General features: G+C 60.8%; 202 protein-coding genes and 2 pseudogenes (2 of these 204 cut by a window edge). 97 read left to right on the forward strand and 107 right to left on the reverse strand.

Going from position 1 to position 229,913, the window contains the following annotated elements; translation table 11 throughout:
* The 6 genes from EFQ99_RS21855 to EFQ99_RS21880 form a co-directional block, all read left to right on the forward strand.
* Positions 1–310 carry the 3' portion of an O-antigen ligase family protein gene (locus tag EFQ99_RS21855; RefSeq protein ID WP_126923312.1) on the forward strand. Its footprint begins 1,010 nt before the window's first position, so 310 of the gene's 1,320 nt are visible here — the last part of the coding sequence; the start codon falls outside the window, past its left edge; it ends in the stop codon at positions 308–310.
* Positions 307–2,433, forward strand: a complete 2,127-nt coding sequence (locus EFQ99_RS21860; protein WP_126923313.1) for a right-handed parallel beta-helix repeat-containing protein — start codon at positions 307–309, stop codon at positions 2,431–2,433. The genes EFQ99_RS21855 and EFQ99_RS21860 overlap by 4 nt, the downstream gene beginning before the upstream one ends.
* A gap of 395 nt (positions 2,434–2,828) precedes the next feature.
* A complete protein-coding gene (locus EFQ99_RS21865; RefSeq protein ID WP_126923314.1) occupies positions 2,829–3,686 on the forward strand; it encodes a WecB/TagA/CpsF family glycosyltransferase in 858 nt (285 codons plus the stop codon).
* A gap of 14 nt (positions 3,687–3,700) precedes the next feature.
* Positions 3,701–5,188 (forward strand): sugar transferase, encoded by a 1,488-nt coding sequence (locus EFQ99_RS21870; protein WP_126923315.1) that lies wholly within the window; start codon positions 3,701–3,703, stop codon positions 5,186–5,188.
* Between the two features lie 45 nt (positions 5,189–5,233).
* On the forward strand, positions 5,234–6,277 hold the full coding sequence (locus EFQ99_RS21875; RefSeq protein ID WP_126923316.1) for a UDP-glucuronic acid decarboxylase family protein: 1,044 nt from the start codon (positions 5,234–5,236) through the stop codon (positions 6,275–6,277).
* Between the two features lie 4 nt (positions 6,278–6,281).
* Positions 6,282–8,108: a glycosyltransferase gene (locus EFQ99_RS21880; protein ID WP_126923509.1), complete on the forward strand. Its 1,827-nt coding sequence runs from the start codon at positions 6,282–6,284 to the stop codon at positions 8,106–8,108.
* Between the two features lie 124 nt (positions 8,109–8,232).
* Here the strand turns inward: EFQ99_RS21880 and EFQ99_RS21885 are convergent, their stop codons facing one another.
* Positions 8,233–8,958 (reverse strand): LuxR C-terminal-related transcriptional regulator, encoded by a 726-nt coding sequence (locus EFQ99_RS21885; protein ID WP_425376284.1) that lies wholly within the window; start codon positions 8,956–8,958, stop codon positions 8,233–8,235.
* Between the two features lie 612 nt (positions 8,959–9,570).
* Here EFQ99_RS21885 and EFQ99_RS21890 point away from each other — a divergent pair.
* From EFQ99_RS21890 to EFQ99_RS21915, 6 genes are read left to right on the forward strand one after another with little or no spacing between them, the layout of a single operon-like run.
* Positions 9,571–10,077: an acyltransferase gene (locus EFQ99_RS21890; protein WP_126923318.1), complete on the forward strand. Its 507-nt coding sequence runs from the start codon at positions 9,571–9,573 to the stop codon at positions 10,075–10,077.
* Positions 10,074–11,111: a Gfo/Idh/MocA family protein gene (locus EFQ99_RS21895; protein WP_126923319.1), complete on the forward strand. Its 1,038-nt coding sequence runs from the start codon at positions 10,074–10,076 to the stop codon at positions 11,109–11,111. Before EFQ99_RS21890 ends, EFQ99_RS21895 begins: the two co-directional genes overlap by 4 nt.
* Complete coding sequence (locus EFQ99_RS21900; protein ID WP_126923320.1) at positions 11,108–12,211, forward strand: DegT/DnrJ/EryC1/StrS family aminotransferase; 1,104 nt, start codon at positions 11,108–11,110, stop codon at positions 12,209–12,211. The genes EFQ99_RS21895 and EFQ99_RS21900 overlap by 4 nt, the downstream gene beginning before the upstream one ends.
* Positions 12,201–12,917, forward strand: coding sequence for an acyltransferase (locus EFQ99_RS21905; protein ID WP_126923321.1), 717 nt, complete (start codon positions 12,201–12,203; stop codon positions 12,915–12,917). Before EFQ99_RS21900 ends, EFQ99_RS21905 begins: the two co-directional genes overlap by 11 nt.
* A complete protein-coding gene (locus EFQ99_RS21910; protein WP_126923322.1) occupies positions 12,914–13,885 on the forward strand; it encodes an NAD-dependent epimerase/dehydratase family protein in 972 nt (323 codons plus the stop codon). Before EFQ99_RS21905 ends, EFQ99_RS21910 begins: the two co-directional genes overlap by 4 nt.
* Positions 13,882–15,099: a DegT/DnrJ/EryC1/StrS family aminotransferase gene (locus tag EFQ99_RS21915; RefSeq protein ID WP_126923323.1), complete on the forward strand. Its 1,218-nt coding sequence runs from the start codon at positions 13,882–13,884 to the stop codon at positions 15,097–15,099. The genes EFQ99_RS21910 and EFQ99_RS21915 overlap by 4 nt, the downstream gene beginning before the upstream one ends.
* A 60-nt stretch (positions 15,100–15,159) precedes the next feature.
* On the opposite strand, the gene EFQ99_RS21920 is transcribed toward EFQ99_RS21915, so the two are convergent.
* Both EFQ99_RS21920 and EFQ99_RS21925 read right to left on the reverse strand, forming a co-directional pair.
* Entirely contained in the window at positions 15,160–16,668 is a 1,509-nt protein-coding gene (locus tag EFQ99_RS21920; RefSeq protein WP_126923324.1) for an O-antigen translocase, read from the reverse strand.
* A gap of 136 nt (positions 16,669–16,804) precedes the next feature.
* On the reverse strand, positions 16,805–18,145 hold the full coding sequence (locus EFQ99_RS21925; protein ID WP_208722800.1) for a polysaccharide biosynthesis/export family protein: 1,341 nt from the start codon (positions 18,143–18,145) through the stop codon (positions 16,805–16,807).
* 572 nt (positions 18,146–18,717) lie between these two features.
* Here EFQ99_RS21925 and EFQ99_RS21930 point away from each other — a divergent pair.
* Together EFQ99_RS21930 and EFQ99_RS21935 are read left to right on the forward strand one after the other, a co-directional pair.
* Positions 18,718–25,062: a DUF4082 domain-containing protein gene (locus tag EFQ99_RS21930; protein ID WP_126923326.1), complete on the forward strand. Its 6,345-nt coding sequence runs from the start codon at positions 18,718–18,720 to the stop codon at positions 25,060–25,062.
* Positions 25,063–25,163: 101 nt separating this feature from the next.
* Positions 25,164–26,348 (forward strand): GTP-binding protein, encoded by a 1,185-nt coding sequence (locus EFQ99_RS21935; protein WP_126923327.1) that lies wholly within the window; start codon positions 25,164–25,166, stop codon positions 26,346–26,348.
* A 20-nt stretch (positions 26,349–26,368) separates the two neighbouring features.
* Here EFQ99_RS21935 and EFQ99_RS21940 read toward each other — a convergent pair whose 3' ends face one another.
* Positions 26,369–26,719, reverse strand: a complete 351-nt coding sequence (locus tag EFQ99_RS21940) for a hypothetical protein (protein WP_245441552.1) — start codon at positions 26,717–26,719, stop codon at positions 26,369–26,371.
* Between the two features lie 492 nt (positions 26,720–27,211).
* On the opposite strand from EFQ99_RS21940, the gene EFQ99_RS21945 reads away from it, so the two are divergent.
* The 5 genes from EFQ99_RS21945 (at position 27,212) to EFQ99_RS21965 (ending at position 37,907) form a co-directional block, all read left to right on the forward strand.
* A complete protein-coding gene (locus tag EFQ99_RS21945) occupies positions 27,212–32,569 on the forward strand; it encodes a DUF4082 domain-containing protein (protein WP_126923329.1) in 5,358 nt (1,785 codons plus the stop codon).
* A 48-nt stretch (positions 32,570–32,617) separates the two neighbouring features.
* On the forward strand, positions 32,618–33,850 hold the full coding sequence (locus EFQ99_RS21950; protein ID WP_126923330.1) for a GTP-binding protein: 1,233 nt from the start codon (positions 32,618–32,620) through the stop codon (positions 33,848–33,850).
* Between the two features lie 74 nt (positions 33,851–33,924).
* Positions 33,925–34,230: a hypothetical protein gene (locus EFQ99_RS21955; RefSeq protein WP_126923331.1), complete on the forward strand. Its 306-nt coding sequence runs from the start codon at positions 33,925–33,927 to the stop codon at positions 34,228–34,230.
* 96 nt (positions 34,231–34,326) lie between these two features.
* Positions 34,327–36,471 carry a peptidase domain-containing ABC transporter gene (locus EFQ99_RS21960; RefSeq protein WP_126923332.1) on the forward strand — a complete coding sequence of 715 codons (2,145 nt, stop codon included), beginning with the start codon at positions 34,327–34,329 and terminating at the stop codon, positions 36,469–36,471.
* Positions 36,468–37,907: an HlyD family type I secretion periplasmic adaptor subunit gene (locus tag EFQ99_RS21965; protein ID WP_126923333.1), complete on the forward strand. Its 1,440-nt coding sequence runs from the start codon at positions 36,468–36,470 to the stop codon at positions 37,905–37,907. Before EFQ99_RS21960 ends, EFQ99_RS21965 begins: the two co-directional genes overlap by 4 nt.
* A gap of 79 nt (positions 37,908–37,986) precedes the next feature.
* Here EFQ99_RS21965 and EFQ99_RS21970 read toward each other — a convergent pair whose 3' ends face one another.
* The 8 genes from EFQ99_RS21970 to EFQ99_RS22005 form a co-directional block, all read right to left on the reverse strand.
* On the reverse strand, positions 37,987–39,432 hold the full coding sequence (locus tag EFQ99_RS21970) for an aldehyde dehydrogenase (protein ID WP_126923334.1): 1,446 nt from the start codon (positions 39,430–39,432) through the stop codon (positions 37,987–37,989).
* A gap of 27 nt (positions 39,433–39,459) precedes the next feature.
* On the reverse strand, positions 39,460–40,245 hold the full coding sequence (locus EFQ99_RS21975; protein ID WP_126923335.1) for a coniferyl-alcohol dehydrogenase: 786 nt from the start codon (positions 40,243–40,245) through the stop codon (positions 39,460–39,462).
* Between the two features lie 38 nt (positions 40,246–40,283).
* Positions 40,284–41,303 carry a branched-chain amino acid ABC transporter permease gene (locus EFQ99_RS21980; RefSeq protein ID WP_126923336.1) on the reverse strand — a complete coding sequence of 340 codons (1,020 nt, stop codon included), beginning with the start codon at positions 41,301–41,303 and terminating at the stop codon, positions 40,284–40,286.
* The gene (locus tag EFQ99_RS21985) at positions 41,300–42,196 is read right to left on the reverse strand and encodes a branched-chain amino acid ABC transporter permease (protein WP_126923337.1); all 897 of its coding nucleotides are present in this window, start codon (positions 42,194–42,196) and stop codon (positions 41,300–41,302) included. Before EFQ99_RS21985 ends, EFQ99_RS21980 begins: the two co-directional genes overlap by 4 nt.
* Entirely contained in the window at positions 42,193–42,921 is a 729-nt protein-coding gene (locus EFQ99_RS21990) for an ABC transporter ATP-binding protein (RefSeq protein ID WP_126923338.1), read from the reverse strand. The genes EFQ99_RS21985 and EFQ99_RS21990 overlap by 4 nt, the downstream gene beginning before the upstream one ends.
* Entirely contained in the window at positions 42,918–43,670 is a 753-nt protein-coding gene (locus EFQ99_RS21995; protein WP_126923339.1) for an ABC transporter ATP-binding protein, read from the reverse strand. Before EFQ99_RS21995 ends, EFQ99_RS21990 begins: the two co-directional genes overlap by 4 nt.
* A gap of 7 nt (positions 43,671–43,677) precedes the next feature.
* The gene (locus EFQ99_RS22000) at positions 43,678–44,988 is read right to left on the reverse strand and encodes an ABC transporter substrate-binding protein (protein WP_126923340.1); all 1,311 of its coding nucleotides are present in this window, start codon (positions 44,986–44,988) and stop codon (positions 43,678–43,680) included.
* Between the two features lie 71 nt (positions 44,989–45,059).
* Complete coding sequence (locus tag EFQ99_RS22005) at positions 45,060–46,523, reverse strand: aldehyde dehydrogenase (protein WP_245441553.1); 1,464 nt, start codon at positions 46,521–46,523, stop codon at positions 45,060–45,062.
* Between the two features lie 198 nt (positions 46,524–46,721).
* Here EFQ99_RS22005 and EFQ99_RS22010 point away from each other — a divergent pair, with 198 nt between their 5' ends.
* On the forward strand, positions 46,722–47,645 hold the full coding sequence (locus EFQ99_RS22010; protein WP_425376285.1) for an AraC family transcriptional regulator: 924 nt from the start codon (positions 46,722–46,724) through the stop codon (positions 47,643–47,645).
* 131 nt (positions 47,646–47,776) lie between these two features.
* Here the strand turns inward: EFQ99_RS22010 and EFQ99_RS22015 are convergent, their stop codons facing one another.
* Entirely contained in the window at positions 47,777–48,262 is a 486-nt protein-coding gene (locus EFQ99_RS22015) for a MarR family winged helix-turn-helix transcriptional regulator (protein WP_126923510.1), read from the reverse strand.
* Between the two features lie 202 nt (positions 48,263–48,464).
* Here EFQ99_RS22015 and EFQ99_RS22020 point away from each other — a divergent pair, with 202 nt between their 5' ends.
* Genes EFQ99_RS22020 through EFQ99_RS22035 form a run of 4 tightly spaced genes read left to right on the forward strand, consistent with a single transcriptional unit; the run spans position 48,465 to position 53,533 of the window.
* On the forward strand, positions 48,465–50,048 hold the full coding sequence (locus EFQ99_RS22020) for an AMP-binding protein (protein WP_126923343.1): 1,584 nt from the start codon (positions 48,465–48,467) through the stop codon (positions 50,046–50,048).
* 43 nt (positions 50,049–50,091) lie between these two features.
* Positions 50,092–50,910: a p-hydroxycinnamoyl CoA hydratase/lyase gene (locus tag EFQ99_RS22025; protein WP_126923344.1), complete on the forward strand. Its 819-nt coding sequence runs from the start codon at positions 50,092–50,094 to the stop codon at positions 50,908–50,910.
* Positions 50,911–50,965: 55 nt separating this feature from the next.
* On the forward strand, positions 50,966–52,072 hold the full coding sequence (locus EFQ99_RS22030) for an NAD(P)-dependent alcohol dehydrogenase (RefSeq protein ID WP_126923345.1): 1,107 nt from the start codon (positions 50,966–50,968) through the stop codon (positions 52,070–52,072).
* 21 nt (positions 52,073–52,093) lie between these two features.
* On the forward strand, positions 52,094–53,533 hold the full coding sequence (locus tag EFQ99_RS22035; RefSeq protein WP_126923346.1) for a coniferyl aldehyde dehydrogenase: 1,440 nt from the start codon (positions 52,094–52,096) through the stop codon (positions 53,531–53,533).
* 170 nt (positions 53,534–53,703) lie between these two features.
* Here EFQ99_RS22035 and EFQ99_RS22040 read toward each other — a convergent pair whose 3' ends face one another.
* From EFQ99_RS22040 to EFQ99_RS22050, 3 genes are read right to left on the reverse strand one after another with little or no spacing between them, the layout of a single operon-like run.
* Positions 53,704–55,230 carry a DUF1254 domain-containing protein gene (locus tag EFQ99_RS22040; protein WP_126923347.1) on the reverse strand — a complete coding sequence of 509 codons (1,527 nt, stop codon included), beginning with the start codon at positions 55,228–55,230 and terminating at the stop codon, positions 53,704–53,706.
* A gap of 25 nt (positions 55,231–55,255) precedes the next feature.
* Positions 55,256–55,756 (reverse strand): hypothetical protein, encoded by a 501-nt coding sequence (locus EFQ99_RS22045; protein ID WP_126923348.1) that lies wholly within the window; start codon positions 55,754–55,756, stop codon positions 55,256–55,258.
* A 15-nt stretch (positions 55,757–55,771) separates the two neighbouring features.
* Positions 55,772–57,172, reverse strand: coding sequence for a DUF1254 domain-containing protein (locus EFQ99_RS22050; protein ID WP_126923349.1), 1,401 nt, complete (start codon positions 57,170–57,172; stop codon positions 55,772–55,774).
* 444 nt (positions 57,173–57,616) lie between these two features.
* On the opposite strand from EFQ99_RS22050, the gene EFQ99_RS22055 reads away from it, so the two are divergent.
* The 3 genes from EFQ99_RS22055 (at position 57,617) to EFQ99_RS22065 (ending at position 60,714) form a co-directional block, all read left to right on the forward strand.
* A complete protein-coding gene (locus tag EFQ99_RS22055; RefSeq protein WP_126923350.1) occupies positions 57,617–57,916 on the forward strand; it encodes a hypothetical protein in 300 nt (99 codons plus the stop codon).
* Between the two features lie 126 nt (positions 57,917–58,042).
* Complete coding sequence (locus EFQ99_RS22060; protein WP_126923351.1) at positions 58,043–59,776, forward strand: tetratricopeptide repeat protein; 1,734 nt, start codon at positions 58,043–58,045, stop codon at positions 59,774–59,776.
* Positions 59,777–59,931: 155 nt separating this feature from the next.
* Complete coding sequence (locus tag EFQ99_RS22065) at positions 59,932–60,714, forward strand: hypothetical protein (RefSeq protein ID WP_126923352.1); 783 nt, start codon at positions 59,932–59,934, stop codon at positions 60,712–60,714.
* A gap of 49 nt (positions 60,715–60,763) precedes the next feature.
* On the opposite strand, the gene EFQ99_RS22070 is transcribed toward EFQ99_RS22065, so the two are convergent.
* From EFQ99_RS22070 to EFQ99_RS22085, 4 genes are all read right to left on the reverse strand, one after another.
* On the reverse strand, positions 60,764–61,771 hold the full coding sequence (locus EFQ99_RS22070) for an HAD family hydrolase (RefSeq protein ID WP_126923353.1): 1,008 nt from the start codon (positions 61,769–61,771) through the stop codon (positions 60,764–60,766).
* On the reverse strand, positions 61,768–62,748 hold the full coding sequence (locus EFQ99_RS22075; RefSeq protein ID WP_126923354.1) for a formylglycine-generating enzyme family protein: 981 nt from the start codon (positions 62,746–62,748) through the stop codon (positions 61,768–61,770). Before EFQ99_RS22075 ends, EFQ99_RS22070 begins: the two co-directional genes overlap by 4 nt.
* A gap of 142 nt (positions 62,749–62,890) precedes the next feature.
* Positions 62,891–64,525: an arylsulfatase gene (locus EFQ99_RS22080; protein WP_126923355.1), complete on the reverse strand. Its 1,635-nt coding sequence runs from the start codon at positions 64,523–64,525 to the stop codon at positions 62,891–62,893.
* 290 nt (positions 64,526–64,815) lie between these two features.
* Entirely contained in the window at positions 64,816–65,646 is an 831-nt protein-coding gene (locus EFQ99_RS22085) for a beta-keto acid cleavage family enzyme (RefSeq protein WP_126923356.1), read from the reverse strand.
* 92 nt (positions 65,647–65,738) lie between these two features.
* Between EFQ99_RS22085 and EFQ99_RS22090 the strand changes: the two genes are divergently transcribed.
* From EFQ99_RS22090 to EFQ99_RS22165, 16 genes are all read left to right on the forward strand, one after another.
* Positions 65,739–66,623: a MurR/RpiR family transcriptional regulator gene (locus EFQ99_RS22090; protein WP_126923511.1), complete on the forward strand. Its 885-nt coding sequence runs from the start codon at positions 65,739–65,741 to the stop codon at positions 66,621–66,623.
* The gene (locus EFQ99_RS22095; RefSeq protein WP_126923357.1) at positions 66,620–67,957 is read left to right on the forward strand and encodes an aspartate aminotransferase family protein; all 1,338 of its coding nucleotides are present in this window, start codon (positions 66,620–66,622) and stop codon (positions 67,955–67,957) included. The genes EFQ99_RS22090 and EFQ99_RS22095 overlap by 4 nt, the downstream gene beginning before the upstream one ends.
* Before the next feature lie 21 nt (positions 67,958–67,978).
* Positions 67,979–68,719 (forward strand): glutamine ABC transporter substrate-binding protein GlnH, encoded by a 741-nt coding sequence (glnH, locus tag EFQ99_RS22100; RefSeq protein ID WP_126923358.1) that lies wholly within the window; start codon positions 67,979–67,981, stop codon positions 68,717–68,719.
* A 60-nt stretch (positions 68,720–68,779) separates the two neighbouring features.
* Complete coding sequence (glnP, locus tag EFQ99_RS22105) at positions 68,780–69,436, forward strand: glutamine ABC transporter permease GlnP (RefSeq protein ID WP_126923359.1); 657 nt, start codon at positions 68,780–68,782, stop codon at positions 69,434–69,436.
* Entirely contained in the window at positions 69,433–70,161 is a 729-nt protein-coding gene (gene glnQ / locus EFQ99_RS22110) for a glutamine ABC transporter ATP-binding protein GlnQ (protein ID WP_126923360.1), read from the forward strand. The genes glnP and glnQ overlap by 4 nt, the downstream gene beginning before the upstream one ends.
* The gene (locus tag EFQ99_RS22115) at positions 70,151–71,191 is read left to right on the forward strand and encodes a C45 family autoproteolytic acyltransferase/hydrolase (RefSeq protein WP_126923361.1); all 1,041 of its coding nucleotides are present in this window, start codon (positions 70,151–70,153) and stop codon (positions 71,189–71,191) included. The genes glnQ and EFQ99_RS22115 overlap by 11 nt, the downstream gene beginning before the upstream one ends.
* Positions 71,192–71,430: 239 nt before the next feature.
* Positions 71,431–72,459, forward strand: a complete 1,029-nt coding sequence (locus tag EFQ99_RS22120) for a substrate-binding domain-containing protein (protein ID WP_126923362.1) — start codon at positions 71,431–71,433, stop codon at positions 72,457–72,459.
* Between the two features lie 65 nt (positions 72,460–72,524).
* Positions 72,525–74,066, forward strand: a complete 1,542-nt coding sequence (locus tag EFQ99_RS22125) for a sugar ABC transporter ATP-binding protein (protein ID WP_126923363.1) — start codon at positions 72,525–72,527, stop codon at positions 74,064–74,066.
* A 28-nt stretch (positions 74,067–74,094) separates the two neighbouring features.
* Complete coding sequence (locus tag EFQ99_RS22130) at positions 74,095–75,087, forward strand: ABC transporter permease (protein ID WP_126923364.1); 993 nt, start codon at positions 74,095–74,097, stop codon at positions 75,085–75,087.
* 1 nt (position 75,088) lies between these two features.
* Entirely contained in the window at positions 75,089–76,093 is a 1,005-nt protein-coding gene (locus EFQ99_RS22135) for a sugar-binding transcriptional regulator (protein WP_126923365.1), read from the forward strand.
* Entirely contained in the window at positions 76,090–77,085 is a 996-nt protein-coding gene (locus tag EFQ99_RS22140; RefSeq protein ID WP_126923366.1) for an aldo/keto reductase, read from the forward strand. The genes EFQ99_RS22135 and EFQ99_RS22140 overlap by 4 nt, the downstream gene beginning before the upstream one ends.
* A 12-nt stretch (positions 77,086–77,097) precedes the next feature.
* Positions 77,098–78,846, forward strand: coding sequence for a glycerol-3-phosphate dehydrogenase/oxidase (locus tag EFQ99_RS22145; RefSeq protein WP_126923367.1), 1,749 nt, complete (start codon positions 77,098–77,100; stop codon positions 78,844–78,846).
* Positions 78,819–79,661 carry a class I fructose-bisphosphate aldolase gene (locus EFQ99_RS22150; protein WP_126923368.1) on the forward strand — a complete coding sequence of 281 codons (843 nt, stop codon included), beginning with the start codon at positions 78,819–78,821 and terminating at the stop codon, positions 79,659–79,661. The genes EFQ99_RS22145 and EFQ99_RS22150 overlap by 28 nt, the downstream gene beginning before the upstream one ends.
* A gap of 30 nt (positions 79,662–79,691) precedes the next feature.
* Positions 79,692–81,221 (forward strand): FGGY-family carbohydrate kinase, encoded by a 1,530-nt coding sequence (locus tag EFQ99_RS22155; RefSeq protein ID WP_126923369.1) that lies wholly within the window; start codon positions 79,692–79,694, stop codon positions 81,219–81,221.
* Entirely contained in the window at positions 81,218–82,843 is a 1,626-nt protein-coding gene (locus EFQ99_RS22160) for a GMC family oxidoreductase (RefSeq protein WP_126923370.1), read from the forward strand. The genes EFQ99_RS22155 and EFQ99_RS22160 overlap by 4 nt, the downstream gene beginning before the upstream one ends.
* Before the next feature lie 194 nt (positions 82,844–83,037).
* Positions 83,038–83,784 (forward strand): MipA/OmpV family protein, encoded by a 747-nt coding sequence (locus EFQ99_RS22165; RefSeq protein ID WP_245441554.1) that lies wholly within the window; start codon positions 83,038–83,040, stop codon positions 83,782–83,784.
* On the opposite strand, the gene EFQ99_RS22170 is transcribed toward EFQ99_RS22165, so the two are convergent.
* From EFQ99_RS22170 to speB, 12 genes are all read right to left on the reverse strand, one after another.
* Positions 83,725–85,062, reverse strand: coding sequence for an SAM-dependent methyltransferase (locus EFQ99_RS22170; protein WP_126923372.1), 1,338 nt, complete (start codon positions 85,060–85,062; stop codon positions 83,725–83,727). The genes EFQ99_RS22165 and EFQ99_RS22170 overlap by 60 nt on opposite strands.
* Complete coding sequence (locus tag EFQ99_RS22175; protein ID WP_245441555.1) at positions 85,062–85,490, reverse strand: DMT family transporter; 429 nt, start codon at positions 85,488–85,490, stop codon at positions 85,062–85,064. Before EFQ99_RS22175 ends, EFQ99_RS22170 begins: the two co-directional genes overlap by 1 nt.
* On the reverse strand, positions 85,490–86,635 hold the full coding sequence (locus EFQ99_RS22180; protein WP_126923373.1) for a peptidogalycan biosysnthesis protein: 1,146 nt from the start codon (positions 86,633–86,635) through the stop codon (positions 85,490–85,492). Before EFQ99_RS22180 ends, EFQ99_RS22175 begins: the two co-directional genes overlap by 1 nt.
* Positions 86,616–87,431, reverse strand: coding sequence for an alpha/beta hydrolase (locus EFQ99_RS22185; RefSeq protein WP_126923374.1), 816 nt, complete (start codon positions 87,429–87,431; stop codon positions 86,616–86,618). Before EFQ99_RS22185 ends, EFQ99_RS22180 begins: the two co-directional genes overlap by 20 nt.
* On the reverse strand, positions 87,421–88,293 hold the full coding sequence (locus EFQ99_RS22190; RefSeq protein ID WP_126923375.1) for a fatty acid desaturase family protein: 873 nt from the start codon (positions 88,291–88,293) through the stop codon (positions 87,421–87,423). Before EFQ99_RS22190 ends, EFQ99_RS22185 begins: the two co-directional genes overlap by 11 nt.
* On the reverse strand, positions 88,290–88,643 hold the full coding sequence (locus tag EFQ99_RS22195) for a DMT family transporter (protein WP_126923376.1): 354 nt from the start codon (positions 88,641–88,643) through the stop codon (positions 88,290–88,292). Before EFQ99_RS22195 ends, EFQ99_RS22190 begins: the two co-directional genes overlap by 4 nt.
* A complete protein-coding gene (locus EFQ99_RS22200; protein WP_126923512.1) occupies positions 88,640–89,593 on the reverse strand; it encodes an arginase family protein in 954 nt (317 codons plus the stop codon). Before EFQ99_RS22200 ends, EFQ99_RS22195 begins: the two co-directional genes overlap by 4 nt.
* A gap of 4 nt (positions 89,594–89,597) precedes the next feature.
* Positions 89,598–91,019, reverse strand: coding sequence for an aspartate aminotransferase family protein (locus tag EFQ99_RS22205; RefSeq protein ID WP_126923377.1), 1,422 nt, complete (start codon positions 91,017–91,019; stop codon positions 89,598–89,600).
* Positions 91,020–91,039: 20 nt separating this feature from the next.
* Positions 91,040–91,723 (reverse strand): MtnX-like HAD-IB family phosphatase, encoded by a 684-nt coding sequence (locus EFQ99_RS22210; RefSeq protein ID WP_126923378.1) that lies wholly within the window; start codon positions 91,721–91,723, stop codon positions 91,040–91,042.
* 103 nt (positions 91,724–91,826) lie between these two features.
* Positions 91,827–93,203, reverse strand: coding sequence for a sensor histidine kinase (locus tag EFQ99_RS22215; RefSeq protein ID WP_126923379.1), 1,377 nt, complete (start codon positions 93,201–93,203; stop codon positions 91,827–91,829).
* On the reverse strand, positions 93,200–93,856 hold the full coding sequence (locus tag EFQ99_RS22220; RefSeq protein ID WP_126923380.1) for a response regulator transcription factor: 657 nt from the start codon (positions 93,854–93,856) through the stop codon (positions 93,200–93,202). The genes EFQ99_RS22215 and EFQ99_RS22220 overlap by 4 nt, the downstream gene beginning before the upstream one ends.
* 400 nt (positions 93,857–94,256) lie before the next feature.
* A complete protein-coding gene (gene speB, locus EFQ99_RS22225) occupies positions 94,257–95,312 on the reverse strand; it encodes an agmatinase (protein ID WP_126923381.1) in 1,056 nt (351 codons plus the stop codon).
* A 96-nt stretch (positions 95,313–95,408) separates the two neighbouring features.
* On the opposite strand from speB, the gene EFQ99_RS22230 reads away from it, so the two are divergent.
* Positions 95,409–96,572, forward strand: coding sequence for an aminotransferase (locus tag EFQ99_RS22230; protein ID WP_126923382.1), 1,164 nt, complete (start codon positions 95,409–95,411; stop codon positions 96,570–96,572).
* Here EFQ99_RS22230 and EFQ99_RS22235 read toward each other — a convergent pair.
* From EFQ99_RS22235 to hutC, 4 genes are all read right to left on the reverse strand, one after another.
* A complete protein-coding gene (locus EFQ99_RS22235) occupies positions 96,549–97,088 on the reverse strand; it encodes a flavin reductase family protein (protein ID WP_126923383.1) in 540 nt (179 codons plus the stop codon). The two genes, EFQ99_RS22230 and EFQ99_RS22235, sit on opposite strands and share 24 nt — an antisense overlap.
* Positions 97,088–98,440, reverse strand: a complete 1,353-nt coding sequence (locus EFQ99_RS22240; RefSeq protein ID WP_126923384.1) for an LLM class flavin-dependent oxidoreductase — start codon at positions 98,438–98,440, stop codon at positions 97,088–97,090. The genes EFQ99_RS22235 and EFQ99_RS22240 overlap by 1 nt, the downstream gene beginning before the upstream one ends.
* A gap of 110 nt (positions 98,441–98,550) precedes the next feature.
* A complete protein-coding gene (locus tag EFQ99_RS22245) occupies positions 98,551–99,492 on the reverse strand; it encodes a LysR substrate-binding domain-containing protein (protein ID WP_126923385.1) in 942 nt (313 codons plus the stop codon).
* Positions 99,489–100,232, reverse strand: coding sequence for a histidine utilization transcriptional repressor HutC (gene hutC / locus EFQ99_RS22250; RefSeq protein WP_126923386.1), 744 nt, complete (start codon positions 100,230–100,232; stop codon positions 99,489–99,491). The genes EFQ99_RS22245 and hutC overlap by 4 nt, the downstream gene beginning before the upstream one ends.
* Before the next feature lie 227 nt (positions 100,233–100,459).
* Between hutC and EFQ99_RS22255 the strand changes: the two genes are divergently transcribed.
* The 7 genes from EFQ99_RS22255 to EFQ99_RS22285 all read left to right on the forward strand — a co-directional run bounded on the left by EFQ99_RS22255 (position 100,460) and on the right by EFQ99_RS22285 (position 104,818).
* Complete coding sequence (locus EFQ99_RS22255) at positions 100,460–101,287, forward strand: transporter substrate-binding domain-containing protein (RefSeq protein WP_126923387.1); 828 nt, start codon at positions 100,460–100,462, stop codon at positions 101,285–101,287.
* A gap of 99 nt (positions 101,288–101,386) precedes the next feature.
* Positions 101,387–102,028 (forward strand): amino acid ABC transporter permease, encoded by a 642-nt coding sequence (locus EFQ99_RS22260; RefSeq protein WP_126923388.1) that lies wholly within the window; start codon positions 101,387–101,389, stop codon positions 102,026–102,028.
* A complete protein-coding gene (locus tag EFQ99_RS22265; RefSeq protein WP_126923389.1) occupies positions 102,025–102,693 on the forward strand; it encodes an amino acid ABC transporter permease in 669 nt (222 codons plus the stop codon). The genes EFQ99_RS22260 and EFQ99_RS22265 overlap by 4 nt, the downstream gene beginning before the upstream one ends.
* A complete protein-coding gene (locus tag EFQ99_RS22270; RefSeq protein WP_126923390.1) occupies positions 102,690–103,481 on the forward strand; it encodes an amino acid ABC transporter ATP-binding protein in 792 nt (263 codons plus the stop codon). The genes EFQ99_RS22265 and EFQ99_RS22270 overlap by 4 nt, the downstream gene beginning before the upstream one ends.
* Positions 103,482–103,486: 5 nt before the next feature.
* A complete protein-coding gene (locus EFQ99_RS22275; RefSeq protein ID WP_126923391.1) occupies positions 103,487–103,771 on the forward strand; it encodes an FCD domain-containing protein in 285 nt (94 codons plus the stop codon).
* Positions 103,772–104,147: 376 nt separating this feature from the next.
* Entirely contained in the window at positions 104,148–104,417 is a 270-nt protein-coding gene (locus tag EFQ99_RS22280) for an antitoxin (RefSeq protein ID WP_126923392.1), read from the forward strand.
* Positions 104,414–104,818, forward strand: coding sequence for a type II toxin-antitoxin system VapC family toxin (locus EFQ99_RS22285; RefSeq protein ID WP_126923393.1), 405 nt, complete (start codon positions 104,414–104,416; stop codon positions 104,816–104,818). The genes EFQ99_RS22280 and EFQ99_RS22285 overlap by 4 nt, the downstream gene beginning before the upstream one ends.
* Before the next feature lie 81 nt (positions 104,819–104,899).
* Here the strand turns inward: EFQ99_RS22285 and EFQ99_RS22290 are convergent, their stop codons facing one another.
* The 3 genes from EFQ99_RS22290 to EFQ99_RS22300 form a co-directional block, all read right to left on the reverse strand.
* A complete protein-coding gene (locus EFQ99_RS22290) occupies positions 104,900–105,925 on the reverse strand; it encodes an ABC transporter permease (protein ID WP_126923394.1) in 1,026 nt (341 codons plus the stop codon).
* A gap of 41 nt (positions 105,926–105,966) precedes the next feature.
* Positions 105,967–107,508, reverse strand: a complete 1,542-nt coding sequence (locus tag EFQ99_RS22295; RefSeq protein WP_126923395.1) for a sugar ABC transporter ATP-binding protein — start codon at positions 107,506–107,508, stop codon at positions 105,967–105,969.
* A 78-nt stretch (positions 107,509–107,586) separates the two neighbouring features.
* Positions 107,587–108,549: a sugar-binding protein gene (locus tag EFQ99_RS22300; protein WP_126923396.1), complete on the reverse strand. Its 963-nt coding sequence runs from the start codon at positions 108,547–108,549 to the stop codon at positions 107,587–107,589.
* 350 nt (positions 108,550–108,899) lie between these two features.
* On the opposite strand from EFQ99_RS22300, the gene EFQ99_RS22305 reads away from it, so the two are divergent.
* Positions 108,900–110,012 carry a LacI family DNA-binding transcriptional regulator gene (locus EFQ99_RS22305; RefSeq protein WP_126923397.1) on the forward strand — a complete coding sequence of 371 codons (1,113 nt, stop codon included), beginning with the start codon at positions 108,900–108,902 and terminating at the stop codon, positions 110,010–110,012.
* Positions 110,013–110,412: 400 nt separating this feature from the next.
* Entirely contained in the window at positions 110,413–111,342 is a 930-nt protein-coding gene (locus EFQ99_RS22310) for a TauD/TfdA dioxygenase family protein (protein ID WP_126923398.1), read from the forward strand.
* Between the two features lie 131 nt (positions 111,343–111,473).
* On the opposite strand, the gene EFQ99_RS22315 is transcribed toward EFQ99_RS22310, so the two are convergent.
* From EFQ99_RS22315 to EFQ99_RS22340, 6 genes are all read right to left on the reverse strand, one after another.
* Positions 111,474–111,812: a slr1659 superfamily regulator gene (locus EFQ99_RS22315; protein ID WP_126923399.1), complete on the reverse strand. Its 339-nt coding sequence runs from the start codon at positions 111,810–111,812 to the stop codon at positions 111,474–111,476.
* Positions 111,813–111,819: 7 nt separating this feature from the next.
* Entirely contained in the window at positions 111,820–112,380 is a 561-nt protein-coding gene (locus EFQ99_RS22320; RefSeq protein ID WP_126923400.1) for a slr1658 superfamily regulator, read from the reverse strand.
* 3 nt (positions 112,381–112,383) lie between these two features.
* Positions 112,384–114,741, reverse strand: a complete 2,358-nt coding sequence (locus tag EFQ99_RS22325) for a SpoIIE family protein phosphatase (protein ID WP_126923401.1) — start codon at positions 114,739–114,741, stop codon at positions 112,384–112,386.
* Positions 114,741–115,910, reverse strand: a complete 1,170-nt coding sequence (locus EFQ99_RS22330) for a class I SAM-dependent methyltransferase (RefSeq protein WP_126923402.1) — start codon at positions 115,908–115,910, stop codon at positions 114,741–114,743. The genes EFQ99_RS22325 and EFQ99_RS22330 overlap by 1 nt, the downstream gene beginning before the upstream one ends.
* On the reverse strand, positions 115,907–116,428 hold the full coding sequence (locus tag EFQ99_RS22335) for a hypothetical protein (protein WP_425376283.1): 522 nt from the start codon (positions 116,426–116,428) through the stop codon (positions 115,907–115,909). Before EFQ99_RS22335 ends, EFQ99_RS22330 begins: the two co-directional genes overlap by 4 nt.
* Before the next feature lie 66 nt (positions 116,429–116,494).
* Positions 116,495–118,147 carry a putative bifunctional diguanylate cyclase/phosphodiesterase gene (locus tag EFQ99_RS22340; protein ID WP_126923404.1) on the reverse strand — a complete coding sequence of 551 codons (1,653 nt, stop codon included), beginning with the start codon at positions 118,145–118,147 and terminating at the stop codon, positions 116,495–116,497.
* A 407-nt stretch (positions 118,148–118,554) separates the two neighbouring features.
* On the opposite strand from EFQ99_RS22340, the gene EFQ99_RS22345 reads away from it, so the two are divergent.
* Positions 118,555–119,055 carry a GNAT family N-acetyltransferase gene (locus tag EFQ99_RS22345; RefSeq protein ID WP_126923405.1) on the forward strand — a complete coding sequence of 167 codons (501 nt, stop codon included), beginning with the start codon at positions 118,555–118,557 and terminating at the stop codon, positions 119,053–119,055.
* Between the two features lie 33 nt (positions 119,056–119,088).
* On the opposite strand, the gene EFQ99_RS22350 is transcribed toward EFQ99_RS22345, so the two are convergent.
* From EFQ99_RS22350 to EFQ99_RS22360, 3 genes are all read right to left on the reverse strand, one after another.
* Complete coding sequence (locus tag EFQ99_RS22350; protein ID WP_126923406.1) at positions 119,089–120,045, reverse strand: helix-turn-helix domain-containing protein; 957 nt, start codon at positions 120,043–120,045, stop codon at positions 119,089–119,091.
* A 137-nt stretch (positions 120,046–120,182) separates the two neighbouring features.
* Positions 120,183–120,530 (reverse strand): hypothetical protein, encoded by a 348-nt coding sequence (locus EFQ99_RS22355; protein WP_126923407.1) that lies wholly within the window; start codon positions 120,528–120,530, stop codon positions 120,183–120,185.
* A gap of 95 nt (positions 120,531–120,625) precedes the next feature.
* Entirely contained in the window at positions 120,626–121,471 is an 846-nt protein-coding gene (locus EFQ99_RS22360; RefSeq protein ID WP_126923408.1) for an ADYC domain-containing protein, read from the reverse strand.
* 291 nt (positions 121,472–121,762) lie between these two features.
* Here EFQ99_RS22360 and EFQ99_RS22365 point away from each other — a divergent pair, with 291 nt between their 5' ends.
* Positions 121,763–122,929: a LuxR C-terminal-related transcriptional regulator gene (locus tag EFQ99_RS22365; protein WP_126923409.1), complete on the forward strand. Its 1,167-nt coding sequence runs from the start codon at positions 121,763–121,765 to the stop codon at positions 122,927–122,929.
* Between the two features lie 48 nt (positions 122,930–122,977).
* On the opposite strand, the gene EFQ99_RS22370 is transcribed toward EFQ99_RS22365, so the two are convergent.
* The 5 genes from EFQ99_RS22370 to EFQ99_RS22390 form a co-directional block, all read right to left on the reverse strand.
* The gene (locus EFQ99_RS22370) at positions 122,978–123,892 is read right to left on the reverse strand and encodes an SMP-30/gluconolactonase/LRE family protein (RefSeq protein ID WP_126923410.1); all 915 of its coding nucleotides are present in this window, start codon (positions 123,890–123,892) and stop codon (positions 122,978–122,980) included.
* A 15-nt stretch (positions 123,893–123,907) separates the two neighbouring features.
* Positions 123,908–124,858, reverse strand: coding sequence for an ABC transporter permease (locus tag EFQ99_RS22375; protein ID WP_126923411.1), 951 nt, complete (start codon positions 124,856–124,858; stop codon positions 123,908–123,910).
* Positions 124,855–125,802: an ABC transporter permease gene (locus EFQ99_RS22380; protein ID WP_126923412.1), complete on the reverse strand. Its 948-nt coding sequence runs from the start codon at positions 125,800–125,802 to the stop codon at positions 124,855–124,857. The genes EFQ99_RS22375 and EFQ99_RS22380 overlap by 4 nt, the downstream gene beginning before the upstream one ends.
* Positions 125,799–127,250 carry a sugar ABC transporter ATP-binding protein gene (locus EFQ99_RS22385; protein WP_126923413.1) on the reverse strand — a complete coding sequence of 484 codons (1,452 nt, stop codon included), beginning with the start codon at positions 127,248–127,250 and terminating at the stop codon, positions 125,799–125,801. Before EFQ99_RS22385 ends, EFQ99_RS22380 begins: the two co-directional genes overlap by 4 nt.
* Before the next feature lie 72 nt (positions 127,251–127,322).
* Positions 127,323–128,339, reverse strand: a complete 1,017-nt coding sequence (locus tag EFQ99_RS22390) for an ABC transporter substrate-binding protein (protein WP_008536440.1) — start codon at positions 128,337–128,339, stop codon at positions 127,323–127,325.
* A 278-nt stretch (positions 128,340–128,617) separates the two neighbouring features.
* On the opposite strand from EFQ99_RS22390, the gene EFQ99_RS22395 reads away from it, so the two are divergent.
* The 4 genes from EFQ99_RS22395 to EFQ99_RS22410 all read left to right on the forward strand — a co-directional run bounded on the left by EFQ99_RS22395 (position 128,618) and on the right by EFQ99_RS22410 (position 131,752).
* Positions 128,618–129,856, forward strand: coding sequence for a GAF domain-containing sensor histidine kinase (locus EFQ99_RS22395; protein WP_126923414.1), 1,239 nt, complete (start codon positions 128,618–128,620; stop codon positions 129,854–129,856).
* 13 nt (positions 129,857–129,869) lie between these two features.
* Complete coding sequence (locus tag EFQ99_RS22400; protein ID WP_008536437.1) at positions 129,870–130,592, forward strand: response regulator transcription factor; 723 nt, start codon at positions 129,870–129,872, stop codon at positions 130,590–130,592.
* A 153-nt stretch (positions 130,593–130,745) separates the two neighbouring features.
* A complete protein-coding gene (locus EFQ99_RS22405) occupies positions 130,746–131,375 on the forward strand; it encodes a glutathione S-transferase family protein (protein WP_126923415.1) in 630 nt (209 codons plus the stop codon).
* Positions 131,376–131,464: 89 nt separating this feature from the next.
* Complete coding sequence (locus EFQ99_RS22410) at positions 131,465–131,752, forward strand: WGR domain-containing protein (protein ID WP_126923416.1); 288 nt, start codon at positions 131,465–131,467, stop codon at positions 131,750–131,752.
* A 51-nt stretch (positions 131,753–131,803) separates the two neighbouring features.
* Here the strand turns inward: EFQ99_RS22410 and EFQ99_RS22415 are convergent, their stop codons facing one another.
* From EFQ99_RS22415 to EFQ99_RS22450, 8 genes are all read right to left on the reverse strand, one after another.
* Complete coding sequence (locus EFQ99_RS22415; protein ID WP_126923417.1) at positions 131,804–132,406, reverse strand: dienelactone hydrolase family protein; 603 nt, start codon at positions 132,404–132,406, stop codon at positions 131,804–131,806.
* A 27-nt stretch (positions 132,407–132,433) separates the two neighbouring features.
* Positions 132,434–132,799, reverse strand: a complete 366-nt coding sequence (locus EFQ99_RS22420) for a cytochrome C oxidase subunit IV family protein (protein ID WP_126923418.1) — start codon at positions 132,797–132,799, stop codon at positions 132,434–132,436.
* Positions 132,800–132,806: 7 nt separating this feature from the next.
* Positions 132,807–133,526 carry a heme-copper oxidase subunit III family protein gene (locus tag EFQ99_RS22425; protein ID WP_126923419.1) on the reverse strand — a complete coding sequence of 240 codons (720 nt, stop codon included), beginning with the start codon at positions 133,524–133,526 and terminating at the stop codon, positions 132,807–132,809.
* Positions 133,527–133,535: 9 nt separating this feature from the next.
* Positions 133,536–134,249 carry a cytochrome c oxidase subunit 3 gene (locus tag EFQ99_RS22430; protein ID WP_126923420.1) on the reverse strand — a complete coding sequence of 238 codons (714 nt, stop codon included), beginning with the start codon at positions 134,247–134,249 and terminating at the stop codon, positions 133,536–133,538.
* Positions 134,246–136,015: a cytochrome c oxidase subunit I gene (ctaD, locus tag EFQ99_RS22435; RefSeq protein WP_126923421.1), complete on the reverse strand. Its 1,770-nt coding sequence runs from the start codon at positions 136,013–136,015 to the stop codon at positions 134,246–134,248. The genes EFQ99_RS22430 and ctaD overlap by 4 nt, the downstream gene beginning before the upstream one ends.
* Before the next feature lie 76 nt (positions 136,016–136,091).
* A complete protein-coding gene (locus EFQ99_RS22440) occupies positions 136,092–136,910 on the reverse strand; it encodes a cytochrome c oxidase subunit II (protein ID WP_126923422.1) in 819 nt (272 codons plus the stop codon).
* A gap of 165 nt (positions 136,911–137,075) precedes the next feature.
* Positions 137,076–137,465: a c-type cytochrome gene (locus EFQ99_RS22445; protein WP_126923423.1), complete on the reverse strand. Its 390-nt coding sequence runs from the start codon at positions 137,463–137,465 to the stop codon at positions 137,076–137,078.
* A gap of 185 nt (positions 137,466–137,650) precedes the next feature.
* Complete coding sequence (locus EFQ99_RS22450; protein WP_126923424.1) at positions 137,651–140,011, reverse strand: methyl-accepting chemotaxis protein; 2,361 nt, start codon at positions 140,009–140,011, stop codon at positions 137,651–137,653.
* Positions 140,012–140,381: 370 nt separating this feature from the next.
* On the opposite strand from EFQ99_RS22450, the gene EFQ99_RS22455 reads away from it, so the two are divergent.
* Positions 140,382–140,597, forward strand: coding sequence for a hypothetical protein (locus EFQ99_RS22455; RefSeq protein ID WP_164736423.1), 216 nt, complete (start codon positions 140,382–140,384; stop codon positions 140,595–140,597).
* 26 nt (positions 140,598–140,623) lie between these two features.
* Positions 140,624–141,298 (forward strand): annotated as a pseudogene (locus EFQ99_RS22460) (protein-L-isoaspartate(D-aspartate) O-methyltransferase); the annotation flags it as partial.
* A gap of 103 nt (positions 141,299–141,401) precedes the next feature.
* Here the strand turns inward: EFQ99_RS22460 and EFQ99_RS22465 are convergent.
* The 7 genes from EFQ99_RS22465 to EFQ99_RS22495 all read right to left on the reverse strand — a co-directional run bounded on the left by EFQ99_RS22465 (position 141,402) and on the right by EFQ99_RS22495 (position 148,932).
* Positions 141,402–142,166, reverse strand: a complete 765-nt coding sequence (locus EFQ99_RS22465) for a FadR/GntR family transcriptional regulator (protein ID WP_126923427.1) — start codon at positions 142,164–142,166, stop codon at positions 141,402–141,404.
* A 24-nt stretch (positions 142,167–142,190) separates the two neighbouring features.
* On the reverse strand, positions 142,191–143,252 hold the full coding sequence (locus EFQ99_RS22470) for a four-carbon acid sugar kinase family protein (protein ID WP_126923428.1): 1,062 nt from the start codon (positions 143,250–143,252) through the stop codon (positions 142,191–142,193).
* Positions 143,249–144,241, reverse strand: a complete 993-nt coding sequence (locus tag EFQ99_RS22475; protein ID WP_126923429.1) for an ABC transporter ATP-binding protein — start codon at positions 144,239–144,241, stop codon at positions 143,249–143,251. Before EFQ99_RS22475 ends, EFQ99_RS22470 begins: the two co-directional genes overlap by 4 nt.
* Positions 144,241–145,248: an ABC transporter ATP-binding protein gene (locus EFQ99_RS22480; RefSeq protein ID WP_126923430.1), complete on the reverse strand. Its 1,008-nt coding sequence runs from the start codon at positions 145,246–145,248 to the stop codon at positions 144,241–144,243. Before EFQ99_RS22480 ends, EFQ99_RS22475 begins: the two co-directional genes overlap by 1 nt.
* Positions 145,245–146,201 carry an ABC transporter permease gene (locus tag EFQ99_RS22485; RefSeq protein WP_126923431.1) on the reverse strand — a complete coding sequence of 319 codons (957 nt, stop codon included), beginning with the start codon at positions 146,199–146,201 and terminating at the stop codon, positions 145,245–145,247. Before EFQ99_RS22485 ends, EFQ99_RS22480 begins: the two co-directional genes overlap by 4 nt.
* 2 nt (positions 146,202–146,203) lie before the next feature.
* Entirely contained in the window at positions 146,204–147,160 is a 957-nt protein-coding gene (locus EFQ99_RS22490) for an ABC transporter permease (RefSeq protein ID WP_003552254.1), read from the reverse strand.
* A gap of 134 nt (positions 147,161–147,294) precedes the next feature.
* Positions 147,295–148,932, reverse strand: coding sequence for an ABC transporter substrate-binding protein (locus EFQ99_RS22495; protein ID WP_126923432.1), 1,638 nt, complete (start codon positions 148,930–148,932; stop codon positions 147,295–147,297).
* Between the two features lie 326 nt (positions 148,933–149,258).
* Between EFQ99_RS22495 and EFQ99_RS22500 the strand changes: the two genes are divergently transcribed.
* From EFQ99_RS22500 to EFQ99_RS22535, 8 genes are all read left to right on the forward strand, one after another.
* Positions 149,259–150,164, forward strand: a complete 906-nt coding sequence (locus tag EFQ99_RS22500) for a dihydrodipicolinate synthase family protein (protein WP_126923433.1) — start codon at positions 149,259–149,261, stop codon at positions 150,162–150,164.
* 11 nt (positions 150,165–150,175) lie between these two features.
* Positions 150,176–151,360 carry a sialidase family protein gene (locus tag EFQ99_RS22505; protein ID WP_126923434.1) on the forward strand — a complete coding sequence of 395 codons (1,185 nt, stop codon included), beginning with the start codon at positions 150,176–150,178 and terminating at the stop codon, positions 151,358–151,360.
* A gap of 345 nt (positions 151,361–151,705) precedes the next feature.
* Complete coding sequence (locus EFQ99_RS22510) at positions 151,706–152,839, forward strand: iron-containing alcohol dehydrogenase (RefSeq protein WP_126923435.1); 1,134 nt, start codon at positions 151,706–151,708, stop codon at positions 152,837–152,839.
* A 27-nt stretch (positions 152,840–152,866) separates the two neighbouring features.
* Positions 152,867–153,853 (forward strand): 4-hydroxythreonine-4-phosphate dehydrogenase PdxA, encoded by a 987-nt coding sequence (gene pdxA, locus EFQ99_RS22515; RefSeq protein WP_126923436.1) that lies wholly within the window; start codon positions 152,867–152,869, stop codon positions 153,851–153,853.
* 299 nt (positions 153,854–154,152) lie between these two features.
* Complete coding sequence (locus EFQ99_RS22520; RefSeq protein ID WP_126923437.1) at positions 154,153–155,163, forward strand: sugar ABC transporter substrate-binding protein; 1,011 nt, start codon at positions 154,153–154,155, stop codon at positions 155,161–155,163.
* Between the two features lie 66 nt (positions 155,164–155,229).
* Complete coding sequence (locus EFQ99_RS22525; protein ID WP_126923438.1) at positions 155,230–156,780, forward strand: sugar ABC transporter ATP-binding protein; 1,551 nt, start codon at positions 155,230–155,232, stop codon at positions 156,778–156,780.
* On the forward strand, positions 156,770–157,789 hold the full coding sequence (locus EFQ99_RS22530; RefSeq protein WP_126923439.1) for an ABC transporter permease: 1,020 nt from the start codon (positions 156,770–156,772) through the stop codon (positions 157,787–157,789). Before EFQ99_RS22525 ends, EFQ99_RS22530 begins: the two co-directional genes overlap by 11 nt.
* A gap of 2 nt (positions 157,790–157,791) precedes the next feature.
* Positions 157,792–158,793 (forward strand): ABC transporter permease, encoded by a 1,002-nt coding sequence (locus EFQ99_RS22535; RefSeq protein WP_126923440.1) that lies wholly within the window; start codon positions 157,792–157,794, stop codon positions 158,791–158,793.
* Between the two features lie 36 nt (positions 158,794–158,829).
* On the opposite strand, the gene glpK is transcribed toward EFQ99_RS22535, so the two are convergent.
* From glpK to EFQ99_RS22585, 10 genes are all read right to left on the reverse strand, one after another.
* A complete protein-coding gene (glpK, locus tag EFQ99_RS22540) occupies positions 158,830–160,332 on the reverse strand; it encodes a glycerol kinase GlpK (protein ID WP_126923441.1) in 1,503 nt (500 codons plus the stop codon).
* Between the two features lie 150 nt (positions 160,333–160,482).
* A complete protein-coding gene (locus tag EFQ99_RS22545) occupies positions 160,483–162,207 on the reverse strand; it encodes an ABC transporter substrate-binding protein (RefSeq protein ID WP_126923442.1) in 1,725 nt (574 codons plus the stop codon).
* Positions 162,208–162,289: 82 nt separating this feature from the next.
* Entirely contained in the window at positions 162,290–162,586 is a 297-nt protein-coding gene (locus EFQ99_RS22550; protein WP_003595821.1) for a DUF2160 domain-containing protein, read from the reverse strand.
* Positions 162,586–163,497, reverse strand: a complete 912-nt coding sequence (locus tag EFQ99_RS22555; RefSeq protein WP_126923443.1) for a carbohydrate ABC transporter permease — start codon at positions 163,495–163,497, stop codon at positions 162,586–162,588. Before EFQ99_RS22555 ends, EFQ99_RS22550 begins: the two co-directional genes overlap by 1 nt.
* A gap of 1 nt (position 163,498) precedes the next feature.
* Positions 163,499–164,365 carry a carbohydrate ABC transporter permease gene (locus EFQ99_RS22560; protein ID WP_126923444.1) on the reverse strand — a complete coding sequence of 289 codons (867 nt, stop codon included), beginning with the start codon at positions 164,363–164,365 and terminating at the stop codon, positions 163,499–163,501.
* 2 nt (positions 164,366–164,367) lie between these two features.
* Positions 164,368–165,438, reverse strand: a complete 1,071-nt coding sequence (locus tag EFQ99_RS22565) for an ABC transporter ATP-binding protein (protein WP_126923445.1) — start codon at positions 165,436–165,438, stop codon at positions 164,368–164,370.
* A 9-nt stretch (positions 165,439–165,447) separates the two neighbouring features.
* Positions 165,448–166,527 (reverse strand): ABC transporter ATP-binding protein, encoded by a 1,080-nt coding sequence (locus EFQ99_RS22570; RefSeq protein ID WP_126923446.1) that lies wholly within the window; start codon positions 166,525–166,527, stop codon positions 165,448–165,450.
* Positions 166,528–166,566: 39 nt separating this feature from the next.
* Positions 166,567–168,081 (reverse strand): glycerol-3-phosphate dehydrogenase, encoded by a 1,515-nt coding sequence (gene glpD / locus EFQ99_RS22575; RefSeq protein WP_126923447.1) that lies wholly within the window; start codon positions 168,079–168,081, stop codon positions 166,567–166,569.
* Between the two features lie 196 nt (positions 168,082–168,277).
* A complete protein-coding gene (locus tag EFQ99_RS22580) occupies positions 168,278–169,051 on the reverse strand; it encodes a DeoR/GlpR family DNA-binding transcription regulator (RefSeq protein WP_126923448.1) in 774 nt (257 codons plus the stop codon).
* A 116-nt stretch (positions 169,052–169,167) separates the two neighbouring features.
* Positions 169,168–170,085, reverse strand: a complete 918-nt coding sequence (locus EFQ99_RS22585; RefSeq protein ID WP_126923449.1) for a DMT family transporter — start codon at positions 170,083–170,085, stop codon at positions 169,168–169,170.
* Positions 170,086–170,159: 74 nt separating this feature from the next.
* Between EFQ99_RS22585 and EFQ99_RS22590 the strand changes: the two genes are divergently transcribed.
* Complete coding sequence (locus EFQ99_RS22590; RefSeq protein WP_126923450.1) at positions 170,160–171,089, forward strand: LysR family transcriptional regulator; 930 nt, start codon at positions 170,160–170,162, stop codon at positions 171,087–171,089.
* 49 nt (positions 171,090–171,138) lie between these two features.
* Positions 171,139–171,705 (forward strand): dienelactone hydrolase family protein, encoded by a 567-nt coding sequence (locus tag EFQ99_RS22595; protein ID WP_126923451.1) that lies wholly within the window; start codon positions 171,139–171,141, stop codon positions 171,703–171,705.
* Here the strand turns inward: EFQ99_RS22595 and EFQ99_RS22600 are convergent.
* Entirely contained in the window at positions 171,702–172,181 is a 480-nt protein-coding gene (locus tag EFQ99_RS22600) for a GNAT family N-acetyltransferase (protein ID WP_126923452.1), read from the reverse strand. The genes EFQ99_RS22595 and EFQ99_RS22600 overlap by 4 nt on opposite strands.
* A gap of 67 nt (positions 172,182–172,248) precedes the next feature.
* Positions 172,249–172,770: a DUF992 domain-containing protein gene (locus tag EFQ99_RS22605; RefSeq protein WP_126923453.1), complete on the reverse strand. Its 522-nt coding sequence runs from the start codon at positions 172,768–172,770 to the stop codon at positions 172,249–172,251.
* A gap of 572 nt (positions 172,771–173,342) precedes the next feature.
* On the opposite strand from EFQ99_RS22605, the gene EFQ99_RS22610 reads away from it, so the two are divergent.
* Both EFQ99_RS22610 and EFQ99_RS22615 read left to right on the forward strand, forming a co-directional pair.
* Positions 173,343–173,588 (forward strand): glycine zipper 2TM domain-containing protein, encoded by a 246-nt coding sequence (locus EFQ99_RS22610; RefSeq protein WP_126923454.1) that lies wholly within the window; start codon positions 173,343–173,345, stop codon positions 173,586–173,588.
* A gap of 17 nt (positions 173,589–173,605) precedes the next feature.
* Positions 173,606–173,971, forward strand: coding sequence for an EF-hand domain-containing protein (locus EFQ99_RS22615; RefSeq protein WP_126923455.1), 366 nt, complete (start codon positions 173,606–173,608; stop codon positions 173,969–173,971).
* Positions 173,972–174,025: 54 nt separating this feature from the next.
* On the opposite strand, the gene EFQ99_RS22620 is transcribed toward EFQ99_RS22615, so the two are convergent.
* From EFQ99_RS22620 to EFQ99_RS22635, 4 genes and pseudogenes are all read right to left on the reverse strand, one after another.
* Positions 174,026–174,190: a DUF1328 domain-containing protein gene (locus EFQ99_RS22620; protein WP_085739096.1), complete on the reverse strand. Its 165-nt coding sequence runs from the start codon at positions 174,188–174,190 to the stop codon at positions 174,026–174,028.
* Between the two features lie 102 nt (positions 174,191–174,292).
* A pseudogene (locus EFQ99_RS22625) lies at positions 174,293–174,878 on the reverse strand (hypothetical protein).
* Positions 174,879–174,942: 64 nt separating this feature from the next.
* Entirely contained in the window at positions 174,943–175,329 is a 387-nt protein-coding gene (locus tag EFQ99_RS22630) for a VOC family protein (protein ID WP_126923456.1), read from the reverse strand.
* 105 nt (positions 175,330–175,434) lie between these two features.
* Entirely contained in the window at positions 175,435–177,057 is a 1,623-nt protein-coding gene (locus EFQ99_RS22635; RefSeq protein WP_126923457.1) for an ABC-F family ATP-binding cassette domain-containing protein, read from the reverse strand.
* 182 nt (positions 177,058–177,239) lie between these two features.
* Here EFQ99_RS22635 and EFQ99_RS22640 point away from each other — a divergent pair, with 182 nt between their 5' ends.
* Both EFQ99_RS22640 and EFQ99_RS22645 read left to right on the forward strand, forming a co-directional pair.
* Complete coding sequence (locus EFQ99_RS22640; RefSeq protein ID WP_126923458.1) at positions 177,240–177,569, forward strand: DUF6665 family protein; 330 nt, start codon at positions 177,240–177,242, stop codon at positions 177,567–177,569.
* Between the two features lie 86 nt (positions 177,570–177,655).
* On the forward strand, positions 177,656–178,525 hold the full coding sequence (locus tag EFQ99_RS22645) for an aldose 1-epimerase family protein (protein WP_126923459.1): 870 nt from the start codon (positions 177,656–177,658) through the stop codon (positions 178,523–178,525).
* Between the two features lie 84 nt (positions 178,526–178,609).
* On the opposite strand, the gene EFQ99_RS22650 is transcribed toward EFQ99_RS22645, so the two are convergent.
* Positions 178,610–180,199 (reverse strand): DHA2 family efflux MFS transporter permease subunit, encoded by a 1,590-nt coding sequence (locus EFQ99_RS22650; protein WP_126923460.1) that lies wholly within the window; start codon positions 180,197–180,199, stop codon positions 178,610–178,612.
* Between the two features lie 23 nt (positions 180,200–180,222).
* Positions 180,223–181,404, reverse strand: a complete 1,182-nt coding sequence (locus EFQ99_RS22655) for an HlyD family secretion protein (protein ID WP_126923461.1) — start codon at positions 181,402–181,404, stop codon at positions 180,223–180,225.
* A 138-nt stretch (positions 181,405–181,542) separates the two neighbouring features.
* On the opposite strand from EFQ99_RS22655, the gene EFQ99_RS22660 reads away from it, so the two are divergent.
* Entirely contained in the window at positions 181,543–182,190 is a 648-nt protein-coding gene (locus EFQ99_RS22660) for a TetR/AcrR family transcriptional regulator (RefSeq protein WP_125842903.1), read from the forward strand.
* Between the two features lie 175 nt (positions 182,191–182,365).
* Here the strand turns inward: EFQ99_RS22660 and uxuA are convergent, their stop codons facing one another.
* On the reverse strand, positions 182,366–183,553 hold the full coding sequence (uxuA, locus tag EFQ99_RS22665; protein ID WP_126923462.1) for a mannonate dehydratase: 1,188 nt from the start codon (positions 183,551–183,553) through the stop codon (positions 182,366–182,368).
* A gap of 45 nt (positions 183,554–183,598) precedes the next feature.
* A complete protein-coding gene (locus EFQ99_RS22670) occupies positions 183,599–184,315 on the reverse strand; it encodes a GntR family transcriptional regulator (protein ID WP_126923463.1) in 717 nt (238 codons plus the stop codon).
* Positions 184,316–184,492: 177 nt separating this feature from the next.
* Here EFQ99_RS22670 and EFQ99_RS22675 point away from each other — a divergent pair, with 177 nt between their 5' ends.
* Together EFQ99_RS22675 and EFQ99_RS22680 are read left to right on the forward strand one after the other, a co-directional pair.
* On the forward strand, positions 184,493–185,236 hold the full coding sequence (locus EFQ99_RS22675) for a membrane-anchored protein (RefSeq protein ID WP_164736424.1): 744 nt from the start codon (positions 184,493–184,495) through the stop codon (positions 185,234–185,236).
* Positions 185,237–185,459: 223 nt separating this feature from the next.
* The gene (locus EFQ99_RS22680; protein ID WP_126923464.1) at positions 185,460–186,734 is read left to right on the forward strand and encodes an O-antigen ligase family protein; all 1,275 of its coding nucleotides are present in this window, start codon (positions 185,460–185,462) and stop codon (positions 186,732–186,734) included.
* Between the two features lie 84 nt (positions 186,735–186,818).
* Here EFQ99_RS22680 and EFQ99_RS22685 read toward each other — a convergent pair whose 3' ends face one another.
* Both EFQ99_RS22685 and EFQ99_RS22690 read right to left on the reverse strand, forming a co-directional pair.
* Positions 186,819–188,837 carry a polysaccharide biosynthesis protein gene (locus tag EFQ99_RS22685; RefSeq protein WP_126923465.1) on the reverse strand — a complete coding sequence of 673 codons (2,019 nt, stop codon included), beginning with the start codon at positions 188,835–188,837 and terminating at the stop codon, positions 186,819–186,821.
* A 123-nt stretch (positions 188,838–188,960) separates the two neighbouring features.
* Positions 188,961–189,527 (reverse strand): sugar transferase, encoded by a 567-nt coding sequence (locus EFQ99_RS22690; protein WP_126923466.1) that lies wholly within the window; start codon positions 189,525–189,527, stop codon positions 188,961–188,963.
* Between the two features lie 197 nt (positions 189,528–189,724).
* Between EFQ99_RS22690 and EFQ99_RS22695 the strand changes: the two genes are divergently transcribed.
* Positions 189,725–190,225, forward strand: coding sequence for a GNAT family N-acetyltransferase (locus EFQ99_RS22695; protein ID WP_126923467.1), 501 nt, complete (start codon positions 189,725–189,727; stop codon positions 190,223–190,225).
* Between the two features lie 154 nt (positions 190,226–190,379).
* On the opposite strand, the gene repC is transcribed toward EFQ99_RS22695, so the two are convergent.
* The 4 genes from repC to EFQ99_RS22715 all read right to left on the reverse strand — a co-directional run bounded on the left by repC (position 190,380) and on the right by EFQ99_RS22715 (position 195,096).
* Positions 190,380–191,672 carry a plasmid replication protein RepC gene (gene repC / locus EFQ99_RS22700; RefSeq protein ID WP_126923514.1) on the reverse strand — a complete coding sequence of 431 codons (1,293 nt, stop codon included), beginning with the start codon at positions 191,670–191,672 and terminating at the stop codon, positions 190,380–190,382.
* 149 nt (positions 191,673–191,821) lie between these two features.
* Positions 191,822–192,874: a plasmid partitioning protein RepB gene (gene repB / locus EFQ99_RS22705; protein ID WP_126923468.1), complete on the reverse strand. Its 1,053-nt coding sequence runs from the start codon at positions 192,872–192,874 to the stop codon at positions 191,822–191,824.
* A 42-nt stretch (positions 192,875–192,916) separates the two neighbouring features.
* Positions 192,917–194,131 carry a plasmid partitioning protein RepA gene (gene repA / locus EFQ99_RS22710; protein ID WP_126923469.1) on the reverse strand — a complete coding sequence of 405 codons (1,215 nt, stop codon included), beginning with the start codon at positions 194,129–194,131 and terminating at the stop codon, positions 192,917–192,919.
* Positions 194,132–194,637: 506 nt separating this feature from the next.
* Positions 194,638–195,096 (reverse strand): helix-turn-helix domain-containing protein, encoded by a 459-nt coding sequence (locus tag EFQ99_RS22715; RefSeq protein WP_126923470.1) that lies wholly within the window; start codon positions 195,094–195,096, stop codon positions 194,638–194,640.
* Between the two features lie 353 nt (positions 195,097–195,449).
* On the opposite strand from EFQ99_RS22715, the gene EFQ99_RS22720 reads away from it, so the two are divergent.
* The 5 genes from EFQ99_RS22720 (at position 195,450) to EFQ99_RS22740 (ending at position 200,335) form a co-directional block, all read left to right on the forward strand.
* Positions 195,450–196,652 (forward strand): MFS transporter, encoded by a 1,203-nt coding sequence (locus tag EFQ99_RS22720; RefSeq protein WP_126923471.1) that lies wholly within the window; start codon positions 195,450–195,452, stop codon positions 196,650–196,652.
* Between the two features lie 233 nt (positions 196,653–196,885).
* Complete coding sequence (gene msuE, locus EFQ99_RS22725; RefSeq protein ID WP_126923472.1) at positions 196,886–197,446, forward strand: FMN reductase; 561 nt, start codon at positions 196,886–196,888, stop codon at positions 197,444–197,446.
* A gap of 242 nt (positions 197,447–197,688) precedes the next feature.
* Positions 197,689–198,528, forward strand: a complete 840-nt coding sequence (locus EFQ99_RS22730) for a MetQ/NlpA family lipoprotein (protein WP_126923473.1) — start codon at positions 197,689–197,691, stop codon at positions 198,526–198,528.
* Positions 198,529–198,615: 87 nt separating this feature from the next.
* A complete protein-coding gene (locus EFQ99_RS22735; protein ID WP_126923474.1) occupies positions 198,616–199,701 on the forward strand; it encodes a methionine ABC transporter ATP-binding protein in 1,086 nt (361 codons plus the stop codon).
* Positions 199,682–200,335, forward strand: coding sequence for a methionine ABC transporter permease (locus EFQ99_RS22740; RefSeq protein ID WP_126923475.1), 654 nt, complete (start codon positions 199,682–199,684; stop codon positions 200,333–200,335). Before EFQ99_RS22735 ends, EFQ99_RS22740 begins: the two co-directional genes overlap by 20 nt.
* Here EFQ99_RS22740 and EFQ99_RS22745 read toward each other — a convergent pair whose 3' ends face one another.
* Entirely contained in the window at positions 200,336–201,694 is a 1,359-nt protein-coding gene (locus tag EFQ99_RS22745; protein ID WP_126923476.1) for an LLM class flavin-dependent oxidoreductase, read from the reverse strand.
* Between the two features lie 122 nt (positions 201,695–201,816).
* On the opposite strand from EFQ99_RS22745, the gene scpA reads away from it, so the two are divergent.
* Positions 201,817–203,955 carry a methylmalonyl-CoA mutase gene (scpA, locus tag EFQ99_RS22750; RefSeq protein WP_126923477.1) on the forward strand — a complete coding sequence of 713 codons (2,139 nt, stop codon included), beginning with the start codon at positions 201,817–201,819 and terminating at the stop codon, positions 203,953–203,955.
* 57 nt (positions 203,956–204,012) lie between these two features.
* On the opposite strand, the gene EFQ99_RS22755 is transcribed toward scpA, so the two are convergent.
* The gene (locus EFQ99_RS22755; protein ID WP_126923478.1) at positions 204,013–205,173 is read right to left on the reverse strand and encodes a fumarylacetoacetate hydrolase family protein; all 1,161 of its coding nucleotides are present in this window, start codon (positions 205,171–205,173) and stop codon (positions 204,013–204,015) included.
* 369 nt (positions 205,174–205,542) lie between these two features.
* On the opposite strand from EFQ99_RS22755, the gene EFQ99_RS22760 reads away from it, so the two are divergent.
* From EFQ99_RS22760 to EFQ99_RS22770, 3 genes are read left to right on the forward strand one after another with little or no spacing between them, the layout of a single operon-like run.
* Entirely contained in the window at positions 205,543–206,553 is a 1,011-nt protein-coding gene (locus EFQ99_RS22760) for a Gfo/Idh/MocA family protein (protein ID WP_126923479.1), read from the forward strand.
* A gap of 10 nt (positions 206,554–206,563) precedes the next feature.
* Positions 206,564–207,661: a Gfo/Idh/MocA family protein gene (locus EFQ99_RS22765; RefSeq protein ID WP_126923480.1), complete on the forward strand. Its 1,098-nt coding sequence runs from the start codon at positions 206,564–206,566 to the stop codon at positions 207,659–207,661.
* A 16-nt stretch (positions 207,662–207,677) separates the two neighbouring features.
* Positions 207,678–208,088, forward strand: coding sequence for a VOC family protein (locus tag EFQ99_RS22770; RefSeq protein WP_126923481.1), 411 nt, complete (start codon positions 207,678–207,680; stop codon positions 208,086–208,088).
* A 42-nt stretch (positions 208,089–208,130) separates the two neighbouring features.
* Here the strand turns inward: EFQ99_RS22770 and tet are convergent, their stop codons facing one another.
* Complete coding sequence (tet, locus tag EFQ99_RS22775) at positions 208,131–209,312, reverse strand: Tet(A)/Tet(B)/Tet(C) family tetracycline efflux MFS transporter (RefSeq protein WP_126923482.1); 1,182 nt, start codon at positions 209,310–209,312, stop codon at positions 208,131–208,133.
* A 75-nt stretch (positions 209,313–209,387) separates the two neighbouring features.
* Between tet and EFQ99_RS22780 the strand changes: the two genes are divergently transcribed.
* A complete protein-coding gene (locus EFQ99_RS22780) occupies positions 209,388–210,002 on the forward strand; it encodes a TetR/AcrR family transcriptional regulator C-terminal domain-containing protein (RefSeq protein WP_126923483.1) in 615 nt (204 codons plus the stop codon).
* A gap of 1 nt (position 210,003) precedes the next feature.
* On the opposite strand, the gene EFQ99_RS22785 is transcribed toward EFQ99_RS22780, so the two are convergent.
* Positions 210,004–210,924, reverse strand: a complete 921-nt coding sequence (locus EFQ99_RS22785) for a helix-turn-helix domain-containing protein (RefSeq protein WP_126923484.1) — start codon at positions 210,922–210,924, stop codon at positions 210,004–210,006.
* A gap of 86 nt (positions 210,925–211,010) precedes the next feature.
* Between EFQ99_RS22785 and EFQ99_RS22790 the strand changes: the two genes are divergently transcribed.
* The 5 genes from EFQ99_RS22790 (at position 211,011) to EFQ99_RS22810 (ending at position 217,200) form a co-directional block, all read left to right on the forward strand.
* Entirely contained in the window at positions 211,011–212,285 is a 1,275-nt protein-coding gene (locus EFQ99_RS22790; protein WP_126923485.1) for an extracellular solute-binding protein, read from the forward strand.
* Positions 212,286–212,369: 84 nt separating this feature from the next.
* The gene (locus tag EFQ99_RS22795) at positions 212,370–213,230 is read left to right on the forward strand and encodes a carbohydrate ABC transporter permease (protein WP_126923486.1); all 861 of its coding nucleotides are present in this window, start codon (positions 212,370–212,372) and stop codon (positions 213,228–213,230) included.
* On the forward strand, positions 213,227–214,063 hold the full coding sequence (locus EFQ99_RS22800; RefSeq protein ID WP_126923487.1) for a carbohydrate ABC transporter permease: 837 nt from the start codon (positions 213,227–213,229) through the stop codon (positions 214,061–214,063). Before EFQ99_RS22795 ends, EFQ99_RS22800 begins: the two co-directional genes overlap by 4 nt.
* A 13-nt stretch (positions 214,064–214,076) precedes the next feature.
* Positions 214,077–215,159 (forward strand): ABC transporter ATP-binding protein, encoded by a 1,083-nt coding sequence (locus EFQ99_RS22805; RefSeq protein WP_126923488.1) that lies wholly within the window; start codon positions 214,077–214,079, stop codon positions 215,157–215,159.
* Between the two features lie 37 nt (positions 215,160–215,196).
* On the forward strand, positions 215,197–217,200 hold the full coding sequence (locus EFQ99_RS22810; protein ID WP_126923489.1) for an aldo/keto reductase: 2,004 nt from the start codon (positions 215,197–215,199) through the stop codon (positions 217,198–217,200).
* 41 nt (positions 217,201–217,241) lie between these two features.
* Here the strand turns inward: EFQ99_RS22810 and cydX are convergent, their stop codons facing one another.
* The 7 genes from cydX to EFQ99_RS22845 form a co-directional block, all read right to left on the reverse strand.
* Positions 217,242–217,364 carry a cytochrome bd-I oxidase subunit CydX gene (gene cydX / locus EFQ99_RS22815; RefSeq protein WP_126923490.1) on the reverse strand — a complete coding sequence of 41 codons (123 nt, stop codon included), beginning with the start codon at positions 217,362–217,364 and terminating at the stop codon, positions 217,242–217,244.
* Positions 217,365–217,464: 100 nt separating this feature from the next.
* On the reverse strand, positions 217,465–218,619 hold the full coding sequence (gene cydB / locus EFQ99_RS22820) for a cytochrome d ubiquinol oxidase subunit II (RefSeq protein WP_126923491.1): 1,155 nt from the start codon (positions 218,617–218,619) through the stop codon (positions 217,465–217,467).
* A gap of 6 nt (positions 218,620–218,625) precedes the next feature.
* Positions 218,626–220,206 (reverse strand): cytochrome ubiquinol oxidase subunit I, encoded by a 1,581-nt coding sequence (locus tag EFQ99_RS22825; RefSeq protein ID WP_126923492.1) that lies wholly within the window; start codon positions 220,204–220,206, stop codon positions 218,626–218,628.
* A gap of 79 nt (positions 220,207–220,285) precedes the next feature.
* Positions 220,286–221,977 (reverse strand): amino acid ABC transporter ATP-binding/permease protein, encoded by a 1,692-nt coding sequence (locus EFQ99_RS22830; protein ID WP_126923493.1) that lies wholly within the window; start codon positions 221,975–221,977, stop codon positions 220,286–220,288.
* Positions 221,974–223,704, reverse strand: a complete 1,731-nt coding sequence (cydD, locus tag EFQ99_RS22835) for a thiol reductant ABC exporter subunit CydD (protein WP_126923494.1) — start codon at positions 223,702–223,704, stop codon at positions 221,974–221,976. Before cydD ends, EFQ99_RS22830 begins: the two co-directional genes overlap by 4 nt.
* Before the next feature lie 4 nt (positions 223,705–223,708).
* On the reverse strand, positions 223,709–224,287 hold the full coding sequence (locus EFQ99_RS22840) for a GbsR/MarR family transcriptional regulator (RefSeq protein WP_126923495.1): 579 nt from the start codon (positions 224,285–224,287) through the stop codon (positions 223,709–223,711).
* A gap of 277 nt (positions 224,288–224,564) precedes the next feature.
* The gene (locus EFQ99_RS22845) at positions 224,565–225,164 is read right to left on the reverse strand and encodes a HupE/UreJ family protein (protein WP_126923496.1); all 600 of its coding nucleotides are present in this window, start codon (positions 225,162–225,164) and stop codon (positions 224,565–224,567) included.
* 306 nt (positions 225,165–225,470) lie between these two features.
* On the opposite strand from EFQ99_RS22845, the gene EFQ99_RS22850 reads away from it, so the two are divergent.
* Positions 225,471–226,502, forward strand: a complete 1,032-nt coding sequence (locus EFQ99_RS22850) for a hydroxyacid dehydrogenase (RefSeq protein ID WP_126923497.1) — start codon at positions 225,471–225,473, stop codon at positions 226,500–226,502.
* Positions 226,503–226,565: 63 nt separating this feature from the next.
* Here EFQ99_RS22850 and EFQ99_RS22855 read toward each other — a convergent pair whose 3' ends face one another.
* Both EFQ99_RS22855 and EFQ99_RS22860 read right to left on the reverse strand, forming a co-directional pair.
* On the reverse strand, positions 226,566–227,570 hold the full coding sequence (locus tag EFQ99_RS22855; protein WP_126923498.1) for a Tim44 domain-containing protein: 1,005 nt from the start codon (positions 227,568–227,570) through the stop codon (positions 226,566–226,568).
* A gap of 84 nt (positions 227,571–227,654) precedes the next feature.
* The gene (locus EFQ99_RS22860; protein ID WP_126923499.1) at positions 227,655–228,113 is read right to left on the reverse strand and encodes a YbaK/EbsC family protein; all 459 of its coding nucleotides are present in this window, start codon (positions 228,111–228,113) and stop codon (positions 227,655–227,657) included.
* Positions 228,114–228,339: 226 nt separating this feature from the next.
* Here EFQ99_RS22860 and EFQ99_RS22865 point away from each other — a divergent pair, with 226 nt between their 5' ends.
* Entirely contained in the window at positions 228,340–229,341 is a 1,002-nt protein-coding gene (locus tag EFQ99_RS22865; RefSeq protein ID WP_126923500.1) for a LacI family DNA-binding transcriptional regulator, read from the forward strand.
* A 169-nt stretch (positions 229,342–229,510) separates the two neighbouring features.
* On the forward strand, positions 229,511–229,913 hold the beginning of the coding sequence (locus tag EFQ99_RS22870; RefSeq protein ID WP_126923501.1) for a sterol desaturase family protein. The gene runs 632 nt beyond the window's last position; only the first 403 of its 1,035 coding nucleotides appear in the window; it begins with the start codon at positions 229,511–229,513; its stop codon lies beyond the right edge, outside the window.

The raw sequence follows: 229,913 nt of genomic DNA on the forward strand, positions 1-229,913 counted from the left end.
CCTGTTGAGCTTTGGAGTCATGGGGATGGTCCCGTTTGTTTTGATGCTTCTCCATGCAATCCACCAGGGCGCGGTTCTTCAATGTCATGACCCGCAGTACGGATGGCTGTGGCTCAATGTGCTTACGATCATGATCCTGGTGATGAATCTGACCGAGAGTTTTTTCTTGGTTCAGAACGACGCCATCTTCATCCTGTTCACCGCAACCATCATCATGTTTTCGCTGTACGCGCCCGTCGTTTCGGTCAGCCGTTCGCGACCTTTGCAGGCGCCGTCGCCTGGCCTTACGAGCGGGCTGCAGATCTCATGAGGCGGCGTTTTGGACTGATCCTGAGCATTTTGCCTGTCATGCTCTTTCCGCAGTCCGGCAATCCGGCTGCGGTCGGGACGGAGATAGATGTGCCCGAGCGCCTTCAGATGCTTGTCAGGGAGGCGACTTGTGCGGAAGCTTCCGCGACTTTGTCGCCTGAGTTGAACGGGACTTCCTTAAGCGGCCTATTGAGCGGCAGCACCGGGGCACGGACGATATTTTACGTTTCTCCCGATGGCAAAGACACCTGGAGCGGCCTCCTTCCGAGCGCAAATCAGCAGGGGGGCGACGGCCCTTTCGCCAGCATTGAAAGAGCTCGTGATGCTGCCCGCCAGAAGGGCGGCGCCAACACAATCGCGCTTGAGAAAGGCGATTATTACCTTGCTCAGCCGATCGTCTTTGACGCCCGCGATGCGGGTTTGATCCTCACGGCAAGATGCAATGAAACACCGATCTTGCATGGGGGCCCGCGCCTGGACAACTGGGCACAGCAGGCTGATGGCCGCTGGACGGCGCCGCTGAAATTGCCGCCGGATGAAGGGGTCGGCGACCTCTTCGTCAATGGGATCCGCCAAACCCGGGCTCGTTTCCCAAACGCTCCCGCTAATGGCGATCCACGCAAGGGATGGTTGTTTGCCGCGAAGTGCGAGCCTGCCATCGACATGTGGGAAGGAAACACACGCTTTTGTTTCCATGCCGGCGATCTCCCCCCAGTGGATGATACAAGTGGACTGGTCGTGAACATCGTTGGAGGCTATCAACCTGGAAGCCAGTGGGGCAATGATACGCTCCCAGTGGAATCCATCGACGCAGCAGGCCGGACTGTCCATACGAAAGGCACAGGCTATTTCTTTACAGCAGAAGGCAGCCGCTATTTCCTGACCGGAGCCAAGGCCTTGCTCGATGCTCCCGGTGAGTGGTGGTACGACCTTGCCGCGGGCCAGCTTTATTATATCCCTGTCGATCAGGCTCTATCCAATTCCGTAGTCGTTGCCGGCGTTCTGCCGACATTCTTCAAATTGGATGGGGCCAGCGGGATGGTTATATCAGGGCTCGAGTTGAGAGATGGATCTCCTCAGGGCAGCGGCAAGTTCTATACGGAGACGAGAGGGTTTGGCGCAATAAGGATCGAACGCGCTGAAGGCGTCAAGATTCTCGGCAACACTATCGAAAATGTCGGCGTCGGGGTCCATGTGTCGGAAAGCAAGGATGCGTTGATTGCCGGCAATGTGATTGCGGATGTGGCTGGCAACGGAATTTACGTCGGCACAAATTATGGCACGTTCCTCAAGTCGAGCGGCGCCAGGATCCTCTCGAACCATATCCATGACATCGGAAGGGTTTACATTGAAACCGCCGGAATATGGTTTCAGGCGGCTGACGATGTCAGGATCGCCGACAACCTCATCGAAAACACGGCGCAGTTCGGAATATCAGGAGGTTCGCTATGGGGTTCCAATGACGCCGTCTATAACGCTGTCATCGAGCACAACGTGATCCATAACGCCAATCAGCAGACGGCGGATGGCGGCGCCATCAAGATGATGGGCGAGCAGGGCGACTCTCTGAAGAGCATTATCCGCTCCAATCTCGTTACCGGCACCGATCAACTCATGAACAGGGCCGATGGGACATTCTGGCCTCCCGGATATGAGAATACGAACGAATGGCCGTCTCCTATCAGTTGGGCGATCTATACGGATGGGAAGGCGAGCGGGCTGCGTATCGAGGGAAATACCCTCTCGGGCAACATCGCGGCGATCGGTATCAACGGCGGTTGGAGCAACCTGGTGGTGGGAAACGTCATCACCGGCGGATCGGGCGTGCCTTTTCGCGTAGATGACAGTACCGGCAGGGGTTGGCATCCCCCATGGGCAGGCCCTAATCGTATCGAGGGCAACACCGTGTCGATCGACAGTAGCAGTGGGCTTGCAGCCTACGTCTACGCTCCTGACAATGGGCCTGGATACGTAGAGTTCGCGCATAACCGCTACATCGGCAATTTGAACGACAAGAGCTTCCGAATACATCCGGAAATCATGCGTTCAGGGGAATTTGGCAGTTTACTGGATCTTCAGAAGGCTGGGGCGGACACCGGAAGCGTCGTCGCGCCGGCTGAGTAGCAAAAGGGCGCAGCGACGCCGCGTTCCTGCGCCGGCTTCCCAGATATACGCCGACACAAAGTATAAGCACCAAAATCCGGACCCGGAAACCTGCTTGGTTCTGTCGGACAGCTCTGACGGCTCGCCAACCCGGGGCCGTCATCTCGCCTGTGGCTTCCCCATGTCTCTCGCGGCTTGAGAAGAGCAAACCGCTCTTTCAGGACGGTGCTCATCCAAAAGAGCAACAGTGCAAGGAGTAGGGGTATATTACCTTACTTCTAATATTGTAACTTATCGCAGCGTAAGGCGTAGAAATATGAAGTCTCATCTACGTCCAATAGTTGGAATGGCAAGTATGGAGGCAAACGCTTTGAAAGCATATTCTAATGACAGTTTAGAACGCGAAAGCGCATGTCATGAGAAAGCAACAAGAAGAAAGCCGACAGACTTCAGCTCTTAATCCGAAGGACTCCATGGGATGGACCAATGTCCTTGGGGTTCGCATTTCGGCGGTTAATCTCAAAAGTGCGACGGGATTTATTCAAAAGGCGATCGAAGACGGCAGGAAGGAATATGTGTGCGTTCGCGACGCACACGGCGTCATCAGGTGTCAGGAAGATCCGGAGCTCCGGTCGATCCATAACCGGGCCTTTCTCGTGACGCCCGACGGCATGCCGTTGGTATGGGCATTGAAGCGTGCCGGCCATTTGGAGAGCGACAGGGTCTACGGACCTGATCTGATGTTGTCTGTTTTCGAGGCCGGCACATCGAAGGGTATACGCCACTTCCTTTATGGCGCAACGGCAGAGACGCTGCAGCAGTTACAGGCGCGCCTTCTCGCGAGATTCCCGGGAGCTGAGATAGCAGGCTCCTATGCACCGCCTTTTCATAAACTGTCACCGCGAGAGGAAGCCGAGGTTGCAGACCGGCTCAATCGATCCGGCGCCGATATCATCTGGGTGGGGCTCAGCAGTCCCAAGCAGGAACTCTGGATGGCGCGCATGCGCGATCGTCTGGATGCACCGATGCTCATCGGCGTCGGAGCTGCATTCGATTTCCACGCCGGCCTCAAGCGGCAAGCTCCGAGGTTCATTCAAAGAAGCGGGTTCGAATGGGCGTTTCGTCTTCTGTGCGAGCCGCGACGGCTGTGGCGGCGCTATGCGCTCGTCGTGCCGGCCTTCATCTCACTAACAGCATTCCAGAGACTGGGACTTCGGAAATTTCCAATCGAAGACGCCATTTCTGGATCGGGTGCGTCGGGACAAATGCAGTAGAGGAGTAAAGCGTCATGTTTGCACCGTCAGCGATGACTACAGGCCGCTCGAAGGCATCCAAATCAAATGACATGACGTCGCGGGCGATGCCGACAGGTTCCGTCCCGCCCATCGCAGCCAAGACCGCCGATCCCTTTGCAGGGGCAGGGTTGAATCCGCCGGTCGGACTACGGCGCCGATTCCCCCGGCTTGCAACATCGTCCTTTCTGATTGCCGGCGACGTTGCGAGCTATTTGATTGCCTATTTTGTCCTGCTGTCCCTTCTCCCCGCTGGCGTGGAGGGCACGATGATGGAGCGTGCGTTCACGATCGCAGCACTGGCTGCGATTGTTCTCTATGCATCCGCCGGCCTCTACCCTGGATATCGGCTGCATGAGCACGAACATCTGCGGCGGCGCAGCATAGCTGCCGTCAAGGTGGCTGTCCTGACGGCATGCGGAGCAATTATCCTGCCGGAGGCGGACCGACTGCTGCTTGTCACTATTGTGTTCCTCGGTCTCGGGCTGATTGTTCAGCCACTTGTGCAGTGGCTTGCACGAGTCCTGTGCTTCAGACTTGGAATCTGGGGGGAGCGCGCGGTTATCATAGCAGGGCGCAACCTTACTCCCGCGCTCGTGGCGCATTTCAAGGATCACTGGCAGTCCGGCATCAGGCCGGAGCCCTTTTCCTCCGATACTTTGGAGGCCTTGCCCGATGGCGGACCATCCATTGCCATCATTGCGGGCGACGCAGACTCGCTTGTGCCTGACTTGGCGGCGATGCGTCGGAAGTTCGCCGAAGTCATCTTGCTGTGCGACACTCCGAACCTCAAGGTAAGCGGATTGCGACCTGCGGAGGTCGGCGGAGAGATCGGTATTTGCCTCACCACCGGCGGCAGTTCGGTCAACTCGGATCTGGTTCGCCGGATCTTCGATCTCGCAATCGCCATCCCTGCAGCGATCGTGGTCACGCCATTCATCGCGATTGCAGCGGCTGCAATCTATGCCATCGATCCCGGCCCCGTCTTCTTCCGGCACGCCAGGGAGGGACGGTCCGGCAAGCCCGTGCACGTTCTGAAATTGAGGACGATGTACCAGGATGCGGAACAGCGCCTTGAAGCACTGTTTCGAGACAATCCTGCCATGCGCGTGGAGTGGCAGACCCACTTCAAGCTCAAGGACGATCCGCGCATCCTTCCGGTTATCGGACATATGCTGCGCTCTTCGAGCGTCGACGAACTCCCGCAATTGGCAAACATCATTGCGGGCCAGATGGCTTTCGTCGGACCACGTCCGTTTCCGGAGTATCACCTTTCGGCGATGGACAGCGAATTTCGAGACAAGCGCCGGTCCGTCACGCCGGGGCTCACGGGACTCTGGCAAATATCCGAACGAAGCAATGCGGATATCGAGCTGCAGCAGCAACTCGACGAGTTCTACATCGACAACCGGTCCTTGTGGTTCGACTGGCACATCCTTCTCAGCACCATTCCTGCGGTCCTAAGGGGCAAGGGAGCTTGCTGACCTGTTTCTCGTCTTGAAGGCAATCATCAACAACGGAGCACACCAATGCACGGACACAAGAGAATTATGGTTACCGGCGGCACCGGATTTCTGGGATCTTTCCTGTGCGAAAGGCTTTTGCGTGAGGGCAATGACGTCCTCTGCGTGGACAATTACTACACCGGTTCGCGCGACAATGTGCTGCATCTTCTTGACGATCCTCGCTTTGAGATCCTCCGCCACGACATCACCTTCCCGCTCTATGTGGAGGTCGACGAGATCTACAACCTCGCCTGCCCGGCGTCTCCGGTCCACTATCAGCACGATCCCGTGCAGACCGTGAAGACCAATGTGCACGGCGCCATCAATATGCTCGGCTTGGCCAAACGCACCAAGGCGAAGATCTTCCAGGCATCCACGAGCGAGGTCTATGGCGATCCGGCAGTCCATCCTCAACCCGAGGAGTATCGAGGCAGCGTTAATCCCATCGGCCCGCGGGCGTGCTATGACGAAGGCAAGCGCTGCGCCGAGACGCTTTTCTTCGACTACCATCGTCAATATGGCGTGGAAATCCGGGTGGCGCGGATATTCAATACCTACGGGCCGCGCATGCAGACCAATGACGGTCGCGTCGTCTCCAATTTCATCGTTCAGGCGCTGCAAAACGAGCCGATCACCATCTTCGGAAACGGTACGCAAACACGTTCCTTCTGCTATGTGGATGATCTGATTGAAGGCTTCATTCGCCTGATGGGCACGCCGGCTGGGGTTACAGGTCCGATCAATCTCGGTAACCCCGGGGAGTTCACGGTTCGCGAACTGGCCGAAATGGTCGTCGAAATGACGGGCTCGAAGTCAGGCATTGTCTTCAAGCCTCTGCCGATCGACGATCCGACGCAGCGCAAACCGGATATCAGCCGCGCAAAACAAGAACTGGGCTGGCAGCCGACAGTAAGCCTGCGTGAAGGGCTTGAGAGAACGATCGCTTATTTCGAGTGGAAGCTCTCCGGCGGATCGAGGACCATGCCCAGCGCAAGACCTGCGCAAACGGCTTATACGCCTCTGCCTGTTCCGGCCGTCGGTCTTCCTGTTTCGGAAGCCACGCGATAGGGACATGAATAGTATCGACGCCAATCGCAAACCGAAGCTCGTTTTCTTTCAATGGGATCATCAGCCCAATGCGAACGCAGCCGGTTACCTGCTGCTGCATATGCAGCAGCAGGTCAAATGCCTCAGCACGCACTTCGATGTCGTCGTCGTCAACCGTGACTGCGACTACGCGGAGATATGCGAAAGGCACGAACCGGATCTGACGCTGTTTGAGAGCGGCTACCGGTCACACGGCTCGCGGCGGATAAAAATCTCCAATACAAGTGCTGACGTCGGCGTTCCGAAACTGGGACTTCACAATGCCGATCCATGGTGCGACCGGCGCAGTGGCTTCCTTTCCGATATGGAGCAGTGGGGCATCGAGACATATTTCTCGATTGGAACAATGACTCCCGAATATATGCCGGAGCTCAGGGATAACCTGTTCGTCTGGCCAAACTTCATCGATCCCGATGTCTATCGCGACTATGGCCAGCAGAAGGTCATACCCGTCACGCTCACAGGCCAAGTCTACGGGCTCTACCCCTGGCGGCAAAAGGTTTTTCCGATCATCCGCGACCACTATCCCTGCCTGGTCTCGCCGCAACACAGCTATGAGAGCAAGCTTGCCTCCCAATTATTGGCGGGAGAAGCCTATGCGCGCGTCCTCAACGCGAGCTTCGTCGTCCCCACATGTGGAACCGCGGGCGGCGAGGTCGTACGCAAGCATTTCGAGATCCCCGGGGCACACGCCTGTCTACTGACGGAACGGACGGCAGCCGTTGAGGCCGCCGGTTTTGTCGATATGGAGAATTGTGTCTTTACCGGCCACCATGACGTGGTTGAACGATTGGAACACCTCTTTGCCCATCCCGCCGAGATCCAGCGCATTTCGGCAGCGGGTTATAATTTGGTCCACTCGCGTCATACGCTGAGCCACAGACCCCAAATATATCAATGGTTCATGCTGAACAAAGGTCTGCGATCCGGCGAAAAGATCATCCAGCCCGGACCTTTCAGCGATCTCATAAAGGTCGAACGCATCTCGCAGCGGGAGAGCGTCCATATCGTCGGTGAGGCGAGCGATCGCGCCTTGCTGAAGCAGGGCGATTTGTTGCTTGAGCAGGGCAGGGTGGAAGAGGCCAAGCAATGCTACCTCAACTGCCTGAACTATGTGTCCTACCTGCCTGAAGCCAAACTCCGTCTTGCCATCTGCGCATTGCGCGAGGGCGATGCCGATCACGCCTATGACCTTATGGTGAATCTGATCAAGATAACGATGATCGACTATGGGGCGAGCGACCCTGATCCTGTGGAATGGGCATATTTCCTCCTTGCCCTGGTCTGCAAGGGACATTTTGAGCAGGCGCGGAGGTTACACGACTTCTATCCGAGCCTGTCCCACGACGAACTCAGGCGCATGCGCATCATCCTCGAGCAACCGGGTCGAGGCAAGCGGGCTGCTTCAGGAGGTCAACGGAAAGATCGAAAAAGCATCCACCAGCTTCCCAAGCGGAGCGATCACGAATGGTTTTCATGGGTTGCCGATATTCTCGAGCGTTGCCAGAAGCCGGATCTTGCGAACGCTCTGCGTCATGTCCCCGTTGCCGCGAACGAAACTGGCGAGCTTGCGGGAACTCTACACGTCAAACGTGATCTCAGTTGGCCCCTGCGATTCTACTTAGGCATGGATAGCCTGATGATCAAACTGCACCTGAACAGCTTGAGACCGAACGTGCCGCCTCTGCCGGAGTTCGGATATGTCAGGTATCTTGCAAGGGGCATGGTCCCCCGCTCACAAAGAGGTCGGCTGCGCAGAATCCGAATGGCGCTTTCCAGGCCTTCTTCGTGACCGCCGGCAATTGACTTGAGCGCCTGACATAACGGCGCGCTAAAGCGCGTCACATCGAGCTGGATTCATGTGACGCGCTTTAGCTTTTTGTTTTCATGCATGTCGACAGGTCTCTGCTGGCGTATCAGCACAGTTCTCTGCTCATCCCGGAGCCGGAGAGACTATCGGGAAAGAGATCGTTGAGCTTGAACACAACCTCGGTCCTGTTCGTTGCCTTGACCTTTTTCATGATGTTGCGAACATGGACCTTGACCGTGCTTTCCCGCAGGTTGAGCTCATAGGCAATGATCTTGTTCGCCTTTCCGCGCCGCAGCGCCGCGACGACTTCGGCCTGGCGATCCGTGAATATCCCGGCCATAGGATGCGCCGTCGTGTTGTTCGACTGCAGCAGGTGACGCATGGCGAACAGGGCGCTTGCGGGCACAAAAAGTCCTCCTGCTACCGACAGCGCGATCAGTTCCATGCAGACGCTGATGCTGACGGTGGCCGGTATGTAACCCTTGGCGCCATAGTCGATCGCTCTCACGATCTGGTCGAAATCGTCACTATCAGCCAATATGATGACCGGTGTCGACGCGAATTCAGATGAAAGGTTCTTGATCTGCTCCGAAACGGCAGGTTCGTCGACCATCCTGCCGCCAACGTTCAAGATGATTGCCGAAAGTGGAGGATATTCTTCGCGCTTGAGCTTCCACTCCTCAATTGATCCAAACGCCAGAACAAGGAAATCCTTCGTATGGCCGGACATGCATTGCGCAAGGCAATGCCGATCAAGTTCTCTCTTGTCTAGAATGACAAGCGAGTGCTTTGGACCGGCCGACCGGGCAAGCACTGTCGAACCGTTTTCCATCTCCAGGGGAAGAGATATGTTTTCTTGCCTGTGGTTTATAGTTACCGAGTTCAAAGCCCGATCCTCCCTAGTTTTTTTCCACGCCTAAACCAAAAGGCGAATGTTCACACACCCCCGCGAACAAGGGAGTTTATTACCAATAGTGCTGATTTAATACCAAATTCCCGCAGTTCTCATAGTAATTAATAGTAGCTACCCCAAGACTTAAGTCCCATAAAAAGCTGTAAGTAGTCGTATTTATCAAATTGATCCTTTCATCTCTAAGTCATCTTCATGTCTATATATGAAGTCGTGATATATATTCAGTCGGCTTGGCTAAACCCATGTAAACCAAGCTCGTCTTCGGTTTATGAGCGAGATCGAGTGCGGCGTGATCTGTCGCCGATTGTGAGCATTGATCATAAACTTCAGCACGCGATCATCATCCAACCTTCGTAAGCGCCTACGCCTTTAGGAGCATGAGCTTAACCGTTTTGTTCCTTTACTTGGGCAGAGAAAACAATTCTTTTTGGATGGAAAGAAATAGTTTGTTCTGCTGAAATGAAACCTTGAACGCATCATGCGATTGTCGGTTTCAGCCCACAGCGGGCTTGTTGAAGGGGTGCAGGCGTAATGATTGCATCGAACGTCAAGCTGGATGATAGCTGCGTCATCCATCATCGAGATCTAGTGAACCTCTACGGCTGCACGATCGGGGCGGGAACGCGCGTCGGCACCTTCGTTGAAATCCAGAAAAACGTCCTCGTCGGAAAAGACTGCAAGATTTCCAGCCATTCCTTCCTCTGTGAAGGCGTGACGCTGGAAGACGGCGTTTTCATCGGCCACGGGGTCATGTTCACCAATGATCTTTATCCGCGCGCCGTCAATTCGGACGGCAATCTGCAGACCGAAGCCGACTGGGTTGTCATGCCCACTCTGGTCAAGCGCCACGCGTCGATCGGCAGCAACGCCACCATTGTGCCTGGCGTGACCATCGGAGAGGCCGCACAGGTCGGCGCGGGCGCTGTCGTAACCAAGGATGTGCCTGCCGGCGCCATTGTCGCCGGCGTTCCGGCCAGGATCATCGGTCACGTTCATGACCGATCAGTCAACATGCAAGCGTTGGGAGAAATGCGATGATCGGTATCGCCGTTGTTGGGTATGGGTATTGGGGTCCGAATCTGGTTCGCAACATTTCGGAAGCGGCCGGGGCGCAGCTCATTTCAGTCTGTGATCTCAATATAGAACGGCTGGCGGCCGTCAAAGCGCGCTATCCCGCAATAACGATCACCGATAAATTCGAGGAAGTTCTGGCCGATCCGCGAGTGGATGCAATCGCCATCGCAACACCGGTCTCGACCCATTTCAAGCTCGCAATGCAGGCTATGATGGCCGGAAAGCATGTCTTCGTCGAAAAGCCGATGGCATCGACGACTGACGAAGCCGCACGGATGGTCGAGGAAGCCGCGCGTCGACGCCTCGTGCTGGCCGTGGATCATACCTTCGTCCACACCGGCGCCGTCCGCAAGATGCGTGAACTGGTCGATAGCGGCCTGGGCGATATGTATTATTACGACTCCGTTCGCGTCAATCTGGGGTTGTTCCAGCATGATGTCAGCGTCATCTGGGACCTCGCGGTGCATGACCTCTCCATCCTGGATCATGTCGTGCAGGAAAAGCCGGTGGCTGTTTCAGCGACGGGCATGAGCCATGTGCTCGGCGAGCCGGAGAACATCGCCTATCTCACGCTCTTCTTTGAAAGCAAGCTTATTGCCCACGTACACGTCAACTGGCTTGCCCCGGTCAAGGTCCGCCGCACGCTGATCGGCTGCAGCAACAAGATGATCGTCTATGACGATCTGGAGCCCAGCGAAAAGATCAAGGTCTATGACAAGGGCATCACCATGTGCCCCAATTCCGATGCGTATGGCGAGAAGGTCCATCAGATGATGGTCGGCTACCGCAGCGGCGACATGTGGGCGCCCAAGCTCGATATGACCGAGGCATTGAAACGCGAGCTGGATCAGTTCGTCGAGTGCGTCGAGCAGAATTCGCGCCCCATTGCAGACGGCCAGGCCGGGCTGCGTGTCGTTCGCATCCTTGAAGCAGCAAGCCGGTCGCTCGCCCAGCGCGGTCGTATCATCGAGCTCGAAGAGGCGAGGCGCATCGCATGATCCCCTTTCTGGACCTGAAGGCACAATATCAATCGATCAAGAGCGAAATCGACGCCGCCGTGCTCGGCGTGCTCGCCTCGGGGCAATACGTACTGGGCGAGGAAGTCATCCGCCTCGAGCAGGAATTCGCGGACTATTGCAACGTCAAACATGCAATAGCACTCAACACCGGGACGAGTGCCCTGCACCTGTCGCTTCTCGCGGCAGGCGTCGGCCCCGGCGATGAAGTCATCACCGTGCCATTTACCTTCGTCGCGACCGTATCGGCGATCTGTTACGCAGGTGCACGACCGGTATTCGTCGATGTCGAGCCCGTGACGCTCACGATGGATCCGGCTGAGCTCGAGGCAAAGATTACGCCCCGAACCAAGGCCATTGTTCCCGTCCATCTCTACGGCCAGATGGCCGAGATGGACGCGATCAAAGCGATCGCCGACCATCACCGGATACCGATCATCGAGGACGCCTGCCAGGCGCACGGCGCGCTATACAAAGGCGCGCGCGCCGGCAGCATCGGCACATCGGGCTGCTTCAGCTTCTATCCCGGCAAGAATCTCGGCGCCTGTGGCGAGGGCGGTATCGCCGTCACGAACAGCGACGAGCAGGCCAAGACGATGCGTATGCTGCGTGACTGGGGTCAGGAGCAGCGTTACCACCATCTGCTGAAGGGCTTCAATTACCGCATGGATGCCATCCAGGGAGCCATTCTGCGCGTCAAGCTGCGCCATCTCGAAGCCTGGACCGAAGCCCGTCGTTCTCATGGTCGCCGCTATTCCTCGCTGCTTTCAGGATCGCCGCATTTGCGAACGCCTGTCGAAGTTGCCGATCGGCGGCATGTCTACCATGTCTATGCCATCAGAAGCCGCGATCGCGATGGCCTGCAGCGTGTGCTCACAGCAGAGGGCATTCCGTCCGGTTTGCACTATCCGATCCCTGTTCATTTGCAGAAGGCCCATGCCGACCTCGGTTACAAGGTCGGCGACTTCCCGGTCTCGGAAGCCGCCGCACGCGAGGTTCTCTCCTTGCCGATCTATCCCGAAATGCCCGTACAGCACGTCGATCAGGTCGCGGCTGCGCTGGAGTATGCCTATGTCAGCTAATCCACGCGAGGCTCGCGTCGTGCAAGCCGTCCACGGCCGCAGCCAGAAGCCGGCAGATCCAGCCTATCAGGCAGGGCTCGCCGAAGAGCTCAGGCAATCCTATGGACGCGCCGGCCTGATCGAACTCTACGGTCGCTTTGCGATAGGGGATGGGGTCGTCGACGCGCTGATGCGCAGAGCCATCTGGCAAGCTATCACACGCAGCTGCGGCGCGGGGCTGCAGGTCGCAGGCGGCGTCGGTTTCAAACATCCGGAAACGTTCGAAATCGGCAACGGGGTGTTCATCGGCGCACAAGCCTATATCCAGGGACGCTACGACGGTACCTGCGTGATCGGCGACAATGTCTGGATCGGCCCGATGGCCTATTTTGACGCCCGCGACCTGGTGATCGAGGATTCCGTCGGGTGGGGGCCAGGCGCCAAGGTGCTTGGCTCGACCCACACGGCGCTGCCCATCGATGTGCCGATCATTCGCACGGATCTCGAAATCAAGCCGGTCCGCATCTGTGCGGAGGCCGATATCGGAACAAATGCGACCATTCTTCCCGGCGTGACCATCGGGAAGGGGGCGATCGTAGGAGCAGGGGCCGTTGTCGTTTCCGACATCGAACCGTTCTCGGTTGCCGCGGGTGTACCGGCGAAATTCATACGTTGGCGTTCGGAGAATGATCCGATGACGAACATGTCGCGTGAGGGAAGATCATGAGAAATAAACGGGTGCTCATTACCGGCGGTGCCGGCCTGATCGGTTCGCATATTGCCGATCTCGTCGCATTGGAAAAACCGCGCGAGATCATCGTCCTCGATAATTTCGTGCGCGGGCGCCGGGACAACCTCAGCACGGCAATATCAAGCGGATCCGTCAACATCATCGAGGGCGATATCCGCGACAGAGCGCTTCTGGCGAAAACCTTCGAGGGCGTCGACATCGTCTTTCACCAGGCGGCGATCCGCATCACGCAATGCGCGGAAGACCCGCGGCTCGCCTTCGACGTTCTGGCCGAGGGCACGTTCAATGTCCTTGAAGCCGCCGTGAAGGCAGGCGTGTCGAAGGTCGTCGCGGCCTCCTCTGCATCCGTGCTGGGGCTCGCTGAAAGCTTCCCGACCACCGAAGCGCATCATCCCTATAATAACCGGACGATCTACGGCGCGGCCAAGACCTTCAACGAGGGGCTGTTGCGCAGCTTCGCGGAAATGTACGGCCTGCGCTATGTGGCGCTGCGCTATTTCAACGTCTACGGACCGCGAATGGACGTTTACGGCGCCTACACCGAAGTTCTGATCCGCTGGATGGAGCGCCTGGCGGCCGGAATGCCGCCCCTCATCTATGGGGACGGCAGCCAGACGATGGACTTCGTCGATGCACGCGACATCGCGCGGGCAAACATTCTCGCCGCCAAGAGCGACGTCACGGACGAAGTATTCAATGTCGCGAGCGGCCAGGAAATAAGCCTCCTGGAGCTCGCTCAGATGCTGAGCGGCGTCATGGGCGTTTCACACGCGCCACAGCACAAAGAGGCCCGGACCGTCAACGGTGTAACCCGTCGCCTCGCCGATATCAGCAAGGCCGAACGGCTCCTCGGTTTCAAGGCGGAAATATCAATGGAACAGGGGCTTCGCGATCTCGTTGCCTGGTGGCAGCAGCAGACCGCCGCGGGAGGGGCCGCAGCATGAGCTCACCTCAATCCACAATTCCCGTCGCCAAGCCCGTCCTCGGAGAGGAAGAGGCTGAGGCCGCGCGCCGCGTCATCCTGTCGGGATGGGTGACGCAGGGGCCGGAAGTCGCGGCCTTTGAAAAGGAATTCGCGGCCTTCGTCGGCGCCGAACACGCCTGCGCCGTTTCCAACTGCACAACGGCGCTTCATCTCGCCTTGATGACGGTCGGCGTAGGTCCAGGTGACGAAGTCATCACGGTCAGCCATTCGTTCATAGCAACGGCGAATGCTGTTCGATACTGCGATGCTGTGCCCGTCTTCGTCGACATCGAGCCGGATGGCTACAATATCGACCCAAGGCTGATCGAAGCGGCAATCACGCCCCGCACCAAGGCAATCCTGTGCGTGCATCAGCTTGGCATGCCTTGCGATCTCCGTTCGATTGTGGAGATCGGCAAACACCATTCGATACCGGTTATTGAGGATGCTGCCTGTGCATCGGGAAGCGAAATCCTGTGGGACGGCCGCTGGGAAAAGATCGGCAAGCCGCATGGCGATATTGCCTGCTTCTCCTTCCATCCCCGAAAGGTCGTCACCACGGGTGATGGCGGTATGCTGACGACTGTGAATCCGGAATATGACCGAAAATTCCGGCTGTGGCGCCAGCATGGCATGAGCGTCACCGATGCTGTCCGCCACGGCTCGAAGCAGGTGATCTTCGAAGATTATGATGAGCTGGGCTACAACTACCGCATGACTGACCTCCAGGCCGCGGTCGGACGGGTGCAGCTGCGGCGGCTGCCGGAATTGGTCGCGCAGCGACGACGGTTTGCCTCGCAATATTGCGAGGGACTGTCCACGATCCCGGGCCTGTCGATTCCGGCCGAGCCCGGCTGGGCTCGCAGCAACTGGCAAAGCTTCTGCGTGAGATTGTCTGATGAAATCGACCAGCGGGCAGTCATGCAAGCGCTGCTGGATCAAGGGATTTCGACGCGGCGCGGCGTGATGAACATTCATCTGGAAGGCGCCTATGCCGATCAGAGCTCCCATCGCGCCGCCACCAGCCTGACGCGAAGCGTTTCGGCGCAGCAGCAAACGGTCATCCTGCCGCTTTATGCCCAGATGACGGAAGTCGATATCGTCAGGGTCGTCGAGGCGTTGCGCCAGGCCCTTGCTGAGGCCAGCACCGGGGGCGCCCTCCGTCAGCCCGAGCGGGACGCCGTACCTGCCTGAAGTGATGCCTGCACACTGCGGCATGTGGAAAAGCGCGCATCATCTGATGCGCGCTTTTCCTTATGCGGATTTCGCGATCCATCCTCTGACGATTGCGGGCACCGACTCCGGTGGAAGCAGTTCGACCAGCATGCGCAGCGAGTAAAGCCCGGTCACCACCACGGCGACGCAGCCAATCACCATCGCCGACCATGCCGGCAAGAGGAAAAAGGCCGAGACTACCAATCCCGATGTAGGCAGAAAGAGAAGCGCGTGCCTGCGATTGGCGGGCGACCAGCGAAAGCCGGTGAGCCGACGCACGATCACGTAAATCAGGATGCTATGCCAGACGTAGAGGCCGAAGAACGCCATGCCGGCCCCTGGCGTGCCGAACTTCGATACGAAGAGCCAGGCGAGCCCCACGTGCACCAGCGTTGCTGCGACCTCCGTCCAGAAGAAGATCGTCTGCGCACCCTTCGCCAGGACGATGAAACCCATCGGCCAGGCGACGATCCTGAGCATCATCCCAAGGCAGATCCAGCGCAGAAGATCCACGGCCCCATGAAACTCCGCCGAATAGAACAAACTCATCACGAGCGGCGCCAGGGTCAACGTAGCGATCAGACCGGGGCCAGCCAGCAATATGCTGATTTCCGCCTGCTCATTGACCAGCCGATTGCACTCGGCATGATTGTTCGCGATTGCGGTCAAGCGCGGATAGAAGTCCGTTCCCATCGCCTGCAGGATGAAACCGGCGTAAAGACCGCCAAGCGCCCAGGCTGCCTGATACAATCCCGCCGCGACCACGCCCCCTTCATTCAGGACGATGATACGGATGGCGTAGGCCGCGCCAAAAGTCAGAAGTCCGCTTGCCATGAAGGCGACGCCGAGCCTGAACAGGGCTTTCGCTTCCCCGCCGAACTCGCGCGCCGACATCGGCGGCGGCTGCCTGGATATTTGTTTGCTGTACCACCAGGTGGGAAGGACCGAGACGGCCGCGATTGCCACGAGAGAGGGTGCGATCGCCTTTTCGCCGAACAGATAGATCAGCGGGATGCTGACGATCGTGGCGAAGAGCCCCGACAGAACGTTGATGCGGGCAAGATTCGCGATGCCTCGCAAACCCTGGATCAACGCAGCCTGCCCGGCAGACATGAGCCGAAAGAAGACCGCCAGGGAGAGCAGCACAATGGCGCCGGCGTGCTGGTAGTCGCCGAAGGTGAATTTCGAGACCGGAAACGCCAGCGCCGCAAGCAAAAGCCCGCCAAGCAAGCCGAGCACCACCGAGATGCGTCTGAGCGCTGTCGCCGACCGCGCGATCCTCTCTTCGTCGCCGGCGCCCGCCGCCTCGGCGACCCGGCGCACACCGCTGCTGCTGACGCCCAGACCAGCGATCGCTTGCGCGATATCGAGGATTGCCCCGTAAAGGCCGAGAAGCCCCACGCCTTCAGGGCCGAGCAGAAGAGCGAGCGCCTTGTTGCGAATGATGCTGAGGGCGACATTGACCAGCGAGGAACCGCCCATCAGCATCGTCGATTTGAGGATTTGGGTATAAGTCTGACCGCTGGGCGGGATCATACGCAGGTTCATCACTCAACCCTAGCTGCCAGGTTAGATTCAGGCCGGTCCATATCAAGAGCGATTTCTTTGAGGCAGACGACCTGAGCGCCATGGTGGCGCTCGAACCCCCGCTCCAACGTTGTTGAGAGCACGTGCACGTCGCGGGTCACTGGCCGGCTCGATCTGCAAGCGTTTGGGACTCGAAAGATGGGCTCGTGTCGGCCTGAGGCGAATTATCCAAGATGTGCGGCTGAACGACCCTCACCACATCGCCCGGTGCCAGCGCCGTCGATTCCGAGGCTTGGAACTGATCGATTTGTCCTGCGGTCCGACGAGTCACGCTAAAGGTAAGCGGGAGGTCGTCGGCGACGCTCTTGACGCTGTCATTGCTCCCAAGGTCCGCGATGAGCAGCTTCTGTAGCGTTTCGCGCTTCAGCTTGGATTGATCGAGACTTGCCCGTTCGGACTGTGCTTCGGTCGCCACTTCGCTCCGGCGTGCGTCGTAAAGCCCCTCGAGGTTGCGCGTCGTCTCGCTGATTGCCTGGCGGCCCCGCATGATGGCGGTGACAAGGTCGAGCTTGTCGGAGCGGTAGGTCGTCAGCAACCGTTCCAGATCCATCTGCCTTGACGAAATCGTCAGGCCTTTCTGGACCAGGGACTTGACGCTGACCAGTTGGTCCTCGACCGATTTGATATTGTCGTCTGCGCCCGTCAGTTTCTCTTCCAACGTCGCCATTTCCTTGATCAAAAGATCGCGTAATTCCGTGAAGGCCCTTGACTGCCTGTCCATCGCATTGGCGCGAGCCCGAAAGATAACCCTTTCCTCGTTGTATATCCCGGCAGCAAATTGCTGATCGGGGCCGGTCGTCTCGTCGAAGGTAATCTCGTTGGCTTCATCCATCTCCGCCTGGAGCCGCGCCAACCTCGCGGTGCTGCGCAGGATCGAGTGATCGATTTCGCGCAATTCCCCTACGATCTGGATCGAATGCGTTTGCTGCTCCTCTTTGGCGCGACGCGGCCCGCCGCTCATTGCGAGCGATTGCAGGACGGTCAGTCCTGGGCGGAAAACGTACTGCCCAGGCGTGGTTACGTCTCCCACGACGTAGATCGGCGGGTATTCGAGAATTTCGATGGTGACCGCCGGCGCCTGAACCAAACCGATTTTTTCCTGCAGACGCTTGGCTATCTCATTTGTGAGGTCGGCGTTTTTCCGATTGCCGACGGAAAGGGTTCCAAGGAACGGCAAAAAGACCGTGCCGTCATCCGAGACGGTGTATTCGCCGCCAAGCGCGTCCCATCGTTCATATTGGCCCCTGGATTGCATCCATTGGACGATCGTCAGGCGGATTTTCGTTTGTGGTGCCAAGGTTTGTGGTGCCAAGGTTTGTGAAGCCGGGGGCGCGCTGTCGGCGAGAGCCGGCGGCACAGCTCCGGCAAGAAAGACAAGTGCTCCGATGACAGATGTCGCACGAAAGAAGAGGTGGAGCGTGCGGTGCGATGAATTCATGTACATATCTCGCCTGCAAAACATCCTTAAACGGATGCCGGTCCAATGCCTTGACACTGTTCGACGGCCGGACGACAGGTCCGAATCCGCATTGTTAGTTTGCAGTCTGGCGAAGCCTTGAGGAAGGTGGAGGCCGTTTGCTTTGCCTCATCACTATTGATGAGGTGAGGGGGAGTGCTTCACCCTTTATCGAACAGAAACATATATCCCTGCGCGGCAAAGAGGCATTATCCTGGAAAATCAAAGGTTATGCACGCAGGAATAGGCGTCTCGCGCGAAAGACGGCGAGCGGGTGCGGCGCTGGACCGGCCCGTGCCCGATCGAAGATGCCGCGATTCCAAAGGCTTTTGCCATCACCCAAACCCCTCCAATACACGGATTCGTGACTTCGCGTGTCTCGCTCATTTCTTGGCCATGCGGCACGGCCGTTCCAAAGGATGCAGCCGATAGAGCAAAAGGCGTAGGATATACTCGCTTGTTTTTCGACTATACTTCATGGCCTCGTATGAAGCGATTTCGTATGAAGCGATCCTCATAGATCACCCTGATATTCTTGCGAGAGGTACCCCGCTATGTATCGCAACGCTCGCCGATGGACTTCGCGCTCACTCCTGATGGATTCGTTGTTTCCCCGATGGTTCACTGTCGGCGGAGGCGAAAAAGGAAAGCCGCGCAAGCCTGCCGATAGGCACGGTGACAGCGCTCAACTTGCGGCATCGGTGCAAACTGCGACTGGAAACAATCAGGGCGCCCTTGTCGACGATCCCCATAAGGACGCGGTGCTCAGCGAGCATGACATTGGACAGACAGCGGGCGTGAACGGAGACGCGGACGGTCGGGCCGACGACAGGCTCGTAGCGCCGCCTTTGCCCGACGCTTTCACAATCAATCGCGAATTAGCAGAGCGCAGCGGTAATCTGGCCGCGTCTGCATCATCGGCTCATACGCCGGGTTTTGTACATTTCGCGCCGGATGCAGACAGAGTTGCCTTCGGGGCGGCATCATCCCTTCCGCGCGCCTATGCTGGAATGAGCTTGATAGGCGACGATCCTCTGGCCCCGTATTTGCCGCAAAGCCCTGCGCCGACAGCTTCGGGGCAAGATTCTGCCACCGTGGGGGGCGAACGTTCTCACTCGGGCAAGGTCGTCATTCTCGAATCGACGCCATCAGCGCAATCGACTGCGCATCATGCTGGAGCCAATGCGCTGGCGGTTGGCATGCCCTTTGGCGTGTGCGGATGCGGCTACTATACCTCCCCCACACGGATTCTCGATTGGGCCCATGGCAGCGGCCTGCTTCAGCAGGACGGTCAGTTGCCGGGGACCAAATTTACCGACGGGCCGGACTATGTCTCGACGATCAAGAAGGCCATCGGCGCCTCGGTCAGCGATCCGCTTCTCGATCGTGACGTATCCTCGTTCGCGGGCTGGCGCGCAACCGCAGACCTGGTGAACTCGGCGATCTCGAACGGATCACTGCCCGGCGGCGGAGAGATGGGAACGGGAACCGGCACCAAGGGTAGAGCTGTCCTTTCCGGCTCGGTGACAACACCACCTCAACCTTCTGCGCAGCGGTCGTTGGCAACGCAAGATCTGGCGGCCGCCGCGGCGGTGGCGAGCAACGCGATCGTGCTGGAAAACCAGAAGCAGGGCAATCCGGAGAGCGAGTGGGGCCTCAGCAATGGCGGCAGCACTAACATCGAGGGGTTTGCGACCGACATCAGCGTCGACAACGGCAACACGGTCAGCTTCAAGATCAATACGAATTCCACCAACTATCGTATCGATATCTATCGGCTCGGCTATTATGGCGGCATGGGCGCCCGCAAGGTCACGACCATACAGCATACCGGATTGCAGACGCAGCCCAACCCGCTGCGCAATGCCACGACCGGCACGGTGGACGCCGGCAACTGGGCCGTCTCGGCGTCCTGGACTGTACCTAGCGATGCCGTCTCAGGCGTCTATATCGCCAAGCTCGTGCGTCAGGACGGCACCTTCGGCGAAAATCAGATTCCGTTCATCGTGCGCGACGACGCCAGCCACAGCGATATTGTCTTCCAGACCTCTGACGAGACCTGGCAAGCTTACAACGGCTGGGGTGGCGCAAACTTCTATGGCGGCAACGGCCCGGCGACGGGGCAGGGGGCGGGCCGCGCCTATGCGCTCAGCTACAACAGGCCGATTGCGACCCGCGACGGGGTCGGCACCTATGCCGGCCCGCAGGACTATTTGTTCGGCGCCGAATATGCAGGCATCTACTGGCTGGAACAGAACGGCTATGACGTCTCCTATCTCTCGGGCGTCGACGTCGACCGCTATGGCAGTCTGTTGCTCAATCACAAGACCTATGTCGATGCCGGGCACGACGAATACTGGTCGGGACAGCAGCGGACCAATGTCGAAGCCGCACGCGATGCGGGCGTCAACCTGATGTTCTGGAGCGGCAACGAGGTTTATTGGCGTACCCGATGGGGCAATGCCTACAGCGCCGATGGAACACCTTATCGCACCCTGATCTCCTACAAGGAGACATGGGGCCCCCAGGGTGTCAGCCTCGATCCTTCCAACGAATGGACAGGCACCTTCCGCGACCCGCGCCTCAGCCCGCCTGCGATCGGCGGCGGCAATCCTGAGAACTCGCTGACCGGCCAATTGTTCAAGGTCGACGACGTCGGCGGCAATCTTGCCGCGATCAAGGTTGCCTATGATGATGCCAATCTGCGCTTCTGGCGCAATACGAGCGTCGCAAACCTTCAGCCCGGCCAGACGGCGACGCTCACTAAGAATTATCTTGGTTACGAGTGGGATGAAGCGCCTGACAATGGCTTCGATCCGGCCGGACTGGTAAAGCTGTCATCGACGACGCTGCCCGTCACCACCTACTTGCTCGACTACGGAAATACCACCGGCAGTGCGACGGCGACCCACAATCTGACCCTTTATCGCGCCCCCAGCGGTGCGCTGGTGTTCGGCGCCGGCACGGTCTATTGGACGTGGGGCCTGAGCGATAATCACGATAACGAGGCGACCGCGACCGATCCTCGCGTGCAGCAGGCCATGGTCAATCTGCTTGCCGATATGGGGATTCAACCGGGGACGCTGCAATCCGGGTTGACCGCGACGACTGCTTCGTCGGACCATGTCGCACCGACCTCCTCCATCACGGTACCTGCCACGGTGGCCGCTGGTTCCACCGTGACGATTTCGGGCACCGCTGCCGACACGGGCGGCGGGGTCATCGCCAGCGTCGAGGTTTCGACGGATAACGGTGCGAGCTGGCATCCGGCAACGGGCGACGAGAACTGGACCTACACATGGGTCCCGGCGATTGCAGGGACCTATACGATCCGGTCGCGGGCGGTGGACGACAGCATCAATCTCGAGACACCCTCGGCGGGACGCACTGTCACCGTCACCGGACCAACTTTTACGTCACTCTTCGGTGGCGCGACGCCGGCGGTCGTCAACACCGACGATGCTGCAGCCGTCGAGCTCGGGGTCAAATTCCAGTCCTCCGTGGCGGGCACGGTCAGCGGCATTCGGTTTTACAAGAGCAGCCTGGATACGGGCACACATACCGGGTCGCTCTGGTCGAGCACGGGTACGCGACTTGCGACTCTCACCTTCACCAACGAGACTGCCAGCGGCTGGCAGAGTGCTTCTTTCACGAGCCCGGTGACGTTGACAGCCGGACAGACCTATACGGCATCTTACCATACGAATGTCGGCAACTATTCGACGACCGCCAACTACTTCACCTCCAATGTGACGAGTGGCCCGCTGACGGCGCCGGCAAGCGGCAACGGCGTCTATAATTACGGCAATAGCGCGTTCCCGACGAATAGCTTCGACCAGACGAACTATTGGGTCGATGTGATGTTCAATCCCTCGAATGCGAACAACACGGCGCCGACGGCGGTTGCCGATGCGGGGGATGCGACCGAGAAGGGCGGTGTCGCCAATGGTTCGGGTGGTGTGGTTGCGAGCGGCAACGTGCTGACCAACGATACCGATCCTGATGCTGGCGACACCAAGACGGTGAGCGCGGTCAAGTTCGGCGCGACGTCAGGCACGCTCGGCTCGGCGCTGAACGGCACCTATGGCAGTCTCGTTCTCAATGCATCGGGTACCTATACCTATACGATCAACGAGACCAATTCCGCCGTGCAGGCGCTGCGCCTGTCGACCAACACGCTGAACGATGTCTTCAACTACACGATGCGCGATACCGCCGGCGCCACCGCCTCGGCAAACCTCACCATCACCATCCATGGCGCCAATGACGCGCCGGTGCTCGCCGTCCAGACAGCGACGCAGAACGCCGCCGTCGGCTCTGCCTTCTCCTACACGCTGCCGACGACGACCTTCAGCGATGTCGATAGCGGCGAAACGCTGACCTACGCTGCAACGTCTTCCGACGGCACGGCACTTCCCGCCTGGCTGACCTTCAACGCCTCGACGCGGACCTTCTCCGGCACGCCGACGTCAGGCGGCAGCTATGGCGTCAAGGTCACGGCAACCGACCTCGGCGGCCTTGCCGCCAACGAGACCTTCAACATTGCCGTGTCGGTTCCCGGCAACACGACGCCGACGGCGGTTGCTGATGCGGGGGATGCCACCGAGAAGGGTGGTGTCGCCAATGGCACGGGCGGTGCAGTTGCCACCGGCAACGTGCTGACTAACGATACCGATCCGGACTCTGGCGACACCAAGACGGTGAGCGCCGTCAGCTTCGGCGCGACATCAGGCACGCTCGGCTCGGCGCTGAGCGGCACTTATGGCAGTCTCGTCCTCAATGCATCGGGTACCTATACCTATACGATCAACGAGACCAATTCCGCCGTTCAAGCGCTGCGCCTCTCGACCAACACGCTGAATGAAGTCTTCAGCTATACGATGCGTGATAGCGCCGGCGCCACCGCCTCGGCAAATCTGACCATCACCATCCATGGCGCCAATGATGCACCGGTGCTCGCGGTCCAGACGGCGACGCAGAACGCCACTGTCGGCTCGGCCTTCTCCTTCGTGGTGCCGACGACGACCTTCACCGATGTCGACAGCGGCGAGACGCTGACCTATTCGGCAACGGCTTCCGACGGCACGGCATTGCCTGCCTGGCTTGCCTTCAACGCCTCGACGCGCACCTTCTCCGGCACGCCGACGACAGCAGGCAACTATGCCGTCAAGGTCACGGCAACCGATATCGGCGGTCTCTCGACCAATGAGACTTTCACGATCGCCGCCGCGGCGGCGCCAACGACCTACAGCCTGTTTTCCGCCTCCAGCACGCCGGCCCAGACGAACCTCAACGACGGCCAGCAGCTCGAGCTCGGCGTCAAGTTCACGTCGAGCGTCGGCGGCGACATTACCGGCATCAGGTTCTACCGCAGCGCCAACGACAACGGACAGAACGTCGTCGACCTGTGGAGCTCCACCGGCACCAAACTTGCCACCGCCACCTTCACCAATACCACGGCAAGCGGCTGGCAGACGGCGAACTTCACGACGCCCTTCACCATCACCGCCAACACCACCTATGTCGCCTCCTACCACACGACAGGCGCTTACGTGGGGACCGCTAATTTCTTCACCGCCGCCGTCACCAGCGGGCCGCTGACGGCGACAGCCACCGGCAACGGCGTCTACCGCTATGGCGGCTCCGCCACCGCTGGCATTTTCCCGAATTCCACTTTTGGCGCCACCAATTACTGGGCCGACGTGGTCTTCCGTCCCACGAATACCAACAACGCGACGCCGACGGCGGTCGCCGATGCGGGGGATGCGACCGAGAAGGGCGGTGTCGCCAATGGTTCGGGTGGTGCAGTTGCCACCGGCAACGTGCTGACCAATGACACCGATCCGGACTCTGGCGACACCAAGACGGTGAGCGCCGTCAGCTTCGGCGCGACATCAGGCACGCTCGGCTCGGCGCTGAGCGGCACCTATGGCAGTCTCGTCCTCAATGCATCGGGTACCTATACCTATACGATCAACGAGACCAATTCCGCCGTGCAGGCACTGCGCCTGTCGACCAACACGCTGAATGAAGTCTTCAGCTACACGATGCGTGATACCGCCGGGGCCACCTCCACGACAAACCTGACCATCACCATCCATGGCGCCAATGACGCACCGGTGCTCGCGGTCCAGACGGCGACGCAGAATGCCACCCTTGGCTCCGCCTTCTCCTACACGCTGCCGACGACGACCTTCAGCGATGTCGACAGCGGCGAGACGCTGACCTATTCGGCAACGGCTTCCGACGGCACGGCATTGCCTGCCTGGCTGACCTTCAACGCCTCGACGCGCACTTTCTCCGGCACGCCGACGACAGCAGGCAACTATGCCGTCAAGGTCACGGCAACCGATATCGGCGGTCTCTCGACCAACGAGACTTTCACTATCGCTGCCGGGACGGCGCCAACGACCTACAGCCTGTTTTCCGCCTCCAGCACGCCGACTCAGACGAACCTCAATGACGGCCAGCAGCTCGAGCTCGGCGTCAAGTTCACGTCGAACGTCGCCGGCGACATTACCGGTATCAGGTTCTACCGCAGCGCCAACGACAACGGACAGAACGTCGTCGACCTGTGGAGTTCCACCGGCACCAAGCTTGCCACCGCCACCTTCACCAACACCACGGCAAGCGGCTGGCAAACGGCGAACTTCACGACGCCCTACACCATCACCGCCAACACCACCTATGTCGCCTCCTACCACACGACAGGCGGCTATGTGGCGACCGACGCCTTCTTCACCGCTGCCGTCACGAACGGTCCGCTGACGGCGCCGGCGAGCGGCAACGGCCTCTATGCCTATGGCGGCTCTGCCACCGCAGGCCTCTTCCCGACCGGCACTTTCAATTCAGCGAATTACTATGCCGACGTGGTCTTCCGGCCGCAGCTTGCCGCGTGAGGGATCGGGGAGGTCGGGAACGAGATCGGAATGAGGTTCATACGAAGCAAATGCCCGCCGGGGCGACGATCGCCCCGAACGTCCATATTCGAGAGATGGCGATGAACGGGATCGACCGGCTACCCGTGACAGTGCTCACCGGCTTTCTCGGCGCCGGCAAGACGACGCTCCTCAGCCACGTGCTGACCAACCGCGAGGGCCTGCGGGTCGCCGTCATCGTCAACGATATGAGCGAAGTGAACATAGACGCCAGTCTCATCCGAGACGGCGGTTGCAACCTGTCGCATACGACGGAGACATTGGTTGAGCTCAGCAATGGCTGCATATGCTGCACCCTGCGCGATGACCTCCTGGCGGAAGTGCGGCGACTGGCCGAAGAAGGGCGATATGACTATCTGTTGATAGAGGGGACCGGCATTGCCGAGCCATGCCCGATCGCGGCCACCTTTTCATTCTGCGACGAGAAGGGTGTTTCGCTCTCCGATTTTGCGAAACTCGACACGATGGTGACCGTCGTCGACGCCGCAAGCCTGTTGGCCGATTACAGCAGCGCCGATCTGCTTGCCGACCGCGGCATGGAGCGGGACAGCGAAGACCGGCGGACACTCATAGACCTGTTGGTGGACCAGATCGAATTTGCCGATGTTGTCGTGATCAACAAGATCTCGGACGCGAGCGAGGAGATGCGCGCGGAAGTCCGCACGGTCGTGACTGCTCTCAACCCGGATGCGCGTCAGGTGGAGGCGGACTTCGGCGAGGTTTCCCTTGCAACCATCCTCAATACGGGCCTCTTCGATGAAGCAAAAGCAGCCGCCCACCCGTTATGGCACAAAGAACTATACAGCCCGGGCGACCATGTCCCGGAGACTGAGGAATACGGCGTATCGAGCTTTGTCTATCGCGCGCGGCGTCCCTTCGACCCGAAGCGGTTTCGAGCATTCCTGGACGAGCCCTGGCCGGGGGTGATGCGTGCCAAGGGCCACCTCTGGCTTGCCACCCGCCCGCGTCACGTGGGTCTGATGTCGGCTGCCGGCGTGCAACGGCGCTGCGAGCCCATGGGGCTGTGGTGGGCAGCCGTGCCCCGACAGGACTGGCCACCCCATCAACAGTTTCGTCAGCATATCGAGAGCCGGTGGGACAGCGCCTGGGGCGACCGTCGGCAGGAATTGGTTTTTATCGGTGTCGATATGGACGAGAAAGGTGTGCGGACCGCACTGGACGGATGCCTCGCCAGCGCTGATCCGCGCGACTGGGCCAGCCTCGAAGATCCGTTTCCGGCCTGGTAGCGCGGTGGACCTTCGCGTCGTCACGGCTTGGTTGGGCAGCCCTTTGCCACGCGAGGTATCTGCTCTCGCGCGTCCGTAAGTTCAAAGCCGGTGCTGTAATCTATCTCGCCGGCCTTGATGGCGAACATAGTGGCGAAATCAGCGCCGGATGTGAGGGCGGCAAGCAGCTTCGGATGTTTTGAGAGAACAATCGTTCGCCGATCGGGACTGTTGCCGTCGAGGCGGATCGTCTCTCTGTACCTCCCAATCTCGAAGCGCGCCAATCGCGGGCCGTTCTCACCAATAGTGGCATCGCCAATCTCGAAGATGAGACCGTTCTTGGCGTCGCACCGGACCATGTAACAAGCCTCGATGTCGCTCGCATCAATCATTGAGCATGTTCCGACCGCTCCGGCATGCGAACCGGTGAGCTTAACCCATGGAGCCGGCGGCTCGACCTCCTGTGCAAGCGCAGGCGATGCCGCAAGGCACGCACCCAACACACACGCTGCCACGCCAACCACGCCTGCGACTGTCGGTCTGCTGAACCTCATCCTACCCTCGTTTTTCCAAGACGTTGCGAGCCCGATAGCGTCTCGACTTGGCGGCGCTTGTCAAGGTCGATTGAGAGGAGAGGCAGACCAGCAGCCTAGGCATCGCCGGACGCCCCTTTCGCTTCGCCAAGGCAAAGCGGTGCGGGCCGGCGGGCCGGGCATTTCTAGCCCGGATTAGAGGCGATCGCTCGGACGTACCTTGGGGTATGCGTTGAGGGTCATCATATGGGCGTAGGGAATACCTCCCTCATACCCCAGATTGCTGTCGTACGTTCCCTCGGCAAAGGTGCCAGAATGAACCTCTTGCTATAGCGGCCGAAGGGCCGGCCGATGCGGAAGGGGACGCCGCTTATGCGGAGAATTCGCGTTAGTAACCGTGAGTACCTGAGTACATTTGGTGGAGCGTTAAGTATCTGTCGTGCACCCTCAGCCTGGAGCGCAGTGCTGGGAACCGCGACGGTTGTATCTTCCACGAGTACCGATGGTTCCCTAAGCTTTGCCAATAACGGCGGCTTCGCCAATCGCGACGGGGCCGCCGTCCCGTCCTCCTTCACAGGTTCCTTTACCGGCAATATCATGCAGCCCGCCGCGCTGTTCTCATCGAGCGGCGTGGAGACTGCCTCGATACCACCGGCGGCGACATCAGCGCCTGCAGGCGACGGCGGCGCGCAGGACCCGTCCACCAAGACGGCGTCGGTCGCGACGGTGTTGCAGACGACGACCACATCATCCGAGCGCACCGTGCTCGGTCCGGACCCGTATCAGGAGGCTGCGACACTGCCTGCCGCTCCCGTGCTGACGGGTGTTACCAGCAGTGCCGGCACGGCAAGCCCTGCCACGCCGCCGACAGACCCTGCCGCCGGTGCCGGCACGACGTCATTGAGCCTTCAGACCTCGATGGCCTCCATCTTGCTGCAGCCGAGCCAGGACGGCTCCACTGGTTCGACCGCGACGCCTGCGGCGCTTGCAGCACCGGTGACGGCGCTTGCCCCTGCGGCCGCGGCCGCGGTGACGCCCAACAAGATCGCGCTCGAGAACATGAAGCAGGGCAACCCCATCAGCGAATGGGGCCTGGTGGGCGATGGCAAGGGCACCATCCAGGGCTTTGCCACCGACATCAGCACGAATATCGGCCAGACGGTCGATTTCAAGATCGCCACGGATTCCACCCATTACCGCATCGATATCTATCGCATGGGCTATTACGGCGGGGCGGGCGCGCGCAAGGTCGACTCGATCGAGAAATCGCTGACCACGGCGCAGGTCCAGCCGCATCCGATCGTCGACATGTCGCTCGGCCTCATCGATTGCGGCAACTGGTCGGTTTCCGCGAGCTGGCAGATCCCCGCCGATGCCGTTTCCGGCGTCTATTTCGCCAAGCTGGTGCGCGAGGACGGCACTGAGGACGCCAGCATCATCCCCTTCGTCGTGCGCGACGATGCCTCGCACAGCAATATCGTCTTCCAGACGTCTGATACTACATGGCAGGCCTATAACGCCTGGGGCGGCGCCAGCCTCTACTATGGCGAAGTGCCCGTCGATCCGGCCGCCATGATCGGCTACTTGCCGCCGAACTGCAGCTGCGGCCTGCAGGCGATCGGCCGCGCCTCCGCGATCAGCTATAACAGGCCGATCATCACCAGTACGAGCCCGGTCGGCGGCTCGCATGATTATATCTTCGGAGCCGAATCCTCCGCCATCTCGTGGCTGGAACAGAACGGCTACGACGTTTCCTATATTTCAGGCGTCGATGCGGCGCGCAGCGGCAGCCTGCTGCTCAACCATGATGCCTATCTCTCCGTCGGACATGACGAATACTGGTCTGCAGAGCAGCGCACCAATGTCGAGGCCGCCCGCGATGCCGGCGTAAACCTCGCCTTCTGGAGCGGCAACGAATGCTACTGGAAGGTCCGCTGGCAGAGCAGCATCGACGGCAGCGGCCAGGCCTATCGCACCATGGTCTGCTACAAGGAGACCTGGGGCACGAGCACCGATCCGAGCAACGTCGGCACCGGCACCTGGCGCGATCCGCGTTATGCCGATCCGGGGCAGGAGCCGGAGAATGCGCTGACGGGCACGATGTTCCAGGTGGACGCCTACCGCCAGGATACGATCTCCATCCCCTACGACTATTCGAACCTGCGCTTCTGGCGCAATACCGATGTCTCCCAGCTGAATGAAGGCCAGACCTACAATCTGGTGCAGAACCTGCTCGGCTATGAGTGGGATTCCGATGTCGAGAACGGCTTCCGGCCGGATGGTCTCATCAACCTGTCGCTCTCGTCGGTCTCGGTCGATACCTATCTGCGCGATTACGGCACGACGGTCGGTTCTGCAGTCGCCACCCACAGTCTCACCATGTACCGGGCGGAAAGTGGCGCGCTCGTCTTCGGCGCCGGCACCGTCTTCTGGTCCTGGGGCCTGAGCGACAACCACCAGGGCGCCGCCACGTCAACCGATCGCAATGTGCAGCAGGCGATGGTCAACATGTTCGCGGACATGGGCATCCAGCCGACCACGCTCGATGCCAGCCTGATCCTCGCGACCAAATCGACCGACATACTGAAGCCGACATCGTCGATCTCGTCGCCCATCATTGGAGCAAGCTTCCTCGAAGGCCAGCACGTGACGATCACGGGCACGGCGCAGGATTTCGGCGGCGGCATCATTGCCGGCGTTGAAGTCTCCACCGATGGCGGCCAGCACTGGTTCAAGGCGTCAGGCCGCGAGAGCTGGAGCTATAACTGGGTCGTCCAGGCCAGCGGCACCTACACGATCATGTCGCGCGCCGTCGACGACAGCGTCAATCTGGAGACGCCATCGGCCGGCAAGCAGGTCAGCGTCACCCTGCCGGCAACGACGGGCCTGTGGACGCTCGCGGAAAAGCCGGCAACCGAGGTGGCGATCGATCGCGATTCGGTCGAGCTCGGTCTGCGCTTCCAGACGACGACCGCAGGTTCCGTGCAGGGCATCCGTTTCTACAAGGGCTTCTACAACATCGGCGACCATGTCGTCAGCCTCTGGAAGGCCGACGGAACGTTGCTGGCGACTGGTGTGTCCGTCGATGAATCGCTCTCCGGCTGGCAGACGGTGATGTTCTCCAGCCCGGTCCAGATTGCGGCCGGCACGACCTACGTGGCTTCCTATCACAGCAGCGGTTACTACTCGGTGACGAGCAATTATTTCACCGGCGGCACCTATGCCAGCGGCGCGGTGAAGGCCGTCGGTGGTGGCGGCGTCTTCGCCTACGGGAGCACTGCCGGCACGTTCCCCGGCCAAAGCCCCGGCACCGGCACCAATTACTGGGTCGACGTGGTCTTCGATGCCGGCCCCAACAGCGCGCCGGTCGCGACCGACGATACGGGGCTGACCATCTCCGGCAACGACACCGTCGTCATCTCGATCGCCTCGCTTGTCGGAAACGATACCGATCCCAATGGCGACGCGCTGACGATTTCGGCCGTCGGCAATGCCGTCAACGGCACGGTGACGCTCAACAAGCAGAACGGCACCGTTACCTTCACGCCGACCAACAATTATTCGGGGCCGGCAAGCTTCACCTATACGCTATCGGACGGGCGCGGCGGCACGGATCAGGGCAGCGTCAGCCTCACCGTAAACCCAGGCCCTGCCGGAGAAACGCTGTTTACATCAAGCGAAGGCCCGACGGGCGCAAGCTTCAACGACGGCCAGTCGATGGAACTCGGCATGAAGTTCGTCGCTTCGACCAAGGGCCTGATTACCGGCATCCGCTACTACAAGGCATCAGGCGATACCGGCCCCCATACCGGCTCCCTGTGGACGGTCGACGGAACGCTGGTTGCGACCGTGACCTTTGCCGACAGCGGATCGGTGAACGGCTGGCAGACCGCAACATTCGCAAACGCAGTGCATATCGCGGCCGGCACGACCTATGTCGCCTCCTACAGCACGACAGGCTCCTATGTGGCGACGGCGAATTATTTCACGTCAGCCCATACCAATGGCTCGCTGACGGCGCTCGCCGGCAGCAATGGCGTCTACACGGTCGGGAGCTCGGCATTCCCGACCGCAAGCTACCAGTCGTCGAATTATTGGGTGGATGTCGTCTACAACCAATCGACGGGCAATACGGTGCCGGTCGCCGCCAATGACAATGGCTATACGACCTATTCCAACACGGCGCTGTCGATCGCCGCAGCCAGCCTGTTGGCAAACGATACTGATGCCGATGGAGATCCGCTCAGCATCACCGGCGTCAATGGTGCGGTCAACGGAACGGTGACCTTCAACAGCCAGACCAAATCCGTCACTTTCACCCCAGCGGCGGGTTATACGGGTGCGGCAAGCTTCTCCTATTCGATCGCGGATGGGGCTGGCGGAACGGCGTCGGCCACGGTCAGCCTCACGGTCAATTCGCAGTCGGGCGGTGGCACGACATCGAGCCTGTTTACCGGCGCAGATACGTCAGGGGTTGCCGCCGCCAATGACGCCAGCTCGGTCGAACTCGGCGTCAAGTTCATCGCTTCCGCCAACGGCCAGATCACCGGGCTTACCTATTACAGGAGCGCTGGGGATACCGGCACGCATATCGGCTCGCTCTGGACCGCCAGCGGCCAGCTTCTGACCCAGGCGACCTTCATCAACGAAACGGCAAGCGGCTGGCAGACGGTTTCCTTCACGCAGCCGATCAATATCACCGCCGGCACCACCTATGTGGCGAGCTACCATTCCAACGGTTTCTATTCGGCAACGGCGAACTACTTCACGACGGACCATACGAGCGGCGCGCTGACGGCGCCGGCAAGCTCGGTCAGCGGCGGCAACGGCATTTATGCCTATGGCAGCGGCAGTCTGTTCCCGAATTCCTCCTACAACGCCACCAACTACTGGGTTGATGTGCTCTACAAGCAGGGCGCACAGAATGCGGTTCCGGTCGCCGCCAATGACAGCGGCTTCTCGACCAACACGGGCACGCCGGTCACCATCCAGGCCTCGGCGCTGCTTGCAAACGACAGCGACGCCGACGGCGATGCGCTTGCGATTACCGGCGTCAGCAACGCGGTCAACGGCTCGGTCGCCTGGAATGCCCAGGCCCAGACCGTGACCTTCACGCCGACGGCAGGTTATTCCGGCTCGGCGAGCTTCAGCTACGCGATCTCGGACGGCAAGGGCGGCACGGCCTCGGCTCAGGTGGCGCTCACCGTCAACAACGCGGCGGCAGGTCCGGAGCAGAACCTCTTTGGGGCAAACGCGACGCCCTCTGTCGTCACCGTCAACGACAACCAGCCGGTCAATCTCGGCATGAAATTCCAGGCCGATACCGCCGGCTGGATCAGCGCCATCCGCTTCTACAAGGGTACAGACAATACCGGCCCGCACAGCGGCTATCTGTGGACAGCTTCGGGCACTCTGCTCGGCAGCGTCACCTTCAACAACGAGACGGCGAGCGGCTGGCAGACCGCGCAGCTCACCCAGCAGATCGCGATCCAGGCGGATACGACCTACGTCGTGTCCTACTCGACCAACGGCAATTATTCGGCGACCGGCAATTACTTTGCCAGCGACGTGACGAACGGGGACCTGAAGGTGCCCGGCGGCAGTAACGGCGTCTATGCCTATGGATCGGGCGGGCTGTTCCCGACCGCCAGCTACAACAGCACGAACTACTATGTGGACGTGGGATTCAAACCGCAGCTCGCGGCGTAACGCCCGCGGGGATGTAAGCCAAGCATCGAGTAAAGAGTGAGAGTATCGATGATGCGTACAGATATCAGATTGCCGGTTACGGTTCTCGCCGGGTTCCTCGGCGCTGGGAAGACGACTGTCCTCAATCATGTGCTGAGTAATCGTGAGGGTCGCCGGGTCGCTGTCATCGTCAACGATATGAGCGAGGTCAACATCGATGCGGATCTCCTGCGCGAAGGGGGGGCAGACCTCCTGCGCACGGACGAGACGCTGGTGGAACTCACCAACGGATGCATCTGTTGTACGCTCCGCGAAGATCTGCTGAGCGAAGTCCGCCGGCTCTCCGCCGCCGGCCGTTTCGACTATCTGCTGATCGAGGGCACCGGCATTGCCGAACCGCTGCCTGTTGCAGCCACCTTCTCCTTCCGCGACGAGAGCGGAGCGGCCCTTTGCGACGTGGCAAGGCTCGACACGATGGTCTGCGTTGTCGATGCCGTCAATCTTCTCGCCGATTACCAGAGCGCCGAGTTCCTTGCCGATCGCGGCGAAAGGCGCGACGGGGACGATGAGCGCAAGCTCGTCGAACTGCTGGTCGAGCAGATCGAATTTGCCGATGTCGTCATCGTCAACAAGGCAGGCGATGTGCCCTGCGCTGATCTTGCCGAGGTTCGCCGGGTCATCGCCGCGCTCAATCCGGATGCCCAGGTCATCGAAGCGGTCTTCGGCCAGGTGCCGCTTTCCGCGATCATGGATACAGGCCTCTTCAGCGAGGCGAAGGCTGCCCGCCATCCGCTCTGGCACAAGGAGCTCTTCGGCTGGGGTAACCATGTGCCGGAGACAGAGGAATACGGCATTTCAAGCTTTGTCTATCGCAGCCGCCGGCCGTTCGAGCCGCTGAGGCTCAAGGATTTCCTCGACAGGAAATGGGCGGGCCTCATCCGCGCAAAAGGCCATTTCTGGCTGGCGACGAGGCCTGATGAGATCGGCCTCCTGTCGATCGCCGGCACCCAATGCCGCATCGAAACCAGGGGATATTGGTGGGCCTCCGTGCCACAGGTGCAATGGCCGCGCTTTCCGCAATTCCGCCAGCTCATCGAGAGGCATTGGGATGATGTCTGGGGCGACCGCCGCCAGGAGCTCGTCTTCATCGGTTCGGGCTTCGACAAGGCGGCGATCTGGGCGGCGCTCGACGACTGCCTGACCGGGGAGGAAACGGGCTTCGATCCGCAGACCGCCGTCGGCCTTCGCGATCCGTTTCCGGCGTGGCGGCACGATACGCACGCATCGCACCGAAAAGTGTGAAGCGGTTTTCGGGCAATCCGATGCGTCGACGCAAAGATGAACAGATTTTTTGACCATCAAACAGGAGAGAGAACATGAGCAGCGAACTTTATGCAGATGGTATCGGTGAAATCACCATCACGGGAACGATCGTGCGCATCGACCTGATGTCGCTCTCGGCCACCGACCGCGACGCCAACAACAATCCGAAGCCGGTCTTCCGCCAGCGCATCATCATGCCGGTCGATGCCTTCGCCAACGCGGTCGATCTCATGCAGAAGGCGCTCGGCGGGCTGGTCGAAGCGGGTGCGGTTCGCCGGATCGGCGACATGTCGGCTGCGGCAGCCGCCGATATACAGGGGGAGGCCGGCGCGTCGAACGCCTCGCCGAACTTCAACTGACAAACAGGGTGTGGAGCGCTGCGCGTCCATTCGGACGCGCGGAGGATGCTTCGACTTTTGAACAAAGCCTCGGTTTCGTAGCATTTCGGGTGGGCCATGAGTGGTTTTCTGCATACCAACCTGCACTGTCTTGCGCTCGTCGCGCGTCATCACGGCGTCGATCTTTCGCCTGAGCGATTGCAGCACGATTATTCCGTCGGCAACGATCCGGTGGCGGTGCGGCAGATGCTCCGGATGGCCAAGGATGCCGGCCTCAGGGCGAGGCACCTGACGCTGGACTGGCGGAGCCTGCTCCAGCTCGGGGAAGCATTCCCGGCGCTTGCCGAACTTTCGAACGGCAATTGGGTGGTCATCGCCGGCGCGGTCGGAGAGGGCGAGGATCAGAGGATCCGCGTTCTCGACCCGCTTGCCACGCGCCCCGATGTCATGCTGCTGAGCGAGGAACAATTCGCCAAGGCCTGGCTCGGATCGGTGGTTCTGCTCAAGCGCAACTATCGCATGTCGGATGAGGACCGGCCCTTCGGCTTCCGCTGGTTCATTCCCGAAATCATCCGCCAGCGCAGCTTCTTCCGCGATGTGGCGCTCGCGGCCTTCGTGCTCTATGGCCTCGGGCTGACGACGCCGATGTTCTTCCAGCTCGTCATCGACAAGGTGCTCGTGCACCAGAGCTACGCGACGCTGACCGTCCTGACGGTCGGTATCGCGGTGGCGCTCGTTTTCGACGCGACCTTCAGCTTCCTGCGCCGCTATCTGCTGCTCTACGCCACCAACAGGATCGACATCCGGGTGGCGACGCGCACATTCGGCCATCTGCTCAACCTGCCGATCGCGCTCTTCGAGCAGGCCTCGGCCGGCGTTCTCGTCAAGCACATGCAACAGACAGGGCGCATCCGCGAATTCCTGACCGGCCGGCTGTTCCTGACGCTTCTCGACGGTGTCTCGCTCTTCGTCTTCGTGCCGATTCTGCTTCTCTACAGCGTCAAGCTGACGCTTGTGGTGCTGGGTTTCGCAGCGCTCGTCGGGCTTGTCGTGATGATGCTCGTCGGGCCGTTCCAGCGCCGCCTGCAGGCGCTTTACCAGGCCGAAGGCGACCGGCAGGCCCTGCTGGTGGAAACCGTGCACGGCATGCGCACGGTCAAGTCGCTGGCGCTGGAGCCGCGCCAGCGTAAGGTGTGGGACGATTATTCGGCGCAGTCGATCTCGGTGCGCTTCCGGGTCGAGAAGATCTCGACCATCGCCCAGTCGCTGACCGGGCTTCTGGAAAAGCTGATGAGTGTGGCGATCATCGGCCTCGGCGCGCTCGATGTCTTTAGCGGTGCGATGACCATCGGCGCACTTGTTGCCTTCAACATGCTCGCCGGCCGGGTCTCCGGGCCGCTCGTGCAGATCGTCACCATGGTGCATGAATATCAGGAAGTGGCGCTCTCGGTGCGCATGCTCGGCGAGATCATGAACCAGCGGCCGGAACAGGCCGGACGCGGCCGAGGGGTCAGGCCGCATCTGCATGGCCGCATCGAGTTCGACAGGGTCACCTTCCGCTATGCTCCCGATGCTGCGCCGGCGCTCGACAACGTCTCCTTCGCCATCCCGGCGGGCTCAGTCTTCGGCGTGGTTGGCAAGAGCGGCTCGGGCAAGACGACGATCACGCGGCTCATCCAGGGGCTCTACCAGAGCCAGGAGGGGCTGGTGCGCATGGATGGCTATGACAGTCGCGAGATCGATCTCGTGCATCTGAGAACCAGCATCGGCGTCGTGCTGCAGGATAATTTCCTGTTCCGCGGCTCGGTGCGCGACAATATCGCCGCCGCAAAACCCGATGCCAGCATCGAGGAGATCATGGAGGTCGCCCGCATCGCCGGCGCGGAAGAGTTCATCGAGCGCCTGCCGCGCGGCTTCGACACGATGCTGGAAGAAAACGCCGCCAACCTCTCGGGCGGCCAGAAGCAGCGGCTTGCCATTGCGCGCGCGCTGATCACCGATCCGAAGCTTCTGATCTTCGACGAGGCGACAAGCGCGCTCGACCCCGACAGCGAGGCGATCATCCGCGAGAATCTGAGTCGCATCGCCGCCGGGCGCACCGTCATCATCGTCTCGCACCGGCTTTCGACGCTTGTGGATTCCGATGCCATTCTGGTCATCGACAGGGGCAAGGTCGCCGATATCGGCCGGCACGACCAACTGGTGTCGCGCTGCATGACTTATCGCCACCTGTGGGCACAGCAGATGAGGCAGGTCGCATGAACGCGCATATCAGAAAATCCGACGAAAACATGCCGGTCCCCACAGGCAAAGGGCCTGCGGGCAATGGGCCGGGTAAGGGCAGGGAACTTGTAGCCCGCCCGCCGCTGCCGCCTGCTATCGCGGAATTCCAGTCCGATGCGGTGGAGCTCGAGGAACGCGCGCCGCCGCGCGTTGCCCGCATGACGCTCTATTGCGTGACGGCGCTGATTGCTGCCGCCATCACCTGGGCCTCCGTCTCGTCGATCGACGAGGTGGTGATTGCGCCCGGCAAGCTCGTCACCACCCAGCCGACCATCGTCGTCCAGCCGTTGGAAACCTCGATCATCCGCACGATCGACGTGAAGGCCGGCGAGGTGGTGCATGCCGGCCAGACGCTTGCAACACTCGACGCCACCTTCAGCCAGGCCGATGTCGACCAGCAGCACGCGAAATTCACCGCGCTCGATGCCCAGGTGAAGCGCATCGAAGCGGAGCTTGCCGGCGACGACTACGCTGTCATGGCCGGCAAAACGCCTGACGAGATGCTGCAGGTGCAGCTCTTCGGCCAGCGGCGGGCCTTCTACACGGCGCAGCTGCAGAATTTCGAACAGCAGATCGCCGGCCAGTCGGCAGCGCTTGCCGCCAGCAAGAACCAGGAGGCCGTGCTCGTCGACCGGCGCGACACGCTTTCGCAGATCGAAGGCGCGCGCGAGCGGCTCTTTAACACGCAGAGCGGCTCGCTGATCACCATGCTCGGCTCGCGCGACGCCCGTCTCGACGTCGAATCCGACCTGACCGCCGTGCGCGGTAAGGCCGACGAGGCGGCGCATGCCTATGCCAAGCTCAGAGCCGACCGCCAGGCCTTCATCGAGGATTTCCGCCGCGCCGCGATGGAGCAGCTGGTGGAACTGCGCGGCCAGCGCGACATGGCCGATGAAGAGCTGAAGAAGATGGAGCTGCGCCGCAACATGGTGTCGCTGACGGCACCTGCCGATGCCGTCGTGCTGGATCTCGCCCAGCGCTCCATCGGCTCCGTCGTGCGCGAGGCCGAACCGATCGTCACCCTGGTGCCGATCAACGTGCCGCTCGAAGCCGAAGTGTCGATCAACACCCGCGACATCGGCCGCATCGCCGTGGGCAAGGAGGCCCGCATCAAGCTCGACGCCTATCCCTTCCAGAAATACGGCACGGCCTCCGGCGAGGTGCGCACCATCAGCCAGGACACGTTCCAGACCGGCCAGCAGGAACAGACCGCCACCCCGAGCCAGCCGGCCGCCCCCTTCTTCAAGGCCCGCATCCTGCTCGCCGATACCAGGCTGAATGCGTCGGATGTGCCCGTGCGGCTGCTTCCCGGGATGACCGTTTCCACGGAAATCAAGGTCGGCAACCGCACGGTGATCTCCTATTTCCTGTATCCCCTGCTGCGTGGCCTCGATAACGCAATACGCGAGCCGTAAGGGCGGCGGATCAGTTCGCCCCGAGCGAGATGTGGCGGCGGGCCAACGCGGAGTGACCGCGGGCGCGCCGCCAGGAGCCTCAGAAGGGATAGTGTTGGGTGGAGTCCTCGACGGTTATCCAGCGCAGATCGGTGAATTCGGCAATGGCCGCCTTGCCTCCGAAGCGGCCGTAGCCGCTGCCCTTGACGCCGCCGAACGGCATTTGTGCTTCGTCATTCAAGGTCGGGCCGTTGATGTGGCAAATGCCGGACTGGATGCGCCCGGCGATGGCAAGCGCCCGCTGTACGTCGCGGCTGAAAACGGCAGACGACAGGCCGTATTCCGTATCGTTGGCAACGCGCACCGCCTCGTCCTCGTTCGCGACACGGATAATCGGCTTTACCGGACCGAAGGATTCTTCCGAATAGACGCGCATGTCAGGCGAGACGAAATCGAGCAGTGTGGCTTCGACCACGGTGCCGTTACGCTTGCCGCCGGCCACCAGCTTGGCGCCCTTGGCCTGCGCATCAGTGATCAGCTCTTCCATTTTCTTGGCTGCGTCCAGGCTGATCAGCGAGCCGAGGACAACATGGCCGCGCGGATCGCCGGCGGGCAGTACGGCTGCACGCGCCGCAAGCTTGGCGACGAAAGTATCCGCAATCGCCTGATGCACGATGATGCGCTCTGTCGACATGCAGATCTGGCCCTGATTCATGAAGGCGCCGAAGATCGCCGCGTTGACCGCGCCGTCGATATCCGCATCCTCCAGCACGACCAACGGCGCCTTGCCGCCGAGTTCCAGAAGAGCGGGCTTCAGATGCTTGCCGCTGAGTTCGGCGATGATCTTGCCGACCTTCGTCGAGCCGGTGAAATTGACGCGGCGAACGGCGGGATGGGCAATCAGTGCCTCGACGATACCAGGTGCGTCTTCCGGCGCATTGGTGATGACGTTGATGACGCCGGCCGGCAGGCCCGCCTCGGTTAGCGCAGTCGCAATCAGTCGCTGCGTACCCGGGCATTGCTCAGAAGCCTTGAGGATCACGGTATTGCCGCAGGCGATCGGCATGGCAATGGCGCGTGTCGCGAGGATCACGGGCGCATTCCAGGGCGCGATAGCAAGGCAAACGCCAGCCGCCTGACGTACGCCCATGGCCAGTGTGCCGGGCTTGTCGGACGGGATGATCTCGCCACCGATCTGCGTCGTCATGGCGGCAGCTTCGCGCAGAATATTGGCCGCGAGCATGACGTTGAAGCCAGCCCAGGGCGCTGTCGCTCCCGTCTCTTCCATCATCAGTTTCGTAAACTCGCCGACCTTGGCATCCATGATATCGGCGGCCTTGGCCAAGATCGTGCGCCGCTGGCCCGGGCCGGTGCTCGACCAGGCGGAAAAGGCATTGGAGGCAGCCTCGATCGCGGCGGCGACATCTTCAGCCCCTGCCGCCGGCGCCGTGCTTGCCAGCTCTCCCGTGAAAGGATCGAGGCGGTCATAGGTGCGGCCGCTGGCCGCCGGCTTGTCGACGCCGTTGATGAGAAGGGAAATGTTCATCTCTTGTCTCCTGATGAGGGTAGTTTTTCAGAAACCGAACACGTCGGCATTGATGGAAGCTTCCAGCCCGCCGTCGACCGGAAGGTTGGCACCGTTGATCCAACGCGCACCGTCCGAGCACAGAAACAGGATGGCGGGCGCGATATCGGCGGACGTGCCGGCCCGTCCGACACGCGTGATATCGCTGTCGACACGGGCATCGCCGAGCACGGCGCGGAACTGTTTCAGGATCGGCGTCTCCACCGGACCAGGGCTGACGGCATTGACGCGAATGCCGCGATCCTTGAAGAGAGGCTGCCGCGCGGCGCGCATCGTCCAAAGCAGCAGCAGTTCCTTGGAGAGGGGATAGCCCTCCTCATTCTTCAGTCCGTGTTCGTTGGCAAGAGCTGCGACATCCGGAAAGCCCTCGATGCCGGTCAACGTCTTTGCCCGCTCCAGATTGGCGCGCCAGCCATAGCCGGCAATCGAGGCAACATTGACGATCGCTCCACCTTCGCGCAGGCGGGGTGCGACGGCTTCCGAAAGGGCGCGCAGGCCGTAGAAATTGACAGCCAGCGTCGCCGCGACGCCGGTATTTCCGGAAAGCCCGGCGACATTGGCGAGAGCGTCGATGCGATTGGGCAACTGCCTGGCGATTTCCTCGACGCCGGCGGCGGTCGAAATATCCCCCTTGATGAAGGAGTTGATGCCCGATGACGGCTCGCGGACATCGACGCCGATGACGTCGGCTCCCATTTGCCCCGCAAGCTCGGCCGCACGCGCGCCGATACCCGAGGCGACGCCGGTAATGAGGATGGTCTTGCCGAAAAGCATGATTTCACCTTTCTTATGAAATGCAGCGAACGCTCGCGCTACTGTTTATCCTTGAAGAGATCAGAAAACGTCAGCCGATAACCCACGGGCAAAAGCTGCAGATCGAAGCGGCGTTCGATCTCACCCCAGAGGCCGCGCGGCAGATAGAGCGAGAAGAGCACCGCGGTCGCGCCCAGACCGACCAGATACCAGACCCCGGTTCCGCCGAAGACGGTTTCGATGACGAAGAAGAGGATGGCGCCGAGGATGGCGCCCTCGAACTTGCCGATGCCGCCGACCAACACCATGAAGATCATGTAGGCGGTCCACTGCACACTGAAATAGGTCTTGGGCTGGAAGGTGACTGCGGTTGCCAGCCACAGGCCGCCGGCAACGGCGATGCCGAAGGCGGCAAGAACAAAGAGCAGGCGTTTCGTCGCCGCGACGCGGACGCCAACGGAGGTTGCCGCGTCCTCATTGTCGCGGATCGCCTGCATGGCGGCTCCGGCCCGGCTCCGCATCAACGCAAAGAGTGCGCCGAGGAGCGCGACCATGGCGACCAGCGCCAGCCAATAGATCGCCACGCGCCGCATGCCGCTATCATAGGCGTTCAAGGAGATCAGCGAGGTTCCGGTTTCCCCCTGAATGAGCCGGTCGAGATTGACGAGCAGATGGGCAAGCTCGGCAAGCACCCACATGCCGATGGCAAACTCGCCGCCCTTCAGCCGCAGCATCAGCCATGAAAGCGGTAGCGATATCGCGCCGGTGACGACTGCCGCGGCAATCAGTGAAACGAAGGGATCGAGCCCCGCATCCGCCAGCCGAATGGTGAAATAGGCGCCGAGCCCGAAGAAGACCTGCTGGCCGACGGAGACGAGACCGCCGAAACCCGCCAGCGCATTCCACATCGCCGCCAGGATCACGTAGATGAAGAGAGCCGTCATGCGATCGGTAACGCCGGCGCTGGAGACGGCAGGCACAGCGGCGAGAAGCCCGATCGCCACCATCATGACGGCCAGGGTCAAGCGTGAGGACGCAGTCCAGCGCTCGACGGAAAATCCGGGTGCGATCGTGCTCATGACGGGCTCCGAAGAAGTGTGCGGATTTTACCGAGGCTTAGGAAACCGAACTGGTGCAGCCGCACGAAAAGAACGAGAAGGAAGGCGATGTGACCGCCGATCAGGAAGCCTTGCGGGTGGATCTGGGCACCGAGCGATTGCGCCAGTCCAAGCACGATGCCACCGAGCAGGGTTCCCCAAAGCGAACCAGCGCCCCCGATGACGGCCGCTTCGAAGGCAAACAATAGCTGCGGTCCGCCCGAATAAGGATTGAAAGTCGCCCGCATGGCCAGGAATGCGCCGGCAATGCCGACCGTAACCATCGTGATCGCGGTCGCAACGGCGTTGACGCGACGCGCATCGATGCCGACGAGGCCCGCAGTATCCGGATCCTCCGCCGTGGCGCGAATGGAGCGGCCAAGTGAGAAGCCGCTGAGGAAGAACTGCAGCCCGCCGATGATGACGATCGCCGTCACCATCATCAAGACAGAAAGCTTGCCGACGAAGACGTGACCCGGCAGTTGCCAGGACGCATAGGAGAGATTGCCGATGAAGGGCGCGAGCGAACGCGTATCCGCCCCGAATTGCTGGAACAACAGGTTATCGATGACGATCGACAAGCCGAAGGTCGTCAGGATCGGCAGTAACGTTCCACCGCGCGCACTGCGCTCGAGGACGAAGCGCTGCAGAAGCCAGCCGAGGACAGCCATGACCGGCAGGACAATCAGCAGGCCGGCAAGGGGCGGGATGCCGAGTTTCGCTGCCAGCAGCCAGAGGCCGTAGGCGGCGGCGACGGCAAGACTGCCATGCGCGAGGTTGATGATGCGCATGACTGAGAACATGAAGGAAAGGCCGCAAGCGATGACAGCATAGTAACCGCCGAGCAGAATGCCTTGAATGAGGGTGTTGATCACGAGACGCTCCTCTCGCCTGTCGCCCGATGCAGGCCGAAATAGGCTCGGGTCACTTCCTCGCGCGTTACGCCATTTGCCGGCCTGTCGAGCACGATATTCCCCTCTAGCATGCAGATGACGCGGCTTGCGACGCTCATTGCGCGCGCCAGATCCTGCTCGACAAGCACGATGGTCGTGCCTGACGACAAGAGCCCTTGCAGTTGCTGATAGACACGGTCGACGACAAGCGGCGACAGACCCAGGGAAACTTCGTCGAGCAACAGGATATCGGGATTGCTCATCAGCGCCCGACCGATCGCGGTTGCCTGTTGCTCGCCGCCCGACAGATGGCCGGTCTTGGCGTGCCGACGCGGCTTCAAATTGGGGAAGGCATCGAAGATCCGCTCTATCGTCCACTCGCCCTTGCGGCCGGCGCTGGTGCCGAGCAATAGATTTTCCTCAACCGTCATCTGCGAGAACAACCGCCGTCCCTCCGGCACGAGCGCAATGCCCCTGGCAATACGTTTGTGCGAGGGAACGGGCGTGACGTCTTCGCCATCGAGCAGAATCTGGCCGGCGGCCGGCAGATGCGCGCCGGCGATGGAACGCAGCAGCGTCGTCTTGCCCGCGCCATTGGCGCCAACAAGCGCCAGCACTTCTCCCTTGGCGAGGTCGAAACTGACGCCGCGCACCGCCTGCAGCAGACCATGGCGGACATCGAGATTGCGAACGGAAAGAATGCTCATGCGGGCGTTCCCCCAAGATAGGCGCGCACCACTTCGGCATCGCTCATGACGGCTTTCGGATCGCCATCGGCGATGATCTTGCCGGCATCCATGCAGATCAGCCGTTCGACGACCTGCAAGAGGATGTGAACGATATGCTCGATCCAGACGATGCCGATACCACGCCGCCTGAGCTCGAGAATGGTACCGACGAGTTCGCTCGCTTCGCCATCCGTCAGCCCGCCGCCGATTTCGTCGAGCAGCAGCAGACGCGGACCGGTGGCAAGTGCGCGGGCGAGCTCAAGGCGCTTGCGATCGAGTAGACCGAGCGTGTCGGCGCGACGATTGGCAACCCCGAGCATGCCGCAGAGCCGCAGCGAATCGACAACGCGCTCATAGGCCTCGTCGCGGCTCGATGCCTTGCCGTGCGAGGCGGCAACGAAAACATTCTCGAATGTCGTCATGCCGGTGAACGGTTTTGGAATCTGATGCGTCCTGACGAGGCCGGACCGGCAACGATCGGCCGCCGTCAACGCGGTCACGTTCCGCCCGTCGAATGTGATCGTTCCGGCACTCAGCGGAAAGGCCCCCGCCAATGCGCTCAGCAAGGTCGTCTTGCCCGCTCCGTTCGGGCCGACGATGCCGACGGCATCGCCGTCTCCCATGGAGAAGTCGAGGTTTTCGAGGACCACAAGTGCCCCGAAGCGCTTGTGGATCCCCTTGGCCGACAGGAAATCCTGTCCTGGCCTATGTCGTTCTTGTCCCTGCACGATAGCCTTACCCGTTGTAAGCGATAAGTTTGGCCGCGACCGGCACGTTCGGGTCGGTGGCGTTTTCGGTAACGACATAGTCGAGCGCGAACTTCGAGCCCTCGGGCGCCTTGACCCATTGCGTGCCGATGATCGGCCCGGGAGAGACATTGGCGACGGGGCCGCTGGTAAAATCCACCTTGCCGGCAATTGTCGTCGTCTTCAGCGTGCTCAGCGCCTTGGCGACGGCCTCCTTGCTTTTTGCATCCGAGGCGGCCTTCAGGGCGTCGAAACCGGCATCGAGCAGAGCAAGACTCGCACCCAACTGCTGCGTCCACTGCTTGCCGCTTGCCGCCTCGTAGCCATCGGCGAGCTCGGTTCCGGAGGCGCCCGTCAGCGTCGACTTGTAGGGAAAGGCCTTATGCCAATAGGCGGCGCTGGCGAGATTGATACCGAGGTCGCCGAGCGCCTCGATGTCGGACGGGAAGAGCCCGGTCTTGGCGACCTGGCAGATCTTGATCTGCTGGGTAAGTCCCTGCTGAGCCGCCTGGCGCCAGAAGGCGGCGAAATCCGGGGGGATCGGGAAGCTGTTGAAGATCTCGACGCCTTCTTGTCGGAAAAGCGCGATCTGCGATGAGAAATCGGTCGTACCCGTCTCATAAGCACCAGGATCGACGATGGTGAAGCCCGCCTTGGCGAGCGCAGGCGCCAGATGGGCGCGGATCGCATTGCCATCGGCATCGTTGGGATACATGACGCCGACCTTCTTGTTTGTCTCGATCAGATTCCACTGCGAGACATAGGCCTTGTGGAACTCTTCGACGCCGAAGCCGAAGTGATAGGTCCATTTGAACGGCGACGGCGCACCGGGCTTGGCGCCGCGGCCGAAATACCAGGCTTCCCACGGCATGACTGTCGACAAGCACGGCACGCCGGCAGCCTCGCAGGCGTCGGCAACCGGGTTGATCGTCTCCGGCGTCGAAACCGCCAGCATCAGATCGACCGCCTGATTGTTGATCAGATCCTTTGCCAATTGGCCGGCGCGCGACGGATCGGACTGTGTGTCGCGATCGAGGATTTCGACCTTCCATGTCTTGCCGCCGGCCTGCAATCCATTGGCCAGCGCCTTGCGCGCGAGATCGAGCACATAGCCATCCGTCTCGCCGAATCCGCCGAGCTGCCCTGTGCGGGGGCTGATAAAGCCGACCTTCAGCGTGTCATCGGCAGCAAAAGCCTTGCGCCCACCGACAGCCAATGCGGTCGTACCCGCGGCGGCCGCAGTCATAAAATCTCGGCGCGTCAGTCCCGCGCCCAAAATCCGTCCCTTGAAACCAGTCATGTAATTTCCTCCCTCTTTGGCGGAGCCCTCTTAACTCCGTGTTCCCTTGTGTCTTTCCAATCCGTGACGATTCAGATCGGATAGTTCCGCCTGCCGGAGGCAAGCGTGATCCAGCGAAGTTCCGTGAACTCGTCGATCGCTGCCCTGCCGCCGAATCGGCCGTAGCCGCTCGATTTGACGCCGCCGAACGGCATTTGGGGCTCGTCCGCGACGGTTGCTTCGTTGATGTGGCAGATGCCGGTCTCGATGCGCTTGGCGACGTCAAGCGCCTGGTTGATGTCCCGGCTGAAGACAGCTGACGAGAGGCCATATTCGTTGTCGTTGGCCACGGTCACGGCTTCGTCGATGCTGTCGACACGAATGATCGCAGCCAGCGGCCCAAAGCTTTCCTCGCGGTAGATGCGCATGGCTGGGGTGACGTGATCGATGACCGTGGCATCGATCAGCGTGCCGCGCGCGTGACCGCCGCAAAGGACGACCGCGCCCTTCTGCGCGGCATCCTCGACCAGAGCGCGGACGCGGCGTACTGCTTCGGCCGTAATCATCGTCCCGAGCGGCGTGTTGCCGTCGCGCGGATTGCCGGCAACGAGCGTCTCCGCCTTGGCCCTGAACTTCTCTACGAATTCATCGGCGATCTCCTCCATGAGGATGATCCGCTCGGTCGACATGCAGATCTGCCCCTGGTTCATGAAGGCACCGAAGGCGGCTGCACGCACGGCCTCATCAATATCGGCATCGGCGAGGACGATGAAGGGTGCCTTGCCGCCGAGCTCGAGCAGGCAGCGCTTTAGATGGCGAGCCGACGCCTCGGCAATCAGCCGGCCGACGCGCGTCGATCCCGTGAAATTGATTCGGCGCACCGCCGGATGGGCGATCAGGGTGTCGACGACGGCGGCGGCATCGCTCGGTGCATTGGAAACGATGTTGACGACGCCAGGCGGAAAGCCGGCGTCACGCAGGACGTCACCGATCAGGCCATGGGTCTTCGGGCAGAGTTCGGATGCCTTGAGGACAACCGTATTGCCGCAGGCAAGAGGCATGGCGACGGCACGGGTACCAAGGATGATAGGTGCATTCCAGGGGGCGATACCGACGCAGACGCCTGCCGGTTGGCGGACCGCCATGGCGAGGCTTCCCGGAATGCCTGATGGTACGAGTTCGCCTGAGATTTGCGTGGTCATTGCCGCCGCCTCCCGGAAGATATCGGCGCCGAGCGCGCAATTGATCGCCGCCCACTGTGTGGTGGCGCCGGTTTCGCCGGTCATGGCTGCAATGAGCTCCGGGCTGCGGGCCTCCAGGAGATCGGCGGCGGCGTTCAGCAGCCTGCGCCGCTCGCCCGGGCCGGTTTGCGACCAGTCGGGAAACGCGGCAGCGGCCGCGTTGGCCGCTTTTGTCATGTCGGCGACAGACCCCGCTGAGGCGATCGTTGCGACATCGCCGGTCAGCGGATCGATCCGTTCGTAGGTCGCTCCGGAAGAAGCGCCCATCTCTTCGTTGTTGATCATCAGCTTTGCCGAAAACACCGTTTCACCCACTCGCCAAGACTGGCGTCTGCGTTGTTGCCACGGGAGAAGGACGTGCGGGCGCACCAGCCCTAGGGCTGCCAGACCACGTTCTGCATTTTTTGGAATGCCTCCTCCCAAAGGCTGATGACCAGAAGGTTACGCCGATCAATTGCGGATGGAATGCGATTTATTGGGCTAATGTTGTAATTTTCTGGCGATTGCCGCAATATCGGGAGGGACGGGAGCGGAGGAGAAGCGTTGGACGCAAGCATTCATCGCTATGCCAGGGGCGAGTGGCACGGACCCTCGCTCTCGCATCGCCATATCCGTTTTCAGAAAGGGCTCTATGCCGATTTCCACCATTTCCTTTTGCTCCGGGAGGGGAGGGCTGAGCTTCACTTCAATAGCGGCGAGGAGCGGCCGTTGCAGGGCCCGCTCCTTGCCTTCCTGCCGCCGCAGGCACGCTGCGACTTGTTGATCGCGGCTGGAACCGCGGCGCATCTGGTGGGAGCCTCGCCGCAGGTAATGGTCGATGCGATCGGCGAGAAGGTGGAATCCTATTCGCTGCGCATCTTCACCGAACAGCGCAAGTTGGTCGAGGCATCGGATCCCCTGTTGGTGGCTGAAATTGCTCCGCTGATTTCGGGCTTCGTGCGTGAGATCGACGAGCCCTCCCGCGCCTCCTGGATGGCGGCATCGGCCTATATGCGGCTGATCCTGATGACGCTTTGGCGCGGCACCGAGGGCGAGAGAAATGAGCAGCGCGGGCAGGGCGAAACCGGATCGATCCTGCAGCGATATCGCCAGCTCGTCGAGGCCGGTTTCCGCCAGCATCGGCCGATCAGCGACTACGCCGCAGAGCTCGGCGTCACTGCCGACCGGCTTCATGCGGTCTGCCAGAGGTCGCTCGGGCGCTCACCGATCCAGCTCTTGCATGAGCGCGTGGTGCAGGAGGCAAAGCTGAGATTGGAGCGCTCGGCCCGCAATATACAGGAAATCTCTGACAGCCTCGGCTTTAGCGATCCGACCTATTTCAGCCATTTCTTCAAACGCAAGACCGGCCTTTCTCCCGCCGGCTACCGCGAGATCGCCCGCGTTTCCGCCGGCTCGGAAAACAGAATGCTCTCCTCAGGCTATGCGGACTGGCCTTAGGTTCGAGCGCATTGGATCGCCGGAAGTCACCAGGCTTCGGAACCTCTACGGGCGCAGAACCCCAGTCAGAAGGATGCGATCCGTCAATATGAAACATCAGCTTCCCACATCGACAAAGGCGAAAGCAGGTTTCAGCTGCGCTTATATATTCGCTTCAGCGCAGCCAGCAGAGCATCCATTTCGTTGGGCGAAAACAGGTCGGTGAAACGCTGTTCGTGTGCATCGATCAGCTTGCGCGCCTGCGCAAGCATGGCGCGTCCCGCTATCGTCAGATGCAGTTCCTGGCGGCGCCGGTCCGCTTGGGAAGGGCGGCGCTCGACGAAGTCGCGCGCTGCCAGCCGGTTGACGAGGGCCATCATGGTCGCGCGATCGGTGCCGAGCGTATTGGCCAGGTCGATCTGCGATGCGCCGGCGTTGACTGCAAGAAGCTCCATCACCGCGAGCTGTTTCTGCGTCAGCCCCAGCTCGTCCATAGTTTCAGCGAAGTCGCGATAGATCGCGACATGCGCCATACGCAGATGAAAGCCCAGAAGATCGCCAAGCCGGCCGACGTCGAGTGACGGCGTCGCCGGAGCATCCTCGCTCTCGAAATCATCCTGCGGTGGTTTTGCGGCCATCATTCGCTCTCGCCTGATCCAGGCGCCATAACCATCAAAATCAGCAGGTTAGTCAATATCCGCGCAACGATTTCCCTGGAGTCTGCCGGATCGGTGGGATTTTCCGCAAGCAGCCTCTTGCATCCTGTCGGAAAAATATTAGTATGTGTTGCATACAAATTTGCTGTTGGCCGCGGAGGAGCGGCGGGCATGGGAGGAAAAAATGGCGCATTCCTTTTCCGGAAGGTCTTCGTCGGCCGATTGCGGACTGGTGGCGAATGATCCGATCCTTTATCGCGCCCATGTCGCGCCGGATCGTCAGGCCCTGTTCGAAATCGCCACCGGCCGTCAGCTTAGCTATGCCGAGCTCGATATGCGGATCGCCCGCTGCGGCGGTTTCCTGAAGGATATGCTCGGAGCGCGGCGGGAAGGGGCGCGGATCGCCATGCTGGCGCGCAACTCGATCGATTCGATCGTGCTGGCCTTTGCCTGCCAGCGCGTCGGCGCCGTTTATGTACCGCTCAACTGGCGTCTCAGCGCCGCCGAACTGCGGCCGATCCTTGCCGATTGCGCACCGGCGCTCCTGGTCCATGACGAGGAGTTTTCGGCTGTTGTGGCGAGCCTTGCAGATGCCGATCCCGAGATGGCGGTGATCTCGACGGCAGATGGCCCAGCCGGGCTTGCTGCCCGCATCGAGGCGAGCGCCTCGGCCGACCCGGTATCTGACGATGCCGATCGGGCATGCGTCCTTCTCTACACCTCGGGCACGACAGGACAGCCGAAGGGCGTCGTCATCACCGGCCGCAATGCTTTCTATGCCGCCGTCAATTTTTCCTTCGTCGGAGAGATCGGGCCGGCATCGGTCGCTTTGTGCGATCTGCCGTTCTTCCACACGATCGGGCTCATTGCCGTGGCGCGGACCACATTGATGCTGGGCGGGACGCTCGTCATCTCCGACCGCTTCACCCCGGCCCGCACGCTGGCCGCCCTTGCCGACCGGGAGCGGGCCGTCACCCATTATTTCGCCGTACCGCAGATCGCGCTCGCCTTGCGCAACGACCCCGCTTATAGCGCCGCGGCTCTCTCTGGCCTGCATGCGCTCTTCGTTGGCGGCGCGCCGCTGACGCAGGCGCTGATCGAAAGCTATCTCGACGACGGCGTTGCGCTGGTCAACGGCTACGGCATGAGCGAGGCTGGAACGGTGCTGCATGTACCGATCGATCGGCGCGCGGTGCAGGACAATCCCGGCAGTGTCGGTCTTCCCGCACCATTGCTCGACATCCGCATTGTCGGCGAGGGTGGCCGTGACGTTGGCGGCGGCGAGATCGGCGAACTCTGGCTGCGTGGACCGGCGGTGACGCCAGGCTACTGGAACAAGCCTGCGGAAACCGCCGCCGCCTTCACCGACGGCTGGTACCGTACCGGCGATCTCGGCCGCCGCGAAGCAAACGGCTTCTATCGCATCGTCGACCGGCTGAAGGATATGTATATCAGCGGCGGTGAGAATGTTTATCCGGCCGAAGTCGAAGCCGTACTCGCTAGCCATCCCGATATCCTCGACGTCGCGGTCGTTGGCATTCCCGACATAAGATGGGGCGAATGCGGCGTCGCCTATGTCGTGCTGCGGCCGGGTGCTGCGACAACGGGTGAGGAGATTGCCGGCCATTGCGTCGCAAAGCTCGCCGCCTTCAAGCGCCCGGCACGCATCTTCTTCGTCGAAACCATTCCTCGCACCGCCTCCGGCAAGGTGCAGAAACATGTTCTGCGCCAGCTGCATTCCGACGAAACCCTTCAACGACAGGCCTGATGAAGCGGCCGCGGCTTCATGCCGAAACCAATGGAGTGATCTGATGACTGAAAACCAATCGCCGGTTCTGGTCGAATTCGACAATGGCATCGCTTTCGTGACCCTTAACCGTCCGGAAAAGCGCAATGCGATGAATCCGGCTCTCAATGCCCGGATGCTCGAGGTGCTCGACGAGCTTGAGGGTGACGAGCGTTGTGGTGTGCTCGTCCTGCGCGGCGCCGGGCAATCCTGGTCCGCCGGCATGGATCTCAAGGAATATTTCCGCGACAATGACGGCAAGCCGCGGGATGCCACATTGAAGGCACGGCGGCAGTCCGGCAACTGGTGGAGCCGGCTGATGTATTTCGAAAAGCCGACGATCGCCATGGTCAACGGCTGGTGCTTCGGCGGCGCCTTCACGCCGCTGGTTTCCTGCGATCTCGCCATCGCCGCCGAGGAAGCGAATTTCGGCCTTTCCGAGATCAACTGGGGCATTCTGCCGGGCGGCAACGTCACCCGCGCGGTCGCCGAAGTGATGCGCCATCGTGACGCGCTCTACTACATCATGACCGGCGAGCTGTTCGGCGGGCGCAAGGCTGCGGAAATGGGTCTCGTCAACGAGGCCGTGCCGCTTGCCGAGCTCGAAACCCGCGTGCGCAAGATCTGCGCGAGCCTGCTCGAAAAGAACCCGGTGACGCTGAAGGCCGCCAAGGACACTTACAAGCGTGTGCGTAACCTGCCGTGGGATCTCGCCGACGATTACATCTACGCCAAGCTGGAACAGATGTTGTTTCTCGACAAGACCAAGGGGCGCGACGAAGGGCTGAAGCAGTTCCTCGACGACAAGACCTATCAGCCGGGGCTCGGCGCCTACAAGCGCTGAGAACAGGTCCGCGTGCGCGTAGTCTACGAGCTGATCATTGGGAGGGAGGAAAGCAATGAAGATCCATGCCGCGGTGGCCCGTGCGCCCCATATGCCGTTTTCAATAGAAAGGCTCGATCTGGAGGAACCCCGCGAGGGTGAAATCCTGGTTCGGGTCGTCGCGACCGGCGTTTGCCACACCGATATCGTCATGCGTGACCAGCACCTGCCGGTGCCGCAGCCGGTCGTGCTCGGTCATGAAGGTGCCGGTATCGTCGAACGTGTCGGGCCGGGCGTTGCCAAGGTGGCGCCGGGCGATCACGTGGTCATGACCTTCAATTCCTGTGGTCATTGCCCGAGCTGCAACGATCACGAGGAGACCTATTGCCACGAATTCTTCCCGCGCAATTTCTTCGGCGCGCGCGCCGACGGTTCGAGCGGGCTCTCATGCGAGGGAGAGCGGATTCACGGCAATATTTTCGGACAATCCTCCTTTGCGAGCCACGCGCTGTGCCATGAACGCAATATCGTGAAAGTGCCGAAAGATGCGGATCTGGCGCTGCTCGGGCCGCTTGCCTGTGGCATCCAGACCGGCGCCGGCGCGGTGATGAATGCGCTCGAGGTCAAGCCTGGAAAAATACTCGCAGTTTTCGGCATGGGCTCTGTTGGTCTGGCCGCCGTGATGGCGGCGCGGGTCGTCGGCGCGTCACGGATCATCGCCGTCGACGTCAACGAGACGCGGCTGGCGCTTGCGGCGGAACTCGGAGCGACCGACATCGTCAACGGCAAGGAGAGCGACGCGGTCGCCGCGATCATGGCGCTGACCGGCGCCGGCGTCGACTATTCTATCGATGCCTCCGGCGTGCCCGCCGTTATTGACCAGTGCGTGCGGGTGCTGGCGCCGCGCGGCACATGCGGCATCGTCGGGGCCTCGCCGCACGGCGCGACGTTGACGCTCGACCTCACCCATATTCTGTCCGGCGGACGCCGGGTGCGCGGCATCGTCGAGGGCGATTCCAATCCCGATGTGCTGATCCCTCTCTTGATCGACCTTCATCGCCAAGGGCGCTTCCCGTTCGACAGGCTCGTCAGCTTCTACGATTTCGCCGACATCAACCGGGCGGTAGAGGACTCGGAAAGAGGCATCGTGCTGAAACCGATCGTGCGCCAGCCGGCCGCCTGACATCGTTCAAGGGAGGAACCAATGAACACCGTCACCCCAATCGCCACCGATACCAGTGTTGACGCCATGAAGGCGCTGCTTGCCCGGCAAAGGGCGTCTTTCCTCAAGGAGGGACCGCCTGATATCGAGACCCGCATCGATCGCATCGATCGCGTCATCGCCCTTCTCGTCGATCATAAGGATGCGATTGCGGCGGCTCTGTCGGACGATTTCGGCAGCCGCAGCGTCGAGGCGAGCCTGCTTCTCGACGTCTTCACCTGCATCGGTTCGCTGAAATATGCCAAGGCTCATCTTGCCGAATGGTTGAAGCCCGAGCAGCACGAGGCACTATTCCCCGACGCGGTGGCCGAGGTGGTCTATCAGCCGAAGGGGGTGGTCGGCATCCTGAGCCCCTGGAATTTCCCCTTTCAGCTCGCCCTTGCCCCGCTTGCCGGCATTCTCGCCGCCGGCAACCGCGCTATGATCAAACCGTCGGAGGTGACGCCGGCTTCATCAGCGCTGATGGCGGAACTCATCGCCCGCTCCTTTGACGAAACGGAGATCGCCGTCGTCCAGGGCGGACCGGCGACGGGTACCGCCTTCACGTCGCTTGCCTTCGACCATCTGATCTTCACCGGAGGTACTGCGGTTGCCCATCATGTCATGCGGGCAGCGGCGGAAAACCTGACGCCGCTGACGCTCGAACTCGGCGGCAAGTCGCCTGTCATCGTCGGCCGATCGGCCGATCTCGCAGACGCGGCGCGGCGCGTCATGACCGTCAAGACGTTGAACGCCGGCCAGATCTGCCTGGCGCCGGACCATGTCTACGTGCCCGAGGAAAGCATCGAAGCCTTTGCCGAACACGCCGTAGCCGCGGTCGGCGCAATGTATCCGACGCTGAAGGAAAATCCTGATTACACTTCGATCGTCAATGCCCGTCATCATGCCCGCGTGCAGGGCCTGGTCGACGACGCCAGGGCCAAGGGCGCCCGTATCGTCGAAATCAATCCGGCGGGAGAGAATTTTTCGCAGCAATCGGCTCACCGCATGCCGCCGACCCTGATCCTCGATCCCACCGACGATATGCGCGCGCTGCAGGAGGAAATCTTCGGACCGGTGCTGCCGGTTCTTCCCTATCGCGATGTCGCCGACGTTATCGATCGCATCAACGCCCGGCCGCGCCCGCTTGCCCTCTATTACTTCAGCCAGGATGGCGAAGAGGAGCGCCGCGTTCTCGACAATACGACCTCCGGCGGAGTGACCGTCAATGACTGCATGAGCCACGTCACGGCGGAAGGCCTGCCCTTCGGCGGCGTCGGCCATTCAGGCATGGGCGCCTACCACGGCAAGTTCGGCTTCCTCGCCTTCTCGCATCCGCGCGCCGTCTATCACCAGAGCAAGATGGTGGAAGCGGAATATATGATGCGTGCTCCGTTCGGCGAGGCGATGCGTGGCTTCCTGGCTGCTGCAATCTGCAAGTAAAGCGTGAACTGGCCTTCCGATAGCCGGCCAAGGGCAAACTCTCGGCCTAGAGCCTTTCCGGGCTAGATTGCAGCATTCTGCCGGAGCGGGTTTCCGGGCGGCGTTTCAGAGCCCGGAAGCCTTGGCGAGGTTCGCCGCTCAATTCTATTTCATGACTCAAGCTGCGTTCGTCAGTTCACCTTCTGCACCGCCGGCGGCGTCCACGAGCCGTCGATGACCGGCGTTTTCGGCCAGTAGGCGCGGACGAGGCATGAGAAGTCGCCTTTTGGAGCCGGCAGCCAGTTGGCCCGTTGCACCGCGTCCGTCGGCGCATCGGACTGCACATAGATCGTGAGCGAACCGTCGGCAGCAAGCCTGAGGTCCCTGTTCTTGGTGCCGATCGAGAAGCGGTTGATCGGGTTGGCGATGAAGAAATGGTGCTCGTTGTAGATCGAGAGCGACCAGAATCCATTCACAGGAGGCGTTCCGTCCGGAGCGAACGTCACTGTATACCGGTTGGCGCTGTTGAGCCGTGCGCCCAAGGCATCGAGGTCCTGATTGAAATACTTCGTCTCGTCGGGCGAGTTGACCAGGATGCTCGACTTCGCAACAGCCGTCCGCGTGAAATAATCCGTTCCAAACGCGGATTCGTTGGAAATCGTGCTCCAGTGGTGGGGCAGTTGCTGGCCGAAGTTACGGAACTGAAACAGCGGATTCACAAGCTTCTCTTCGGCATCTTTGGCGGCCTCGATCATCGCCTGCTTCATTTCCGGATTATCTTTGGCGGCGGCGAGCACGGCGACCACCTGCGCGTAGCGCGCCTCTTCGCCGGGGAGTGGCGGCGCATCGGCAAGCACTGCCGGTAGTTCGTCGAAAAACTTCTCGGGAAACACCCACCGGGTTTCCTCTTCGCCGAGAGGGCCGCCGGGCACTTTTGGCAGCTTGCTCCAGTCGATGCTCTTCATCTGCCCGTCGTACTCGCCGAGCGGATACATCACGATCCCGGTCAGTACGCGCTGTATCGCGCGCTTATCTTCCGTCGTGTCGTCCTGGAAGATTCGCGGCGCGACAAGTCCCGTGTTGCTCGACGCGCGAAAAACTTCGGTGATTCCTTTCGGCACCTCATCATTCCAGTTGGGACCGGCCAGCAAGTAGAAGCCGGGAGTGGTGCCGTGCATCTTGCCGAGCTTGACGAAACTGTCGGTGCGCAGATCGACGATCTGGTAGACCCAGAAGCGATCGCCGAAATCCGGCACCTGAATGACCACCGGTGAAACATCCAAAGCGACCATTCCGAGGCCGTAAACCACGTCCTGATTGGGACAGGCGACGTTGCGCTCTTCCGGATCGACATAATCGGTGAGCATGGTGAGCCGATTGAGAGGTGCTTCGAGCAGAGGGCCGGTATACCTCTGTTCCTTCATCTGCGAGAACGCGAGGCGGCGGTTGTACATGTTGACCAGCGGCCAAGCCCAGAACAAGGCATCGCGCGCGACGTGGGCGGCATAGGCCTCGGTGATCTTCACACGCGCATCCGGGCCGGGAGGCAGTGCCCGGCTCCAGCCCGGCGACGGTGGCAGGGGCTGCGGATTCAGCGAGGATGTTTGCGCGCGTGCGACGGACGGCGCGCTGGTGCCGAGCACCGAAGCGGCCGCGAGCGTCGCGCCTCCGAGCAGGATGTCACGGCGGTCCAGAGTAAGATCGTTTCCATGCTTCATTATGTCCTCCACTCACCAACGATGGCTAAGCTTGTGTCGGGACCGCATTCAACGCACGCCGAACCGCGTTGAACATTGCAACGGCACCGGCGAAGTAGACCGCAATGAAGAAGGCCTGTCCGAGCAGCCAAATGTTCTTCCCGATCAGAATCGGCGAGTAGTAGTAACCCGGCCAGATTGCATCGAAGACGAAATATCCGGGATAGCCGATGGCGAAGACGCCAAGCAGGCCGATGATGCAAAGCCAGAGGGCCGCCGAGCTCTCCGGTTCGGCCGCAGCCGGCGATATCCGCGCAGCGACCATGCTCGTTACCCCCATCGCCGTCATGCCGAGCCCACCGGCTTGCACGGCGGCAACCGAGAGCGTCCATGGGCACGCCCACCACAGCGTGATGTTCTGCATGAAGAGTTCGCCGGTCGGCCAGCGGGCGCCGACGCAATAATGCGCAACAATGCCGAAGGTCAGGAACACGCCGAAGATGAAGAGGCCGAGCCCCCATTTCGCGAACCGCGCGGCAATTCTCATGATACTCTCCGTCTACTAGACCGAGACTTTCTCCACGTCGGGCAGCTTCCACGTCTTCTTCTCGAAGAATTCCGGCTTCGGCCCGTACAGCCGGAACATGAACTCGAACTTCCTTGCCGGGTCAGTTGGAATCCAGTTCGATTCCTGGCCCACGGGCGCCTTGGAGCCGATGTAGAGATCGACGGAACCGTCCGGGTTCCTCCTTAGCTCCTTGGTATTCGAGGCCCGGCTTGCGCGGTCGACGTTCTTGATCAACGCATGCGTCTCCCGGTCGTAGGCCGTCAACGACCAGTACTGGTCGACGGGAACATCCGGTGGAACGTGCAGCCGATAGGTCTTCGCCCCGTCGTAGCCATTGCCGTCCTTGTCGCGGATCGAAATCAGGTAGAACTGGCCGGCGCCGAGGCGTTTGATCGAAATATATGCGTAGGTGTAGCCCAGGCCTCGGGCGTCGACGGCGTACTTGCTCTTGTCGGCATAGGTAGTGCCTTGACCCTCGATTGCTTCGGGAAGGGCAGGCAAAGTCCAATGGCTGCCTTCCCAGAAGGCGGGGAAGCCGACATCGTAGCGGGCAGCAAGCAGCTGCTTAGCTTCGCCGATGGCGGTGTTCAGGATCGCCCTGGCGGCCTCGTCGGGCGCGAAGGGCTTGCCTTTCTCGATGCCGATCGTGCGCAACGGGTCGATCATCGCCCGGTCGCGATCGATCCAGGGCTCACTCTGAATGATCCCGTCGAGTTTTTCGTAGAAACTCACGTCGTAGCGGATAGTGCTGTCGAAATTGACGTCCTTTACGTCGGTGAACACCGTTTCGGGTGGGTTCGCTGCAGCGGAGAGCGGATAGAACTTCACACGCTTGGCGTAGGCGATCGAGGCGGCAACGTCGGCCTCGCTGTGGCTCTTCAGGTTCGAGCGTATCAGCGCATAACCGCCATAGGTATCGGAGCGCAGCGGGCTGTACGCTTCGGGGACCTGATCGGCATAGCCCGGCGGCAGGAGGACGAACTTGCCGCCCCTGCCTTTGTCGACTCCGAGCAGGCCGACATCCTCCAACGATGTCTGCCATTGCGTGACGATATTGCCGTTGAGCGAGCCGTTGGCGTCGCCCGGCGGCACTTCGAGCACCATCGGACCGTCCTTAACATCGAAGAAGCCCATGAAGTAGAGTGTGTCCGGATTGGGCGTCAGCGTCTGGTTATGCCAGTCGAGCGGCCCGCCCCAATAGATGAACTGGTTCACCTTGCCGGGGGTCTTGGTCAGCATCTCCTGGCGCATCAGATCGGTGTTGACGGCAGGCATGCCCCAGATCGCGGCTTGCACCGCGCGGCTGTGGGTCAGTTGCTCTTCAACCGATTGCGTCTCGCTCCGTGCGAAGGTCGCCAAGCAAACAAAGGAAAGTGCTGTAAGAACCGCCCTCATCTCCGTTCCCCCCAACGTCTCAGATCATACCAGGGGAGGAGTTTGAACCTCATCACCGCCACCTCCTGATTGTATTCAGACAAGCTAATGGAAGATTTGGCAAAGGCAAGCGTAATCAACGATCGCCCGCTTCTGGGCAGCAGACGGCGAGTTCGATCCGCGTATGACGTGAGATAACAGTCGTGGCGGTTGGCATTTTGGACTTTCAGGCGATTGCGGCGATAGGGCGGGGCAGCGGTAGAAACGGTGGCCCCAAAATCGCATCGGCATTCTGCTCGAACGGCAGCAGTATCCAGCCATCTGCGCTCGCGCGGGAGTACCTCACTTTAAACGTAGACCTGGCTCAGGCGTAAATGAGTGGAGATTTACGGTAACGTACTTCCCCGGCTTCACAGCATGCGCATAATCCGTCGATCAACTATGGCCGGGAGGCCGGACGGTCTGATGGACAAGCAGAGCGGCACCGACAGCAACGGTTCCGGGGCCGCCCAAAGGGGGTTGTGGCGGCTCATGCTGAAGCTGCCTGCCATGCGCGGACGGCTTCAGCTTCTGGCGGCAAAATCATCCTCCCTGGACGATCTCTTCGAGGCCTATGAGGAGGCCAGCGCCACTCTGGAGCGGATGTCACGGGCGCGCACCAGGGACGAATGCCCACTTATGGAAGAATACGAAACCGTCTGCGCCGAGATTGAATCCGATGTCATCCACTATGTTCTCCAGCACCCTTTGAACGGGCGACATTGACACATCGTTCGGGCCGAGATCGATCGAGTTTAGGTTTCAATAGCGCTCCATATTGCAACTTATCGCTATCTCGGCCATAAATTAGCTTGTTCTACTTTAGCTTAAACAAGGTGTGCGGGGGCGGCCATGAATGCTGAAGTACACGACTTGAAGGCGTGTGAAGTTCCCACCGCCGAAGCCAGGGCCGAACTCGAAAGGTTGCTTTCCGACAGTCGCTTTCGGGTCACTGAGCGCCAGAAGGACATCCTCAGATATTTGGCCGAGCGCCGGTTCAACGGCTGCGAAGAGGGGGTGAAGGCCTATTCCCTGGCGGTTGATGTTCTCGGGCGGCCGAGCGGCTTCGATGCTTCGATCGATCCGATCGTGCGCATCGAGATCAGCCGCCTGCGATCGGCGCTTGACGCCTATTACCAGGCATTCGGGGCGGCCGACAACGTCACCATCCACATTCCGAAGGGCATGTATATCGCCCTCTTCCCGGGGACTTTGATCCCGCACGGGCCGGAGGATGAGATCCATACCGGTTCGGAACCGGCCGTTGAAAGCAGGCCGCCGGTCTTAATGCCCGAAGCTCCCGTTCAGCCCGTGCGCCCGCGCAATGGAATTCGCCTGGCAGCGGTTGCGGCAGGGCTCGTCGTTGCGATCGGCGCTGTCGCGGGCGTTAAACTGTTCGTCCAACGACCTGCCATGACGAAGAAGCCGACCGTCTACGTCATGATGACAGCCGCCGAGGCCGGGATGCAGCGTGAAGCGAGCCAGACGCGCGACACATTGATGACCGCGCTCACGCAATTCACGACGCTGACCATCGCCAAGCCCGGTTATTCCCATGTCCGTTCGGGCGCCCGGTCCGGCAGAAGCTACGAAATCGATATGAAATATTACGCGGATGCTGACGACCGGAGCATCTGGTGGCAGATCGCTGACAGCGAAACGGGCGATCTCCTCAAATCCGGCCTTGAGAAAGTGGATGTCAGCGGCAAGAGCCCGGCTTCGGTGCGGGAGGAAATGGCCGCAGGACTGGCGCAGCACTTCGCGGCCACGCGAGGCGTCATCAACAGTATCGAGATCCATGACAGCCCGGATGATGCGCTGGGCAATGCCTGCATTTTGCGGGCGGAGTACGCGCTCGACGAAGGCGGTGCGGACCGGGTGACGAGGAGCAGGGATTGTCTGGAGCAGAGCCTGGCGGCGGCCCCGGGAGATCCGGATGCAAGGGCTCTCCTTTCGCGGGTGCTGCTTGCCGGCAAAGGCGCTTCGCTTGATCCCGCGGTCAGATCGCGCGCAATGGAACTTGCCAAGAGCGCGGTTTCGTCGGCCCCGATGTCGGACAGGGCGCAGGTCGCGCTGATGGCTGCGCAGTTTTCAGCCGGGCGCACGGAGGCGGCCGTCCAGGCCGGGAACCGCGCCGTCGAACTCAATCCGAACAACGGCGATGCAGCGGCAAAACTCGCTTTGGTGCTCTATCTCTCGGGTTACAAGGATGCCGGTGTGGCGATGGCCCGAGATGCAGGCCGCTTCGTGGAAACGGCGCCGCGCGACGCCATGCTGGTGCGAGCGCTCGACGCCTATCGGACCGGGCGCTACTCGGAGGCATCGCTGCTGGCCGAGCAGATCAACTGCACGGATTTCATGGTGGCGACGCTGAGAGCCGCCGCCCTTGGCCAACTGAGTTCGCCGGAGGCGCATGAGCGGCTCTCGGAGATCAGGAGCAAGGACCCGGCATTCGAGCGAACCTTTCACGACAGGGTAGCGTCCTGGCGCCTGCAGCCGGATATCGCCGCCGAGCTGGAAGCCGGTCTGATCAAGGCCGGAGCACAGGTCGATCCGGGCGCCGTTTCCAGCATAACGACGCCGTAGGGCAACGCCAGTGCTGGTCGATCCCGACGGTAAAGGCTTGCCAAAGCAGCGTAATTTACGGCGCCGTTTACTGTAACGTACTTCCCGGCGAGCCTCCGGCGATGTTCCTATGCAAGCGCGGCACCATGAGACTGTAGAGGAAAGGAACATCTGCGATGCGATCGACTGCAGTCTGCCTGTCACTGCTGCTGCTTGCTGTCTCTTCACCGGTGAAGGCCGCCGATATCGCGCCGCTCGTTGCGCCGCAGCCGAAGCCCGAGGAAGCGGACCGCTGGAGCTTTTCCGTATCGCCATATTTCTGGGCTGCCGGGATCACCGGCGACAGCGGCGTCTTCGGGCTGCCCGAGGTTCATACGAACGAGAGCTTCGGCGATGTTCTGAAAGGCATCGACTTCGGCTTCATGATGGCCGGTGATGCCCGCTACGGGCCCTACAGTATCGTTGGCGATGTCACCTACGCCAGGATCACGACGGACTCGGCGACGCCGAAGGGCGTGCTGGCCGACGAAGTCGACCTCAAATCCGAAACCTTCACGGCAATGCTTGGCGTCGGCTATTCGGTTCTCGAGGACGAGAAGGGCAGGCTTGATGTCATCGGCGGCGTCAAGCTGTGGTCGGTGGAGACGACGATTTCTTTCAATGGCGGGCCGCTTGATAACATCTCGAATCGCGATGACGCGACCTGGGTGGATGCCATGGTCGGCCTGCGCGGCGTGTATTCGATCACGCCGACCGTCTATCTCACGGGATGGGGACTGATCGGCGCCGGCGGAGCCGACCTCGACTGGGACGTCATGGGCGGCATCGGCTATAAATGGAACGATTCCATATCAGCTTTCCTCGGATACCGCGCGCTCGGTGTGAACTACAGCAACGGCAGCCTGACCAACGACATCGTCGAGCACGGCCCGATCCTGGGCGCCGTCTTCCACTTCTGAAACCTGCGGTGGTTTGCGTGACGATCCGCCTGGAGGCGCATCGGCCACATCACTGCTCGAAGGCGAAGATCTTTTTCCAGTCGTTCTTCATGTCGACGACCAGCCAGTTGCGCCGCTCGGCTTCATCGAGCGCCTTGTCCAGCTTGCCGATGGATGATTGCCGGTCATAGGCATATTCGCGGTTGCCATCGGTATGGTGGACGATCATCGCGAAGCTCGGCTCCTTGGCGGCAGTCGTCCAGCGCAGCATCTCGTAGTCCCCGTCCGAATTTCCTGCGGCGAAGATCGGCTTCCGGCCGATGAACTTGTTGATGCCCACTGGCTTGCCCGGGCCGTCGTCGACGAAGTCGACCTTCGGCAGCCGGTTCAGCACCGGCTCGTCATCGACGAGGTCGTACTGCGTTACGATCGTGCTGCCGACCACCTGCTGGGGCGGGATGCCGTAAAGCTTCTCCGTCACCGGCCGCATGAACTCGACGCCGCCGCCAGACACAATGTAGGTGGTGAAGCCGTTGGCGCGCAGGTATTCCAGCAGTTCCCGCATCGGGAGATAGGTCATCTCGGTATAGAGCCTGCCGGTCTTCGGATGCTTTGCAGCCGCAAACCAGTCGTTGACGATCGTGTTGAACTGATCCGTGGTCATGCCGGCATGGGTTGCCATGCCGAGTTCCACGATGCCCATCTCGCCGCCCTTTGCTATTCCCTTCAGGTCGTCGTCGAGAATGCTCTTGAACGGCTCCTTCGTCTTCCATTCGGGATGCTGCGGGGCGAGCGCCTTCACGCGGTCGAGCATGAAGCCGAGCTGGATATAGTAGGGCTGTTCGCACCAGAGCGTCCCGTCATTGTCGAAGACGGCGATCCGGTCGGCTGGCGCGAAATAGCCCTCGCCGCCCTCCGTCACGGTCGCCTTGACGAAATCCATGATGCGGCTTCTGGCAGCCGTATCATTCCATGAGGGAAGGGGTTCCTGCGAAAAGACGGGCTCGGCCGCGACGAGGGTGAGGGCGGCCGTCAGCGAAGCGAGGATCTTGGCAACCATGTGAAGCGCCTCGTTCATCCGGTTTCTCCTCGAACCTCAACTCTTTTGACGCAGCGAAAGCCGACATGGCTCGTCGAGGTGTCTTCCGGTTCGGCGTGGCGTGCCGCCGGTCGGTAGCGCCGGCAATAATTCGGGGCGCAGAGATGTGAGCCGCCCTTGAGGACACGCCTTGCAATCCGGATCTCGGGCTGGTTGGGATCGTAGCTCGCCTCGGTATCGCCGCCCCGAGGATTGTTCGGGATGCAGCAGCTCTTGGCCGCCGGTTCCGGATGCCGGGTGGTCCAGTAGTCGCCGGTCCATTCCCAGACGTTGCCGATCATGTCGTAAAGGCCGTAGCCGTTCGGCGGAAACGATCGGACCGGCGATGTCCGCTCGTGGCCTTTCGGCTTGGTCGAATGCGTCGGAAACGTTCCCTGCCAGGTGTTGGCCATGAGCTTGCCGTCCGGCATCAACACCTCGCCCCAGGCGAACTCGGTGTCGTCGAGCCCGCCGCGGGCGGCAAACTCCCATTCGGCCTCCGTCGGCAGATCGAGACCCGCCCAATCGGCATAGGCCTTTGCGTCAGACCAGGCGACGTGCACGACCGGATGGTCGAGCTTGCCACGCAAGTCGCTCAGGCCGCCGAGCGGCCGGCGCCAGTTGGCGCCGAATTTGAAAGTCCACCATTGCGAAATATCCGGCCCGCTGACCGCTTTCGGCTGAACGAAAAGCAGCGAGCCGGCCCGCAACATTTCCGGAAGCGCGCCCGGATAGTCCCGAGGGTCGGGCGCTTTCTCCGCCATCGTGACATGATCAGTCGCCTTGACGAATTCCGCGAATTTGCGGTTCGTCACCGGCGTCTCGTCGATCCAGAAACCGTCGACCTTCACAGGGTGGGCGGGCGCTTCCTCGGGATAGTGGCGGTCCGAACCCATGACGAAGGTGCCGCCGGGCATCCAGATCATGCCGCCCTGCGCCCGGCCGGGCGTTGCAACCTCGTCGAATGCCAAAGCCATCACCGCCTCCGGTTTCCTGCACGGCATGTTCGCGCGCGCTCCGCCGCCGGGTAAGTACGCAACGGTAAATGGCGCCGGCATTTACGTTAGCGGATTTGTAAATGCCGGCGTCGGCGTCCCTTGCTTCGCGGAAGTCAGGCCGCTACTGCGCGTTGGCCGGGCTCTGGTCCAGTGATCTCATCAGCGCCTCGACCATTTGGTCGACGCTGAAGCTCGCCGGGCGCTGGCTTGGCGGGTATTCACGGAAGGTCTGAAGGAAAGGCGCCACGCGCCAGACACCGTACTGTATGAGGTAGGCGTTCTTGGCGAGCCAGTCGTAGTACTGGTCCGACACGACATCCGCCCGTTCATACGGGTCCATTCTCAGGTTGAAGACCTTCGGAGCACGCAGGCAGACGAACGGGTCGGCCCATACCGTGAAACCACCCGGTTGACGCTGCTCGCAGAAGACGATCTTCCAGTTGGTATAGCGATAGGCGACCAGCTCGCCATCGTCGTTGAAGTAGAAGAACTCATCGCGCGCCGACTTGTCCTGTTTACCCGTCAGGTAAGGCAACTGGTTGTAGCCGTCGAGATGCACCTTGAACTGATTGCCGCCGATCGTCGTGCCTTTTGCAAGTTTTTCCTTGATGGCGGGATCGCCGGCCGCTGCCAGCAGCGTCGGGAACCAGTCCAATCCCGATATCATCTGATTGGAAACCTCGCCGGCCTTGATCTGCCCCGGCCAGCGCACCATTGCCGGAACACGGAAGGCACCTTCCCAGTTCGTATCCTTCTCGCTGCGGAACGATGTCGTGGCGGCATCCGGCCAGGACCACTGGTTCGGGCCGTTGTCGGTGGTATAAACGACGATGGTGTTGTCGGCGATATTAAGGTCGTCCAGCGCCTTCAGCAGCTTGCCCACGTCGCCGTCATGCTCGATCATGCCATCGGCATATTCGTTGCCCGGCATGCCGCTCTGGCCTTTCATCTCTTCCCTCACATGCGTGTAAACATGCATACGTGTCGTATTCATCCAGGTGAAGAAGGGTTTGCCGGCCTTTGCCTGCCGGCCCATGAAATCGATCGCGGCTGCCGTCGTCTCGTCGTCGATCGTTTCCATGCGCTTGGTGTTCAGCGCACCCGTATCCTCGATCTTGCCATCAGCCGACGCCTTCAACACGCCGCGCGGTGAACTGGTGCGGACGAACTCCTGGTCGTCCTTGGGATAATAGGGCCGCTCCGGCTCCTCCTCGGCATTCAGATGGTAGAGATTGCCGTAGAATTCGTCGAAGCCATGCTTGGTCGGGAGATATTCGTCGCGGTCGCCGAGATGGTTCTTGCCGAACTGGCCCGTCGCATAGCCGAGCGACTTGACTGCCTGAGCGATCGTGATGTCACGCGATTGCAGGCCAACGGTCGCGCCGGGAATGCCGACCTTGCAAAGGCCGGTGCGCAGGCAGACCTGGCCGGTGATGAAGGTGGATCGCCCGGCGGTGCAACTGTTCTCGGCATAGTAGTCCGTGAACATCATGCCTTCCCTAGCGATGCGGTCGATATTCGGCGTGCGATAGCCCACCAGGCCGAAGGAGTAGGCGCTGATATTCGTCTGGCCGATGTCGTCACCGAAGATGACGAGAATATTGGGCTTCGATGTATCCTGAGGTGTTGCGGGTTCGGCGGCCGGAGCGGGGGTAGCCTGCTGGGCCACCGCGGAGGAGAGAAAGGTCGTCGATGCCAACGTCATCGCGACTGCGACCGTCGCCGAAAACAGCTTCTGGGGAAGGGATATCGTCATGACGCCGTCCCCCCTGATAGATCGTTCAACATTGCAGTCTCCCTTGTCGGGCGGGCGCTGCCGCCGGATAATCGTCGTCAGGTGACGCCGGAGGAGACTTGATCTTTACGGAGACGAGCGGAAGTACGTAACGGTAAACGCGCGTGTATCTGGGCGTAAACGCTGAAGTAAACGCGTGGATTTGTGCGTCAGCGGCTTGGATTGCGGATCCGTCTGCAGCGTTTCGCCGACATCGGTCTCACGGCCGGCTTGCGCAGCGGCTCCTTGGCGATAGCCAGCGGCTCAACTTGTCACTGCATGAGGATTTCACGAAGTTCCGCGGCATCGCAAAGCCCGTATCCAAGACTGCGGAGCGGTGTCGTCGTTGCGTCGACCAATGCGGAATTGGAAGAAGCCAGGGTGCCGTCCGGCAGATACAGATTGTTTTCGAATCCGACGCGAATGTGACCGCCGAGCAGGGCTGCGGCTGTCGCGCAGGCCGCTTCGTGTCTACCGAAGGCGCAGACGCTCCAATGGGCAAAATGTGCTCCTAAAGAAAGAAAAGGCAGCAGATCTGTCGGTTGGGATGTCTGGTTGGCCGTATATCGCCCAAGCACGTAGAGCACCGGAATATCCGGCCAGGGTACGAGCCCCCGCTGGATCATCGCTGCGAGCTGCAGGGCTTCCGTAGGGTCGTAGAGAATGATCTGCGGCAACACGTTTTCCTGGCGCATCCAAGCGAGCGCCTCCGCAAAGTCCGGCTCAGCCGCCTCATCCGGCAGAAGTTCGCGTAGCGCCAGCGAGGCGGCTTCCGGGCGAACGGCTTTCAACACGGCGATCTGTTCTGCTGGGGTGTAGATGCCAAGCGCTTCCGTTGTGATCTGGACTACTAGCCGGTCCCCCACTTCCGCACGGATAGCGTTTATCGCCTGCCGATAGGCTTCGGCATCGAGCAGGTGGCGGCCATCCGGGCGGCGCACATGGACGTGGATCATCGCGGCGCCAGCGTCCAGGCACTCGGCGGCGGTGCGCGCCAGTTCGGCCGGTGTCAGGGGAATGCCCGGGTGATCCGCTTTCGTGCGGCGCCCGCCGTTCGGGGCCACTGCAATCGCCACCCGATGCGGTCTATAGGGGCTTGTCATCCGTCGCTCCCGGAAATGATTCATATGGATCATACTTTTACATTATTGAAACATATGTTGCAATCCACCAAAGAAAGGTGTATCCGATGCCTATGCAAACCGGCCCTCTCGCAGATCAGATCGTCCAGGCCTTCGACACGATGTCGGAGCAGCTCCAGGCGGCGGCGCGTTATGTGCTGAACCAGCCGCGCGACGTTGCGCTTCTTTCCATGCGTGAGCAGGCGCGGCAGGCAGACGTGCAGCCCGCCACCATGACGCGTCTTGCCAAGCATCTCGGCCTTGCCGGCTACGAGGACATTCGCCAGCTCTATGCCGATGCCATGCGCAACGACGTGACGGGCTTTGCCGGCCGCGTCGGCGCGCAGGCGAAAAGCCAGAAGCTTAAGGGCGATCATGCGCTGGCGGCCGATATGCTGGGTGGTATCGCCGCGCAGGTCGGCCAGCTCTCGCAGCCGGCCGCACTCGATACCTTGGTCGCGGCCGCACAGCGGCTGAGTGCAGCGCGGCGCATTTATTGTCTCGGCCTGCGCTCCAGCCATTCGCCCGCCTGGCATCTCCACTACATCCTCTCACTCGCGGGAAAACATTCGATCATGCTGGATGCCATCGGCGGTATCGGTGCGGATGCGCTCGGCAGCGCGACTGCAGAAGACGTGATGGTCGCCGTCAGCGTTCTGCCCTATACGCGCCAGACGATCGAGATGGCCGATTATGTCGGCGACGCTGGCGTTCCGCTCATCGCGATCACCGACAGCCCCGTCGCCCCCCTCGCACAGCTCGCCGCCTGCACGATCGTGGTGCCGACGGAAAGCCCGTCCTTCCTTCACGCCATGTCGCCGGCCTTCGTCGTTGCCGAAGTGCTGGGCGCGCTGGTTGCCGGGCAGGCAGGGGAGACGGCGAGTGCGGCGCTCGCTGGCGTCGATCGCCAGTCTGCCGCCCTCAACATCCACCTCAAGACAAGGGTGAAGCGTCCGTGACCCGCATTCTGCATCGCGCCATCCATTCCCGCATACCGGTCGCCGTCGGCGGCCGAGGCATCGAGCTCTTCGACGCCGAGGGCAAGGCCTATATCGATGCCTCGGGCGGGGCGGCCGTCTCCTGCCTCGGCCACGCCCATCCCGCCGTCCTCGCAGCCTTGCACGAGCAGCTCGACCGGCTCGCCTACGCCCATACAGGCTTCTTCACGTCCGAAGCCGCCGAGGCACTGGCCGATCTTCTGGTCGAGGACGCGCCAGCGGGCCTCGGCCATGTCTATCTCGTCAGCGGCGGCTCCGAAGCGGTCGAGGCCGCGCTGAAGATGGCGCGGCAATATTTCGTGGAAAAGGGCGAGCCGCAACGCCGCCACATCATCGCACGCCGGCAGAGCTATCACGGCAATACGCTGGGCGCGCTTGCAGCAGGCGGCAACGAATGGCGCCGCGCCCAGTTCAAGCCGCTCCTGATCGAAACCCATCATATCGACCCCTGCTATGCCTATCGCCTGCAGGAGCCGGGCGAGAGTGACGAGACCTATGCCGCCCGCGCAGCGCAACAGTTGGAGGACAAGATCCTCGAGCTTGGTGCGGATGAAGTCATCGCCTTCGTGGCCGAGACCGTGGTGGGCGCCACGGCGGGTGCGGTGCCGCCGGTCGCCGACTACTTGAAGCGTATCCGCGCCATCTGCGATCGTTACGGCGTGCTGCTGATCCTCGACGAAGTGATGTGCGGCATGGGTCGCACCGGCACGCTGCATGCCTGCGAACAGGATGGTGTCGCGCCCGACCTGATGACCATCGCCAAGGGTCTTGGCGGCGGCTACCAGCCGGTGGGTGCGGTGCTGCTTTCGGACAGGATCTTCGAGGCGTTTTCGAACGGTTCAGGCTTTTTCCAGCACGGCCACACCTATATGGGCCATCCGATGGCGGCCGCGGCCGGTCTTGCCGTGCAACAGGTCATTCGACGTGAGAACCTGCTGGCCAATGTCGTCGCCATGGGCGATGAGCTGGAGCGCCAGCTCACCGAGCGTCTCGGCAACCATCATCATGTCGGCGATATCCGCGGGCGCGGCCTGTTTCGTGGTGTCGAACTTGTCGCCGACCGCGCCAGCAAGCGGCCCTTCGATCCGAAACTCAAGCTCAACGCCCTGATCAAGAAAGAGGCGATGGCGCGCGGGCTGATGGTCTATCCGATGGGCGGCACCATTGATGGACGTCTCGGCGACCATGTGCTGCTCGCCCCGCCCTTCATCGTCGACCGCCCCGATATCGGCCGCATCGTCGAGCGGCTGGGCGACGCGATCGATGCCGCCACAAGCGCTCTTCCAAACGCATAACCAAGCAAAAGGGGAACTACCATGAAACTGCGTTCAATTCTGTTTGCCGCTTTCGCCACCGCGATCGCTTTTGCGCCAAGCGCCCGCGCCACCGACCTGGTGGTCGCCACCGACACGGCCTTCGTGCCCTTCGAATTCAAGGAAGGCGACAAGTATGTCGGCTTCGACATCGACATGTGGGATGCCATCGCCAAGGAGATCGGCGTCACCTACACGCTTCAGCCGATGGACTTTAACGGCATCATCCCCGCACTGCAGACCAAGCAGGTGGATGTTGCGCTTGCCGGCATCACCATCAAGGACGAGCGCAAGAAAGCGATCGACTTCTCTGACGGTTACTATGACAGCGGCTTCCTGCTGATGGTGCCGGTCGACAGCGCCATCAAAAGCGCCGACGACCTCAAGGGCAAGATCCTGGCGACCAAGACCGGCACGTCCGCGACGGATTACGCCAAGGAGCACTTCAAGGATACAGAACTGCGGCAGTTTCCGAATATCGACAACGCCTATCTGGAACTGCAGACCGGCCGCGTCGATGCTGCCATGCACGACACGCCGAACGTGCTCTACTATGTGAAAACGGCCGGCGGCGGCAAGGTGAAGGCCGTCGGCGAGCAGATGATGGCCCACCAATACGGCATCGGCTTCCCGAAAGGCAGCGAGCTGGTCGCCAAGGTCAACGCCTCGCTTGCCAACATGAAGAAAGACGGTCGCTACTCAGCGATCTACAAGAAGTGGTTCGGGACCGAACCGACGCTCTGACGCTTTAGCCGGGCGCGCCGGCGTCGCTGACGCGCCCTCCTCACGCCGGGGAGCAAAATTATGGAATTCGACTGGTCCGTCATCGGCGAGGCCATGCCCGCTTTGCTGAGCGGCGCACGCCTAACCATCCTCATCACCATCGCCGGTCTCGTGGGCGGCCTCATTGTCGGCTTCGTCGCCGGCCTGATGCGCGCCTATGGCAATGCGGCCCTGAACGCCATCGCCTTCGTCTATGTCGAGCTTATCCGCGGCACGCCGATCGTCGTGCAGGTGATGTTCATCTATTTCGCGCTGCCTGTGCTGGCCGATATCCGCGTCAATCCGATGACTGCTGCGGTGACCGCCATCATCGTCAATGCCGGGGCTTACATTGCCGAGATCGTCCGCGGCTCCTTCCTTTCCGTCCACAAAGGTCTGAAGGAAGCGGGACTCGCCCTCGGTCTGCCCATGTGGAAGGTGCTGGTCTATATCATAGGACCGGTCGCATTCCGGCGCATGATCCCGCCGCTCGGCAACCAGTTCATCGTCAGCCTCAAGGATACGTCGCTGTTCATCGTTATCGGCGTCGGCGAACTCACCCGTCAGGGCCAGGAGATCATGGCTGCCAATTTTCGCGCGGTGGAAATCTGGAGCGCGGTGGCGGTCCTCTACCTGCTGATGACCGGAACCCTGACGCTGGTCCTGCGCGTCACCGAAAAGAGGATGAGGATCCTATGAGCATCGTGGAGTTTCGAAACGTCACGAAGACCTTTGGCCCGGTCGTGGTGTTGCGCGAGGTCGATCTCAACATCGACAAGGGCGAGGTGGTCGTGCTGATCGGCCCGTCCGGCTCCGGAAAATCGACGCTGCTGCGCTGCATCAATGCGCTGGAGGAGATCAATGGCGGCGATCTTGTCGTCGACAATATCAGCGTCAAGGCGGGCCGTTCGCAGGTGCGCATGATCCGCCAGGAAGCCGGGATGGTCTTCCAGCAGTTCAATCTCTTCCCGCAGATGACGGCGCTCGAAAACGTCGCCTTCGGCCCCCGGCGCGTGCGGGGCCTGAGCCGTCTGGAAGCGGTGGAGCAGGCGAAAGCCTTGCTGGCGAAGGTGGGCCTTGGCGACCGCGGTCACCACTACCCCTCCGAGCTTTCCGGAGGCCAGCAGCAGCGTGTGGCGATTGCCCGGGCGCTTGCCGTCAAGCCCAAACTGATGCTGTTCGACGAACCGACCTCCGCACTCGACCCGGAACTGCGCCACGAGGTGCTGCGCGTCATGCAGGCGCTCGCCGAGGAAGGCATGACGATGATCGTGGTGACGCACGAAATGGCGTTTGCCCGCCAGGTCGGCACGCGGCTCATCTTCATGGAGGACGGCAAGATTTCCGTCGATGGCAAGCCAACCGACCTGCTCGCCAATCCGGAAAATCCACGCCTGCGGGAGTTCCTACAGCATGTCCACTGACAACCGGTTGGGCTTCATCGAGGTCGCCGGCACCCCACACGATGTCGGCATCCAGCTTGGCCGGTTCGGTCGGGACATAGCGCATCGCCATCTGATAGCTGGCCATGCCTGGGCCTCGGTCATGGAGTTTCGCGGCGACCCGCGGGTGGCCGGGATGCGCGGACTGGTCGAAGCCCGTTTCCCCGCCTATTGGGCGGAGCTGCAAGGCCTCGCCGTCGGCCTGGACCTGCTGTTTGATGACGTCTTCCTGTGGAACTGCCGCGGTGACGTCTGGGCCTTCGCGCCGGATGGCTGCACGACGGTGCAGATACCGGGGGACGAACCGATCGTGGCCCACAATGAGGACGGCGATCCTGGCTTCCGCGGCCATTGCGCGCTCGCCCATGTCCGCCCCGAGGGCGGTGTCGCCTTTACCAGCTTCGTCTACCCCGCCTCGATCCCCGGCCATACTTTCGCCGTGACCGAGGCCGGTCTCGTCCAGGCCGTCAACAATATCCGCTCGCGTGACGTCGGCGTCGGCCTGCCGCGAATGATCCTGGGTCGCGCCCTTTTCGATTGCCGCACACTCGACGAGGCCTCACGCCTGCTGGAGACGTCGGATCGGGCGGGAGCCTTTCACATGACGATCGCCCAGCAGGGCGATCCACGCCTGCTCAGCGTCGAGTTTACCCACACGTCCTGCGCTATGGCGATAGTCGACGGGCCGCAGTGCCATGCTAATCACCTGATCCACGGGAATATGCGGGACGAGCGGCAAGTCATCACCGGGTCCTCCCGATCACGTCAACAGCGTGGCGAAGTCCTCCTCGCCGAGGCGGCTAACGCATCGCCGGATCCGCTCGACATCCTTTGGGATAAAAGCGTTTCGACGCTTCCGATCTATCGTGCGCAACCTGATGACCCCGACCACGAAAACACGCTTGCCACCGCCGTCTTCCGCGTCGGTCCCCAATCGATCGACTGGACGGTTTACGATCAAGCCGGCGATCCCCCACGCTTCACGATGAACGGTGCGCTGACACCGCACTGAACGTCGCTGCGATGGACCTCCCCAATCCTTAGCCAATCTTCGCCTCTGCCGAAATTCGGGGTTTCTGCGGATATGCCTGAAATATATTTCATCATGTGAATTATATTGACATAACTCCGTCGTTGCGATTACCTGCCCATACCGGACTTCGAGGAGGAACTCCGGTCTTCAATGGATCATCGGCAGCCGCTGAGGCGCCGCCGGATATTTGGGAGGGGCTTCGGCCTCGAGGAGGAAACTTGCGCAGATTTCTAAGCACGACCGCATTGGCGGTCCTTGCATCGACGCTTTATGCCGGCGTGGCCAGCGCGGACACGGATAATCCGTTCCGCTGCAAGCCCGGCGAAAAATACGTCATGAATGTCATGGTATCGGGTGTTGAATATTGGTTCCCGGTCTATGAAATGTTCAAGCAGGCCGGTCAGCAGCTCGGTTGCGAGACCGCGTACACCGGCACGCCGGAATATGACGTCAACAAGCAGATCGCGACTTTCGACCAGGCACTGGCCCAGAACCCGGCCGGTATCCTTGTTCATCCGATGAATTCCGACCCGTTCATCGAGCCGATCAACCGGGCGATCGACCAGGGCACGGCGGTCGTCACCTTTGCAGCCGATGCGCCGCTCTCCAAGCGCATCTCCTTCATCACGTCGGACAATACCCGCGAAGGCACCTATGCGGCCGACGCGATTGCCGAAAAGATGGGTGGCAAGGGTGAATACGCCGTTCTGGAAAATCCGGGCCAGGACAATCACGACAAGCGTATCGCCGCCTTCATCGCCCGAATGGAGGAAAAATATCCGGATATGAAGCTGGTCGGCCGTGCGGCGTCCAACCAGGACCCGAACAAGGCCTATCAGGGCCTGATGAGCCTGGTGCAGGCACATCCGAACCTTGGCGCCGTCTTCATGCCGGAAGCGAACTCGGCCATCGGCGCTTCGCAAGCCAACAAGGAAAGCGGCGGCAAGATCCTGGTGATGTGCGCCGACGTCAACGCCAACATTCTCGACATGATCAAGGCGGGCGAAGTGTTCGGCTCGATCAACCCGAACCAGGGCATGCAGGGTTACATGGGCTTCATGCTCCTGTGGCTTGCCAAGCACCCGGAACTCATCGACCCGATGAACGACGCCAAGCGCGCCGGCTTCAACCCGATGAGCATTCCGGTCGTCGACAACGGCCTGTCGATCGTTACGGCCGAGAATGCGGACGACTTCTACTGGGACAAGTACCTGAAGCGGCGGGGCACCAAGGGCATCGAGGAGTAAGCCTTCGTGTCGGCTGTCCGGGGCCTGAAGCTCCGGACAGCCACTGCGAGCTTGAGGAGGAGATTATGGTGGCGTCGGTGCCGGTCCTGGAAATCCGCAATGTCAGCAAGCACTTCGGTGCGGTGAAGGCGTTGATGGATGTGAGCTTCACCCTTGAGAAAGGCGAGGTCCATGCGCTTTGCGGCGAAAACGGCGCCGGCAAGTCGACGCTGATGAACATCATTGCCGGCGTGCTGCAGCCGAGCGAGGGGGACGTTCTCGTCGATGGCGTGCCGGTCAAGGTGACGTCGCCGGCCGTGGCGCAATCGCTTGGGCTTGGCCTCGTGCATCAGGAAATCGCGCTTTGCCCCGATGCGACGGTGGCCGAGAACATGTTCATGGCCGCGACCAACCGCCGCCGCTCACCTTTCATGAACTATGGCAGGCTGGAACGGGATGCGCAGGTCGTGATGGACCGCCTGGCGCCGATCGATGTGCGCCGTAAAGTCGGCGACCTGTCGATATCAAGCCAGCAGCTTGTCGAGATCGCCAAGGCACTGACGCTCGATTGCCGGGTGCTGATCTTCGACGAACCGACGGCGGCGCTGACGGAATCGGAGACGCAGATCCTGTTCGGAATTATCCGCGACCTCAAGGCGCAGGGTATCTCGATCATCTATATCAGCCACCGCATGGCCGAAATCTTCAGCCTGTGCGACCGGGTCACCGTGTTTCGCGATGGCCGCTATGTCTCGACGGAGAAGGTGGCGGAGTTGACGCCGGATGATGTGGTACGCCGCATGGTCGGGCGCGAGATCACCCAGCTCTATCCGGAAAAGCAGGCGCCGGCGGAGCGGACCGATGAGACCATTCTAAGCGTTCGCGATCTCGGCGACGGCAGCCGTTTCACGGATGTGAGCTTCGAACTGCGCAAGGGCGAAATTCTCGGCGTCGGCGGGCTGATCGGCTCGGGCCGCACCGAGATCGCCGAAGGCATTTGCGGATTGCGGCCGGTCATCACAGGCGAGGTGCAACTGCATGGACAGCGGCTGCGGGCGCGCTCCTATGCGCAGGCCACGCAGGCGGGCCTCGTCTATCTTTCAGAAGACCGCAAGGGCTCCGGCATCTTCCTCGATCTTTCCATTGCCCAGAACATCGCCGTCCTCGATTTGAAATCGCTGACCGGACGACTGGGACTGCTGAATTCCAAGGCCGAGGCGGATCGTGCCCGCGATCTGGTCAGGCGGCTCGGCGTGCGGATGGGGGGCATCGACATGCCGGTCTCGTCGCTGTCGGGCGGGAACCAGCAGAAGGTGGCGATTGCCAAGCAACTGGCGGTCAATCCCAAGGTCATTTTGATGGACGAGCCGACCCGCGGCATTGATGTCGGCGCCAAATCGGAAATCCACCGGCTGCTGCGCGATCTCGCCCGCTCCGGCATCGGCATCGTCGTCATCTCCTCGGAACTGCCGGAGCTTCTCGGTCTGTGCGACCGGGTGCTGGTCATCCACGAGGGCACGGTTGCAGGCGAGGTCGAGGGCGAGACGATGACGGAAGAAGCGATCATGCGGCTCGCGTCGGGTATCGGCGGTCACGATAATTTAAAGGCATCAGAGCATGCCGCTTGAGGAAAAAGCAAGGGCAGGAGACAAGGTCATGGCGGACGCGACATTGGCAACGGCACATCAAGCACGCGCGCCCGGCTGGAAGCGGCTGGGAACGATGCGCGAGGCGGGACTGATCGCGATCATCCTGGCGCTCTGCATCGTCATGAGCTTTGCCTCGCCGCATTTTCTGACGCTCGGCAACTTCCGGGCAATGTTGATGTCGTTCTCGGTGGAAGGGATCGTCGTCGTCGGCATGACCATCCTGTTGATCGTCGGCGGCATCGACCTGTCGGTCGGCTCGGTCGTCTGCTTCTCGATGGTGCTGTCGGGCTCGCTGTTCCTGATGGGGCTCGATCCGTGGAGCGCATCCCTGATCGGGATCGTTGCCAGTGGCCTGATCGGCTGCGTCATGGGCTTTTTCGTCACGGTCGTCGGGCTAAACCACTTCATCACCTCGCTTGCGGCGATGGTGATCGTCCGTGGCGTCTGCCTGATCATCACCAAGGGCACGCCATTGTCGCTGTTTACCTTGCCGCCTTCGTTCAAGGCGGTGGGGCAGGGCACGTTCTACGGCATTCCCTATGTGATCCTGATCTTCGTTGCGGTCGTCGTGCTGTTCGATTTCCTGCTGCGCCGGGCAACCGCCTTCCGCAAGGTGTTCTACACCGGCAGCAACGAGAAGGCGGCGCTCTATTCGGGTATCAAGACCAACCAGGTGAAGTTCTGGGTGACGGTGCTCTGCGCCACGCTGTCTGGTGTTGCCGGGGTGATCTACATGTCACGCTTCGGCGCCGCGACCCCCACCTTCGGCGTCGGCATGGAGCTCAACATCATCGCCGCTGCGGTGATTGGCGGCGCGTCGCTGAATGGCGGTTCCGGCACGATACTGGGGGCAATTCTCGGCATTGCCCTGCTGTCGGTCGTCACAAGCTCATTGATCCTGCTCGACGTGTCCGTCTATTGGCAAGACATGATCAAAGGCTGCATTCTGCTTGCCGCCGTCTCGATCGACCATTTCCTGCACAAGCGGAAGGCTGCCTGATATGCCGATAGCCAAACTCAAACCCGCAAACGCGCCGCGCGAGGAAATCGTCATCGCGCGGCAGATGCACCAGGCCCTGGTCCTACATTTCCTCGAAGGACTGACGCAGGCGCAGATTGCCGATCAGCTCGGCATCTCGCACGCCACCGTCAACCGCCTGATCAAGCGCGGCCGCCAGCTCGGTCTGGTCGAGATCAAGATCAAGTCGCCGGTCGAGCCGTTGGTCGATATGGAGGAACAGCTCCGGGCGCTTGGCGGCATCGGCCGCGCCGTGGTGGTGCCGACAGTGTCCGACAATCCGCAGACAGCACTTCAGGCGGTCGGCGAAGCGGCCGCACGCTTGCTGCTGGAAGAGATCATCGACGGCGATACGATCTGCATCACCGGCGGTAAAGGCGTGAGCGCCGTCGTTGCCGGTCTGCATCCGCCGCGTCGTTTCGACATCGAGGTCATTCCGGCAACCGGCTGCGTTCAGGGTAAGCACTATACCGACGTCAACCATGTCTCGACCTTGATGGCCGACCGGCTTGGGGGGCGCTCCTATCAGATCCACGCGCCGCTCTTTGCCGACGATGCCGAGCAGCGGGCGATGCTGATCAACATGCGTTCCGTCGCTGACGTGTTCAAGCGGGCGCGCGAGGCGAAGGTGGCGGTGGTCGGCATCGGCTCGATCCTGTCGGACGATTCGAGCTATTACGACCTGCATCCCTCCTCGAGCACCGACCGCGCCGCGATCGAGCGATCCGGCGCCTCCTGCGAATTGCTGGCGCATCTGCTCGATGATCATGGCCAGGTCTGCGACTACAGCCTCAACCGTTCGCTGGTGTCGCTGACGCTGCCGGAATTCGCTTCGATCCCCACCAAGATCGGCGTGGCGAGCGGACCGAACAAGGCAGGCCCGATCCTCAGCGTTCTCAGGGGCAATCACCTGGATACGCTGGTGACCGATGAGGCGACGGGTGCCCGGGTGCTGGCACTGGCGAATGGCGAGGGAAAATGGGCATGAGTGGACAGCAATTGACACGTGAGATCGGCAAATCCGGGGTTTCCGCCTCGGCGGTCGGCCTGGGCACCTGGGCGATTGGCGGCTGGATGTGGGGCGGGACCGATGAGGCGGAATCCATCGCCGCGATCCAGGCATCGCTCGATGCCGGCGTGACGCTGATCGACACGGCGCCGGCCTATGGGCTTGGACGTTCGGAAGAGATCGTCGGCAAGGCACTGGCCGGGCGCCGCGACAAGGCTGTGATCGCCACCAAATGCGGCCTTGTCTGGCATACGCAGAAGGGCCGTCATTTCTTCGATCAGGAGGGCAAGCCGGTCCACCGTTATCTCGGCCGCGACGCGATCCTGCATGAGGTGGAGGAAAGCCTGAGACGGCTCGGGACCGACTATATCGACCTCTACATCACCCATTGGCAGGACCCGACGACCCCGATCGAGGAAACGATGCGAGCGCTGGAAGACCTGCGCATATCAGGCAAGATCCGGGCGATCGGCGCAAGCAATGTCAGCCCCGACGATCTCAACGCCTATATCGCTGCCGGTGGTCTCGATGCGATCCAGGAGCGGTTCAGCATGATCGACCGCGAGATCGAGGCGGAGCTTCTGCCGCTGACCAAGGCCAACGGCGTTGCGACGCTCAGCTACTCGTCGCTGGCGCTGGGGTTGCTGTCCGGCGCCATCGGTGCGGACCGTGTTTTTTCCGGCGACGACCAGCGAAAGGGCAATCCGCGCTTTTCGGTCGATAACCGCCGTAAGGTAACGGCGCTTGCCGATGCCATCCGACCGGTCGCCGAAAAACATGGCGCTAGCATCGCCCAGACCGTAATTGCCTGGACGCTGGCGCAGCCCGGCGTGACCTTTGCGCTCTGCGGGGCGCGCAATCCGGCACAGGCAATCGACAATGCGCGGGCCGGGACCATCCGGCTGGATGCGGCCGATCTTACCGCCATCGATACGGCCATAGCGGCGAAACTGACTGACATGGACAGGTAGCGGATCGCCATCATGAAACGGGAAGAGATATTGGACGGGCTTCGCCAGAGCCCGAAGGTGGACGTGTGTATCATCGGCGGCGGCATCAACGGCATCAGCGTCTTTCGGGAGCTGGCGCTGCAAGGGCTGAATGTGCTGCTCGTCGAGAAGCACGATTATTGCTCCGGTGCCAGTTCGGCGCTGTCGCGCATGGTGCATGGCGGGCTTCGCTATCTCGAAAACGGCGAATTCAAGCTGGTGCAGGAATCGCTGGTCGAGCGCGATCGGCTGCTGCGCAACGCGCCGCATTACGTCGCACCGCTGCCGACGACGGTGCCGGTGTTCGATATTTTTTCCGGCCTCGGCAATGGCATCGTCCGCTTCCTCGGCCTCAGCCGCCACCCGAGCCGCCGTGGCGCTGTCGCCATCAAGGCCGGCCTCAGCATCTATGATTTCCTGACCCGCAAACGGGCGCTGATGCCGCGCCACCAGTTTCGTGGCCGGCGCACGACGCTTGCCAAGTGGCCAGCGCTCAATCCCGACATCAAAAGTTCAGCCACCTATTTCGACGCTTGGGTCAGCCATCCCGAGCGGCTGGGCATCGAGCTTCTGCAGGATGGTCTTTTGGCCAAGGTCGGTGCGATGGCGCTGAACTATGCCGAAGTGCGGCGGACAGAAAACGGTGAGTATCGCGTCGAGGACCATATAGGCGGCGCGTCCGTTGCCGTCGAGCCGGCACTCATCATCAACGCCACTGGCGGCTGGATCGACATCGCCAATCAGACCCTGTTTTCGCCGGAAGCGCGGCCCTCGCCGCTGATGGGCGGCACCAAGGGCTCGCATCTGATCATCGACAATACAGACCTGCGCGATGCGCTTGCCGATCATATGATCTACTATGAGAACGAGGACGGGCGGATCTGCATCCTGTTTCCCTATCTCGGCAAGGTTCTCGTCGGTTCCACCGATATCCGCGTCGATGATCCGGAAATGGTGCGCTGCGAGGCGGACGAGCGGGACTATATCCTGCAATCGCTCGCCTTCGTGCTGCCTGATATCACCATCCGGCCGGAGCAGATCGTTTTCCAGTTCTCCGGCGTGCGGCCGCTGCCGGCCAGCACCGACAGCTTTACCGGCCGCATCCCGCGCGATCATTTCTGCACGGTGCTGGAGCCACCCGAGGGCGGTCCACCGGTGCTTTGCATGATCGGCGGCAAATGGACGACATTCCGGTCCTTCGGGGAACTGGCGGCCGACATGGCTCTGGAAAGGCTCGGCAGGCGGCGGCGCGTTACGACAAGCGATCGGCAGATCGGCGGCGGTCGGGCATTTCCCGCCGACCCGGCCGCCTGGCTAACGCAGATGGCGGCCGGCAAAGGCCTTTCCGGACGACGCATGACTGAGCTTTTTGCCCGATACGGCACGGATGCCGAGGCGATTGGCGGCTTCATCGCGGCGGGCGCCGATGCAGCGCTGCCGCACCCCGGTTACTCCGCGCGCGAATTGCAGTTCCTGATCCGCGAGGAAGCCGTGGAACATCTCGACGACCTGCTGTTGCGGCGCACGACGCTTGCCGTATCCGGCGAGCTTTCACTCGACATGATGGATGCCGCACTCGACCTTCTGGCGCAGGAAAAACACTGGACACTCGCGCGGCGCACCGATGAGCGCGACCGTTTTCTCACCCTTCTCAACGAACGCCACGGCGTCGACGAAGACATGCTTTCCGCAAGGAACGAACCAAGGAGCACAGAATGCGACACAACAGCAAAGTCCGGATGAACCGGCTATTCGGCGGCGGCCGCTGCCTCGATGTGGCGATCGATCACGGCGTCTGCAACGAACCGTCCTTCCTAAGCGGGCTGGAGGACATTCAGGCCGTGGTCAAGGCACTGGTCTCTGCCGCGCCGGATGCGATCCAGATGAATTACGGCCAGGCGGACCTACTGCAAGACGTGCCCGGCAAGGACAAGCCGGCTCTGGTCATGCGCATCGACATGGGCAATCCCTATAACCGCATCCGCCACCGCGACATGTGGGCGGTACTGCAGAACGAGGCCGAGCCGTTGATCGGCGCGCTCGAGATGGATGCAGCCTGCGTCGTCGTCAACCTGTTCATGCTGCCTGATGAGCCGGACCTGTTCCGCCAGTGCGTCCAGAATATTTCCCGCGTGCGGGCCGATTGCGACAAGTATGGCATGCCGCTGATGATCGAGCCGCTGGTGATGCAGCCGGTCAGCGAAAAGGGCGGCTATATGGTCGATGGCGACGCGGACAAGATCGTTACGTTGACGCGGCTCGCCCGCGAGATGGGCGCGGATATCGTCAAGGCGGATCCGACCACCAATGCCGAGGACTTCCACCGGGTGGTGGAAGCCGCCCGATGCCCGGTGCTCGTGCGCGGCGGCGGCAAGGAAGATCTTCGTGCCGTCTTCGACAAATCGGCGGCCTTGATGCGACAGGGTGCTGTGGGCATGGTCTATGGCCGCAACATCTATCAGCACGCCAATCCGAGTGCGGTGGTGCGCGGGCTGATGGCGATCGTGCATGAGGATGCGACCGGCGAACAGGCGCTTGCGCTCTACCAGCAGGGCTGAGGTGTGATTTCGAACCTTGGGGGATTCTGCATGGGAGACTATCTTTTGGGGCTCGACGCCGGGAATACCGTCATCAAGGCGGTGATTTTCGACCGGCACGGCAACGAAATCGCGGCTGCATCCGAAGAGGGGCATAGCCGCATGCCGAGCCCGGGGCATGTCGAACGGGGGCTGGACGAACTCTGGACGAATGCACGGCACGTCATCCGTGCCTGCATCGAAAAGGCAAAGATTGCGCCGGAGGAAATCGCGGCGATCGGCTGTGCCGGGCATGGCAACGGCCTCTATGCGCTTGATCGCGATGGCGCTCCGCTGCTCGGCATCCAGTCGCTCGACACGCGGGCGGCCGGGCTGGTCGACGAATGGCGAGAGACCGGCATCGGAGACCGGACCTATCCGATTGCCCGCCAGCGTCCATGGCCGTCACAGACTCCGACATTACTTGCCTGGCTTAAGCGACACCGGCCGGAACTGTTCAACCGCATCGGCACGGTGTTCTTCTCCAAGGATTTTGTCGTCAACCGCCTGACCGGCCGCCGTGTCAGCGAGGTGTCCGACATGTCGGGGGCCGGTCTGCTCGATCTTGCGGCTCGCCGCTACGACAAGGCGCTGATGGAGGCCTATGGACTGGGCGACTGCATGGAGCTCTTGCCGCCGTTGATCGAAAGCGCCGACATTGCCGGCACGGTGACGGAAGAGGTGGCGATGCAAACCGGGCTCGCCACCGGTACGCCCGTGGTCGGCGGGCTGTTCGATGTCGTTGCCTCGGCGCTCGGCTCCGGCGTTTCGCGCACCGGCAGCGCCTCGATCATTGCCGGCACCTGGAGCATCAACCAGGTCATCATCGACGGTCCCGATCTCGACGGGCCGGTCTTCATGTCCTCGACCTTCGATCGCACGCGCTACATGGCGATGGAAAACAGCGCCACCTCGGCTGCCAATCTCGAATGGTTGGTGCGGGAGTTCTTCGACGGCGAACATGCGGAAGGCGTTTCGCCTTTCGATGCCTGCTGCGCACTGGCCGGAGCAATCAGGCCCGCGGCAGACGATCCCCTCTACCATCCCTATCTCTATGGCGCCCAGCAGGATGGCCACGCGCGCGCCGGCTTCTACGGCATTGCCGGCTGGCACACCAAGGGGCATCTCGTTCGCGCGCTTCTCGAAGGTGTGGCCTTCGGTCATCGCCAGCACATCGAGACGATCCGAAAGGCGGGTGCGATCTTCAACGAAGCCGTGCTGTCCGGCGGCGGCTCGCGCAGCCTGATCTGGCCGCAGATTTTTGCCGATGTGCTTGGCGTTCCCGTCAGCGTTGCCAGCTCGCGCGAAACCGGCGCGTTGGGGGCGGCGATTGCGGCCGGAACCGGCGTCGGTATCTTCGCCGACTTCGGCGCTGGTGCTGCGGCCATGGTGCGCTCCGAACGGCAGTATCGCCCGGATGTCTCCCTTCAGGCACATTATGCGCGGCGCTACGCTCTCTATCAGGATATCGGCGAGGCAATGGCACCACTCTGGCGGCGTCTGACAGCGGTCCCGCCAGCAGCAGCGGGAGTGACGGCATGAACATGCGTGAGAACGCTGCGGCCGTTGATGCGGGTAGCTACGACTACATCATCGTCGGCGCGGGATCGGCGGGCTGTGTTCTGGCCAACCGGCTGTCGGCCGATCCGAAAAACCGTGTCCTGCTGCTCGAAGCCGGCGGCAGCGACCGGTATCACTGGGTGCATGTCCCGATCGGCTATCTTTACTGTATGGGCAATCCGCGCACCGACTGGATGATGAAGACGGCGGCAGAAGCCGGGCTGAACGGCCGGTCGCTGCCCTATCCGCGCGGAAAGGTGCTGGGCGGCTGCTCGTCGATCAACGGCATGATCTACATGCGCGGCCAGGCGGCCGATTACGACGGCTGGCGGCAGGCGGGTAATTCCGGCTGGGGCTGGGACGACGTGCTGCCCTATTTCCTGAAATCCGAGGACAATTATCGCGGCAAGTCGCGGATGCACGGGGCAGGCGGCGAATGGCGGGTGGAAAAGCAGCGGCTTTCCTGGCCGATCCTCGATGCCTTTCGCGATGCGGCCGAAGAACTCGGCATTCCAAAAACCGACGATTTCAATGACGGCGACAATGAGGGCTCAGGTTATTTCGAGGTCAATCAGCGCGGCGGCCTGCGCTGGAACACGACCAAGGCCTTTCTGCGCCCGGCGATGAAGCGGACCAATCTGCGTGTCCTCACGTGTGCCGAAACCGAGCGGCTGGAATTCGACGGCAGGATGGTGAGCGGCGTGCGCTTCCGGCTGAACGGGCAGGGCCATCTGGCGCGCGCCGGCCGCGAGGTCATTCTGTCTGCCGGTGCGATCAATTCGCCTAAGATCCTGGAGTTTTCCGGGATCGGTCGCCCCGACGTGTTGTCCGCTGCCGGACTTGATGTCACCCATGAACTTCCGGGTGTCGGCGAAAACCTTCAGGATCATCTGCAAATCCGTACGGTTTTCCGCATCGAGGGCGCAAAGACGCTGAACCAGCTCTATCACAACCTGTTCACCCGGGCGGGCATGGGGCTTGAATACATGCTGCGCCAGTCCGGGCCGCTGTCGATGGCGCCGAGCCAGCTCGGTATCTTTGCCAAGAGCGATCCGGCTGTTGCGACCGCCGATCTGGAATATCACGTGCAGCCGTTGAGCACCGACCGGCTCGGCGAGCCGCTGCACAAATATCCCGCCGTCACCGTCTCCGTCTGCAATCTGCGGCCGGAAAGCCGAGGAACCGTGCATATTGGTGGCCCGGACCTTTCCTTGGCGCCGGAAATCCGTCCGAATTATCTTTCGACCGCCCGCGACCGGATCGTTGCGGCGAAATCGATCCGGCATGCCCGCCGGCTCATGCAGGCAGACGCTATTCGCAAATACTGGCCGCAGGAGATGTTGCCGGGCACGGAATATCAGAGCGACGAGGACCTGATCCGTCGCGTCGGCGATATCGCCACGACGATCTTCCATCCGGTCGGCACCTGCAAGATGGGCAGCGACACGATGGCGGTCGTCGATCCGCAATTGCGGGTGCATGGGCTCGCCAAACTGCGGGTGGTCGATGCCTCGATCATGCCGACGATCGTCTCGGGCAACACCAACTCACCTGTCATCATGATTGCCGAGAAGGCGGCGGAGAACATTCTGTCACGGACATAAAGAGCCGCCTTTTGGGAGCCTAGGACGATTCGACTATGGCCGAGCCGCGGCTGAAACTGTAGAAGAGTTTTGCGGTGGCGTAATCGTCTGCTTGGGTGCCGCGGAGTTGAGCGTATATGGTCTCTTTTTGGAAGGCGTCACCTGCGATTGCAGCGGTTTCCCTGGGACTGACATTGATCGATGCTCACCCAGGAATGAGTGAGGACCCGGCGTCGGCGAAGAGCCAATGGATCGTCACCCTCGGTGGTTCCGTCGAATACGGTCCGTCCTATGAAGGGTCGAAGCATCTTTCCGTCAGCGGCATGCCCTCCTTTGATGTCAGGCGCCTGGGAGATGCGGCGGAATACAGCGCTCCCGACGACAATATCGACTATGGTCTGTTTGACATCGGCGGTGTCGAGATCGGCCCGGTTATCGGCCTGAGAGGCGGGCGGTCGCCGCTCGAAGATTCCGACTTGCAAGGCCTGCGCCGAGTACACTGGAATTTCGATGCCGGCGTCTACATGCAATATTGGCCGATAGAGGATCGCCTGCGCGTGCGGGGCGAAACGCGTCAGGCGCTCTGGGGCGGCGACGGCCTGCTTGCCGATCTCTATCTCGACTGGTTTCAGCCGCTTGGGGATCGCTGGCTTCTGTCTGCCGGTCCGCGCCTGTCTCTGGCGGACACCACCTATATGCGCAACAATTTCGGGGTTTCGGCCACTGACGCCGCCGGCAACGGGCGCGTCGATGCGTTTGGCGCAGGTGGCGGTATAAAATCGATCGGCTTCACCGCGGCAGCGACCTATACGCTGTCGCCGGCCTGGAGCGTGCAGGTCTATGACAAATACAGCCGCCTGGTCGGCGATGCCGCCGACAGTCCGATCACCTCGAAGATCGGCTCAGCCGATCAAAACGTGATCGGCTTTGCCCTCAACCGTTCCTTCCAGATCGGCTTCTAAGCACTGCGCCGCAGTGTTCTCATGTGCCCCGATGTAATCGCGAGTCACCGGAAGGATGTCATTACGCTTGGTCAACTGGATCTGGAAAACCACCAGGTCCTCGTAGCGGAACGCTGCTTCCGCGCTGGCAAGGTAATATTCCCACATCAGGCAGAAACGCTCATCGTAAAGCGCTGCAGCCTCGTCCCATCTTGCCATGAAGCGTCTTCGCCACTCCGCCAGCGTCCATGCATAATGGAGGCGCAGCACCTCGATATCGGTGACGTAGAGGCCGGCCTTCTCGATTTCCGGGATGATTTCGGACAAGGCGGGAATATAGCCGCCGGGAAAGATATATTTGTCGAGCCACGGCGTGGTGAAGCCAGGCGTCGCCGAACAGCCGATCGTATGCAAGACCATCACGCCATCGTCGTCCAGCAGTTCCACGCATTTTTTGAAGAAGGCGCGATAGGATGCCAGCCCGACATGCTCGAACATGCCGACCGAGACAATCCGGTCGAAGCGTCCCGTCAGGCTGCGGTAGTCTTGCAGCGCAAACTCGACCGTCGCCGAGCTTTCCCCGCGTTCAGCGGCCCGTTTTATCGCGTAGGCATGCTGCTCTTCCGACAGCGTGATACCAAGCACATGGCCACCGCGTGCATGACCAGCCATATGCAGGGCCAGCCCGCCCCAGCCGCAACCGATATCGAGCACCCTGTTGCCGGGGGCGATCTGCAGTTTGGCGGCGAGATGCCGTTTTTTGGCAAGCTGCGCGCCATCGAGCGACTGGTCGGGGCTTTCAAAATAGGCGCAGGAATATTGCCGGTCCGCATCGAGAAAGAGCTCGTAGAGCCGTCCGTCGAGATCGTAGTGATGCGCGACATTGGCTTTCGAACGCGTCGGCAGATTGCGGTGGCGGAAGGTGCGCAACCGGGTGCGGGCGCCATCGATCAGCCGGGCGACAAGGGGATGCCTGGCGTTCTGCGCCTCGCGCAACATCATTGCCAGGAAGTCGAAAAGTGAACCATGTTCGACGAGAAAGCGGCGGTCCAGGTAGAGTTCGCCGAGCCGCATATCGGCATCGATGAGGAAGGCCCATTGCGCGGCAAGATCGGCAAAGCGCACATGCACCCGTTCACCGGATGCGTCACCAAAGGACAGCAGACGGCCATTGGACGTGGTAACGTCGAGGCAACCGTGCGTGACGATGCGGGAAAGCGCCCGCGCCATGATCCGGTTGGTGAAGGCCGCTGCCGCAGCGCCGATCCTGTGGAGGATGAAGCCTTGTGCCTGCGCCATCACCGCTCCTTGCCAAGATGCGCGCGGGGCAGGGCGTGCCCGCTGCTAGGGTCATCGGCCGCGCGCGTCGCCTCCGATGCGCCGGCGATCATCCAGACGCCAGCAAGGATCAGGCCGCTGCCGACAATCTGGAGTGCGACGATCGGCTCGCCAAACATCAACCAGCCGCTCGCAATGATCAGGACATAGCTGATGCCCGAGAGCGGAAAGGCCCTGCTGAGGTCGAGCTCGGCCAGAATGGTCATCCAGACAAAGAAGCAGACGACCTCGACGACGAGGGCCGCCAGGATCCAGTGCGAGGCAAGTGCGTCGTGCAGCAAGGTCGCGCCCTCGGCACCGCTCAACTGCACGGCGCCGAGCTTCATGAAAACTTGAAACAGCGTGTTGAGGACAGGCACGGCAAGCCATGTCAGGCGCATCGACGTCATCACTTGGCCTGCTCTGCGGAAAAAAGCGGGGAGACCAGCCGCAGCAATGTCTGCAGCACGGGATTTCGGTGACGGAAGAACATGGTGTTGGCCGTCAGCTGGCTGCCGAGCCGCACCTTGTTTTCGTAATATGCCTGTCCGCTCTGGTATCGACCGAGACCGCTGTCGAGACAGTAACGCAAATTGGTGAACCAGCTCAGGAAATAGAGATTGTAGGGCCGTCCCTGTTCGCCATCCATGCAGAAGAACTTGTCGATCGCGACGCGATCGTCATGAACGATGAGATTGGCAGCCAGCAGCTCGTCCTCGACAAAATAGAGGACGCAGAACGAACGGCCGCGCATATGGGTCAGTATCCCCTCGAAATAGGCGGGCGTCAGCTCTTCGAACTGCCATTCGCTGCGATTGCGCGTATCGTGGTAAAGCGCCATGATACGTGGCAGCACGTCACCCACATCCGTTCTGATTTCGACCCTGACGGCGTCGAAGGACTTCATCTTGCGCCGCATATCCTTGCGCGTGCCCGCAGACAGCCGGGCCATGTATTCGTCGATCGTCCGAAAATCGATATCGAGCCAGGCGGATGGCAGGCCGCCGATTGCGGCATAGCGCCGTTCTGAAAACAGGGTGCCGAACTCCAGCGCGCCCGGCGCGGGAATATCCTTAACCCCCATCAGCGCGCAGCCTTCCCGAGCCGCAAGACTTTCGAAGGCGTCGAGCAATTCGCCGAGCAGTGCCTCACGACGTGCCTCGGGCACCTCGGCATGAAAGCCTATGACGCCGTTTTCGGTGCACGGCGAGCCGAGGCAGGCAAGCCGCAGCACCAGGAAACCTGAAACGTGTCGTCGCACGCGGCGGATCAGCCGGCGCGGCAAGCCCTCTTCCAGTGTCGTGTCCAGCGGATAGGGGCAGAGGAACGCCGGCATGGCGGCGCTGATCCTTCCGTTCTCGACGATCGTAATGTAGCGCCAGTCGAATTCACCGATGCCGGCGTCTTCGATCGCAAGCAGGCAATCATAATCTTCGACATGGCCGCGGTAGCAGGCATTCCAGGCTTCGCGGCCGATGGCGCGGATCGTGTCGTAGACCTGTGCAACCGGCCCGCCATCTTCGGCGGGAAACTGTCTATAGGCGAGCTTCAGCATAGCCTGCCTCAAAGAAGTTGGCGGTGAATTCCGCGACCTGTCGATGCTGGCGGTCGAGATGGATCATATGGTAGCTGTCCTTGATCCACTTGAGTTCATGCGGCCCGCCGATGTGATCGGATATGTAAAGCGCATGCCGGGGGTTGCTGAGATCGTCCTCTTCGGCGTGGAGGATCAGGGTTGGCGTCCGGATCTCAGGCAGGGTTCCGCGCAGCGCCTTGCCCAATCGATACATCTCGACGATGCCGCGGCCGGGGAATTTCTCGAGCATGCCTTCGCCCGCCATGTCCTCGACGAGGCGGCGCATGCGATCATCCTTGATGCCGAGCGATTGGTTTTCCCTGAAATTGAGGCGATCGAGAAACGGCACCCGCGACAGCCAGCCGATATGCGGCGACAGCATCGTATAATGTCGCGGAACGTCCCAGCCGTCGTAGTGGAAGCAGGGCGAGTAGATCGCCACCGCCTTGATCAGGTCCGGCCGGTGCTTGGCAGCCAGCAAAGACAACTTGCCGCCGACGCAGATGCCGGCGGCAAAAACCGCCTGCGTGCGCGCCGCCAGGAATTCGGATCCGCGCACGACGCTTGCCAGCCAGTCTTCCCAATGCGTGCTGCGCAGCGTCTTGATATCTTCGCCATGACCGGCCAGCAACGGCGCGTGAACGCTGTAGCCGCGCCGGTTGAGCCGGCGCGCCACGAGCTTCATTTCGGCCGGGGCGCCCGTCAAGCCGTGGATCAGCAGCACACCTTTGCCATTGGTTCCTGGCAGGAAGAAGCTCAACTGCTCAGACCTCATGCCGAAGCTCCATCTCGCGATTTTCCGGAGCCATGAAGCCGAGGGCATGGCAGGTGCTGATGACATGCGTGCCGGCCTTTTCCTGTTCTTCCCTGATCTGTTCGTGCAGTGCCGCAAGCTTCGTCCAGTGGGTGCGCGGCCGGTAATGATGTTCGGCATGGTAACCATTGCCGAACCAAAGCCAGTTGTAGAACGGCTTGTGGCTGCTCACGCCCCAGGCAATCGGTTCGTCCGGATCGCCATGCAGGTGTTCGTAATAGCCGTTGAGCGACGACAGGCAATTGCCGGCATAGTAAAACGGCACGAAAAACAGCACGGCCTTCCAATCGTAAATCAGCGCGATCGCCGCCAGGCCGAGGAAAGCAAGCAGTTCGAAACGGCCCCATGCGGCATCGAAAGGACGGTTCTTGGCGATGGCCATGTGAATATCGCCGAGACTGTCGCGGAAGAAGCTCTTCAGCGTGTAGGACCAGACATTCTCCGGCTCGCCGTTCTGGCCGTAGCGGTAGATCGACAGCAGATCGATCGTACCGCCCTTATCGTCCGGCCGGTCGCTGTTGCCGGAGTGATGGCGCAAATGCACCCAATGGTAATAGGTCTGAGAAAAACCGATCGCCACCGACTCCAGCAGGCTGAAGCCGTAATTCATCCAGCGCGGCTTGAAATACGGCGTGTGGATGAAATTGTGTGAGATGCTATTGATGTTCCAGGATATCGATACGGCATAGAGGCAACCCAGGATCGCGGAGATCCAGAGCGGCCTGCTTTCGAAGCCGACGATCAGGTAGACGTCAAAGACGAGATGCGCGAAGGCCGCAAGCACGGGGGCGACATCCCATCTGGTATGAGCAAAGATTTTCATAGTCCGGTTGCTCCCACGCAGGCCACGCCGGCGGTAATGAGAAACACGCCCGTCGCGTGGCGAAGGTTGATCTTTTCTTTGAAGACGGCCGCGCCGGCGACCACGGTCCCAACATAGCTGAGCGCCATCAGCGGAAAGGCGATGGTCAGCGGCACGCGGGCGAGCACCGCCGTCCAGGCAAGCAGTTCGATCGCCCAGAAGGCGATGCCGAGCCAGGTCAGCGGCTTGACCAGGGTTGCCAGAATGGCGTTGTCGCTGGCCGCCTGCTTGAAGCAGACCTCGCGGGCGGTTTCCGCGACCACGCAGAACAGGATCAGGCCGAACATCGGCAAGGTGAGGCCGCCGGTCATTCCATCGCTTCCGCCAGGACTTCCAGCAACGCGTGATTTGCGGCGCTGTTGATGTTGCGCACGGCGTCCGCCGCCTGCCGAAGCCGTGGCTGATCGATGAAGATTTCCGCCTGCTTCAGGAACCGGGTCTTGAGGCCGCCGGCGTAGCTTGGCGCCGAATAATCGCCGATGACGTCGGCGCCAATGACGCGATGGCGGCTGCCGATCTCGCTGATCAGCGCCATCAGATAGGGCAGGCGCATGCGGCCCTGGTCCCAGTTGGTCACGGCGTCATCGGCGGCAAGCACGTCCTTGTCGATCGTGAAATAGACCGCCTCGGTGCCGATGCGGCTGAGGATGAGGTCGATGAAATTCTCTTCGCCGATCTCGGAGATGGAATTCCAGTGCAGGGCGCGCCCATCCTGCCGGTAGCTGGCGCCACTGCCGTATTCGGCAGAGACGCGGCTTGGCGGATGCTCGTAAGGGTAAAGCTCCAGCTTGCCTTCCCTCAACCAGCGCAGATTGGCTCCCTTGCGTTCGGGATTGCGCAGGTCGTGGCTGCAGACGCCGACCGTGACGACCTTTTCTATCTTGGGGTTTGACAGGGCGCTGTTGATCCACGAGCCGCAGTGCATGCCGCCCTCGAAATTCACCCAGTCCGGGTGATTGTCGAAATGAACGAGGGTGGTCGAAACCGGCCGCCGTTCGAGGGCCGTATCGAGAAGCAGAGCGGTCACATGGTGGAAATCGCCCGAGCCCATGAAGGCAAGCTGTGGTCCCCTGCCTCGAGAGGGCAGCGATCGGGAGATGTCCCGACCAAGTTCGGAAAGCATCTTCTGCCTGCCCCACAACCTGATTGCACTGCCGCCCCGCTTGTCGACGTGGTGGCACGCGCCTGCAAGTGTGCAGGCGCGCACGAAGTCCGGCTGCAACTCCAAAGCATCGTCGAGATGAAGGAGGAGAAGCTGCACCATTCTATCTCCGGGCCGCGCGCGTGAAGAGCTGATCGAGCAGCGTCAGCGCCAGATCGATCTCTTCGCGTGAGATCAGCAGGTTCGGCGCCAGGGTGATGACGTTTTTATGGTAGCCGCCGACATCGAGAACGAGGCCATAGACCTTGTTGCCGACCGGGAGATCGCCCTTCATGCCTTCGTCGCAAAGCCAGTCCATCGTCGCCTTGTCGGGCGTGAAACCGTCTTCCTTGCAGATTTCGCATCTCAGCGCCAATCCGAGCCCGTCGACGTCGCCGACGATCGCATGGCGCTTCTGAAGCTGCTTCAGGCCATCGAGGAAATAGGCTCCCTTGGCCATGATCGCCGCGCCGAAATCCTCCTCTTCCAGCATCTTCATGGTTTCGAGCGCAACGGCCGTTCCCATCGGATTGCTGGCGAAGGTGGAATGGGTGGAGCCGGGCGGGAAGACGGTCGGATTGATCATTTCTTCCTTGGCCCAGACACCCGAGAGCGGGTTGAGCCCATTGGTGATCGCCTTGCCGAAGACGAGAACGTCGGGCGACACGCCGAAATGCTCGATCGACCAGAGTTTTCCGGTCCGGTAGACGCCCATCTGGATCTCGTCGACGACAAGCAGGATGCCGTGCTGATCGAGGACCTTCTTGAGTTCGGTGAAGAAGTTCATCGGCGGAATGACATAGCCGCCGGTGCCCTGGATCGGCTCGATATAAAAGGCCGCATATTCGGCACTGCCGACCTTGGGATCCCAGACGCCGTTATATTCGCTTTCAAAGAGGCGAGCGAACTTGCGCACGCAATGCTCTCCGTATTCTTCCTTCGACATGCCCTTCGGGCCGCGGAAGTGATATGGAAACTCGATGAATTGCGCTCGCTCGCCGAAATGCCCGAAGCGGCGGCGATACCGATAGCTGGAGGTGATTGCCGAGGCGCCGAGAGTGCGGCCGTGATAGCCGCCTTCGAAGGCGAACATCAGGCTTTTGCCGCCTGTATAATTGCGTACCAGTTTCAGCGAATCTTCGACCGCCTGCGAGCCGCCGACATTGAAATGAACGCGCCCCTTGCGGCCGAACTTGCGCTCGGCATCTTGCGCGATCATCGCCGCCAGCTCGACCTTCTCGCGATGCAGATATTGCGAGGCGACTTGCGGCAGCCGGTCGAGCTGCCGATGCACGGCGGCATTCAGCCTCTCGTTGCGATAGCCGAAATTGACGGCGGAATACCACATCTGCAGATCGAGAAACGGCGTCCCTTTTGCGTCATAGACGTAGGAGCCTTCGCATTCTTCGAAGAATTTCGGTTCCGCCGCGTAGTGGACCGTATCGCCATGCGAGCAATAGGTCTCCTCCAGAACCCGCAGCTCGGCTTCCGACCTTTCGGTGAGCGCGGTGTTTTCCTTGAAGGCGTCGGCGTTGACAATGTTCATTGGTGAACCTCTCAGTCTGGTTATGCGATTGAAGATTGCAGCAATGCGCGGGGCCGCCGCGCGATGCCGGGAAGGACGGCTTGCATCTTGGGGATCAAGTCGGTGAAGTCGTCGAAGGTGATGCAAGAAATGCCCTGGTCGCCGCAGTATTCGGCGAGCTTGCCCTTGGCGAAGACGAGACCGGCCCTGCCGGAAACGCAGAAATCGCTCCGTCCATCGCCGATGTAGATCTGCCGCTCGATGCCGCCGATGACCTTGCATTTGCACACGCCCGAGCCTGCCGAACAGCCTGCCGTCGCCGGCGAAGGCGCAAGCGCATAGGTGTCGTGACCCTCGACGACCCGATGGGTAAGGATATTGGCGATGACAGGCAGATCCTTGATGCCGTTCAGCGCCAGGACGTGGCGGATGAAGTAATCGACGCCGTCGCTGACGACGGTGATCGGCAGACCGTTTTCGCGGCAATAATCACGGAATGCCACGAAGCCGGGATCGATTGCCACGGTGTCGAGGAGTGCGTCGAGCTCATGCCGGTTTGCCCGGATGAGGGCGATTTGGCGGCGCATGCACTCGGCCGACCCGATCTGACCGTCCTTCCATTCCTGCTCGATGTCTTCCCATTGCGGATCGGCAAAGGAAGACAGGACGATATCCGTCACGTCCTGAATGGAAATCGTGCCGTCAAAATCGGAAAAAATTTGCATCCAATGGCCCTTCGACTTGATCCGCGGCTGTGTTTACCGGGAGTCGATGAGGCAAGCCTGAGGGCAAAATGATGCGAAAATGAAAAATGAACGGCCGGCAGCCTCAGTCTCTGGGCAGGCGCAATTCGACCCGCAGGCCGTTACCCCAAGGGGATGTCGAAAGCGCTACCGACACGGACAGTCGTTCGGCGGTATCGGCGACGATCGCAAGTCCAAGGCCGGCCCCCTCGGCATGCAGCGTGTCCAGGCGATGGAATCGCTTGAAGACGGCCTCACGCTCCTCCTCGGGGATGCCTGGTCCGCTGTCGCTGATCGAGATCAGCCAGAAACCAGCCTCGGGGGAGACGATGACTTCGATCCTGCCGCCGACGGGGGTGTATTTGATGGCGTTATCAAGCAGGTTGCTGATCATCACCTGCAGGAGAGATTCGTCTGTCTGAACCTGAGCCTCTTCCGCACCCTCCAGGGAAACGTCAAGATCGCGGCTGGAGATGATGTTGCCGAAATCCGCGAGCGTCGACGCAATCAACCGGTAAAGTGAAACCGGCGTCAGATTGAGCGGATGATGGCTCACGCGTGCCAGGCGCAGCAACTGTTCGATCAGGTGCATTGCTCTGTCGTTGCTGGACACCAGATCCGCAATGATCGGCTTGCGTTCCTGTTCGCTGTCGCTCTTGTCCAGCATCTGCAGGAGCAGCTTGACGCTTGCCTGCGGCGTGCGCAGTTGATGGGCGGCGAGATCCGAGAACCGCCGCTCCAGCGTCAGGGAGCGGCCGAGCTTTTCCAGCAGGTGGTTGATCGAACGGCCAAGTGGCAGGAGATCGCGCGGCAGATCCTCGACGGGGATGGCCGACAGGTCGTCCGGCGAGCGCGTGCGGATCTGGTAGACCAACCCGTAAATGGCGCGCAGGCCGCTGCGGATCCCAAGCCAAATCAGTAAACCGATGACCGGCACAAGAATGAGCAGCGGAAAGAAGAGATTCAAGAGGATGTTGGAGACCAACGTCTGGCGCAGCGAAATCTTCTCGCCGACTTCCATGATGATGCCGGAATCGGGGATCGGCAACGAATAGATGCGCCAATTCTCCCCCTGATAGGCAAGGTCGGTGAAGCCGACCTTCTGGTGCGACACTTCGGGCGGGAAGGCCGTGCTGCTGTAGTACATGATCTTGTCGTTCACCCAGGCGCGGAACATATGCGCATCGGCGTAATCGTCGGCGTCTTCATTGAAGGCAAGCTGGTTATCCATGCTGAAATCGATGTCACCGACCTCCTGGGGCGTGCGATCCATCGAATGCTTCAGCCGATAATGCAGCAATCTCCACAACACGTTCGCATCGTTGATGAGCTGCGCGTCGTAGATGTTGTTGATCTCGCGCGTGGCGCTGTTGAAGGCGAAAGCGCCGATCACCATGATCGCCACCACCACGACCGGCGCGATCCTGAGGAAGAGCTTGCGTGTAAGGGTGGATTTCCTCATCGTTCGATCATGTAACCGACGCCGCGGATGGACTTGATGAAGTCTGTGCCGAGCTTCTTGCGGAGATTGTAGATCGTAACCTCGATAGCATTGCTTTCGACCGTGCTGTAGGCATCATAGAGCGCATATTCTATGTCATTCTTCGTCACGTATCGGCCGCTGCGCTCCATCAGCACCTTGAGGAGGTGAAATTCCTTGGCCGTAATATGCAGCTGCATATTGGCTTTCCGTGCAACCATCGCCGATGGATCCACCTCGACGTCACCGCACCGCAACAGGCTTTCCGTCCGCCCGTCGCGGCGTCGGATGAGCGCCCGAAGGCGGGCAAGCAGTTCATCGAGATCGAAGGGCTTGACCATATAGTCGTCCGCTCCCTCATCAAGACCTTCAACCTTGCGCCTTATCGCATCGAGGGCTGTCAGCAGCAGGATCGGAACGGTATTTCCGGCCCGCCGCATTCCTTTCAAGACTTCGATGCCGCTCAGGACCGGCAGGTTGATGTCGAGTATGACGGCCGTAAAATCGGAGTGCTCCGCCGCTTCCAGGGCCGACTGGCCATCGCGCATCCAGTCAACGCCATAGGCGTGCTTCTCCAGCGCCTTTTTAAGCGATGAGCCGAGGATGCTATCGTCTTCAACAAGCAAAATTCGCATGTTTTCACTTCATCCTTGGCACAAGCAAGGGCACTAATGTGTGTCTGGTCTGACACGATATGCCATAAGCGTAAGATCTTTTCTCGGCATCAATTTGCCACAGGCCGTGCGCGGAGCATCGTCATCAGTGGCGCGGAATGTGGAATTTGTCAGGTTCCATAATTGAACCTATCGATCGAGACAGGAGCGGGAAACGACTTTCCAAGCGCACGGAAACCAGAGGCACAAGTCCCGTTACCCGTGCCGGCCATAGCCTCTGGGACATTGCCACGAACAGCCATGTCTTGAGCTTTTCACCCTTAGAGTTGCTTTCTCGGCAGTGCGGTTTTTTACGGTGTTGGTGCTCAGTGGCTTGGCCTAGAGCTTACTCGTATATCTCGCGTTCGATGACCATAATGCCTTAGCGTTTGCCGATCGATGGACTGAACACCATTAAGCTCAGAATCTCAAAAAGCACCTGCGCCGCGGCTTGCGCTGTGTTGGTCGTCGCGTCATATTGCGGGGCAACTTCGACGACGTCACCGCCCACCAGATTTACCCCTTTCAGTCCTCGTATCAGCTCAAGGACTTCACGCGTGGTCAATCCACCAACCTCGGGCGTGCCAGTGCCGGGTGCAAAGCTCGGATCGAGACTGTCGACATCGAAGGAAAGATAGGTCGGGCCATCGCCGACGATGGATTTTGCCTTGGCGACGACCGCCGCAATTCCCATTCCACTTATGTCCTCCGCGTGGATCACGGTCATTCCCGACTTATAGGAGAATTCCCACAAATATTCCGCCGAACCACGGATGCCGATCTGGATCGTCCTCGTCGGATCGAGCACACCGTCCAACACAGCATTGCGGAACGGCCCGCCGTGATGAAACTTTGTCTGATCGAATGCACCGCTCGTGTCGCAATGGGCATCGATATGGATGAGGCCAACCGGCTGTCGCCGGCCGACGGCCTTCAAAATCGGATGGGTGATGGAATGATCACCGCCAACCGAGAGCGGTGCAACGCCGGCATCGACGATCTGGCCAATGCGCTTTTCGATGTCGTCGTGGCTGAGCTCCAGCCGGTAACGGCTTTGGAACGATACGTCGCCGATGTCAGCGACCCGGAGATCAAAAACCGGGGCCGTGCCGAGAACGTGATTGTATGGGCCAATCCTTTCGATGCCGCGAAGGGCGCGCGGTCCAAAACGGGAGCCTGGACGATTGGTGACGCCAAGATCCATCGGGATTCCGGTGATGGCAACCTGGAGATTGCCGAAGTCGGGCTGGTCGGCGGCCACCTGCATATGGGGCGCGCTAAGGAAGGTCGGCACTCCGGAATATGGCGCCAGCCTCGTGCCGTTCTTGGAGATGATCTTCTCCGCCACTTTCCGAAACTTCTCATCGAATATCTCGCCGCCGTTGGCGTCTGCAAATTCCGCGCGCAGCTGTTCGAGCTGTGATTTGTCCCACACCATGCGTATATGTCTCCGCTTCAGATCCGTCTTACTCGACAAAGAGGTTGAGAAAGCAATTGGTATCGTTGTAGCAATCGGTATCAAAGAGAAATCGATATGACCTTCGCAAAACCCAATTCCCTCGTTGCCCGCCTCTCCGCCCCGCCCATTCCTACCGTCGTTGCCTGGGGCCGCGAATACAAAGGGCTGAAGGGGCCACTCATCGATCTGTCGCAAGCCGTACCAGGCTATCCCGCGCATCCCGAGATGCTGCGGCTTCTTGGCGAGGCCGCCGGGCAACAGGCCATGACGGGATACGGGCCGATCGAGGGCGAACCTTTATTGCGCGAAACCTACGCGGCTCATCTTGCCGAGCTTTACGGCGCCGACATTTCCGGCGGCAATATCCACATTACCGCCGGCTGCAATCAGGCGTTCATGTGCACAGCGATCGCGCTTGCGGGCACGGGCGATACCGCGGCGCTCACCAATCCCTTCTATTTCAATCACGACACGACCCTGTCGATGCTTGGGATCGGTCGGCGATTGGTCCATTGCGACCCCGCTGGCGGTTTCCTTCCCGATCTGGATTCAGCCGAGGCTGCCCTTGCGGCCGGCGCGAAGATGCTTGCCGTCGTTACCCCCAACAATCCGACCGGGGCCGTGTATCCACCAAGCCTGCTCCACGATCTGTTTGTGCTTTGCCGGAAACATGGCGCCTGGCTGATCCTCGATGAAACCTACAGGGATTTCCTTGTCGAAGGCTACGGCCGGCCGCATTCCCTCCTCTCCCAGCCGGGGTGGGAGGATACGCTCGTTCTTCTCTACAGTTTTTCGAAATCTTTCTGCATCCCCGGTCATCGACTGGGTGCAATCACCGCGGGACCCAAACTCATCGCCGAGATCGCGAAGGTTATGGACAATATGCAGATCTGCGCACCACGTTCGGCTCAGATCGCAGTTGCATCGGCTCTGCCGGCGCTCGCCGATTGGCGGGCCGGCAACCGGTTGGAGATTGCTCGCCGCGCGGACGCTCTGAGACTGGCCACCTCAGAGTTGCCAGACTGGGAGCTCGCAGCGATCGGAGCATATTTCGCCTTTGTTCGCCACCCTTTTGCCGATCGATCGTCTTCCGAGGTTGCGGAAAAACTGGCCATAGACTCCGGCATCGTCTGCATACCCGGCGCCTATTTCGGCGAAGGGCAGGAGCGGTATCTCAGACTTGCCTTTGCCAATGCGGATGTCGCCTCGATAGCGCTATTGCCGGAGCGGCTTCGCTAGGATGCGGCGATGGTCTTCCACCGGAAGTTCATGATAGCCGCCTTGCCAGTATAGAAGTGGCCCGATGCCCTGTCGGATTTCGATTGCGCGGATATGCCCGATCAAAACCGCATGGGAATGATGGTGCAATACGGTTTCAAGTTCGCAGTCTAGGACCGTGAGGGCATTTTCAAGCGCCGCCGCGCCGGTCTTGAGGCAATACCATTCTGCACCATTGTAGCGTTCGGCACCCTTGCGTCCGTCAAAACCGGCAAAGGATTGCGCGACTTGCTGCTGGTCGGCTGCGAGCACGTTCACACAGAAGCAGCCATACCGCTGTAGGAGCGGCCATGAAGAGGACGCGCGGTTGACACTGACGATCACCGAAGGCCGCTCTGCGGAAAACGAAGAGACCGACGTCGCGGTGAAGCCGCTACGGTCTTGTCCGTCTCCAACCGTGATCACGCTGACCGCACCGGCCAGCTGACGCATCGAAAGCTTGAACTCCGCTTCACTGATCAAAGCCCCGGCACTCATCAGGCCGGCCCCTTTGCTTTGGCAAAGCGATTGGCAGGCATTGAAAGACCGAGGTTCTCGCGCAGGGTCGTGCCTTCATATTCCTCGCGAAACAGCCCGCGGCGGCGAAGCTCCGGTAGGACAAGCCGCACGAAATCGTCGAGGCTGGACGGCAATGTCGGAAACATCAGGATGAAGCCGTCGGCAGCACGCGTCTCGAACCACTCCTCCATGTAATCGGCGATCCGGGCCGGGGTGCCTGTTATGCCATTTCCGGTGTGCTTTTCGGCATAGTGCCGGATGAGCTCGCCGACGGTGTGGCCGCTCTTGACGAAATCGACCAGTTCGTCGAACAGGGCGCGTGATCCCTTGGGCGCCGCTGGCAGTCGATCCATGGGGAAAGGCTTGTCGAGAGCCACGTCGCGCAGGTCCGCTTCCAGGAATTCGGAGAGCATCAGCCGCCCGACATCCGGATGCATCCTGTCGATCAGGTCATCCACCTTCGCCTTTGCTTCGGCTTCGGTTTCACCGACGTTGACAACGATGCCCGGCATGATTTTCAGATCGTCCGGATCGCGTCCATGGGCCGGCATCCGGCTTTTGACGTTTTCGTAGAAGGCGCGGTTGCGTTCAATATTCGATGCGAGGCTGAAGACGATCTCGGCCGTGCGAGCCGCCATGTCCATTCCGGGCTCCGAACCGCCCGCCTGGGCGATGATGGGACGGCCCTGGGGTGTTCGCGCGATGTTCAGAGGGCCGCGAACCTGAAAGTGTTTGCCTCTGTGATTGAGCGTGTGGTGCTTGTCCTTGTCGTAGTAAATACCATTCTCACGGTCGAGAAGCAGCGCACCTTCCTCGAAACTGTCCCAAAGGCCGAATACGACGTCAACGAACTCGTTGCCGCGCTCGTAACGTAGCGCATGCGGATCGAGACCCTCGCGGTTGAAGTTGTAGCCGGTTTCGTCGTGGTCTGAGGTGACGACATTCCAGCAAGCGCGGCCTTTGCTCAGATGGTCAATCGAGGAAAACAGGCGGGCGACATTGTATGGCTCGTAGTAACTCGTCGAGACCGTCGCCACGAGACCGAGATTATTCGTCGTGACCGCTAGTGCTGAAAGCAGCGAGAGCGGTTCAAAACGGTTCATCTTGGTCGGTATCCGGGCAAGCGCATTCGGATCGCCGACCGCAGCGGCGGGAGAATCGGCCATGAACATAAAATCGAACTTGGCCGCCTCGGATCGGTTGGCGACATCAAGCAGATGAGCGAAGTCGTTGGCGCCGTTGACATCGCTTGCCGGATGCAGCCAGGAGGCCGGATGAAAACCGAAAGTATAGACGAAAGTCCCGAGTTTCATCTTGTCGGTTCGCGCCATTGAGCTCTCCCGCTAGTCGGTTACGCCGCCTTCTTGAAGGCGAATACGCAAATTATCGCCAGGCGCAAATTTTCATCAATATCATGCAGCTGAGTTCCATTTTAGTTTTTCTAAAGTGTCGGCTTTGGGGCTGACGCCAATGCCTGCTGACGGGAAATAGTCACGAGCCAATCGCGGAATTCGCGCCCATGGGGCTTCTGCAAAGCCGCGCGATCCCAGGCAAGAAAATAGCTCTCGCGCAAAGCTATGCGTATGTCGACGGGAATGACGAGCGTTTGCGCCTCGAGCTCATCTGATATCATAGACATCTGCGCGAGAACGACGCCGCGCTTGTTGACGGCTGCGTCGATTGCGCTGCTCGACAAGGTGAAGGAGAGGCCGGCTGTGCTCTCGTTGAACGCGGCGCCCGTCTGCGCAGCGAATTCGCGCCAGCTTGGATAGGGCGTAAAATGCCGCTCCCATTCGACATGCAGGAGTGGATATTCCAGAAGCCGCGCGACGGAGCGAACTTCGCCCTTGATCAGCGCCGGCGAGCAGGCCGGAACGACCCAATCGCGGAACAGCTCGGTATAGTGTTCATGCTGCAGCACATCCGATCCATAGCTGATGCGGAAATCGATGTCGTCGAAACCTATGCGGGGTTCCTTGTCGCGACCGACGATCCTGACATGAGCATTTGGATGAAGGGCCTGCCAATCGAAGATCCGACGCCCGATCCACTTGTTGACGACGGAAGACAGGGCGCTGAGAACCAGGGCATTCTCATTGCGCGCCCGTTCCAAAATCTGTTCCGCAAGCGCGAATTGCTCGAAGCCCTTCGATATTTCCTGATGATAGAGCCGCCCCCATTGGGTAAGCTCCACGGTGCGGCCGTTGCGCTCCAGCAAGGTGACGCCGAGAAAGCTCTCGATCTTGCGGATCTGCTGACTGATCGCGCCGGAGGAAACCTTCAGCTCGATGGCCGCAGCACCCACGCCGCCACAGCGGCCGACGGCTTCGAAAGCCTGCAAGCCCTTTAGCGGAACTGTCCTGATAACCTGTTTTGCGGTCAAGAGAGGCTTCTCCGCGGCAGTTGATCTGTGATGCCTCTCTCAGTTGGATGAAAGTCGCCGGCAAATTGGAAACGATCGCCTGGATGGATGATCTCTACATGCGTGACCGTATGGCTCATCTGCCATGTCTGGCGGATGAGCGTTAGACAAGCCTCACCACGCGCGGTCTCAAGCAGGCGTGCCGTGGCGGCATCGGCCGAAACGGCACGAATGACATGCCTTGCCTTCGACCAAGGCACCATGTCCAGCAACCATTTGCCGGGCGGAACCGAAGCAAAGCTTTCTGTCCTGGCAGACGGTACCATCGCGAGCATGATGATGCGCCGCTCCAGCGCATTCGGCTTGCCGTCCACGGTATGCAGGCAGTGAAGCCGCAGGATTTCTGCTCCCTTCTCTTCGCCGAGGTGAGCCGCGGTGGCAGCATCCAGTGTCTCGATCTTTCGCAGCAGGATCCTGTAGCTGTGGTCGTGCCCTGCTAACTCGGCTTCTGTGGAAATGTCTTGGATATCCATCACCGTGCGGTCGATCTGTCGCGAGGCGACGAAGGAACCAACCTTGCGGCGGCGAGTGATCATGCCGCGTTCCGCCAGGGCCGAAAGAGCCTTGTTCACGGTCATTCGGGAACATTGATACTCTTGCACCAGCTCGTGTTCGAAGGGGATGCGGTGGCCAGGTTGCCAGATGCCGCCGATGATCCTGGCTTCGATGTCTTCGAAAATTCTCTGATGAATTGAGACCAAATCTCACCTCGATCCAGCGATGACATTCAATTTCCACGAAGCCGCTTCTGCCGGGTTTACCTGGACTGTGCGGCACAAATCTTGCGTCCATCGAGTTTTGCGTTTGACAGTGTAGGCCAGCCTGTATCAATTTGTATAGACAAAAGCGGGTCATAGAAATCCGCTCGGGCGGGACATTGCATGGGGACCTAGACCTTCCACGGAAGGGCAAAAACTGGAGAGAAAACATGAGGAAAAATTCGCTTCTGAAGGGGCTGGTCGGCGCCGCATTTTTGTTCGGCGCGACGATTTCGGCCCATGCGGCCGACACGCTTGCCGCCGTCAAGGCCGCCGGCACTTTGAAGGTCGGTACCGAGACCGCCTTCGCACCATTCGATTTCATCGACGCCGGCGAGCATGTCGGCTTGAACGTCGATCTTTTTAATGAGATCGGTAAGGAACTCGGCGTGAAAATCGAATGGGTCACGCTCCCCTGGGATGGTGTCTTCCCGGCGCTCGAGGCCGGCAAGTTTGACGTCGTGGCAGGCCCGGCGACGATCACCAAGAAGCGCATTGAGCGCTATCGCTTCACGCCGCCGCTCGCCGAGGCGACCATCGCGATCCTGAAAAAAGCCGGCGACAAGACGATCAACAAGCCGGAGGATATCGCCGGCAAGAAGATCGGTGTCGGCAAGGCGACCGCTCAGCTCGATCAGCTCAAGGAGTTTTCCGAAACCCTGCCGACTAAGGTCGATATTCGCGAATATCCTGCCTTTACCGAGTCCTATGCGGACCTCGCGGCCGGCCGCATCGCCGGCGTTGCCAACTCGCTGCCCAATATCGCTTTCGTCGCCAAGCAGCGCGAAGGCACGTTCGAAGTCGTTCTTCCGCCCTTCGGCAAGAAATCCTATTTCGGCTTTATCGGCCTGAAGGATGCCGATCATGCGCCATTGATGGATGCAATCGATGCCGCCATGCTGAAGATCAAGGCGGACGGCCGCATGGCGACGCTGCAGAAGAAGTGGTTTGGTGCGAGCTTCGACACACCGGATTCCGTCAAGGACCCGGCATTCTGATCGACGACCCGAAATCGGCCATGCCCGGGGGGAATGCCGGGGCATGGCCGAGGAATGCGACCGCACTTTCCTGGCCGTCAAGCGGGCAAAATCTGAACAATGTCCACTAAACTCTTCGAGTTGCTTCTGCAGGCATCGATCTACACGGTGACCATCAGCGTCGTGTCGATCCTCATCGGCTTTGCGATCGCGATCCTTCTTTCGGGAATGTTGCTCTCGCGGCGTAGTCTTTTCGTTCGGCCTGCCCAGATTTTCATCAGCTTTTTTCGAGGTGTGCCACTCCTCGTGCAATTGCTGCTGATCTACAATCTGCTTCCCGTCATCGGCGTCAATGTGCCGAGCATCGTGGCAGCGATCATCGGCCTATCGCTCTGCACGGCAGCCTACCAGGCCGAGAATCTGCGCGGCGGATTTGCCAGCGTGCCTCTCGGTCTGGTGGAGTCGGCGGAAATGGTTGGCCTGACACCGCGCCAGATCTTTCGGCGCATCAAGGTTCCGATCGCGCTGCGCCTGACGTTTCCAGCTCTCGTCAACGAGGCGATCCTCATTCTCAAGGCGTCGTCGCTGGTCTCAGTCGTTGGCATCGTCGAACTGACGCGCATGGCGCAGGATCTCGCCGGCAGCACCTTCCTGCCACTGCAGCTCTTCGCATCCGCGGGCCTCATCTATCTGGTGATCAACTGGTTGGTGGCGTTTGCCGGCAGCCTGATCGAAAACAGACTCCCGGGAGCGCCGCGGTGACCTTCGACATCAATGTCCTCATCGGGCAGTGGCCCGCCATCGTCAGCGGTGCCGGCGTGACGATCATGATCTGGATCCTCGGCACCATCGCTGCGGCCGTCATCGGCTTTCTGATGGCAGTCGCCAGGCAATATGGCGGCATGCTGATCGACAAGGCGCTTGGTGCAGTCGTAGCCATACTGCGCGGCACGCCGTTCCTCATCCAGATATTCCTGGTCTATTACGGCGGCCCCTTTGTCGGCCTCGATCTCGATCCCTTGCCGGCCGGACTGATCGGCATTTCGATCTATGGCGCGGCCTATTTCAGCGAGATCTTCCGCTCCGGCTTCCAGGCGGTGCCGAAGGGCCATATCGAGGCCGGCGAATGCGTCGGCCTGACACAGGCGCAGATCGTCAGGCGCATTCTATTGCCGGAAATGACGATGCTGGTGCTGCCGCCATCCGTGAATATGGTGGTCATCCTGATGAAGGAGACGGCGGTCCTGTCCATCATCACCGTCCCGGAGCTGACGGCGACGCTGAGTGCAATCGGGTCGCAGCAATATGCCTTCGTCGAAGCACTCTCCGCATTGGCGCTTTTCTATTGGGTGCTCGTCGAACTGACCGGCTGGCTTGGCAACCTTGCTGAAACGAAACTATCCAGATTCAGGTTTTTCAACGCATGAGCGTCCCCGCAATAGCAGTCAGGAATCTCGTCAAGACTTTCGGAGAGACCACGGTCCTCCATGGTATCGATCTCGCCATCGAGCCCGGGCAGGTTTCTTGTCTCATCGGCCCATCCGGCTCCGGCAAGAGCACGCTTTTACGTTGCATGGCTTTTCTTGAGGAGGCAACGCGCGGGACGATCTCCATCAACGGCGAGGTGCTTGGCTTTACCGAGGATTCTCAAGGGCGGCGCGAGCGCATTTCCGCTGCCGCTAACCGTACGATCCGCGCCCAGATCGGCATGGTGTTCCAGCAGTTCAATCTCTGGCCACATATGACGGCGCTTGGCAATGTCAGCGAAGCATTGAAGGCGGTTCACAAGATGAGCCGCAAGGATGCAGAGGAGCGGGCAATGGCCCAGCTCGTCAAGGTTGGCCTCGAGGGTCGGGCCGGGCACTATCCCTCGCAGTTATCAGGCGGGCAGCAGCAGCGCGTGGCGATCGCCCGTGCCCTGGCGCTGAAGCCCAAGATCATGCTGTTCGACGAGCCGACCTCGTCGCTTGATCCGGAGCTGACCGGCGAAGTCTTGAACGTTATGCGCGATCTGGCTGCCGAGGGCATGACCATGGTCGTTGTCTCGCACGAGATAGGTTTTGCCGCGACGGTCGGCCAGCAGATCATCTTTCTCGACCACGGCAAGGTGCTCTTCAGCGGATCGCCCCAGGAGGTCTTTAAGAAGCCCAGAAATCCCCGGCTTGAGCAATTCTTGGATACCTATCTCGACCGCGGTGCTTCGATGTTGCTGTAGTGTCCATGTCCAACAAGATCCGCCTGATGGAGGTCGACCGGCAGTTCCATACCAAAATCGCTGAAATTTCCGGCAATAGTCTGATCGCCGATTTCTTGCGCTCGGTCCACGAACGCATGTCGCGGATCTGGCTTTTGCCCCTTTGGCAGTTTCACGATTTTAGCCTGACGGGCAACGAGCACGAAACCATTCTCAACGTCATGCGCGAGCGGAACGGCAAAGCGGTCGATGACGCAATGGCTCGCCATACCGAGAGCCTGCGTCAGAGAATCATGGCGGTTGCAGTTTAACTTTGCCGTCAGTCACGTCATGGCTCTTGTCGAGAGTGTCAAAGGGGTTGTTTCCAAGAGCGCATCGACTTTGGCTACACCGGGATACGGGGCGAGACAAAGTCTGATTTTCGGATTACCTTTGTTCCCTCCAGAACTGTGGTTTTCCCATGGCCCTCTTGTAACTGGTTGCTAAAAATCTGTCCTCCTCTGTGCGTTAAAAAATATCAGGTTCCATAATTCAGCTTATGCCACAGTTGATGATATAACATTACATCCATTGACGCCCTCCCTAACCACGAAACGCGCCAAAGCCTTTTCAAAGGCGGCATAGACCTCGTCTTGAAATCTTCGCCTGCCCCTAGTATATACATGTGTATATGCATGGGAGCCCGATATGCCCAATTTTCCACATCAAGATCCTATTCCCCCGCGTGAGGCCAAGCTTTTCAGAAACAATAAGAGCCAGGCTGTACGAATCCCGGCTGACTTTGAGCTGCCCGGCGACCGGGTGATGATCCACCGCGACGGCGATCGGCTCATTATAGAGCCCGTACACCGCAAGAACCTGCTGGAGGTTCTTGCTGGATTGGAGCCGCTTGGTCCTGATGATCAGTTTCCTGATGTCGACGATACCCTGCTTCCTGTGAAGGCAATCGACCTTTGAGCAGGCTTTATATGCTGGACACCAATATCGTGTCTGAGCTTGCCCGAAACCCGAGGGGTGTCGTCGCTCAACGCATCGCCGAGGTTGGACCCGATGCAATCTGCGTCAGCATTATCACGGCATCGGAGTTGCGCTACGGGTGCGCCAAGAAAGGATCACCGAAACTTCTCGCACAGATCGAAGCCATCCTTGGCAGCGTACCCGTGCTTCCGCTGGATGCGCCCGCCGATGCCGCGTACGGCGACATCCGGGCCGAACTGGAGGCCGCTGGCAAGCCTATCGGTCCAAATGACTTGTTCATCGCCGCCCACGCCTCTGCCCTCGGAGCGGTTCTGGTGACGGCCAATATGGGCGAATTCACGCGTATTCGCGCTTTGCAGGTCGAGAACTGGCTGGTTTGAACGGGCCAAAGCTATCGATGGAAGTCAGGAACTTCCGGTGAGTTGGGACTTGCAGATATCAGCCCTCGCCCGTTGGAATACCTAGTCTTGATTGGCAACCATCGGCAAACTGCCTTCGCTGGAAAGACGGGTTTCGGTCTGCCGAGCTGCGGAGATGATGCGCCGCTTTGCGCGGATGGCGTGCCATTGTTGGTCGATCAGGACGCCGATGAGGATGACGCCACCCATGACGGCGAAATTCAATGACGAGGGGATACCAAGCAGATTCACGAGATTCTGCAACTCCTGGAGCAGGACCGTGCCCAGCACGACACCGACGATCGATCCCTCGCCGCCACGGAGAGAAAAGCCGCCGAGTACGGCAGCGGCAATCGCGTAGAGTTCGTAGAACTGGCCATGGCTCGCCGGCGAGATCGAGCGCGTGTACATGGCGAAATAGATCGCCGAAAGCGCCGTAAGCAGTCCGCAGATGACGTAGGCCGACATGATCATGCGGCCGGTACGGATACCTGAATAGCGGGCCGCCTCCTCGTTCTTCCCGATCGCATAGAGATAACGCCCGAAGACGGAGCGATGCAGCATGATCCACATGACCACGGCAATGATGACGAGTGTGATGAAGGTGTTGGGGACGCCGTAGAACCGTCCGGCGGTCAGGAATTCGAGGTCCGGGAAATTTTGACCAAAAGCAAAGCCCGCCGTTCCATCGGCCGTGTAGAAGCGCGCTGCCCCTCGGTAAATCAGGAGGCCGCAGAGCGTGACGACAAAGGGCTGCAGGTTGAGCCGCGTGATCAACCAGCCGTGGACGGCACCTATCACCGCGCCGAGCACGAGAATGAGCGGCAGAGCCAGCAGCCAGGGCATCTCCTGGACCGCGACGAAATCGACGAACAGCACGCCGAGAAGCGCTACGAGCGAGCCCACGGAAAGCTCGATACCGCCAGTAATGATGACGAAGGCTTGGCCGATCGACAGGATTCCGAACAAACCGATCAGGTTGGCGGTGTTGGCCAGGTTGATCGGCAGCAGGAAACGCGGATTGATGATGGCGACGACGATGCCGACGACGACGATCAAAAGTAGCAGTCCAAGATCTTTTTTGATCATTCGAGACCCATCCCCGAGACGTATTTATTTGGCCGCGGCCGCTATCTTACCCTTTTGCCGACAGCAAGCAAAAGAACGCTTTCCTGATTGAATTCGTCCTCTTCCAAAATGCCGGCGATCTGGCCCTCGTGCATGACGGCGATGTGGTCAGAAACACCGATCACCTCTTCCATGTCGCTCGAGATCATCAGGATCGCTACTCCCGCATCGGCAAGCGCTCGCATCAGCCCGTAAATCTCGTTCTTCGCGCCGATATCGATGCCGCGGGTCGGCTCGTCGAAGATCATCACCTTCGGGCTCATCGACAACCACTTGGCAAGCACCACCTTCTGCTGGTTGCCGCCAGAAAGAGTGCCGGTTCGTGTCGAAAGCGAGGGCGCCTTGATAGCGAGGCTAACGCGCTGCTTTTCGGCGGCCGCCATCTCCTGCCCAGCGGAGAGCATGAAGCGGCTGGAGAGTTGAGGGAGATCGGCAAGGGTTATGTTCTGGGCAATCGGGAAATCAAGAAGAATGCCGCTGCGCTTGCGATCCTCCGGCACCAGGAAAATGCCGCGGGCGACAGCGTCCCGGGCAGAACGGACCGCAATTTGCCGCCCGTCCTGCAGGATGACTCCGCCGTAACTGCGATCAATGCCAAAGAGCACCCTGGCAAGCTCGGTGCGGCCGGACCCGACGAGGCCCGCAAGTCCCAGGATTTCTCCATACCGGATTTCCAGATCAACGGGACGGCCGGGATAGGCCTCGGTGCGCACGGCCCTTACCTCAAGCGCAACCGAGCCTGGTGAGCGCTGCGGCTTTGCGGTCCGGGCCGCAAGTACCCGGCCGATCATCAGCTTGACCATCTGATCGTGGCCGATGTCCCTCTTGGCGAGCGTGCCCACGAGCGCGCCGTCACGGAGTACGACGACCCGGTCGGCTACGCGCTCGACCTCGTGGAGCCGATGCGAGATGAAAATAACACTGATGCCATCCGCCTTCAGCAATTTGATGATGCTGAGCAGCCGCTCGGTTTCGGCCAGCGGCAGGCTGGAAGTGGGTTCGTCGAAGATGACGAGCCTGGCGTTGATGGACAGCGCCTTGGCGATTTCCACCATCTGCTGCTCGGCCAGGGAAAGCGACGCGACGGGTGTGTCGGCGGAAAAATGCGCCCCTACGCGCTTTAATAGCGGCTTTACCATGTCTCGCAGTCGATCTCGATCGACGAGCTTGAAAGGTCCCGCCTTCAGCGGTTCGCGCCCTAGGAAGATATTGGCGGCGACGTCGAGATTCTCGAAGAGATTGAGTTCCTGATGCACGAAGGCGATGCCGGACGAGATGCTCGATTCCACTGTGAGGAAACGAAGTTCGGCACCGTCGAGCACGATCGTGCCCCGGTCGGGGGCGATCACGCCGCCAAGGATTTTCATCAGCGTCGATTTTCCGGCCCCGTTCTCGCCGACGAGGCCGATGACCTCTCCCGGCATGATATCGATCGACAGGTCATCAAGCGCAACGACGCCTGGATAGGTCTTGCCGACGCCGGAGAGCGATAAGAATGGCGTTGCGGGCGCGCCCGGTGACGGGATGTCGGAACTATGGTTCATCGCCTGTCCATGGCTGCTGATGCTGTCGGCATGAAACGCCTTTCGCGGCGGCGGTGAGTGCCACCGCCGCGAAGGAGGTTATTTTCCAGCCATTGCCTTCAGGTTGGCGGCATACTTGTCAACGTCATCCTTGCCGATGATCACCGTCGGGATGATGATCAAGCCATCGGCGGGAACGCCTGATTTGTCGCCCTTGAGGTAGGCGGCCATCAATTTCATGCCCTTATAGGCCCATTCGAACGGCTGCTGTACAACGGTTGCCGCGATCGTGCCTTCCTTGACACCGCCGAGCGTGATCGGATCGTCATCAAAGCCGACGACAGTGATCTGGCCGAGTTTGCCTGCGTCGCGAAGCGCCTCATAGATGCGCGGCGTGTTGTAGGAATAGAAGCCGACCATGCAGGTCAGATCGGGGCTGGCTACCAGCGCATCCTCCACGTTCTTCTTGGCGCGCGTCTGGTCGATGTCGTCACCGCGAACATCGACAAGCTCGATCTTGGTACCCTTGAGCCCTTCCTTCATCCCTTCGATGCGTTCGCGGGCGTTGTCGGCACCCAGCAGACCGACGAAGCCCATGCACTTACCGCCGTCCGGCATCGCCTTCTTGGCGATTTCGGCGGCCTGCTTGCCGGCGTCGACGTTCGAAGAACCAATATAGGCGACGCGGTTGGTCTTCGGTGCGTCGCTGTCGGTGGTGAAGAGAGCCGTCTGCGAGCCGATCTTGTTGAGGCCGTCCGTCTGGGTCTTGGGGTCGACCGCGGAGACCATGATCCCCTTGACGCCGGCGCTGACGAGATCTTCCATGAGACGCTGCTGAATGGCGACAGCCGCCTGCTCAGGGTATTTAAGCTCCATCTGGTAGTCCGGCATCTCGCTCTGCGCCTTCTTTACGCCCGCCTCTGCGGCTTTCCAGAAGTCGGACGCTCCGTTGACGACGAATGCAAGTGTCGGTTTGTCGGCGGCATGTGATGCGGCAATCGGCGCCGCGCTCAGCATCAGCCCGGCGAAGAACAAGGCTGTATTGCGTTTCAGCTGTTTCATAATACACCTCCCGAGGGGCCGCAGTTGCTTGGGCCCGTTTGCGATTTACGGCCGGCCGGATGCGCGCCCCCTCCCAGGGCCGTCGCAGAGCGACGAGTGGCATAGGTTCCGATCGCTCCCTGACGGTATACAAGAATTTTAATTAGTAAATAGTATTATCAATGCACATCAAAACATTTCATCGCGCGGCCTCTGCGAATGCAATTTTGTACTGGTAATGGCCGATAACTGATATGTTGTGGCAACTCGTGCAATTGCCAGCGCTTTCAGATAGATGCTAATAATATTTAGCCGTAGCCACAATCAATCATACTGACCCATTATCCTGAAAGCAGAGACAGTTTCCACGAATGCGAAAACCCAAGACTCAAAAGAGGAATAAGGCCGTCGTGGATAAGCCTGCACGCGTGACAATGATGGACATCGCCGCGGCGGCTGGCTGCTCGCAGGCGGCCGTCTCCTTCGTTCTCAACGACACGCCCGGCACCCGTATCTCACAGCAGACCCGCGACCGCGTATGGCAGGCGGCGCGCGCGCTCGGCTATACGGAGAAGACCTATACGACGAAGGCCTTCTCATATTCGGGACTGGACAACGTAATCGGTTTCGCAGTGGATCAACTCGCCACCAGCCCCGAAGCGATCGTCGCGATCGAAGGCGCGCGTCAAGCCTCCTGGAACGCCGGCAATATCCTTTTGGTAGCGCAGACGCTCAGTGATCCCGTTATGGAGCCGAAAACGATCAAGGCGTTGAAGAGCGGCGGCATATCGGCGCTGATATACATGACAATCTACACCCGCCAGATAGAGCTTCCCTCTTATGTCTGTCAGTTGAATATCCCGACGGTACTGCTGAATTGCTACACGGCGGACCACGCCTTTCCCGCCGTCGTGCCGAGCGAGATCGCGGGAGGGCAGAGTTCTACTCGGCACCTGATCATGCACGGACACCATCGCATCGCGACGATCACCGGCGAAATCTGGATGCAGGCTGCGCAGGACCGGCTGACGGGATACCGCCGGGCGCTCGCGACGGCGGATATTCCCTTCGATCCGGAATTGGTCATCGAGGGCGATTGGTCGGCCGGGGCCGGCTATGCCTCCACGATGAAACTGCTTGCTCTGGAAGAGCCGCCAACGGCGATCTTCTGCCAGAACGACCGTACCGCCATTGGGTGCTACGAAGCGCTCAAAGATGCAGGGCTGCGCATTCCCCAGGACATGTCGGTGGTAGGTTATGACGACGAAGAAATTTCACGACATCTCGTACCCCCGCTGACGACTTCGGTCCTTCCACATCTCGCCATGGGACAATGGGCGATCGAACATCTCAACCCGGAACATATGCCCGGCAAGCGTTATCCCATCGCCAAGCTCGAATGCTCGCTGGTCAAGCGTCATTCCGTCGCCGCGCCGCGAGCCAAGACGCGGCAGATCCTCGATGGCGCACAGACCTCGCCATAGAACGCATTTCGAAACAATCTGGAAGGCCGCCGTATCCTAAACGGCGGATCGTGCCCTCCGTCAAACAGACGATGTCATCCTGCTGGCTTGGCGTGGCACGAAGTACCGCACCGGCCGGTGTCCGCCGAAAAGATGAGGCCCACGCCCTCTTCCGACGCCGCAGGCGACGGAAAAATGCGTCGGCGAGGAGCCCAGGCGAGAATTCATCGACAACGGGAAATATCGAAGGCAGCCGTTTCGGGGAAGCAGCCAAAATTAGAATTTTTTCTCTATAGATTTTATCTATTATTTCGTGCCATAGCCGTGTCGACTTGAGCGATGAGATTTTCGAACGCCCTGCGGATGCGCGCTGGGCGGATGTGACTTGCAGTCTTCTTCCAAGATCAACCAGGAGATTTCCATGAGCAATCCAGTTCTTGTCAACCAGATCATTCCCGAGTCCGATGTCGTGCCGCTGACCGGCCGTGTCGGAGCTGAGATCAGGGGTATTCGCCTCGGCGGGGAGCTTTCGGACGCAACCGTGGCAGCCATCAACCAGCTTCTCCTGAAACATAAGGTCATCTTCTTCCGCGATCAGGAACATCTTGACGATTCCGAACAGGAAGCCTTCGCGCGCCGCCTGGGCGACCTTGTGCCTCATCCAACCCAGGGACCAGTCGCCGGCACGGCGTCCATCCTCAATCTCGATTCCAGCCGCGGCGGCGGCAGGGCGGACCAGTGGCACACCGACGTCACCTTCGTAGATGCCTATCCTAAATTCTCCGTCCTCCGCGGTGTCGTCATTCCGGCGGCGGGAGGCGATACGATCTGGTCCAACACTCATGCCGCATACGAAAGTCTGCCGGCGTCGCTCAAATTGCTGGCGGACAATTTATGGGCCATTCACAGCAATGCCTATGATTACGCAGCCGTGCGCCCTCGTGCCACCGCCGAGGAGAAGAAGCACTTCGAGGAGGTTTTCACCTCAACCATCTACGAGACCGAACATCCAGTGGTGCGTGTCCATCCCGAAACCGGCGAGAGATCGCTGCTGCTTGGCAATTTCGTTCAGCGCCTGGTCGGCTTGTCGAAGAGCGACTCGGCAAAACTCTACGAGGTGTTCCAGTCCTACGTGACCGCCCCCGAAAATACCGTGCGCTGGCGCTGGAAAGCGGGGGATGTGGTGATCTGGGATAATCGCGCGACCCAGCACTATGCCGTCAACGACTACGGCGACCAGCACCGCGTCGTGCGCCGCGCCACCGTTGACGGCGACGTCCCCGTCAGTATCGACGGCCGCCGCAGCGTGACCCACGTCAAGGCGGCCAAGCCGACTGCAAAGGCAGCGTGAGCGCCGCCGAACTGGGAAAAACATAAAGTTTGCGCGGCTCTGGCCGCGCCTACCGCCTTACCAGCGCCGACTGAAGGGACAGCGACCAATGTTTGCCGATCTCCTGAAGCATCTGGAATGATCGAACGCAATCACGCCAATCGCAAATCGAGCGACGGGTGCAGCTTCTTCAGGTTCGGGAGAGATTTAGCCTGCCACGGATATTGGTGAGTGCCTTTGACAACAAGCAGCAGGTCGCCGATCTTCCTCGCCTCGATGGTCAGCTTCGCCAGCAGATTGATCCCGGAGGAATTGAGAAACTCGAGACCCGTCAGATTGAACGTCACCTGCTTGTGGCCCCCGTGGAGGATGCCTGAGATCAGCGAGTAGATGGGCGCGTAGGCGTCCGGGCCAGCCAGCCGGAATACGCCGTCGAAATACACCTGGTTTTGTTCCGCCCACACGCGGAAATTCTCGTCGCTGATTTCCATTCTTCGCTCACTGATTGGAGAAGGGCGGCATCGCCACCGCTGCAGTCGTCGTCAGTATGATATGCTGATCATCACGCTCTTCGAATGCCCATGCCATCTTTGCATCATAGTCACTCAGAAGCGTAAGCAAACCCAGACCTGAACCATTTCCCGCTGATATGGCATTGTTTTCAATTTGCTCCAGAAGAAGTTCGCCTGCGTTTTTCGACTGGATGTGATGCAGCAATTGCTGAAAACGCGCCGCGGTGGCGCCATCGATCGTGTTCTTCACCCTTATAAAAAAACTGTCGTCGAATATACTGGCTTCAACAAGGATTTCACCAGGCTGTCGAAACTTAACGGCATTTTCTATCAGCTCATTGCTGAGGTACCCGATGTCGTGATGCGCCTGCTTGTAGTCTTTCCTGGAACGGGAGTACGGCAGTGCCATGACTTCCGCTATAAAGTCGGAGGTCATTCCAGAATGCTTCCATCCGAGCTGAAGCGGCCCGTCGCTCAACGTAAGGCGAGTACCGACATCCAATCTTAAGCCCGCCAAAGACTCGATACCGTATACCCTTGGTGCCATGTGTCACCTGTGCCGCACTGCGAGAAGCGTAATGTCGTCGTGTATCTTCTGTGATCCGATGAAGTGCATGAGTGCCGCCACAATCTCGGAAACGATCTTGTCGGCGCTTAGACCGTTCAAGCGACGTGCCTCCCGGCAAAGTCGATCCATGCCGAACAATTCCCCGAGCTCGTTTTCGGCTTCCGTTACGCCGTCCGTGTGCAAAAGTATGAGGTCGCCCGTCTCAAAGGCTATTTCATGGGTTTTTACGAACGCTGAGATATCGGCTTCCAGCCCGATCGGTATCCCTAGATCCATCGTGTCGATGCGCTCGACCTTGCCATTCGCCCGCACGATGACAACTTCCTCGTGTTGCCCCGAGAGGATCATTTCCTTTCCGTCATAGTCGAGAAACGCCAGCGTGAGGTGCTTGTCGATCTTGGTCCTGACGATGTTTTTAAACAGGGCGCTGTTCAAGTCCGTGAGAAATTTGACGGCATCGGTGTTTCCCGCTTCCTGCAAGGCGCGGGCCACGGACTGAACCATCAACATCAGCACACCGCTTTCGAGCCCGTGTCCGGTGACGTCGCCGATGCCGATCTTCAGCCTGTTCCCGTTCTTCAAGACGTCATAATAGTCTCCACCGACTTCTTCAGCAGGCCGCATATAGGCTGCGATCTCGAGGGTCTGAAACTCCTCAAGCTCCTGATGCAGCGGAAGAACCATGAGCTGGATTCTTTCGGCGACGGCCAGCTCCGTTCCAAGACGTCGGTTTTCTCGCTGGAGCTGCGCATTCAACGTCGAAATCTCTTCCTTCGCATCCTCGATCTGGGCGGTTCGCTCTTCGACGAGTTGCTCGAGGTTTTCCGTGTGGTAGCTGATCTGTTCGGCCATCCGATTGAATGCTTCACCGGCCTCGCCGACCTCATCCTTGCTTGTTATGGCGACCCTGACCGAATAATCCTTTGCCTGTATCCGCTTGGCTCCATCAGCAAGCGCGCTGATCCCGCTCGTGATGCGTTTCGAAGCCGCAAAGACCGCGATCGTCACGACAAGCAGGGAGAGGAGGATCGCCAGAATCTGGTAGATCACAATCCGGTTCGTTGCCTCTGAAATCTTGGCCTGGGCCGCATAGAGCGAGGCGTCGATTTCCCGTTCAGGCACAACCACCCCAAGAGACATGGCCTCCTGCCGAACGGGGCCACTGGACCAGAGATTGGTCGCAGGGACTTTCTTCACGATCACGATATAGGGCACCGCGTTGCCGTCCTGCTGCAGCCACAAGTGCTGGATGCCCCGTTCGCGATCGAGAGCCAGGCCCGCTATCGCCGGCTGAGAGCTTCGCTTCAGCGAACGTTCCAGGCCGGTCACTCCGGTTCCGCTCGTATCACTCGCCGAACGAAGGCCGAGCGTTTTTTCGCCTGTGCTGTTGATTGCCACGACGTTTCCGTCCGACATTGCGAGAAATCCGAAGCCGGACTGGGCCACTTTCACATTTTCAACCGTCTGCGCCAGCTGGTCGAGCGTGATATCGGCGCCTGCCGCCCCGGCGACATCCTTCCTGTCGGCTGACCACAGGGGATGAAAGAAACTTACGATCAGCTTCCCGGTGATCGCATCCGTGTAAGGAGCAGTCTGCGTTATTTCGTCCGCAATCGGCCGCGTTTTGCTGTCCTTGGCCCATCCCTGCCAGGATTCATAGAGTCCGGGAAAAAAGAAGTCCCAGAAATTCGCGTCGTTGTGGCCCGGATAAAGACGGTCGAAGGTCTGAGCCTGGTCGGTGTAGGGCGCGGTGCGGAAGATCGGCCGTTCTTTCGGTCCGATGTAATACATTTGCAGCTTTGAAGCGCCGTGCTGCAGCAAGCTCGGCGCAACAAGGTCGAGAACCGAGCTCGTCTGGATATCCTTCTCAACGTCCGGCCGTGGCTTATGGTCCGGTCCGAGCAGATAACCCCAGACGCTCATGACCGATACCGAGCCCGGGGCGTTCTGGGACCACCTCCCCTTCTCATCGTAAGTGAGGCTGACGCTGTCCGGAGATGTCCGAGAAATCGCCGTGCCGACCTCGGCATTGCGCTCGGGGTCGTCGATCTGGGCCTGGAGCACGCCCGCCAGGGCGCTGACGTCATTATGGACCTGCCGCAGGAGCAAACTCACCTGTGCTGCGGTCGAATCAGCATATGTGCGTACATATTCCTGGCTTGCAGCTTCGAGGCCCTGCCCGACCTCCAGCGTTGCGTCGCGCGACAACCTCTGAACGTTCCAAAGCGCCAGTCCGCCGCTCACCAGCAAATCAAAGAGAACGGCTCCGCCGACGACAAGGATGAACTTTGCTCGAAATGAGCCCAGTCTTATCGGTCTTCTCGATGGTTTCCCGTCCATTACAGCGGCTTCCGGCCGGAGGCTGCCCAGATCGGCCAGCCTGCGTAACCCTTGGGGTGAAGAGCAGCAAAGACATGATCCTTGAATCCTTGCCGGAACCTGCGAATGAATTCCAATGAGTCGCCGCGTCGGACGGCCATCTCACCGGCATAGACGTTTTCCCATGCTTCGATGATATTTGCGAAATCCTGGGGATCCCCGTCAAGGTTCGTCACCATAAAGCAGTCGACCTTGATATCATCGAAGCCGGCGTCGGCGAGGAGATGGCGGCTTTTCGGCCCCATCTCGACATCCATGTCGAAGTGTTTGAACAGTTTGGCGACCTCCTCGTAAGTCCACTTTATCGTTTCCGCATGCGGCTCGCCGAGACAATGCGAGTTTTTTTCGTTTGTGATGTAGACGCGGCCGCCAGGTTTGCAGATGCGGTAAAGCTCCCGCAGGAGCATCTCGGGACGATTGAAAATCTGCAGCGAATGGCGGCAGGTCACAAAGTCGAATTGATTGTCTCGCAACAGCATTTGCGAGGCATCGCCATAGGTATATTCGATTCCCTTCAGATTGAAGTCGGCAGCGACCCGGCGAGCATATTCGAGGCTGCGAACGGAATGATCCAGCGCGACGAGGCGTGCCGGTGCAAATTCTCGCTGAACCAAGGCGGCGAAATCACCAATTCCGCAGCAGATATCGGCGATGGCAAGACCTTTGCGCAGACCATGGCGGGGCAACAGTTCCCGTTCGTGCTTCCATGTCATTTTCGTCTGGGTGCGTAGAATGGGAATGAAGGTCTCATCCTCCACAAAAGTCTGACCGGGATAAAAAGCCGAATCGTAGACTTCGATCGACAGGTTCGGTTCTGCCGCCAGGGTTTGGAACAACGAAGTCGACCATGCCACCACGCTTGATGTAATGATGACGATCTTCCGTTCCGGCCTGTTCCGGCAGCTTGCCTTGAGAACGTCGGACAGGGCGGCGAAGGCAGTCATGTTGATGTGTGTCAGACGTTTGACATTAAGGTACACGACCCCGCTGTATTTTTCCAAACTTTGCTGCACTAGCCTGAGGGCATCGGCAATCGCAGCGGCGCTTTCGGGCCGCATCTTGCCTGAGAGCACCAGCTCCTGGTTTGTCGGATCGAAACGTACGGCGAAGGGCAGAGGGAGCAGGTTCATCGGAAGTCCTCGGTCGAGGGGAAATCCGCGATGATTTGTATTCCTTGCGTGCCGTGCTTCTCAATTCGGATGGCGGCGCGGAAAATTGCGGCCAAATCGCGTAGCAGGACCTTCCCATCGGACTTCACGGCCAGATACCCAGACCCGGCTTCCGGGATGGGCTGGCGTTCGGCTGATCCCGCATGCGCGCGCTCACGGTCAGATGCCTCCTCGCAGGGGAAGGCAATTCTCAGCCGATTGAATGTCGCGCTGCGATATAGATCGAAACTGATCCTTCCCGGCTCACCGGTCGAACGGAAAGCGAGTTCGATGAGCTCGTTCGTCGCAACGGAAAGAAAATTGGAATAGCGAGCGGGATCGCTGTGACCCTGGCCGAGAATGTCTGAGAGATACTCAGTAATCCTGTCGCAAAATTGCCATTGGGATTTGAACATCCCAATGTTCATCTCCATCGATACCATCGGCGCAAATGCATGGTCATCGAAGTTGGATGCTTCCTCTTTCAATACACCCTCCATTCGTTTGCCGAAGGCGTCAGATTGATGCAAGCCGCAGCTGAAACACGGCGAAAAATCGATCCTTCACTATGGTCTTGGCTGGCTTGCGGATGCTTCCGCCTCAGCAACGAAATCGCCGATCGCCTCAACCGAAAGCGGCCTGCTAACCAGATAGCCTTGAAGCCTGTCGCAGCCAACGCTGCGCAGCCATCTCGCCTGATCGGACGTCTCCACCCCTTCGGCCGTCACTCGCATATCGAGGTCATGTGCGAGATTGACGATGCAGCGGACGATTGCCTGGCTTTTCAAATCGCTTTCGAGGTCGGTGATAAAGTATCTGTCGATTTTTATCGTATCGAAAGGGAAGGTCTTGAGATAGCTGAGGGATGAATAATCGGTCCCGAAATCATCAAGAGAGATTCGTATCCCCAGCACATTGAGGGTATTCAAGGTGTCGATGTTGTTGACGGTTCGCTCGAGCAGCACGGTTTCGGTTATCTCGAGTTCCAGACGGTCGGGCGGCAGGCCGACCAGGTCCAGTGTATGGGATACGCGGTCGGTGAGGCCGCTTGTCAAGAATTCAGCCGCGGATAAATTGACCGCGACAGTGTAGGTCTCTGGCCACTTCATCGCCTCGCGACATGCCTGCTCCAAAACCCATGCACCAATTTCCGGCATCAACCCATCGGCTTCGGCCACCGGAATGAAGGCCGCGGGTGGAATGGTTCCTAGCAGGGGGTGGCGCCATCGGAGCAATGCTTCGAAGCCGAAAATCCGGCCGCCTTCCGCAATGGGCTGGTACTCCATGAAAAATTGCTGCTGGACCAGAGCCATGCGAAGGCTGCGGCGCAACAGTTCGCGCTGCTCCAACGATTCAAGCATTGAGGGATCGAACGGTTTTGCGCGGCCGCGTCCTTCTTTCTTCGCGGCATAAAGTGCGACATCAGACGACTTCATGAGCTGCTCCGGACTGACCCCGTCCAATGGCGCAGCTGATGTACCGATGCTCACACCGACAAACAGCGCGATGCCGTCTATCGTGAAGGGCTTCTTGAACGCGTCCACTAAGGCTTCCGCCAGCCCATGCCCTTTGGCGGGATGCCCCGAGCCCATGGAAATGACCATGAATTCGTCTCCCGCCAATCGGTAGGCTCTGTCATCGCTGGTAAGGCACCCTTGAATGCGGCTCGCAGCGAGCTGAAGAAGCTTGTCGCCGGCCGGATGCCCGAGCGTATCGTTCACGGGCTTGAAATCGTCGAGGTCGAGCTGCATCAAGGACAGAGCTTCTCCCGAGGCCGTGGCCTCATGCAGCGACGCGGCAAGATCGTCGCTGAACTGACGTCGGTTCGGAAGCCCGGTCAGCGGATCGTGAGTGGCCAGATGCAAAAGAGTTGCCAGATCGTCGCCGTTGCGTTCCTCAGACCGAACCACGGCAAACAATTCTCCGATCCGATAGATCGTGATGCCGTGCGATCCCGGCTTGTCCGGATCCAGCGATATGCGCAAAGGCCGAGCGGCGTCGCCGATCGAACGAGCAGCGAGCGTGATCTCTGACTGGTCTAATTCTGGAAAATGCTCCCAAAGCGATGCTGCCGGAGTCACGGAAGCAGGCAGCGGATTGCCTAGCAAACTCTCGACGGGATTGAATTCGCGATCAAAAAACAACAGCCCATCGGCCGGATGCAAAGCTTTTGCCTCTGTTTCTTCCACGGGCGAGTGAGCCGCACGATTTCTTCCCATGTCCCCGGGCTTTCTCCAGTCGAACGTCCTGGCAGGCAGGTGGAACCCAACTATAGTGCAACTTAGGAGCGTTTTGAACCTATATTAGGCATGCCTGATTAACAATCCCCAAAAGCATTGCCATGAGGCAATGCCAAGCCACGCCGTGAAATCTTCAGTGTCACGCGCCCGTCCAAACGCGTTCCAGCGCAGGTCTTCAATCCATCACATTGGACGGGATGATCTTAGGCCGAGTCGGCTTGAAATCTCAACCGCGGCGGCGATCTCCTCAAGGTTCCATGACACCCTCCCCTTTTCCGAAGCGTCCTCATGGCAGGATTGAACGCCCGGAAAAGTGGTCGTTGCCGAGTGAGCACAAGTCGCTGATACTCGATGCTTAAGCTCGCGGTCACAACGAGAATGACTCAATGATTTCATTAAGGCCGATGCGGGAAAGCGAATATTCCGCCTATCTCGCTTATTTTATCCCTGAATATGCGGCCGAAATTTCGTCAAACTACGGATTTTCGGAACTTCATTCGCTTTCCCAGGCGAAACGGGAAATTGCAGCCGACCTCCCTGACGGCGTCAATTCGAGCGGGCAAGTCTTGCTCTGCTTGGTCGATCAATCGGAACGCCCTGAAATGCTTATCGGATACCTCTGGTACAAGCCGGACTCGGCCATGCGCTCAGCATTCATCAACGATTTTCACATCTTTGCCGCCCACCAGGGTAAAGGCCTTGGCAAACAGGCCTTGGAGGTTCTGGAAGGCGAACTGCAAGGCAAAGGTATTGAACAAATAAAGCTGCGGGTCGCTGCGGACAACGAACGCGCCCGCCATGTTTATGAGGTCACGGGCTTTCGCGTGACCGGGGTCAACATGAGCAAAGCCATCGCGTCGGCAGGACCGGCGACACGGCTGACCTGAAGGGCGCCGCCAAATGGCCGAAAGAAGCCTACCCTACCGGGCGGCGCCAGGCGTATCGCCAAAGCGTCGACGGAAACAGCGGTTGAAATATGAGATGTCACTGAACCCGACCTCGTAGGCGATCTCGCTGATCCTCTTGGACGCATGACGCGGATCATTCAGCATGGTTTTTGCGCGCAGCAGGCGCTGCTCGAGAACACGCTCGGAAAATCCGGACCCGGTCGCGGCCAGGAGATCCTGTATGTAGCGAGCCGAGAGCTGGAGCTTGCGACCGATAAACTCAGCCGAAAGCTCGGGATTGGAGAAATCTGTGCGGATATGCGAAAGGACAGCCTCCAAGCGCGCTGCGCGCAAGCCGGTCAAGCCAGCGAGTTCCGCTTCGTCTCCCTTTGCGCCGGTGACCAGCCCAACGAGATCGATGATGGTCGCTGCAACATGGTCAGTCAGCGTCGGCGAAGCGGGCAGATCACCTGTGTCGAAAAGCATGAGATAGTTGCGCAGCAGACGGAGCGCTTCGGCGTCGTGTCTGGCGACAAGGCCCTGCTTGTCGTTGATCCTGGCGAAAGGAACATCCAAAAGCTTCTTCGCAATGCCAAGATGTATCCAGCTATTATGATCTTGGCCTAAAATCGTCTGCGGCTCGCCCGCATCGAGGAATGCTTCGCCCGGCTTCAATTCAATATCGTTCTGCCGGTAATTGCCCCCGATCGCTGTAGGGCTTGTGTTGATGACAAGCGAATAGCAGTCGTGCGTGTCGGCAAGGATACTTTGCCGGGAGCGCGTGACGCGGTTGATGGTCCCGGTCATTTTTGCATAGACCAGTCCGCCAATATGCGAAGCTTCGAATTTGGCATAGAATGGATCCTTGTCAGAGATCCCAAATTCGACAGAAGCGATATCGGCAGTATATATATCGCGCCACAATGAAAAACGTGCTTCGTTTCCTAAATGCGCAGGTAGATCAGCGGATGAGAAAATATTATTTCGCAATTGATAAGACCCTTTATATTTATTCAAAAAATTACAAATGCAATCTGATTAAATGGAAATGGGCTTTCGCCTCCAGCTTGCCTTTGCAGTTCTAGTAAACAAGAGAGAGCGGGCGAACAGCGTTCGCCCTCCCTGGCTCATTTCGTGATGATCTTGCCGTTCGGCAGTTCCACGCCGATGACGTCATCGACGCTACCGGCACCGGTCTCTCCAGCGGGTGCGACACTCGCGGCCGATAGAGCGTTCGTGTTGAGGGCATTGTTGCTAAGCGCGTTATTCGACAGAGCGTTGTTGGACAATGCATTGTTCGATAAGGCGTTGTTGCTCAGAGCATTGTTGGAGAGAGCGTTCGCTGTGATGGCATTGGAGGTAATGGCATTAGAGGTAATCGCGTTGGAGGTGATGGCATTGCTAACGATTTCCGCAGATGCCGGAACCGCGGACACTGTGAGAAGTGCGGCGACGACGAGTTGACGGACTTTCATGATCATTTCCTTTTGTTTGAACGGAACCGAGGACAATCCAGCGGTTTTGAAATTCCTGCGCTTCAAGGATTTGAAGACAGGAAGCGGTGTTGCCGCTAGCGGGAGCGGTTGAAAATCAATGCCTTGCCGAATAGTCCGGCTTTGGCGTTCTCGGCCGTGCAAGGCGCCGGACCGAGCCGGTTGGCAAGGCGCGGGCAGGAGTTCTGCAGGTCCTCGAGCGTCATCTTTTCAGGGACGCGGGTATGGGCGACGCAGACGGCGCCTGTGGCACTCCATGCCGCTTCGAAACTCAGGTCATCCCGGCCGGAGCTCTCCGCCTCCTGCTCAATGCCGCGATCGTCGTAAATGTCGATCTTCATGCCGGTTCGGGTCGTGGCGTGGTCGCCGCAATAGTCAGCTCGGACCATATTGACGCAGGCGCGGTGGTATTCCGCCAGATCCGTCCCGTCGGACAGTGTTTTCCAGGGCTTGTAACCGAAGCGGACGCACTTCCCCTGGGCTCCGGCCGAACATGTGAGGGTGAAGCCGGACTGCGAAATCATCTTCCCCTCCGAATTCCATTGCCCCTTGAGCGGAAACATCCAACGATTTCCATCAGGATCGGGATCGCAGAGTTCGACCGGTGTTGGGCCATCGACAACGGTGACCTTGTGCAGCAACACCTCGCCATCGGGATCGCGGCTGTCGGTCACGATGTCATCAACGCGGACACGGTGGGCAACGGCATCGCCGGACAAGCGCAGCGACAGGGTCGCGCCAACGAGTTCCTTGCCCTGAAGAACCTTGCCGCTCGAAAAGGTAAGTCGGAACGCAGTTCCCACAACTTCGGTCTTCTCGATCCGCTCGGGCTGCGGCGCAGTTGCGGTAGCGAGTGTTGGAGCGCTTGCAAATGCCGCACAGAAGAACAGAGCGCCGGCAGCGCATTTGATAAATGTTCTCACAATCATGGCCACGCGATCACAAAAAATACCGCAACGGCTCTTGCGCGTAGGCGCGGGTGATGGTGGGGACGAATATCCATGGACGGTCTCGAAATCGAAGATCTATGAAAGAGCGCGTCGCGCCGTGACCAACGACGTCTAAAGGACGCTCCCGGCGTCGTCGTCACCCGCAAGTATGACGTCTTAGCTTTGCCTCCCGGCGGAGCCTGCGCCATGCAAGCTTTCGATTGCATATCTTGCAATATTCCTGCCAGTGTCTGGCTGGCACGAAGCGATTGCGCAGGGGACCGCATGAGTAGACTGGGTGACGAAATACTGTCGTCGATCATCGGCGATATCTATGATTGCGCCTTGAGCCCGGAAGGCTGGACGGGCGTCATGACCCGCATCACCAGTACCATCGACGCGGCCTATACGACGATTGCCCTCACCAGCGTCACGGACAGTCGAGGTAGATTTGCGGCTCAGTCTCCCTGGGACGCCGAGCAGTTGAGAGCGCTGCAGGACTATGAGCTCGACGCAATACCGGGCCTGAGGGCCGCGGTCATTGGCGACATCGATCTGCCGCAGCGGACATTGTCTGTCGTTAGCGAAGGCGAGCTGGAGGAATCCGCATTCTTTCAGGAATGGGCAAAACCTCAAGGTTTGCGCGAGGCGTGTACGACGAAGTTCGTCCATACCGCCGACCGGATCGGATTATTCAGTACGACGACGTGGGCGAACCGGCCGCCCATCAGCACCGAAGAACAGCGCTTTCTGGCTTTGCTTTCACCGCACCTGCGCCGAGCTTCCCTGATTGGCGACCTCCTGGATCAGACGCGCGTCACCACCGGCATATATCGCGGTGTTCTCGACAGCCTCGCAGTTCCCGTCATTCTCGCAGGTGCAGACGGGGCGATTCTTCACGCCAATGCCCATGCGGCAAAAATGCTTGACGAGCGTGTCCTTCTGCGCTCGCGAAACGGCGTTCTTCAGGCACAGACGCCTGTGGTTTCACGTGCATTGCTGGAAGCGATAGAGGCGGCAGCCCGTGCGGACGCCCTGCTGGGGTCGCGTGGTATCGGCCTTCCGATTTCCACACCCGGGCAGCCTCCGGCGGTCGCCTATATCCTGCCGTTGAGCGAAGGGACGGCGCGAGCAGCCTTTAGGCCGGCCTGCGCTGCCGTGTTCATATCGACCACCATTTCAGCTTCTCCTCCGCCGGAAGACGTGTTGATCACGCTTTACGATCTGACCCCGGCCGAGGCGCGCGTCGTCCTGCAGATCGGCAGAGGATTGAATGCTGCGCAATGTGCCGCCGCTCTGGCAATCAGCGAGAATACGCTGAAGACCCATCTCGGCCGGGTCTATGCAAAGACCTCGACTGCCCGTCAGGCCGATCTCGTCGCCCTCGTCTCGACGATCGCATCACCAATCATGCACGGGATGTCGCTGGCGACGTCGGCCGATACCACGTGATACCGACTGCAGAGCCGATCGTTCGATCACGCCAACGGCGACCTGGCCTTATGGCACCTGAGCTCCGCTCACCGCGAGATAGACCGAATAAACCGACCGCGTCGCCGCAATAAACAGCCGGTTGCGTCTGGGCCCGCCGAAGGTGAGGTTGGCAACGGTCTGCGGTACGCGGATCTTGCCGATCAGTTTGCCGGTCGGGTCGAAGCAGTGGACACCATCGGCCGCACTCGACCAGAGGTTTCCGTTCACGTCGGTGCGGATGCCGTCGGGGATGCCGTTGTCGATCAGGCAGAAGACGCGGCCGTTGGCGAGCCTGTTGCCGTCGACCACGTCGAACGCGCGGACGTGGCGTGGCAGGCTTTCGTCGTGGCTTGCCGCCGAATCCGCCACGTAGAGGATCGTTTCGTCGGGCGAGAAGGCAAGGCCGTTCGGCTGGATGAAATCCTTGACGACAGCCGCGAGCGCGCCGGTCGTTGGGTCGAGCCGGTAGACGTTACGGGCGGGCTGCTCCGACACGGCGCGATAGCCTTCGTAGTCCGACATGATGCCGTAGGTCGGATCGGTGAACCAGATCGTGCCGTCCGATTTCACCACCACGTCATTCGGCGAATTGAGCTTGGCGCCTTCGAAGTGGTCGGCGAGCACGGTGATCGAGCCGTCGACCTCGGTGCGCGTGACGCGCCGCCCGCCATGTTCGCAGGAGATCAGCCGTCCCTGCCGATCACGCGTGTGGCCATTCGCGAAGTTCGAAGGTTGCCGATAGACGGAGACGCCGCTTTCCGGCGTCCATCGCAGCATGCGCTGGTTGGGAATGTCGCTCCACAGCAGCTGGTTCGCATCGTTGAACCAGACGGGACCCTCCGCCCAGCGACAGCCGGAATAGAGTTCGTCGAGACCGGCGCTCGTCACGATCAACTGCCGGAAGCGCGGGTCGTGGATTTCGTAAATGCTGGCCTCGGCCATTGGCGTTCTTCCCGATTATCGCATGTCGGCCCGGCGACCGCCGGCGAGCATGATGACGCTGATGATGATGAGGCCGGTCATGATCAGGCGGATACCCGCGCCGACCCCGTAGGTGTTGAGCATGGACACGACCAGGAACATGAAGAGCGATGCGCCCCAGATGCCCGGCACGTTGGAATCGCCACCGGCGACCGCCGTGCCGCCGATCACCACGACGGCGATCGACATCAGGAGATATTCCGAGCCCATGTTGAGCGCCGCGCCGCCGGAGAAACAGGCGAGCAGATAACCGGCGACCGATGCCAGCACGGCGCAGAAGAGATAGGTGACGAAGCGCGTGCCGTCGACCGGAATGCCGGCCATGCGCGCGGCCGGCATGCTTTGGCCGATCGCCGAGATCCAGCGCCCGTAGATCGTCTTCTCGAGCAGGAACCAGGCCAGCAGCGAGACGAGGAGTGCGACGATCGCCACGTTGGGTACGCCGAGCGTATTCGACGTGGTGAATTCCGCCAGCACGCTCGGAGGCTTGATGCGCAATCCCCGGTTCGTCCAGATCGCGGCGGATTGCACGATGAAGCTCGTTGAAAGTGTCGCGATGATCGGCGGAATGCGCAGCGCCTTGATGAGCGCATAGTTGCAGAGGCCGACGACCAGGCCGATGACGAGGGCGACGAGAAGACCGGGCAGGATCAAGCCGTTTTCGACATTCATCAGCTTCAGCGCCACCGTGCCGGCAAGCGTCATGGTGGCGGGAACCGACAGATCGATATTGCCGGGACCGAGCGTGATGACGAACATCTGGCCGATGCCGACGATGACCGAGAAGGCGGCGAAGGTGAGTGCTGCTTGCGACAGGCCGAGCGTGCTCGCCCCGAGCGTCACCATGATCGTCAGGAACCAGACGACGAACGCGGCAAGCCACGACCAGATCCAGGGCTTGGAGAACAGGCGGAGCAATGGGGTCATCGGCGTTTCTCCTGCTTCTCCAGGCGGTTCAGCATCAGGCGGAGCGCCAGCACGATGATCAGGATCGCGCCCTGAGCCCCGATCTGCCAGTCGGGCGAGATGCGCAGGAAGGACAGGAACGAGCCGGCAAGGGTCAGCGTCAGCGCGCCGATGACGGCGCCGATCGGTGAGACGCGGCCGCCGATGAACTCGCCGCCGCCGAGGATCACGCCGGCGATGGACAAAAGCGTGTAGCGCAGGGCGATATTGGCATCGGCCGAGGTGGTCAGGCCGACGAGGGCGACGCCGGCGAGCACGGCGAAGAGGCCGGCAAGACCATAGGCGCTGGCGCGCGCCGCGACGATCGACCAGCCGGCGCGCTCGACCGAGCGCTGATTGCCGCCGATGCCGCGGATCAGCACGCCGAGCGAGGACCGCATGACGAGAAGATCGGCGACGACGGCGATGGCGATGCTGGCGACGATCGCCATCGGCGCCAGCGGCGGCTTGACGGTCATCAGCCAGCGCACCCAATCCGGCGCTTGGCCGCCAGGTGCCGGCAGAAGCAGCACGGCGAGGCCGCCCCAGACGAAACTCATGCCGAGGGTCACGACGATGGACGGCAGATTGCGCAGATGGATGATGACGCCGAGCGCCGCATAGGTCGCGATCGCGCCGGCAAGGATCAGGACGCCGGTCACGGGGGCATCGCGCAGAAAGGTCGCGGTGACGCAGGCGACGAAGCTGACGAAGGTGCCCATCGAGAGATCGAGATCGTTCACCGCCATCACCAGCATCTGGGCGATCGTGGCAAGCGCGATGGGTACAGCCAGGTTGAACAGCAGGTTGAGCCCTACATAGCTCACGGCGCGCGGCTGCATCCAGAAGACGGCGGCGAGCAGCAGCGTCAGCGACAAGGCGGGAATGGCGAGGCGCATGGCATCGGACGAAAGCCGGAACATTATGCTGCGACCCCTTCGAAGGAGGCGGCGATGATATTCTTCTCGTTGACCGCGTCGCCGGCGAGTTCGGCCTTGATACGGCCTTCGCGGAAGACGTAGACGCGGTCGCAGAGGCGGACCTCGTCCATTTCAGTCGAATACCAGATGAAGGTGCGGCCGCGCGCTGCCTCCTCGCGGATGATGGCGTAGACCTCCTGCTTTGTCCCGACGTCGACGCCGCGCATCGGATCGTCCATCAGGACGACAGGCGCGCGCGTCGCAAGGGCGCGCGCAAAAAGCACCTTCTGCTGGTTGCCGCCGGAAAGCGACAGGATACGGTTGCCCATATCGGGTGTGCGGATTTCGATCCGCCGCTTCCAGTCGGCGCCTCTCGTCTCTTCCTCGTCTGCGAGGATGAGGCCGCGCCGCGACAGATCGCCAAGCGAGGCGATGGAGAAGTTGCGCAGGATGCTCCACAGCTCGAAGACGCCGTTGAGGCGACGGTCGCCAGCGACGAAAGTAACGAGCGGATCGCGTTCAGGCAGCCAGTTGCCCGATTGGGCGGCATGCAGCGCGAGCAGCAGTTCGGTCTGCCCGTGGCCGGCCAACCCCGCCAGTCCGACGATCTCGCCCTTGCGCGCCGCAAAGGCAAGGCCTTTCGCCTGATGCGACAGGATAAGCGGCGCGGTGGATTGTTCGCGCGCCGAGCGCTGCCCGCCCTCTTCCCTCGCGACGGTGCCCATGGCTTCCACGAGACCATGATGGTCGAAACCATGCGCCGGGCGCTCGGCGACGACGCGGCCGTCCTTCATGACGACGATGCGGTCGGAGGTTTCGAGGATTTCGTGCAGGATATGCGAAATGAAGATGACGGAGCCGCCGGTGGCGATAAAGCGGCGGACATGATCGAGCATCTGGCGGGCGAGGCTTGCGTCGAGCGACGACGTGGGTTCGTCGAGGATCACCAGCCGCGGCGCGATACCGGCATCGGAAAAGGCCATTGATATCTCGACCATCTGCCGTTCGGCGATCGAAAGATCGCCGACAGCCCGGCCGCTGTCGATCCCATGGCCGGGAAAGACCGTGTCGAGGCTCTTCTCGATGATTTTTGCAGCGCGTCTGCGCCAGCCGAAGCCGCCGAGATCGCGGTGCATGATGCGGGTGTTCTCGACGATCGAGAGGTTGGGGCAGAGCGAAAGTTCCTGGAAGACGCAGCGCACGCCGCGGGCGCGCGCGGCGTTGATGCCGTAGCGCTCCAGCCGCTCGCCGTCGCTTGCCACGCTTCCTTCATGGGGCGTGAGGCCGCCATTGATGACGCTGACAATCGTGGATTTGCCGGCGCCATTGTGGCCAACGAGGCCGACGCATTCGCCCGGCATGACGCGGAGCGTGACGCCGTCGAGCGCCCTGACCGCGCCAAAATTGACCTTGGCGCCATCAACGGCGATCACCGCCTTCAAAACCTCATCCATGCTGCCCGCCACATCTGCTTCTCAAAGAATGCCGCGCGGCCATTTGCGGCCGCGCGGCAGTCGCCGGGAGATTTACTTTGCCGACTCGATGACCTTGATTGCATCAGCCTGCGTGTATTCCACGTTGGCGACGCCGCCGGCCTGGGTATTGGCGAGGTTGGTTTCGAGATTGTCCTGGTCGATGCGCAGGAACGGCACGACGAGGTCCTTCTTGACCTGCTTGCCGTCGAGGATCTGCTGGGCGACCCAGAAGGCGAGCGTGGAGACGCCGGGCGCGATCGACACGGACATGGTCTCGTAGCCCTTGCCGTCCTTCTGCTCCTTCCACCACTTCAGTTCGTCTTCGCGGTTGCCCATGATGATGGTCGGCATTTTCCGGTCGGTCGCGGCAATCGCCTGCGCGGCGCCGTAACCGTCGCCGCCCTGCGTCACCACGCCGACAATGTCGGGCAGGCTCGGCAGGATGCCGGCAACCGCCTTCTGCGCCACGTCCTGCGCCCAGTCGCCATGAACGGAGCCGACGACCTTGAACTGCGGGAACTGCTTGACGCCGTCGTGAATGCCCGCCGAAATCTCGTCATCGACGAAGACACCGGCCAGACCGCGGATCTCGAGCAGGTTGCCGCCCTGCGGGAGTTTCTTCGACAGGTACTCCACTTCGCTGCGGCCCATTTCCTTGAAGTTGACGGCAATGCGCCAGGCGCAGGGTTCGGTCACGATGCCGTCGAAGGACACCACGGTGATGCCGGCGTCGCAGGCTTCCTTGACCGCGCCGTTCAGCGCCGTCGGCGAAGCGGCGTTCAGCACGATCGCGTCATAGCCCTGCAAGATCATGTTCTGGATCTGCGCCGCCTGCTCCGTCGCCTGGTTCTCGGCGGTGGTGAAAGGGTCGGCCGCGGCAACGACGCCGGCCTTGACCGCTTCGCCCGTCACCTTGCCCCAGCTCGTCAGCATGGCTTGGCGCCACGAGTTGCCGGCATAATTGTTGGAAAGGGCGATTTTCTTGGCCGACGTATCGGCAAAGGCGGAAACGGGCATCGCGGCGCAAGCAATAGCGGCCGATGCCAGAAGCATCTTACGGATTGTCATGTCTTCCTCCCTCATGATCGCCGGTCGGCGATCGCTTCACTCCTGCCTGGCCCAATTGGGCTCGAGTGAAAATTGTTCTTGCACTGAGCTTCCTCCTCTCAGTAAGGGCAGGATGCGGGAGATCGATTGGCCTGTACAGGGGCAAGGCGGCAAGTCGTTTGCGGGTTTTGCGCAACAAGCTGCGGGTTTACGCAAGACGGCGGCGCTTCCACGGCGCTTACTGGGAAGAGATCGCGGCGGGTTGAGGAGCCCGCTGCCATCTATGGGAGGAACTGACGATGCTGCATCTCGCACCCGCAGCCATGTTCGACCACTATCTCGGCATTTCCCGGCTGCTCGCGGGCCAGCTCGACTTCCGCTCGGCCATTCGTTCCGTTGCGGCCGAGGTCGCCCATATCATCCCCCACGACCATCTCGATGTCTGCGTGCTGCTCGAAGGCGGCAACTACCACACGGCTTACGAGACAGGTATCGAGACCGCCTGGGGCGAGATTGCCGGCGCACCTGTTGTCAACAGTCCCATCCGTTCGCTGCTCTGGGGCGAGGTGGAGTTTATGCTGGCGGACGACGCCATGACGGATCCGCGCTTCCACTTCGAGGGCGCGTTCAAGCGGCCGATCGTCGAACAGTCGCTGAGGAGCCGTTTGCATGTGCCGATGAAGGTGCAGGGCACGATCATCGCCGCACTCTCCTGTTCGTCGCAAACGGCGGGCGTCTATACGATGGAGGATATCGAACGCGCCCGGATCATAGCCGACCTGCTGACGCCCTATTTCTACGCATTGCAGGCTGCCGAGCAGGCGCAACGCTCGGCGATCGTCGAGGCGGAAGCTCGCGCCCGCGAGGAGGGGTTGCGGCAAGGCGCGCTGAAGCTGACCGAAGCACTGGAACAGGAACGTCAGCGAATCGGCATGGACCTTCACGACCAGACACTGGCAGACCTGACGCGGCTCGCCCGCCGGATTGATCGGCTGTCGCGCAACGGCGAGGTGGCACCCGAGGCGCTGGAGCCGCTCTCCCGCTCCCTGCAGCATTGCATGCAGGATCTGCGGCAGATCATCGAACAGGCAAAACCCTCCGTGCTCCAGCTCTTCGGCCTCGCCCAGGCGATCGAACATCATCTCGACCGATCGACCCGCGACACGGGATCGGCCATCGAATGGGGCCTTGTCGACGAGACGCACGGCGCACTGGAGCAATTGGAACCGACCGTCAGCGTCGCGCTGTTTCGCATCGCCCAGGAAGCGATCAACAATGCGGTGCGCCATGCCGCTCCGCTTGCCGTCACGGTGCGGCTCGAGGCCGACGACGAGCGGCTGTCGATCGAAATCTCCGACGACGGCACCGGGCTCGCCAAAGCGCGCGGACGGATCGGCGGCGGCATCGACAATATGAAGACCCGGGCACGGCTGATTTCGGCGCGCTTCACGACCGGGCTAGGCCACAACAATCGCGGAACTGCGGTGCGCGTCGTGCTGCCGCTTGGCCCGAATGACCCGGCGAGCGGGCCGAACTGAGGAGAGAGGCGCAATGAAGGTTCTGATCGTCGAGGACGACCCGCTGCACCGGTCCTATCTGCACGAGGCCGTCAACGCGGCGCTGCCCGAATGCGACACGGTGATCGAGGCGGAGAACGGCACCGTCGGCGAGAAACTCGCCCGCGATCACAAGTCGGCCCATATCGTCATGGACCTGCAGATGGCGAACCGCAACGGCATCGAGGCGGCGCGCACGATCTGGAAGGAGCGGCCGGAGACACGCATCCTGTTCTGGTCGAACTATTCGGACGAGGCCTATGTGCGCGGCGTCTCGCGCATCGTGCCGGATGGCGCGGCCTATGGCTATGTGCTGAAATCCGCTTCCGACGAGCGGCTGAAGCTTGCGCTGCGCTCGATCTTCATCGAGAGCCAGTGCGTCATCGACCGTGAAGTGCGAGGCCTGCAGCAGAAGAGCCTCGGCCAAACGAACGGTTTCACCGATTCCGAATACGAGATCCTCGTCGATATCGCGCTCGGCCTCACCGACCGGGCGATCGCCAAGCGCCGGGGCCTATCGCTGCGCAGCGTACAGAACCGCCTGCAGCAGCTCTATGACAAGCTGGATGTCTACCAGAGCGCCGGCGACGACCACGAAGACGGCCGCTTCAATCTCCGCGCCCGCGCCGTGACCGTCGCCTTCCTGCGCAAACTCCTGAACTACAGCGCTCTGGAGCGGGCCGAAGCCGAGTTGCAGGAGTGGCTGGATGGAAAGTAGTTTCGGGGATAATTTGTTCCTGACAGAGGCGGCCCTATGGAGGATATCCGGGATCCGCCGGCAGCGCGGCCGCCATGCAGGCCTCCGCGCAGAAATCGGGTGGCAGATGCCGGACCAGCGTGCAGAATCAATTCGCCGTCAAAGGAGGAATTCATGCTCACGCTTTACGATTATCTCCCGTCGCAGAATGGCTGGAAGGCCAGGGTCCTGTTCGGGCTGCTAGACATTCCGTATCAAGTCCGCTTGCTATCGATTTTCGAGGGTGAAGCCCGCACCGATGCCTTTTTCGCTCTCAATCCGGCAGGAGGCGTTCCCGTCTTGGAACTGGAGGATGGGCGGACGATCGCCGAGTCCAATGCAATCCTCGCTTATCTGGCCGAGGGCACCCGGTTGCTGCCGGCTGATCGCTATCAACGTGCCAAGGTCATGCAGTGGCTGTTCTTCGAACAGTATCACGTCGAGCCGGTCATCGGCACGCTGCGCTTCTGGACGTTGACAGGGCGCCTCGAACTCAACGCAGCTATGGTCGAAGCCAAACGTGCCGCCGGTCTGCGTGCCCTTGCCGCACTGGAACGCGGGTTGAAGGACACGCCTTATCTGGTTGGCGAGGAGTTTTCGATCGCGGACTTGGCGGTTTACGCCTACGCCCACCGGGCAGCGGATTGCGGCTTCGTTGTAACCGATTATCCGGCCGTTGCCGCGTGGTTCGATCGCGTGCGGGACGTCATCGGTCCCGATTATCCGGTCTACCTGTACAGCGACGATCCTCATTCAGCCATCTGAGCCCGACGCATCAGCGACGTGAATCGATCCGCCGCGAACGATTCAGGAAACTCGTTGGACGGCAAAATGATGAGCGCGCATCATCGGCTATGGATGCAAAAGCCGACATCATGCTGCTCTACCGGATTGATCCGTCTCGGAACATGGCGCGCTTCTATCGCCTGTCGATCCAACCAACATTGTTCGGAGGCAGTTCTCTCCTGCGCAACTGGGGCCGGATTGGGACCGAGGGCCGGCTGAGAGTGGAACTGTTCGATACGGCCGAGGAGGCCGCGATTGCCTATGAGCGCATGGCCGGCCGGAAGTTGCGTCGCGGCTATCGGCACGAGGGTGCAGCCGGTGCCGCGCGAGAGACGCTTCACGCTGCGGGGTGCTAAGACTGCTTGGCGGCTCGATTTCCCGTCAACCGGGCCTTGAAGGCAATATCGTCATCGCGTGGATCGGCTGGTCGCCGTGCGATCCAGGAAAGCAAGCACGCGCGTGGTCAGCAGCGCGGTCGCGTCCGCATCATAGGACGGCAGCGAGCTGTCGGCGAAGTAGTGCTGATCGCCGGGATAGAGGAAAAGTTCCGCGTCCTCGACCTTCTCCACGATCTCGCGAGCGGCGTCGATGTCGCCCTCGCCTGCGAAAATCGGGTCGTTGTCCATACCATGGATCTGGACCGCGACGCCGTTCGGCCAGGGTCCGATGGCCCATTCGCCACTGATCGGCAGGCAGGAGTAGAAGAGCAGAGCCCCGCGCGCTCCGGGCCGCGTCTGCGCCAGCTTTTGTGCCGGCAGCACTCCGAATGAAAACCCGGCATAGACAAGTCCTAGAGGCAGGTCGTCAGCGACGCGGACACCGCGTTCCCTCATGGCCTCGAATCCGATCTCACCGATATAGGCAAGCCCCTCGTCGATGCTGGGGAATGTACGTCCCTCGAAGAGATCGGGCGTATGCACGATGTGGCCGCCGGCCCGCAAGGCATCGGCAAAGGCGCGCACGCCTGGCGTCAACCCCTGCGCATGATGGAACAATAAGATCTCAGCCATACAGAATCTTCTCCCCAGAAACGCTATCTAGGGCGTAGCTCCGAAGAAGGCGAGCCGGGTGAAAATCGTGTAGTCCGCTTCCGATACCATCAGTGCCACGAAGACCAGCACCAGCAGCGGCGGCAGCAGGATGGCATAGACGAGCGCCAGGCGCTCCCAGGCCATGTGCATGAAGACGGCGACGATGAGACCGGCCTTCAGCATCATGAACAGGAGGATCAGCGTCCATCTGAGATAGCCGTGGATGCCGAGGTAATCGACCATGTAGGAAAAGGCGCTGAGCACGAAGAGCAGGCCCCAGACGAAGAAGTAGAGCCCGATCGGGTGCTGCTGTCCGGTATGTGCCTGTGCGTGCGTTGTTTGGACTTCTGCATGCGCCGTTGTCTCGCTCATGACGACCTCACCACAGATAAAAGAATGCGAAGATGAAGACCCAGACCAGGTCGACGAAGTGCCAGTAGAGGCCCATGATCTCGACGGCCTCGTAGCGGCCCTTCCGACTGGTGAAGAAGCCGCGGCGTTCCACGTCGAAATCGCCCCGCCAGACCTTGCGGGCGATGATCAGGAGGAAGATGACGCCGATCGTGACATGGGTGCCGTGAAAGCCTGTGATCATGAAGAAGGTCGATCCGAATTGCGCCGCCCCCCATGGGTTCTCCCAGGGGCGCACGCCTTCGGTGATCAGCTTCGTCCATTCGAAGGCCTGCATGCTGACGAAGGTTGCGCCGAGAAGTGCTGTCAGCAGCATCAGGATCGCGGTTACGCGGCGGTCGCGGCGATAGCCGAAATTGACCGCCATCGCCATCGTGCCGCTGCTCGAGATCAGCACGAAGGTCATGATCGCGATCAGGATTAGCGGCACGTCCTGGCCGCCGATGTGGAGCGCGAAGACCTCGCTCGGATTGGGCCAGGGAACGGGCGTCGACATGCGGGCGGTCATATAGGCGATCAGGAAGCAGCCGAAGACGAAGGTGTCGCTCAAGAGAAAGATCCACATCATCGCCTTGCCCCAGGAGGCGGTCTTGAAGGCCCGCTGATCCGAGCTGAAATCGGCCGCGACACCGCGAAGGCCCGCCGGCCTGAGGTCAGCCCCGCCGTGTGTCTCGATAGTCTGTGCCATCTGCACCCCCTAGCTAATCAACGTGCGGCAGAGATCGACAAAATCATTGGCCCAGCCGGCAAAGAGCGCGAAGAGCAGCAGCCAGACGGCGAGCATGAAATGCGAATAGATGGCCGAGAGATCGACGCTGAGGCTCAGCCTCTCCGGTGCGATATCGGCTGCGAAGGCCTTGGCCGTCGTGTGCGCGAGTACAGCAAGCCCACCGAGAATGTGCAGGCCGTGCAGCCCGGTCAGCATGTAAAAGAAGCTGTTGGCGGGGTTGTCGGCTAGCACATAGCCGGCGGCCGTCAGCTCCCGCCATGCCTGGATCTGCCCGGCGACGAAGAAGATGGCAAGGGCAAGGGCAGCAGCGAGCGCCGGCCGCAACGCTTCCATGCGGCCGTGCTGCGCTTCGCGTTTGGCCCATTGCAGCGCAGCGCTGCTAAGCGCAAGGGCCGCGGTGTTGACCCAGAGCAGGCGCGGAACCGGCATCCCCCACCAGTCGGCCGACGCTGCACGCATGAAATAGGCGCTGACGGCAAGGCTGAAGAGCGCGCCGACGACGCCGAGAAAGACGAAGAGGCCGATCTTCACTGCCGGCACCGGCCGCCGCTCACTGCCGGCATGAACCGGCATCTGCACCGAGCCGGTCTCCAGCCAGGGCTTGGACGTCAGCCGCTGCCCGGAGAGCCACCAGATCATGATGGCGGCGATGGCGGCCAGAAAGATCAGCACCACGCTCATGTCGGGCCCTCGCGAGTGACGCCGCCCGTTGCCGGCACATTCTGCGGAATGAAATCCTCCGCCGCCCCCGGCACACTGTAATCATAGGCCCAGCGGTAGACGACAGGCAGATCCTTGCCCCAGTTGCCGTGCGCCGGTGGTGTCTGGGGAGTCTGCCATTCCAGCGTCGTTGCCCGCCACGGATTGCCGCCTGCCTCCCTGCCCCGGAAAAGGCTCCAGGCGAGATTGAACAGGAAAACCATCTGCCCTGCCCCGACGATCAGCGCCATGACAGTGATGAAGATGTTGAGCGTGTGGGCCGAAGGCGGAACGAAGGCGGTTTCTCCCATCTCGAAGTAACGGCGCGGCACACCGAGCAGACCGAGATAATGCATCGGAAAGAAGATCGCATAGGTGCCGAGGAAGGTGATCCAGAAATGGATCTGGCCGAGCGTCTCGTCCAGCATGCGTCCCGTCACTTTGGGATACCAATGATAGATCGCCCCGAAGATGACGAGGATGGGTGCCACCCCCATGACCATGTGGAAGTGGGCCACGACAAACATCGTATCCGACAGCGGCACGTCGACGACGACATTGCCGAGGAAGAGGCCGGTCAGCCCGCCATTGACGAAGGTGACGATGAAGGCGAGCGCAAAGAGCATCGGCAGCGTCAGGTGGATATCGCCGCGCCAGAGCGTCAGCACCCAGTTGTAGACCTTAATCGCCGTCGGAATGGCGATGATCAGCGTCGTGGTGGCGAAGAAGAAGCCGAAGGCCGGGTGCATGCCGCTGACATACATGTGGTGCGCCCAGACGACGAAGCTTAAGCCCCCGATGATGACAATCGCCCAGACCATCATGCGGTAGCCGAAGATGTTCTTGCGTGCATGCGTGCTGATCAGGTCCGAGACGATGCCGAAGGCCGGCAGCGCGACGATATAGACCTCGGGATGGCCGAAGAACCAGAACAAATGCTGGAAGAGGATCGGGCTGCCGCCGCCGTGCTGCAGCTGCGTGCCCATCTCGACGATCGCAGGCATGAAAAAGCTGGTGCCGAGCAGGCGGTCGAAGAGCATCATGACGCAGGCGACGAAGAGGGCCGGAAAGGCCAAGAGCGCCATCACAGTCGCGGTGAAGATGCCCCAGACGGTGAGCGGCATCCGCATCAGCGTCATCCCCCGCGCGCGGCCCTGCAGCACCGTTACCACATAATTCAGCCCACCCATGGTGAAGCCGATGATGAAGACGATCAGCGAAATCAACATCAGCAGGATGCCCCAGTCCTTGCCGCCCGGCGTGCCTGACAGAACCGACTGCGGGGGATAGAGCGTCCAGCCGGCGCCCGTCGGGCCGCCGGGCGCGAAGAAACCGGCGGCGAGGATCAACACAGCAAGCAGGTAGATCCAGTAGCTCAGCATGTTCGCGTAGGGGAAGACCATGTCGCGCGCGCCGACCATTAGCGGAATGAGGTAATTGCCGAAGCCGCCGAGGAAGAGCGCGGTCAAGAGATAGATCACCATGATCATGCCGTGCATGGTGATGAACTGGTAATAATGATCGGCATCGATGAAAGAGAGAGCGCCGGGAAAGGCGAGCTGAATGCGCATCAGCCAGGAGAGCACCAGCGCCACCAGGCCGATCGAGATCGCGGTCAACGAATATTGCACGGCGATGATCTTGGCATCCTGGCTGAACACATATTTCGTCCACCAGCTGTGCGGATGATAAAGTTCGACATCCTCGACTTCGGCGGAGGGGATGCTGCCGGATGGAATCTCGACCATGATCTCTCTTCCCTTCCTTCCAGCGGTCTGTGATCGCTGGGGGTTTCCTGAACCAGCCTACGACCGCTTCGCCGCGTCAGTTTGCCGGTGGCAGCTCTCCCGATGACGCCGTCAGCTGGGTGAATGTCTGTTGCTGCCCGAGCCAGGTCTGGTAGTCCGCGTCGTTATCGACCACGACAGTGCCGCGCATTTGCGGATGGCCGACGCCGCAGAGTTCGGCGCAGAGGATCTCGAAGGTCCCGGTCCGCGTCGGAGTCAACCAGAAATAGGTGACCATGCCGGGGATCATGTCCATCTTGGCACGAAATTCCGGCACGTAGAAATCATGGAGCACGTCGATCGAGCGCAGCAATATGTGCACCGGCTTGCCGATCGGCAGATGCAGTTCGCCGCCTTCAATGATGATGTCGTCGAGGCCGCTTGCGTCGTTCTTGTCGAGGCCGAGCGGGTTCTCGGCCGTGACGTCGCGTGTCTCGGCGCGACCGAGTTTTCCGTCCGCTCCCGGCAAGCGGAAGCTCCAGAGCCATTGCTGGCTGACGACCTCGACCGAGGCGGCATCGGCGGGCACAGTGATGAACTGGTTCCAGACGATGAGGCCGGGCGCCAGCATAGCGGCAACGCCGACCGCCGTTCCCGAGGCGAGGATCACCTCCAGCCTGCGGTTTTCAGGTTCGTAATGCGCCCGGTTGCCCGGCTTGTGGCGAAAGCGGTAGACGCAATAGGCCATGAAGGAGACCACCGCCACGAAGACGATGCCGGTGATCCAGAAGGTGATGACGAGGGTGCTGTCGATATAGGTCCAGTTGGACGCGATCGGCGTCCACCACCATGGGCTCAGCACATGGAACAGCACAGAGCCGACGACAATCAGGACGAGGATCAGCACGACAGCCATGTCCACTCCTCCTCGAGCAGGTTGACCGTGAAACCGTATTCCGCAAAAAGTCCGTCTTTATTATCGCACAGATAGAAAATATCGGCAATTACGGCAATTTAGCCACGTGTCGCGCCGCATCGGCACGCCATTCTGGATTATTGCCATTATCTGGAATATCGCCCGTCATTTCGAATATTGCTTGAGATAGGCGATGAGGTTGGTGATCTCCTGATCATCCTTCAAGCCGACGAAGGCCATTTTCGTGCCCTTCACCTTCACTCTCGGATTGTGGAGATAGTCGCGCAGCGTCGCTTCGTCCCAGACGAGACCGCCGTCACCGGCCTCCTTCATCGAGGCCGAATAGGCAAAATCGGGATGCGTTCCGGCCTTACGGCCGAACAGCCCGTTCAGCGACGGCCCGACTTTGTTCGTATCGGAATCGACGATATGACAGGTCGCGCATTTCTTGAAAACGGTGGCACCCGCCGTCGCGTCGCCCTCTTGCGCCCCGGCGCCAGCAGAGGAAAGGACAATGACGGATGCGGCGATCAGCAGAACAACACGGTAATCCACGGCAAACCCATCCTCCTCAAGCTTGCCCAGCCACTCGCCCCCTCCGCCGCCATTGCCGTGCGGAGTATGTTAGCGATACTTAAAGCTTAGTGCTTCGCGGACGCAAGTCAATCGGGTGGGCAATTCTGACGCAGGGTGGCGGATATTCGCGCGATCGCACCTGTCGGCCGCGCTGGCTTCAGCGGTCAAAAATCCTCCCGTTGCCGGTCCGCAGCCGAAGCGGCAGACGAACCGTTGCCGAACGCCATCGTCACCTTCTGTTTCAAGGTATGAGCGGGAGACGTGGCCGCTCCGCGTTGGACGAACGAAATCTGCGCTGCGCGAGGCCGTTGTTCGCCATGGTGCTGGGCGGCAGCGGTGCGGCTGCCGGCCCCAGAGGAAACATCGAGCCGGAATTGTGCGAGGCGGTCGGACAATACCGTGACTTCGGTTGCAAGCGTATGCGAGGCAGCATTCGACTGCTCGACCATTGCCGCATTTTGCTGGGTCGACTGGTCCATCTGATTGACGGCGGTGTTGATTTCCTGAAGTCCTGTCGATTGCTCCCGGGCCGATTGAACGATCGCCTGGACATTCTGGTCGATCTGCTGCACCTCGTCGACGATTCCAGTCAAGACGGACCCGGTCTGGCTGACGAGATCGACGCCCTGCTTGACCTGTGATCCTGATGAAATGATGAGGGTCTTGATCTCCTTGGCCGCGCCGGCCGAGCGTTGCGCCAGTTCACGGACCTCCTGCGCCACAACGGCGAAGCCTTTGCCGGCCTCGCCGGCACGTGCAGCTTCGACGCCGGCGTTAAGGGCAAGCAGATTCGTCTGAAACGCAATGTCGTCGATGACGCCGATGATATTGGAGATCGAATTCGACGATTGCTCGATGTCATGCATGGCTTCCACCGCGCGGCGGACGATCTGGCCCGAGCGCTCGGCATTCTGCTTGGTACGGGCGACCATGGATCCCGCTTCCTCGGCGCGCACAGTGGAATCTTTGACCGATGTGGTGATCTGTTCCAGCGCTGCGGCGGTTTCCTCGACAGATGCGGCTTGCTGTTCCGTCCGCCGTGCAAGGTCGTCGGCGGCCGAACGAATTTCGTCCGCGCCGGCCTGGATCACCTGCGCATTCTGCGAGAAGGAGATCATTGCCGAACGCAGCTTGACGACCGACTCGTTGAAATTGGTCCGGGTCTCATCAAGCGCCGGCGTGAAGGGCTTTTCCAGCGCGACCGTCATGTCGCCTTCCGCCAGCCTTGCAAGACCAAGCGCCAGTTCGCCGACGGCAAACTTGACGTCCGCTTCCTGGGCTTGGGCGACCCGTGTCCGCTCGGCACGTTCCTGGTCCTGCTGTATCCGACCAGCTTCCGCCTCGGCTTCAAGCTGCGCCTTTTGGCGGTTGCCTTCCAGGAGGACCTCCAGGGAACGCGAGAGATCCCCGATTTCATCGCGTGCGTCAACGCCACTGATCCGGACGTCGAGCTTGCCGGCCGCAATCCCGGCGGTCTCGTCGATCACGCTGGAAATCCGGGTGACGAAACGGCGTGCAATCAACCATCCGACCAAGCCCAATAGGACGGCGGCCACGCCGGTGCTGATCGCCGCGTGCCGCATGATCGTGTCGAGTTGGGCAAAGAGCGTCGTCTTGGGTACCGACACGATCGCAAACCAGTTCGAGCTTTCCGCAAGCTTGACCGGAACGGCCACCGCCAGCGACACTGTGCCGTCCTGGCCAGTGACTTCACGCTCCTCGCCGGGTTTGGCGATCAGATGCTCCCAGCCTGCCGTTTCGGCTCCGCCCTCGGAGAGATTTTTCCCGATAAGGCCGGCGTTGGGATGGCTGACGATCTTTCCAGCGCCGGTCACAAGGCTGATGAAGCCGGTCTCCATCGGATGAACCTGCGAAAAGGCCTTGTTGGTATCCTGCAGAGAAAGGTCGAGCCCTGCCACTCCAACCGCTTTGCCATCGATGACGATCGGCTTGGCGACCGAGGTCATCAGCACGTCCTTGCCGTCGATCGCATAGAGATAAGGCTCGATGACGGTCGTCTTGCCCGTCTTGAACGGAATCTGATAATAATCGCCGGGACCAGCGACCGTGTAGTCCGTCAAAGCGGCATGCGTAATTTGACCGCCGCTGCGAACCCAATAGGGGATATATCGCCCTGTCTGGTCATGTCCGTCCTTGTTGACGAACTCCTTGTCCTTTCCATCGAAAGCGTCCGGCTCCCAGCCCGTCCAGATCCCAAGGACGTTCGCATTGGCCTCAAGCATGTTCGTCAGGATCTTGTCGGCCCTCGCGCGGTCGGCATCTCCGGTCTGCTTCATCGTCGAGACAACCGTGTCGAGACTGTCGACGATGTGGACCGTGCCACCGATATCTCTTTCAACCGCCACGGCCTCCGAGCGGGCGATCTGCCGCATCTGCTCGATGCTGTCCGTGCGAATGGCATGGTATGAGCTGTAGAATAGGACACCTGAAGCAGCAACAACGGCGATAACGCCGCAGGCGGCAATCGAGAACAAATTACGACCAGTCGTTGATTTAAACAGCATCCCCTGCCCCAAGTACTGTGACGATCTCAATTCTGCCGGATCAACTCTTCCGCCCTGTCGTTCACCAAATATTTCGCAGGTGCAAAAAGTCGAATTTGAAATATTTTATCCGAGCACAATTAAGAAATTCTTCGCTCTCCCCTAATTTCTATGGGCTCGCTGCAGCACCTTCATCTTGCAACGTGCGCTAGAGATCGGCGCGCTTTGGCGGCCGATATCGGAAACTTGGAGCGCGTTTCTTATCCGGCAGGATGAAGGGAACGAAATCCGGATGACATGGTTAGCTTTCCAGATACGGCCGCCCCTTGGGAAGCCGCGATGATCACATGCACCCAAGGAGCATGCTGTGAATGTTCTAAGCTTCAGCAGAATGAGCAACAGTCGCGATAATCCCGATGCCGCTTTCGTGACCACCGACGTTGAGAACCGGCAGCTCTATAGGTTCGCCCTGCAATATAAGATGGACGGCAAGACTTGGGCGACGGAAATTCGGGCCTATTCTTCTAGGGATGCCGAAGACCGCATCGCAGCGATGCGCAGATCGCTGACAATTTGCGGCCAACTCTACGGTGAGGTGGAAGCCTAGCTCCCATATCAATCGACGGGTGATCCATGGATATGACGCGCAGCCGAGATCGCATGGTGGAGCACCTCGTGACGCGCCGAGGCATTTGCGATCGCGGCGTCATCAACGCGATGCGCACGGTCCCGCGCGAAAAATTCGTCGATCCGGGCTTCGAAGAATTCGCCTATGAAGATGCGCCGCTTTCGATCGGCGATGGCCAGACCATTTCGCAGCCGTTCATCGTGGCCCTGATGATCGAAAAGGCCGACCTGAGTGCCGGCGACAAGGTGCTCGAGGTCGGGACAGGCTCCGGCTATGCTTCAGCGCTCATCAGTCTCATCGCGAGATACGTCTATTCCATCGAGCGCCATGAACGGCTGGCGCTCCAGGCCAGGGAGCGGTTCGAGAAGCTGGGATACGCCAATATCGACGTTCAGGTGGGCGATGGCAGCAAGGGCTGGGCGAAAGCCGCTCCCTTCAATGCCATTATCGTTTCCGCCGGCGCGCCCGAAGTGCCGAGCGCCCTGAAGGAACAGCTGGATCTCGGAGGGCGGCTCATCATCCCCGTCGGTCGTGGCGACGCGCAGCGCCTCAAACGCATCACGCGCACCGGGGCCGCCGCCTTCGAAGAGATAGATCTGGGCGGCGTGTTCTTCGTTCCCTTAATCGGCGAAGACGCGTGGACGGCCGAACATCCGATGTATACGGAGACGAGCCCTTCGTCGCGCACGCCCAGCTGAAGGCGTGGGCCGCAAGCACCGGCCTGCCCTGGAGCATCATCAGCAGATGGCCAAGGAGCTCAACAAGTGAGCGAGGCCATCCATCTCAGAAGGAAAGATCGAGCACCCTGCCTTCGAACAGGCGGTCCCGGGAGCCTTCGAGATGCGCCCTCATCAGCCTCTGCGCATCGTCAGGCCGACCATCGGCGATCGCCTTGTAGATGGCGTTGTGCTCTTCGTAGACCTGTTCCAGTCCCTGGCGGGGACCGAGCAGGGAGAGGCCGTGGAGATGCATGCCGACGGCGATATGGGCCTTCAGCGCATCGATCGAGGCCGTGTAATAATGGTTATTGGCAGCCTCCGTCACGGCGCGATGGAAGGTGAAATCGGCGTCCGCGCGGTGAAGCTGGTGGCTCGTCGCTTCGCGCAGATCCGCAAGAGCGTTGGCGATCTTCTGGATCGCCTGCTCATTGCGCCGCTTGGCGGCGAAATAGGCGGCCGCCGGCTCTATGGTGAGGCGGAATTCGTAGCAGCGCTGAATATCGGCAATGGTTTTAACAGGCGAATAGGCGAGCTGCGTCGTCGGCGATCCATGCGCGCTGACGAAGGTTCCGGCGCCTTGCCGGGCATAGACCATGCCTTGATCACGCAGGCGCGCCAGCGCATCTCGCACGATCGGTCTCGAAACACCCAGCATCGAGGCCAGCTCATGTTCGCCGGGAAGGCGTGAGTCCGGCGGGTAGTTTCCGCCGCGGATGCGTTCCAGCAGCTGGTCGAAGACACGATCGACCAGCTTGACGGCCTTGCCGCGTTCGGGCTTGCCCGGCGGGCCGGCTTCCGCGTTCAAAGATTCGCCATTCGCTTCAACCACGTCATTCTCCCCGGCGGTATCTTACTATGCCGCCTGATTCCGAGGAACCAGTCTTAGCAAACTATCGGGATGGCCGAAGCCCCCCGACTTGACGGCACACCGAAAATGCCGCCCGTCTTCGGCCGTGACATCGAACCAGGGAACGCCGGCCTCGATCTCACCCTTCGGAGCCAGCACCCTGATCCCGAGCGCCTGAAATACTGCAAGCGCCGTATCGCCGCCGCCGACCATCAGCATGTCGGGCCGCGTATCGTCGATAACTGCTTTGACGCCTGACGCAAAGCGCTGGGCGACGAGGCCAGCATCGGCGGCCATGTCGCCGGTGCAGCGCAGCAGCACTGGCAGCGCCAGGCCTTCCCCGCATTCGATCTCGCCCATCGGCGCGTCCACCACCATACGCAAGGCGCCCGAGGCTTCGAGCCGGTTCATCTGGGCGACGGTGATTGGATCGCGCGAACCAAAGGCAAACAGCGTCCGCGGGCTTGCCACAAATTCCGTGGCGGGCAGCCCCGCTTCACCAAGCCGGCGGGCAAGTGCTGCGCCAAGACCGCGCGCACCGACAGCAAGCGTCCTTAGCCAGTCGTGACCGTCGACGATCTGGTCGAGATCAATATCGTCCTCGGCATCGGCGATGACAACATTGTCCCTGCTGCCCTCGAACAGATCGGCGATCCGCAGTGGCTTGGCGATTCCGCGGCCGACGACGCAGCCTCGGTAGGTCACGCGTTCCTGATCGGGAATGGCGGGCGCCACCAGGATCGTCTCCAGGCCGAACACCTCCGCCATCGCGAGGCTTTCCGCCACGACATTGCCCTTGAGCCGGGAGTCGATCTTCTTCATGACGACGGCGGGCTTGGCGCCATGGAACACCTCTGTCGCCATCCGAACCCTTTCGACGGCTTTACGCTCGCCAAGCGCGCGCGAGGCCGTGTTGACGACGACGACATCGCAGCCGGTGGCGATCGCATCCTGCGCCGCCTCGACATCGACGGCAACCGCAACCGAAAGGCCGGCCGCGACGAAGGGCGTGCCGGTATCGAGCGCGCCCGTCAGATCATCGGCGATGATGGCGGCCTTCAGCGTCATGCGGTCTGTCCGGTGTTGACGGCGTGGCAGGCGACGAGATGGCCGGGCCTGGCTTCTTTCCAGGCCGGGATCACCTTGCTGCAGATATCCATGGCGATCGGGCAGCGTGTGTGGAAACGGCAGCCGGAGGGCGGGTTGAGCGGGCTCGGCACATCGCCCTGCAATATCTGGCGCTGGCGCGTGCGCTCATGTTCCGGATCGGTTTCCGGAACGGCCGACAACAACGCCCTCGTATAGGGATGGAGCGGATTGTCGAAGAGTTCTTCACGGGTCGCCAGTTCGGCGAGCCGCCCGAGATACATGACGCCGACACGGGTGCTGATATGGCGCACGACGGCGAGATCATGGGCAATGAAGAGATAGGTCAGCCCGTATTTTTCCTGCAGATCGAGCAGAAGATTGATGATCTGCGCCTGGATCGACACGTCGAGCGCCGAGATCGCCTCGTCGCAGACGATGAATTTCGGCTGGCAGGCGAGCGCACGCGCGATGACGACGCGCTGGCGCTGACCGCCGGAAAGCTCGTGCGGGTAGCGCTGGGCAAACCGCTGGGGCAGGCCGACATCGGTGAGCAGCGTCGCCACCCTCTCCTTCAGCTCGGCCTTGGTGCAGAGCTTGTGGAAGAGGATCGGTTCGCCTATCGCCTCTCCCACCGTCATACGCGGGTTGAGCGTCGAATAGGGATCCTGGAAGACGATCTGCAGGTCGCGGCGGAATGGCCGCATCTGCTTTTCATCGAGCGTGGCCAGATCCTGGCCCTTGTAGACGACCTTGCCGCTGGTCGCCTTGTAGAGGTTGAGGATGGTGAAACCGGTCGTCGACTTGCCGCAGCCGGATTCGCCGACAAGGCTCAGCGTCTCGCCTTCCATGATGTCGAGATCGACATTATCGAGCGCATAGACGGTCGCCGAACGCTCGCCGAAGGCGCCGAGCTTGACGTGGAAATGCTTGACCAGGTTTTCGATCTTGAGCAGCGGTTGAGCCCCCATCACGCGGCCTCCTGCATTCTCTGGACGACGAAACAGGCAGTGCGATGGTTGCTGCTGCCGCTCAGCGGTTCGAGCTGCGGCACCTTCTCGTGACAGATCGTTTCGGCGAGCGGGCAGCGCGGCGCAAACGGACAGCCCTTCGGCCGGCGGCCAGGCTCCGGCGGCGTGCCGCCAATCGAACTCAACCGGCTTGCCGGCGAATCCGAAAGCTTCGGGATCGATGACAGCAGACCGCGCGTATAGGGGTGGCTAGGCCTGGCATAGAGATCATCAACCGGCGCGTCCTCGACCACCGTACCGGCATAGAGCACGGCGACGCGATCGACGAGGCCGGCGATCAGCGCCAGATCGTGAGTGATCCAAACGACGGACATGCCGAGTTTGGCTCTGAGATCCTTCACCAGATCGACGATCTGCGCCTGGATGGTGACATCGAGCGCCGTCGTCGGCTCGTCGGCGATCAGGAGCTTCGGATTGCAGGCAAGGCCGATCGCGATCATCACGCGCTGGCGCATACCGCCGGACAGCTCGTGCGGATAGGCCTGCAGCCGCTCTTCCGGACCGGGAATGCCGACGAGGCGCAGCAACTCGACGGCGCGCTTGCCGGCTTCTGCCTTCTTCATTCCGCGGTGATAGATCAGCGGCTCGCAGATCTGGTCGCCGACCCGCATGACGGGATTGAGCGAGGTCATCGGGTCCTGGAAGACGAAGCCGATATCGCCGCCGCGCACCTTGCGCAGATCGCCATTCGACATGGTCTGGAGGTCGCGGCCGTCGAAGCTTGCCGTTCCCTTGGTCACCTTGATCTTGTTCGGTAAGAGCCGCATCAGGCTCAGCATGGTGAGGCTCTTGCCGCAGCCAGATTCGCCGACGACGCCGAGGGTCTCGCCTTTGTCGACATGCAGATCAATGCCGTCGACGACGACGGCGGGGCCATTGCGGCCGTCGATCTCGACGGTCAGGCCTTTGACATCGAGCAGGCGTTTACTGTTTTGGGTATCCATCATTTGCTGCCCCGCGGATTGAGCGCGTCGTTGAGGCCGTCGCCGAGGAAGCTGAAGGCAACCGAGGCAAGCCCGAGCACGGCCGCCGGAGCGGCGAGAAGATGCGGATAATGCTGCCAGACGCGAAGACCGTCCGAGATCATATTGCCCCAGCTCGGCGTTGGTGGATTGACGCCGACGCCGAGGAAGCTGAAGGCGCTTTCCAACACCATCGCCGTGCCGAGACCGGCGCTGACCGAGACGATCAAAGGCCCGAGCGCATTCGGCACCACATAACGCTTGATGATGATCCAGTTCGACAGGCCGAGCGCCTGGGCCGCGGTAATATAGGGCCGGCCGCGGATCGACAGCACCTGGGCGCGCACGAGACGGGCATAGGGCGGCCAGGAGATCAGCGCCATCGATCCGAAGACGAGGATGAAATCCACCCATATCGTCTGGCGGTAGAAGGGATTGAGGGTCTCGAGATAGCGCGCTTCCATCCACTTGGTGATCGGCGATTTCAACGATGCATTGATGACGACGACGAGCAGCAGGTTCGGAACCGACATCGTCACGTCGGTCAGCCACATGATGGCGCGATCGAAGGGATTGCCGAAGAAACCGGCCACCGCGCCGAGGGTGAGGCCGATCAGCACCGCGAAAAACGTGACGATGACGGCGACGAGGAAGGCGGTCCGCGTGCCGAAGACCACGCGGCTGAAGACGTCACGGCCGAGATCGTCAGTCCCGAAGAGGTGGCTCATCGACGGCAGCGCGTTGCGGGCGTTGAGGTCCTGGCTGAGATAATCGTACGGCGTGAGGTAAGGCCCGAGGATCGCCGTGAAGGCGAGGATCAGCACGACGGCCAGACCGAAGACGGCGAGTTTGTTGCGCTTCAGCCGATGCCAGGCGTCGCGCCACAGGCTGACCGGCTCCTCGACGGTTTCGGTGGTGGAAAGAGGGATAGCGGACATGGTCAGCGGCTCCTTCTTGAATCATTGGCGCGGGGATCGAGCAGCGGATAGAGCACGTCCACCAGCAGGTTCGACACCATTACGAGGAACGATCCGATCAGCGTGATCGCCAGAATGACCGGATAATCGGAATTGATCAGCGCCTGCACCGTCAGCCGGCCGAGACCTGGCAGGCCGAAAACGAGTTCGACGAAGATCGCACCATTGACGATGGTGATCATGATCAGGCCGAGCTGCGTGACGACGGGCGTGAGCACCGGCCGCAGAATATGACGCAGCGCCACGATGATCTCGGGCACGCCCTTGGCGCGGGCGGTGCGGACGAAATCCTCCGACAGCACCTCGATGACGGCGGCCCGGGTCTGGCGCACGATCAGCGCGATCGGCTGGAAGGAAAGGACGAGCAACGGCAGCAGAATGCGGACATCGAGGATGCCGCCCCAGCCATACGGCACGCTCGCGCCCGGCAGCAACACGATGAGGCCGACCATCAGCAGCGGTCCGGCGACATAGGCCGGGATCGCCCAGAGGAAGAGTGCGGAGCCCAGAATGGCGTAGTCGATGCGTGAATTCTGGTTCAGCGCGGCGATCATGCCGAGCGGGATTGCGACGACGGCTGTCAGGATGATGGAACAGAGGGCAAGCTGGAAGGAGACGGGCGCGGCGGCCGAGACCATCGCCCAGACCGAGCGGCCCGAGGTCAGCGAATTGCCGAACTGGCCGTGCAGCAGGTTCCAGATGTAAAGGCCGAACTGGACGATGAAGGGTTTGTTGAGGCCGGCACTTTCGCGGATCGCTTCGATGCGCTGCGGATTATAGGCGACATCACCAGGCGCGCGCAGGAAGATCAGCTTGATCGGATCGCCGGCGCCATAGAAGGCCAGCGCATAGACGGCCAGCATCACCACGAGAACGGACGGAATCCAGATGGCAAACCGGGTTAGCACGTAGCGCAGCAAGGCCACCTCCCACCTGTTGTACGATGCATTCCCCTCCTTTGTAGAAGCCGGAGAGATCGCATCTGTTCTTCTTGAAACTTGCGCGAAGACCTTGTGGCCTTCGCGCGCTTATTGCCGGAAACGATCGTTCCGGATCAGCCGATGGAAATGTTCCACGGCTCGACGATCTGCCAGTCGAGGTTTTTGTCCAGGCCTTTGACGTCTTTGGTGGCCCAGCGCGACATCGCCTGAGAATACCACGGAATGAAGGCCCAATCGTCGCGGAACGCCTTCTGGGCTTGCTGGGCGAGAGCAATGCGCTGGGGGTCATCCGCAGCCTTGGTCGTCGCTTCGGCAAGGGCGCTGTCGACCTTGTCGTTCTTGTATCCGCCAAGCTTGTTCTGGGCGTTCGACGAGGTCGAGGCGATGGAGCCCGCGAGATAAGAGACGGCATCGGGAACGCGGGTGCCGACGTCGTCTCGGAAGATCTGGACCGAATTCTGGTCCGGACCGGCATAGGAATCCTGCTGCGGCTTCATGTCGACGGCCGTGATGCCGAGATTCTGGCGCCACTGTTCGGCGATATACTGGGCCGCCGCCTGAATGGCCGGCCCCGAGATGCCGACGAACAGGATCTTCGGCAGGCGCTCCGGACCGCCATAGCTCGATTCCGCGAGCAGCTTCTTTGCGCCTGCCGGATCATAGGGATAAGGCTCGAAGCCGGAATTATCGGCGCCCGGAACCGAGTTGAGAATCTGGTCGGCTTTCTTGTGCGGCCCGTCGGGATAGGACGCCTTGAACAGGCCGTCGCGATCGACCGCCATGATCAGCGCCTGGCGGACCTTGGGATCGTCCATCGGCGCGCGGGAGATGTTGAACCAGAAATGCTGGCTCGTAGGTATCAGCGGGCCAGCCGAGAATTCGGGGCCGAGATCCTGGATAATGGTCGAGGTGACGAGTTCCGTATGGGCGTTGAACTCACCCGACTTGATCAGCGACGTCGCGCTGACATTGTCCTCGATCGAGGTGATGTCGATGCGTGCAAGCTTCGGCTTCGGCCCGAAGAAATTCTCGTTCGGCTCGAACGAGAGCTTGCCGGCGTCGATATCGATGCTCGTCAGCTTGAAGGGACCTGAGAAGACCGGCTTGTTGTCGGGCTTATACCAGTCGATGATCTCCTCGCCGTCGCTGCCGCGCGACTGCGACGCCTTGGTGATCGGAGCGATGTGGTTTGCGAGCCGCATAAAGAAGATCGGATCGGCAGCGGCCAACGTCACGACGACGGTGCCTTCATCGGGGGTTGCGACACCGGTCAGCTCGTTGCCGGAGCCGGCGGCGATTTCGGCGTAGCCCTTGACCTTGCTCAGCACCTGGTCGACGCGCTGGCTCTTTGTGTTTGGCATCGAGGCGACTTCCCACGATCCCTTGACGTCGGCCGAGGTGATCTTGCTGCCATCGGAGAAGACGGCCTTGGGATCGATCTTGAAGGTCCAGACGGTGTTGTCGGCCGATTCCCAGCTGGTGAAGACGTAAGGCTTGATATTGCCTTGGCTGTCGAAATACATCGGGGCGGCCCACCAGATGGAATTCCAGCGGAATGTCCTGCCGCCGCCGCGCAGCGGCGACCAGTCTTGATCAAAGGCCGGATGCGCGACCTTCAGGACCTGGCCTTCATCGGCCAGAACGATGCGCGCATTCATCCCGAACACGGTGAGGCCGACGCCGGCCGCAAGGCCCAGCTTCAGTGCGTTGCGACGCGATATATTGGCTTTATCCGATTGATCAAAAGACATGGCATTCCCTCCCACGGTGAATTCGGCAGCGCTCTCCCTGCACCTGCCAGGCGCAGCACAATCCGCCAGTATGGTTCTCTCGTTATTGTAAATATGTCAACAAAAAATCGCGTTTTTCGTCCGAACAAAATTTATCTCGAAAAATACAGTAGCAATTACAATTAGATAAATTTCAGCTCTCGCACAAAACCATTTTGTCTTCTTGACAAAAGCGCCGCAATGGAAAACTTCTTGGCACTCCACCGCGACAGACGAATGACAATTGCATGCGCAGCCGAGCGGTTCGAACACGGATCGGCAAGACGGGACGCGCCGAGGAGGGCGGGATGAGCCATCACAGGATTACAGGCGTTTTCAGCGCGGCGGCAACGCCGCTGACCGCGGACAATGCGCCGGATTTCGCGCTTTTCACCGATCATTGCCGGCGACTGCTGGCCGAGGGATGTCATGGCGTGGCTCTGCTCGGCACGACGGGCGAAGCTAATTCCTTCTCCGGAGCCGAGCGTCGCGCCATTCTGGAAGCAGCGCTGAAGGCCGGCATTCCTGCCGACAAGCTGCTGCCGGGCACCGGCGTCGTCGCCATTCCGGAGACGGTCGAGCTGACCCGGCACGCGCTGTCGGTCGGCGTGACCAAGGTCGTCATGCTACCGCCCTTCTACTACAAGGGCGTCTCCGACGACGGGCTGTTCGCCGCCTATTCGCAAGTGCTCGAAAAGGTCGCCGACACGCGCCTGCAGGTCATCCTCTATCATATTCCGCAGGTCTCCGGCGTGCCGCTCTCCATTCCGCTGATCGGCCGGCTGATTGCGGCCTTCCCGGAAACCATCGTCGGCATCAAGGAATCTGCTGGCGATTTCAATAACATGCAGGCAATCATCGCCGCCTATCCGAGCTTCTCCGTCCTGGCGGGCGCCGATCCCCTGCTGCTGCCGCTCTTGAAGGCCGGCGGTGCCGGCTGCATCACGGCGACCTCCAATCTCGTGGCGGATTCACTGCGCACTGTCTACGACCACGTCCATGACGAAGCGCGTGCTGGCGATGTCGAGGCGGCGCAGGCACGCATCAATGCCTATCGCACGCTTTCCAATTCCTACGTCCAGATCCCGACCATCAAGGCAATGGTGGGGCTGAAGACCGGCAATCCCGCCTGGAGGCGCACACGCGCGCCGCTGATGCCGCTCAGCGATGCGGACCATGCCGCACTCGCCGAAAGCTACGCCAGGCTGCCTTGAGGAGATCCGCCATGAGTTTTACCGGCCTGCCCCCGGAATCCGTTCCGGCCCTGATGACCGGGGCTATCGCGCCTCATCCCGCTGTCGAGGGCCGCGCTGAGGCCTATCTGCCCTCCCCGTGCATCCAGAACCATGCGGCAAATCTAGCCTTTCTGCCCGACGGCACGCTGACCTGCGTCTGGTTTGGCGGCACGATGGAGGGCATGGGCGACATCTCGATTTACATGTCGCGGCTATCGCCCGGCTCGGAGCGTTGGTCCGAGCCGGAGAAAATGAGCGACGATCCGCAGAAGTCCGAACAGAATCCGTTGATTTTCAACGCCCCTGACGGAAAGGTATGGCTGCTTTATACCTCACAGACATCGGGAAATCAGGACGGCTCGGTTGTCAAATGCCGGGTATCCGATGATCGAGGCCGGACGTTCGGGCCGGTTCGCATCCTCTGCGACAGCCCCGGCACATTCGTTCGCCAGCAGATCGTCGTGAACGGCAGGGGCGAATGGCTGCTTCCGGTCTTCCGTTGCGTCGGGCTTGACGGCCAGCGCTGGAGCGGCGACGCCGATACGGCAGCGGTGCTAATCTCGCGCGACGGCGGCGCGAACTGGCTGATGAACGATATTCCGGACAGTATCGGCGCCGTGCACATGAACATCCTGCCGCTCGGCGGCGACGAGATGATCGCCTTCTATCGCAACCGTTTCGCCGAAAACATCCTGTCGAGCCGATCATCGGATGGCGGCGAGACTTGGAGCGCGCCTGAGCCGACCGAACTGCCGAACAACAACTCCTCGATCCAGGCCACGGTGCTGAATGATGGAGCGATCGCAATGGTTTACAACCATTCGAATGCCGGCATGTCGGATGCACGGCGCCAATCCCTTTATGACGAAATCGAAGACGGCGAGGCCGGAGAGACCGTCGCGGTAGCCGACGACAGCCGCAAGGCCGTCTGGGGTGTTCCGCGTGCGCCGCTGAGCCTCGCGATATCAAGGAATGGCGGCAAGAGCTTTCCGCATCGCGTCGATCTCGATACCGGCGACGGCTTCTGCCTCAGCAACAATTCGAAGGACTCGCTGAACCGCGAATTCTCCTATCCCTCGGTCCTGCAGGGCGGGGATGGCACGCTTCATATCGCCTACACCTACTATCGGCGCGCGATCAAACACGTGCGCCTCGCCGCACAGTCCCTGCCATAAGCAAAGCGGCAGTCAGAAAATTGTAAACCTACCTCCGATCGCATGCGAAAAGACGCGGGATACATGGCCATCAACCGGCCTGATGAGGACAACTGACAACAGGTTTGGACCGCTCGCCAGCGTCGCAATGACGGCTGGCCTGTTATGCCTGAAATGCCATTTGCATCGAGATTTATTCTATAACTATCTGATAACGTTGTAGATATGAACGCGATCACACTTCCTGCAAGCCAGACAGATGGCATACTAGGCGATAAAAATTTACGCCCTCGGGAATGTCGGCTTGACATTGATCTTACAACTTTACATTAAAGAAGGCGACGATATTGCAGGGAGGACTGGATCATGGCCAGCTTGGGTTCGCCAATCACGATAGTTCGGCCGCATCAGATCGAATTCGGCGTCGGCACAGCGGGAAAGCTTGGCAAATGGGCTGCCGAAAGGGGCTATCGGCGCGCGCTTGTCATCTCCGATGCCTTCAATGCCTCTCGCATCGGCGTGCTGGAGCTGAAGGGCGAGGTTACGGTCTTTTCCGAAGTGACCCCTGAGCCGGATACGGCCAATCTCGAAAAAGTGCTCTCGGCGGCGAACGCTGCCAATGCCGAGCTGATCGTCGGTTTTGGCGGCGGCAGTGCCATGGATCTGGCAAAGCTTGCCGCCGTCCTCGCCGGTTCCGCGCAAACCCTCCACGAGGTCGTCGGCCCGAACAAGGTGAACGGGCCGCGCAAGGTGGGGCTTGCCCAGGTGCCGACGACTTCAGGCACCGGCAGCGAGGCCGGCATCCGTGCGCTGGTAACCGATCCGGCAACGATGGCAAAGCTTGCGGTGGAAAGCCTGCACATGCTGGCCGACATCGCCGTCATCGATCCGGCCCTGACCTTCAGCGTGCCGGCGCGCACGACTGCGGCCACCGGCGTCGATGCGATGGCGCACTGCGTCGAGGCCTTTACCAACCGCAAAGCCCATCCGATGGTCGATATTTATGCAATCGAGGGAACGCGGCTGGTTGGAAAATATCTCGCCCGCGCTGTCAAAGACGGCAACGACGCGGAGGCGCGCGCCGGCCTCTCGCTCGCGTCGCTTTACGGCGGCTTCTGTCTCGGCCCGGTCAATACCGCCGGCGGCCATGCCCTCGCCTACCCCCTCGGCACGCGCTGGCACGTGGCGCATGGTGCCGCCAATGCGCTGATCTTCCCGCATGTTCTCGCCTTCAACACGCCGTCCGCCCCGGAAAAGACGAAAGCGGTGATGGAAGCGCTCGGCTATCAAGCTTCAGAACACACGGCATCCGTCTTCGATGCGGCCTATGCTTTCTGCGCCGACCTCGGCATCGAGATGAAGCTCTCCGGCCTCGGTGTGCCGGAAAACGATCTCGACGCCATGGCTGACGACGCCTTTGCCATTCGCCGCCTGCTTGATAACAATCCGCGCGATCTCACGCGCGCCGATATTCGCTCGATTTACGCAGCCGCTTTCTAGGCAAAAAATTCGGAAGGGATTCGATCGATGGACAGGAATGCGAAAGTCGCCGTGACGCTCGGCGATCCCGCCGGCGTCGGTCCGGAGGTGATCGTCAAGGCCTTGGCGGCCCTTCCGCGCGACGAGCGCCGCGATTTCGTTATCGTCGGCAATGTCGAAGCATTGGAGCGCGCCGACCGTGTCAGCGGCACCGGGCTGCGGTTCGGTCCGGCCGATGCTACCACCGACGACAGGATCGCCGTCGACGAAGTGCCACTCGGCGCCCCCCTACCCGAGATCGGCAAGGTCAGCCCCGTCGCGGGTGACGCCTCGGTGCGCTATATCACCCGCGCCGTCGATCTCGCCATGTCGGGCCAGGCCGATGTCATCGTCACCGCGCCGATCAATAAGGAAGCGATGAACCTTGCCGGCCATCACCATGACGGCCACACCGGGCTCCTCGCCCATCTCACCGGCTCGAAGAGCTCCTTCATGCTGCTGGCCTCCGAGCGGCTGAACACCATCCACGTCTCCACCCACATCTCGCTGAAGGGCGCGATCGAGCGCGCCAAGACCGAGCGGGTGCTCGCAACCATCGAAGCCGGCCACAGGCATTTTCTGCGCCTCGGCCGCAAGGCGCGCATCGCCGTTGCCGGCCTCAATCCGCATTGCGGCGAAAACGGCCTCTTCGGCACTGAGGACATGGAGTTCCTGGCGCCCGCCGTCGAGCAGGCGCAGGCAAAGGGCATCGACGTCGTGGGGCCGATCTCTGCCGATACCGTTTTCGCCCGCGCCTATAACGGCGCCTTCGATCTGGTCATCGCCCAGTATCACGACCAGGGCCACATCCCGATCAAGCTCGTCGCCTTCGAGACCGCGGTCAACGTCTCGCTTGGCCTGCCGATCGACCGCGTCTCGGTCGATCACGGCACCGCCTTCGATATCGCCGGCACCGGCAAGGCCAACCACGTCAACATGCTTTCGGCCATCGCCTATGCCAGGCTGATGGCCCGCTCGCCGCGAGAAAAGGTGTGATTTTGGCAAGCCGCGGGGTGACGACGGTCCGCCCGAGGCCAAAGAGCCGGCGATCCCAAAAGGCGGATTGATCGATGTATTGCGGTCGACGCGGGTGTCCACGCTCGGCGCCGGGAGGATGGCACCGCGTTTTTCTGGCTCCAGCCGAAATCGCTTCTATCGCGGGAAACCTGCAGCCAGAAACGCGCATTTCCCCGCCTACTCTTTCCTCGCAAGATCATCATTTTGGAAATTCATTTCTCCTCATTCCTATTAGTCCACTTAATTTATAGACATAAGTCAATTTGGAGAGAGTGGTTATGAGCATCGAAAAGTCCGAAGGCGGTCTTGGAAGACGGGATCTGCTGAAATTATCTGCCGCCGCCGGGGTCGCCGTCGCCGGCGCATCGCTGATCGGGAACAAGCCGGTTCTTGCAGCCGACGAGCTGTCGCTCAAGGGCAAGCGCATCGCCATCAGCGCGACCGGTACCGATCACTTCTTCGATCTGCAGGCCTACAATGCCCAGATCGAAGAGGTAAAGCGTCTCGGCGGCGAGCCGATCGCCGTCGATGCCGGACGCAATGACGGCAAGCTGGTCTCGCAGCTGCAGACGCTCATCGCCCAGAAGCCGGATGCGATCGTTCAGATCCTCGGCACACTCAGCGTCATCGATCCCTGGCTGAAGAAGGCACGCGATGCCGGCATTCCGGTTCTAACCGTCGACGTCGGCTCGACCAATTCGATCAACAACACCACCTCGGACAACTGGGGGATCGGCAAGGATCTGGCGCTGCAGCTCGTCTCCGATATCGGCGGCGAAGGCAATATCGTCGTCTTCAACGGTTTCTACGGCGTGACGCCTTGCGCGATCCGCTACGACCAGCTGGTCAATGTCGTCAAATATTTCCCGAAGGTGAAAATCCTTCAGCCGGAACTGCGCGACGTCATCCCCAACACCGTTCAGGACGCCTTCACGCAGATCACCGCGATCCTCAACAAGTACCCGGAAAAGGGTTCGATCAAGGCGATCTGGTCGGCCTGGGACATCCCCCAGCTTGGCGCAACCCAGGCTCTGACGGCTGCGGGGCGGACCGAGATCCGCACCTACGGCGTCGACGGCAGCCCTGAGGTGCTCCAGCTCATCGCCGATCCGAATTCGCCGGCCGGCGCCGATGTCGCACAGCAGCCCGCCGAAATCGGCCGCACCGCCATTCGCAACGTTGCCAAACTGCTCGCCGGCCAGACGCTGCCGCGCGAGACCTATGTTCCCGCACTGCTCGCCAACAAGACCAATGTTGGTGAAATCACCAAGAAGCTGGGTATCGGCTGATAAAGGCTTACGAGCGATCCGGCCCTGCCAGGATCGCTCGGTATCGGCACGCCCGGAGAGATCGACATGACGGCCATTTCGTTGAAGCAGCCGGTGACGGTAGGCAACGACATCATCCGCTTCGAAGGCATCGTCAAGCACTTCGGCGGCGCACAGGCGCTTGCCGGTGCGTCGCTGATCGTCAGGCGGGGAACCATTCACGGTCTCGTCGGCCAGAACGGTGCCGGCAAGTCGACACTGATCAAGCTGCTTGCCGGCCTTCATCAGCCGGATGGCGGCCGGATCGAGATCGAAGGGCAGACATTCGACAGACTGACGCCGCATCTTGCGGAAGAGCTCGGCATCCACTTCATCCATCAGGACCGGCTGCTGGTGCCGACGTTTACCGTCGGCGAAGCCCTCTTCCTCGGCCGGGAGCCGCGGATATCAGGCACACCCTTCCTCGACCGCCGGCTGATGCAGCGCCGCGCCTCTGAAATCCTCAATGACTATTTCGGCATCCGGCTACCGAACAGCGCTCTGATCGGCGAACTGTCGACCGCCGAAAAGCAGATCGTGCAGATCACCCGCGCGCTCTTCAATCAGCCGAAGGTGCTCGTCTTCGACGAGCCGACCGCCGCCTTGGTGCGTCGTGAAGCCGATATCCTCTTCCGGCTGATGCGTCGTCTGCGCGACGAAGGCGTTACCATCATCTATATCTCGCATTACCTGAACGAAATCGAAGAACTCTGCGACCACGTCACCGTGCTACGCAACGGGCTGGACGTCGCCTCCCTGCCGATCGGGGAGACCTCGGCCGCAGCGATTGCAACGCTCATGGTCGAGCGTGACATCAAGGAAATGTTTCCGAAGCCTGAGCTCACGCATGGCGACGAAATCCTTAAGGTCGAGCAGCTGTCAGCGCCGGGGAAATATAGCGACGTCAGTTTCACACTCCGCCGCGGCGAGGTTCTCGGCCTCACCGGCCTGCTCGGTTCCGGCGCAAAGGAGCTGGTCCGCACTCTCTTCGGCCTGGAGACCGCGGCTTCGGGGCGCATCCAGATTGGCGGCAAGGCTGCCCGTTTCACCAATCCAACCCAGGCGGCCGGCCACGAGATCGCCCTGGTGCCGGAAGATCGACGCCGCCATGGCATCGCGCTCGACCTCAGCGTTACGGAAAATACCAGTCTTTCCAGCCTCGGCCGCTTCACGCGTTTCGGCTTTCTCGACCGCAAAGCCGAGCAGCGGGAAGTCGATGCGCTGATTGCTCGGCTGCAAGTGAAAACCAATGGACGGAATGCCTTGCTGCGCACGCTTTCGGGCGGCAACCAGCAGAAGATTGCCATCGCTAAGTGGCTGAGCCGCCACTCCGAAGTCTATCTCCTCGACGAACCGACGGCCGGCGTTGATATCGGCTCCAAGGTCGAAATCTATACGCTGATCGGCGAACTCGCCGCGCGCGGCGCCGGCGTCATCGTGCTGTCTTCGGATCTGCCCGAACTCATCGGCATCACCGATCGGATCATCGTGCTCTTCCGCGGCCGCGTGGCGCGGGAATTCATCTCGTCGGAGACCACGGCGGATGCCGTGCTGGCCCAATCCACAGGATCATCCGAAGGACAGCGCTATGTCGGCTGAAGTGGAATTTGCGCCTTCGGGTCTTTCCGCTGCGGAACCGCCGCCGCGGCCGGCAGGCAATATCGCGGCTGCGGCATTGCGCTTCGGATCGCTGATTGCATTCGCCGCCATCCTGATCGCCTTCTCGCTGACCGCGCCCTATTTCCTCAGCATAGGCAATATCGGTAACGTGCTCGGCCAATCGGCCATCTCAGGTGTGCTTGCCATCGGGCTGACGATCGTGCTGATCGCCGGCGGCTCCAATGTCGTGACCGGCGGCATCGACCTGTCGCTGGCTGCCAATATGGGCCTCAGCGCCGCAGTCTATGCGAGCCTGACGCAGCTCGGCTATGGCGATGCGACGGCAATCACGGCGGCGATCCTGACCGGTGCGCTGATCGGTACGGTCAATGCCATTGCCGTCGTCTATGCCGGCATCGTACCGCTGCTCGCAACGCTTGCTGTCATGAACGTCGTCGCCGGCCTGGAACTGGTGCTGACGGGGAATACCGTCCTGCCGGCCTCGACACCCTTCCTGTCGGCGCTTTCGGCCTCGGATCCGTTCGGCATACCGGTTCTTGCCTATGTGCTCCTCGGCTTCACGGCGATCGCGACGGCGATCGTCCAATACACACCACTCGGCCTGCATCTCTATGCCGTCGGCGAGTTTCCGGATGCGGCGCGCGCTGCCGGCCTGCCGCTTCGCCGCCTGCTCGCGGGCGCGTTCGTCGCCAGCGGTCTCTCCGGCGGCATCGCCGGCATCCTGTCGGTTTCCTATCTGAGCGGCAGCACGACCGGCTCCAGCGAGATGCTGCTGCCCGTCGTTGTGACGGCCCTGCTCGGCTCGGTCTTTTCGCGCCGACTAGTGCCGACCATCACCGGAACGCTGCTTTCGGCCCTGCTGGTCGGCTTCCTCACCAACGGTTTCCAACTGCTGAACATTTCGAGCACGCTGGTCAGCGGCGTCCAGGGCGCGCTCATTCTCATCGTCGTTTCCGCGACCACGCTGCTGCGCCGGCAGGAGACCTGATCATGTCGCTCCAGACCCCTACCTCCGCCACCATCGGCTTGCCACGTCTGATCGCCGGTGGCCTGGTGCGTTATGGGCTGATCCTGGCCCTGGTCGCGGTGTTTGCCGTCTTTTCCGTGGCAACGCCGACATTCCTGACGCTTGCGAACCTGCAGAGCATCCTGGTCAACAATTTCACGCTGCTTGCCATCGTTTCCATCGCCATGACCTTCGCCGTCGCCTCAGGCGGCATCGACCTTTCTGTGGGAACGGCGATGGATTTCGCCAGCTTTGCCTTTGTCTCGCTCGTCCTCGCCGGGCAGCCGGTGGCAGTCGCCGCGCTCGCGGGACTTGCGGCCGGGGCGTTCGTCGGCGCCTTCAACGCGCTTTTGATCTCCGGGATCGGCGTATCGCCGTTCCTTGCCACACTCGGCACGCTGTTCATCGGCCGCAGCGTTCAGCAGCTGCTGACCAATGGCGGCAATCCGGTCTATCTGCCGCCGAACGGCGTGCCGGAAGCCTTCCGTTTCCTCGGCCACGGCACGATTGCGGGCTTTCCAGTCCCGCTTGCAGCTGCCATCGTCGTCATAGCAGCCGCCGCGATCGTTTTTGCCCGCACGCGTTTTGGCCGCGTCATCCTGTCGATCGGTATTCAGCCGGGCGTCGTGCGCTATTCCGGCATCGCAGCACCCGCCCATATCGCGGTGACGTTCATTCTGGTTGGATTGATCGCTGCGATCGCCGGCCTGATCCTGACCGCAACCGTCACCACCTACATCCCCTCCTCGGGCAACGCCTTCCTGCTGAATGCCATCGGCGCGACCTTCATCGGCACGACGCTCAGCCTGCTTGGACGGCCGAATGTCGTCGGGACCGTCCTCGGCGCGCTGCTGCTCAGCATCGTCGCCAACGGTCTGCTGCTGACCGATCTGAATTTCTATTGGCAGCAGGTCGGCACGGGAACGTTGATCTTCGCCGTACTCGCCCTGAGCTTCATCAGCAGAAAGGCCACTGGCGGCACGTGAGAAATGCCGCCGAGACCGTCATTCGGGGAAACTTCCCTACCCCGCCGATGCGTCCGAAATCATCCTGGATACAGCATTCTTCCAGCCGATGATCTTGCCCTGCCGCTCGGTCTCATCCATCGAAGGGCTGAAGCGGCGGTCGCAGGCCCAGGCCTGGGCAAACTCCCGCCTGCCCGGCCAGATGCCGGCTTTCGAGCCGGCAAGCCAGGCGGCACCGAGCGCCGTCGTCTCGCGGATCGCCGAGCGGTCGACGGGATTCCCCGTCATGTCGGCGAGGCACTGCATCGTCCAGTCCGAAGCCGCCATGCCGCCATCGACGCGCAGCACCGTTTCCAGCTGGTTGACGCCCCAGTCCTTCTTCATCGCCACCAGCAGATCGAGCGTCTGGTAGGCCACGGATTCGAGCACGGCGCGGGCAAATTCCGCCGGCCCGCTGTTTCGCGTCAAGCCGAAGATTGCGCCGCGCGCGGCCGGATCCCAATACGGCGCGCCGAGGCCGGTGAAAGCAGGAACGATGTAGACCTGCTGTCCGGGATCGGCCTTGGCCGCAAGGACCCCCGCCTCCGACGCCTGGCCGATAATGCCGAGACCGTCGCGCAGCCATTGCACGGCCGCACCTGCGATGAAGATCGAGCCTTCGAGCGCGTACGTCGTCTCGCCGTCGAGCCGGTAGGCAATCGTCGTCAGCATCCGGTTGGAGGAGGAAACACGATCCCTGCCGGTGTTCAACAAAGCGAAGCAGCCGGTGCCATAAGTGGATTTCATCATACCGGGCTCGAAGCAGGCATTGCCCATCGCTGCTGCCTGCTGGTCGCCGGCAACGCCAAGGATGGGAAGCTCCGCACCGAACAGCGCCTGGTCGACGCGGCCGAAGTGATCGGCGCATTCCCTGACCTCGGGAAGCATGACGGCCGGGATTCTAAGAATGCCGAGAAGCTCCTCGTCCCATAGGCCGTCGTCGATATTATAGAGCAGCGTTCTCGACGCATTGGTCGCATCGGTGGCGTGCACACGGCCGCCGGTCAGATTGTAGATCAGCCAGCTGTCGATCGTACCGAAACAGACATCGCCCGCCTCCGCCTTCTCACGAAGGCCATCGACATTGTCGAGCAGCCAGCGCAGCTTGGTTCCGGAGAAATAGGGGTCGAGCAGCAGGCCGGTCTTGGCGCTGAACAGCTTCTCGTATCCATCGGCCTTCAGGCTCTCGCACATTTCGGCCGTGCGCCTGTCCTGCCAGACGATCGCGCGGTGAAGCGGTGTGCCGGACTTGCGATCCCAGACGACAACAGTCTCGCGCTGGTTGGTAATGCCGATCGCGGTGATGTCGGCGGCATCAAGACCTGCATCGGCGATCGCCTTGCGCACCGTATCGACGACGGACTGCCAGATCTCGGTTGCGTCGTGCTCCACCCATCCGGGCTGCGGATAATATTGGGTAATCTCCGCCTGCGCCGAGCCGGCCATCTTCATGTCGCCATCAAAGATGATTGCGCGCGACGATGTCGTGCCCTGGTCGATTGAAAGAATATAGCCGCTCATATCCGTCTCCGGCTCGCACGAAACCGCTCCGCCCGGCGATGAGGGCGGATGCGGAGATTTCATGAGAGAAAGATTGTGGGTGCCACCGGCGTGCTGCCGGTGGCAGGAAGTGATGGCCGGAAGCCTCGTTGCCTCCGGCCGAGGTCCGCCTTACTTCGACTGCCAGCTCTTGACGAGTTCGTCGTAGTTGACAGTGACCGGCTTTTCCTTCTCCTTCTCGATCTTCAGCTGCGGCGCAAGGTTGCCCTTCTTCACCGCATCCGCGTTCCAATAACCGAGGTCATGCTCTTCGGCCAGTTTCGGACCGATATCGCCCTGGACGCCCGATTTCTCGATACGGCCCATGACTTTCTCCTGCTCGCCGCAAAGAGAATCCATGGCTTCCTGCGGAGTCTTGGCGCCGGCAGCGGCATCACCGATAGCCTGCCACCAAAGCTGAGCCAGCTTCGGATAGTCGGGAACGTTGGTACCGGTCGGCGACCACTGAACGCGGGCCGGCGAACGATAGAACTCGATCAGACCGCCGAGCTTCGGAGCGCGCTCCGTAAAGCTCTTGTCGCGAATGGTGGATTCGCGGATGAAGGTGAGACCGAGCTGGCTCTTCTTCACGTCAACCGTCTTGGAGGTGACGAACTGTGCATAGAGCCATGCGGCTTTCGCGCGGTCCGTCGGGGTCGATTTCATCAGCGTCCACGAGCCGACGTCCTGATAACCAAGCTTCATGCCGTCTTTCCAGTAAACGCCATGCGGGCTCGGTGCCATGCGCCATTTCGGCGTACCGTCCTCATTCATAACAGGCAGGCCAGGCTTGACCATGTCTGCGGTAAACGCCGTGTACCAGAAGATCTGCTGCGCGACATTACCCTGTGCCGGCACCGGACCGGATTCCGAGAAGGTCATGCCCTGAGCTTCCGCCGGTGCGTATGCCTTCAACCAATCGAGATACTTCTGGATCGAATAGACCGCTGCCGGGCCGTTGGTATCGCCGCCACGCGCGACGCACGAACCGACGGGACGCGACTTCTCGTCGACCTTGATACCCCATTCGTCGACCGGAAGACCGTTCGGCAGGCCCTTGTCACCATTGCCGGCCATCGAAAGCCAGGCGTCGGTGAAGCGCCAGCCGAGCGACGGGTCCTTCTTGCCGTAGTCCATGTGGCCGAAGACCTTCTTGCCGTTCACGTCACGGCCGGTGAAGAATTCGGCAATGTCTTCATAGGCCGACCAGTTGACCGGAACGCCGAGATCGTAGCCGTATTTCGCCTTGAAATCGGCCTTGTTCTTCTCGTCGTTGAACCAGTCGTAGCGGAACCAGTAGAGGTTGGCGAACTGCTGGTCGGGAAGCTGGTAGAGCTTCTTATCCGGCGCGGTCGTGAACTTCGTGCCGATGAAGTCGGCGATATCGAGGCCGGGGTTGGTAACGTCCTTGCCTTCGCCGGCCATCCAGTCGGTCAGGTTGCGCACCTGCTGATAGCGCCAGTGGGTACCGATCAAGTCGGAGTCGTTGACCCAGCCGTCATAAAGGTTCTGCCCGGTCTGCATCTGTGTCTGAATCTTTTCGACAACGTCACCCTCTTGAATGACGTCGTGCGTGACCTTGATGCCGGTAATTGCAGTAAAGGCCGGAGCCAGAACCTCGGACTCATACTTGTGGGTGGTCAAGGTTTCCGAAACAACCTTGATATCCATACCCTGGAAAGGCTTCGCCGCATCGACGAACCATTGCATTTCCTTTTCCTGGTCGGCGCGGGAGAGCGTCGACACGTCGCCGATCTCCTTGTCCAGGAAAGTCTTTGCCTCGTCCATGCCGGCATAGGCCGACCCGGTCATGGCCAGCAGTACCGCTGCTGTCGTCGTCAATAAATGCCTTCGCATGATATCCTCCCAGGGTTTTGCGATTGCAGTCTTCACGTCTCAGGCGGCCAGAAATACCCCCGGCCATCTGCATCAATTTGCCTCACACGTAACGGAATACGCCGACGGCGTAGACAACGGAGAGAGCGAGAGCCCACCAGAGGCTTGATCCCGCGAGACCAAGCCAGGCAAGATGGATAAAGGCGCTGCCGAGCAGCGAAAGGAAAAGCCGGTCACCGCGCGTCGTCTCGAAGCGCAGGATTCCGATCCGCGGGTTGCCGCCCGGCACGGCATACTCCCAGACCCCCATGCCGATCAGCAGCAATACGATAACGATGAAGAACGCGGCCGTCGGCCAGGTCCATGCCATCCATGAAAAATCGGGAAGCGAAAAGCTCATCAAACCCTCCCCAGGGCGAAGCCCTTGGCGATGTAATTGCGCACAAACCAGATCACCAGCGCCCCTGGGATCAGGGTCAGAACACCCGCGGCGGCAAGCAAGCCCCAATCCATGCCGGATGCAGAGACGGTACGGGTCATGGTGGCAGCGATCGGCTTCGCGTCGGTCGTCGTCAGCGTTCGTGCGATCAGCAACTCGACCCAGGAGAACATGAAGCAGAAGAAGCAGGCGACACCTATGCCGCTCGCAATCAGCGGCGTGAAGATCTTCAGGAAAAACCGCGGGAACGAATAGCCATCGATATAGGCCGTTTCGTCGATTTCCTTCGGCACGCCGGACATGAAGCCTTCAAGGATCCAGACCGCAAGCGGCACGTTAAAGAGGCAATGCGCCAATGCCACGGCGATGTGCGTATCGATCAGTCCAAAGGCTGAGTAGAGCTGGAAGAACGGCAGGGCAAAGACGGCCGGCGGCGCCATCCGGTTCGTCAGCAACCAGAAGAAAAGGTGCTTGTCACCAAGGAACCGATAACGGGAGAAGGCGTAGGCCGCCGGTAGCGCGGCTGCCACCGAGATCACCATGTTGATCACGACATAGGTGATTGAATTGATATAGCCGGAATACCACGCCTTCTCCGTGAAGATCGTCACGTAATTGGCGATCGTCGGGTTATGAGGATAAAGCGTCAGAGAATTGACGATTTCCGCGTTGGTCTTGAAGCTCATGTTGACGAGCCAATAGATCGGCAGCAGCAGCACGATGATATAGATCGTCGGAACCACCCACCACCAGCGCGATTCCTCGCCGCGCCGGCGCATCAGACGGCTGACTTCATCGGAGGAGAGACCGCTTGCGACACTGGCAACGCCTGAGATCTTGCGGCTCGCTGTCGTTTCGTTGGAGGCGCTCATTTCAATTCTCCGCGTCGTGGCTTGTCATGACGGTGTAGAACACCCACGAAAGCAGCAGGATGATCAGGAAATAGACCAGCGACATGGCAGCGGCCGGACCGAGGTCAAACTGTCCGAGGGCGGTCTTGACCAGATCGATCGACAGGAAAGTGGTCGAGTTGCCCGGACCGCCACCCGTGACGACAAAAGGCTCTGTGTAGATCATGAAACTATCCATGAAGCGCAGCAGCACGGCGATCAGAAGAACGCGCTTCATCTTTGGCAGCTGGATATAGCGGAACACAGCCCAACGAGACGCACCATCGATCTTGGCTGCCTGATAGAAAGCATCTGGAATGGAAACGAGGCCTGCATAGCAGAGCAAGACGACCAAGCTCGTCCAGTGCCAGACGTCCATGATGATGATCGTCACCCAGGCGTCGAGCGGATCCTGCACATAGTTGTAGTCGATACCGATGGCATTGATGTAATAGCCGAACAAACCAATGTCGTTGCGGCCGAACACCTGCCAGATCGTGCCGACAACGTTCCACGGAACCAGCAGTGGCAGCGCCATCAGAACCAGGCACACCGGCACGCCGATGCCCGATTTCGGCATGTTGAGCGCAATGAAGATACCGAGCGGGATCTCAAGAGCGAGAATGATCAACGAAAAAATCAGATTTCGCTGCAGGGCGGCCCAGAAACGGTCGGAATGCAGGATTTGGGTAAACCAATCCGTTCCGTTCCAGAAGAACTGGTTGTTTCCGAACGTGTCCTGAACGGAATAGTTCACAACCGTCATCAAGGGAATGACGGCCGAGAATGCCACGAGCACGAGGACCGGCAGGACCAGAAACCACGCTTTGTTGTTCCAGGTTTTTTCCATGATCAAGCCTCCGGTCCGGCGCGCCAAGAGTCGGCATAGATGCTGATACCCGATGGCTCGAAGGTCACCCGGGGATCAGCCGGAATTTCCCCGTCCTCGGGGACGACGATCGCGATCGGCTGGCCGGCAAACTGCGCGCGGACGATCTTCTGCCGGCCGATATCTTCCACCTTGCTGACGGTCACGGGCATGCCCTCGCGGCCGACCCGAACAAACTCGGGCCGGATTCCAAGCTCTACCTTGGCCGCTGCCGAAGTCTTTGGCGCATAGTCGAGCGTCAGGGTATGCTCGCCGACCCGAACCGTGCGGCCTTCCACCTTGGCCGGCATGAAGTTCATGCCCGGAGAACCGATGAAGTAGCCGACGAAGGTATGGCTCGGACGCTCAAAGAGCTCGGCCGGCGTGCCGATCTGCACAATCTCGCCGTCGTACATGACCACGACTTTGTCGGCGAAGGTCAGCGCCTCCGTCTGGTCATGCGTGACATAGACCATCGTAAAACCGAACTGCTTATGCAGCCGCTTCAGCTGCGATCGCAGCACCCATTTCATATGCGGATCGATAACAGTGAGCGGCTCGTCGAAGAGAATCGCGTTCACATCCGAGCGCACGAGGCCACGGCCGAGCGAAATCTTCTGCTTTTGGTCCGCCGTCAAACCGCGGGCGCGACGCTTGGCCCAGCCTGCAAGATCGATCATCTCCAATATTTCACGGACACGACGATCAACATCAGGCTCCGCCACTCCGCGGTTGCGCAAGGGGAAAGCCAGATTGTCATAGACGGTCATCGTGTCGTAGATCACCGGAAACTGGAATACCTGCGCAATATTTCGTTGCTGCGTCGGCAGGTTTGTCACATCCTGTCCGTCGAAAAGAATTCGCCCTTCGGACGGCTGAATAAGGCCGGAAATGATATTGAGCAGCGAGGTCTTTCCGCAGCCTGAAGGTCCGAGCAGCGCATAGGCGCCGCCATCGTTCCACTCGTGGTGCACTTCCTTGAGAGCGTAGTCCTTCTCGCTCTTCGGGTTCGGCCCATAGGCATGTCTGATATGATCGAGGGTGATACGTGCCATGATCTTCTCCTAGCCCCTCTGCCTGGCGGTGGTGATCGCCCGGCCGTCCGCGCCGAACGCCATCAGGTGGCGCGTATCGATGAAAACGGAAATGTCCGTGTCCGGGTCGATATTGTGGATGCCGTGGGCAAGCATCACCCAGCGGGTGTCGGCAAATTGCAGATGCAAGAAGCTTTCCGACCCCGTGATCTCCGAAATCTGTGTCCGTGCTGTCAGCCGCGCCGAATCCGCCGTCTGGGCGGTTGGTGCAAGATGATGCGGGTGAAACGCTATCGTTGCCGGCCCGTCCGGCACGTTCTGAAGATGCAGCGGCACGGCAAAAATCACAGCGCCCTCGTGCAGGAAATTGCCTTCCGATTTGATGAGATCAATAAAATTCAGCGGCGGATCGGCAAAGGTTTTCGCCGTCGTTAGATCGAGCGGGTTGCGATAGACCTCGATCGTCGGGCCGAACTGCGTGATCCGGCCCTCGTTGAGCGCTGCCGTATTGCCACCAAGCAACAAGGCTTCGGAGGGTTCCGTCGTGGCATAGACGAAGATCGCGCCGGACTGGGCGAAGATACGCGGCAATTCCTGCCGCAGCTCTTCACGCAGCTTGTAATCGAGATTGGCGAGCGGCTCGTCCATCAAAACAAGGCTGGCATTCTTGACGAGTGCGCGGGCAAGCGCGGTGCGCTGCTGCTGGCCGCCGGACAGGTTGAGCGGCGTGCGATCGAGATAGGGCGTAAGCTTCAGAAGCTCGGCTGCCTTGCGCACCTCGCGGTCGATCGTGGCGGCATCCTTGCCCGATATGCGCATCGGCGAGGCGATGTTCTCATAAACGGTCAGCGCCGGATAGTTGATGAACTGCTGGTAGACCATGGCGACGTTGCGCTTCTGCACCGGCATGCCGGTGACATCGGCGCCATCGAAATGGATGGAGCCGGCAGTCGGACGGTCGAGCCCGGCCATCAGCCGCATCAGCGACGTCTTGCCCGACAGCGTTGGCCCGAGCAGGACGTTCAGCGTGCCCCGCTCGAGGACCAGATCGGTCGGATAGATGTGATAGTCCGCCCCCACCATCTTGGCGGCGTTTCGCAGTTCCAGCATTCCTGTTCCCGTGCCTCCACGCAGCGGGGATCACATGGCTTATCCGGCCATCGCCGGTCTGGCAGCCATGTACTCCTCCAGTGACTGTGCCTGCTCCTTCGAAAGGCGCAGACCATCCTTCGTTCTCCTCCACAGCACGTCATCGGCGTGCCGGGCCCATTCATGTTCGACCAGGTATGTCACCTCGGCCTCGTAAAGATCGCCGCCGAACAGCCGTCCGAGATCCTCGGGGCCGCGGGCATCGCCGAGCAGCACTTCGGCCCTGGTGCCGTAGCGGCGCACCAGCCGGCGCGCATGCGTATCGGCGAGGAACGGATAACGCCGCTTCAATTTGGTAACCTCGGCGTCATAACCCTTTGCCGGGAAGTCGCCTCCCGGCAGATGGCTCCTGGCCGTCCAGGGCGCGCCCTTGACGCCGATCGCAGCACCGATTTTCTCCAGCGCATGTTCGGAAAGCCGGCGATAGGTGGTGAGCTTGCCGCCGAAGACGTTGAGCAGTGGCGCGGCCTCGCCCTCACCCTCGATTTTCAGCACATAATCGCGCGTCGCTTCCTGGGCCTTCGAGGCGCCATCGTCGTAAAGCGGCCTGACCGCCGAATAGGTCCAGACGATATCCTCGGGCCTGACCGGCTCCTTGAAATATTCCGACGCGGCATTGCAGAGATAGACGGTCTCTTCCTCGGAAATCCGGACATCCCGGGGATCGGCAGTGTAATCGCGGTCGGTGGTGCCGATCAGGGTGAAATCGCCCTCGTACGGGATGGCGAAGATGATGCGGTTGTCGGGATTCTGGAAGAAGTAGGCTCTGGGATCGTCGAACTTCTTCTTCACGATGATATGGCTGCCCTGGACGAGGCGGACATGGCGGGCCTCGTTCTGCCCGAAGGCCGAGCGGATGACGTGGTCGACCCAAGGGCCGGCGGCGTTGACCAACATGCGGGCGCGATGGCTGCCATTGCGGCCGGTGACCGTATCGATGGTTTCGATGTGCCAGAGGCCATTTTCCCGCCTGGCCGACACCACCTTGGTGCGCGGCAGGATGGTCGCCCCCTTGTCGGCGGCATCGCGGGCGTTCAGCACCACCATACGGGCGTCGTCGACCCAGCCGTCGGAATATTCGAAAGCCCGCGTAAACAACGCCTTCAACGGCTTGCCGGCCACGTCTTTGCGCATGTCGAGCACGGATGTCGCCGGCAGAAGCTTGCGACCGCCGAGATGATCGTAAAGGAAGAGGCCGAGCCGGATCAGCCAGGCCGGGCGAATGCCGCCCTTATGATAGGGCAGCACGAAGCGCAGCGGCCAAATGATGTGCGGCGCCATCGCCCAGAGGATTTCGCGCTCCATCAGCGATTCGCGCACCAGGCGGAATTCGTAGTGCTCGAGATAACGCAGGCCGCCATGGATGAGCTTGGTGGCGCCCGACGAGGTGCCCGAGGCAAAATCGTTCATCTCCGCCAGCGCCACCGAATAGCCGCGACCTACGGCATCGCGCGCAATCCCGCAGCCGTTGATGCCGCCGCCGATGACGAATATGTCGTGAATTTCCGGGCCCAACTTCCCCTCCGAGCCTGCTGCGGATTTCGCATCGCACAAAATTTGCGCAATTGCGAAAGTGACATCAGTTAAAACGAAAGAAATCCGAATGTCAAACGAATGTTTTCGCAGATCGATCCGGGAAGCGTTTTCGGAAGAAAATGGCCAGCGGCGTTCCCAGGAATGCCTGAAAATGAAGCGCTAAGGCACCGAGTGCCTAACGTGATCTGCCACTGGTTTCGATCAGTTTCACATTGTTTTCGAGACACAGATTGCGGATCGACGGCAGCGGACAGTGATCAGTGATGAAGGTATGAACCTGGGAAAGCTGGCCGATCCTGACCGGCGCGGTGCGTTCGAACTTCGTCGAATCGGCAACAAGGATGACATGCCGGGCATTGGCGATAATCGCCTGGGCGACTTTCACCTCGCGAAAATCGTAGTCGAGCAGCGCCCCGTCGATATCGATCGCAGACGCGCCGATCACGGCGTAGTCGACCTTGAACTGGCGGATGAAATCGACGGCCGCTTCGCCGACGATGCCGCCGTCAGAACCGCGCACGACCCCGCCGGCGATCACCACCTCGATCGCCGGGAACAGGCGCAACCTATTGGCAACGTTGATATTATTGGTAATCACCATCAGCTCGTGATGATTGGCGAGCGCCTCTCCCACCGCCTCGGTTGTCGTGCCGATATTGATGAAGAGCGAGGCTCCGCTTGGGATCAGCTCGACTGCCGCAAGGCCGATCGCCTGCTTCTCGGAGGCGGCAATCTGGCGGCGCGCCTCGTATTTGACGTTCTCGGTCCCACTCGGGAATGTCGCGCCGCCATGGATGCGCGTCAGCACCTGCGCATCGCAGAGATCGTTCAGATCCTTGCGGATCGTCTGCGGCGTCACCGAAAAACGGGCGGCGAGCTCCTCGACCAGAACCCTGCCGCTCGATTTCGCAATCGCCACGATTTCAGTTTGTCGGTCGGTCAAGAACATAGGCGCCCCTTTCGATCTGCTTTCGTTTTGAAAGAAAGCGAAGGACGACGCAATGCTTATTTGTCGGTGGCCGGCTTCAATACGGCGAATGTGGCGCGCCGCCGCGTCAGGTGCGGCTACCGTTTCCGCATCACGTTGACGACGACCACGCCGAGGATCGCCATGACCCCGCCGAAGGCACCCAGCACTGTCGGCACCTCGCCGAGCCAGACGAAGCCGATCAGTGTTGCGACCGGTGGGACGCCGTAGAGGAAATTCGAAGCCCGCGCAGCCGACAGCCGCTTCAATGCGATGGCCCAGGTAAGATAGCCGATCGCTGTCGGGAAGATGACGAGGTAGGCGACACCCCAGTTCACTTCTTCAGGTGCCGCCGCCAGCGCCCGGACCGTCGCCGGGACGGCTGGGAAGAGCGGCACGGAGCCGATCAGCAGGATCCAGGCGGTGACGGCAAGCGCCGGCATCCGGCCAAGCAGCGGCTTCTGCAGCACGCTGGCGATCGCCGAGCAGAGTGCGGCGCCGAGAATCAGCACGGCGTTCGGATCAAGCTTGAAGCCGCCGTCGGATGCGACGGCAATCAGCGCCACACCGCCGAAGGAAACCGCGGTGCCCGCCCAGCCCCAGCGGCCGAAGCGCTCGCCGAGCGCGAATGTCGCAATGAGCGCGGTGAAGACGGGCATGGTGTTGATGATGAAGCTTGCCGGCCCCGCCGCAACCGTCTGTTCGCCAGTGTTCAACAGCACCGCATAAGCTGCAATGAAGAGCACGGCGGCAACGGAGAGGCGAAGGAAATCGCGTTTTTCCGGCATCGGCCGGTAGATGGCGAGGTAGACGAGGGCAAGGACGCCAGCCGCCACATAACGCGCCGTCGCCAGTTCGATCGGCGTCAGCGGCCCAAGGCAGATGCGGATCACCACGAAGGAAGAAGCCCAGAAGAGGATGGTGACGACGATCGCCGCGAAGGCCACAAAATCGAACGTGCCTTGTTGTTTCGCCGAAACCGGTGTGCTTGCCGCCATGCTCATTTTCGCCTCCATCTATCCGTTGCGACCATGAATTAAGCCTTCGATGCGTGCTTGAAAAGCATCGCAATCGATGATCAAATGTGCGTATGGTTCACAGCTCGCCCGTGCTTCCACCGCTCGATACGCTCGAGACCTTTGCCCGCGCCGCACGGCTCGGATCGTTTTCGGCCGCGGCCGAGGAGAGCGGCATCACCCATGGCGCTGTGTCGCGGCAGGTCTCGCGGCTGGAACGCTGGATGGGCGTGCGCCTGTTTGCACGCGAAGCCCGTGGCGTCCGCCTGACGCCGGAGGGCATGCGGTTTTTCGCGCGCGCCGAGGAAGCGCTCTCTCTGCTCGGCAACACCGGCGAACGCTGGTTGCCCCGACCCAGCAAGGCGGTGGTGCGCCTGTCCGTAACGCCGTCGGTCGCTTCGCTATGGCTGTTTCAGCGCCTGCCGAAGCTCGAAGGAAACGAGCTACACGTCGAACTGACGCTCGAACACCGGCTGGCCGATTTCGGCGAAGGCACGGATCTCGCCATTCGCTGCGGCAAGGGACCATGGGCCGGCGTGCGCGCCCTGCCGCTCTGGCAGGAGAAATCCTTCCCGATCGCCGCCCCTGCCGTGGCGGACCGGCTCGGACGGCGATCGGATGCTCTCTCGCTGCTCGATATGCCGATCCTGCATGATTCCAATATCGAAGGGTGGCGCCGCTGGCTCTCCCGCGAGGGTGTCGACTATATCCCGCGCGGCCAGGACCGGCGTTTCGAAGACTACAATCTGGTGATCGACGCTTGCGCGCAGGGACTCGGCATCGCGCTCGCCCGCCCGCCGCTGTCGGATGCGGCGATGGCCGCCGGGCGCATCGTCGCGGTGTCGGAGCGCACGCTCGACCACCACGTGGCCTTCCACCTGATCCGTCCGGACGATGCGCTTCGAAGCCCCGCAATCGAATTTGCCAGCCGCTTCCTGCGCGAGGCCGGTCATGACGAAGCGACGATCGCCGCATTTACCGCGCCCGGTCGGCCGAAAACATAGGACCAGCGACTGGCGCTGGACCGAGCCCGAGCATAGGAGGAGCCCATCAATGGCTACAGTGGTCCTGTTCCATTCGGTTTACGGACTTCGCTCCCTTGAACGGGAATCGGCGGAGCGGCTGCGAGCGGCTGGACATGAAGTGTTCACCCCCGATCTCTACGAGGGCAAGGTCGCCCGGTCGATCGACGAGGGCTTCGAGCTGAAGGAAGCGATCGGCTGGCCCACTCTTTGCGAACGGGCGGAAAAAGCGACTGCAGCGCTGCCGGCCTCGGCCGTGCTCGGCGGATTTTCGATGGGCGTCGGCATCACAGCCCATCTCTGGCCGATGCGGCCGCTGACGGCAGGTGTGCTGCTGCTTCACGCTGTCGGGGGGATTCCAGTCAATGTGCGCAGCCGCCTGCCTGCCCAGGTCCATCTTGCCGATCCGGATCGCTTCGCGCCCGCCGACGAGGTTGCCGCCTGGCAAGTGGCAGCGGCGCGCTCGGGCATGTCAGCAGAGATATTCAAATATCCCGGCGTCGGCCATCTCTACACCGATCCGACGCTGCCCGACTACGATGCCGAGTCCGCTGAACGGACATGGAGCCGCGTCATCGGCTTCCTCGGCGCGCTTTAGAAGCCTTCCTGATCCGCCACAAGCTTCAGGCGCATTTCCTTCGCCAGTTCGAAACCAACGGCCTGGTAGACAGGTTCGCCGGCATCCGAGGCGTGGATGACAGCCGTCGTGCAGCCGATCGATTTCAGGTGGTCGACAGCCTTGTTGGTCAGCGCAAGTGCGATGCCGCGCCGACGGAAGGCGTCCATAACATAGACGGACCAGATATAACCGAGCAGCCGCTGTTCTGGCTGGATGACTTCGGGAAACGGCGACTGGTGCAGCTGGCAGGATGCGGAACCAGCGATTTCACCATCGACGATGGCAAAAAACGAGGCGAGCCGTCGCTCCTCCCGGCCGTTTCTGATGAAGGATAATATTCGAGCCGCCGCATCGGGCCTATAATGCTCCGGCGGCGTCCCATAGCTGTCCCAGATCTTCAGATAATGACCTACAAGGATCTCATCCTCGTCGGGCCTCGCCATTCGAATATCCATCGCGTCGTGATCCGGCTTTCGATGAGGTGACACCCCGCCGGGGTCCGGCGGGGCGCGTCAAAAACCGTCAGTTCGTCGGGGTCAGCGTCATCGATGCGCTGCCGGCGGCAACGTTGAGGCCGAGCTGGCCGGTCAGGCTGACCGTCTGCAGATGGATTGAGCCCGAGGTGCCGCCGATCAGAAGATTGGCGCCGAGGCCGGCGCCAAGCGTCGCTTCGGCAGTGGCGCCGACATAAAGGCCGGCAAGCGATCCGCGATGATAGCCCGCCGTCGGCGCGAACACCGCCCAGATCAGGCGGCTGCGCGTTGTGAAGCCGAGGTCGATGCCAAGCTTTCTCACTTCGCCGGTATAGCGATCAAGAAGCTCATTGCCGACGGTCGACTGAAAGATGCAATCGGCTTCCTTGGATGAACCGAGCACATAACCCGTGCCGCCGCCGATATCGCAGGTGAGATAGCCGATCTTTACGCCATTGCGCAGGTCCGGCTCTTCATATGTCTTGGTGACGAGGTCGGCAGCGCTGGCCGCCCCCGCGCCGACAAAGATCAATGATACCGCGGCAAACGCCGTCGCAAGAGTTTTATTCATAAGTCTCTCCTTCTCAAATCGTGACGGGAGCATATACCCGGCTGCCCGACACCAGATAACGGACGGAACCGCAAAACGATCCCAAAACCGACGCCATTTCCGCACCGCATGTGAAAGCGCATGGGAGGGGCGCAAGCGACAACAGGACTACGGTTCGACGCCCTTTAGGACATTTCGAAGGCACCATGCCGCAGCCCGCGCCATTTCACGATGTTGTCCGGAATGGTTGCAAAAAAGGCACGATCTCGATCACAGCCGGCATCCGGCCCGACCTGCGCATGCCAGCCCGATACTGTCGCCAATGATCGCACAGGTTGCCACCTCGCATGTATAGCTGTAGTATTCTGAAGCTTTCTTCCTGCAGAGGCGCAGGCATGGAGAGCCAAAGGGCATTTTCCGGCATTGCCGCAGAATTTCTACATGTTCCTCCGGCGTTCTGTTTTCGCTTTGACAGAAACGCCGCCTGAAATTCGAGACCCATACCCAGAAGACAATTTTTGCCGGGGCCGGACAACAGCACGCCAGCCGATCTCTATTGGAGATGGCGGCGTATAGTTCATCGGGAGGGAAAAATGCGCATATGCACAAGCATCATGCTGGCGGGAAGCCTAGCCATTTCAGCCTGTCAATCGGGGACGACGTCACAGGCCGTCGCTGACAAGAATTCCGAATTCGGCTGTATTGCCGGCACCGTCGGCGGCGCGATTGTCGGCGGCCTGATCGGCAGCACGATTGGCGCCGGCACCGGCCAAGTCCTCGCCGTCGGCGGCGGGATCGCCGGCGGCGGTTTCGTGGGCAATCGCCTGGCTTGCCGATAATTGAGGAGGATGGAGCAATGAAAACCTTGGCTTTGGTGACGGCAATCATACTGTGCCAATATGCCGGCGCGCTCGCCCAGCAGCCCGCATCTCAGCAACCCGCCTCCATGTATCAGGGGCAGATGGACCGGCTCGACGTCAATTCCAGCAAGACGGTCGATCGTTCCGAATATGAAACCTTCATGGGCACGGCTTTCGGAAATCTCGACAAGAACAAGGACGGCAGCCTGCAGGCCGGCGAGACGGCGCAGATCCTGACCGTCGAGCAATTCACCTTGACGGATACGAACCGCGACGGCCGGATCAGCAAGAGCGAGTTCATGCAGCGGGTGATGGCCGATTTCGCAACGGCGGATCGGGATCGGAACGGCAATCTTCAATAAAAGAAAAACCCGGCGAATGCGTTTCGCCGGGTTTTTATACGTGTTCCGTCGGCACTATACTCTGCGCATCAGGCGCATGACGATCGAGACGACGAAGAGCACCAGGAAAATGAAGAACAGAACCTGGGCAATCGAAGCTGAAGCCCCAGCGATGCCGCCAAATCCGAGGACGCCGGCAATCAAGGCCACAACGAGAAATACCAAAGCGTAATAAAGCATCGCGATCTCCTCTTACGTTGCTGCGCTAATAACGGAGACCGCCCACTTTTGGTTCCCTGCCCGCCTCACGACCGGCACAGGAAGCGCCGCACCGGCTTTTGTTCAGCCGAAATGAAAGGCGCCGCTATACATCCGGTCGCCTTCATTCGGCTCCGGAGGCTCGGCGGCATCGAGATAGGCCTTGAGCGGACCGGTCAGCACGAACCAGACGCTCGCCCCCAGCATGAAGGAGGCTCCTACCGGGTCGTCGATGCGGGTGACGAAGGGAAGGCAAGCGGCTGCGAACAGGACAATGATCCGCACCGACCACTCCGCATCGCGTTTGGTGACCGCGCGCGCTCTCAGCGATTTGTATTCCCGGGCGCCGTAGACATTTTTCCCCGCCTTGACCACCGAAAGCAGCTTGCGTGCCGAAGGCAGCGCCAGCATGACCAAAGCGACAACGCTGAGCGCGAAAGGCTTGCCGGCCATGACCTGTCCGCTCGCGATCAGCAGGAGCGAGAGCACGGCAAGATTCCACGTCGGCTCCAGCAGTTCCGGCGGCTGGCGCGTGCGGATGTGCCAACTCCGCAGCAAACCTGCCGCGCCGTTCAATAACGGCTGATCGATGTAACGATTGATCCAGTCCATGCCGATGCGCCCGCCCGATTGTCTGAAGAGGGTCTCGAACACCACGGAATTTGGTCATCTTCGTGGCGGGCGGCCGCAATATCGGCCGAAGCTGGCTCTTCGCCCCGCGAACCGGCTTGCGGCTAGCCCAATTCCTGCGCGACTTCCCAGACATGGCCCGAGGGATCCGCAAAGGCCGCGGTGCGGCGCCCCCATGGACGATCGACCGGGCCGTTGAGGAGCTTTACCCCAAGTCTCTCCAGCTCCGCGCAGACCGCATCGACATCATCGACCTTGATGGTCAGTAGGACGCGCACCCCGGAAGCGGGCGCAGCCACTGCCAATGGCTCCACCAGTTGTGGCGCTTGCGTGGCTTCCAGCAGATTGACCATCACCCCCGAGAACTTCAGAACGGCGCTGACTGCATCCTGATAGACGACCTCTGATGCAAAGACCCTTTGATAGAACGACCTGGCATCGTCGATATTATCGACGAACAAAGTGATGACCTCGATCCCGTCCAGCTGCATGGGCAATTCTCCGCCGTTGCTTCAACCGTTCAACTGATATCTTCGATCGGCCTGTGCTGGTCGTTTCGACCCTAACGGTTTCGACATGACGCCGCGAAAAAACCGTCAGCTCCGCAGGCCGGGCGCCTCATGGCCGGTGCGCGCCACATATTCGGTGTAGCCGCCACCATATTGGTGGATGCCTTCAGGCGTCAGCTCCAGCACCCGGTTGGAGAGAGCCGCCAGGAAATGCCGGTCGTGCGAGACGAACAGCATGGTGCCCTCATATTGCGAGAGCGCTTTGATCAACATCTCCTTAGTGTCGAGGTCGAGATGGTTGGTCGGCTCGTCGAGCACCAGCAGGTTCGGCGGATCGAACAGCATCATCGCCATGACCAGGCGGGCCTTCTCGCCGCCCGACAGGACCCGGCATCGCTTTTCGACATCGTCGCCGGAAAAGCCGAAACATCCGGCAAGCGCGCGCAATGGTCCCTGCCCCGCCTGGGGAAACCGGTCTTCCAGCGACTGGAAGACGGTGCGCTCGCCGTCGAGAATGTCCATGGCGTGCTGGGCGAAATAACCCATCTTGACGCTGGCGCCGAGAGCGACGCTGCCCTGATCGGGCTCGGCGGTGCCGGTCACCAGCTTCAGGAGCGTCGACTTGCCGGCGCCGTTGATGCCCATGATGCACCAGCGCTCGCGCCGCCGCACCATGAAATCCAGGCCTTCATAGATGGTTCGGCTGCCGTATTTCTTGTGGACGTTCTTGAGGTTGACCACGTCTTCGCCCGAGCGCGGGGCCTGCTGGAATTCGAAGGCAACCGACTGGCGGCGCTTCGGCGGTTCCACCCGGTCGATCTTCTCCAGCTTTTTCACGCGGCTCTGCACCTGCGAGGCATGCGAGGCCCGCGCCTTGAACCGCTCGATGAACTTGATTTCCTTGGCCAGCATCGCCTGCTGGCGTTCAAACTGGGCCTGCTGCTGCTTTTCGTTCTGCGCCCGCTGCTGCTCGTAGAATTCGTAGTCGCCGGAGTAGGTCGTCAAGGCGCCACCATCGATCTCGATGATCTTGGTGACGATGCGGTTCATGAACTCGCGGTCGTGCGAGGTCATCAGCAGCGCGCCCTCATAACCCTTGAGGAATTCTTCGAGCCAGATCAGGCTTTCCAGATCCAGATGGTTGCTCGGCTCGTCGAGCAGCATGACGTCGGGGCGCATGAGCAGGATGCGGGCAAGCGCCACGCGCATCTTCCAGCCGCCCGACAGCGCGCCGACATCGCCGTCCATCATCTCCTGGCTGAAGCTGAGGCCCGCCAGCACTTCCCGGGCGCGACCCTCGAGCGCATAGCCGTCAAGCTCCTCGTATCGGGCCTGCGCCTCGCCGTAACGCTCGATGATGTCCTCCATGTCGCCGGCCCTTTCGGGATCGGCCATGGCGGCCTCGAGTTCCCGCAGTTCGCCGGCAACGATGCTGACGGGGCCGGCGCCATTCATCACCTCGGCGACGGCGCTATGGCCCGCCATCTCGCCAACATCCTGGTTGAAGTAGCCGATGGTAACGCCCTTCTCGCAGGAGACCTGGCCTTCATCGGGCTGCTCTTCACCGTTGACCATCCTGAAGATCGTCGTCTTGCCGGCGCCGTTCGGGCCGACGAGGCCGATCTTCTCGCCCCTGTTGAGTGCAGCCGAGGCTTCGATGAAGAGGATGCGGTGGCTGAGCTGCTTGCTGATATTTTCGATACGAATCATGGTGTACGCCGGGCCAGGGGAAGGAAATTTTGGCGCCCTTATGCCATGCGTTGAAACGGCAGGATAGCCCGTTTCCCGCCGAGAAAAGCATGTGCGGCTTTCGCGGCGGGATCAGGTGGTGCTTCTTGATTTCGGTCCGGATTGGATAATATCGTGGCTTACGCCAAAGGGAATCCGCGCCAATGAGCGTTCGTCCGCCGCAGTCCTTCAGACCATCCCAGCAGGATAAGAACGGTTTCAACGTCCTCGAATACGAGCTGATGTCGGAACGCGCCGATTCACTCGGCCGTCACGGGCTGAAGGTCGAAGCCGCCCTCGCCGCCCTGAAAGCCTGGTCTGCCGACCGAAAGAGCGCCGACGAGCGCGAAAGGCTTCTGAATGAGGCCTCCGACGCCGTCTGGGCGTTCTTCATCCAACGGGAGATCTGCGGCTTGCGGAATAATCGCGACGCCATCCAGCGCTACGGCATTCCGAACGAAGTGATCGCGAGACTGGGCGCGATCCGAAAATAACCGCTGACGTGCATCTCCACCTGCGGATAGAAATCGCGGTGCAGGCAGCTATGCCTAGTGCCGAACCAACGCGAAAGGGAATTGCGATGCCAAGCTCAGTCCGGATCGGAAATCAGGATCTCACCGTCGACGTCTCTTCCCTCGGCGCCGAGATGCAGGCGCTCGACACCAGCGACGGAGGTTCCTGGCTGTGGACGGGCGACGCAACCTTCTGGACCGGGCGCTCGCCGATCCTGTTTCCGATCGTCGGCAAGGCCCCGGACGACAAGATCGCGATCGACGGCGCGGTCTTTCCGATGGCCCAGCATGGTTTTGCCCGGCGGAGCGAATTTACGCTCACGGCCTCCACCGCGACGATGTGCCGATACGAACTGACCGCCTCCGAGGCAACCCGGGCGGTCTATCCGTTCGATTTCCTGCTGGCCGTCGAGCATGCGGTGGAAGGCCGGGCGCTGACCGTCAGCGCTGAGGTGACCAACCGCGATCAGAAGACGATGCCCTTCGGGCTGGGGTTCCACTCCGCCTTCGCCTGGCCGCTGCCTGGCGCTGACGGGCGCGCCCACACCATCACGCTCGACAATCAAGGCGAGCCGGAACTCGTGCGGCTGGCGGGCGGCCTTATCAATCCAACACCGCTGCCTTCGCCGTTTCATGCCGGGCGGCTGGTTCTGGATCACGCAATGTTCGAGCAGGATGCGATGATCTTCCCCAAGGGTGCGGGCGAAGGGCTGCACTATGGCGCCGAGGGCGGGCCGAACCTGCGGTTCCGCTTCGAGAACCTGCCCAACCTCGCTCTCTGGACCAAGCCTGGCGCGCCTTTCCTCTGCGTCGAGCCATGGCATGGGACGGCTGCGCAAGCCGGAGCTTCGAGCGAGCTGTCGGAACGACCCTCGACCACGCTGCTCCCGCCGGGTGCTGTGGCGCGTTTCGCCTTCACGGTCGAGATCGGGCAATAGCTTTCACGGGTGAAGCCCTCCTTCGCATGCCATGCAAAGGAGGGCTTTTCCTGGGGAGGATCTTCCTGCGGCATCCGCCGGCCTTCAATGGGCGCCCGCACCGCCGCCGGCCTGTGGCTTCTTGGTGAGAAGCAGCGCAAACGCCGCCACTGCAAGCACCACGCCGATCACGGCGAATGTGTCGCTGAAGCCCAGGATCAATGCCTGGCGCTTGACGATCTGACCGATCGCGACGATTGCCTTTTGCGATGCGACAGCCGGATCGGTGACCCCGTGCTGGATAAAGTAGCCAGTAAGCTTGCCCAGGCGATCGCGAACTTCGTCACGGCTCAGCGTGATCGATTGGCCGATGATATTTGAATGGAACTGCTCGCGCTTCGTCAGGATGGTGCCGAGCGAAGCCGTGCCGACGGCGCCACCGAGATTGCGCAGCATGTTGGTCAGGCCAGAGGCGGCGGCAGCGTCGGCAGGTGCAATGCCGGCCGTGGTGATAGCGGTGATCGGCGTCAGCACCAGGGCCTGGCCAATGGCACGCACGATATTCGGGATCCAGAACTGGTCGCCGGCATTGTCGGCCGACAGCATGATGTTCATGAAGCAGCTGATCGCGAAGATCGATATGCCGAGGAAGCCGATATAGCGGGCGTCGAAGCGCTTCATCAAAACCGGCACCAGCGGGATGAGCAGCAACTGTGGCAGGCCGGTCCAGGCGAGTACGTTGCCGATCTGCTCCGCATTGTAGCGCTGCACCTGGCCGAGATATTGCGGCAGGATATAGACCGTGCCGAAGAGGGCGACGCCGACCAGCACATTGACTAGCACGCCGATGCCGAAATTGCGCTGTGTCAGCAGGCGCAGTTTGACCAGCGGCTTCTTCACCGTCAGCTCGATCCAGATGAAGGCAGCGAGAAAGACGAAGGCGACGATGCTGAGCTTGACGATGAAGGGCGAAGAGAACCAGTCGTCCTTGTTGCCTTCTTCCAGCACGGTCTGCAGTGCCGAGAGGCCGATTGCCATGGTAAAGATGCCGGCCCAGTCGCCTTCCTTCAGAAGGTGAAGCTGCATCGGCTGCTTTTCGAGCGTCAGGGCGAGAGCGGCCGCCATGATGAGACTCGGGATCGTGTTGATGAAGAAGATCGTCTGCCAGCCGTAATTCTCGGTCAGGTAGCCGCCGATCGTCGGGCCGATCGCCGGAGCGAAGGTGACCGAAAGGGCAAAGATGGCAAGACCAAGCGGCTGCTGGTTCTTCGGCAGCTTGGTCAGCACCATGGTGAAGGCCATGGGGATCAGCACGCCGCCGGCAAAGCCCTGCAGGCCGCGCAGCAGGATCATCGTGCCGAGATCATGAGCGAAGGCACAGGCCATCGAGAAGAGCGGGAACAGGATCGAGTTGACGAGGATATAGCGGCGGAACGAGAAAACGTTGCTGAAATAAGCTGTCAGTGGAATGACGACGATCTCGCCGATCAGATAGGACGTCGAAATCCAGGCGCCGTTGTCGACGCCCGTTCCGATGCCGCCCTCGATATCGAGGAGGGAGGCGTTGGTGATCTGGATGTTGAGGATCGCCATGAAGGCGCCGATCATGCCGGCAAGAACGGCGATCCAGTCTCTGGTGCTGGCCCCTACCCTTGGCTGCGGAATGGCGATGGCTGTTGCTGCGATGGTGGACATGACACGAACTCCTCATCCCCCGCCTAGCTGCGGTCGTTCTTGGTGTCGATATCAGGCTGGACGGACATGCCGGGGCGCAGATCGCCATTTGCGGCGGCGTCACCGTCAAGCACAATCCTGACCGGAATGCGCTGGACAACCTTGGTGAAGTTGCCGGTGGCATTATCAGGCGGCAGCAACGCGAACTCCTGACCGCTGGCAGGCGCAAGGCTGTCGACATGGCCGTGATAGGTGCGGCCCGGGAACATATCGACCTCGATATCGACCGGCTGGCCGGCACGGACGTCGGTCAGCTGCGTTTCCTTGTAATTGGCAATGACGTAAGCGGCTGATGTCGGCACGACCGACATCAGCTGGGTGCCGGCCTGCACATATTGACCGACACGCAGCGTGCGGTTGCCGACGGTGCCGTCGACGGGTGCGACGATCGTCGCATAGGAGAGGTTGAGCTCAGCCTGGTGCTGGACGGCCCGGCTGCGGGCGAGCGTGGCCTTGGCCTGGGCAAGCTCGGCATTCAGAAGATCGACCTGCTTGACGGCGGCATCGAGCGCGGCGGTGTCGCGAACGATCGTGGCCTGGGCGGCGGCGATCTGCGAGGCAGCCTGCTGCGCCGTCTGGACAGGGGCATAACCATTGGTGGCCAGATTCGAATACCGCTTGTTGTTCTGCTCGGCGAAGGTCTCGTTGGCGCGGTCGACGTCGAGAGTGGCGCCGGCGGCAGCGATCGTCGATTGCTGGATATCGAGCGAGGCCTGCTTGGCGTTGACGGTAGCCTCGGCGGCAGCGACATCGGCTGTTGCTTGGTCGAGAGCGGCCTTGAAGTCGCGATCGTTGATGCGGGCTAGCGGCTGGCCGGCCTTAACAGTCTCGTTGTCCGTGACGAGGACTTCGGCAAGATAGCCGGAGACCTTGGGGGCGATAGTGCTGTTGTCGGCCTTTACATAGGCATCGTCGGTCGAGACGTGGAAGCGGCCGACCGTCCAGTAATTATGGCCGTAATAGGCGCCGGCTGCGATCAGCACGATGGCCGTTGCGCCGAGCAGCAATCCGCGACCGCGGCGCTTGCGGGCGGGAGGCCCTGACACGACGGCAGGTTCGACAATGCGCGGTGCGTTGCCGGCATCAAGGGTTGCAGGCGCGGCTTCTGCCGTGGTTTCCGTGGCGGGTGCATTATTATTCAGGGCTTGCAGCGTTTTGATCGACATTGTCTTCTCCTGGAAGTGGGTCGCTGTCGCTACCGGCTGCGGCCTTCGAATAGAGTGAAATGCAAATTGGAAACTTGCTGTTTTCCAAAATATGTATTAGAAAATGGATGGATGTCAACAAGAATTTGGAAAATTGTCATGGTCCAAAATCACGAAATCGAGAAGAGGTCGCGAGGCAGACCGCAAGTCCGCTGCGACGACGATACGAAAAGCGTGATCATCGAGGCGGCCAACCGGCAATTCCACGATAACGGCTATGCCGCAGCAAGCATCGCCGCGATCGCGCAGGAAGCGGGTGTTTCGACCAAGACGCTCTACCGCCTGTTCCCGACGAAGGCGGACCTCTTTGCCGAGATGATCACGGAGCGGACGGGACGCTTCCTTACGGCGCTCGACCCCGGCACACTTGCCGCGGCGGATCTCAGGCAGGGGCTGGAGCGCATGCTGATGGCCTATGGCATGCTGACGCTCTCGCTGGATACGATCACCGTGACCCGCCTCGTCATCAGTGAATCCGACCGGTTTCCGGAGATCGCCAACAGCTTCTATGAAAAGGCGATCGTCAGGACCAACAGGCTGATGGAGGACTGGCTGCGCAAGCAGATCGACCGTGGGCTGATTGCGCTAGACGATCCGCACGCGGCCTGCGGCATGCTGCGCGGCATGATGATCATGGAGCCGCAGCGCGCCGCGATGCTCCGCCAGGAGGCGCCGCCGAAGATCGATGCGATCGCGGCGCGGGCGAAAATGTGCGCCGATCTTTTCTTGAAGGGTTGTGCGCTCTGAAGCATCGCCCGGGCTCCAGAGCGCGATGATCTGTTTACGGGCGACCCGCAGCGAGCACGGGAAGAAGTCTGCCCCGCAGCAGCAGCCAGGAACAGGAAAGGCGCGAAAAGCTGACGCTCCCGCGCGCTCGCCGCGTTCCGGCTCCGGTCACCTGAAAGCCCTCCGCGCCAATCGCTCAGTTCGGCGGCGCGCCCAGCGCATGCAGGATGCCGCGGAGTTCGGCGAGGCCGCGCATGCGGCCGATGGCCGGGTAGCCGGGCGTGACTGTCTTGTCGAGATCGTCGAGCATGCGGTGGCCGTGGTCCGAACGGAAGACGATCGTGTCTTCAGCGCTGCGGCGGCGGTCTTCGGCAACCAGTTCGCGGAGAACCGCGACCATGTCGACATCGCCTTCCAGATGGGCGCTTTCATGGAAGGTCCGGCCGTCGCCCTCGCGGGTCGTGGCACGCAGATGGGCGAAGTGAATGCGCGAGGCGAAGCGCCGGGCGATCGCCGGCAGGTCGTTGTCGGCGCGCACGCCGAGGCTGCCGGTGCAGTAGCACATGCCGTTCGCTGGCGAAGGCACGGCCTCGAAGAGTGCAGCATAATCCTCCGCCGTCGAGGCGATACGTGGCAATCCGAACAGCGAGCGCGGCGGATCGTCGGGATGCAGCGTCAGCTTGACGCCGCGCGCTTCGGCGGCCGGCGTCACCGCCTGAAGGAATTCGACCAGGTGGCGGCGCAGCCTTGCGGCATCAATGCCGCTATAGGCGACCAGCTTCTCCCGGAAGGCCGGAATGGTCAGCGGTTCGGTGGTCGAACCCGGCAGAGCCGAGGTAATAATGCGGGTGATATCGGCAATCTCATCGTCCGTCATGGTTTCAAAGACGACGCGCGCCCGCTCGCGGTCTTCATCGGAATAGCGCTGTGCGGCATCCGGTCGTTCCAGAATGAAGAGATCGAAGGCCGCGAAGCGCTCATGATCGAAGCGCATGGCGGTGGCGCCGGTCGGCGTCACGAAATCAAGGTCGGTGCGAGTCCAGTCCACGACAGGCATGAAATTATAGCAGACGATCGGAATGCCGCAGGCGGCGACCGCTTCGAGGCTGGCGATCCAGGCCTCGATTTCGGCCTTCGCCTCCCCGCCCTTGCGCTTGACGGCATCGGGGATCGGAATGCTTTCGACGACCGACCAGATGAGCGGTGAACGACCGGCAGGCGTCGTCTCGATCAGAGACTGGCGTTCGCGCACTTCCTTCTCCGTCCAAGCTCTACCAATCGGAACCTGGTGCAATGACGAGACGATATTGGTCGCGCCCGTCTGGCGGACCTCGTCCAGCGTTACCGGCGCTTCCGGCCCGAACCATCTCCAACCCTGCCGCATCCTTCTTCCTTTCCTTGCCTTTTCGTTTTATGTGTGGACCTGCCGTCAGCAGAAATAATCGGGGTAACGAGACCGCAACTCGTCGACATCGGGAATGACGGCGCTCAGATGATGAATCATCGCCACGCGTGCAGCGATCGGATCATGGGCGGCGATCGCATCGCGAATATCCATATGTTCTTGCACCACATTGCCCATGCGCCCGAGAGCCGGCAGCGTCAGCCGCCGCGCCCGGTCGATCTGCACCTTGACCGTCTTCAGAATTCCCCAGATGCCGGGATAGCCCGATATCTGTGTGATTGCCTCATGGAAGGCCTCGTCCTCCTCGTGGAAGCTCGAGACGTTGCCGGTCGCGGCATCCGCCTGCTGCCGGGCGATGATGGCGTCGAGGCGGGTGATGTCAGCGGCGGTCGCGTTCAGGGCCGCGGTCTCGACGGTCGTGCCTTCGAGCGCCTTACGCACCACCACCGCCTCGGGGATCGCCGAGACCGGCACCCGCGATACAATGGTGCCCGACTGGGGATAGATATCGACCAGCCCGCCTTCGGAAAGCCGGAGTAGCGCTTCGCGCACCGGCGTGCGACTGACCCCGAAATCCTCGGCGATCCGCTTTTCCTGCAACGGCATGCCAGGCGGCATCCTGAGCGAGACGATATCGGCATGCAGCCGCTCGTAGATGGCAGCAGCCGTAGTGATACGGCGCAGCTTTCCGCCAACGTCCTGCGATGCCGGATTTACGAAGACTCCTGATGCTGGTGGCATGGCAATACCCGGCGCTCACACTTTCTGGCATACTAGTATATCAATCGCAGCTTGCCAAGCAGTGCAGCAACAGCAGCAGAGGAGTAGGCCTTACGCAGGCGCAAACGAAAGGGCCTGCTTGCGTCCGTCAAAGGCGGCATATATACACCGGCGATAATCTCCAAAGTGGTATCGCTGATGTTGAAAGCGTTTTCGGCGGCAAGGAAATACATCCCTCGCCGGATCAAATATCTGTTGCGAAAGCCCACGCCGCCGACCACTGCTGCGCCTTTTGCCGGCCCGGTCGTGGTGCTGGGATCAGCGCCGAAATCCCACAAGCCGACCGGTTTCGACGCGACCTATCGCATCATCTCCGTCAACGCCTCGCAGCTCGCTCTTCAATCCTGGGGCATCGACGCACCCGACGTCACGCTGATGGGCTATAACGAGGTCGAAGGCACCAATACGAGCGCGGTCGAGGTGAGACGCGTTCTCGCCGGGAAGCGCACGGGCGCCCTCTATGTCCTCGCCTGGCGGCATGGCCGGGAGCGCCTGGAAGCAGGACTCAAGGCAATCGGATATGGCTGCGATGAGGTTCACATCGTCGATCGCTACCAACGGATCGCTTTGCTGCACAAAGTCAGCGGACGCCTGAACCTTGAACTCGACGCAGAGACCAAGTGTTCGAACGGCATCATCGCCGTGCTCTTTGCTCTCTACAACGGCGCGACGGCTGTGATCATCTCCGGCATCAATCCTCATTCCGCCGGCCACGTCTACAATGGCGTCAATCTGGCCCGCAAACACGTCCGCATGGACGCCGAAACTCTGGCGCGGCTCGTCAGTCTCGGTTATCCCATCTACACGGCCGACCCACAGGTCTCGGAAGAGATCGGCCTGCCGCTGTGGCGGGGCGTCGATCACGTCGGCGTTCGGACGTAACCTTTAAATCAGGACCGCACTTCAAACGTGTTTTCTGCCGAACCGGCCTTGCCGTCGCATCGACTCGCCATCCATCATCGAATAGAACCAGTCCGTGCGAGCAACATCTGGTTGCCGGAATGCGACACCTGATAAAAGCCATGGATAGCGCCGTCATTCGCAGCTTGACAGAGGTGATCACGATCCTTAGCGAGGCAGCATCGACGCGGTCAGGACCGGCAAAGTGAAGTACTTCAAGCAACTCATGATAGCAGCGTTCTATCCCGGGAATGGGGCAAGGAATGCACTCGATCGAAACAACGGCATTTCGGTCTTTCTCTTTGCAATACTGCCGGGCCTTTCGCCGAACGGGAATTCCATCATCCTCACCGTTTCGATGGTGTGGGCTGTCTTCTGTCTGGCGACGCGCCGCTTTCCCCTGAACCTGTCGAAATCCGACCGGCTGGTCGCCATCGGCATGTCGATCTACCCGTTGGTGATGATTGCCGGCATATTCATCAATCCGCAACCCTTCGAGGGGCTAGGCTGGATTATCCGCCTCCTGCCTTTCTTTTCGGTCTGGCTGATATTGCCGCGGATGCGTCAATCTCCGAATGGCCGCCTCGTGCCGCTCTTCATCCTCGGCGCGGGCATCGGTATGATCGCCACGTTCTTTTTGAGTCTGTGGCAGATCCAGTTCGGTTTCGACCGGGCAGAAGGCGGCACAACGAACGCCGCCCTATTGGGCATCATCGGCGTGCTTTTCGGCGGCATTGCGCTTCTCAACCTTCAATCTCCCAAGAAGACCGAGCAAAGAATAGCCGTCCTTGGATATGCCGCGGGTCTAGGCTGCGTTCTGCTTTCCGGAACGCGATCGGCCTGGCTGGTCATCCCCGTTCATCTCGTCGTCTTTCTCTGGTATTTCAGCAGACACCGTTTCCATTTCAGCTTGCGCAGCCTGGCCATTACCAGCTCTCTGCTGTTGCTTGGGCTGCTTGCCTTGAGCAGCGTCCAAATCGTCGACCGCATCCACACGTTCCAGGAAAATTTAGCTTCGCTCGACCGTAGCGACGGCGACGTTACGTCGCTCAGCGCACGGCTTGCTTTGTATAAGGGCGCGCTGTCGGCAATCACGAAGGACCCGTTTACCGGCTATGGCCCGCAAAACCGGATGACTACGGTTCTGGCAGAGGTTCCCGATAGCATAAGGCAGCAAGTGAGCTATACCCATGTCCACAACGGTTTTCTGACCGCAGGAATCGACGCCGGCATCTTCGGCATCGGGGCGCTTGTGCTGATGCTCCTGACACCGGTGATCGGCGCCTGGAGAAAGGAAACGGGACCCGGCCGGGATATGGCCATCGCGCTCGCACTTCTGCTAACGACCAGCTATGTCATAACCGGCAGCTTTGGCATCATGTTCGGCCAGAAGGCGTTGGACCCGATCTTCGCTTTTATCGTCGCCTTGATCTGCACGGACCAGGGCAGCACACGTTTTCTACCCGTTGTGCGCAGCTGAGCTCGGCAAGCTGAGCGTTCTCAATTCTTGCCGAGAGAAATGCTTCTTCTCTTTCAGTTTTAACGTGCCATTGCGCGCCATGCTTTAGCTGGCGACCGATGTTCCCAACGCCGCTGTGTGGATTTCGGCGGCTCCAGTAAAAGCCAGATCCGAGACCTCTCCCGTTGACGAGTAGCCGGAGACGAGCTCCGCCAATATCGCACGAGCCCCGATCATGTCATTCCGATCCAATACCGCAGTAAGCGCGTTGAGCTTTTTCGAAAGCTCGGGCCAACGCAGGAAATCCTCGCGCGCCTTCATGATCCGGGGATGTTCGGTCACCGCCGGACTATCCCCGATCAACAGTTCCTCGTAGAGCTTCTCGCCAGGCCTGAGACCAGTAATGGAAAGCTCGATATCGCCCTCCGGATTGTCTTCGTCGCGGACGGTCAGCCCGGAAAGCTCTACCATCTTGCGGGCGAGATCTGCGATTAGAACTGGCTCGCCCATGTCGAGCAGGAAAACATCGCCGCCCTCGGCCATGGCGCCCGCCTGAATGACGAGTTGCGAGGCCTCCGAAATCGTCATGAAATAACGGGTAATCTTCGAATGAGTCAGGGTGACGGGACCGCCGTCCCTGATCTGCTGCCTGAACAGCGGCACGACGGATCCGGAGGAGCCGAGCACGTTTCCGAACCGGACCATGGAGAAATTCGTTCGCCCGCCGTCGGCGACCGGTTCTGCCGCAAGCGCCTGCAGGACCATCTCCGCCAATCGCTTGCTGGCGCCCATCACATTTGTCGGACGCACAGCCTTGTCAGTGCTGATCAGCACGAAATTGGAGACGCCGCATCTATTCGCCGCACGTGCCGCGATCAACGTGCCCATGACGTTGTTCTTGATGCCTTCCACGGCATTATGTTCAACGAGGGGGACATGCTTGTAAGCGGCGGCATGATAGAGCGTCTGAGGTCGCCAGCTCTGCATGATATGTTCCATACGATCCTGATCGCGGACGGAACAGAGAATCGGAACGATTTGCAGGTTTACCTGCTTGTATAGCTCGGCCAGCTTCAGCAATTCGGCATGGATATTATAAAGCGCAAACTCGTTCTGATCGATGAGGATCAGGCTGGAAGGCGCGTTGCGCAGGATTTGGCGGCACAACTCGCCGCCGATCGAGCCGCCAGCACCGGTGACCATCACCACCTTGTTGCGCATCGCCTTGTCGAGCAACTCCTGGCGGGGCGCAACCGCCTCTCTGCCGAGCAGATCTTCGATCTCCAGCTCACGGATGTCGGAGACCGCGACACGCCCCTGAGCCAGGGCAGTCAGGTCCGGCAGTGTGCGAACATTCACCCTGGCCTTGCGGATGCGCTCCAGGATTTCATTGCGGCGCTGACGCGATGCGGAGGGAAGAGCAAGAAGCACGTTATGCACGCCAAGGGCTTCGACGAGCACCGGAAGGTCCGATGGATCATAGATCGGCAAACCACCCATGATGCCGCCCTTGAGGCGCGGATCATCATCCAGGTAGCCGACGACGTTGAGTTCCGCACTGTTCGTCAAGGCGCCTGCGAGCTGCCGCCCGGCATTGCCTGCCCCGTAGATCAGCATCTTGGCAAGTGTGTTCCTGTGGAGGATCCGCTGGTAAGTATCCCCAAGCCAATAACGGATACCCACCCTCGACAGGCCGATCGCGATCAACAGCAGGAAGGGCTGGAGAATGCCGACGGTTCTCGGAACGCCCGGAACGCTGAGTGCGGTAAATATGGTCATGAACGCGACGCCGTAGATCGCAACCGCCTTCATAACGGCAATGAAGGCAGCAAGGCCCGCATAACGGAAGATTGCCCGATACATGCCCATCACGATGAAGATCGGAAGTGCCATGCATAAGGAAACGAAGACCGGCAGCCACTGCACGCCGGTCAGCATCGTCCATTCGTTGAGACGGAAGCAATAGGCCAACCAGATCGTCAGAACACAAAAACTGGCATCCACCAGCAAAGCCAGAGCGCGTTTGGCAGCACGCGGCATCGCCAGCAGAGGGCCGACGAGCGCCTGCATCGGCTTCAGAAACCATCCTGAGCGTGGCGTCTCAGAGGGTGTATTTTCAGGCATTGCTTACCAGCGTCTCGTGGATCAGTTGGACAACCACCTTCTTGTCATTTTCTGCCACGAGCGCAACTGAAATAATCGGAAAGCGTCGCCTTCCGCACTGGTTATCTATCAGAAGTAGGTAGTTTAGTGCGTTATTCCCTTTCGGCGGATCACCTTGCCGGCAGTCAGAAACAGAATGCGCATATCGAAGCCGAATGAACGCCGGCTGAGATATTCGACATCGAATTCCACCTTTTCGGGAATCGGCAATTCGTCGCGTCCGTTGATCTGCGCCCACCCCGTCAATCCAGGCAGGAGCCTGTCGACCCCGTGGGCCGTTCGTAGCTCGATAAGATCATACTGATTGTAAAGCGCCGGTCGTGGCCCGACGAAACTCATCTTCCCCACAAGTATGCACCAGAGCTGCGGCAGTTCGTCGAGGCTGGACTTGCGCAGAAACGAGCCGATGGGCGTCAGGAACCGATCCGGATTTTCGAGCAGATGCGTGGCAACCGTCGGCGTGTCGATGCGCATGCTGCGAAATTTCGGCATCAGGAATATCTGATTGAAACGGCCGACACGTTTTGACCAATAGAGGATCGGTCCCGGCGATGTCAGCCGAACACAAAGAGCGACGACAATACCTGGAACAAGCAGTATCAGCGACGCAATCACGGCCAGGAGAAAATCCACCGCTCGTTTCAAACCCATACTCCCCAGCTATGTCACTGTCTTAGCACCCGCCATCGCCCTGCCGTATCGTCAAAAAGCGTTTTCGCGTCAACTACGCGATCTCATGGATTTCGTAGCTCAATCGAAGACTCGACCTGGCATTCCAGATCATCATCTTGTGCACTCCAGAGCCCGCCGCTACGCTGTGAGCCCAAGTCAAGGTAGGCAGAATACCTATGCATATTCGAAGAGCAGTGCCCGCCGACGCGGAGGAGCTATCCAACCTCCTGAACGAGATCATCCTGGCGGGCGGAACAACCGCGCTCGAGACGCCGCTTTCAGCCGCCGAGTTTGCGGATTGGTTCATCGACGGCGAATTTCCCGTTGTCTGTCATGTTGCCGAGCATGATCGGTTGCTTGTCGGATTTCAATCGCTGAGCTCATACGGCGATCCACCGAAAGGCTATGCAGATATCGCGACATTTGCCCGTATGAATCCTAAGTTTCCCGGTGTCGGCCGCGCCCTTTTTCCTGCAACGCGGGCAGCAGCCGAAGAACTCGGGCTCGAATTCATCAATGCGACCATTCGTGCCGACAACGTCAGCGGCCTTGCCTACTACACAAAGATGGGCTTTGAGCCCTACGACAGGCTTATCCAGGTGCCGCTGCTGGATGGAACACCCGTCGACAGGATCAAAAAGCGCTTTAGAGTAAGTGCCCCGCGCCACCCCACGTGATTTTGCTAATGGCGTAGCGGGAGTTATCACCTGTTCGATAGGCGCCAGCTTGTAACCTCTTGATCCGAAACCAAGAAGCTGGCAATCAGAAGCTATCCTGGCCTTTATTTCCGTTACACCTCATTAACCATAACAGCTACTGCGGCATATCCATTCATCCTGTCTTCCCTTTCATTGGCGAGTTCGTACGGGCAAGGGCCATCAACATCGGTCCGATAGCGAATTCCCCTCTTTCAGCGCGGCGCGTCAGATCCCGCAGATAACCGCCGGCGGAGTTGATGTGCCCTGCCCTTTCGAGGACGCATGCCATGGTGGTGGCGGCATTTTCAGGTCCCATGATTTCGCAGGCTTCCTCATATGCCGATGGGCTCACGCCGAGCATCGAGCGAACAACCACGGCCGCCGCCATCAGGTCGCGCCAAGTGCCGATCGAGCCCTGCGGCCCATAAGCTGCGATTTCCGGGCAGGCCTGAAGCACCAGTCCAAGCGGGAAGGATTTCAGCCCACTATTGGCAGCAGGCGCAGAATGGCGGCCCCGTAGATGCTCGCCGCCCTCTTCATCGGTCAGTAGGCGGACTATCGGTTCGGCCTCACCTGGCGATCCATCATCCACCGTTGCGCCCTGCTTCGGTTCGAAGCTAGGTTCAAGTTCAATAGTGGATTGTGGGTTTGAATTCTGTATGTGCCGCTCAGAATGTTGGGCATTGCCGCCTTGATTTTTGGTTTTAACCTGCATTTCCAACTGATTGGTGATTTCGTCGCGCAACAGCTCCAGCTCGTCGAGTGCCTCGGCGACCTGTTCGGCGGAAGGCGAGCGCGGCAGCCGCTCGACGACGGTGCGAAAATATAGATGGATACCATCCCAATCGCCGGCAGCCCCCTCCTCCAGAGCCATCTCGATGAGCTTGGCGATGTCGCGTCGGCAAAGCGTCAGGCGCTCCCTGAGCCGCTGCAGCAGCAACCGCTCGGCAACCACCTCCCCCGCCAGCCGCTCGATCTCTTCGGCGCGCACGAGTAGCGGCGCCAACGAGAAACCGAATGCCTCGCGAATTTCCCCGCCCTGCTCCTTGCGGGCGTAGCGCTTGCCGTTCGGGCTGTCCTTGCGGATGAGCAGCCCCGCCTCGATCAGGATCGCCAGGTGGCGGCGGATCGTCTGCTCTGCCATTCCATGCGCACGCAGCGAAAGCTGTGCGTTGGACGGAAACACGACAAGCCCGTTTTCCTCGGAAAGCTCTCCCTTGGGATAAAAGCTCAACAAGGCATTCACGACGGCGAGCGCCCGATCGGTGATGCCGAGCAATGGCTTGGCCTCGCACAGGGCGCGATAGAGTTTCCATTTGTCTGCTGATTGACCGGGCTCGATTTTTCGAGCAGCCGCTTGGCTTGCCAACATGCCAAGCGTCATCGATCGCCGCCCAAAGGGCGTCGTCACACTTCCGCTTTCCATTTTCTTCGCCTTCTTCAAGGCAAAAGATCACAGCTCACCAAATTCGGTGCCAAAGACTCTTGACTATGATTCGCGGAAATGTGATTCTCTGGGTGTCTAGATCAGAGAGGGCTTCCGCGACGGCAACGTTCGGGGGCCTTTTCTTTTGCTTATTGATCTCCGTTTTTCGTCAAATTCTGTGTCTTCTCGAACGCCTCGTAGAGGCGATCCAGATTGCTGGTAATATAGGCTCCAAAGGCAGAGGCCTTCTCCGCCTTCAGCGCTATGGTGAACTGTTTTCCGTCATCCTTGATCTTCGCCTTGACCGCGCCGTCTTTACGCTGCCAGGCACGCGCCGTGGGCTGAAGCGTCGCGATGGATGACGTCTGCTGTTGCCTTCTGCTGATAAAGGCAACCAGCATATCGAAGCGGGCATCCGGCTCCGCCGTCTCGAATTCCTCCGAACTGGTGAACTCGATCGCCCGAGCGGCGATGTTCTCAGTCTCGAATTTTACCGACAGATCATGCCAGCGGTCGCGGCCAGTGGTCTTGGCCGCGCCGATGGCGGTTAGAACTTCAGCCGGGATCCGCTTGGTGACGGACAGCATCTTGGAAACCGTCGTCTTGTCGGCACTGAGGGCGGACATAATCGTTTCTCTGTCAAAACCCAACGTGTCGAGCTTGTCGGCGAACATCGTCCTTTCGATGAAGGAGAGATCCGCGCGTGCCGAATTCTCCTGGCCCTGCGCAATGACGTGATCGCGATCGTCAAGTTTCTTGACCACGGCGCGAACGGGCCGGCCGAGCTCCTTGGCGGCTCGAGCACGGCGATGGCCGAAGGCGATCTGATATCGGCCGTCCTTCTGAGGATGCGGGCGAACGAGGATCGGCGAATCCTGACCGCGCAGGCGTATCGCTTCGACCAGTTCGCGGAATTGCTCGTCGGTATGCGCCAGCCGGTCCGTCACAAAGGAATCTTCAATCAGGGTGGGATCGAGATCGATCACCGTCTCGCCGGTCGCGAGCTTCTCCTCGATCGCCTTCGCCGCATCGGCCTTGGCGGCCAAGGCATCGATACTGCGCGTGACGGCGCCGAGAGCGCCAATCCCCTTGTAGGTGATCTGCTGTTTTTCGTCCTTATGGGGCGGTTCGTCTTCGTTGTTTACCGCAGTAAACTTCTTGGAATCGTCCATCAGGCCTGAGAGGAGATTCTTACGCGCCATCAGCCAGCTCCTCGTCCCAGTTTACCGCAGTAAACTCCTTGGTCATTTCCGCCCCCAAGCCCCGTGGATGAGATCGATGATCTCATTATTGACGGCGTCCATCGCCTCCATGGCGCGATCATAGGTCGCGCGGGTAAATTGACTCCGCTCGACCTCGTAAAGCGTCTGGTTGGTCATCGCCGCATCGGAGATCGCCACACTGCGCAACATCGGGTTGGTCAGCACATGATTCTTGAACATTGAGCGCATGAAGGCGACCATCTGCGTCTGCGGGCCGTCTTGCGGATCGTAGCGGGTGACGAGATAACGCAGCCAGTCGAGGTTCATGTTGCCGCCGGCCCCCTTCAGCGTGTTCAGGACCTCGCCGAGCATCTGCAGGAACTGGCACATCGACATGACATCGAGCATCTGCGGATGAACGGTGATCAGAACCGCGGTCGCCCCGCAAATGGCGCTCATTGTCAGAAAGCCGAGCTGAGGAGGGCAGTCGATGATGACGACGTCGTAATCGTCGGCGACGGAGGACAGCGCCTCGTCCAGCCGGGCGAAGAAGACGCGTCCATAATCACCCGCCTTGCCCTGCGCAAGCACGCGCGGCGTATCATGCTCGAATTCCATCAGCTCGAGATTGCCCGGCACCAGATGAAGGTTGGGGAAATTCGTCGGCCGGATGATCTCTCGGAGCGGCCGCCGCTGATCGTCATAGCGAATGGCGGCGTAGAGCGTCTCATTCTCGTTAACGTCGAACTCCGGCTGGAAGCCGTGGATGGCAGAAAGAGACGCCTGCGGATCGAGGTCGACGGCGAGGACGCGATGACCGGTCAGGGCAAGGTGCTGGGCAAGATGCGCAGCACTCGTCGTCTTGCCGCTGCCCCCCTTGAAGTTGACGACCGCAACGACTTGCAGATGTTCGTTGCCGCGGCGATGGCGCACATAATGTGTTCCGGCACGGGCATGGTGCTCCAGAAAGGCGCGCATCTCTTCCATCTGCCCTGCCGTATAGGATCGCCGGCCTGACGGCGTGACCTGGGGAAGGGCGCCCTTGCCTTCCAGCGACAGATTGCGAAGATAGCCGCTGGTCACGCCGAGAAAACGCGCGACTTCGGCGAGCTGAAATTCCCGCAGGCCCTTGAGTGCACGCGGCGGAAACATTTCCAGCCGATGCTGCTTCAGCTTATCGGACAGTTCCTGCGCCTGGCCAATGATCAGCTGATCGACATCGGAAATTGCTTTTTCTATCTGCGGTGCCATATTCATGGAAATCTCGAAAATGCGATTTAAAAGCCCTGTGAGCTTTGAAAGCGCATTTAGCGCCGATTCTGGAGGAGTGGCAAGGCAAATAGGGTTAACAAGGCCCTATCGCTGGGTTGTCCAACCTTTTTCAAAGGTTGGACATATTGCCCTGTGCGCCAGGGGAGGGCGCAACCGCACATTCACAGATCGAATCGCAACGTGCCATAGCCGGCACTATAGCGGATCGGAATGCATCGGAAGAGTATTAGGGCGGGCACCGGCGCTTGAGGCGAACTCCACGGGGAGGGGCCCGAACGGTCGCGATCGGTCCAGCCCGCCTCTGGTCGTCCATGCAGCAGTCGCGGTGAGGAGGTTCGGCAGCGAGCACGGAAATTCGCTCTCGGCCCGACCTCGGGAGACAATGGATCGGAAGCAGACTCTTTTCCGGGAACGCTACCGGACATCCGTCGAGCCAATCGGCGGCAATTCACCAAATGACTCGAGCCTGAGCTTTGGCGAATATCGCCCGGCTATTCTCCGAGGGGAAGGGCGACCTCGGTCATGGAGATTCCTAACGGCAGGCCGTGACTTTCGGCCTGCGCCATCGCCTTTACCAGCGCAATGATCGTTTCGCGGATATTGCGGTCGGCAATCTTCAGAAAGGCGCGATTGAGCACCAATCCCTCTTTCGTTTGCAGAAATTCCGCGACCGGATCTCCATTCGTCGCCAGATCCAGCCCCCGCGGCGTCGCCAGCTCGGAATCTCCCTGTTCGAAGAAGAAGCTCACCGACGTATGAAGCACATCGGCGATCCGCTGCAGACGGCTCGCGCCGATCCGGTTGATGCCCTTCTCATATTTCTGAACCTGCTGAAAGGTCACGCCGATCTGGTCGGCGAGCCGTTCTTGGCTCATGCCGAGCAACTGCCGGCGCATTCTTATGCGCGCGCCGACATAGCCGTCTATTGCATTCGGTGTCTTGACATTCATCGCGTGTTTTCAGCCTCGATCGCATTTTCAATCGGCGCAGCTCTATTATCCCAGGCGTCGGTTTTCCATGATTGTTTTCACATTGCATATTCAGGATGCGATGATCGCGACCGACTGTGGTATGAAAGCCCCCATCAGGGAGACACAAACCTTTCCAAAATCTCGCGGCAGAACGGCAAATCGGACAAAAGCCGTACCGTTCCCGATGAAACTGGGCTGTGATTGCCACCGGCCTTGCGCTAAATCCACTTCAGCGACCGTCGCTCGACTTTTTCCCAGCCCCGATCGCCCGAAAATCCACCGAAAAATAACTAGGCACGGCACCACCGTGCCTGTGTGCAGGAGGAGTATTCATGGCAATCGTTGCCGAGAGCGCGCCCCGTTTCGAAAAGACAGCGATGTCGATCCTGATAGCGGTCAGCTTCTGCCACATGCTGAACGACATCATGCAGTCGCTGCTTGCCTCGCTCTACCCGCTGTTCAAGGCGAATTACGATCTGAATTTCGTCCAGATCGGCCTCCTCACCATGACTTTCCAGGTCACGGCTTCGCTGTTGCAGCCGGTGGTCGGTATCGTCACCGACCGTTGGCCGATGCCCTATTCGCTGCCTGTGGGTATGGCGAGCACGTTCTGCGGCCTCATTCTGCTCGGCAATGCCGGCAGCTTCGAACTGCTGCTGGTTGCCGCCAGTCTGATCGGCTTCGGCTCAGCGGTCTTCCATCCGGAATCCTCGCGCGTCGCCCGTATTGCCTCCGGCGGCCGCCACGGTTTCGCGCAATCCTTCTTCCAGGTCGGCGGCAATGCCGGCCAGGCGATCGGCCCACTGCTTGCCGCCTTCATCGTACTGCCGCTCGGCCAGCACAGCGTCTCCTGGTTTGCCGTCATCGCCATGGTCGGCATGATCGTGCTGAGTTGGGTGGGCAATTGGTACATGAGCCACAGACGCCAGAATGCGAGCAAGCACGCCGTCAGCCGTGCCCTGCCGCTGCCGCAAAACCGGGTCGTCTGGGCGCTGCTGATCCTCGTGCTTTTGACGGCAACGAAGAATGTCTACATGGCAAGCGTGTCGAGCTATTTCACGTTCTATGTCATCGACAAGTTCGAACTCAGCGTGCAGCAGGCGCAGCTGATGCTCTTCCTGTTCCTCGGCTCGGTCGCCGTCGGCACCTTCCTCGGCGGGCCGATCGGCGATCGCTTCGGCGCCCGTTTCGTCATCTGGTTCTCGATCCTCGGCGTCATTCCCTTCGCACTGCTCCTGCCCTATGCAAACCTTTTCTGGACGGGCGTGCTCAGCGTCGTCATTGGGCTGGTCTTCGCCTCGGCCTTCTCGGCGATCGTCGTTTTCGCGCAGGAACTGGTGCCAGGCCGTGTCGGGCTGATTGCCGGCGTCTTCTTCGGCTTCGCCTTCGGGGCAGGGGGGCTTGGTGCGGCACTGCTCGGCAATTTCGCCGATACTCACGGCATCGATTTCGTCTACCGCATCTGCTCCTACCTGCCGCTGCTCGGTCTTCTGACGGTCTTCCTGCCGCGCATCCCAAAGCAGAAACCGGCTTGAGACGGTATCGGCCCAGCCGGCCCGAAGCTGCGATCTTGGCGTTTTGCGACAGATCATTGCAACAGCCTTCCCTTTTGCCGGTTTAGTTTTGCGCGGCCGACTGCGGCAGACATGAACGTATTTTTCTCCTCATATCGAGAAGAGGGATCACCATTCCTTTAATCCACTATTTTTATAGATAATATTCATCCAACCATGACGTCAGTCCCGGCACGATATTGGAAGGAAATGGCATGTCTGCTCACAAACTGGTCGGCCTTGCGGGTAGCTTCAATCGCCCCTCGAAGACCTTTGCGCTTGTCGAAAACATTGCAGGCCTCGCCGGCGAGCGATACGGCTTCAAGAACACCATTTACGACCTGACCGATGTCGGCCCCTCGCTTGGCCAGGCGCTGCGCCGTGACGAACTCGACAATCGCGCCAAGGAAATCATCGACGACATCGTCAATGCCGACGTGCTGGTCGTCGGAGCGCCGACCTACAAGGGCAGCTATCCCGGTCTCTTCAAGCATCTGATCGATCTGATCGATCCGCATGAGCTGCGCGCCAAGCCGATCGTGATCACTGCGACCGGCGGCGGCGACCGCCATGCGCTGATGGTCGAGCACCAGCTGCGGCCGCTCTTCGGCTTCTTCATGTCGCATACGCTGCCGACAGCGGTCTACGCGTCCGATCGCGACTTCACCGACTATCGCGTCTCATCCGAACCGCTTTCCAAGCGGATCGACGAAGTCATCGGGGAGCTGGCGGCCTTCTTTCCCAGCCGGAACCAGGCTCTTATCGCCGCCGAATGAAAACGGTCGGCCAGGCTTGAAACGGCGCCCCTGAGGCGCCGTTTTCGTTTTTGGGCACCACTCGCAAGTGGTTATAGTCCATAAATTTGATGGAAATTTATCCTGCCGATTCCAATCGCGAGGCAAGAGTTTTCCCGACCCTTCCTCCATATCAGACATTCGTGCTTCGCTCCCGATACGCGCATTTGCCATGATCTGCTTGCTCGGGGCGCTTGGCCTCATTCAGTCAGACGGGATACAAAATGACCAAGAACAATAATCTTCACGGCTTCCACCTTTCGCGCCGCGCGGCTCTTGCAGCCGCCGCTGTTTCCGCTGCCGCACTTTTTGCCTTTGCGGCACCCGCTCCTTCCTTTGCCGAGGACAAGTCGATCAAGGTCGGCATCATGAGTGGCGAGGATGAAGATGTCTGGCGTGTCGTGACCAGCGAAGCCGCCAAGAAGGGTCTCAAGATCGAAACGATCACCTTCAACGATTATACTCAGCCGAACGAAGCGCTGGAGCGCGGCGAAATCGACGCGAATGCCTTTCAGCACAAGCCCTATCTCGACAATCAGATCAAACAGCACGGCTATCATATCACCCCTGTCGGCTATACAGGCGTCTGGCCGATCGGCCTTTACAGCAAGAAGCACAAGTCCGTTGCCGAGCTGCCCAAGGGTGCCGTGATCGGCGTTCCGAACGATCCGTCCAACGAAGGCCGTGCGCTGCGCGTTCTGCAGAACGAAGGCCTGATCAAGCTGAAGGATGGCACGGGCATTCTGGCAACGATCGTCGACGTCTCGGAAAACCCAAAGAACATTGAGATCCGCGAACTCGACGCAGGTATCGTCGGCCGTTCGATCGACGATCTGGATGCGGGTATCGTCAACACCGACTGGGCGCTGAAGAGTGGTCTTTCGCCGGCCGAGCGCATTGCGCAGGAGCCGATTGCCGACAATCCGTACCGCAACTTCATCGCCGTCAAGGACGAGAACAAGGACGCCGACTGGGTCAAGACGCTTGTGTCCTCCTATCAGAACGAGACCGTCAAGGCCGAGTTCGAAAAGGTCTACAAGGGGACGGGTCTCAGCGCCTATTGATCCAAGAGAAGGCGGGTTAAGGCCTGCCGAGAGGCGGTCCGGGCATTCCTCGCCCGGGCCGCCTTCAGTGTTTATAAGGAAAAGCACATGAATTCCTTTGTTTCCGCCACGTCGATCGAGGCCCATCCGCAAGCGGCGGCCGAAGAGGTGGTGAGACTTACCGACGTGAAGCGGCGGTTCGGAACCACTCCGGCGCTCGACGGCATCTCGCTGACAGTGAAGAGGGGCGAAATCCTCGGCATCATCGGTCGCAGCGGCGCCGGCAAATCGACGCTGATCCGCTGCCTCAACGGTCTGGAGCGTGCCGATAGCGGCGAAATCTTCATCGAAGGCCGCGATATTATCCGACTTCAGGAACAGGAACTACAGCCGCTGCGCCGCCGCATCGGCATGATCTTCCAGCATTTCAATCTGCTGTCGGCCAAGACCGTCGAGGAAAATGTCGCCCTTCCGCTGAAGATCGAGGGCGTTTCAAAGAACGAGCGCTTGAAGCGGGCGCATGAACTCCTCGATCTCGTTGGCCTTGCCGACAAGGCGAAGGCCTATCCCGCCTCGCTCTCCGGCGGCCAGAAGCAACGCGTCGGCATTGCCCGGGCGCTCGCCGCACGCCCGGCGCTGCTGCTCTCCGATGAAGCGACATCGGCGCTCGATCCGGAAACGACGCGGTCGATCCTGGCCCTGCTCAAGGACATCAACCGTAAGCTCGGCCTGACAATCCTGCTGATCACCCATGAGATGGAAGTGGTGCGCGGCATTGCCGATCGCGTCGCGGTCATCGATGCCGGGCGGATCGTTGAGGAAGGACAGGTTTGGTCGGTCTTCGCCAACCCGCGGGCTGATATCACCAGGAGCCTGCTCGGCGGCATCCGCCCACAGCTTCCCGACCACATCGCCCGTCGGCTTTCGAAGACCGGGGGAAGCGAAGCGATCCTTAGCGTCGATCTTGCCGGACCTGAAGCGCAAGGTGCTCTCTTTGCCGAGCTCTCGGCGGCGCTGCCGCATTCCTTCCGCCTCGTCCATGGCGGCATCGACCACATTCAGAACCAGCCGGTGGCGCGGTTCTTCATCGCCGTTCCCAGCCGCGACCCCGCGCTTGCCGGAAAGGTCGAACAATTCCTGACGGCCCGGTCTGCCCGGGTGGAGGTGCTTGGTTATGACACCGATCATGTTTGAACTGCTTCTTCGCTCCCTTTGGGAGACGATCCTGATGACCATCGCCTCCGGAGTGATCTCGCTCGTCGCCGGCCTGCCACTCGGCCTTGCCCTCGTCGTAACGGCGCGCGGCGGCATTGCCGAAAGCCTTTCGATCAATCGCGCGCTCGGCGCCGTGATCAACGGTTTCCGCTCGGTGCCCTTCATCATCCTGCTGGTGGCGCTGATCCCGCTGACACGGCTGATCGTCGGCACGGCGCTCGGTACCTGGGCGGCGATTGTGCCGCTCGCCATCGCCGCGACACCCTATTACGCTCGCATCGCCGAAGTATCCCTACGTGAGGTCGACCGCGGACTGATCGACGCCGTCCGTGCAATGGGCGGCAATCGCTGGACGATCATTCGGGAGGTGCTGGTGCCCGAAGCACTGCCGGGCATCATCGCCGGTTTCACCGTCACGCTGGTGACGCTGATCGGCGCTTCCGCCATGGCGGGCGCGATCGGCGCCGGCGGCCTCGGCGATCTCGCCATCCGCTATGGCTATCAGCGCTTCGAAACCAATGTGATGATCGCGGTGGTCGCGGTTCTCATCGTCCTCGTCTGCGGCATCCAGTGGCTCGGCGATCGGCTGGTGGCCAAGCTGGATCACAAATGATCAGCGCCTGAAGCTGGCGGCGGGATGAGCGGCGGGCAATCTGCCGTTCCCGCCGCCGAAGAGCTTCTGCCGCAGCGGCCCTTCGGCATAATCCGCCTTGAACAGACCACGCTCCTGAAGCACTGGCACCACCAGTTTGACGAAATCGCGCAGGCTCTCCGGCGCCACCGTCCGCGCCAGGTTGAAGCCATCGATGTCAGCTTCCTTGATCCATGTCTTGAGATGATCGGCGATCTGCTCGGGCGAGCCGACGATCGGCTTCATCCGGCTGCCGAGCACCATCTGGTCGATGATATCGCGCTTCGTCACCGGTTTTGCCGCTTGTTTGGTAATTGCCGCGAGCGCCGATTGATTGGCGTTCGTCGAGTTCTGGTCGATGACGTCGTCCAGACCATACTTCGAAAAGTCGATACCGACGGAAGCGGAGTAATGCGCAAGCGAAGCCTCGACACTGGCATGGCGGCGATATTCCTCCAGTTTGTCTTGCGCTTGCCTCTCCGTGCGCCCGACGACGACGGTGATCAGGTTCAGGATCTTCAACGCGCCGGCGCCGCGGCCGAATGCGTCCGCTCTCGACCGCAGCGCATCGACGGTCGGCCGGGCCGCCTTGGGATTCGGCGCAGCGATGAAGACACATTCGGCATGGCGGGCGGCAAAATCCTGCCCGCGCGCCGAGGCGCCGGCCTGGAAGAGCAGGGGAGTGCGCTGCGGAGAGGGTTCGGAAAGATGGGTGCCCTCCATCCTGTAATATTTACCGTCATGACGGACGGCGCGCACTTTCGCTGGATCGGCATAGATGCCTGCCGCCTTGTCGCGTGAGACCGCATCGTCGTCCCAGCTGCCCTCCCAGAGCTTGTAGACGATTTCGAGATATTCCTCGGCTGCGTCGTAGCGCTCATCATGTTCCGGCAGCTTGTCGAAACCCATGCTGCGGGCGGCGCTGTCGAGATAACCGGTGACGATGTTCCAGCCGATCCGCCCCTTGGTCAGGTGATCGAGCGTCGACATGCGCCGTGCCAGCAGGAAGGGCGGCTCGAAGGTAGTGTTGACGGTGACGCCGAAACCCAGATGTTTGGTGACATGGGCCATCGCAGAAATCGGGATTAGCGGATCGTTGACGGGGATCTGCGCCGCCGTCTCGATGACCGGCGCCGGGCTACCCTTGTAGACGTCATAGACGCCGACGATATCGGCCAGGAAGATGCCGTCCAGCTTGCCGCGCTCGGCGGTCTCGGCAAACTCCGTCCAATAAGCGAGATCGGTATAGCGCATCGACTGGTCGCGCGGATGCGTCCAGAGGCCGTGGTTGATGTGCCCGACGCAATTCATGTCGAAGGCGTAGATCTGCATTGTCTTCATGAGGCAGGTCCTAAGGCCGGCAATAGAAATCAATGATTTGCTGCGTTACTTATCCTAAGGCTGTATCGCACGAGGAACCTGTGAAATGGTAGGCTGCGGATGAAAAAAGCCGGAGGAGACGCATGACGAAGAAGAAGATGTCGGATTGGGCGGAACTTGTGCAAAAGGAACTGCGCGCCTCGCCCGAGACGCTCACCTGGCACACGCCGGAAGGCATTGCCGTCAAGCCGCTCTATACGCAGGAGGATATCGAAGGCGCCGAGCACCTCGGCTCGCTTCCCGGTTTTTCGCCGTTCACCCGCGGGCCGCGCGCGACGATGTATGCCGGCCGCCCCTGGACGATCCGCCAATATGCCGGTTTCTCCACCGCCGAGGCGTCGAATGCCTTCTATCGCAAGGCGCTTGCCGCAGGGCAGCAGGGCGTCTCCGTCGCCTTCGATCTCGCCACCCACCGCGGTTATGACAGCGACCATCCGCGCGTCGAAGGCGATGTCGGCAAGGCCGGTGTGGCAATCGACAGTGTCGAGGACATGAAGATCCTGTTCGACAGCATTCCGCTGGAGAAGATTTCCGTCTCCATGACGATGAACGGCGCCGTCATCCCGATTCTCGCCTCCTTCATCGTGGCGGGCGAGGAGCAGGGTGTCCCGAAGGCCGAACTGTCGGGGACCATTCAGAACGACATCCTCAAGGAGTTCATGGTCCGCAACACCTATATCTATCCGCCCGAACCCTCGATGCGGATCGTCGCCGACATCATCGAATATACGGCAAGGGAGATGCCGAAGTTCAATTCGATCTCCATCTCCGGCTATCACATGCAGGAGGCCGGAGCGACGCTGGTGCAGGAGCTCGCCTTCACGCTCGCCGATGGCCGCGAATATGTCCGTGCGGCGATCGCCAAGGGCCTTAATGTCGATGATTTTGCCGGAAGGCTCTCCTTCTTCTTCGCGATCGGCATGAACTTCTTCATGGAGGCGGCGAAGCTGCGCGCCGCCCGGTTGCTCTGGACCCGTATCATGGAGGAGTTCCAGCCGCAGAAGGCCTCCTCGCTGATGCTACGCACCCATTGCCAGACATCAGGCGTCTCGCTGCAGGAACAGGACCCCTACAACAACATCATCCGCACCGCTTTCGAGGCGATGTCGGCCGTGCTCGGCGGCACGCAGTCGCTGCACACCAATTCTTTCGACGAGGCGATTGCGCTGCCGACGGAATTTTCCGCCCGCATCGCCCGCAACACCCAGCTTATCCTGCAGCATGAAACCGGCGTGACCAAAGTGGTCGATCCGCTTGCCGGCTCCTATTACGTCGAAAGCCTCACGAAAGAACTTGCAGACAAGGCCTGGGCGCTGATCGAAGAGGTCGAGGCGCTCGGGGGCATGACGAAAGCCGTCAACGAGGGGCTGCCGAAGCGGTTGATCGAAGAGGCCGCGACCCGTCGCCAGGCCGCAGTCGACAAGGGCGAGGAAGTCATTGTCGGCGTCAACAAGTACCGCTTGGAGACCGAGGAAGAGATCGACATCCTGGCGATCGACAACGCGGCCGTGCGCATTGCCCAGATCAAGCGGATCGAGGAAACGAAGCGCCGCCGCGATGGCGCGAAGACTGCCGAAGCTCTTGCGGCTCTTTCGCATGTTGCCCGTAGCGGGCAGGGCAATCTGCTCGCCGCCGCCGTCGAGGCGGCCCGCGCCCGCGCCACCGTCGGCGAGATTTCGGATGCGATGCGGCAGGCCTTCGGCGATCACGCCGCAACGCCCGAAGTCATCAAGGACGTCTATGGCGAGGCCTATCGTAGCGAGCCTGAGCTCGCCGTGCTGAAGACCCGCATGGCGGAGGTGACGGAGGCGATGGGGCATCGGCCGAAAATCATGGTCGCCAAGCTCGGCCAGGACGGGCACGACCGGGGCGCCAAGGTGATCGCCTCGGCCTTCGGCGACATCGGCTTCGACGTGCTTGCCGGACCGCTGTTCCAGACGCCTGATGAAGCGGCCGAGATGGCGCTTGGCGAAAGGGTCAATGTCGTCGGTGTTTCATCGCTCGCGGCTGGCCACAAGACGCTGTTGCCGCAGTTGATCGACAAGCTGAAGGCGCAGGGCGGCGGCGATATCATCGTCGTCTGCGGCGGCGTCATCCCCCGGCAGGATTATGAATTCCTGCACGAACACGGCGTTGCCGCCGTGTTCGGGCCGGGAACAAATGTTCTCGAAGCGGCGAATTCCGTCCTCGACCTATTGCAGGGCAGGCGGCGAAACCAATAGCTCATAACATTTGTGCAATTCCGGACGCAAAACGCTGCGCACTTTTGCTGGTATTGCTTAGAGCAGCCCGCGCTTGGCAAGGTTGCTCATCAGCGCCGAAATACCGAAGGTCCAGGGCGGGCATTCGGTGGAGAGGCGCACGGTGTTGACGAGCGTGCCGAGCCCCGCCGAGGAAATCTCGACGACATCGCCGATCTTGTGCGTGAAACCCTGCTTCGGCGCGTCGCGATCCTGTGTCGGCGCAAACAACGTGCCGAGAAACAGCATGAAACCATCAGGATATTGATGGTGGGGGCCGAGCGTCTGCTTGACGAGATCGGTCGGATCGCGGCTGATCTGCGACATCGAACTCTTGCCGTGCAGCACGAAGCCATCCTCTCCTGACACCTTCAGGTCGAGCTCGGCCTTGCGCACGTCATCCAGACCGTAACCGGCATCGAACAAGCGGACGAAGGGGCCGATCGAGCAGGAAGCGTTGTTGTCCTTGGCCTTGCCGAGCAGCAGCGCCGAGCGTCCTTCGACGTCGCGCAGATTGACGTCGTTGCCGAGCGTCACGCCCTTGATCTCGCCGCGGCTGTTGACCGCCAGCACGATTTCCGGCTCGGGGTTGTTCCAGGTCGAGATCGGATGCAGGCCGACATCCGCCCCCCAGCCGACGGAGGAGAGCACCGGCGCCTTGGTGAAGACCTCGGCATCGGGACCGATGCCGACTTCGAGATATTGCGACCACATGCCCTCGTCGATCAGGGCCTGCTTGACCTTTGCAGCCTCCGGAGAACCGGCCTTGAGATTGGTAAGGCTGCCGCCGATCAGAGTGCTGACCCGCTCGCGGATCGAGGCGGCGCGTTCGGGATTGCCGGCTGCCTTCTCCTCGATGACACGCTCGATCATCGACTGCGCGAAGGTAACGCCGCAGGCCTTGACCGCCTGCAGATCGGCTGGGGCAAGGAGATAGGGGCGTGCCCTATCCGGCGCTCCGATGCTGTTGGTGGTAATCTCCTCCAGCGAGGCGATTGCCTTGCCGTTTGCAGCTCGGGCGAAGCCCGCGGCATCCTGCCTCTCCAGCAGGGCGCTCAGCGTCGGCGCCTCGCGCGACGTGATATCGATGAGCTGCTCCTCCCGAAGCGTGACGATACTCGGGCCGGCAATCTCGGGATTCCAGACGCGGCCGACAAAAAGACCGCCCGAAGCGGCGGCATCGAGAAGGGGATGGGACATGGTGATCTTCCGTCGCAGGCGAGCGGGGGAGCGCTCTTCAGAGATTCTGAGGTCGTTGCCGCCCTCCAACCCGGCGGCGTCGAAATCGATCACATTCACGGAGATGGAGCAAGGGAGGCGGGGGAAAAAGACTTTCGCCCGATCGGATCGAATGGGTGGTCTGCTGCCCGGAATTCCAGTGAACGAAAGGCATAAATAACTATTTAGATACATAATAATTGTTATTTTTCAGGAACTTATATATGACATTTGACGATTTTACCCTTCACCTCGCCTTGACAGGAGCCAACTTTCGTTATCTGTTTTGGCCGACATGGAGGATGCCGGCGTCGGCCGGCCGCACAAAAATCCCGGGAGGATATTGCAGCGATGTTGAGATTTGCCGTCGTCGGAATCGACCATGGGCATACGTTCGATCATGTGAAAGGACTGCTGGCGTCAGGCGGCGAGTTCGTCGGCTATTGCCCTCAGACCACGGTGCCGGCATTGCGTGAGGCCTTCGAGAAGACTTATCCCGATGCGCCGCAGATCGACCGGGAGAAGTTGTTTGCCGATCCGTCGATCGACGTCATCTGCATTGCCGCGATCCCGCGCGACCGCGCCGGTCTTGCCATCCGCGCGATGAAGGCGGGCAAGGACGTGATGACGGACAAGCCTGGTGTGACCACCTTCGCCCAGCTCGAGGAGGTCAAGAAGACCGTTGCCGAGACCGGCAAAATCTTCTCCATCTGCTTTTCCGAGCGCCATTGCGTGCGCTCCGCCGTCAAGGCCGGCAAACTCGTCGCCGAGGGCGCGATCGGCAAGGTCATCCAGACGCTCGGCGTCGGTCCGCATCGGCTGCAGCTGCCGACCCGGCCGGACTGGTTCTTCGATCCGGAAGCTTTCGGCGGAATCATCGTCGATATCGCCTCGCATCAGGTCGACCAGTTCCTGTTCTATACCGGCTCGACGTCCGGCGAGGTTATCGCCAGCTCGATCGGCAATTTCGGCATGCCCGACAAGCCGGCCTTTGAGGATTTCGGCGAGGTGCTGCTGCGCTCCGACACGGCGGCAGGTTATGTCCGCGTCGACTGGTTCACGCCGGAGGCGCTGCCGACCTGGGGTGACGGGCGCCTGACGATCCTCGGCACCGAAGGCTACATCGAGCTGCGCAAATATATCGATATTGCCGGCCGGCCGGGCAAGGATCACCTCTTCCTCGTCAACGGCAAGGAAATGACCCATATCGATTGCAGCGGCGAAAAACTCGACTATTTCGATGCTTTCACCGCCGACGTCGGCAATCGCACCCAGACGGCGATGACGCACGATCACGTTTTCGAAGTCTGCCGCCTTTCGCTCGAAGCCCAGACGAAAGCCGCGCGCATCGGCGCTCGCTGAGGAGGATATCATGACCAGGAAATTGCGCGTCGGGGTCATCGGCGCAGGCATCGCCTCGCGGCATCTGACCGGCTTCAGCTGGAACAAGGATCTCTTCGAGGTTCCGGTGCTCTGCTCGCTCGACGAGGAGCGCGGCAAGGCGCTTTGCGAAGAATTCGGGATCGGCGAATACACGCAGGATGCCGATTCGCTGTTTGCCCGCGACGACCTCGACATCATCGATATTTCGACGCCGCCGAGCTCGCATTTCGAACTCTGCCGTAAGGGCATCGAATCCGGCAAGCACGTGATCTGCGAGAAGCCGCTCTTCGGCTCGATCGCCGAGGTCGACGAGATGGAGCGTATCCTGGCGCGCTTCCCCGGCCGGAAGCTGATGCCGATCTTCCAGTATAGATACGGCTCCGGCCTGCAGAAGCTGAAGCTGCTGATCGAACGCGGCCTTGCCGGCAAGCCGTTCCTGACGACGATCGAGACGCATTGGTGGCGCGGCCCGGATTATTATGCTGTGCCATGGCGCGGCAAGTGGGCAACCGAACTCGGCGGCGGTCTTCTCGGACACGCCATTCACGCCCATGACATGCTGAACTACGTGCATGGTCCCTGCGCCGAGGTGTTTTCCTATGGCGCCACACTGGTCAATCCGATTGAGGTCGAGGATACGGCCGCTCTTTCGGTGAAGATGCAGAACGGCTCGCTGGCGACACTGTCGATGACGCTCGGCTCGCGCAAGGAGATCTCCCGGCTGCGCTTCTGCTTCAACGACCTCGTCGCCGAAAGCATCATCGAACCTTATACGATGGGCCGTGATCCGTGGACATTCGTCGCCGGGACAGAGGAACATCAGGCGCGGATCGATGAGGCGCTCGCTGGCTACGTGCCCGGCGAGGATGGCTACACCCGTCAATTCGAGCTCTTCCATAAGGCGATCGTCGACGACAAGGACCCGCCGGTGACATTGCAGGATGCCCGCAATTCGCTGGAACTGGTGACTGCAGCCTATTTTTCGCAACGCACCGGCAAGCCGACGCCGATGCCGATTGCGCCCGATCATCCGCTTTACCGATCCTGGCTTCCGGAAGAGGAACGGCGCGCTGCCAGCGTCGTGTGAGCAGGGAAGGGGTCCCATGCTGAAATCCTTCGAGCATGTCGGCATGACGGTCAGCGACATGGATCGCGCCATCGATTTCTACTGCGGCCTGCTCGGCCTCAGCCTCGTGCTGCGCAAGACGATGGCGAGTGGCATGCAGGTGGCGTTCCTCGATGCAGGCGGCGGCATGCTGGAAGTCTTTGCCCCGCCTGGCGGCGCATCGAGGGCGGTCGACGTGCCTGAAGATACGGCAGGCGTCCGGCATCTCACCTTCCATTTCGACAATGTCGACGAGACCTTCGCCCGCCTTGAACAGGCGGGCGTCGAGGTCAAGGAGCGTCCGCGCCTCGCCGTGCACTCCGAGATGCTGAACAAGATCGCCTTCGTTCGCGATCCCGACGGCATCATCGTCGAGCTAGCCGAGCGCTCCCAGAGCCGCCAGGGCTGACGTGGAGCCCTTCGGGGTTGGAGTGAAGCATTCCGCCCCGGCTTAGGCGCTGACCCTTGTTTGCTCCGAGGAAAAGGCAAGCGGCAGGCAAAACAGATAGAATGCGGCGCCGAGCACCCAGACGAGACCGGGGAAGAAATCACGCGAGGCGAAATAGACTGTACTGATGGCAAGCGGGCCGATGATCGAGGCAAGGCTCGTCATGCTTGCCAGCAGTCCCTGCATCCGCCCCTGATGGTCTCCGTCGACCCGCGCCGTGACGAGGGATTGCAGCGCCGGCACGCCGATGCCGCCGAGGCAGAAAAGCGGCATCAGCAGAAAGACCATCCAGCCCTTGGTCAGCAAGGCGATGGAGATATAGGCGGCGCTATCGGCAACGACGCCGATAAGCAATGCCCGCCGCTCTCCCCATCGCTCGCTGATGGGACCGGCAATAAAAGCCTGAACGACGGCATGGAACAGGCCGAAGGCGGCAAGCGAGATGCCGATCATTAGCGGCGACCAGGAAAATTTGTCCTCGCCGTAGAGCACCCAGACCGTGCCGCCAACCTCGCCGATCAAGGCGAGAAGGAAATAAGCGCCGACGAAGGGCAGGAGGATGCGAAAGCCGAGAAGCCAGCGGAAGCCGGCAAGCGGCGAGAATGCCTGCTGGCCACCATCGGCTGGACCGGGTTTTCGCGTCTCTGCGAGAAAGAACAGCGCCATCAGCAGGTTGACCGCATTCAGGCCGGCAGCCGCGATGAAGGGTGCGCGCACGGAAACCTCTCCCAGCAGGCCGCCGATTGCGGGGCCGGCGATGAAGCCGATGCCGAAGCAGGCGCTGAGCTGGCCGAAGCGGCGCGTACGCTCGGCATCGTCGGTGATATCGGTGATGCAGGCGGCGGCAACCGCATTGCTGGCGCCGGTGATCCCGGCGACCGCGCGGCCGACGAAGAGCAGCAGGAGCGACGGTGCAAACGCCATGAAGAGATAATCGACGGCGGCTCCGGCCAGCGACAGCATCAGGACCGGCCGCCGTCCCAGCCGATCCGAGAGCGAACCAAGAACCGGCGAAAAGATGAACTGCATTAGCGCATAGAGCGCCAGAAAGGCGCCGAACCGCCAGCCAAGATCGTCGGTGTGGCCGACATCGCGCAACAGCCTGGGAAAAATCGGCAGCGTCAATCCGATGCCGGCTGCATCGAGGATCACGGTGGCATAGATGATGCCGAGGGTCTTTTTCATGGGATCACTCAAAACTTTATCGTTGATAAGCTACTTATCGGTGATAAAGTAATTTGGCAACAGGAATTCGGAACGATGAAAGTGGACCGCGCGCGCATTGTCGACGAAGCGCTGAAACTGCTGAACGAAGTCGGCATCGATGCGCTCTCGACCCGGCTGCTTGCCGAACGGCTCGATGTTCGACAACCCGCGCTCTATTGGCACTTCAAGAGCAAACGCGCGCTGATCGAGGCGATGAACGCCGAGATTCTGATCCGTGGCCACAAAGACCGCTGGCCGCAAGCGGGCGACGACTGGCAAGATTTCCTCATCAAAAACGCCCGCAGCTTCCGCCGGGCCCTGCTTGCTTACCGCGACGGCGGGAGAGTGCACGCTGGAACGGAGGGCGATCCGCAGGATGTCGCCAATGTCGAAAGCCATCTGCAGCTGCTCGTCGACGCAGGCATGACTGCGGAACGCGCAATCGAGCTGCTCGTTTCGCTCGGCCGGTATACGCTCGGCTGCGTCATCGAGGAACAGACGGAGCCGCCGCCGGAACGTGCCGCGCTGGACCGTGCGGTCGAAGCTTTTCCTTTGGCTAGGCAGGCGCTCGCGCATTATCGAAACAATGGCCAGGAGGCCTTCTTCGAGACCGGCCTGCGGACGATCGTCGAGGGCGCCGCGTTATGGCTGGCGCCGAAGCGCTCTTAGGCTAATTCCGGAAGGCGCCGGCTGGCATGGTCGTCACCAGCCTTATATCGCGGCGAAAATCCGATGGCGACATGCCTGCGATGTGGCGGAAGGACTTGTTGAAGGCGCTGATCGAGCCGAAACCGCTGTCCATCGCCACCTGCAATACGTTGGCACCCTCGCTCATCAGCATCGCCTGGGCACGCGACAGCCGGAGCAGCGTCACATATTTGCTGAGCGTCATGCCGGTCGTTCGCTTGAACAGGTTCATCGCATATTTTGGATGCAGGTCGGCGGCGCGGGCAATATCGACCGAATCGATATCCAGCAGGAAATTGGCGGCGATGAAATCGCACATACGCGCAACGCTGCGTGAGGAGTGCGGATGCGGCTGATCGCTTTCGAGACTGACAGCCGTCTTCGACGTCGTCATCGAATAGGGTTCGAGCGCGATGCGCTCGATGCGCAGCAGCAACTCGTCGACGGCATGCTGAGCCTTGGCGGAATCGCCAGAATTCACGTAGCGGACCCAGCGGATGAAATTCTCGTTGTCGGCGGCATCGGTTGCCGAGGTCAGCAGCGTCTCGCCTTTCATCAGCCGGCTTGAAATGTTGATCGGCAGCCGCAGCCGGAAGAAATAGACGAGCGGCAGATGCGCGCCGGCATAGAGCGAATCATCCGAGGATTCATCCATCTGATGTGGCTGGCCACCCCAGAAAAGGCACATTTCGCCAGCGTTCAGCCGGAATTCGTGGTCGTTCATGCGGTAATGCACGGTGCCGCGCATCACATAATTGACCTCGACCTGCGCATGCCAGTGCGGCATGGCCATGATGGGCGGATGGGCGCAAAACATCTGCAGCGCTGTCGGCGACCCCTCGATGCTGCTTGCGCCGGGCTGGTAGATTGCACGCGTACCGACCTTACTTTCCGCCAAATCCATGTTCCCTTTTTAGGAGACAGCCGCTCCCTTGCAGATAGTTTAAGCGCGTTCGTGAAAGATCGGCAATTGAAAAGGGAGGATTTTCAATGCGCTTCAAACTTCTCGCTGCGACCGCTGCCGTCGCACTGCTTGCTTCCGGCTCCGCATTCGCTGAACCGGCCAATCTCACCATCTGGAGCTGGAATGTCGCAGCATCGGCATTGAAGTCCACGCTTCCAGGCTTCAACAAACAGTTTCCCGATATCAAGGTCACCGTGGAAGACCTTGGAAACGGCCAGGTGTTCGACAAGACGCTCGCTGCCTGCGCTGCTGGCGGCGACGGCTTGCCCGATATCGTCAGCATCGAGAATTTCGAGGCTGAAATTTTCTGGAGCCGTTTCCCGGATTGCTTCGCCAATCTGAAGGAGCTCGGCTACACCTCAGATATCCAGGCAAAATTCCCCGACTTCAAGCGCACCGAACTTGAGGTCGGCGATGTCGCTTACGCCATGCCGTGGGATTCCGGCCCGGTCGCCATGTTTTACCGCCGCGACCTCTACGAAAAGGCCGGCGTCGATCCGAGCACGATCAGCACCTGGGACGATTTCATCGCCGCCGGCAAGAAGATTTCCGCCGCCAATCCCGGCACGGTCATGGCACAGGCGGATTTCAACGGCGACAGCGAATGGTTCCGCATGATCGCCAACGAACAGGGCTGCGGCTATTTCTCGACCGATGGCCAGAATATCACCATCAACCAGCCGGCCTGCGTCGCCTCGCTTCAAAAAGTGAAGGAAATGAAGGACGCAGGCACGCTGACGGCCGCCAACTGGGACGAAAAGATCCAGGCCAATACCGCCGGCAAGGCCGCAAGCCAGATGTATGGCGGCTGGTATGAGGGCACCGTGCGTTCCACCTCACCCGATCTCAAGGGTAAGTGGGGCGTCTATAAAATGCCGAGCCTGACGGCCGATGGCCCGCATGCCGCCAATCTCGGCGGGTCGTCGCTCGCCATCTCGGCAACGTCCGCAAACAAGGAAGCAGCCTGGAAATTCGTCAATTACGCCCTCGGCACCAACGAGGGACAGGTCACCATGCTGAAGGAATTCGGCCTGGTTCCGTCGCTGCTTTCGGCTGAGAAGGATCCCTTCGTCAGCGAAGCTCAGCCCTATTGGGGCGGCCAGAAAGTCTGGGCCGACATTCTGGCGACGCTGCCGAAGATCGTGCCGAGCCGCGGCACGGCCTTCCAGAGCGATGCCGAGGCCATCTTCAAGGCGACGCAGGCGAAGTTCTTCGCCGGCGGCTATCCCGATGCCAAAGCGGCTCTCGATGATGCCGCCAAGCAGATCGCTTCGGCGACCGGCCTTCCGATCGCGAAATGAATGACGATGCCGGGCGCTTCAGGCGCCCGGCTTTCTCCCGGCTTGCAAGCCGGTCATTCGTTCGTTTCGTGAGGAGGAGGCTGAATGCCGTCCAGAACCCGGAGCGCCTATGCGTTCCTCGCTCCCTATCTGCTGGTTTTCGCCGCCTTCTGGGTCTGGCCGATCATCGATTCGTTCCTGATTTCATTTCAGAACACGCGCATCAACCCATGGAAATACAGTTTCCAGGCCAACTGGGGCCGGCTCTTTTATGATCCGGCCTTCTATAACGCGCTTTACAACACGCTGATCATCCTGGTGATCCAGGTTCCGGTCATGATCGCGCTTGCGACCGTTATGGCCGTGCTGCTCAACTCGCCGCTACTCAAAGCGCGTCCGCTCTTCCGCTTCGCCTTCTTTGCGCCCGTCGTTGTCGGTGAAGTCGCCTATGCCGCGGTATTCCGGCTGATGTTCAGTCTTGATTTCGGCATCATCAACAAGCTGATTTCATCCGTCGGCTTCAGTCCGGTGTCATGGTTCGACAATGCCAATGCCGCGATGGCGGTCATTATACTCGCGGTCACATGGCGCTGGGCAGGCTATAACGCCATCATCATCCTCGCCGGCCTGCAGGCAATTCCCGATGATGTCTACGAGGCGGCGACGCTCGACCGGGTCAGCAAGGTGCAGCAGTTCTTCCACATCACCCTGCCGCTCCTGAAACCGATCATCCTCTTCTGCGTCGTACTCTCGGTCATCGGCACCATGCAGCTCTTCACCGAGCCCTTCCTTATCACCAACCGCGGCGGTCCCGGCGGCGGCACGGAAACAATGGGCCTCTTCCTCTACCGCCAGGGCTTCACCTCGCTCAATTTCGGCTATGCCTCGGCGGTCGCCTATACGATGGCGGCCCTTGCGGTGACGATCTCGTTTCTCAATCTCTGGATCGGGAGGGATCCAAAATGAAATCCAAATCGCAATCCCTCCTCCTGCGCCAGATCGCGCTGCATGCGGCGCTGGCGCCGCTTGCAATCATCTGGTTATTTCCGCTCTGGATGATGTTCGTGTTCTCGACCATGCCCGACAACGGCATCTTCAGCCCCGAGATCGTGCTCTGGCCATCGACCAATTTCGTCGCGAATTTCCAGAATCTGCAAGCAGACACCGATTTCATCGGCGCAATGGGGATCTCCATCGGCGTCGCGATCGTCTACACATTCCTGTCGGTGCTCTTGACCTCCATGGCGGGCTGGGCGCTGGCGCGTTACCGTTTCGTCGGCCGCTCAATCGTCATCGCCATCATCCTCGGCACGATCACCCTGCCGTTCTCCGTGGTGGTCATCCCGCAATTCATCATGGTGGCACGCGAGTTCCGGCTGGCAAATACCTGGGTGGCGCTGATCGTGCCGCCGCTCTTCAATTCGCTCGGCGTGCTGTTCATGCGGCAATCCTTCTCGATGATGCCGGGCGAACTCTTCGATGCGGCCCGCGTCGAGGGCGTCAAGGAATGGCAGATCTTCCTGCGCATCGCCGTACCGCTGGCGCGACCGACCATGGCGGCACTTGCGATCATCCTCTTCCTCGCCTCGTGGAACAATTATCTCTGGCCGCTGCTCATCAATTCCAAACCGGGGATGATGACGGCGCCGGTGGCCTTGGGAACGCTGATCGGCCTCACCAAAGTGTCATGGGGCGGCATCATGGCGGGTGCGGTGCTGCTGACGGCGCCGATCCTCGTCGTCTTCGTGGCTCTGCAACGCCATTTCATCGCCGGCATCGCGGCCGGCGCAATCAAGTAATCTGGGAGGCCGCATGGCAGAGCTTTCACTCAGCAACATCGTCAAGCGCTTCGGCGGCTTTGAAATCATCCACGGCGCAAATCTGGAGGTGAAGGATGGCGAATTCGTCGTCTTCGTCGGCCCGTCCGGCTGCGGCAAATCCACCTTGCTGAGGATGATCGCCGGGCTCGAGGACATTACCTCAGGCGAGCTTCGGATCGGCGGCAGGGTCGTCAACGACGTCGAGCCGGCCGACCGCGGCATCGCCATGGTCTTCCAGTCCTATGCGCTTTATCCGCACCTGACCGTCGAAGAGAATTTGAGCTTCGGCCTGCGCATGAACGGCAATCCGAAGGCCGACACCGAGCGGCGCGTGCGCCATGTCTCCGAGATCCTGCAGATCGCCGAGCTGATGAAGCGGCGGCCGAAGCAGCTGTCCGGCGGCCAGCGCCAGCGTGTCGCCATCGGCCGCGCCATCGTCCGCGAACCCGAGGTCTTCCTGTTCGACGAGCCGCTGTCGAACCTCGACGCCGAACTGCGCGTGCAGATGCGCGTCGAAATCTCCAGACTGCACAAGCAACTCGGCACGACGATGATCTACGTCACCCACGACCAGACGGAAGCGATGACGCTCGCCGACAGGATCGTCGTGCTGCGTGCCGGCAATATCGAGCAGATCGGCGCGCCGCTCGACCTTTACGACGATCCGGCCAACCAGTTCGTCGCCGGCTTCGTCGGCTCGCCGAAGATGAATTTCCTCAAGGCCGTGGTGGTCGAGACGCAGCCGGGCAGGGCGGTGATTGCGCTCGAAAGCAACGCCGATACGCGCCTGCCGATGCCCGTCGCCGAGCCCATCGAAGCCGGTGCGAAGGTGACGCTCGGCATTCGTCCCGAGCACTTTGTCGATGCGGGCATGGGCGATGCCGATCTCGTCGTCGCCATCGACGTCGCCGAACATCTCGGCAATACCAGCTACATCTACGCCGCCATCGGCAACGAGCAACTGATCATCGAGCGGCCGGAATCGCGCGTTGCCGGCAATCGCGAAACGCTGACCGTCGGCCTTCCCGCAAACCGCACCTTCCTTTTCGACGGAGCCGGCAGAAGGCTTCGCTAAACCGCAATCCCAAGGCAGAAAGACGAAAGAGGTTTCCATGACTTCCGATCAACCCATCCGCTGGGGCATCATCGGCCCCGGCACCATCGCGCGCACCTTTGCAGATGGCGTCGCCCATTCGCGCACCGGCAAACTGGTGGCGATCGCCACCCGCAACCCCGCAAAGCCAGGCCTCGCGGACAACTTCCCCGGCGCACGCATCGTCGACGGCTACGAGGCGCTGCTTTCCGACCCCGAGGTTGATGCTGTCTATATCTCCGTGCCCCATACCGGTCATGCTGAATGGGCGATCAAGGCCGCCCGCGCCGGCAAGCATATCCTCGTCGAAAAGCCGATAGCGCTTTCGGCCTATGATGCCGAAGCTGTTTATTACGAGGCGAAGAAGGCCCGCGTCTTTGCCGGCGAGGCCTTCATGTACCGCGTGCATCCGCAGACGGAGAAGCTCGTCGAACTGATCAAGAGCGGCGTCATCGGCACCGTCCGCATCATCCGCTCGAGCTTCGGCTTCAACATGGGCGGGTTCAAGCCGGAACACCGGCTTTTTGCCAATGACACCGCCGGCGGCGGCATTCTCGATGTCGGCGGTTACCCGGTCTCGATGGCGAGATTGATCGCCGGCGCGGCTGAGGGCAAGGCCTTCCTCGAGCCGGAGAAGGTTTCCGGCGTCGCGCATCTCGGCCAGAGCGGCGTCGATGAATGGGCGTCTGCCGTTCTCAAGTTCCCGAACGAGATCATCGCTGAAGTCTCCTGCTCGATCATGGCGCAGCAGGACAACGTCCTGCGCATCATCGGCTCCGAGGGCCGCATCGAGGTCGCGGACTTCTGGTTCGCCTCCGGCCACAAGGGCGGCGTCGGCAAGATCGAGATCTTCAAGGGCGGCAAGCAGGAGACCGTCGAAGTCAGGGAAGACCGCTGGCTCTATTCGTTCGAGGCGGATGCGGCGGGCGACGCCATTCGCGCCGGCAGGACGGAGTTCAGCGCTCCCGGCATGAGCTGGGCGGATTCGATCGGGAACCTGCGCGTGCTCGACCAGTGGCGTTCCACGGTCGGCCTGGAATACGGCGTCGAGAAGGCCGCCAAGCGCACGGCAAATATCGCCGGCGGTGCGGTCACGCGCGGCAGCAGCATTCCGCGGCGTCAGATCCCCGGCATTTCCAAGCCGGCCTCGGTCGTCACCCTCGGCTTCGAGTTCTTCCCGAACTTCGCCTCCGCCTCGCTGACGCTCGATGCCTTCTACGAGGCCGGGGGCAACGCCTTCGACACGGCCTATGTCTATGGCGGCGGCAAGACGGAGACGATATTCGGCGATTGGCACACCAGCCGCAAGGTGCCGCGCGAGGAGATCGTGCTGATCGGCAAGGGCGCCCATTCGCCGCTCTGCTATCCAGATATGATCGCAAAGCAGCTCGACCAGTCGCTCACCCGGTTGAAGACCGACTATGTCGACGTCTATTTCATGCATCGCGACAATACCGACGTGCCTGTCGGCGAATTCGTCGATGCCATGGATGCGGAAGTCAAACGCGGCCGCATCCGCGGCATCTTCGGCGGCTCAAACTGGACGCGGGCGCGTTTCGACGAGGCGATCGCCTATGCCGAAAAGACCGGCAAGGCGGCGCCGGCAGCACTCTCCAACAACTTCTCGCTCGCCGAGATGCTCGATCCGATCTGGGCCGGCTGCGTCGCCGCTTCCGATGACGACTGGAAAAAGTGGCTGAACGAGAAGCAGATCCCGAACTTTGCCTGGTCAAGCCAGGGTCGCGGCTTCTTCACGGACCGTGCCGGCCGCGACAAGCGAGACGACGAAGAGATCGTCCGGGTCTGGTATTCCGAGCGCAACTTCGGGCGCCGCGACCGCGCCATCGAGCTTGCCAACAAGCTCGGCCGCAACCCGATCCACATCGCGCTCGCCTATGTGATCGCGCAGCCTTTCCCGGTCATTCCGCTGATCGGGCCGCGCACCGTCGCCGAACTGGAGGACAGTCTCTCGGCACTCGACATCAAGCTGACACCCGACCAGGTCAAGTGGCTGGAAGGCTGATAATGAGAGAAGGGCGCGGCTAACCCGCGCCCTTCTTATATCTACTTGCGCTTTCCGGCAGCCTTGTCTCTAGCCTGGTCGTCCATCAGCTCATACCACATGGCGTTGAGAACGGCGAAGGCAGCGGCCAGCGGCAGGCCGAGGATCCATGCGAAATACCACATCGTTTTGTCTCCTTCGGAGCAATTCCAGGAAAAGTGCGAAGCGGTTTTCCGTCCGGAATTGCGTACAAATAAAAGGTTAGAGTGGTTCTGCTGAACCGCTCTAGTAGGCATGGCTGTTCTTGTCGGTGATGGATTTCTCGTCGACCTTGCCCCACAGAACCTTGTAGACCCAGGCCGTGTAGGCGAAGATGATCGGCAGGAAAATTCCCGACACGACAAGCATGATGAACAGCGTCTGGTGGCTCGACGACGCATCCCACACTGTCAGGCTCGATCGCGGATCGAGCGAGGAGGGCAGGATGAACGGAAACATCGAGAGGCCGACCGTCGAGATGATCCCGAAGATTGCGAGTTTGCTGAAAAGCAGCGTCATCACCTCGCGCCTTGCCCGCATGGCGATGAAGGCCAGCGCCGCGCCGACAAAGCCGAGGACGGGGGCGATGATCATCCACGAATGGGCGCCGTAATTGGCAAGCCATGCACCCTTTTCGATCGCCACGGTCTTCAACAGCGGATTGGAAGGCCCGATCGGGCTGATTTCGCTGGTGATGCGATAGCCGCTAATGCCGGCCCAGAGGAAAAGGCCGCCGAGCGCAAAGAGCACGATGGCGGCAAGGGCGGCGACGCTGCCATAGCTTCTGGCACGCTCGGCAACCGGGCCGCTCGACTTCAGCACCAGCCAGGCCGCACCGTGCATCACCAGCATGGCCAGCGAAAGCAGGCCGCAGAGCAGCGCATAGGGGTTGAGTAGGGCAAAGAACGACCCTTCGTAGAAGATCCGCATATCGTCGGCAAAGCGGAAGGGCACGCCCTGCAGCACATTGCCGACGGCAACACCGAAGATCAGCGACGGCACGAAGCCGCCGATAAAGAGCGCCCAGTCCCAACCATTACGCCAATTGGCGCTTTCCCGTTTCGAGCGGTATTTGAAGCCGACCGGACGCAGGATGAGCGCGAAGAGAATCGCAAACATGGCGAGATAGAAACCCGAGAAGGAGACCGCATAAAGCGGTGGCCAGGCGGCGAAGATGGCGCCGCCGCCGAGGATCAGCCAGACCTGGTTGCCTTCCCAGGTGGCGCCGATGGTGTTGATCACCACACGCCGTTCCGTATCGGTCCTGGCGACGAAAGGCAGGAGCGCACCGACGCCGAGGTCGAAGCCGCCTGTCGTCGCAAAAGCGATCAGCAGCACACCAAGCAGCAGCCACCAGATAACGCGCAGGGTTTCATAGTCGATGAGTTCGTGAAGGATCATGACGGTTCACTCCGCGGCAGGGACGAGGGTTTCGGAAATCAGATGGGCTTCCGGCTCGTCGTCCGGCTCCGGCCCTTGCCTGATCGCCTTGATCATCAGGCTCATCTCGATGACGATCAGCGTCGTATAAAGTGCCGCAAAACCGATGATGGTCAGAAGCACGGTGCTGGCGCCGAGGCTGGAGACGGCAGCAGCCGTCGGTAGCACCCCTTCGATCACCCAGGGCTGGCGGCCAAATTCGGCAACGACCCATCCGAGTTCGATGGCGACCCAGGGGAGCGGGATCGCCAGCACGGCAATCCTCAGAAGCATCGGATATTTATCGAGATGGCGGCGGGCCGACAGCCAGAAGAAGGTGGCCGTCAGCAGGATGAAGAACATGCCGAGGCCGACCATGATCCGGAAGGACCAGAAGAGCGTCGGCACATGCGGGATCGTATCACGCGCAGCCTGAACGATCTGCTCGTCGGTCGCCTGGCGCGGATCGTCGACATAGCGCTTCAGAAGAAGAGCGTAACCGAGGTCATGGCCGAGATCCTCGAAGGAGGTGCGAACTTCCTGCGCAACCTGATCCTGTGCCGGCGCTGAGCGGATCTTCATCAGCGCATCGTAGGCCTTGATGCCGTCGCGGATTCGGGTTTCGGCCTGCTGTTCGAGTTTGTCGATGCCAGGGATTTCTGTCGTCAGCGACCGCGTGCCGATCAGGCCCATGACCCAGGGAATATGCACGGCGAAATGCGTTTCGCGCGCCTCCTGATCCGGGAAGCCGAAGGCGGTGAAGGCGGCCGGAGCCGACTCCGTCTTCCACATGGCCTCGATGGCGGCGAGCTTCATCTTCTGGTTTTCGGTCGCGAGATAACCGCTTTCGTCGCCGAGCACGACGACGGAGAGTGTCGCGGCAAGACCGAAGGAGGCGGCGACCGTCATCGAGCGCTTGGCAAGCTCGATATGCCGGCCCTTCAGCACATACCAGGCCGAGACGCCGAGCACGAAGATCGAGGCGCAGACGTAACCCGCCGACACCGTGTGGACGAATTTCGCCTGGGCGACCGGGTTGAAGACGACGTCGAAGAAGCTTGTGATCTCCATGCGCATCGTCTGCGGATTGAGCGCCGATCCCACCGGGTTCTGCATCCAGCCATTGGCGATGAGGATCCAGAGTGCCGAGAAGTTCGAGCCGATCGCCACCGCCCAGGTGGCGACGAGATGGCCCACCTTCGACAGCTTGTCCCAGCCGAAGAAGAACAGGCCGACGAACGTCGCCTCGAGGAAAAAGGCCATCAGGCCCTCGATTGCCAACGGCGCGCCGAAGATGTCGCCGACATAATAGCTGTAATAGCTCCAGTTCATGCCGAACTGGAATTCCATGACGATGCCGGTGGCGACGCCGATCACGAAATTGATGCCGAACAGCGTGCCCCAGAATTTCGTCATCTGCCGCCAGATCTGGCGGCCGGTCATGACATAGACGGTTTCCATGATCGCGAGCAGCACGGAGAGCCCGAGCGTCAGTGGCACGAACAGGAAGTGGTAAAGCGCCGTCAGCGCGAATTGGAAGCGCGATAGCGCTACGATATCTAGTTCCATTGTCTTTCTCCCACGGTCCCACGGGGTACAGAACGTTCCTCAAGCGCCGGCCGGCGCCTGAGAGCATGCAAGCTCACGCTCAGTCCGGCCGGAGCCGGTCGAGCGCCTTTTCGAACGCCGCCTCTCCGCGGCGCGAAACCTCTGAAATGCGTCCGCCTTCGATGACGGCGATGCGGTCTGCGATCGCGGCCTCGCGACGGATATGGGTGGCGATGAGCAGCGAGCGGCCTGCCGCCATGGTCGATAGCCGAGAGAGCACATCGCGGGCCGTGACGCCGTCGAGGCCCTCTGTGGGTTCATCGAGCAGCCAGAGCGGCGTGTCGCGCAGGAAGAGCCGGGCCAGCGCCAGGCGTCGTGACTGGCCGCCGGAAAGGCCAAGACCGCCTTCGCCGAGCCTTGTGTCGATCCCCCGCCGCATGGCCTCGATATCGGCGAGCAGGCCGGCGGCGGCGAGCGCTTCGAAAAGACGAGCCTCGCTCGCATCGGGGTTCGCAAGAACAAGGTTGCCGCGCAGGCTATCTTCGAACAGTTCCGTCCGCTGTGTCAGCAGGGTTGCCGTCGTTGCGGCAATTGTTCCTGTCCTTGCCGGCAGTTCACCGGAAAGAAGGGCAAGCAGGCTCGACTTGCCGGCGCCGCTGCTGCCGATGACGGCCAGGCGTTCACCCTGCTTAAGCACGAGGTCGACGCCCTCGAGCGCCGGTACGGCGGAATTTTCATGGAAGGCGGAAACCTCCGTCAGCGAGAAGGCGTATCCGGGCGAGGGCGCCGCCAACGGTTGGGATGCCGCCACGATGGCAAGCCGCGGTGCGATGCGCCTTGCGGCAAGCAGCGTCCGCCCGAGTTCGAGGGCACCGCGGCGCAGGGCCGCGAAGGGTTCGACGGCCGCGAAAGCGACGAGAAGCCCAAGGGCTGCGACCGGCGCGGTAATCGCCTTCGTCTCTGCAAGGGCAGCGACGGCAAGGAGAGATCCCGCCAACAGGAGGGTGGAAACCAGACCGAAGCCGAATGTCAGGCCGGTTTCGACTCGGTTCAGCCGGTCATCGGCACGGGCGGCGTAGCCGTCGGCCGCAGCGATAGCGCTTGTCTGCGCGGCAAGCCGTCCGGCCATCAGCAGATCCGTTTGGCCAGCGACGAGATCGATCGTCCGCGACCGCAGCGCCTCGATGCCAAAAGCGCGCCGCCGGGCATGGACGCGCGCCGCCCGGCCGGCGATCAAAGGCAGGCCAAGACCGGCGCCGGCGAGAAAGAGGCCGAAACACAGGCCAAACAGAGGATGCATGAGCCCCAGCACGACGCTCGCGGCCAATGCTGCGCCGATTGCGACCGCGGCTGGCACGAGAATGCGGAGATAGAGAGCGTCGAGCGCATCGATATCGGCGGTCAACCGGAAGAGCAGTCTTGCCGGACGATGGAGAAGAGCGCGGGCAGCACCCGGCTCGGCGAAACCGCGAAACAGCCTTTCGCGAAGGGCGGCGAGCACGCCGAGCGTCGCGTCATGGGTCGCAAGCCTCTCACCGTAGCGCGCCGCTGTCCGGACGATGGCGAGCAGGCGGATGCCGGCGGACGGTGCAAAGATGTCGAAGGTGACGGCGGCTGCAGCAGAAAGCCCGGCAAGCGAAGTGGCGGTGATGAACCAGCCGGAGAGGCCGAGCAGTGCGATGCCAGCTGTGACGGTCGCCGCCGAAAGCGCTGCACCGAGCAGCAGCGAACGCCGGCGCTCAGCAAGGAACAGGCGCAGGATCGGCTTGAGGTCAGTGGTCAAGACGCTCATTCGGCGGCCTCCCTCATGACAATATCGGCGTCGATGCGCAGAGTGCGATGCATGCGGGCGGCAAGCAGCGGATCGTGGGTCGCAACGATCAAGGTTCGGCCGCTGGCGAGTGAAAGCAGGCTCTCGGTCACCTCGGCGGCAGTCTCAGCGTCGAGATGTGCGGTCGGTTCGTCGGCCAGGATGATCTTCAGATGCCGATTGCAGGCCGCGCGCGCAATCGCCAGCCGCAGCGCCTCGCCGCCGGAAAGCCCGATCCCGGCTTCGCCGAGCGGCCGGCTGCCATAGGCTTCGGCAACCCTTCCGAGTCGGGCCGTCTCCAGTGCCGTCGACACATCGCCGGGTGCGATGCCGAGTCTGCCGAGTGCGATATTGCCGGCGATGGTGCCGGCAAAGACATGCGGCTTCTGGCCGATCCACGCCATGCCGCCGCGCAAGGCCGCGGCACTGTCGTCCGTGAGCTCGGTGCCGCCGATAACGATGCGGCCGCCGGTTATGGGAGCCAGTCCTGCCGTCAGCGAAAGAAGCGTCGATTTGCCGGAACCGCTCGCGCCGAGAAGCGCCAGATGTTCACCGGCTGCGATATCGAGGTTGAAATCGTCAAGGACAAATGGTTCATCGCCCGCGTAGCGGAAGGCGAGATTGTCGATGCGGATTGCGGGGGCTGTGGCGTCTGCCAGCGCCGAAGCGTCAGCAGACCCCCGAATGGACAAACCATCGGCAGCAAGGGCGTCCAAGGCTTTCAGTGCCGCTTCGCCGGCCGCCCGGTCGTGCCAGACGGCCGAAAGCTCGCGCAGCGGCTCGAAGAAGGCCGGCGCCAGCAGCAGAATGAACAGCCCCTCGGTCAGGTCGAGCCGACCTATCCAGGTACCGAAGCCGATCTCGCCGAGTAGGCTGAAGCCGACATAGACGGCAATCATCGCCACGCCGAGCGCGGCGAAGAGTTCGAGCACGGCCGAGGAGAGAAAGGCGATCTTCAGCACTGCCATGGTACGCGTGCGCAGCGATTGCGCCTCTGCACGCAGCCTGAGCGCGGTCGCATCCACCGCGTCGAGCGCGCGGATCGTCGCCAGTCCGCGCAGGCGATCGAGCAGGAAGCCGTTGAGGCCGCCGGTCGCGACGAGCTGCTTTTCGCTCGCGGCCTGGGCCCGCCAGCCGATCAGCGCCATGAAAACGGGGATCAGCGGCGCTGCGAACAGCAGGACCAGCGCGGCAATCCAGGAAACCGGGAGGATGAAGGCAAGGATGACGAGTGGCACGAGGCTCGCCTTCAGCCGTGCCGGCTGAAAACGCGAGAGATAGGGTACGATGAGTTCGGCCTGTTCGCCGAGCACGCTTACGGCCTTGCCGGAGGCCGGCCGAGTACGATCGAGCGGTGAGGACAGCGACAGTGTTGCGGCGGCAAGTCGCCGCCTCCGGCTGAGCTCGGCGCGGGCGGCATGAAAGGCGAGGCGGCCGCCAGCGGCATCGAGAGAGCTTTTCGCAAACCCAAGAAGAAGAATGCCGAAGGCAGGCCAGAGGACGTCAGCCAATCCACCGCCATCGGCGATACGGCCGACCGAGACGGCCAGCAATCCGGCTTGAGGAATCCATAAGACTGATGCCAGCGCCTGCAGCATCGCCGCTTTGCGGAGCCCGCCATTCGCCGCGCCGCCGCGGGACGAAACGGCATCGCCATCCCGCGACGCAGCCTCTTGTCTGTCTCTCGCGTCGAAGAAAGCACTGCCCATGGCGCTAACTCTTGTTCGCAGGATTCGGCCGGCGGCTGCGGCCAAGCGAGATGACCCGGTCCTTGGCCTCCAGAAGCTTGGTCACTTTCGCACCCAGCGAGAGTAGCGTCGCCAGCCTTTCCGTTTCAAGTTGTTTTACGTCGTCATACCAATGCGTCAGCTGTTCGATCAGCGTGTGCATCTCGCCCATGCGCTCCTGCGCATATCGTTCGGCATCGCTTGCAGGCCGCTGCATCAGGATTTCGCGCAGAACGGAAAGCGTCGGATCGACTTCGCGCTTCTTTCGCTCCTCGGCGAGCGTCCTCAATATATGCCAGACATCATCAGGCGTCGTGAAGAAATCGCGGCGGTCGTCCGGCTTGTGCTTGAGAAGGACGAGGTTCCAGGCCTGCAACTCGCGCAGGCTCATCGAAACGTTGGAGCGCGAAATGCTGAGAGAATCGGCGATCTCCTCGGCGCAGAGCGGCGCGGGAGAGACGAAGAGCAGCGCATAGATCTGGCCGACCGTGCGGTTGATTCCCCAGCGGGACCCCATTTCACCGAAATGGAGAACGAAGGACTGGACAAGGGGCGGAAGGTTCATCGTCATTTCCGTTGCGTCTGTGATTTCAGAAATTTCTGAAATCACTATACTGACCTTCGCACCCCACCGACAATCGGCAAGGCGACCCTGCGTCAATTTGGATGTCCGTACGTTGATTGTGCGTCAGACATAGCCCGATGCAGCACGGCTGGATTTGATTTGGGTCAAGTCCGCGTCACTTTGCAGCGATGATGCGAAAACGCCCGGCATGCGAGGCGCATACCGGGCGTTTGGTCTAACGGTGATGTCCAGGCGCGCTTGCGCGCTGGCGCTGACTTCAGATCAAGCCGGCAAGGATGCCGACGCCGGCAACGGTGGCGATGCCCCCGGCAGCACGCGTCACGAAGACACCCTGACGTTCACCGGCACGGCTGATGACGTAACCGAGCGCGAGGCCGGCTGCATGCAGCAGTGCGGTGGCGATCATGAAGCCGGCGGCATAGGCAGCGCCGGCAGCGTTTTCCGGCATTTCGGTGCCGTGCGCATGGCCGTGGAAGACGGCGAAAAGGCCGACGATGCCGAGTGCTACGGCAAGCGGCGCCTTGACGTTGAGCGCGACGATGGCGCCGAGCACGACGACGGAAAGCGCGATGCCGATTTCAACGAAGGGAACATTGATCCCTGCAATGCCGAGGGCACCGCCAAGCGCCATCACCAGGACAAAGGTCGCAGGCACGAGCCAGGTGGCGCGACCGCCAAGCTGAAATGCGAAAACGCCGACCATGACCATGGCGAGGACATGATCGAGGCCAGAGATCGGATGGGCAAAGCCATGGCTGAAGCCCGCAGCTTCGCCGATGGCGGGATGGGCGGAGGCGACGGCTGGAAGAGCTATGACAGCCAAAGCAAGCAGGCCGCTCTTGAATGCTGATTTCATTGCTCGATTCCCTCGTGAGTTTTCCGATATGCTGCGGCGGCCGAACACCGGGCATGGTTCGAAGTCGCGCGCTCAAGCTAGTTCAAGGAATTTGCGCCGTCAACGAAAACTCTAAGAAATACCAAGGCAATTCAATTGCTTATCTGATAGGCAATTGCCGCTTTCGGTAGCGCCCACCTCGATATCGACGCATCGAAGGACTTTCGTCTTTCACATTCCTCCTGACGTGAACTGGAAAGCGTCCTGCACAGAAGCTATCAATCGACGAGCCGAGGCGGCCGCACCGCCGCGATGGAGGAGATGCCCATGACGAATACCGAACGGCCGCTGGCAATCAGCGCGCCCGAGCCGCGCACTCTCGATCTGATCTTCAGCGACAAGGCGCGCGCCGAACTGCATGCGAAATACGAGATCATCGAAGCTGATCCGGACAAGATCGCCGGCCTCGGTGACGAAATCCTCCGCCAGGCGCGCTACGTTATCGGCCAGCCGCCGCTTTCGGCCGAAACGCTCGCCAGAATGCCGGCCTTGCGCTCGATCCTTAATGTCGAAAGCAATCTTCTCAACAACATGCCCTATGACGTGCTCTTTGAGCGCGGCATTCATGTCGTGACGACAGGCCAGGTTTTTGCCGAGCCGGTCGCCGAAATCGGTCTCGGCTTCGCGCTGGCCTTGGCGCGCGGCATCGTCGATGCGGATGTCTCCTTTCGCGAGGGCAACGAGCTCTGGGGCGGGGAGGGCAATGCGAGCGCGCGGCTGGTTGCCGGTTCCGAGATCGGCATCGTCGGCTTCGGCGATCTCGGCCGAGCGCTGCGTCGGGTGCTCTCAGGCTTCAGGGCGCGCATCAGGGTGTTCGATCCCTGGCTGCCGCGTTCTATCCTCGAGGAAAACGGCGTCGAACCGGCAAGCCTCGAAGACGTGTTGACCAAGAGCGATTTCGTCTTCGTCGTTGCGGCCGTGACCAGCGAAAACAAGGGGTTTCTCGGCGCGGAGGCCTTTGCGAGCATGCGCCGGGGTGCCGCCTTCATTCTGCTCAGCCGTGCCGACGTCGTCGATTTCGATGCATTGATCGCCGCCGTCTCGTCCGGCCATATCGTTGCGGCCAGCGACGTCTACCCTGAAGAGCCGCTGCCGTCCGACCATCCGGTGCGCAGCCTGAAAGGCTTCATCCGCTCGGCGCACCGGGCCGGAGCGCTCGACAGCGCGTTCAAGAAGATGGGCGACATGGTGCTCGAAGACATGGACCTGATGGATCGCGGCCTGCCGCCGATGCGCTGCAAGCGCGCGGAACGCGAAACGGTCTCGCGGATGCGCTCCAAGCCGGTCGCAGTGAACTGAAACATATGGCCCAGAACCGATTGGCGGTTCTGGGCCAGCTGATTGCCCGATGCGGGAAAGATTTTAGGCGGCGCGCTGCTCGGTGCCCTGGATGGCGGCGAGCTTCCAGTCGGCGCCCGACTTGCGCACGAAGGTCCACACCTCGGTGCTTTCGCTCGGGCGGCGGTCGTCGCCGGAAACGACACGGCCGCTGTCGCGTTCGACCATGGCGTCGATCGAGGAGTAGCGCATGGCGAGTGTGGCAAATTCCTGCCCGTCCTCGCGCCAGGCTTCGGCGATGTCGCCCTGCAGCAGCTTGACGTCGGAGACGCGGTTGCGCACGCCGTTGGTGGCATTTTCGCCGAGTTCCTCGGCAAGATAAGACATCGCCTCGGGCGTCGTCAGCCGGCGCAATGTGCCGTAATCCTCGGCGCCATAAGCGGTCTGTACCTTTGTCAGGAGTTCCTCGAACTGGTCGAGATCAGCCTGCGCCAGCCCGATCTCGTCGCTCGGGCGGTTACCGCGCGACTGCCCGCCGAACCCCGATCTGATCGCCGGGATCTGGAAGGATGAATTGCTCGGGGGCGACATATTATAAGACTGCCCGTAGGACCGGCTCTGACCGCCAACGCCATAGGAAGGCTGGCGGCGGTTGGCGAAATAACGCATGGCGAGCATGACTGCGCCGCCGATCAGGGCGATCTGCAGCAGCATGCCGAGGAAGCCGAAGCCGCCGCCGAAACCATGGCCGAGCAGCATGCCGAGAAGGCCGCCGGCGATCAGGCCGCCGATCATCGAGCGGCCGAAGCCGCCGAAGAGGCCGGGACGCTGGGCATAGCCGGGCTGCTGCGTGTTATAGGGTGCGGTCGTCTGCGGGCGCGGCGTCATCGAGCGTTCGATCGGGGCAACCGGGGCAGGTGCCGTGCTGGTGACCGGAGGCGCGCTGAAAGTACGCGTGCCGCGACTTCCGAATCCGCCGAAGCTGCCGGCGCGGCGCGCATCGGCATCGCTGATGGTGGCAAAAACGGTAGCGCTCGTCAGTACGGCTATCGCCGCAATCTTGGCAAAACGCGAAACGGCACTCGGCATTCCTGATCTCCTGTCATGCGCAATCACGGCATGTCGAGATCCAATATAGGTACTCTTTCCGCTATGTGAAGTTCTTCAGCCCTTTTACTGGCAGACGTCGACCCAGCTGGCGCCGGTCAGTTCGGCCAGCCGTCCGGTGGAGATGCGCACGGCAGAATTCGTCGAGCCGGCGGCCGGCACGACTTCCTCGAAGCGTTTGAGCGAGACGTCGCAATAGACCGGCAAGGGCGCCGGCAGGCCGAACGGGCAGACGCCGCCGACCGGATGGCTCGTCACAGCCACGACTTCCTCTGCATCGAGCATGCGCCCTTTGCCGCCGAACGTATCCTTGAATTTGCGATTGTCGAGCCGCGCCGTGCCGCCGGCAACGACCAGCATTGTCTTCTCGCCGACGCGCAGGCAGATCGTCTTGGCGATCTGGGCGGGCTCGACGCCGTGCGCTTCGGCGGCAAGCGCCACCGTCGAGGAGCTCTCGGCGGTTTCGATGATTTCAATATCGGGCGCGTGGGTGCTGAGGAAGGCGCGGACGGATTGAAGGCTCATGGGCGAGATACTTGTGAAAAAACAATCGATCTGGGGTCGTATGATGCAGTGAATGCGGAAATTCAAGCATCACTTCGTAACTTGATATTCCAGAAATTTCAATCTCTTAGTCACGGAAGGTCGTTCATTGAGTTCCCGAAACCAAGCGATTGCCCCGGACTTCTAAGTCATGGATATTGCTGGAAAACTCAATGGAGACGCGGCATTTGTCGGTCGAGGTCAGGAAGTGAGCAAGCCCAACTATCAGGATATTGCCCGCCAGGCGGGCGTCGGGACCGCAACCGTCGAGCGCGTGCTGAATGGACGCGGCGGTGTGCGGCCCGAACTGGTCGAGAAAGTCATCATTGCCGCTCGCACCTTGAACTATCCACGCACGCTTCCGGACACGCATCGCGGTTTGCTGCGCATAGAAGTGCTGATGGTTCGGCCTGAAACGACCTTCTATCAGCGGCTCTCCAAAGCGTTCGAGAGGATCGCCGCCACCCTTGACCCGCTCGCCGTCGTGCACCGGAGCTTCACCGAAGAGATGAAACCGGAAGAGATTGCGCGTCGCATCCTGTCGACCGACCTTTCGCGTGCCGGCCTGATCCTTGCAGTGCCCAGCAGTCCGGTTATCAGGGCGGCCGTGGAGAAGGTCATCGCCCAAGGACTGCCGGTGGTTCACGTCGTCACCCGCGCTTCCGATCGCGAAGGCGAATTCGTGGGTATCGACAATTATGCAGCCGGTCGCACGGCCGCGCTCTTCATCAGCCGCATGGCCCGCCGGTCAGGCCCGGTTGTCGCCATCTGCCATCCGATCTATCAGGTTCATCGTGATCGCATCCGCGGTTTTTCGGACTATTTCCTGGAGCATCCCGGCCCCACCAGCTTCCAGTGGCTGGGCTTCGGCCTCGATGAGGAGCACTACAGCGCCGAACTTCTGTCGTCGGGGCTACGGATGTATCCGGATCTTGCCGGCCTTTACAATGCCGGCGGGGCCAATTCCGCGCTCATCGACGTGCTCCGCCGGCAGGCGCGCGAGCGCAACATTTTCTTCGTCGGCCACGAACTCACCGATTACACACGCAAAGCCCTGCAGGACGGCATCATGGATGTCGTTCTGGACCAGGCGCCCGAGGCGCAGGCCAGACGATCGCTCGATCTGATCCTGCGCCGTATCGGTCTCACCGATATCGAGCCGGATCGAACACCCATTCGTTTCATCACCATCACCAAGGAGGGGCTCTGATCTAATTTGATCAAGAACGGCTTCGGCTTTGCGGCAGCCTCCTGCTACTTTCCAAGCAGAGAGGAGAACCGGAACGTCGGTGGACGAGACCGGACAAGGCGCAGAACGCGCTCTCTTCAATTGAAATGCCTGCGCGGAAAGGCTTCCGCTCAGCTTGAAGGAGAGAGCAATGGACGATCTGAAATTCGGCACGCGCAACAAGCGCGGCGATTGGGCGCCGAACCAGCCTGCAGAGACCGCGCCGCTGTTTGCCTTTCCGCCGCGGCTGATGGCCATCCTGAAATGGCTGCCACATTATTTCTTTCCCTGGAATGCGCTGTTTGCCGCTTCGTCAGTCGCCTATTGGGCCTGGGTCATTCCGCCGGTGGAGACGATGAAAACCTTCGGCATCGGCTGGGTTGCCTGGCTTTATGCCGTGAATGCGATCTGCGTCCTGTTGTTCTATGGTGCATTCGAGCTGCATCTCTATGTGCTGAAGCGGCAGGAAAAGCGCTTCAAGTACAATGGAAAGTTTCCGTCTGAGCAGAAGAGCAAGGCTTTCTGGTTCGAAAGCCAGAACATCGACAACATAT

It is taken from the genome of Rhizobium vallis (genome assembly GCF_003985155.1).
In the GTDB taxonomy this organism is placed as follows: Bacteria; Pseudomonadota; Alphaproteobacteria; order Rhizobiales; family Rhizobiaceae; genus Rhizobium; species Rhizobium vallis.

Excerpts from the sequence above, each read along its gene's own strand:
- EFQ99_RS22470 (WP_126923428.1), bottom strand. The coding sequence starts at position 143,252 with ATGACGCTGAAGGCCGCCATCATCGCCGATGATCTGACGGGCGCGCTC.
- cydD (WP_126923494.1), bottom strand. The coding sequence starts at position 223,704 with ATGGGCAGTGCTTTCTTCGACGCGAGAGACAGACAAGAGGCTGCGTCG.
- EFQ99_RS22015 (WP_126923510.1), bottom strand. The coding sequence starts at position 48,262 with ATGGCCGCAAAACCACCGCAGGATGATTTCGAGAGCGAGGATGCTCCG.
- EFQ99_RS22565 (WP_126923445.1), bottom strand. The coding sequence starts at position 165,438 with ATGGCACGTATCACCCTCGATCATATCAGACATGCCTATGGGCCGAAC.
- EFQ99_RS22550 (WP_003595821.1), bottom strand. The coding sequence starts at position 162,586 with ATGAGCTTTTCGCTTCCCGATTTTTCATGGATGGCATGGACCTGGCCG.
- EFQ99_RS22735 (WP_126923474.1), top strand. The coding sequence starts at position 198,616 with ATGAATTCCTTTGTTTCCGCCACGTCGATCGAGGCCCATCCGCAAGCG.
- EFQ99_RS22275 (WP_126923391.1), top strand. The coding sequence starts at position 103,487 with ATGTCCAACAAGATCCGCCTGATGGAGGTCGACCGGCAGTTCCATACC.
- EFQ99_RS21890 (WP_126923318.1), top strand. The coding sequence starts at position 9,571 with ATGATTGCATCGAACGTCAAGCTGGATGATAGCTGCGTCATCCATCAT.
- EFQ99_RS22165 (WP_245441554.1), top strand. The coding sequence starts at position 83,038 with ATGAGTGAGGACCCGGCGTCGGCGAAGAGCCAATGGATCGTCACCCTC.
- uxuA (WP_126923462.1), bottom strand. The coding sequence starts at position 183,553 with ATGCGGCAGGGTTGGAGATGGTTCGGGCCGGAAGCGCCGGTAACGCTG.
- EFQ99_RS22405 (WP_126923415.1), top strand. The coding sequence starts at position 130,746 with ATGCTCACGCTTTACGATTATCTCCCGTCGCAGAATGGCTGGAAGGCC.
- EFQ99_RS22355 (WP_126923407.1), bottom strand. The coding sequence starts at position 120,530 with ATGAAAGTCCGTCAACTCGTCGTCGCCGCACTTCTCACAGTGTCCGCG.
- EFQ99_RS22675 (WP_164736424.1), top strand. The coding sequence starts at position 184,493 with ATGTTGAAAGCGTTTTCGGCGGCAAGGAAATACATCCCTCGCCGGATC.
- repB (WP_126923468.1), bottom strand. The coding sequence starts at position 192,874 with ATGGCGCGTAAGAATCTCCTCTCAGGCCTGATGGACGATTCCAAGAAG.
- EFQ99_RS21980 (WP_126923336.1), bottom strand. The coding sequence starts at position 41,303 with ATGAGCACGATCGCACCCGGATTTTCCGTCGAGCGCTGGACTGCGTCC.
- EFQ99_RS22415 (WP_126923417.1), bottom strand. The coding sequence starts at position 132,406 with ATGGCTGAGATCTTATTGTTCCATCATGCGCAGGGGTTGACGCCAGGC.
- EFQ99_RS21970 (WP_126923334.1), bottom strand. The coding sequence starts at position 39,432 with ATGAACATTTCCCTTCTCATCAACGGCGTCGACAAGCCGGCGGCCAGC.
- EFQ99_RS22745 (WP_126923476.1), bottom strand. The coding sequence starts at position 201,694 with ATGAAGACAATGCAGATCTACGCCTTCGACATGAATTGCGTCGGGCAC.
- EFQ99_RS22220 (WP_126923380.1), bottom strand. The coding sequence starts at position 93,856 with ATGCGAATTTTGCTTGTTGAAGACGATAGCATCCTCGGCTCATCGCTT.
- EFQ99_RS22260 (WP_126923388.1), top strand. The coding sequence starts at position 101,387 with ATGTCCACTAAACTCTTCGAGTTGCTTCTGCAGGCATCGATCTACACG.
- EFQ99_RS22255 (WP_126923387.1), top strand. The coding sequence starts at position 100,460 with ATGAGGAAAAATTCGCTTCTGAAGGGGCTGGTCGGCGCCGCATTTTTG.
- glnQ (WP_126923360.1), top strand. The coding sequence starts at position 69,433 with ATGAGCATCGTGGAGTTTCGAAACGTCACGAAGACCTTTGGCCCGGTC.
- EFQ99_RS22230 (WP_126923382.1), top strand. The coding sequence starts at position 95,409 with ATGACCTTCGCAAAACCCAATTCCCTCGTTGCCCGCCTCTCCGCCCCG.
- EFQ99_RS22190 (WP_126923375.1), bottom strand. The coding sequence starts at position 88,293 with ATGAAAATCTTTGCTCATACCAGATGGGATGTCGCCCCCGTGCTTGCG.
- EFQ99_RS22035 (WP_126923346.1), top strand. The coding sequence starts at position 52,094 with ATGAACACCGTCACCCCAATCGCCACCGATACCAGTGTTGACGCCATG.
- glnH (WP_126923358.1), top strand. The coding sequence starts at position 67,979 with ATGAAACTGCGTTCAATTCTGTTTGCCGCTTTCGCCACCGCGATCGCT.
- EFQ99_RS22595 (WP_126923451.1), top strand. The coding sequence starts at position 171,139 with ATGGCTACAGTGGTCCTGTTCCATTCGGTTTACGGACTTCGCTCCCTT.
- EFQ99_RS21925 (WP_208722800.1), bottom strand. The coding sequence starts at position 18,145 with ATGAATTCATCGCACCGCACGCTCCACCTCTTCTTTCGTGCGACATCT.
- EFQ99_RS22825 (WP_126923492.1), bottom strand. The coding sequence starts at position 220,206 with ATGGAACTAGATATCGTAGCGCTATCGCGCTTCCAATTCGCGCTGACG.
- EFQ99_RS22040 (WP_126923347.1), bottom strand. The coding sequence starts at position 55,230 with ATGAAGCATGGAAACGATCTTACTCTGGACCGCCGTGACATCCTGCTC.
- EFQ99_RS21920 (WP_126923324.1), bottom strand. The coding sequence starts at position 16,668 with ATGAACCTGCGTATGATCCCGCCCAGCGGTCAGACTTATACCCAAATC.
- EFQ99_RS22090 (WP_126923511.1), top strand. The coding sequence starts at position 65,739 with ATGCAAACCGGCCCTCTCGCAGATCAGATCGTCCAGGCCTTCGACACG.
- EFQ99_RS22210 (WP_126923378.1), bottom strand. The coding sequence starts at position 91,723 with ATGCAAATTTTTTCCGATTTTGACGGCACGATTTCCATTCAGGACGTG.
- EFQ99_RS22605 (WP_126923453.1), bottom strand. The coding sequence starts at position 172,770 with ATGAATAAAACTCTTGCGACGGCGTTTGCCGCGGTATCATTGATCTTT.
- speB (WP_126923381.1), bottom strand. The coding sequence starts at position 95,312 with ATGGTGTGGGACAAATCACAGCTCGAACAGCTGCGCGCGGAATTTGCA.
- EFQ99_RS22060 (WP_126923351.1), top strand. The coding sequence starts at position 58,043 with ATGAATGCTGAAGTACACGACTTGAAGGCGTGTGAAGTTCCCACCGCC.
- tet (WP_126923482.1), bottom strand. The coding sequence starts at position 209,312 with ATGAAAAAGACCCTCGGCATCATCTATGCCACCGTGATCCTCGATGCA.
- EFQ99_RS22640 (WP_126923458.1), top strand. The coding sequence starts at position 177,240 with ATGAGCGTTCGTCCGCCGCAGTCCTTCAGACCATCCCAGCAGGATAAG.
- EFQ99_RS22310 (WP_126923398.1), top strand. The coding sequence starts at position 110,413 with ATGAGCAATCCAGTTCTTGTCAACCAGATCATTCCCGAGTCCGATGTC.
- EFQ99_RS22685 (WP_126923465.1), bottom strand. The coding sequence starts at position 188,837 with ATGCCTGAAAATACACCCTCTGAGACGCCACGCTCAGGATGGTTTCTG.
- EFQ99_RS22180 (WP_126923373.1), bottom strand. The coding sequence starts at position 86,635 with ATGCTGAAGCTCGCCTATAGACAGTTTCCCGCCGAAGATGGCGGGCCG.
- EFQ99_RS22590 (WP_126923450.1), top strand. The coding sequence starts at position 170,160 with ATGGTTCACAGCTCGCCCGTGCTTCCACCGCTCGATACGCTCGAGACC.
- EFQ99_RS22020 (WP_126923343.1), top strand. The coding sequence starts at position 48,465 with ATGGCGCATTCCTTTTCCGGAAGGTCTTCGTCGGCCGATTGCGGACTG.
- EFQ99_RS22300 (WP_126923396.1), bottom strand. The coding sequence starts at position 108,549 with ATGAAACAGCTGAAACGCAATACAGCCTTGTTCTTCGCCGGGCTGATG.
- EFQ99_RS21910 (WP_126923322.1), top strand. The coding sequence starts at position 12,914 with ATGAGAAATAAACGGGTGCTCATTACCGGCGGTGCCGGCCTGATCGGT.
- EFQ99_RS22620 (WP_085739096.1), bottom strand. The coding sequence starts at position 174,190 with ATGCTTTATTACGCTTTGGTATTTCTCGTTGTGGCCTTGATTGCCGGC.
- EFQ99_RS21900 (WP_126923320.1), top strand. The coding sequence starts at position 11,108 with ATGATCCCCTTTCTGGACCTGAAGGCACAATATCAATCGATCAAGAGC.
- EFQ99_RS22480 (WP_126923430.1), bottom strand. The coding sequence starts at position 145,248 with ATGATGGATACCCAAAACAGTAAACGCCTGCTCGATGTCAAAGGCCTG.
- EFQ99_RS21865 (WP_126923314.1), top strand. The coding sequence starts at position 2,829 with ATGAGAAAGCAACAAGAAGAAAGCCGACAGACTTCAGCTCTTAATCCG.
- EFQ99_RS22135 (WP_126923365.1), top strand. The coding sequence starts at position 75,089 with ATGCCGATAGCCAAACTCAAACCCGCAAACGCGCCGCGCGAGGAAATC.
- EFQ99_RS22075 (WP_126923354.1), bottom strand. The coding sequence starts at position 62,748 with ATGGCTTTGGCATTCGACGAGGTTGCAACGCCCGGCCGGGCGCAGGGC.
- EFQ99_RS22650 (WP_126923460.1), bottom strand. The coding sequence starts at position 180,199 with ATGTCCACCATCGCAGCAACAGCCATCGCCATTCCGCAGCCAAGGGTA.
- EFQ99_RS22860 (WP_126923499.1), bottom strand. The coding sequence starts at position 228,113 with ATGAGCCTTCAATCCGTCCGCGCCTTCCTCAGCACCCACGCGCCCGAT.
- EFQ99_RS21945 (WP_126923329.1), top strand. The coding sequence starts at position 27,212 with ATGCGGAAGGGGACGCCGCTTATGCGGAGAATTCGCGTTAGTAACCGT.
- EFQ99_RS22440 (WP_126923422.1), bottom strand. The coding sequence starts at position 136,910 with ATGGCTGTCGTGCTGATCCTCGTCCTGATTGTCGTCGGCTCTGTGCTG.
- EFQ99_RS22365 (WP_126923409.1), top strand. The coding sequence starts at position 121,763 with ATGAGTAGACTGGGTGACGAAATACTGTCGTCGATCATCGGCGATATC.
- EFQ99_RS22555 (WP_126923443.1), bottom strand. The coding sequence starts at position 163,497 with ATGAGCGCCTCCAACGAAACGACAGCGAGCCGCAAGATCTCAGGCGTT.
- EFQ99_RS22325 (WP_126923401.1), bottom strand. The coding sequence starts at position 114,741 with ATGGACGGGAAACCATCGAGAAGACCGATAAGACTGGGCTCATTTCGA.
- EFQ99_RS22280 (WP_126923392.1), top strand. The coding sequence starts at position 104,148 with ATGCCCAATTTTCCACATCAAGATCCTATTCCCCCGCGTGAGGCCAAG.
- EFQ99_RS22155 (WP_126923369.1), top strand. The coding sequence starts at position 79,692 with ATGGGAGACTATCTTTTGGGGCTCGACGCCGGGAATACCGTCATCAAG.
- EFQ99_RS22500 (WP_126923433.1), top strand. The coding sequence starts at position 149,259 with ATGAGCCATCACAGGATTACAGGCGTTTTCAGCGCGGCGGCAACGCCG.
- EFQ99_RS22125 (WP_126923363.1), top strand. The coding sequence starts at position 72,525 with ATGGTGGCGTCGGTGCCGGTCCTGGAAATCCGCAATGTCAGCAAGCAC.
- EFQ99_RS22025 (WP_126923344.1), top strand. The coding sequence starts at position 50,092 with ATGACTGAAAACCAATCGCCGGTTCTGGTCGAATTCGACAATGGCATC.
- EFQ99_RS22520 (WP_126923437.1), top strand. The coding sequence starts at position 154,153 with ATGAGCATCGAAAAGTCCGAAGGCGGTCTTGGAAGACGGGATCTGCTG.
- EFQ99_RS22140 (WP_126923366.1), top strand. The coding sequence starts at position 76,090 with ATGAGTGGACAGCAATTGACACGTGAGATCGGCAAATCCGGGGTTTCC.
- EFQ99_RS22660 (WP_125842903.1), top strand. The coding sequence starts at position 181,543 with ATGGTCCAAAATCACGAAATCGAGAAGAGGTCGCGAGGCAGACCGCAA.
- EFQ99_RS22580 (WP_126923448.1), bottom strand. The coding sequence starts at position 169,051 with ATGTTCTTGACCGACCGACAAACTGAAATCGTGGCGATTGCGAAATCG.
- EFQ99_RS22800 (WP_126923487.1), top strand. The coding sequence starts at position 213,227 with ATGAAATCCAAATCGCAATCCCTCCTCCTGCGCCAGATCGCGCTGCAT.
- EFQ99_RS21965 (WP_126923333.1), top strand. The coding sequence starts at position 36,468 with ATGAACGCGCATATCAGAAAATCCGACGAAAACATGCCGGTCCCCACA.
- EFQ99_RS22290 (WP_126923394.1), bottom strand. The coding sequence starts at position 105,925 with ATGATCAAAAAAGATCTTGGACTGCTACTTTTGATCGTCGTCGTCGGC.
- EFQ99_RS22720 (WP_126923471.1), top strand. The coding sequence starts at position 195,450 with ATGGCAATCGTTGCCGAGAGCGCGCCCCGTTTCGAAAAGACAGCGATG.
- EFQ99_RS22175 (WP_245441555.1), bottom strand. The coding sequence starts at position 85,490 with ATGACGTCGATGCGCCTGACATGGCTTGCCGTGCCTGTCCTCAACACG.
- EFQ99_RS22185 (WP_126923374.1), bottom strand. The coding sequence starts at position 87,431 with ATGAGGTCTGAGCAGTTGAGCTTCTTCCTGCCAGGAACCAATGGCAAA.
- EFQ99_RS22755 (WP_126923478.1), bottom strand. The coding sequence starts at position 205,173 with ATGTCCCATCCCCTTCTCGATGCCGCCGCTTCGGGCGGTCTTTTTGTC.
- EFQ99_RS21915 (WP_126923323.1), top strand. The coding sequence starts at position 13,882 with ATGAGCTCACCTCAATCCACAATTCCCGTCGCCAAGCCCGTCCTCGGA.
- EFQ99_RS22780 (WP_126923483.1), top strand. The coding sequence starts at position 209,388 with ATGAAAGTGGACCGCGCGCGCATTGTCGACGAAGCGCTGAAACTGCTG.
- EFQ99_RS22830 (WP_126923493.1), bottom strand. The coding sequence starts at position 221,977 with ATGAGCGTCTTGACCACTGACCTCAAGCCGATCCTGCGCCTGTTCCTT.
- cydB (WP_126923491.1), bottom strand. The coding sequence starts at position 218,619 with ATGATCCTTCACGAACTCATCGACTATGAAACCCTGCGCGTTATCTGG.
- ctaD (WP_126923421.1), bottom strand. The coding sequence starts at position 136,015 with ATGGTCGAGATTCCATCCGGCAGCATCCCCTCCGCCGAAGTCGAGGAT.
- EFQ99_RS22335 (WP_425376283.1), bottom strand. The coding sequence starts at position 116,428 with ATGGAGGGTGTATTGAAAGAGGAAGCATCCAACTTCGATGACCATGCA.
- EFQ99_RS22585 (WP_126923449.1), bottom strand. The coding sequence starts at position 170,085 with ATGGAGGCGAAAATGAGCATGGCGGCAAGCACACCGGTTTCGGCGAAA.
- EFQ99_RS22000 (WP_126923340.1), bottom strand. The coding sequence starts at position 44,988 with ATGACTGGTTTCAAGGGACGGATTTTGGGCGCGGGACTGACGCGCCGA.
- EFQ99_RS22195 (WP_126923376.1), bottom strand. The coding sequence starts at position 88,643 with ATGACCGGCGGCCTCACCTTGCCGATGTTCGGCCTGATCCTGTTCTGC.
- EFQ99_RS22295 (WP_126923395.1), bottom strand. The coding sequence starts at position 107,508 with ATGAACCATAGTTCCGACATCCCGTCACCGGGCGCGCCCGCAACGCCA.
- EFQ99_RS22570 (WP_126923446.1), bottom strand. The coding sequence starts at position 166,527 with ATGCTGGAACTGCGAAACGCCGCCAAGATGGTGGGGGCGGACTATCAC.
- EFQ99_RS22345 (WP_126923405.1), top strand. The coding sequence starts at position 118,555 with ATGATTTCATTAAGGCCGATGCGGGAAAGCGAATATTCCGCCTATCTC.
- EFQ99_RS22485 (WP_126923431.1), bottom strand. The coding sequence starts at position 146,201 with ATGTCCGCTATCCCTCTTTCCACCACCGAAACCGTCGAGGAGCCGGTC.
- EFQ99_RS22235 (WP_126923383.1), bottom strand. The coding sequence starts at position 97,088 with ATGAGTGCCGGGGCTTTGATCAGTGAAGCGGAGTTCAAGCTTTCGATG.
- EFQ99_RS22375 (WP_126923411.1), bottom strand. The coding sequence starts at position 124,858 with ATGACCCCATTGCTCCGCCTGTTCTCCAAGCCCTGGATCTGGTCGTGG.
- EFQ99_RS22390 (WP_008536440.1), bottom strand. The coding sequence starts at position 128,339 with ATGACAATCCGTAAGATGCTTCTGGCATCGGCCGCTATTGCTTGCGCC.
- EFQ99_RS22400 (WP_008536437.1), top strand. The coding sequence starts at position 129,870 with ATGAAGGTTCTGATCGTCGAGGACGACCCGCTGCACCGGTCCTATCTG.
- EFQ99_RS21880 (WP_126923509.1), top strand. The coding sequence starts at position 6,282 with ATGAATAGTATCGACGCCAATCGCAAACCGAAGCTCGTTTTCTTTCAA.
- EFQ99_RS22840 (WP_126923495.1), bottom strand. The coding sequence starts at position 224,287 with ATGAACCTTCCGCCCCTTGTCCAGTCCTTCGTTCTCCATTTCGGTGAA.
- repC (WP_126923514.1), bottom strand. The coding sequence starts at position 191,672 with ATGGAAAGCGGAAGTGTGACGACGCCCTTTGGGCGGCGATCGATGACG.
- EFQ99_RS21905 (WP_126923321.1), top strand. The coding sequence starts at position 12,201 with ATGTCAGCTAATCCACGCGAGGCTCGCGTCGTGCAAGCCGTCCACGGC.
- EFQ99_RS22845 (WP_126923496.1), bottom strand. The coding sequence starts at position 225,164 with ATGAAATCAGCATTCAAGAGCGGCCTGCTTGCTTTGGCTGTCATAGCT.
- EFQ99_RS22055 (WP_126923350.1), top strand. The coding sequence starts at position 57,617 with ATGGACAAGCAGAGCGGCACCGACAGCAACGGTTCCGGGGCCGCCCAA.
- EFQ99_RS22525 (WP_126923438.1), top strand. The coding sequence starts at position 155,230 with ATGACGGCCATTTCGTTGAAGCAGCCGGTGACGGTAGGCAACGACATC.
- EFQ99_RS22805 (WP_126923488.1), top strand. The coding sequence starts at position 214,077 with ATGGCAGAGCTTTCACTCAGCAACATCGTCAAGCGCTTCGGCGGCTTT.
- EFQ99_RS22145 (WP_126923367.1), top strand. The coding sequence starts at position 77,098 with ATGAAACGGGAAGAGATATTGGACGGGCTTCGCCAGAGCCCGAAGGTG.
- glpK (WP_126923441.1), bottom strand. The coding sequence starts at position 160,332 with ATGAGCGGCTATATTCTTTCAATCGACCAGGGCACGACATCGTCGCGC.
- msuE (WP_126923472.1), top strand. The coding sequence starts at position 196,886 with ATGTCTGCTCACAAACTGGTCGGCCTTGCGGGTAGCTTCAATCGCCCC.
- EFQ99_RS22070 (WP_126923353.1), bottom strand. The coding sequence starts at position 61,771 with ATGAACGAGGCGCTTCACATGGTTGCCAAGATCCTCGCTTCGCTGACG.
- EFQ99_RS22810 (WP_126923489.1), top strand. The coding sequence starts at position 215,197 with ATGACTTCCGATCAACCCATCCGCTGGGGCATCATCGGCCCCGGCACC.
- pdxA (WP_126923436.1), top strand. The coding sequence starts at position 152,867 with ATGGACAGGAATGCGAAAGTCGCCGTGACGCTCGGCGATCCCGCCGGC.
- EFQ99_RS22410 (WP_126923416.1), top strand. The coding sequence starts at position 131,465 with ATGGATGCAAAAGCCGACATCATGCTGCTCTACCGGATTGATCCGTCT.
- EFQ99_RS22560 (WP_126923444.1), bottom strand. The coding sequence starts at position 164,365 with ATGGAAAAAACCTGGAACAACAAAGCGTGGTTTCTGGTCCTGCCGGTC.
- EFQ99_RS22635 (WP_126923457.1), bottom strand. The coding sequence starts at position 177,057 with ATGATTCGTATCGAAAATATCAGCAAGCAGCTCAGCCACCGCATCCTC.
- glnP (WP_126923359.1), top strand. The coding sequence starts at position 68,780 with ATGGAATTCGACTGGTCCGTCATCGGCGAGGCCATGCCCGCTTTGCTG.
- EFQ99_RS22715 (WP_126923470.1), bottom strand. The coding sequence starts at position 195,096 with ATGAATGTCAAGACACCGAATGCAATAGACGGCTATGTCGGCGCGCGC.
- EFQ99_RS21875 (WP_126923316.1), top strand. The coding sequence starts at position 5,234 with ATGCACGGACACAAGAGAATTATGGTTACCGGCGGCACCGGATTTCTG.
- EFQ99_RS22305 (WP_126923397.1), top strand. The coding sequence starts at position 108,900 with ATGCGAAAACCCAAGACTCAAAAGAGGAATAAGGCCGTCGTGGATAAG.
- EFQ99_RS22535 (WP_126923440.1), top strand. The coding sequence starts at position 157,792 with ATGTCGCTCCAGACCCCTACCTCCGCCACCATCGGCTTGCCACGTCTG.
- EFQ99_RS22790 (WP_126923485.1), top strand. The coding sequence starts at position 211,011 with ATGCGCTTCAAACTTCTCGCTGCGACCGCTGCCGTCGCACTGCTTGCT.
- EFQ99_RS22430 (WP_126923420.1), bottom strand. The coding sequence starts at position 134,249 with ATGAGCGTGGTGCTGATCTTTCTGGCCGCCATCGCCGCCATCATGATC.
- EFQ99_RS21935 (WP_126923327.1), top strand. The coding sequence starts at position 25,164 with ATGAACGGGATCGACCGGCTACCCGTGACAGTGCTCACCGGCTTTCTC.
- EFQ99_RS22530 (WP_126923439.1), top strand. The coding sequence starts at position 156,770 with ATGTCGGCTGAAGTGGAATTTGCGCCTTCGGGTCTTTCCGCTGCGGAA.
- EFQ99_RS22615 (WP_126923455.1), top strand. The coding sequence starts at position 173,606 with ATGAAAACCTTGGCTTTGGTGACGGCAATCATACTGTGCCAATATGCC.
- EFQ99_RS21990 (WP_126923338.1), bottom strand. The coding sequence starts at position 42,921 with ATGAGCATTCTTTCCGTTCGCAATCTCGATGTCCGCCATGGTCTGCTG.
- EFQ99_RS22545 (WP_126923442.1), bottom strand. The coding sequence starts at position 162,207 with ATGCGAAGGCATTTATTGACGACGACAGCAGCGGTACTGCTGGCCATG.
- EFQ99_RS22270 (WP_126923390.1), top strand. The coding sequence starts at position 102,690 with ATGAGCGTCCCCGCAATAGCAGTCAGGAATCTCGTCAAGACTTTCGGA.
- EFQ99_RS22670 (WP_126923463.1), bottom strand. The coding sequence starts at position 184,315 with ATGCCACCAGCATCAGGAGTCTTCGTAAATCCGGCATCGCAGGACGTT.
- EFQ99_RS22395 (WP_126923414.1), top strand. The coding sequence starts at position 128,618 with ATGCTGCATCTCGCACCCGCAGCCATGTTCGACCACTATCTCGGCATT.
- EFQ99_RS22740 (WP_126923475.1), top strand. The coding sequence starts at position 199,682 with ATGACACCGATCATGTTTGAACTGCTTCTTCGCTCCCTTTGGGAGACG.
- EFQ99_RS22160 (WP_126923370.1), top strand. The coding sequence starts at position 81,218 with ATGAACATGCGTGAGAACGCTGCGGCCGTTGATGCGGGTAGCTACGAC.
- EFQ99_RS21955 (WP_126923331.1), top strand. The coding sequence starts at position 33,925 with ATGAGCAGCGAACTTTATGCAGATGGTATCGGTGAAATCACCATCACG.
- EFQ99_RS22610 (WP_126923454.1), top strand. The coding sequence starts at position 173,343 with ATGCGCATATGCACAAGCATCATGCTGGCGGGAAGCCTAGCCATTTCA.
- EFQ99_RS21950 (WP_126923330.1), top strand. The coding sequence starts at position 32,618 with ATGATGCGTACAGATATCAGATTGCCGGTTACGGTTCTCGCCGGGTTC.
- EFQ99_RS22315 (WP_126923399.1), bottom strand. The coding sequence starts at position 111,812 with ATGGAAATCAGCGACGAGAATTTCCGCGTGTGGGCGGAACAAAACCAG.
- EFQ99_RS22170 (WP_126923372.1), bottom strand. The coding sequence starts at position 85,062 with ATGGCGCAGGCACAAGGCTTCATCCTCCACAGGATCGGCGCTGCGGCA.
- EFQ99_RS22330 (WP_126923402.1), bottom strand. The coding sequence starts at position 115,910 with ATGAACCTGCTCCCTCTGCCCTTCGCCGTACGTTTCGATCCGACAAAC.
- EFQ99_RS22505 (WP_126923434.1), top strand. The coding sequence starts at position 150,176 with ATGAGTTTTACCGGCCTGCCCCCGGAATCCGTTCCGGCCCTGATGACC.
- EFQ99_RS22510 (WP_126923435.1), top strand. The coding sequence starts at position 151,706 with ATGGCCAGCTTGGGTTCGCCAATCACGATAGTTCGGCCGCATCAGATC.
- EFQ99_RS21870 (WP_126923315.1), top strand. The coding sequence starts at position 3,701 with ATGTTTGCACCGTCAGCGATGACTACAGGCCGCTCGAAGGCATCCAAA.
- EFQ99_RS22320 (WP_126923400.1), bottom strand. The coding sequence starts at position 112,380 with ATGGCACCAAGGGTATACGGTATCGAGTCTTTGGCGGGCTTAAGATTG.
- EFQ99_RS22385 (WP_126923413.1), bottom strand. The coding sequence starts at position 127,250 with ATGGATGAGGTTTTGAAGGCGGTGATCGCCGTTGATGGCGCCAAGGTC.
- EFQ99_RS21930 (WP_126923326.1), top strand. The coding sequence starts at position 18,718 with ATGTATCGCAACGCTCGCCGATGGACTTCGCGCTCACTCCTGATGGAT.
- EFQ99_RS22115 (WP_126923361.1), top strand. The coding sequence starts at position 70,151 with ATGTCCACTGACAACCGGTTGGGCTTCATCGAGGTCGCCGGCACCCCA.
- EFQ99_RS22690 (WP_126923466.1), bottom strand. The coding sequence starts at position 189,527 with ATGGGTTTGAAACGAGCGGTGGATTTTCTCCTGGCCGTGATTGCGTCG.
- EFQ99_RS21860 (WP_126923313.1), top strand. The coding sequence starts at position 307 with ATGAGGCGGCGTTTTGGACTGATCCTGAGCATTTTGCCTGTCATGCTC.
- repA (WP_126923469.1), bottom strand. The coding sequence starts at position 194,131 with ATGAATATGGCACCGCAGATAGAAAAAGCAATTTCCGATGTCGATCAG.
- EFQ99_RS22655 (WP_126923461.1), bottom strand. The coding sequence starts at position 181,404 with ATGTCGATCAAAACGCTGCAAGCCCTGAATAATAATGCACCCGCCACG.
- EFQ99_RS21960 (WP_126923332.1), top strand. The coding sequence starts at position 34,327 with ATGAGTGGTTTTCTGCATACCAACCTGCACTGTCTTGCGCTCGTCGCG.
- EFQ99_RS22215 (WP_126923379.1), bottom strand. The coding sequence starts at position 93,203 with ATGAGGAAATCCACCCTTACACGCAAGCTCTTCCTCAGGATCGCGCCG.
- EFQ99_RS21940 (WP_245441552.1), bottom strand. The coding sequence starts at position 26,719 with ATGATTGATGCGAGCGACATCGAGGCTTGTTACATGGTCCGGTGCGAC.
- EFQ99_RS22795 (WP_126923486.1), top strand. The coding sequence starts at position 212,370 with ATGCCGTCCAGAACCCGGAGCGCCTATGCGTTCCTCGCTCCCTATCTG.
- EFQ99_RS22370 (WP_126923410.1), bottom strand. The coding sequence starts at position 123,892 with ATGGCCGAGGCCAGCATTTACGAAATCCACGACCCGCGCTTCCGGCAG.
- EFQ99_RS21885 (WP_425376284.1), bottom strand. The coding sequence starts at position 8,958 with ATGGAAAACGGTTCGACAGTGCTTGCCCGGTCGGCCGGTCCAAAGCAC.
- EFQ99_RS22495 (WP_126923432.1), bottom strand. The coding sequence starts at position 148,932 with ATGTCTTTTGATCAATCGGATAAAGCCAATATATCGCGTCGCAACGCA.
- EFQ99_RS22695 (WP_126923467.1), top strand. The coding sequence starts at position 189,725 with ATGCATATTCGAAGAGCAGTGCCCGCCGACGCGGAGGAGCTATCCAAC.
- EFQ99_RS22450 (WP_126923424.1), bottom strand. The coding sequence starts at position 140,011 with ATGCTGTTTAAATCAACGACTGGTCGTAATTTGTTCTCGATTGCCGCC.
- EFQ99_RS22050 (WP_126923349.1), bottom strand. The coding sequence starts at position 57,172 with ATGAGGGCGGTTCTTACAGCACTTTCCTTTGTTTGCTTGGCGACCTTC.
- EFQ99_RS22770 (WP_126923481.1), top strand. The coding sequence starts at position 207,678 with ATGCTGAAATCCTTCGAGCATGTCGGCATGACGGTCAGCGACATGGAT.
- EFQ99_RS22030 (WP_126923345.1), top strand. The coding sequence starts at position 50,966 with ATGAAGATCCATGCCGCGGTGGCCCGTGCGCCCCATATGCCGTTTTCA.
- EFQ99_RS22855 (WP_126923498.1), bottom strand. The coding sequence starts at position 227,570 with ATGCCGAGTGCCGTTTCGCGTTTTGCCAAGATTGCGGCGATAGCCGTA.
- scpA (WP_126923477.1), top strand. The coding sequence starts at position 201,817 with ATGACGAAGAAGAAGATGTCGGATTGGGCGGAACTTGTGCAAAAGGAA.
- EFQ99_RS22420 (WP_126923418.1), bottom strand. The coding sequence starts at position 132,799 with ATGAGCGAGACAACGGCGCATGCAGAAGTCCAAACAACGCACGCACAG.
- EFQ99_RS22130 (WP_126923364.1), top strand. The coding sequence starts at position 74,095 with ATGGCGGACGCGACATTGGCAACGGCACATCAAGCACGCGCGCCCGGC.
- EFQ99_RS21975 (WP_126923335.1), bottom strand. The coding sequence starts at position 40,245 with ATGCTTTTCGGCAAGACCATCCTCATTACCGGCGTCGCCTCGGGTATC.
- EFQ99_RS22785 (WP_126923484.1), bottom strand. The coding sequence starts at position 210,924 with ATGGATTTGGCGGAAAGTAAGGTCGGTACGCGTGCAATCTACCAGCCC.
- EFQ99_RS22630 (WP_126923456.1), bottom strand. The coding sequence starts at position 175,329 with ATGCAGCTGGACGGGATCGAGGTCATCACTTTGTTCGTCGATAATATC.
- EFQ99_RS22205 (WP_126923377.1), bottom strand. The coding sequence starts at position 91,019 with ATGAACATTGTCAACGCCGACGCCTTCAAGGAAAACACCGCGCTCACC.
- EFQ99_RS21895 (WP_126923319.1), top strand. The coding sequence starts at position 10,074 with ATGATCGGTATCGCCGTTGTTGGGTATGGGTATTGGGGTCCGAATCTG.
- EFQ99_RS22850 (WP_126923497.1), top strand. The coding sequence starts at position 225,471 with ATGACGAATACCGAACGGCCGCTGGCAATCAGCGCGCCCGAGCCGCGC.
- EFQ99_RS22425 (WP_126923419.1), bottom strand. The coding sequence starts at position 133,526 with ATGGCACAGACTATCGAGACACACGGCGGGGCTGACCTCAGGCCGGCG.
- cydX (WP_126923490.1), bottom strand. The coding sequence starts at position 217,364 with ATGTGGTATTTCGCATGGATCCTCGGCCTGCCGCTGGCCGCTGCCTTC.
- EFQ99_RS22340 (WP_126923404.1), bottom strand. The coding sequence starts at position 118,147 with ATGGGAAGAAATCGTGCGGCTCACTCGCCCGTGGAAGAAACAGAGGCA.
- EFQ99_RS22065 (WP_126923352.1), top strand. The coding sequence starts at position 59,932 with ATGCGATCGACTGCAGTCTGCCTGTCACTGCTGCTGCTTGCTGTCTCT.
- EFQ99_RS22765 (WP_126923480.1), top strand. The coding sequence starts at position 206,564 with ATGACCAGGAAATTGCGCGTCGGGGTCATCGGCGCAGGCATCGCCTCG.
- EFQ99_RS22600 (WP_126923452.1), bottom strand. The coding sequence starts at position 172,181 with ATGGATATTCGAATGGCGAGGCCCGACGAGGATGAGATCCTTGTAGGT.
- EFQ99_RS22475 (WP_126923429.1), bottom strand. The coding sequence starts at position 144,241 with ATGGGGGCTCAACCGCTGCTCAAGATCGAAAACCTGGTCAAGCATTTC.
- EFQ99_RS22080 (WP_126923355.1), bottom strand. The coding sequence starts at position 64,525 with ATGACGATATCCCTTCCCCAGAAGCTGTTTTCGGCGACGGTCGCAGTC.
- EFQ99_RS22150 (WP_126923368.1), top strand. The coding sequence starts at position 78,819 with ATGCGACACAACAGCAAAGTCCGGATGAACCGGCTATTCGGCGGCGGC.
- EFQ99_RS22455 (WP_164736423.1), top strand. The coding sequence starts at position 140,382 with ATGAGCAACAGTCGCGATAATCCCGATGCCGCTTTCGTGACCACCGAC.
- EFQ99_RS22045 (WP_126923348.1), bottom strand. The coding sequence starts at position 55,756 with ATGAGAATTGCCGCGCGGTTCGCGAAATGGGGGCTCGGCCTCTTCATC.
- EFQ99_RS22240 (WP_126923384.1), bottom strand. The coding sequence starts at position 98,440 with ATGGCGCGAACCGACAAGATGAAACTCGGGACTTTCGTCTATACTTTC.
- EFQ99_RS22645 (WP_126923459.1), top strand. The coding sequence starts at position 177,656 with ATGCCAAGCTCAGTCCGGATCGGAAATCAGGATCTCACCGTCGACGTC.
- EFQ99_RS22760 (WP_126923479.1), top strand. The coding sequence starts at position 205,543 with ATGTTGAGATTTGCCGTCGTCGGAATCGACCATGGGCATACGTTCGAT.
- EFQ99_RS22730 (WP_126923473.1), top strand. The coding sequence starts at position 197,689 with ATGACCAAGAACAATAATCTTCACGGCTTCCACCTTTCGCGCCGCGCG.
- EFQ99_RS22085 (WP_126923356.1), bottom strand. The coding sequence starts at position 65,646 with ATGACAAGCCCCTATAGACCGCATCGGGTGGCGATTGCAGTGGCCCCG.